This is a genomic window from Larkinella humicola, from assembly GCF_008727875.1.
Classification (GTDB): domain Bacteria; phylum Bacteroidota; class Bacteroidia; order Cytophagales; family Spirosomataceae; genus Larkinella; species Larkinella humicola.
Genome location: NZ_VTWS01000002.1, coordinates 1 through 230,686, shown reverse-complemented (window position 1 = coordinate 230,686; position 230,686 = coordinate 1). Strand labels below are relative to the sequence as shown.

Below are 230,686 nucleotides of genomic sequence, written 5' to 3'. Positions count from 1 at the left end.
CTCCCGGCGAATGGCTTCGGCCAGCGGGTAGGCGGTGCTCGACCAGTATTGAACTCCGTCGGCTTTCCGGTTGTGTTCCACGATCCGGTACGTTCGATCGGCGTTTGAATGGAAATGATCGAAGCTCAGTTCATACCGGATGAACACGTAAATGACGAGACAGCAGGTGATTCCCAACGACAAACCGAGCACGTTGATCAGGCTGTAGGAGCGGTTTTTCCACAACGTCCGCCAGGCGATTTTAAAGTAGTTGCGTAGCATTTTTAGTGAAGAGTTATGAGTTAGGAATTAAGAGTTTAGAATTAAGAGTTGGCTGACGCATGCTGAAAACACGTGCGTCAGCCAACTCTTAACTCTTAACTCTTCACTCTTAACTCTTTGTTATTCCGAACGAAGTGAGGAGGCCGGGTTCATCAACGCGGCTTTGATGCTTTGAAAACTGACCGTCAGACCGGCAATGACCAGGGCCGAACCACCCGCCAGCGCGAACATCCACCATTGAATGTCCACTTTGTATTCAAAATCCTGCAACCATTTGTCCATCGCATACCAGGCAACGGGCGATGCAATGAGCATCGACAGCAGCACCAGTTTCAGGAAGTCTTTCGACAGCAGCGTGACAATACCGGAAACCGACGCGCCCAGCACTTTCCGGATGCCGATTTCCTTGGTACGAGCCTCCACCGAGAACGTGATCAGGCCGAGCAAGCCCAGACTGGCCACCAGCAACGTCAGGCCCGTAAATCCGTTGAACAACCGCATCAGTTGCTGTTCTTTGGCGTAGAGTTTGTCGTAGGCGTCGTCGAGAAAATAATAATCGAAGGGCACGACGGGCTTGCTGCTGTCGTAAAGCGCTTTCAGTTTTTCCAGTGATTTTGCCACGTCCGAGTGGGCATTCAGTCGGACCAGCAGAAAACCGCCGTTGGCAACCAGAGCCCGGGCTGAATCACTGACGACACTCAGTTGCATGGGCGACACCGGCCCGTGCAGGCTTCGTACGTGGAAATCGGCGACCACACCGGCGGTTTTCGACCCTTTAAACGGCGGGGCCTGTTGCTGCGGATTGCCCTTGATCCCGGCTTCTTTCATCAGCGTCTGGTTGAAAACCGTCAGTTCGTTTGTCACCGGCTTTTGTTCCCAGCCGACGGGCGTGTACAACCAGCGAATGCCCATCATTTTGAAGAACGTTTTGTCCACCGACAGAACATTCACCATCATCTGTTTTTTGGTTTTTTCCGTCTTCATAAACCAGGTAGAAATGTTGTTGGTAAACAAAGCCGTGTTGGAAACCGCCACGTTTTCGGGACCCGCCCATTGCCGAACGGCGTCGCGAAGGGCCGGAAATTGTGTAGCCATTTCAGCATCGATTTTCATCGCTACGACCTGCGACCGGTTGATGCCCAGGTTTTTGGTGCGTAAAAACCGCATCTGGGTATTCAACACGATGCTGCAAATCAGCAGGCCAATCGAGGTGGCAAACTGCACGGTGGTGAACACCCGCCGAACCGTGGCCCCGCTCCGCCCCGAACTCATCGTACCTTTCAAAACCTCCTGCGGCCGAAACCGGGATAACAACAAGGCCGGATAGCTACCCGCCAGCAGCGAACAGCCCAGCCACAGGGTCAGCAGCAGAATCCAGTAGGGTCCCTGTTGCAACACCCGGTTGTCCATGTGCAGATCCAGCGCCTGATTGGCCCACGGAAACAGCGCCTGCAAAATGCCCAGCGACAGCGCAAACGCCAACGTGGTGGTCAGGAACGATTCCGTGAAAAACTGGCCGATCAGTTCTCCGCGTTGTCCGCCGACGGCCTTCCGAACGCCCACCTCCCGGGCGCGTTTGGTGGCGCGGGCGGTGGTCAGGCTCACGTAATTGATGACTGCCAACGCCAGAATGACGAGGGCGACGGTCAGGAGAATGTAGAGCGACTGTCGCCCGGTTTTGGGCGCCATTCGGCTGTCGAGGTGCAGCGCAGGCATCGCTTCGAGAATGTAGTTGGCCGTCATATCCACGAATTGAATCCCGGCTTTTACTTTTTTGAGCTTGGCTTCAACCTGGGCTACCTGGGCTCCCGGACGAAGCACCAGGTAATGGGTTAAAAAACCGGCTGATTTATAGACGTTTTGTGCCGTAGCTCCCAGCGTTGGCATCGAACTGAGGGAAACCAGTGCGTTGAATTGGATAACCGAGTTGGTCGGCAGGTCGTCCAGCACGCCTGAAACCGTGAGCGTGTAATGTTTGTCGTAGACCAACGGGCGACCGATGGGATACTGGTTTCCGAAATACTTTTCGGCCATGGCGCGGGTCAGCACGATGCGGCCCGGTTCACTGAGCGCCGTTTTCGGATTTCCGCTGAGCAGGCGAAGTCCCAGAACCGACAGGGCCGGGCTATCGGCAATTCCGATTTTTTCTTCTTTAAACCGGTGGTTTTCGTCCGATTGCAACACAATATCGCCAAGCCCTTCCGATAATCGCACTACTTCTTCCGCTTCCGGAATCTGCCGTTTGATGGCCGTAGCGAACGACTCGTGCAAACCGGCCATCATAAAATCATCACCTCCGTAGTTGGCAACGGACAGCAGACGGTAGGTCTGGTCGGCAAACGGATGATGGCGGTCGTAATGGAATTCGTGCCAGACATACAGGGCAATGAAGGTGCTGACGGCCAGTCCGACGGTTAAGCCGAGGATGTTCAGGAAACTGAACAGCGGGTTGTATCGCAACTGGCGAAGGGCGATTTTGAAGTAGTTCCGGATCATAAGTTTTTTTAGTTAAAAGTTAGGAGTGATGAGTTAAAAAAGGGTCAGCCAACCCTACGGACGGCCGATGCCGCCAGGTTCTAACTCATCACTCTTAACTCATCATTCCGAACGCAGTGAGGTAACCGGATTCATCAAAGCCGCTTTAACACTTTGGAACGAAACCGTTAAGAACGCAATGATAACCGCCAGCGACCCCGCCAGCGCGAAAACCCACCACGACAATTCCACTTTGTACGCAAAATCCTGCAACCAGTTTTTCATCACATAGCCCGCAATGGGCGTGGCTATTCCGATGGAAATCAGAACCAGTTTCAGAAAATCCACAGAAAGCAACCGGACAATGTTGGTAACACTGGCTCCTAATACCTTCCGAACGCCAATTTCCTTGGTCCGTTGTTCCGCTGTAAAAGCCGCCAGCCCAAACAGACCGAGGCAGGCAATCAGGATGGCAAAGCCGGTGAGAGCCAGAATGATTTTGCCCATACTCAGCTCATTGACGTACAGTTGGCGGTAGGTGTGATCCAGAAACGCATACGCAAACGGTTTGGCGGTTTTATAGCGATCATACACCTGCTGAATGGATGCCAGCGTTTCCGAAGTGGGTGCCCCTTTTGCCAGCTTTATGTACAAATAATCCCGGAAAGTCGTATCACTCCCGACAAACAAAGCCATGGGTGCAATGCCATAAGCCATCGTCATGAAATTAAAATCCTTCACAACGCCCACTACGGTTTTTGTCATTCCCCGCCCTAAATCAAGGCTTTGTTCGTAGTTTTTTTGGTTAACTCCCAGTTGTTTCGCTGCACTTTCATTGAGGACGATCTGGTTGCTGGTCGTCCAATTAAGCCCTTTTCGGGGAGCGATGGCCCACTTGATGTTCATGGTTTCGATAAATTCGGCATCTACCGTATACGTGGTAGCGATCACTTCTTTTTTGCCATCCATTCGTTTCAGCTGCCAGCTACTCGAATAGGGGCCATACATCAGCAGGGTTGAAGCCGCCACCGATTCAACGCCTTTCAACTGATTGATCTCGGCCCGAATGGCTTTGCTGTATTTATCCAGACCGTCTTCCGGGTCCAGATGTACCGTCACCACCCGATCGCGATCAATGCCGAGGTCTTTCTGTAGGAACAAATCCAACTGATTTTTAATCAGAATGGAACCGATCATCAGCGCAATGGAAACCGTAAACTGAAAAACCGTCAGCCCTTTCCGAATCCAGAGCGCACTACCCGCTGCGCTGAATTTGCCTTTTAACGACTGAATTGGTGAAAAACCGGAAAGCAGCAAAGCCGGATAACTTCCCGAAAGCAGAATGCTCAGGATGAAAAAACCAGCCGTTGGAATCAGGAAGAAGGGGCTTGTCAGAAAGTTAGGATCGATGGTGATTTGGAGTGTATTGCAGAAAACCGGTTGCAATACGGTGAAAATCAGCATGGCAAAACAGAACGCGAGGGTTACATACAGCGCTGATTCCAGGTAAAACTGAACGACGAGTGCTTTGCGGGCGGCTCCCACCACCTTCCGAACGCCAATTTCCTTCGCGCGGATCACGGAACGGGCCGTGGTCAGACTCACGTAATTGATGAGTGCCAGCAGCAGAATGAGCCCACCGACCACTGAAAAGATACCGACCCGTTTGTAGGTTAGGTTCTGGAAGCGAAAATGATAGTCGAAAAGCGGATAGAGCCGGTAACGGTCTCTACCATCTTTTATCCTTTCTTCTTTACTCAGCAACGATGGTATTTTCTGTTCAATGTCGTGCGTGGTCGTCCGGGCGCTGAGCAGGAAATACGTTTCATAACTTCCGCCGGTTCCCACGCTCTCCTGAATTTCGTCGGCTTTCTTTTCGCCCAGAAAACCGGCATGCCAGTTCCGTTCAATCGCGCGATGGGTTGTCATATCGCCCAGAAAATCAAACTGGATGGACGAGTTAAACGGCGGATTTTTTACCACACCGACTACTTGTAACCGGTGGGCTTTATCGTACAGGATCGTTTTTCCCAGCGGGTCCGTATCACCGAAATACTTGCGGGCCATGCGCTCGGTCAGCACCACCGTCGCCGGGCGGGTCAACACGGTTTTGGGATCACCTTTCAGGAGTTGAAAAGAAAATAACCGCAGAAAACCGGGGTCGGCAAACCGGAAGTCTGATTCAAAGGCTTTGTGGTCGGCATCGCTCTGAATCAGTTTGCTGTTAAAGCCTTTTTCCGTCAAACGGGCAAAGTCGTCAACACCAGGGCAGGCTGCTTTGACCGTTTCGCCAAACCGGAATGACATCGTGGGGGCTGAATACGACCGCTCGCCCTCCTCGTGCCGGAGTTCCACCTTCACGATCCGGCGTCCATTGGCGTGAAACCGGTCGTAGCTGTACTCATGGGCCACATAGAGCACGATCAGCAAGGTCACGACCAGGCCCATGGCCAGCCCCAACACATTGACCAGGCTGGTGGTGCGGTTTTTCCAGAACGTCCGCCAGGCGATTTTGAAGTAGTTCCAGATCATAAGCTTTTTTAGTTAAGAGTTAAGAGCGATGAGTTAAGAGTTGGCTGACGCAAGCTGAAAACACGTGCGTCAGCCAACTCTTAACTCATCACTCTTAACTCATTACTCTTTTTCATTCCGAACGCAGTGAGGTAACCGGATTCATCAAAGCGGCTTTGATGCTTTGGAATGAAACCGTCAAAAATGCAATGGCAACGGCAATGACTCCGGCGATGACAAACACCCACCACTCTACGTCGATTTTATAGGCGAAATCCTGCAACCACCGGTTCATGGCCCACCACGCGAGGGGCGAAGCCAGCACGATGGCGATCAGAACCAGCTTCAAGAAATCTTTGGAAAGCAACAAAACAATATTGGGCACCGACGCACCCAGCACTTTCCGGATGCCGATCTCCTTGGTCCGTTGGGCGGTTGTATAGGCCGATAAACCGAACAAACCTAAGCACGCGAGCAAAATGGATAGAAAGGAAAAGACGCTGAAAATCTGGCCCGTACGGGTTTCGCCGGAATAGAGTTTGTTGAATTCTTCGTCCATAAACTCGTATTCGAACGGGCGGGAGGGGACGACTGCTTTCCACTTTTCTTCCATAAACTGAAGGGTCGCGGGCAACCGGCTTCCCGACAATTTGACCAGCAGGACATTGCCACTGGCTTCCGGAAAAATGACCAGCGAACTGATTTTCTGTTTCATGGAAGCAAAGTGAAAGTCTTCCACCACCGCTCCGACAATGCCTGGTCTTTGGTTGCCCATATCCATTTTCTGCCCAACCGCTTCCTGGGGCGACTTCCAGCCCATTTCTTTCACGGCGGCTTCGTTCAGAATGAAATGAAAATGACGCAGGCTGTCGCTGCCGGGCGTGGTTGCCTGCTCCAGATCGGTTGGCGTCCAGTCGCGACCCGCCACAATCCGAAGGCCCATCGTTTTGACGAAATCCTCATCGGCGGGCAGGGCCGTCACCGATTTGTACTGGTCATCCGGGGTGCCGGTTCGGTGCATGCCGTAGCCGCCGTTGATGTACACCGGTGATTCATAGGCCCGGGTCACCTGCTGCACATCGGCGTTCCGTTTGAATTCGGATTTTAAGGCCCGGATTTTTTCGTTCACCTGCCGGTCGGCGGGCAACACCAGCACATGATCTTTGTTGTAACCCAGTTTTTTGTCCTGAATGTAGGACAACTGGTTGCGAACCAGCATCGTACAGACAATCAAAAAGGCGGTGATGGCGAATTGAAACACGATCAGCGCCCGGCGGAATTGTCCGGCTCCGGCGGTTTTTAAATGCCCTTTCAGGACATGAACGGGTTCATAGCGGGCCAGTACCAGGGCCGGATAACCGCCCGCGATGAAACTGACCAGCAGCACAATCCCCAACAGCAGCAACAGATTCCGGGATTCCATCAGAACATCGAATGAAAATTCCCGGTCGGACAAGTCGTTGAAAAGCGGAAGACCCAGGTAAACCAGCAACAGGCCCAGCCCCAGGGCCGCAAAGGTGACGATCACCGACTCGCCAATGAACTGCCCGAACAATTGCCCCTGCAACGCGCCCATCACCTTCCGAACGCCCACTTCCTGCGCCCGCTCCACGGCCCGCGAGGTGGCCAGATTGATGTAATTGACGCAGGCAATGATCAGAATCAACACCGCCACGGAGCCGAAAATGTAGAGATAAACCAGGTCGCCGTTGGGTTCGAAATTACCCTCGACATCGGAGTGAAGATGCACCTTTTGCAGCGGTTCGAGGTGGTAGGTCAGGTAATTCCCGCCCGTCATCTCTTCCTTGCTGAACTGCGTTTTCATGAAACCCGGAATTTTGGCCTGTAAAGTGGCAATCGACTCCGGTTTGCGCAGCAGCAAATAGGTGGCATAGTTGGCCGAAAACCACTGTTCTTCTTTCGACGCGGAGAGGGTCGTAAACGAAGCCAGCAGGTCGTATTTGATTTGGGAATTGTCCGGGCAATCTTCCACCACGCCCGTGACGGCATAGTCTTTGTCTCCACCCCCGGCGTTAATCCGCACGGTTTTCCCAATCGGGTTTTCGCTGCCGAAATACTTTTTGGCCGACGACTCCGACAGGACGACCAGATTGGGGCCAGCCAGGGCGGTTTTCGGATTTCCCTGTTTCAACCGAAACGAGAAGATGTGGAACAAGGCTGAATCGGCGTAGACCACTTTTTTCTCACTGAATTTCCGGTCGGCATAACTGACCACGGCCTGCCGGTTTTCCATCCGGACACCCGATTCTACTTCGGGAAACTGCCGCCCGAATTCCGGAGCCACCTTCGTTCCGGTTTGTGGTACTTTATTGACCTGCCCTTCCATGCTGTATTCCATCACGACCCGCACTGTCCGGTCGGCTTTCTGCTGAAAGGAATCGTAACTTAATTCGTGCGAAATGTACAGATACAGCAACAGGCAGGACGCCAGCCCGACGGCCAGTCCAAATACGTTGATTCCGGAAAAAACCTTGTTTCTCCACAGATTGCGAAAGGCGATTTTGAAGTAATTTTGTAGCATACATTTTTTAGTTATGAGTTATGAGTGAAGAGTTATATGCGTCAGCCAACCGTGCGGGTGGCCCCGTCATAACTCTTCACTCATAACTCTTCATTCCGAACGAAGTGAGGTAACCGGGTTCATCAAAGCGGCTTTGATGCTTTGAAACGAAACCGTGGCAAAGGCGATCAGGATGGAAACCGCGCCGACCAGCGCAAACACCCACCATTCCACGTCGATTCGGTAACTGAATTCTTTCAGCCAGCTTTCCATCGCATACCACGCAATCGGGGTCGCAATGACGAGCGCCAGCAGCACCAGTTTCAGAAAGTCTTTGGAAATCAGAGCGACAATTCCCGTAACGGACGCCCCCAACACTTTCCGAACGCCAATCTCTTTGGTGCGCCGTTCGATGGTGAACGTGGCCAGTCCCCACAACCCAAGACAGCAGATTACCAGGGCAATACCGGCAAAAACGCGGAGGAGCGAGAATTGCCGCTGTTCGTCTTCGTACAGTTCCTGCAGGCTGTCGTCCAGGAATTTGGCATCAAACAAGCTTTCCGGATAAATTCTTTTCCAGGCTGTTTCAATGGCCGCCATCGTGGCCGTGTAGTTGCTCGTCCGCAAGTTGAGTCCAACGGAAAAGTAGAACTCCGGCAGGTTCATCAGCACCATTGGCTCAATCGGTTTGTGCAGCGAACTGGTGTGAAAATCCTTCACGACGCCCACCACTTCGGCTTCAATATCGTTGATACCCACCCGAATCCGACGCCCCAGCATCTGTTCAGGTTTGGCATAGCCCAGTGCCTTGACGGTATTTTCGTTCACCACAAAAGCATACCGGCGCTTTTCTTCCGGTATAGCACCCGAAATCGCCACGGTATCGCGGTGTTCGAGAAACCGTCCGGCGACCAGTTTTAAGCCGTACGTCTTGAGGTAATCGGCGTCGGCCAGTTTGAGCGAGATGTTTATTTTCTTCGTCGGATTGGCGGGGTCGGGGCGCATGTCGGTACCGAAATTGTTGGGTGATGTCGGCGCTCCAAGCGCAAACGAAAGGTGCTCGACCCCCGGAATTTGCCGCAGCGAGTGTCCCAATACCGCCATTTTCTTCGAATCCGGGATGGCAACCGTAACAATGGCATCCCGTTTGAAACCCAGGTCTTTCTGCCGGAAATAGTTCATCTGCCGGTAAATGATCAGCACGCCCACCGCCAGAATGAGGGATACGGAAAACTGGAAAACGACCAGTCCCTGCCGCAGCCAGACGCGTCCGGAGCGAAGACCACCAGCTTCGGGTACGGTTTTCAACGCGCGGATGGGTCGGAAACGGGCCAGGAAAAACGCCGGATACAGACCCGCCAGCAAGGCCGTGAACAACGCCAGAGCCGCCAGAATACTGCTGGTCTGAAGCCACTCAGAGGTAATCTGTTTCTGCAAAAAATCGTTGACGACCGGTAATAAAGCGTTGGTCAGCAGCAACGACAGCAGAGCCGAAATACCGGTCAGCCACAGGGCTTCGCTCAGAAACTGCCAGACCAACTGGCTTTGCGTGGCCCCAATCACTTTCCGGACGCCCACTTCCTTGGCGCGCGTCATGGCGCGTGCCGTCGACATGTTGATAAAATTCACGCAGGCTATCAGCAAAACAAACAGACCAACGGCACCGAAAACGTAGAGATACGTGGGCGAAATGGCAGCCGTCAGGATGGTGCCCTCGTAGTCGGGGTTGAAATGGATGTCGTGGAGCGGCTGGAGAACCAAGGTGCTGGTTTCGCCGTCGCGGCTGGAAAAGTATTTTTTCTCAGCCTGTCGAAGCCGGGCGGCATACTGCTCCGGCGATTGGCCCTCGGGCAAAACCGCAAACACACTCCCGCCGGAGCGAAGTCCCCATTGGTCGATGCCGAATGAAAAATAGGATTTCATCGACAGGAAAGACACCAGCATCGTTACCGGAAAATTCGTTTGGGAAGGCATATCCCGCATGACACCCGCCACCTGCACCTTCAGGTCGTTGTTGAGTCGCAGCGTTTTTCCGAGGGCCGAAGCCGAGCCGAAATACTTTTGAGCGGTTTTCTGGGTTAAGATGACTTTATTGGGTTCGGCGAGAACATTCTTCCCGTTTCCTTCGACCATTTCAATATCAAACAGATCGATGAAGTCGGGTTCCGCAAAAACGACGTTGTCTTCTTTCAGAATTTTCTGGGGCGAAACCAGCACGGAAAGGTCGCGGTCGGCGTGAATGCGGGTCACTTTGGACCAGTCGGCGAAGTCGGTACGAATCGCGGGCGCCAGCGGATAGGGGGTAATTCCCGACTTTTCGGCCTCGGCACCCGTTGTACGGATGAGGTTCACGCGGTAGATCCGGTCGCCCTGCTTGAGGTGTCGGTCATACCCCCATTCGTTCTGAATAAAGAGCAGGATCAACAGACAGGTCGTCAGGCCGAGCGTCAAGCCGATCAGGTGAATGCTCGTGGTGGTCGGGTGTTTCAACAGGTTCCGCCAGGCGATTTTGAAGTAGTTACGCAGCATATCCTTCTTTAGTTACGAGTTATGAATGAAGAGTTAATTCTTCACTCATAACTCTTCCTTCTTCATTCCGAACGCAGTGATTTCACCGGGTTCATCAACGCGGCTTTGATGCTCTGGAAACTGACGGTGATGAACGCGATCAGTAACGCCAAACCGCCAGCGGCTACGAAAATCCACCACGGAATTGTGATCTTATACGCAAAGTTTTGCAGCCATCGATTCATGGCCCACCACGCCATCGGTGACGCAATCAGAATGGCGATGACGACCAGCTTTAAAAAATCGGTGGAAAGTAGCAGCACGATGTGGGATATCGAAGCGCCCAGCACCTTCCGAACGCCAATTTCCTTGGTGCGTTGCTGAGCCGCAAAAGCCGCTAACCCGAACAGCCCGAGGCAGGAAATCAGGATGGAAATGGCGGTGAAATAAGTCACGATGCGCGACGTACGGATTTCGGCCTGGTAATTTTTCTGGAAATCTTCGTTCAAAAACGAATATTCGAACGGCTCGTCGGGGCGCAGGGCTTTCCATTTCCGTTCCAGAAAACCCAGCACGGTTTCCATGTTGTCTGAATTGACGTGCGCAATGATGTAGTTGAAATTCGGGCGGGTCATCAGCATAAAAGCGTAGGGCTCAATGGGTTGATGCAGGTTTTCGTGGTGAAAGTCTTTCAGAACACCAACCACTTCGTACTGGTACGTCTGCCCGTGCCAATTAAAATTCAGTTTTTGCCCAATGGCTTTGCGGAGTGGAATCTGAAGCTTTCGCAGGGTTGATTCATTGACAACGAGCCGGTTATTAGTATCGCCGGGAAATTGCCGCGAGAACAACCGTCCGGCTACCAGTTTGAAACCCATCGTTTGAAGGTACTCAAAATCGACCTCGCTGTTTTTGACATTCTGCATTTCATTGACGGTTTGATCCGGGCGATACAAACCAAAATCCGTGGGGTTCATAATGCCGGGATAATACTGGGTTCCGGCCGCCGAAACCACCTGGTTATTCCGTAAAATCTCATTCCGAAACGCCGTATACATCCCGCGCGACTCACTGCTCCGCAACGGAATGGCAATTTGCTGATCCTGCGTAAAACCCAGCGACTGATTCCGCAAAAACCGCATCTGTTCCTGAATCACGAACGTGGCCAGCACCAGCCCGATGGCGACCACAAACTGAAAAACCACCAGCCCGCGACGCAAAGCCACCGCCGACAGGCTGTTGACAAACTTGCCCTTCAGCACCTGAGCCGGATTGAACATCGACAGGAAAAACGCCGGGTAACTGCCCGCGATTAAGCCCGTCAACAGCGTCAACCCGATGAAAGACAGAGCAATTGACGGTTCCAGCAATTCCGACACCTGCAAGGATTTGCCGGCCAGTTGATTGAATACCGGCAGAAGCAGGGCAATCAGCCCCAATGCAATGACAAGCCCCAGCAACGACAGGATCATCGACTCGCCCAGAAACTGCCCGATTAGTGAACCCCGTTCCGCGCCCATCACCTTCCGAATACCGACTTCAGCCGCCCGTTTGGCCGACCGGGCCGTTGAAAGATTCATGAAATTAATACAGGCAATCAACAGGGTGAAAACCGCAATCGATGCCAGGATGTACAGATAGGTGGTGCTGTTGGTCGGCGTCACAATAGCCTGAATCTGGCTGTATAAATGAAGCTCCGGAACGGGAATCAGGAAGAGTCGTTTATCGTAACCGTACCGTTTCAGCTCACTGCGCATGTATTTTTCGACAAACGCCGGTATTTTCTGTTCCAACTGCTGTGCGTCGGCATCCGGTCTTAACCGGAGGTAAGTAGTAAAGAGGTTGTTATTGGTATAATCCAGATTGGGCTGCCGAAGGTAATTGCCGATCATGCCGACATACATCGGTACAAAAAACCGGGCATCGATGTGGGAACGCGAACTTTCATCGCGGTAAACGCCCGACACCCGGAAATTGTCGCCGTTGCCTGTCGAACCGCTGATCCGAACGGTTTTGTTCAAGGCGGGTGTATTTCCGAAAAGTTTATGGGCGACCTCTTCGGATAACACAATCGAGTTGGGCTGAAACAGGGCCTTTTTAGAACTGCCTTCCGTGAATTCGTAGGAAAAAAGATCAAAGAACGTCGAGTCGACCTGATAGCCCTGGGTTTCGTAAAATGACTTCATCGGCTTGCCGGTTTCCTGCACCTGCAGCAACGTTTTGTCATCCATGATGTTGACATAAAGCCGCGCGACTTTTTCGACCTCCGGAAATTCCGATTGAATCGCGGCTGCCATCGGCCCCGAAAGGCGGGGATATTCTTCATTTAATCCAGGCGATTTGACGGCGCTCGACATCAAATACAATTGCTTCGCGTGCTGGTGGTGCTGATCGAACGATAACTCGCTCCGGATGTAAAGTAGTAACAACATGCAGCACGTCAAACCGACCGAAAGGCCCAGAATGTTGATGGCCGAAAACGACTTGTTTCTCAGCAAGTTCCGAACGGCAATTTTCAGATAGTTCGTTAGCATTTTTGTTATCTTTAAACTTCAATCCGAAAAAACTCTCTTGGTTATGGAAGCTACCATTGAACAACTCTCTGACTACGAACGCGAACGCGGAAAACCAATGCCCACACTGAATCACTCTATTGTGCAAGGCAATTTAACTTTTGCTTTGCAACTGCATTATCGAACCAAATACACCTTTCTGCCGGAGATTAATTTAACTATGCCGGAACGCCCGGATACCGTACCGGACATTGCCATTTATCCTAAACTCCAGGTCGACTTTCTGCACGACGTTACGTCCATGACTCAAATGCCGCTCACGGTCATTGAGATTGTTTCGCCTTCGAAATCCAATGACGATATTCTGGCTAAATTCGAGCGGTATTTTCTGGCCGGTGTTCAATCATGCTGGCTGGTTTTGCCCAGTTTTAAAGCGATTTCGGTTTATTCGGCCATTGGGAAATACCAGTTTTTTACCGATGATACCACTCTTACCGACCCGGTAACCGGGATTGAACTACCGCTAAATGATATTTTCGCTTAACTATTCTGATTTCAAACTCTTCACCGGATTCATCAAGGCGGCTTTGATGCTTTGAAAACTGACGGTGGCAAAGGCAATCAGAACGGCCAGCAGCCCCGCCAGCGCAAACACCCACCACGCCAGGTCAATCTTATAGGCAAAGGCAGTTAGCCACTGGCTCATCGTCCACCAGGCAATCGGGGTTGCGATCAGGATTCCGATCAGCACCAGCTTCAGAAAATCTTTGGAAAGCAGCGCGACAATGCCCGTAATCGACGCACCCAGCACCTTGCGGATGCCGATTTCTTTGGTACGTTGCTGAGCTGTGAAGGTCGCTAACCCAAATAAACCGAGGCAGGAAACCAGAATGGCGATTCCCGCAAAGAAGTTGAACAACTGCCCCGTCCGCTGTTCCGATTTATACATTTCGTTGTATTGCACGTCCATAAACTGGTAGTCGAACGGATAATCGGGGCTGTACTTTTTCCAGAGTTTTTCGGTAGCCGCAATGGCTTTGGACGCATCCCGACCCGTGGTTTTGACGTAAAGCCGCCCCAAATTGGTGTTGTTTCGGTAAAAGAAAACCGCCGGTTCTACTTTCTGACGCAGGGAAGCAAAATGGAAATCTTTCACGACACCGATGATGATTCCCTTCGTCTGACCGAGCGTAAAACGCTTGCCGATGGGATTTTTAATGCCCGTATTTTTCACGGCGGTTTCGTTCAGGATGACGTGCATCGAGTCGGCGGAGGAGCCGGTAAAGGTCTCGCCCTGCACCATTTTCAGGCCGAAGGTGGCAATGAAATCTTTCTCGACCTGCATCCGGTTGATGATAAACATGCTGTTTTTGGGCTTTCCGTCCCAGTCCGTATCGCCGGTCGAATTGCCTAAACTGAGCAGATTGCCATTCGAAGCGGTTACGCTCCGGACGCTGGGCTGGCGCGACAATTCGGCCTTGATCGCATCGAAATGCTTCAACATATCGCCGGTCATCCAGAACGCGAAGACATTTTCCCGGTCATAACCCAGGTTGCGCTCGCGCATAAACCGCAGTTGGTTGCCGATGACCAGAGTTCCTACGATCAAGGCCGTCGAAAAGGCAAATTGGGTGATCACCAGTGTTTGCCGGAACGTAACGCCTTTGCCGCCCGTGGCCATTTTTCCGCGCAACACTTTCAAGGGTTCGAACGACGACAAAACCAGAGCCGGATAGATGCCCGCAACGGCGAGGGTAAATACCAGCGCGCCCACCAGCACCAGCCAGGTCTGCGGATCGGCCAGCGAGAAGGGCTGGGTTTTGCCGGTTAGTTCCTGATAGGTCGATTCCAGCCCTTTGATCAGCCCGATGGCCAGCAGCAGCGCGACGACAAAAATCAGGAGCGATTCGGCCAGAAACTGGCCAATCAGGTGTTCGCGACCCGCCCCGACGACCTTCCGGACACTCACTTCCTTCGCCCGTTGCGTGGCCCGCGCCGTGGCCAGGTTGACGTAGTTGATGCAGCCGATGGCCAGCAGAATCAGGGCGACGATGCCCATCATTTTTACTTCCTGTATGGCTCCCGGTGTGCCGTCGGGCCGGTAGAGGTGGATGTCGGTCAGCGGTTGCAGGCGGTACACCGTCACCTGATCATATTTATTGCTGGCATGGTGAACGTCGTTCAGGGTTTTTACCAGCTTGTCCAGATTGGCGCGCGGATCGACCCGGAAATACGTTTGGGCGAACCAGTTGCCCCAGTCCGAATCCATGGTTTTCCAGTAATCACCGGGAGCGCCACTGTATTGATTCGCCAAAATCTGCAACGGAAACAGCATATTACACCGGATGCTGGAGTTGTCGGGAAAATCCCGGATGACGCCACTCACGACAAAGTTCTGCTTTTTCGGAACGGAATACAGTACCTTTCCAACCGGTTCAGCCGAGCCAAAGTATTTCAAAGCCGCTGACTCCGTCAGAACGACCGATTGCAGGTCCGGGAAAGGACGTTCGCGGTTGCCTTTCACCCATTCGAAGCTGAAAAACGTAAAGAAACCCGGATCGACGTAGACGGCTTTTTCCTCCACCAGCGTTTTTTCCTGCACCTTGAAAGGCGAGACATCATAATTCCCGACGATGCGCACGGCGTCTTCCACCGACGGCATCTGCTGTTTGGCATAAGCCGCCACGGGGGCCACGATCTGGCCCGAAAACTGCTGCGCCGTGCCGGAGCCAAAACCGCCATTGATGCGGTAGATCCGATCCGCATTCGAATGAAAACGGTCGAAACTCGTTTCGTCTTTCACCCACCAGAGCAGCAGAATACCGATTCCCAACGCCACGGCCAGTCCGCCAATGTTGATGGCCGAGTAGCCTTTGTTGTTGAGCAAACCCCGCCAGGCGGTTTTGAAGTAATTGCGAATCATACCCCTTTTTTTAGTTAAGAGTGAAGAGCATTAACCAAACTCATCACTTTTAGGACTTACGTCTGATAATTCATTGCACTTCCGCTTTTGCCCCTAAATCCCCTAAAGGGGACTTGGACGCAGTCTAATCCGGATGCTAAAAGTCCCCTTTAGGGGATTTAGGGGCAAAAGCGGAAGTCCTAACTCTTCACTCATAACTCGTTATTCCGAACGCAGCGAGGTAACCGGATTCATCAGAGCCGCTTTTACGGACTGAAACGAAACCGTCAGCAGCGCAATCGCCAGTACCAGCACGAACGGGAGTGCAAAAAGCCACCAGTTTATATCGGCCCGAAAGGCATACGTGTTGAGCCACTGGCTCACGGCCAGCCACGCCAGCGGAGTCGCTACCACGCAGGCAATCAGAATCAAAATCGCAAATTCTTTATACAACATCCGCACGATCTCGGGCACCGTGGCGCCCAGCACCTTGCGAATGCCAATTTCTTTGGTCCGCTGGGCCGTGGTGAACGACGCCAGCCCGAACAAGCCCAGGCACGCGACCAGAATCGCTAAACCGGTGAACAGACCGAACACCTGCCCAAACCGCTGATCGGCCTGGTATTGCGCGTTGAAATGTTCGTCCAGAAAGAAGTATTCAAACGGATTGCCGGGGAAAAACCGGTTCCATTCGCTCCGGACGGTAGCAATTGTGGTGTTTAGTTGACTGGAAGCCATTTTGATCGAAAAATAACCGCCCGCATCCGGAATGAGCCGGAGAATCAGCGGTTCGAAGGCATCCCGCAGCGATTGCTGGTGAAAATTGTCGGTGACGCCAACGATGGTAAACGTTTCGCCCCAGAAATCAATTTCTTTGCCAATCGACTCTTCCGGCTTGTTGAAACCCAGTTGCTTGATCGCCATTTTGTTGAAAATGACGGCTTTCTTTTCCAGGCCGTACTCTTTCGAAAAATCGCGCCCGGCCAGCAGTTTCAGGTCGAAGGTTTTCAGGAAGTCGTAATCGACGGCAATCACCCGGTATTGGCTTCCCTTGCTTTCGTCGGTGCCTTTCAATCGAATGCCGCCCGCGTTCCAGTCCGACGCCTGACCCGGCACCACCGACGACGCGGCTACGTGCCGGATGGCGGGTTGGCGCAGCAGTTCTTCTTTAAAAGCCACCATCTGCCGCATGAACGTGGAATCTGAACGGATGATGGGCGGATTGACGACCAGCGTCTGATCGATGTTGATACCCAGACTTTGTTCCTGCATGAAGCTGATTTGCCGAAAAACCGCCAGCGTGCCGACGAGCAGAAACAGCGAAGCCGCAAACTGAAAAATGACCAGCGATTTCCGCAGAATGATGCCCTGCCGCGACGTCACCATCTTGCCTTTCAACACCGTGACCGGCCGGAAACCGGACAAAACAAACGCCGGATACAAACCCGAAAAGAAGGTTCCAATGATGAACAAGGTTGCCAACGCCAACCAGAACGACCCGTTGCCCAGCAACGACAGCGTCAGGTGCTGGCCCGACAGTGCGTTGAACAGCGGCATCACGGCCACGACAAAACCCAGCGCCAGAATCACCGCCAGGCCATTCAGCAAGACCGATTCGATCAGGAATTGCCGGATCAACTGCCCCCGTTGCGAACCGACGGCCTTGCGAATGCCGACTTCTTTGGCCCGGTTGATGGCCCGCGCCGTCGCCAGATTGATGTAGTTAACCCAGGCAATGACGACGATGAAGAACGCAATCGCCAGCAGCAGATACACCGTGTTGCCGTCGCCATTGGGCTCGGCTTCCTCCATCAGGTGCGAGTAGAGGTGAATGTCTTTCAGGGGTTGCAGCGTATAGACCGCACCGGCATCGTATTTTTTCAGTTCGGCCCCAATGGTTTTTTCAATATACGGCACAAATTTGGCTTCGAGGGCTTTCGGATTGGCGTCGGGGCGCAGCAACAAATACGACATCGCTCCGTCCCACATCCAGGCATTGTCCGGATTGTTGTCCGGCCCCATTTCTTTCACAAACGTCACGTGCGGAATCAGCAGATCCGGGTGCAGGTGCGTGTTGGCCGGCATATCTTTGTAAACGCCCGTTACTTTAACTGCTTTCCGCTGGTTGAACCGGATGGTTTTGCCCATGGCCTGTTCGTTTCCGAATAGCTTTTTCGCAACGGTTTCGGAAAGTACGACGGTATTGGGTTCAGCCAGCGCGGTGGTGGGATCACCGGCGAGCAGGGGATAGGAGAAGATTTTGAAGAACGATTGGCTGGCCACAAAAACCTTCTCGACTTTCAGGCTTTTTTCGCCGTAATCGGCAATCAATGCCCGGCGCTTCAGCACTTTGACGTAATCTTCCACCTCCGGGAAGGTCGCTTTGAACGAGTTGCCAGCCGCCTGGGCACCCCCGGCCCATTGCGTGCTCAGTTTGCCCTTGTCATACCGATCCTGTTTGACGCGGTAAATCCGATCGCCCTTCGCGTGAAACTGGTCGTAGCTCAGCTCAAAATCCACATATTGCAGAATCAGGAGACAAGCCGCAATCCCGATGGACAGTCCGACAATGTTGATGGCCGAAAACACCTTGTGGCGCACCAGATTCCGAAACGCGATTTTGAAATAGTTCGTTAGCATGTTGTGTAAAATTATGAGTGAAGAGTTATGAGTTAAGAGTTAGAAATGCAGACATCCATTTTAACTCTTAACTCATAACTCTTCACTCTTTTCACTCCGAACGAAGTGAGGATACCGGATTGGTTAAGGCCGCTTTGATACTCTGGAAACTGACGGTGACCAGGGCGATCAGAATGGCGAGCAAACCCGCGACGGCGAACATCCACCAGGCCAGTTCGATTTTGAACGCGTATTCTTTCAGCCACTGACTCATCAGCCACCACGCCAGCGGGGATGCGATGACAATGCCGATCAGCACCAGCTTCAGGAAGTCTTTCGATAGCAGGATGACAATGCTGGTCACGCTGGCACCCAGTACTTTACGCACGCCAATTTCTTTGATTCGCTGCGCCATGATCATGATGGCGATGGCAAACAGACCCATGCACGACAGCACGATGGCCACTCCGGCGGCTGTAATGAATAGTTTGGCCATTTGTTCTTCCGACTGGTATTGCCGGTCGGTATTTTCGTCGAGGAAACTGCCTTCAAATTCAGATTTTGGAGCAACTTCCTCCCAGGCTTTTTTCAAAACCGCCATCGTGGCCGGCACGTTGTCCGGAGCAATTTTGACCAGAACGTAGCCAATCGGCCAGTCGTGGCTCATGAGAAGGGTATTGGGCTGCACGGTTTTCTTGAGCGATTCGTGGTGGTAGTCTTTCACCACGCCGATGACCACCAAAGGCGGCTCGCCATCGCTCACGTTCAGCAGGGTGCCGACCGGGTTTTTCTCGCCCAGTTCCTTCGCCATCGTTTCGTTGATGATGACGCTGGTGGTGGTGTCGGTTGCGTACTGACGGGAGAAATCGCGCCCGGCCAGCAATTTGATGTCCAGGGTTTTCAGGTAGTCGTAATCGACGGGTTGCCAGTGGCTCCGAATCGTCCGGTTCTTGTGGTCAAAGCCCACAATCGACGTCACCGTGGAACCATCCAGACCACGGCCAAAGTTTTTATACGCGCCCGTTACGCTTAGCACCCGGGGCTGTTGTGCCAGCTTGTCCCGGAAAAGATTCAACGCCTGCCGTCCATTGACCGAGCTGCCAATGGGGATGCTAACGACCTGGTTTTCATTAAATCCCAGGGGCATGGTGCGCAGGAAGTTGACTTGTTGCCAGGCAATGAGCGTACAGGCCATCAGAAACGTGGCAATGGCAAACTGAACAATGAGCAGGGTGTTGCGAACCGCTCCGGTTTTTCCCAGTGAAACTTTTCCTTTCAGAATCTGAATGGTGTTCAGTCGAGTTACAAACAGGGCCGGATAGCCGCCAGCTACGAAGGTAATCACCAGAAAAGCCATCAGCATGGAGACGATTACGGTAGGGTCGGCGAGGGAGGAGAGGGACGCTTTGGTTCGTAGAATGCTGTTCAACTCGGCGACCAAAGCCGTGACCAGCAAACCACCCAGGACCAGCGAAATCAGGCAAAGGATGAAGGCTTCGCCCCAGAATTGAAAGACCAGTTGTTGTTTTAAGGCCCCCAGCACCTTGCGCATACCGACCTCGCGGGAGCGCGTCATGGACCGGGCCGTAGAAAGATTGATGAAGTTGATGCAGGCAATCAGCACGATGAAACCGGCCACCACCAGCAGCAGAATCGGGTAAGAACGTTTGACGGGCGAGCCATTGCCTCCGCCCACCTCGGTGTCGAAGTGCATGTCGGTCATCGGCAACAACCGCAGGCTGGTCAGGTCGCCGTTTTCGTCGGGCTGCCCGCCGTCGCGTTTGAGGTTCAGGATCGAATTGGCGAGGTATTTGGTGACGAAAGGCCGGAGTCGTTGTTCAAACGTGGCTTCGCTTATTTTCGGATCGACCTGGACGAATACCGAATGAAACCGGTTGTCCCACTGGTCTTTGTTTTGCTGGTATTCCGGGTAGGCTTCAAACCGGGCCAGCAGGTCGAACTTCAGGCTGGAATTGGTGGGCGCATCGGCAATCACGCCCGACACCACGAACGGTTTCCAGGTTTCGTTCAACCGCAGCGACAGGGTTTTTCCAACAGGGTCGGCGGTTCCGAAAATCGACTGGGCGGTTTTTTCGCTGATGACGATGTTACTCAGGCTGTTCAGAACAGTGAGTGAATTGCCCTTCCGCATCGGAAACGAAAACATTTCGAAAAAATCGGGATCGACAAACCGGACGCTCTTGTCAAATTCCTGATCGCCGTACCGTACCGCTCCACCGCCATCGACCACCCGCGTAATGTGCGCGATCTCCGGCAGGAGTTCTTTGCGGAGCGACGGTGCCAGGGGAGCAGGCATCGTCGCCGATTTGTTCGTGGGTCCCGACTGCTCATACACCATGAACAACTGCTTGCCGTTGGTGTGGAAGTTATCGAACGTCAGGTGCGACCAGGCGGCCAGAAACAGCAAAAGGCAGCTCGCAAACGCTACCGACATGCCAATGACGTTGACCAACGCAAACGTTTTGTGTTTCCACAGATTACGCAGCGCAATTTTAGTGTAGTTGAGAAGCATAAGAAAAAGCGGGATCGTCGGTGAGCCGTCGTACTACTGTGCCAGAGTCCGCACGAACTTCACCAGCGTTGGTTGGGATACCTGGCAAGGGGTTCGCTGGCTATCCTTTGTCTTCGGGACATACTGTTTCACCTTCCGGTGGGCCGAAAAAAGGTTGTGTGGATGACCAATGGCCGAAGCCGACTGGCCGATACAAACCATAAGAAACAAAAGGATCAGCGTTTTCATAAAAAGGTTTCTGAACCGCACGGGCCACCCGTGCGGTTCAGAATGTATCACACGTGGAAATTCTCCGTCACAATCTTGCCGTCGAACAGGTTGACGATGCGGTGGGCAAAACCGGCATCGTAGGGTGAGTGCGTCACCATGATGATGGTTGTACCTTCCGTGTTCAACTGGTTCAGCAATTTCATCACTTCCTCCCCGTTGGTGGAGTCCAGGTTACCCGTCGGCTCATCGGCCAGGATCATCTTGGGTTTGGCAACCACCGCGCGGGCAATGGCCGTCCGTTGCTGCTGACCACCGGAGAGTTGCTGCGGAAAGTGGTTGCGACGGTGCATGATGTTCATCCGTTCGAGTACTTCCTCCACCGCTTTCTTACGGTCTTCGGCGGGGGTTTTCAGATACAGCAGCGGCAGTTCGACGTTTTCGTAAACCGTTAGCTCGTCGATGAGGTTAAAGCTCTGAAACACAAAGCCGATGGAGCCTTTCCGCAACTGCGCCCGCTGACGTTCCGACATCTTCGACACCTCGGTGCCGTAGAAGTGGTATTCGCCTTCCGACGGGTTGTCCAGCAGGCCGAGGATGTTGAGCAGCGTGGACTTTCCACAGCCCGACGGACCCATCATAGCCACAAATTCGCCGTCCTTAACATCCATGGAAATGCCGTGCAGCGCGGTGGTTTCGACTTCTTCAGTCGCAAAAACTTTTTGTAGGTTTACGGTACGTATCATATTGTCTGACTGGTTTCTGATTTACAACTCTGATAACCTCTGATATTCTCTGATAAACTCTGTGATATAATTCTTAAAAACTATTTCACAGAGTTTATCAGAGAATATCAGCGTTAAAATTCAAGGACTTCGTTATCACCAAAGTTCTCGTACGATGACGTAATGACCTGTTCGCCTGGTTCGAGGCCGGTCAGCACTTCGAAATATTCGGGGTTTTTACGACCCAGCGTAATGCTCCGTTTCACTGCCCGGTTGCCCACTTTATCCACCACATACACCCAGTTGCCACCCGTATCGGAGAAGAAACCGCCCACCGGCAACAGCGTCGCTTTCGAAGCCTTGCCCAGTTCGAGTTGAATGGGCGTCGACTGGCCACGTTTGATCCCCGCCGGAGCGCCTTTCGGGAAAATCATGTCCACCTCAAACCGTCCGTTCCGAACCTCCGGATAAACCCGCGTAATCTGTAAGGCGTTGTTGGTGCCGCTGTATTCAAATGTTCCGTTCAACCCGGCGAAGATGCGGCTGTTGTAGTGTTCGTCAATGCCGACCCGCATTTTGAAACCGTTGAGGTCATCGATCTGGCCAATGTTCTGGCCCTGGTTGATGTTGGAACCGACTTCCACGTCCATCGACGATAACTGACCCGAAACCGGTGCTTTGACCACCAGGTTATTCAGTGTTTGCTGCCAGAGGGCCACGTTTTTCTGCGTCCGGGCCAGCGTTTCTTCCAGTTGCTTGATCTGAATCAGCGAGTTTTCCTGCTGGTATTTCTGCGATTCTACTTCAATTTTCCGTTGTTCAACCAGCCGGTCATAATCCCGTTTGGCCGTCAGGTACTCCTGTTCGGGAACGGCTTTGTCTTTAAACAATCTCGCCTGGCGATCGTACGCATCTTTGGCCTTGTCGAGCTGAAAATCCAGATCTGAGAGCGTTTTTTGCAGCGTATAGCGTTCCACCCGCAAGCGTTGACGGGTATTTTGCAAATCGTTGACCAATCGGTTGGCTTCGGTTTCCGACTGGAGGAAGTTGAGTCGCAGGTTCTGGTTTTCCAGCTTCAGCAATACTTCGCCCTGTTTCACCATTGCTCCACCCTCTACGAGTTTCTCGGTTACATAACCCCCGGCGATGGCATCGAGCCGGATGGTTTTCAAAGGCTGAACCACACCGGTTACGACAATGAAATCGTCGAAAGTGCCGGTTGAAACGGTTGAAATCGTAATTTTATCCTTTTCGACGTTCAGTTTCGAACGGTGATCGGCCCATAGAAAGTTGTAAGCCAGTAATCCGATTACGGCTACTCCGCCGATTGCAATGGCAATCCGCTGGCTTGTCCAAAATCGTTTAGGTAATACGCGATCCATTAATTCGTTGATTGATTGGTTGACTAATTGATTCCTGAATAAGGCTGCAAGAAAATGATTTTTCAGCATCATCCATTTGGATAGTCTAATGCCAATTGACGTGCCAGTAATTTACAAGTGCTGATAGACAGTAAGTTATGGTGATTTTGAGGGCTAATTCCTGTCCACATGCGGACAAGTTTTGTCCGAAAGCGGACACGGGTAAAACCGCTGAATATTGTCGTGTCAGGGCTTCCTGACAAGCTGTTTTGCAGCGAACCAACAGACTGCCTATCTTTAGGCGGTAAACGGGCATCCTGACTGGAAAAACCGCACTGTTTCTAGCACCGTCCTGAAAATTTTATGTCGAAACTTCTGATTATCGACGACGACGTCGATGTGTTGAGCGCAGCCAAATTGTTGCTCAAACGCCATTATCCCCAGGTTGATATTGAAAAAAATCCTGAGCGAATTCCGTTTCTGATCACCAACGGAAGCTACGATCTCGTGCTGCTCGACATGAATTTCCAGCGCGACAACAGCAGTGGCCGCGAGGGTTTTCTGTGGCTCGACCGGATTCTGGACATTAAACCCACCACGGCGGTTGTGCTGATCACAGCTTATGGCGACGTTGAAATGGCAGTGCGGGCCATCAAATCCGGCGCCCGGGATTTTGTGTTGAAACCCTGGGAAAATGATAAACTACTGGCCACCCTGCAAAGTGCGCTGGAAGGGCGGAAAGACGACAGCAACGGACTGTCGAAAACCAGCAGCCCGGCCGGATCGGCGTCGGTGGGCGGCAAGTCGCAAAACCAATCCGGCTACATAGCCGTCAGCCCCTCCATGCGGCAGGTGTTTGCCACCGTGGAGCGCGTGGCCGAAACGGATGCCAATGTGCTGATTCTGGGTGAGAACGGAACCGGGAAGGATGTGGTCGCCAGAGCGTTACACCAGCGATCGCTCCGGCGTGACAAACCGTTTGTGAGCGTCGATCTGGGCGCTTTGAGCGACAGTCTGTTCGAGAGTGAATTGTTCGGCCACGTCAAGGGTGCTTTCACCGATGCCCGCGAAGACCGGACCGGGCGGTTTGAAGAAGCTCAGGGTGGCACGATTTTTCTGGATGAAATCGGCAACATTTCACTGCCCCAGCAGGCTAAACTGCTGACGGTTTTGCAACAGCGGGTGGTGACCCGACTGGGAACGAACAAGCCCAAAAATATCGACGTCCGCCTGATTTGCGCCACGAACTCACCGATTTACCAGCACGTCAGTGACCGGTCATTCCGGCAGGATTTGCTCTACCGGATCAATACCATCGAGATTCACATTCCGCCCCTGCGCGAACGGCCCGAAGACATTGTGCCGCTGGCCGAGCATTTTCTGAAGCAATACCGCAAGCAATACAACCGCAAAGTCGCTTCGATCAGTCCGGCCCTAACCCGGCAATTGCAGCAGTACCGCTGGCCGGGGAACATCCGGGAATTGCAGCACGCCATCGAGCGGGCGGTTATTCTGGCGCAGGGCAATGTGCTGGAACCGGAAGATTTTTACTTTGGTACCAGCACCCCGGCCGCGATTCCGACGGACAAGGATTTGCCGTTCCAGGAGAATCTTCAGATTGAAGATATGGAGAAGAAAATGATTCAGCAGGCCATGCAAAAGTACCACGGCAACATCACCGACATCGCCCGTGAACTTGGGCTGTCGCGGCAGGCATTGTACCGCCGTCTGGAGAAATACGGACTCTGATTTATGAAACGATTCGCCACCGGGCTCTTTATTCGGATTGCCATTATTCTGATTACCTGTCTGCTCATTGCGTATGCCTGGTGGACGGTTCCGGCCAGCCGGTCGCTGCTGGTCGGGGTCGGGCTTATTTTGCTGACGGTTCAAACGGCCAACCTACACCGCTACATCACCAGCCTGAACCGCAAGCTGACCCGGTTTATGGAGTCGGTACGGTATTCAGATTTCGCCGTGGCCTTCAAAGCCGATAGCGAGTTGGGACCCAGTTTTAAGGAGTTGAACCAGCAGTTCAACGAAGTGCTGGAAGCTTTCCGGCAGGCGCGGGCCGAGAAAGAAGCGAATTTGCACTACCTCAATACGATTGTTCAACAAGTCAGTGTGGGGCTGATTTCGTTCGATATGGTCGGCAACGTCGAGATGACGAACCAGGCCGCTTTGCGTTTGCTGGGCATTTACCGGCTTCGTAATCTTTCTGATTTACAGTCGGTTCATGCCGGATTATACGATATTCTGACCGGAACGCCCAGCAGCACGCCCGCCATTTACCAGACCAGCTTCGAACAGGAACTTTCCGTACGCTGTGCGACGGTCAGCCTGCGGGGGCGTCCGGTCACGGTGGCGTCGATTCAGAACATTCGCTCCGAACTGCAACAGAAAGAACTGGAAGCCTGGCAGAATTTGACCAAGGTACTCCGCCATGAGATCATGAATTCGGTTACGCCGATTGTTTCGCTGGTCGGCACCATGCAGCAGATTGTCAATACGGAACTGGCCGGGGCGGATACCGAAGCGGTCAATGACCTGCGCGAAGCCCTGACGACCATCGAACACCGGGGGCGTGGCATCATGCGGTTTGTGGATGCCTATCGTAATTTCACGGCCATTCCGCAACCACGACTGGCCGAAATCTCCGTCGAGAACCTGTTGAAAAATGTCATTGCGCTGGTACAAACGGAGTTGCAGCAGCGGCATATTATTTTGCAGGCTCCTCCCGTGCCGTCGTACCTGATGATTTTTGCCGATGCCGGGCAAATTGAAATGGTGTTGATCAACCTGATCAAAAACGCAATGGAAAGTCTGGACGGACACCGAAAGCCAAAACTCCGGCTGGAGGTTAAATCGCAGGACAACCGGCTGATGATTTACGTTTCCGACAACGGGCCGGGCATTGAGCCGGAAGCCATCGAGAAGATTTTTATCCCCTTTTACACTACTAAAAAAACTGGTTCAGGCATCGGTTTAAGCCTTTCCCGGCAGATTATGCAGCTTCACAACGGGCAATTAAAAGTGACCTCCACACCCGGACAAGGCAGCACATTTTCGATGATTTTCTGATCAACTCTCTTTCTGGCTTAGCAGGTAATTGTATTGGTATTATATTTGCTTTTGCAAACATGCATCGGTTCGGTCTATCATGCATTTTAGCCGAGGGTACGGTGCTGTTTATTCCTGATGGCAGGATTTTTTATTGTACAATTTTCTAACCCGTTCTACCATGTAAAACCTCTATCCATTCTTGTATGATATTAGCGATAAACTATTGTAGGATCTACCTCTTAATCGGGTTAGAGAAATTCATTACGACGAAAATTGAGCACCAGGCTGTCAAAGTTAGTTTCGTATTAATCCTTTTAATTTTAAGCTTTCCGTACCTGGATTTCGTCCATATACCGGGTGCCGGGGTCGATAATTCATGGCGTATTGCGTTGGAACTTAGTCAGGAAAAGAACCTGGTCTGGGGGCAGGATATTATTTATACATACGGGCCGTTGGGTCGATGGCTACAGCGGTATACGATTACGACCGGTCGTTTGGAGCTTTTAGCGGTTGATCTTTTCTTCGCGGTTAATTTGGCCGTTTTGCTCTACGACCTGTTGCCAAATCCCCTTAAAATATGGCATTTGTGTATTTACTTCTTAATCTGGGCCTCGATCAGCAGTATGCACGGTGAATGGGTTCATTTTCTGTGGTTTTATTGGGTGATCTACTGGGGTGTTCGCTATATCTACCGGCCAAGGCAGGGTTTGCTCTACTACCTATTTGTTCTCTCCACCGTTAATTTTTTCATGAAGGCCAATTATGGCATTCTCAGTCTAGGTTTTGTTGTCTCATTGTTAATTTATGTTTACTTGAGCAAACAAAAAAAAGGACATTGCTTTCTTTATCAGGTAGCGATTCTGCTGGCGTTATTGATGGCGGGTGCTCATTTTTTGCACACCGATTTAGTGAATTACTTTATTTCCAGCCTGCATATAATCAGCGGTTATAACGAATCGCAAGCTATTTATCCGGATAACAGGCTCAGGCTCGTGCTGCTCTCGTATGGAATGTATCTCCTGCAAATCGCAACCACCTTGCTTTACTTTTATACCCTGGCGACATCCGCTAACAAGCCTAAAAACAAACCTTATGCTGCTTTATTCAGTCTGGTATGGTTGCTGATCATTTCCTTTGTACTCCTGAAATATGCATTCACCCGAGCCGATAGCGGCCACTTAACGGTTTATATAAAGCAATCAAGCATATTGCTGGTGCTGATTATCGTTTCCGCAAAAGAAGACTGGATCCGGAAAATATTCTTTGTCTATTTACTCCTGAATAGCAGTTTTTATCTTGTTTTTTATGTACCGGTTTTTGGAAAAATGTCGGTTAATTATACGACGATGTTTACCCAGAAAGTATACATCCTAACGCATTATTTTCAATCAGCATTAACGGAAACGTATCCAGTTCCCAGAGCAACAATTCCCGCCCGAATTCGTCAAAAAATCGGGAATCAGACGACGGATCGAATTCCCAATGAAATTTCAGAAATTTATTTTAACGGATTGAACTACAATCCTCGTCCGGTTATTCAATCCTATCAGGCATACAACTGGTATCTGGATACGAAGAACCGGGAAAAGTATCTCTCCAAAACCGCGCCCGACTGGATTATCTATTCCTACGAAAGTATTGACGGAAAATACCCGCTTGCGGATGAGACGCAAACGCTGTTGGCCATTTTGCAACGTTACCGAATGGCCGACCAGACAGATGGTCGCCTTTTTCTGAAAAAAACGGATGATATCCGGCCGCTGCATCTCGTCAAAAAAGAAACCATCCGGCTGCGGATGGGTGAACAACTCCATTTTTCGGGAGCAGACTCCCTGCTGCATGTCGTTTATACTAAAATCCATTATTCCCTGTATGGGAAAATCCTGAATTTCCTGTTTCAGCCTCCGCAACTGACCATGAGCATTGGGGCGGAAAATAATTCGACCGTCACCTACCGGGCTGTGCCTGTATTACTGGAGAAGGGAATGGTGGTGAATGCCCGGGTCGATCATCTGGCTGACGCTAAAGAGTTTCTGGAAACGTTACAGGTTCGTCAGAAACGGGTTACGGCGCTTGCCTTTCATGAGAAAATTCGGTGGAAACCCGGATTCGACCCGGATATAGAGGTTACGATGCATTCCTACCGCTTGAAATAACGGAAGACACAAACGGACAGAGGCAATGTGGAACGACTCAGTCCCGCGACCAGAATATAAAATCGGTCAGCGGTGCCTGGTCGAGTTGCGGGCGAATCAACTGGACGATCTGTCCGCGGTGGTAGGCAGCATGGTGACTCAACTGCGTCAAAATATCAATCAGGGGGCTTTTGAAAGGCTGGCCGTTCGAGGTGGTATACGAAATAATCCGGTTCAGGCTGTCGTCCGATTCACTTTCCAGGAGGGTTTTCAAGCGCAGGAAATTCCGTTCGGATGTTTCGGCCATCCAGGCAATCGGAATGTCTTCCCAAATGGCAACGTAACTGACTTCGCCCGTCACCCGCGACAGCCAGATCTGCTGGGCAGACAGAATATGCCCCATCAGTTGCACCGCCCGAAGTGGAGGGCTGGCCACGGTGTCGAGTGCATCGATCACGGTTCGGTTGGCCCACCGCTCGTAGTCAACCAGGCGAATCAGGTAGTTTTTCATCCGCAGCCGGGCGTTTTACCGCATTAGTTAAGACAAAAATACGAAACGGATTCTTTTACGGCGTCATCAGGATGCTCGCCAGATTGGACGTTGGTCCCCGCCGAATGGCTTCATACAACGCGTCGGCAATGTTCGTCCGTACGTTCATCGTAAGGAGCTTGGTGTGGCTCCGGCTTGGATAAACCCGGTTCGACATGAACACGTACGAAGTGTTGTATTGCGGGTCAACCCAGATAAAGGTTCCGGTAAAACCGGAGTGTCCGTAGCTCTGCGGACTGGCGTATTTAGGCGCGTTTCCCGAATATTTGAACGTGGGTTTGTCAAATCCCAGGCCGCGCCGACTCCCTTTTTCCGGGAATTGATACCGCGTAAATTCCGTGATGGTGGCCGGACTGATAAACTGCTTTCCACCGTAATAGCCCTTCTGCAAATACATTTGAACCAGTTTCATCAAGTCGTTGGACGAACCAAACAAACCGGCATGGCCTGAAACTCCGCCGAGCATGGCTGCGCCTTCGTCGTGTACGCGGCCCCACACCAGCGTTTTGCGAAACACCGAATCGTATTCCGTCGGCACCATGCGCGGCAGGGGATAAAACCGCATCGGGTTGAAAGTCAGTGTGGTAGCGCCCAAGGGTTCATACACATTCTGCTTCAGATAATCTTCAAATGGCTGGTGCGTCATTTTTTCAACAATCTGCGGATACAGAATAAATGACAAATCACTGTAGACGTAGTCTTTTTTGTCACTAACCGGCGAATCGCGAATCGTCTCGAAAATGGTTTTCCGGTATTTTCGGTGCATGAACAGATTGTCCGTAATCTGCACTTTATACGGCCCGTGTTTCTCCTCGTCGAAGGTATGGTCCTTCCAGGTTCCGTCTGGATTTTTGGTCGCCGTCCAGAAGGCAATGGAAGCTTTCAAACCCGCCTGGTGGGTCAAAACGTCCCGCCAGACCAGATTGGCCTTGTTCGAGTGTTTAAAATCCGGCAGGTAGTCCCCCATGGTTTTGTTCAGATCGAACTTCCCTTCGTCCACCAGCCGCATCAGCGCGAGCGTCGAGGTGCTGACTTTGGTTACGGAAGCCAGATCGAATAAATCGTCTTCTTTGGTCGGGGTCAACCCTTCGTAGGTATGCGTTCCGTAAGCTTTCCGGAAAATCACCTTGCCGTCTTTCGCCATCTGAACCACACCGCCCGGCGTTGCTTTCTCGCGCATCGCCATCTGCATCAGAGAGTCAATCTTTGCCGTCAGAAAATACGAATCGACCCCCACCTCTTCCGGAATGGTGTATTTCAACCGGGCAATGGCGGGCGTGGTGATGCCGTCGTTCAGTTTGTATTGTGAATTAACCGTTACGGGCAATTTGCCTTTCGCCGGAATCGCGCCAAAAATCAGTTGGGCGGCCAGTTCTTCCGTGAATTGGGTGAGCTGGTAGGCCATAATCAGGCCCTTGGCCTTGTCCAGCCCTTCGAGTTTGTCCAGTGCATACGGATTTCCAAAAATCGAGACGACGGCTTTTCCGGTTTCGCATAATTCTTTCAACAGCGCGACGGTTTTGGGCGTAACGCCGTACTGTACCGCCGGGCGAATGTTGCTCAGATGTACGCCCACCAACAGTAAATCGTACGTTTTCAACTCGTTCCGAATCCGTTCCAGGGTCGTATCCGCTGTTGCAGCCGCGATGTTGAAGTGTTTGACCGCCGTATAGTTGGCGAGCATTTTCTGGAAATAGGTTTCGTCAGCCGCATCCAGCGACACCGAGGCAATGCGTTTGGTACCCAGATTCGATACCGGAATGATGGGTTCCCCCGACGGTTCTTTGTCGTTTTTCAGCACCGTCAGGGCTTCTTCGGTCAGCAACCGATTGATCAGGTTGGATTCGGGTTCGTTCAGTTCCCGAACCAGATTCATTAGGTTGACGGGCTTGTACCGATCCAGACCCGCCCAGGCTTTGGCGGCCAGCACTTTACGGCAGCGGGCGTCGATGTCCGTTTGCAAAAGCCGACCGTCAGCAACCGCCTGTTTGATCTCCGCAATGGCGCGGGGGATGTCCAGCGTGTATTCCAGCACATCCATGCCTGCTTCGATGCCCATCCGATCGGCAATGCCAGACGGAAAATATTTCATGACACCCTTCATGTTCATGGCGTCAGAAAAAATGAGGCCGCCGAAACCGAGTTCGTTTTTCAGCAAATCGGAAACCACCCGGCGCGAAAGCGTACTGGGCAGGTTAGGGGTGGAGTCCAGTGCCGGGATGCTTAAGTGGGCAATCATCACCCCCGAAGCCCCTGCGTCGATCAGCTTCCGAAACGGATACAACTCCAGATTATCCAGTTGCTGGCGGTTTTTCGAGATCAACGGTAAGTCATAGTGTGAATCCGTGCCGGTGTCGCCGTGGCCGGGAAAGTGCTTCAGAGAAGTCAGCAAACCGTTGTCCTGCATGCCTTTCATGTAGGCCAGGGCCTTGCTGGCTACCGACTCTTTGTCTTCGCCAAACGAGCGGAAGTTGATGACCGGGTTGTTGGGGTTATTGTTGACATCGGCTACCGGGGCAAAATTGATGTGAATGCCCAGTCGGCGGCTCTGGCGGGCCACGGCGGCACCCATTTTATAAATCAAATCGTCGCGTCCCTGAATGGCTCCTAGTGTCATCTGATACGGAAACCGCACGGTGCTGTCGAGCCGCATGCCCAATCCCCACTCGCCGTCGATAGCCACCAGCATCGGGACTTTCACAACGGTTTGCAGCCGGTTGACCAGCCGAGCCTGCCGGATCGGACCGCCCTGAAAAAACACCACGCCACCAATCTGGTACGTTTGAATCAGCGTCATCAGCGAATCTTCGTACCCTTTGCTGCGGTTGGAAAACCCGGCTACCATGATCAACTGGGCAATCCGCTGGTCGGGCGTCAGGGCGTTAAACACCGAATCGACCCAGCGCGGATTTGCTTTCAGAAAAGAGGGAACCGTCTGGGAATGAGCGGCCTGAAAGGAAACTAAAAAACAGAGCGTACAAGCCAGCAAACGTAAGCGGACGGAGAAAAGCATAAGCGATGGATTCCTGTTAATGCAACGGTTCAGCAAAAGTAACAAAATCAAGGGCTTATTTGCTGCGTTTAGGGCGAGCCGCCTGCGCCTTTTGCGTCTGTTCCCGTTCGTATTCCTGGCGGTGGCGTTTTTCGGCCGAGAGGTTGCGGTATAATCCGTTCAGGACATAGATGTCGTCTACTTCGTCAATAAGCAGGTGCAGCTGTTCGCGTATTTCGTTGATATTCATGCTTTTATTTCGCTAGCCCCCAGATTGCATCCGGGGTTATCCAAATGTAACCCCTTCGGGATTAGAGACTCACTATAGAATAGATAAATGGATGTTTACCAAGTGGTATAACGCTTTTTCAATTACTTTGGCACTCTGCTCAGTGAAAAAAGAAGTATCCCAGCGCAATGCCAGCGATGACGCCGGCGGCATCGGCAATCAGGCCGGCGACGATCGCGTACCGGGTTTTCTTGATACCGACCGACCCGAAATACAACGCGACGATGTAAAACGTTGTATCGGCAGCCCCCTGAAAAATGCAGGACAGCCGACCCACGAACGAATCCGGTCCAAACTCCTTCATGGCGTCGATCATCAACGCCCGCGACGCGCTGCCGCTCAGGGGCCGCATGAGTGCGACGGGTAACGCATCGGTAAAATCGGTATTGACGCCCATCAACCCAATGACGTACTTCATCCCGTCCACGATGTAGGTCATTGCCCCGGAATTCCGCAGCGCACTGATGGCAACCAGCATCCCGACCAGATACGGAATAATTCGGACGGAGGTTTCAAAACCGCCTTTCGCGCCCTCGATAAACGTGTCGAAAATATCGACCTTCTTTCGCATCGCACCGAGCAGAAATGCCACGATGATTACGAACAGAATGACGTTGCCAACGACTTTCGAAATCTGCTCGATTTCTTCTTTCGGCAGCGACGACAAATACCACAACGCCAGCGCGAGAAAAGCCGTAATACCGCCCAGCCAGCCCATCACCAGCCCGTTGAACAGGTTGATCCGTTGTTTCAGGGCGACCAGAAACATACTGAAAACCGTGGCTACATACGTCCCGATCAGGCAGGGAATGAAAATGTCGGACGGGTCTTTGGCCCCCAGAATGGCCCGTTGCGCCATGATCCCGAGCGGAACGATGGTCAGCCCGGAGGTGTGCAGCACCAGAAACATGATCTGGGCGTTGGAAGCGGTTTCCTTCTCCGGGTTCAGTTCCTGCAAACTCTGCATGGCTTTCAGACCGAAGGGCGTGGCGGCATTGTCGAGCCCGAGCATATTGGCCGAAAAGTTCATGATCATCTGCCCGTTGGCGGGGTGGTTTTTCGGCACTTCCGGGAAGAGTTTATTGAAAAACGGGCCGATGATGCGCGCCAGAAAATTGATGGCTCCGGCTTTTTCGCCAATGTTGAGCAGACCCAGAAAAAAGGTCATCACGCCCGCCAGGGGCAGGGCAATGTCCATCACCGCCGTTTTGGAGGAATCGAATAGCCCTTCGACAATGACTTTAAAAATCTCGGTATCGCCCAGAAAAATCAGTTTAAAGAGCGCAATCAGAAAGGCAATCAGGAAAAAAGCTACCCAGATGTAGTTGAGGGCCATGTTTACACGTTGTTCATGGCAAAATAGGTGGTTTTTCGTTATTTCGCAACGAATTAACTCTGGTTCCCTCTGATGTTCTCTGATTAACTCTGAGAAACAGTTAAAAGAGTTGTATCGCAGAGTTAAGCAGAGAACATCAGAGTTTATCAGAGATTGTATAATGAGAAACCTCGCTTTGTTTCTTTTGTTGTTTCCCCGGCTTCTTCTCGCTCAGGGGGAACTGGAGCAGGCCATGATTCGGCAGGGATTGGTTGATATTCAGACAATTGACCAGACGGTTCTGGTCGAATTGAAGTATTCTACTACTGATAATTTTGTGGAAAAAGATGTGTATGGCGATTTGACGCGGGCGTATTTGCAACCGATGGCAGCTCAAAAACTGGCGAAAGCAAGCAAACTTCTTCAGCAAAAACACCCGGATTTTCGTCTGCTGGTCTACGATGCTACCCGCCCCCGCTCGGTGCAGTGGGATTTGTGGAATACGCTGAGCCACCTGCCAGTCAATGAACGCGGAAAATACGTTTCCAATCCGCGCAACGGCTCGGTTCATAACTACGGTTGCGCCGTCGATCTGACGCTGGCGACAAAAGCCGGAAAACCGCTCGATATGGGAACAAAATTCGATTACTTCGGCGAATTGGGACATCCCGATAAAGAACTCCAGATGTTGAAACAGGGGAAACTGACCCAGAAACAGGTGGAAAACCGGCGGCTGTTGCGCTCGGTGATGCGAACGGCGGGCTTCTCGTCTCTGAAAACCGAGTGGTGGCACTTCAACGCCCTGTCCCGCGCCGAAGCCAAAAAGGTGTATAAAATCGTTGAATAAGCCGGAAACCGGAGCGGCTAAACGCTGACCCGCCAGGTTTTGATCAGTCCGTGCATATCGTTCATCAGCAGCAGTTCGAAAAGCTTCACCGTTGCGGCCGCGTCGCCGTCGGCGCGGTGGCGGTTTTTGACCGGAATTTCGAGCGAACGACATAATTTGCCGAGGCTATACGAGGGCAATCCCGGGAAAATCCGGCGGCTGAGTTGCACGGTGCAGAGCCGGTGACGCTCAAAGGGCAGGCCAATCCAGGCAAATTCTTTTTTCAGAAAACCGTAGTCGAACGGCGCGTTGTGGGCCACAAAAACCGCTCCTTCCGTTACCCGCACAATGTGGTGAGCAACGTCGGCAAAGTCGGGCGCTTCCTGCACCATCTCATCCGAAATGCCGGTCATACGGGCAATAAAGGGCGGAATGGGGCAGTGGGGGTTCAAAAGCGAATGAAAGCTATCGACTACCTCAACACCATCATACCGAAAAATGGCCACCTCTGTCAGACGGGTTTGTCCACCGATTCCCCCCGTCGTTTCTACGTCAACAATTGAAAACATCGTTTCGCAAGATACACTATTTTCTTTTTTCAGTAAGATTTTGGGGAAGGATGCCCGAAAATAAGGTTGCAGAAGGAGGACGTCGCGAATAGTGACTCCGTAACGCTAAACAACCTGTCATGAATCGTCGCGAAGCACTTGCCTCCCTCGGGCTGTTGACCACCCGTCTGAGCACACCTGAACTCACCGAAACCTACCGGCGAAAACGCGTGTTGCGGGTGGCGCATCTGACCGATATGCACATGATGCCCCGAGCCAACGCCGAAGTCGCGCTGGCGAAATGTTTGCACTGCCTGCAGTCGATGAAAGATCGTCCGGCGTTTATTCTGAACGGGGGCGACACGATCATGGACGCCCTTTCGCGGGATAAAAACACGGTGCGGAAACAGTGGAACGTCTGGAACCGGATCATCAAAGCGGAAAATTCACTGCCCATTCATGCCTGCATTGGTAATCACGATGTCTGGGGCTATAACGGTTCCAAAAAAGATCCGCTCTACGGCAAAGCGTGGGCCGTGGAGCAGTTAGGACTTTCCAACCGGTATTACAGTTTCGACCACAGCGGCTGGCATTTTGTGGTGCTGGACAGCACGCAGCCCCGACCCGAGGGCGGCTGGTATACGGCCCGGCTTGACGAAAAGCAGCGCGACTGGCTGGAAAACGATCTGCGGAAAACCGATGCGAAAAAACCGGTGCTCATTCTGTCGCACATTCCCATTCTGTCGGCGTCGGTGCTTTCCAACCAACGGGTGCAGAAAAATGGCCGTCGGGAAATTTCGGGTGGTTTGCTGCACACCGACGCTGCGGATTTGATCCAGTTGTTTCACAAACGTTCCAACGTAAAAGTCTGTCTGAGCGGCCACACGCACCTGCTCGACCGGGTCGATTACAACGGCGTGACGTATCTCTGCAACGGCGCACTTTCCGGCGACTGGTGGGACAAACCGACCTATCACCAAACCCGCGCCGGTTACGCCCTCATCGACCTGTTCGACGACGGCTGGGTGGAGCGAACGTATGTGGCGTATTGAAAAGGTGGCTTTTGACTCAATTCTTCTCCAGCTTCTTCAATTCTTTCTGAATATACGCTTTCGACAGCCAGTTGGTCCCGATCATCACGCCTTCGATGTTTCTGGTCTGGCTGATGTCTTTCAGCGGGTTGCCGCTGAGCAAGACCAGATCCGACACATTACCGGTTTTGATGACGCCCGAATCCGGTTTTTTGAAGTACGAAGCCACATTGACGGTTCCGGTGCGCAGGGTTTCGTAGGGCGTCAACCCGGCGCCGACGAGGAACTTCATTTCGTGGTGAATCGAAAACCCGGGTACGTTGAAAACCTGGGGAGCATCGGAACCCAGAAGAATATCGACGCCGTTTTTCTGGCATTCGTAGAGGATTTTACGGCGCATCTGGATGTACTTTTCTGCGCGTTCTTTCGTGAATTTCGGGTTGTTATTATAGTTGTTTTTGGTCCTCGTCCAGTTCTGCACCTCCTCCGGTTTCATGTATTTCATTTCGGGATCTTTCGTGAATTCTTCCGCCGGGAGGGGCGAGAGCCAACGTTCGGCGAGGGCTTCGGTCGGAACCACCCGAATGTTCTGGTCGTGCAAGCCTTTCACCAGTTTCGGAATCAGCGCCGGATCAGCACGGTAGCCAATCCAGGAGCCGAATAAACCGGTTTCCTGCTCGACCAGCGTGTCGGAACCGGGCGTGATGGCTTCCATAAAACTATCTAAATGGTCTATGGAAGAATAGCCCGCATCGATCGCCATCCAGGCCCCGACGTTGAACGAAACGTGGCCGACAAACGGAATGCCAACTTCCTTGGCGGTTTTGGCAATGGCCGGAAACGTCTCTTTGGTCAAACCGGGGTGTAGTTTCAGGAAATCATACCCGGCGGCTTTCTGATCGCGCACCATCTTAGCCCCTTGTTCTGCCGACTTCACGGTCTGCCCGCTGAACGACGGCCCGGACGCGTAAAAATGCGGTCCCAGAATGTCTCCGCTGTTGATTTTGCTGCGGAGTTCGAGGTGCCGGGGGTGACCCAGCATCCCGCGAATGGTCGTAATGCCGTTGGCCAGATACAGCATCAGCACTTCCTTCATCGGCTCGATGTCGTCGATCGGCGGCACGTGGGCGTGAATTTCGGCCCAGCCGGGCGTCAGGTATTTTCCTTTGGCATCGACCACCTGAGCGTCTTTACCGTATTTTACTTTTCCCTCTGCGCCCATGGCCGTAATCCGGCCATTTTTGACCACCACGGTCTGGTTTTCCAGAACCCGCTCCTGATCCATCGGGATGACGTTGACCGATTGGAAGACAATTTCGTTCTGGCGATTGCTGACCAGTTCCTGCGCAAAAACCGATGGCGTCAGGAAAACGAAGAGAAACGATAGAAGGGTGCGCATGATCTGACCGGGTTTGGAATAGCTGGATAGGGAACGTTGACCGATGAGTAACCGATCCGGTGTTTAAAGTACAAAAGCGTTCGGAGATATTGATAAATCGCCAAACGCTTTTTGTACTTTAAAACCGAATTTAGTGGAAATAGACTGTCAGACCGTAACCTTTCCGGCTTCAAAACCGGTTGAAACCGTCACATCTTTCCAGGTTTCCAGGTCGGATTGAACCGCGTTTATTTTTTGGTAGGCCAGATCATACGCGTCCTGACCCAAAAATAAATGCAGGGGCGGGTTGGCTTCCGACGCGATCCGGATCAGGGCTGCAACGGCTTTTTCGGAATCGCCCGGCTGGTTGCCGTTAATCTGACTCTGATGGGCCTGCTGCGAATTTCGCACCTCCTGGTACGCGTCGATCTGGTTTTTGGGAACGCCCAGAGAATCGGACGTCAGGAAATCCGTGCGGAAATAACCGGGTTCGACCACCGTGACGTTGATACCCAGCGGTTTGGCTTCGGCTGCGAGGGATTCCGAAAAGCCTTCGACAGCAAACTTGGTGGCGCAGTAAATCCCGAAACCGGGGAAGGCACCCGTAAAACCGCCGATGGAGGAGATGTTAATGATGTGTCCCGATTTCTGTTCGCGCAGATAGGGAAGTGCTTTCCGAATGACGTTTAGGGAACCGAACACGTTGACGTCAAAATTTTCGCGGGATTCCTCGTCGGTCAGTTCTTCGATGCTGCCGAGCAAACCGTAGCCGGCGTTGTTGACCACTACATCGATCTGACCAAACTGATCGACGGTTTTCTGAATCGCTTCGGCCACACTGGACTCGGTTTTCAGATCGACCGCCAGGGGCAGAAAACGGTCATCGGTCGCGCCAACGGCCCGGCGCAGATCTTCGAGGTTCCGGGAGGTCGCGGCAACCCGATACCCGGTGTTTATCAATTGTTTTACCAGTGAAAGTCCCAGGCCTTTCGAAGCTCCGGTGACAAACCATACTTTTTGTGTGCTCATCATTTTGTTTGTTTAATGATGCCGCAAAAGTAGGTGCGTATGACGGGCCGGGCCTTGCGGTTTTCAAACCGATCCTTGCGAAATTCAAACCGTGCGAAAAGCCGAGGGGGTCAGGTGGGTATGTTTCTTGAAAAAGTTGTTGAAATGGGCCGGTTCTTCAAAACCCAGGGTGTAGCTGATTTCGGAAATGTTCCAGTCCGTATGCTTCAATAAGGCTTTGGCTTCACTGGCCAGCCGCTCGGCAATGTGGTCGGTGGTGGTTTTGCCGGTGGTTTCGCGGATGGAGCGGTTGAGGTGGTTGACGTGCACGGCAAGCTGGTCGGCAAAATCCTTCGCCGACCGCATCCGGAACCGTTGCGAAGGCGATTCGATGGGAAACTGACGTTCGAGTAATTCCGTAAAAACGGCCGTAATCCGGGATTTCGCATCCGTATGCTGGTAGAGCGTTTCGGAGGGCTGCATTTTCAGCGCATAATGCACCAACTCCGTTACATAATTCCGCAGCAGATCGTATTTGTAGAGGTAATCCGAATTGATTTCCGCAAGCATTTTTTCGAACAACTGGCTCACTTGCTGATCCTGAATGTCGTTCAGAACGTAGGCCGGTTTACCGCCGATGGCATACATCGGCAGCTCGTTCAGGTTTCCCCTAATTTTTTCGGTAAAAAACGCTTCCTTAAAAATGCAGAAAAAACCGCTGGTATCCTCCGACAACGATTCCCAACTGTAGGGTACCTGCGGGTTGAAAAACATCAGCGTCGTTCCGTTGATTTCCAGGCTTTTATCCGCGTAATGATACACGTTCCGGCCCCGGATCAAGGTGACTTTGTAAAAATCCCGGCGGCTGTACTGGACCGGTTCTTTCCCCTCCCCAATGCAATCCTCCAGCCGGAAGACATTGAAATGTCCTCTGTCCTGTTGCAGGTTATCGGGCAACCAGTTGAACTTGATCTGGTAAAAATCTTCGAGCGATTCCGGTTTTGACATAGTGCGAAGTTACAAAATTCAAACCAGGTTGTTCGCTGCTTTTGTGGAATAATATAACAACCCACGATTTTAACCGTAGGACAGGAAGGTAATTCTTCGGAAATGAATTTTCAATACACCTCCATCTCCGGCTGCACATCGCGCGCCCAGCTATTGATGCCGCCCTGAAGGTTCATGAGGTTGGTAAAATTGAATTCTTTTTGCAGGTAATCGACCACGTACTGACTGCGGATGCCGTGGTGGCAATACACCACCACCGGACGGTCGACGGGGATGCGTTTGACGTTGTTGGCGATGATGTTGACCGGGATCAATACCGCATTGTCGAGGTGGCAAATGTTGTATTCGGGCCGCTCGCGGACGTCCAGCAGGAAAATATCTTCGTCCTGCGCCAGTCTCTCGGCCAGTTCGGTGGCCGTGATGGTTTTGCGAACATCGGTTTTGACGGCAACCCGCTGGCCCTCTTCCCAAGCGTTTTGGGCTGCAGCTTCGGCATCGAGCCGACGGCGAACGCGAATTTTCTGGAACGACATCGCCAGTAAATCCACCATCAGCAGTTCTTCGTTCAGCGAGTGTCCGATACCGGTAATGAGCTTGATCACTTCGTTGGCCTGATAGGTACCGATAACCCCGGGCAAAACGCCCATGACCCCCGTTTCGGCGCAGTTCGGGATCTCCATCTGATTCGGAAATTCCGGGAACAGACACCGGTAGGTGGGGCCACGCCGTACTTCTTCGGGTTGAACGGCCGATGCCGCCAGCCGGGCGTTCAACACCGCCACCTGGCCTTCGAACCGGTGAATGGCACCGTAGATAAACGGTTTTTCCTGCATCACGCAAACGTCGTTGACCAGATACCGAACGGTAAAATTATCGGTGCAATCCACCACCAGATCATACTCCTCGATGAGCGAACGCGCATTGGAACGGTCGAGGGCATACGCATAGGAGTTGAAGCTGATTTCGGGATTGATTTTTTTGAGTGAATTGACGGCAATCGTGGCTTTGGGTTTACCGACCTGCTCGGTCGTATAAAGAACCTGCCGTTGCAGGTTGCTGATGGCAACCGTGTCCGGGTCGATGACCCCAATCGTGCCGACTCCGGCCGCCGTCAAATACAACAATACCGGGCAACCCAACCCGCCTGCGCCCACAACCAGCACACGAGCCTGTTGTAATTTCAGTTGGCCTTCCACGCCAATTTCGGGAAGATTCAGGTGTTTTTCGTAACGGGCGTATTCTGCAGGTCGGAGCATAGTCGATTTGTTGTTGAGTTACCGCACTACATTTTAAACGAAAAAGCAATTCGATTTACATTTTGCGTTCATAATTTATTTTACGACACTCCCTTAAGTAGAAATCCTGACCTTGAACTTGCAAAGCTACTTATCGGGTTTAACTTTGGTACTCAAACCATTACCTTTTCATCATGAAACAAAAACTTGGATTTACGGCCCTTGCCCTGATGCTCTGGATGGCATTCAGCGGTTTTTCGATCAAACCCAAAACCGTTGCTCAGATGACGACGGAATGGCAGCGTGCCAAAGAGTTTACGAAGGAATACCTGGACGCCATGCCGGAAGACGGGATGGGCTACAAACCGACACCGGAAATCCGGAGCTTTGCGGAACAGATGCTGCACTTAACCGCAGCAAACTACAACTTCACGGCGGCCGCGACCGGGAAAGCCAACCCCATGCAGGGGAAAAAACTGGAGACGATGGATGAGTTGAAAACGAAAGCCGCCCTGACCAAAACCGTTATGGACAGCTACGATTATGTGCTGGACGGCATTAAAGGACTGAGTGATGCGCAACTGGCCGAAAATGTGAAGATGGGACCGCGCGAAATGTCCCGCGAAACCGTGTTTGCCAAAGCTTTCGAGCACCAGACGCACCACCGTGGACAGGCCACGATCTACATCCGGATGAAGGGGATCAAACCGCCGAATGAGAAGCTGTTTTAGGGAAAAAATTTCAAATGTAAAATGATGAATGCTAAATGTAAAAGTGTCTGGCTGTGAAGCACTTTTACATTTAGCATTCATCATTTTACATTCTAATATTCTCTTTTGTTATTTCTTCGCTACCGCAATCTGCAACTCCTCCAACTGTCCCTGGGCAATAACGGATGGGGAATCGATCATGACGTCGCGGCCCGAGTTGTTTTTGGGGAAAGCGATGAAATCGCGGATGGAATCGGCACCTCCGAAAATGGAGCAAAGCCGGTCGAAGCCGAAGGCAATGCCGCCGTGTGGGGGAGCACCAAACTCAAATGCATCCAGCAGAAAACCGAACTGTGCTTTGGCTTCTTCGGGCGAGAAACCGAGCAGATCGAACATGCGCGACTGCAAATCGCGCTGAAAAATCCGGATGGAACCGCCACCGACTTCCGTGCCGTTGATCACCATGTCGTAGGCATTAGCCCGCACGGCACCCGGATCGGTTTCCAGCAGTTGAATATCTTCCGGTTTGGGCGATGTGAACGGGTGGTGCATGGCAAACCAGCGTTTTTCTTCTTCGCCGTATTCCAGCAACGGAAAATCCAATACCCACAACGCACTGAACGTGTTGGGATCGCGCAAGCCCAGGCGGTTGCCCATTTCCAGCCGGAGTTCGCTCAATTGTTTGCGGGCCTTGCTGGTTTCGCCGGACATAATTAGCAGCAAATCACCCGGTTCGGCCTGAAACTGGACCACCCAATGTTTCAGATCTTCTTCCGAATAAAACTTGTCGACCGACGATTTGACCGTCCCGTCTTCGTTATACCGCACATAAATCAGCCCTTTTCCGCCGATCTGCGGCCGTTTGATGAAGTCGGTCAGTTCGTCCATCTGCTTGCGCGTGTAGTGGGCGCAGCCTTTGGCGTTGATTCCGATCACGATTTCGGCTGAATCGAACACGACGAAGTTTTTTCCCGATGTCAGATCCACCGTATCGAAAGCTCCTTTCAGTTCGACGAACGGCATGCCGAAACGCGTATCCGGTTTGTCTGAACCATACAGCCGCATGGCTTCTGCGTAGGTCATCCGGGGTACTTCGTCCAGCCCGATTCCTTTTACGGTTTCAAACAGATGCCGAACCAGTCCCTCGAACATCTGAAGGATGTCTTCCTGTTCGATGAACGACATCTCGCAGTCGATTTGTGTGAATTCCGGCTGGCGGTCGGCGCGCAGGTCTTCATCGCGGAAACACTTGACAATCTGGTAATACCGGTCGAATCCCGATACCATCAGCAATTGCTTGAAGGTCTGGGGCGACTGCGGCAGGGCGTAGAATTCGCCGGGATTCATGCGGCTCGGCACCACAAAATCGCGGGCACCTTCCGGCGTCGATTTGATCAAAACCGGCGTTTCGACTTCGATAAAATCCTGGCCGTCCATGTAAATCCGCGTTTGCTGTGCCATTTTATGGCGCAGTTCGAGGTTCTTCCGGACGGGATTCCGGCGCAAATCGAGGTAGCGGTATTTCATCCGTAGGTCGTCGCCCCCGTCGGTTTCGTCTTCAATCAGAAACGGCGGCAGTTTGGCGGGGTTCAATATTTCCAGCTTTTCCAGCCGGATTTCGATGTCACCCGTTGGCAGATTGGGGTTCTTGGATTTGCGTTCGATCACTTCGCCGGTGGCTTTCAGAACGAATTCGCGGCCCAGCGTCCGAACCATCGCAATGGTTTCCGGGTCGGTTTTGCCTTCTTCGAGCAACAATTGGGTCAGGCCGTAGCGGTCACGCAGGTCGATCCAGATCAAACCGCCTTTGTCGCGAATGCGCTGCACCCAGCCGCAAAGAATAACCTGTTTGGTAACGTGTTCGATGCGAATTTCTCCGCAGGTATGAGTACGTAGCATACTGCTAAAAATGGTTCAATAAGCCGCAAAGGTAGCCAAAGTATGTCCGCCTATCAAGCCGATGGTAAAATCGATTACAACACTTCTGAATACAACTTCCAATACTGTTGGGCCGCCCGCTCCCAGCTAAACCGGGCGGCTTGCTGGCGGAGCCGGTCGGCGCGGAAGGGATTGGCGCGAAAATCGTTCAGGCCGTCGAAAATGGTTTCAGCCATCGACTCCGGGTCGTCCGAATCGAAATAATAGGCATCTTTTCCACCAATTTCGGGCAGGCTCGTGCGTCGCGACAGGAAAACCGGTTTGCCATAACTCATGGCCTCGACCACGGGAAGTCCAAACCCTTCGGAAAGTGACGGAAACAGAAACGCATCGCAAGCCTGATACAAGCCGTTTTTGGTCGCTTCGTCAACGGCACCAGTCACAATCAGCCGATCCGCAACCTCCAGTTGCTGAGCCTGTTGCCGCAGGTGGGTAGCATACGGATGGCCGTCGGGCCCGGCCAGCACCAGCCGCCATTCCGGGAAGGCTTCAAGCAGCGGCAGGAGGGTGTGCAGGTTTTTCCGGGGATGAATGACGCCGACAAACAGGAAATATGGACTCTGGACAGAAAGTGATAACGAGCGGTTGAGTAAGTCGCCGGGAGCTGAATACCCGTTGTGGATGACCGACAAGGGCATGGGCGGCAATTTCAGGTGCTGGCGGACGACCGAAGCCGTATACTCCGAGATCGTGGTTAGGGCCGAGGCCCGGTCGACTTTGCGTTGCAGAACTGCCAGTTTGTGGGCTTTTTTCGCGTCGTCATAATCCGGTCGTTCCAGAAAATTAAGATCGTGGATTGTCAGAATCAGGCGGTTTTTTTTCGAAGCGGGCAGAAACCGGGAATCCTGGTGCAAACAATGCCAGATGTCGTAGCGGCCCGGCGAATACCATTTCCGCCACCAGGTTGCCGTTTGATAGGCCACATCCGGGCCGAAAATGCCCTGTTGCCCTTCCGGAACCAGAAACGTGAGTTGGGCAGAATCAGGGCGCTGCCGCACCAGTTCCAGGCCCAGTTGCAGGCAGAATTGCCCCAAACCGCTGTTTAAATCCCGCAGACGTTCGGTATCGATGAATAAGGTCATATGTTAAATTAGTTTCCCAAACCGCACCTGCCGGACAAACCGGGCCATGGAATCCGTTCCGCGAATGTCCAGTCGTTGCCATTCAAACCGGTTGTTCACCGGGAAACGGTTCAGGCGGTTTCCGATCCGGAACGCGATCCGGATGCCTGCCTGTTGCATCGCATCCTGCATCGCCCGTTTGGTCGCCGGGTCTTTCGGTCGCCCACCGTAGGGATACGCAAAGGCCCGAACATACGGTATTCCCAGGGAATCGCAAGCCGTTATGTTCTGCGTCAGGTCGGCCTGGATGTCACTGATGGGCAGGGCTTTATAGTTCAGGTGCTGGTGTGAATGCAAGGCGAGTTCGAAGGTGGGAGCCAACTGTTTAAGCTGTTCAGTGGTCATCAGGGGTTCGGTGCAGCCATCCCATTGATTGCATTGGCCGACAAAAGCCGTGGGAACAAACAGCACCGCAGTCAGGTTCAGTCGCTGCAAAACCGGCAGCGCATACGTCAGGTTATTGACATACGCATCGTCGAACGTAATCAAAACCGGTCGGGCGGGCAGCGGCTGGTTCTGTTCAATCGAATCCGCAAGCTGTTTCAGGGTAATGGGGTGGTAGTGATGGGTTTTCAGCCACTGCAGGCGCTGTTCGAACTGCTGAACCGAAACCGTTAAGGCATCCTGCCGTTTAGGGTCGATTTTGTGGAACATTAACACAGGCAAAGCGTTCGAACTGCGGAAAAAATACCACAGTATACCCACCAGCAGAAGACTGGCAACCAGTCCGATCATAAATATTTTATGGTTTTCACGGATCAAAAATCACGATAATTTGCGTTATAAAACAAATTACTGACCAATTGTCCGCTTATTTCCGCCTTATCGCTGGTTATCGGCCATAATGACGCTAAATACGGCCTGATCGAGTTAGGTACGTAATTTGTTTACTAAACAGTATACAACCAACCAGTACGATTATGAAACCGATAGAAAACACGCTGAAGGGAATGGGTGGGCAATTCGATTTGCTGAATACTCTGTATGGCGGATCGAGCATGACCCGTATGGAAACCGAGCAGGAGCCAGACCGCTTGCTGATCAAATTGTCGGCTCCCGGCGTTGGTCCGGACGCGTTCAATGTGTTGATCGATGGCAAGAAACTGGTTCTATATACCTTGCTCCAGCAGAAAAATCCCGTAGAAGGCCAGAGTCTGGCGGTACCGATGTTTCTGAGGGTGCTGGACATCCCGGACTTTGTCGACGCGGAACACATAGAAGCGGTTCAGGAGCAGGGCCATGTGGTGATCAATCTGCCGTTTAAGGACGGCCATCACTCCCAGCGAAAAGTAGAAATCCAGAATTTATTTTGATAGGAACCAGAGCGTGAATACACCCGGCGGTCAATCCAGATTGACCGCTTTTTTTATACCGAACCGCGAATAAAATCTTCCAGCGCGTTCAAATGGTCGGTGAAGGCCTGACGGCCGGCGGGGGTGGCGGTGTAGGTCGTATTGGGTTTTCGGCCCACAAACTGCTTTTTCACGGAGACATAGCCCTGCTCTTCCAGCGCCCGCAGGTGCGTCGCCAGATTCCCGTCGGTCATGTCGAGCAATTCTTTGAGAGAATTGAAACTCAGGGTTTCATTCACAATCAAAACCGACATGATGCCTAACCGGGCCTTACTTTCAAACGCTTTATTAAAGCCTATCAGGAACTCCATCAGCGCTTCAGTTCGTCTCGTTCATACTTGAGATACATTACGGTGCCGTACACAATGTGCAGGATCCCAAACCCAACTGCCCACGTCAGCAGCGAATACCCCGTCCAGAACAAAGCCACCAGGCCCAGCAGAATTTCGGACAAACCGAGGTATTCCACATCGCGAACGGTGTATTTACTGCCGCTGTAGAGCGCCATGCCGTAAAAAATGAGGGTGGTTGGAAATGTCAGCCAGATCAGGTTAAACCGGATCAGGGCCAGACAAAAAATGCCGCCCGTGACCAGCGGAACGGCCAGCGCCCAAAGCAATCGCTTCGAAATGCTGTTCCAGACGCCGTTGCCCTGTCGGCGGGCTTTGCGAACGGTAAAAAACACGCCCAGTAACAAGGCGGCTATTAGCACAAGGGCTCCGTCGAGGATCAGAAAATCAACCATATCCTGGCGATCCGGGCCGTTGAGCCGGGTGATGCGCTCGTAGCTCATTAGCGTCAGGTTGTTATTGTGCAACCGAACGTAGGCCGCACCGGCACCAATGAGGGCTACGACACCCGCCGAAATGCCCGATAAACCACTCAACGACAGGAATTTCGAGGAGCGTTCCATCAGGCTCCGGATCTCCGTCAGGGTCTGTAAATGTTCGTGTGAATCGGACATTGTTAACTAAGTAAGATGGTTAGGATGGTTTTATGGTTAAAAAATGGTTTTAATGGTTGTGATGGTTATAGGGTTGAGGATCGTTAAAATGGTTACATGGTTTTTTGGGGTCAAGGGCGGTTTTCGTGGTTTGAGTACGTATAAGCTGGATGAGGAGCCTTACCAACCATTTCAACCGTTTTTAACCATAAAACCATTCCTACCCTTGGTAACCATGAAATCCTTCAAAACCATTCACTCGAGTTCATCATTTCTATCAATTTAGTGCCAAAAATCAAGATACCTACTACAACCGCCACAATTACTACCAGCAACACCGCACCCGCCGACAGATCCTTGACGGCTTTGATCAGCGGGTGATGTTCCGGCGAAACCACATCGGCGAGTTTTTCAAGGGCCGTATTGAACGCTTCGGCCGCCAGCACCAGACCCACCTGCGTGAGCACCAATGCCCATTCGACGCGATCCAACCGGAGCCAGATGCCGACGAGAACGACGGCCATAGCCGCCAGTAAATGAATTTTAGCATTATTCTCAAACCGGAACAGGGCGAGAATGCCCTCGGCGGCAAACCGAAAGCTTCGCAAATTCTTCCGAACATCAATCCAGCGGCTCATGCGTTCGGCGTTGAACGTACTGGGTGAAGCCCGTATAGAGCGTCACCAACGCAAATGTATACGAAAGTGTGAGTTTCAGTGCAAACGGATTGACTAAGCTTTTGCCGATCAATTGGGCCAATTCCAGCGGATCGGTGAATAAATCCCAGCTATTCAGGCGGATGTATCGTCCAAGGTAAACGCCAAAACTAGTCAGCACCAAACACCCGATCATGACCACCCACGTCTGCGTTCGACCCAGTCGCTCGCTGAGCATCCGGTGAACCAGCAGTTGGGAATACAGGCCCGCGAGCAAACCCGTGAGGGCGCACATGAAAATCATCATCGTATCGAACCACACGGTTTCTTCCGAAACATGGCGGACGTGGAACAGATCGGTGATGATGTAGGGGGAGTTGGGCAGGAACAGCAACCAGAAGACCAGCCCTGGCCAGAGCGTCCACTTCGGCAACTGACGGTCTTCCAGCCCTTCGCGCAGGAACAGGGCGACAAAGAGGGGAATCCAGGCCAGAAACAGATTCCAGCTCAACATCTTGAAGAACCAGTAGTTCTGGCGGAACACCACCATGGCGATGCTCATGACGGACAACATGATCAACATGCGCAGACCTTCGCCGGAGCGGTAAACGGAAAGTAGTTTGTTCAACATACCATGAAAGAACTTTGAACTACAAAGTAGCACATTGAAGTGATGCGGGGCAAGGGAATGGGGGAAAATATTTAGGAATGGAGGATTTTTGCGATTTGTTGCCCGAACCAGCGGGGTTTGTTCTAGTGAGAAATTGGATGGGAACGCGGATCGAGCGGATCGGACGGATTTACACCGAGTAAAATCCGTTTTGATCAGTGTAAATCCGTTAGATCCGTGTTCCTATCCAAAAAACCGCCAAACCCTCCCAATCGCTTCGTAACTTTGTCAAAAATAATCCCGATGCAAACCAACCTGAATCAACACCTGGAAACGATGCCTGTCCGGCGGCAGGAACAATTGCTGGCTTTCGACCGCCTGCTGACCATCATGGACGAACTGCGCGAACAGTGTCCCTGGGATCGCAAGCAAACGATGGACACGCTCCGGCACCTGACCATCGAAGAAACCTACGAACTTTCCGACGCCATTCTGGAAAAAGACCTGCCCGAAATCCGGAAAGAACTGGGCGATGTGATGCTGCACCTGGTTTTTTACGCCCGAATCGCTTCGGAGCCGCAAGCCGGGGCAACGTTTGACATCGGCGACGTTTTGAACAGTGTTTGTGACAAACTGATTTCGCGTCATCCGCACATTTATGGCGACGCCAACGGCAACACCGTTGTGGCGGATACGGAGGAAAAGGTGAAGCAGAACTGGGAGCAACTGAAGCTGAAAGAAGGCAACACATCGGTGCTGGCGGGCGTGCCGGGCTCGCTGCCCGCGCTGGTGAAAGCCATGCGGATTCAGGAAAAAGCACGGGGTGCCGGTTTTGACTGGGAGGAAAAGCAGCAGGTTTGGGAAAAAGTGGAGGAAGAAATGCAGGAATTCAAGGACGAGTTTAATGCTGAAACCAACGAGATTATTGACCGCGAACGTGCCGAGAAAGAATTTGGCGATGTGCTGTTTTCGCTGGTCAACTACGCCCGCTTTATCGACATCAACCCCGAAACCGCGCTTGAACGCACCAATAAAAAGTTCATCAAACGCTTTCAATACCTGGAAGAACAGGCTCGTAACAACGGCCAACACCTGAAAGATATGACGCTGGAAGAAATGGAAGTGTATTGGCAGGAAGCCAAACAGTTTACATAAAGTTTACGGAAATAAGTATATATTTTACTTAAAAAGTGACATTTGTCAATTTTGAAATTATTATAAAAAAAGGTCATTACTTTTTTCAAAACCGTACGTCTCACGTGTATTAGAGGTTGCGATTCGATCCGCTAAACACTGTGTGCTATGAAATACGGTTCTCTACTTTTCGCCGGGCTTCTAGCTCTGTTGAATTTTTCATCTGCTGTTGCCCAGGATCTGGATTTTAATACAGCGACGCCCCTCTACCCGGATGGTGCTGCCTCTCATTCTTATATTGGCATTGGCACACCGGCAGTGAATGTAGATATTAGTGTAAGTGGTCCAGGGCAATTTTCTAATGCTTCACCGAATCGGACAGGTACGGGTTTATCGACACCCAGCGTGGATTTTAATAGTCCAGGTGAAACCAAAAATTATAGTTTTACATTCGGCGATCCGGTTACCGGTCTGGAATTTTCACTGATCGCGCTTCAGTACAAAATTGATTTCACTAATCCACAGAGCTACTATCAGGATAAAATAACGATTATTGCTGTTGATGAATTTGGTAATTCCGTCACACCAGTCATCCCAGCCGGAACGGGATATATTGTTAATGGCAATGAAATCCTTGCCAATACCCCTACGCCTTCTGTAGATGTCAATAAGGTCCGTTTTCTTACCAAAGTTAAAACCGTCACCATTGTATTTGGTAATGGGCCAATGGCAGGTGCTGATCCCAGGCCGCAGGGTTTCACGATTGGTGACATGGACTGGACCGGCGTTGTCTTGCCGGTTGAACTTTCGTATTTCCGGGCGAAACCCATCGGTAGTGTCGTTCAGCTTACGTGGGAAACCACTTCGGAACAAAACGCCCGCTATTTCTCCGTTGAACATAGTTTAAACGTATCTGACTTTACGCCGATTGGCCGGGTGATGGCCAGCGGTGATGCGACCCGCCGACAGTTTTACTCCTTTGTGGATGATCAGTCGCACCAGACGACCAATTATTACCGCTTGCAGCAGGTCGACAGAGACGGTTCGACGCACTATTCCAAAATCATCGCCGTTCGGCACGACAACCGCATGCCGGATCTTGCCGTTTATCCCAATCCGTCTGACGGTCACTCTATTGGCTTGCAATGCAACGAACTCGATCCGGCCACCTTGCAATTGACTGACCTGACCGGCCAAAAGATAGCCTTTCGACTGGTAGAACCGACCACGGGCCAAATTAGGCTACTACCTCAAAAACCGCTGAAAACCGGGGTGTACATCCTGCACGCACCGGGCCTGAAAGCCGTGCGTCTGCTGGTTCACTAGCCAATCGGGACAAGCCAATTGATTTCTCACGCTGTTTAACACACCACACCATGCAACATTTTTTACGATTGATCAGTCTGGCAATTGTTATTTTCCTCGCGCCGAAACCGGTGTCGGCACAAACTATTTATTCCCAGGATTTCACATCCGGATTAGGCGGTTGGACCGCCAGCAATTCAACTGCTATCAGTGTAACGACAACCTCCGCAAGCTCCGGTTATACCACACCCATTGCGGCTTCGGGTGGCAATAACTTGTCATTCGGCGAATGCGGAGGCAATACCGAGCACACCGCCACATCGCCAGCCATCAGCACCGTGGGGCAGACGAACCTCATGGTCGGTTTTGGTCGCCGAAAAACGAACGCGTTCGGACCACAGGTGGTCATTTTTGAATTCAGCACGGACGGGGGAACAAACTGGACTAGCATCTCCTCCGACGTTTCGAGTGTGGCAACGACCACCTGGGGAGTATCGGTTTTTACGTTGCCCGCTGCCGCCGAAAACCAGGCTAGTCTGACCTTTCGTTTCCGGTATACGCCCCCGGCCGGGGCATCCTGTGCGACGGCCTTCCGAATCGATGATTTTACGGTAAGCTCGAATGGCACCCTACCGGTCGAATTAGCCTATTTTCGGGGTACGGCGGAGCGCAAGGGCAATCAGCTTACGTGGGAAACCGTCTGGGAGCGGGAAGCGAGTCATTTTGTAATTGAACGCAGCGGTGATGCCAAAGAATTTGGTATAATCGGGCAGATAACAGCGGTTGGTAATGCCGCCCGCAAGCGGTTGTACACGTTTACCGATGGCGAACCCCTCGCCGGAACGAGCTACTACCGGCTTCGGCAGGTCGACAGCGATGGGGCATCGCAGGTCTCCAAAATGGTATTTGTCAGCCGTTCCGACGCGCTGTTCGTGGTTTGCGATAATCCGACGTCCGGAGACGAAATCCGGCTAAACGTTTCCAACGTCGATCCGGCCAGTTTGCAGCTCCTAACCACCACCGGCCAGTTCCTTACGTTTCAGTTGATTCAGTTGTCCGCAACCGATTGGCGGGTTCGTCCGGCTGTTGGGTTAAAACCGGGTTTGTATCTGCTTCGTGCCGGACAACAGAACCAGCAATGGACCGTTCGGGTTCTGGTTCGATAAAACCGTCGTTGGGAAAACCGGTAACAAAACAGGCCCCGTCTGGGCGACCTTGCTGATTTTTGTTTTCCGTACTCCCTTTTCTTTTTACTTTGCAGAATGAGTGAGAAACGCTGGCTATACCGACCGGTTCCGGAGTCACCGGAAGAGTTACTGGCGGTTGAAAATTTGACTCGCGAGCTGAAAGTAAATCCGTTTATGGCCATGTTGCTGGTCCAACGGGGAGTGCATACTTTTGACCAGGCCCGCACCTATTTCCGCCCCGAACTTCTGCATCTTCATGACCCTTTTCTGATGAAGGACATGGACAAAGCGGTTCAGCGGTTGCAGATGGCGATGGTGAGGGAGGAAAAGATTCTGGTGTACGGTGATTATGACGTGGACGGAACGACCTCGGTGGCGTTGTTCTACGGCTTCATGAAAACCCTATATCCTCATCTGGATTATTACATTCCCGATCGGTATAAAGAAGGCTACGGTATTTCGTCGCAGGGCATTGAGTGGGCGGCCGAAAACGGTTTTTCGCTGATTGTCAGCCTCGATTGCGGCATCAAATCCGTCGATCGGGTGGACGAAGCCCTGGAAAAAGACATTGAGTTTATCATCTGCGATCACCACCGCCCCGGCGCCGAACTGCCCCGGGCCGTAGCCGTGCTCGACCCCAAGCGTTCCGATTGCGAGTATCCCTACAAAGAACTGACCGGTTGTGGCGTCGGCTTCAAATTGCTGCAGGCCTTGTGTCTGTTCAAGGGAATTCCGCTGGATCGCTTGTTTGACTATTTGGACTTGCTGGCGATTAGCATCGCGTCGGACATTGTGCCGATTGTCGGCGAAAACCGGGTTCTGGCGTATTACGGGCTGAAAAAACTGAATGCGTCTCCCGGTTTTGGCCTCCAGGCACTCATCAAAGTGGCCGGGTTTAGCTCCGAACTGGACATTACCAATGTGGTGTTCGGACTGGGTCCCCGGATCAATGCCGCCGGTCGGATCAAGCACGCCAAAGCCGCCGTCCAGTTGTTGCTGGCCGAAACCGAGGAAGAAGCCACCGACTTCGCGTTTGCCATTAATGAACACAACAACAGCCGCCGGCAATATGACTCCAGCATTACCGAACAGGCGCTGGCCATGATTCAGGGCGACGAATGGCTGCTGAACGCGAAAAGTACCGTGCTTTTTAACAACACCTGGCACAAAGGCGTGATTGGCATCGTGGCATCGCGCTGCATTGAAAAATACCACCGGCCCACCATTATTTTGACGGAATCGCACAACCGGGCGGCTGGTTCGGCGCGGTCGGTGCCGGGATTCGATGTCTACGAAGCCATTGAGGAATGTTCCGATCTGCTCGAACAATTTGGCGGTCACACCTTTGCGGCCGGTTTGACGCTCAAGCTGGAGAACATCAAAGCGTTTCAGCAGAAGTTCGAGGAAGTCGTGACCCGGCGCATTCAGGCGGAGCAACTGGTTCCGATGATTGAAATCGATCTACCGCTTGATTTTGACGCCATCGACCAGAAATTCTACAACGTTCTGAAACAAATGTCGCCCTTTGGGCCGCAAAATATGGCCCCGGTTTTTTCAACCAGCGAGGTGTTTCTGGTGGGAGAACCGTATATCATGAAGGAAAAACACCTGAAAATGACCGTGCAGCAAGCCGGTTCGTACCAGCGGTTTACGGCCATCGGCTTTAACATGGCCCACCACGCCCTGTTTCTCCGGCGCGACCAGCCCTTTTCCATTTGTTACCAGATTGAAGAGAATAATTATAACGGGAACAAATCGTTGCAGTTATATTTGAAAGATATTAAGGCGACCGTGGGCGTTGAGCAATAGACAACATCAGTCGTTGGGAAAACCGGCGACAAGCGGAGCACGAAAACCATGATTCTTCGAACCGAAAATTTAGTTAAAAAATACGGCTCCCGGCTGGTCAACGACCGCGTTACCTACCAGGTCGAACAGGGCGAAATCGTTGGGTTGCTCGGCCCCAACGGTGCGGGGAAAACCACCTCCTTTTACATGGCGGTGGGTTTGATCAAGCCGAATAGCGGCAAAGTGTACCTGGACGATCAGGATATCACGAACCTGCCGATGTACAAGCGTGCCCGGCTGGGAATCGGCTATCTGGCGCAGGAAGCCTCGATTTTCCGGGATTTAACGGTCGAAGAAAACGTGCTGGCCGTGCTGGAAATGACCGATCTGTCGCGGCAGGCGCAAAAAGACAAAGTGGAGCAGTTGCTGGAAGAATTCAGCCTGACGCACGTTCGCAAAAACAAGGGGAAAGTATTGTCGGGCGGTGAACGTCGGCGCACCGAAATCGCCCGAAGTCTGGCGGTTGATCCCAAATTTATTCTGCTGGACGAACCGTTCGCCGGGGTGGATCCCATTGCCGTTGAGGATATTCAGAGTATTGTCGCCCAACTCAAACACCGGAACATCGGCATTCTGATCACCGACCACAACGTCAACGAGACGCTCTCGATCACCGACCGGGCGTATCTGCTGTTCGAAGGGAAAATCCTGAAACAGGGAACGGCCGAGGATCTGGCGAACGATGAGCAGGTTCGAAGGGTGTATCTGGGGCAGAATTTCGAGTTGAAACGGAAGATTTGAAAAGGGTTGTTTCGCGGAGTTAAGCGGAGAAGAGCAGAGTTACACAGAGGAAATACTAACTCTGCTAAACTCTTTTTTTCTCCGCTCAACTCCGCGAAACATCTATTTTTTAACTCAGCACCTCCCGCAGCACCGACAGAGACTTGATTTCTCCCAAACCGTCGATGTGAATCTGGTAAAACGCCACCAGGGCGTCTAGTAACTCGGCGCGGGTTGACCGGGAGATTTTAATAGGCGTGGCCAGTGGCTGGCGCAGGAAGTGATTCAGGGCTTTTTCGGCCGCTTCGTCGGGCAAAAACGGGTATTTCTGTTCCTGCAACTGGCCTTCAAACTCACGGGCACTGGCCGGGCCAAACCCCAGAAAAAAAGCTAGTTTCAGCAAAAAAGAAAGGTGAAAATTCTCGTAGTCGGCTTCCGCTTCTTCCAGGTACAGAATACTGTCCACTAAAAAATAATACAAAGCCGGGTTGCTGGCTTCTTCTTTCAGCGTTTTGGTCAACATTTCGCTAACAAACAACGCCATACTGGATTTGGCAATGTCGAACGGAATGTGCTGAAACGGGAAATTGACCTTCACCTCCGAAAGCCGGTGCAAATCTTTGCCGGGTTTGTAATAAACCACCATATCCAGCAAGGTCAAGGGCTGAAAAAATGCGATCCGGTTGGTTTTGCTCTTGGCCGACCGTACTCCGTTGACGAGGTAGCTATGTAACCCAAATTCCTCCGTGTAGATGCGGACAATAATCGACGTTTCGCGGTAGCGAAAATAACTCAGAACGATGCCTCGGGTTTTGTGGAGCATTTTTTCAGTAAAAAGTTCTCAGCCGGTACTGGGTGTGGAAGGAGAGAAGGACCGGTTGAGCGCTGCTAATTCCATCCTAAATTAATGCCTTTTGCGCGATTTTCCATTCGAAATTTCTTAAAATCCTCCGTAAAAATGTCCATTTTTGCGGTCTTTAAGTCAACACTCAATTCCTTGATCCTTCATGAAACTATACCGCACCCGCCAGGGCATCGTAGTTGAAGATAACCGCACCGACGGACCATCCCGCTTTCACCGCGCGCCGAGCGACGACTGGGATTACCTCGTTAACCAGGACGACCTGTTCCAATTTCTTCAGCAGGAGATCCCTTCCACGACCGCTTCCGACGAATACCGTGTCTGGACCGAAACCCAATTGTTACCGCCGATCAACCAGCAGGAAATCTGGGCGTCGGGCGTAACCTACCTCAAAAGCCGCAATGCCCGCATGGAAGAGTCGAAAGATGCCGGGGGCGGTGATTTTTACGAACGGGTTTACGATGCCGAGCGGCCCGAATTATTCTTCAAATCAACAGCCGCGCGAGCGGTTGGGTCGGGCGATGCGGTTCGCATTCGGAAAGACTCAACCTGGAACGTGCCGGAGCCGGAACTGACGCTTTTCATCACTTCGAACGGGAAAATCGTGGGCTACACGGTTGGCAACGACATGAGTTCGCGGAGCATCGAGGGCGAAAATCCGCTGTATCTGCCCCAGGCCAAAACCTACGACGGCGCGGCTGCCATCGGACCGTGTCTCTACGTTCCGGAGGCTCCAATTTCGCCCGAAACCATGATCAAAATCGAAATCCGGCGCGACGGAAAGGCGGTTTTTGACGAAAGTATTGCCATCAACCGCATGAAACGCCAGCACACGGAACTGGTTTCGTTCCTGTTTCGTGAAACTACTTTTCCGCACGGGTGTTATTTAATGACTGGCACCGGCATTGTTCCCGGCGATGATTTTACGCTGGCGGTGGGTGACGAAGTCCACATTACCATTGAAGGAATCGGTACGTTAGTAAATACGGTACAAAATTAGCAGCATGACTTTTCAAGCCATTAATCCGGCCACCGGCGAAGCACTAGACGGGGCCTTCAGTGAATCCACGAGTCAGGAAGTTGACCAGGCCTGCCAATTAGCAGCCGCAGCGTTCCCGGTTTATCGCAAACTCTCCGGCGAAGCCAAAGCGCAGTTTCTGGAACGCATTGCCGACGAAATCATGGCCCTGGGGCCGGAACTGCTCGAACGCGCCAATCTTGAAACCGCCCTGCCGCTGCCCCGCCTGACGGGCGAACGCGGTCGGACCACCGGCCAGTTGCGGTTGTTTGCGCAGTATCTCCGCGAAGGCTCGTGGGTGGATGCCCGCATCGATACCGCCCTGCCCGACCGTCAACCGCTGCCCCGGCCCGACTTGCGGCAGATGCTGATCCCGCTCGGACCGGTCGGTATTTTTGGCGCGAGCAACTTTCCGCTGGCGTTTTCGGTGGCGGGTGGCGACACCACCTCGGCCCTGGCGTCCGGTTGTCCGGTGGTTGTGAAGGCCCATCCGGCACACCCCGGCACCTCGGAACTGGTGGGTCAGGCCATTCGGAAAGCGGTAGAAGCCAGCGGATTGCCGGAAGGCGTTTTTCAGATGGTTCAGGGTACGGGTATCGACGTGGGAATGGCCATTGTGTTGCACCCGCAGATCAAAGCCATTGGGTTTACGGGTTCGTTTCGGGGTGGAAAAGCGATTTATGATGCCGCCGTCCGCCGTCCGGAACCCATTCCGGTTTATTCCGAAATGGGCAGTACGAATCCGGTATTTTTCCTGCCCGCCATTCTGAAACAGAAAGGTTTGGATCTGGCAAAAGCCTACGTCGATTCGGTTACGCTGGGGGTCGGGCAGTTCTGTACCAATCCCGGTTTGGCCATTGTCAAACAATCGGATGGGGGAGATGCCTTTGTGAGTCAGGCCCGGTTGGCGATGTCGCAGACGCAGCCGACGCCGATGCTGACGAAAGGAATTTATCAGGCATATACGGCCGGCATCGAAAAGCTGAACTCGTTTTCGCGGGTTCTCATCGCCAGTAAATCCGAAACCGTAGTCGATGGTTTTGCGGCTGCCCAGCCGACGCTTCTATCAACAACCGCCGATGTGTTGCTGGAGAATCCGGAACTAACGGAAGAGGTATTTGGCCCCAGCAGCCTGCTGGTGACGGCGGATACAAAAGAAGAAATGCTGGCTGTAGCGCAGGGGCTGGAAGGCCACCTGACGGCAACGGTCTACGGAACGCCCGAAGAATTGCTGGAATACGCTGATTTACTGGAAATTCTGGAGCAGAAAGTGGGACGTTTGCTGATCAACGGTTTTCCGACCGGGGTAGAAGTGAGCCACGCCATGAACCACGGCGGCCCTTATCCCGCCACCACCGACGTTCGCTCGACCTCGGTGGGTACGAACGCGATCCGGCGGTTTGCACGTCCGGTTTGTTACCAGAACTTCCCGGATGCGTTATTGCCTGATGCACTGAAAGCCGATAACCCGCTGGCGATCTTTCGGTTGGTGGATGGAGAGTGGAAAAAATAAAAGTTGTTTCGCAGAGTTAAGCGGAGGACATCAGAGAAAAAAACTCTGCGTACCTCTGATGTCCTCCGCTTAACTCTGCGAAACAACTTTCAATGTCTCAAACTGCCGCCCCAAAACCGCCTGATCATCGACTTTCAGCCAGTCGCGGAGCAAGGTTGCGTAGATGTTCCGGAAATCGACGGTATATTTCAAATCCCCTTCATCCAGATTCGTCAGGTTCGGTGCTTCGTTGAAAACCCGGCCCGGGATGAGTCCTCCGCCAATCAGAAACAGGTTGTTGGCCGTGCCGTGGTCGGTGCCGTTGCTGGCGTTCTGCTTCACCCGGCGACCAAATTCCGAGAAGGTCATCAACAGCACGTCGTTTAGCTTTCCGTTGGTTTTCAGGTCTTTGGTAAAAGCCGCTACGGCTTCGGCATACTGACGCAACAGCCGTTCCTGCTGCCCCGGCTGATTGATGTGCGTATCAAATCCCGAAATGGAAATGTAATAGACGTTCGTGTTGACGCCCGACGTAATCAGTTCCGAGACGGTTTTTAGCCGGTTGCCCAACTCGCTTGCTGGGTAAACGGTTTTCGTGTGGGTAACTTTCGACTTGTCGTAAATAACTTCAGCCGACGAAGCGGTCTCGGCCAGGGTTTTATACAAATACGAAACGTTCGGGTGCGAGGCTACTACCTCCGCAGCGGGCTTTATGTTGGAAAGCTCGGCTACCAAACCGCTGCGGGTCTGGTTGTATAGTTTCTTCGGGTCGAGCAATGCCAAACCGTTCAGATCCTGGCCTTTCAGAGCCAGACTCAGCGTATCATCCACCTCGATCGCCCGGTGCGCGATGCAATCGTTCCCCTGGCAGTTGGCATCCAGATAGCGTCCTAACCAGCCCGTTGTCAGGTATTTATCCGAATCGCTGGCGGTTTGCCAGATGTCCATCGAGCGAAAGTGGGAACGGTCGGGGTTCGGATAGCCGACGTTGTTGACCACCGTTACCAAACCGTCATCGTAAAGACCTTTCAATGCTTCGAGTGCCGGATTGAAACCGATTTCGTCGTTCAGTTTCAACACTTTTTCCGGCGCGATAGCAATCGTTGGCCGTTCGCGGTAATAAATGTCATTGCGGAAAGGTACGACGGTATTCAACCCATCGTTGCCGCCCGACAACTGAACGATCACCAGCGTTTTGCCCACAGGCTGGTTCAATCCCAGATGCTTGCTTTCGTACGCTTTCAGGAAGCTGGGAATCAGCATGGTTCCTACTGTGGCAAAGGCCGACTGTTTGAAAAATTTCCGACGGTGCATGGGTTGGATGGTTTTTTAATGGTTGAATGGGTTGGATGGTTAAAAATGGTTGGCTGGCTGGGTTGGAAGCAATTTTTAACCATTTAACCATCCAACCATTTGTAGTCATTCAACACAATTGATAGTCAGGTAAGGAGAGCAGCAGGGTTGTTAGGGTTCGGATTTGTTCGCTGCGGGGGGCTTCTTTTTTTACTTTTGTCAGGAGTAAAGTCCGCTGCGAAGGACTCAGGGGTTGCGGCAAAAAATACAAAGCCAGTTCGTCCAGCACGTGTTCCCCGTTGCCTTTCTGGAAGGCTTTTTCGAAGGTCGGCCAGTCGATGGAAGCAGCAAACAGGCGGTTTACTTTTCGGGCGAGCAGGGCCGTATTCACGTCACCATCGTCTTTGGGTTTGATTGTCACTTCACCGGCTTTCAGTACCAGATCGGGGAGTTTCATCCGGAACAGCAGGCTCGAACTGTCGATCCAGTTGCGTCCGCCCGGCCAGCCCGCCACGTTCGGCGGGTAAAGCAAAACCTGCCCCAACGTACGCTGAACGTATAAAATCGGCTGTTTTTGTTCAAAATGGATTCCCAGACTGTGCTGCATTCCGGCCAGCAATTCCACCGGGGACTTGATGCGCCCCCCGATGTGTTTCGGCTCATAAAACCAGTCGCTCGTGAAAATCGTCTCCAGCAAACCGGCTGTGTCGTAGCCGCTCCGGTAAAACTGGTCGGCCAGTTGACTGATCCGTTGCTGATCTGCCGAATCCGTGGCGATTTCATCGGTAACCAGAAACCGATAAAGTTTGGTGGTCACGAAAGTGGCGGTTTCTTTTCGTTCCAGCAGGAGTTTGATGATGTCGTCGCCCTGGAAATTTCCGGTTTTTCCGAACACGGTTTTTTCGCCCTCGTCGTGAACATTCCGGCGAAAAACAAACTCACCCTGTGGGTTGAACCCCCAGCCGGTGAACGCCCGGGCCGCTTCTTTGATGTCGTGTTCGGTATAGTTGGCGCGACCCAGCGTAAACAATTCCATCACCTCGCGGGCAAAATTTTCGTTGGGTGCGTTCTTGCGATTTTGCTGGTTGTTCAGGAATTGCAGCATGGCCGGGGATTTTGAAACCGCCATCAGCAAATCGCCGAAATTGCCCAGCGCCTGCTCGCGAATGAGGTTCGTATACTGCTGCACCATTCGGACGTTATTCTGGTTGCGGCAGGCAAAATGACCGTGCCAGAACAGCGCCATTTTTTCTCGCAACGCACCCCGGCCCGAGGCCATTTGTTCCACCCACAGCACATTCAGATCGCGGATGGCTTCCCGGTTTTCGCGGATGCGGTCTTTCAGCATTTCCCGATTGAGCTGGCCTTCTTTGAACCGGTTTTTCAGCTCCTTTTTGTCGGGCTGGTCATCGCTTACCACCAGCAGGGGTGTAAATGCTCGGCTGTTGGTGAACAACTGGCTCACTACTTTCCGCAGCGGCTGGCGATCGGCTTCCCGCAGTTGAGCCGGAGTGGCACCAAAACCCGCCCGCCAGAAGAGATGTTGCTTGTTGACTCGCTCCTTCATAAATCCCTATTTCGGGTTTGGACAAATCAAACGACCGGAAGTTTAGTGTTTAGCTGTTTTAGTTACAAACCAAAAGAGCATACCCGCTGATTGCGGTTTTATGGGAAGATAGTAAAAGTTTCTGATCGCCCGAGCTTGTTGGAATGTACTACATATCTTTTTTTATAATACCTTAGTTTTTCAAAAGGCACACCAACACGTGCGTAAAAAATGGAAAAAGTAGAATCTTCGCTGGGGATGTTGCCCATTATTTCAACCTCCATGGCGGATCAGGTTGAACTGCGGCTTCGTGAATACATAGCCAACAAAGCCTTCAAGCCCGGCGACGCGATTCCGAAGGAAATTGAACTCGCCGAAGCGCTGGGTGTCAGCCGGAATGTGGTTCGCGAGGCTCTAAGCCGGTTTCGGATGCTGGGCATCATTGAAACCAAAAAACGGAGGGGGATGATCCTGGCTCAGCCCGACATCCTGAGCGGTCTGGAGCGCATGATGCAGCCGCACATGCTGGGAGCCGACACCCGAAAGCAGATTTTTGAGTTCCGGCTGGTGCTGGAAGTAGGCCAGGCAGCTTTGCTGTTTGCCCGGAAAACGGAAGAGGGCATTCAGAAACTTCAGGAGGTGGTGAAGCGGGAAAGTCAGGTGAGTTCCATACCGGAAAAGGTCGAGTGCGAAATCGCATTTCACTCCACCTTGTATGAAATGGCCGGGAATGAAACCATCAAGCGGTTTCAGACGATGCTCATGCCGGTTTTCGAATACGTAGTCGAATACGAAACCAGCCACCAGTTTCACGCCGTTGGTTCCGTCACGCACCAGGACCTGATTAACATCCTGAAAACCGGGACGCCAGCCGAATTTGCCAGTGGGATGCTGAAGCACCTGGAACCGCATTTTGTGCTGCTCTCTTGAAAAATTGCGGGCTGAAGGCCCGTTTTCCGGCGTTTAAACCGGTTGCTTCCAAGCCCGTTATCCGGATTGCGTGGCCCGGTATGGCTCGTTCACTACCCGCTGCGAGTTACCGTTGAAAGCCTGAATCGGGTGGTTCTACCTTTGTTGAGTTCAATCAGTCACACACCAACCAACACAACCAATCAGAATGAACCGACCGATCAGTCTACTTACCTTTTTTCTTTGTTTTTCAGCGTTGACCGGGTTGGTATCCTGCGAGCGCGAAACGCCGGTTTCTCCCATTCAACCCGCAACCGAACTTCCGCAAACCGTTGGCCTTGACGACGAAATTCTGGTGGTGGCGTCCAAAAAATACACCTTGGTAAAACACGGCACCAAAACGCTGGCTTATACTGCGGATGGAAAGGTAAAGAAAGTTACCTTCAGCCCCGGCCATTACATCGACTATACCTACGAGGAAGGAGAGTTCCGGCGGGTGTTTACCAAGGAGTATAACGACAACAAGCTGGATGTAGCAACAACCTATTATATCCACAGAGCACAGGCTGCCGGGGGGCAAACGTATGAACCCACTCCTCCCGCCGGGGCCTATTACAAAAATTACCCGGACCAGTGTTATCTGGTTAGCACCGAGAAGTATATGCACTACAAACAGGGGGATGAAGTTATCAAGACAGAACACCTCTACACGTACAATGACAAAGGCCAATTGGCGAGGATGGATTTGAGTAACTTTCAGGGCACGTATTATCCGAATAAACGCATCGACTTTGCCTACAATGCTGCCGGTGATTTAACAAAGGCGACGGAGTACAATGCCCAGAATGTAAAAATCCGTGAATCTACGTTTGAATACACGGCTTTTGGCGACCCCATTCTGAATGACCGGAATGCATTCAACCCCGAGGAATTGCAGGTCGATCCGTACGTGACGGTTTTTGGCAAATACAGTAAACACCTGGCGCGGGGCAAAAAACAGGAAGCCTTTGCCCCGTATAGTCTGTTAAGCAATATTTATTATCAGTACGCGATCAATGGCGACGGGTATGTTACAAAGCAGGATACGTATACCCTGTTGAACGCTCAATTGATCCTTTCCACGCCTTTTGAGTACACGGTTACGTTTCCCCGGATTGTGCAGTAAAGGGCGGATGAGGCCGGTTCCTGAGCGTTTAGGTCGACAGCGATTTCGCTGTCGACCTAAACGCTCAGGAACCGGTTTTGATTGGAAAACTGATCAGTCTTTATGTCCCTTAGCTATTTATCCTGATTCCTTCTTTCCAAATTCCTACAATTGATAATGTGTCCGAAATGTTTTCTGTTGGATTTCCTTTTACCAATACCAAATCAGCTCTCAACCCTTCGGCAATGCGTCCTCTGTCAGTCAAGCTAAATCTTCTTGCAATTACTGATGTTGCGGACTTTAAAGCTTCAATTGGAGTTAAGCCTGCTTCAACTAATAACTGCATTTCGTGATGAACACTTACACCATGCGCCAGACCACCCAAATGGGCCATTGGTACTGATACATCTGTGCCAACAAGTATATCCACGCCTGCTTCATGCAAGTCTTTTACATTATTGAAATTATCTTCCATTTTACCTGATGGAAAAGTATTGAAACAAGAGCACATTGTCATTTTCCAATCTTCATTTAATTTGCTTTCTACCCGTTCATCATGGGCTATATGGCAAGCTGATTTGCCGATAATGGATGAATTTAATACCAAACAAGGCGTCACAAAAATACCTTTATCAGCAATGGACTTAATTAGCTCAGGTGTCCAGTCTGGTCGGTCGATAAATAAATGGGCTAAACCATCTACACCCACTTCAATTGCTGTTTTTGCAGCTTCTGCTGTCAATACATGTGCTATGGCTATTTTGCCTAATTTGTGAGCTTCGTTAACCGCTGCTTTTAAAACTTCAGTTTTTATCATCGGCAAACCTGGTGCATTCATTACCGTACCTTCTTCAATCATTATTTTGAAGTAATCTGCTCCATTTTCCATTTGTTGTTGCACAAACTGCACCGCACCGGTTATGGTTGTAACATCCGGTTTATTCCCGTCTTCGTTTTCCCTTTCCGCGAAGGCAGCTATAAACTCCTTTTTCTCTTCTTCCGTCATTTTCTCCATCTTTTTCAAGATAAAGCCTGGTATGCCATCTTCTTTAGGAATTAATTCATCGGGATGTCCTCCGGGAGCAGTCAAAGCCATACCCGATGAGCGAACATCAGCGATCATACTTTTATTTTTGAGTTGTAATTCACGACCTTTTTTTGTCATTCCACCTTGCATTTCCAGTTCGGTGGTTATACCAAATCGTATCGCTTCTTTTAGTGAGTCTTCTGAAGTGTGAACGTGGGCATCAATTAAGCCGGGCAATAATGTGCATCCGTTTCCATCAATAATTTCTGCGTCAGAAGGCACTTCTTTTGAAATACTGATGATTTTGCCATTTTTAAATACTACGGTTTTTTGCCCTAATACTTCATTGCCGTCAAATACATTGGTGTTGACAATGGCCGTTTTACTATTCTGTATCATTTTGTTATTGTTAAATTAATGATGCAAAATTATTTCTTCGGCAGGGTTGAAAATTGTATAAATCGGTCGTTTTCGTTTTTGCTCAGTTCCCGTGGTGTCACTCCGGCGAACTTTCTGACATTTTTAATAAAATGGGACTGATCCGTAAAGTCCTGTTCGGGAAAAAGCTTGCCTTCTTTGAGTTGCCGGAAAGAAGCCCTGAACCGCAGAATCGTGCAGTACGCCTTGAGGGAGATGCCGAATCGCTGGTTGAAATACCGGTTTATTTGTCGGCTACTCCAGTTCACGGTGTCAGAAATCGCCTGAATCGGAATTGTGCCACCAGAAGCATACAAGAGCGCAAAGAGGTTTTGCTTTCGGGGGTCTATCGTGGCGGGTAGCTGACTGATAAAATGGTTGCTAAGAACATCACAAAAGTGATCGAAGGCCTGGAAGTCGCGGGTTGTAATGCCGAAATAATCCGGCGGTAAATGGTACGCGGAATCGACCAGCGTGGGAAATTTTCGATCAAAAAGGTAGTCAATAGCGAGTAATTTGAAACTAACGGCAAACAAGCGGCTTCCCGGAGTCAGGCTCGTGGGCGAAGGCTCGCTTCCCAGTCCCAGCAGAGTGAGTTCATATGGTTCCTGAAAAGAGAAAAAGAGGTCAATTCGGCCATCCGGCACAATGATCACCGGTTTTTCCTGATCAGAATGATTGGACAGCATCCAAAAGCTATCAATGAAATCAGAAAGCGGGGCATCCGGTTTGATTTCCTGGTAGTCAATTCCTGTCATTGTCGGCATGGGCGTGTCAAGTCGCCAGGGTAAGTGGGGAGGGATGACCGTTCGTTATTCTACCGAAAAATACTAAAAAAACGCAGGTCGCCCGGAAAATCAACGCATTTCCCGGATCGAAGTTGTGTTCGGGGAAGTCGTTTGCCAAGCAGTCTCGGACGAACTTCGGGGTATTGCCCAGCCCGAACGCCAGTTTGTCCGCCAAATGAAACCGGTAAGACGGGCTACTTACCGATTCAAAACCGGCAACTGTCAATTCGAAGGCCCCCGTTGTTCATTTTGGTTGGTGGGTGGTGAGCAGCACCGCTACTTTTGGGAAGGCCATTCAAGCCATGCGTTTACGGCCGGTCGAAATCCGAAAAGAGGATCTATGTAATTGATAATAAGTAGTGTGTATTTAGTAGTGTTTAAAACGCCCGGCTCTGGCCGGGCGTTTTTTTGTGCCGCTGGATAAGAACCGGGAACGACTTACCGGAGTTTTTCGACAAGTTATGGGCCGGAAACGACCAGTTATTCATCCGTTCTTTCAAAAGAGCGCAATTAACTCTACTTTCGATTAACGAATTCACTATAGCTTTAAGGACATCAACCAGACTAAATGTGTCAAAACATGAGAAACATAAAACGGCGGATCACGATAGAAAGACGTTAGAAGAAGAGCTCGAAACGGAACGGGCCATCAATTTTTTTGCGATTTCACTCATTGATCAAACGACCGTCGAGGAGGTGCTGTGGGACGTTGCGAAAAACTGCATCGCCCGGCTTAACTTCGTCGACTGCGTGGTTTATCTGCTGGATGAGAAACGGAACGTGCTGGTGCAGAAAGCTGCCCACGGACCCAAAAATCCCCGGTCGTACGAAATCCTCCAGCCCATTGAAATACCCATCGGGCAAGGAATCGTGGGTTCGGTGGTGCTGACGGGAAAAGCCGAAATCATCGGCGACACCTCGCACGACCCCCGCTACATCCGGGACGACGACGTGCGGTATTCCGAAATTACCGTACCCATTCTGCTGGAAGGAAAAGTGATCGGTGTCATCGACGCCGAACATCCCGAAAAGAACTTTTTTCAGCCCCGGCATCTGCACATTCTGACGAGCATTGCCCGGCTGTGTGCCCAGAAAATTCGGCGTGTGCAGATCGAACAGGCCTACCAGCAAACCGAGCGGCAATTGCTGGAAAACAACAAACGGATTGCGGAAACCAAGCTGCTGGCCCTGCGGATGCAGATGAATCCGCACTTTGTGTTCAACAGCCTGAACGCCATCAATAAATTTATTCTGCAAAACGAGGTGGACGAAGCCTCGCTGTATCTGACCAAGTTTTCGAGGCTGATGCGGCAGATGATCGACAACACCCAAACCGAGTGGGTGTCGTTGCGCAGTGAATTGAGGGCGTTGCAGACGTATATCGAACTGGAACAATTGCGGAGTGACAATACCTTTGACTTTTCGCTGGTGATCAATCCCGCCATTAGCCAGGACACTGTTCATGTACCGCCTTTGCTGTTGCAGCCGTATGTCGAAAATGCGATCCGGCACGGGTTGTTGCAGCAGAAAACCGAAAAACCGTTTTTGCAGATCGATTGCCAGCAGGTAGCCGGTTTTCTGGTGATCTGCATCGCCGACAACGGCATTGGCCGCGAAGCGTCGCAACGGTCGCAGGTCAACGGGTTGATGGCCCACAAGGCTCACGGCAGCCGGATTGCGGAAGAACGGTTGCAGATTGTCAATGAAATTTACGGCGTCGATGCCCGGATCGATGTGGCCGACCTGGTCGATTCGGCAGGGGCGTCGGCCGGAACCTGCGTTACGTTTACCATGAAACTCAAATAACCATGACAGCCATTATTGTCGATGACGAAAAACATTGCCGGGATGTACTTGCCCTGTTGCTCCAGCGGTTTTGCCCGCAAGTACAACTGCTGGCGTCCTGCGTGGATGGAACCGAAGGCTATCAGGCCGTTGAAATGCACCACCCGGATCTGGTTTTTCTGGACATCGAAATGCCCGGCATGAGCGGATTCGACATGCTCGAAGCCTGCCGTTTCAATGCGTTCGACGTTATTTTTACAACGGCCTACAACGAATACGCCATCAAGGCCATCCGGCACAACGCGCTGGATTACATCCTGAAGCCCATCGATAAAGATGAACTGGTGAAGGCCGTTCAGAAGGCCCAGCAGGAGCGGCTGACCCGAACCCCGGCCAAAGTCGAGAGTTTTGTCGACTACCTCCACCGCCAGAAAACCGGTGACCGCATCGCGTTGCCCACCCTCGAAGGGCTGCAAATCATCAACAGTGAGGAGATTTACTACTGCGAATCAGACGGTGGTTACACCCGGTTTTTCCTGACCAATGGCAAAATCGTTCTGATTTCCAAGACGTTGAAAGAAGTGGAGGATGTGCTGGAAACCAAGGGTTTCTGCCGCGTACACCACGGCTACCTCATCAACCTGCGTTACGTTCAGCGTTACATCCGGGGCGATGGGGGCGAGGTGATCATGGAAAACAACAAGAACATCCCGGTGTCGCGGAACAAGAAACAGGAGTTTCTGAACTTGCTGGAAAAGATTTAAAGACGGTTTTCGGTTTACGTCGCCCCGTTGAAATACGGGCTACAGCGTTTATTCCGGTTTCGGATGGCCTACAGACGTCGTCTGGCCGAAACCGGATATTTTTGTAATTTGCTCCTGAATCCTAACGCCTTACCGAAAATCATGAAACGAAGTATGTTGTCGGTCCTGCTGACCGGGCTTGCCGGTGTCGCTTTCGCCCAGACGCCTTATCCCACCATCGGTTCCATCGAGCGGCTCGACCCCAAACTGGATGCGCTGATTGCGAAAGACGCCCCAATGGAAGTGCTGGCTTCCGGTTTCGTCTGGTCCGAAGGGCCGGTCTGGGTCAGGGAGGAGGGCGGTTATCTGCTGTTCTCGGATGTGCCGCAAAATACGGTTTACAAATGGACGGAGAAAGACGGTTGTGTGCCGTATATCAAACCGTCGGGCTACACCGGCGTTGGCCACTACAGCGACGAACCCGGTAGCAACGGTCTGGCGCTGGACGGCAAGGGAAGGCTGATTTCGGCAGAACACGGCGACCGGCGCGTCTCGGCGCTGGTGCTGGGGGGCGCGTCGGGCGGCAAGAAAACGCTGGCGGACCATTACAAGGGCAAACGCTTCAACAGCCCCAATGATGTGGCTCCGCATTCGAACGGCAGTGTTTATTTTACCGACCCTCCCTACGGTTTGCCGAACCGGGAAAAAGATACCAAAGCGCGGGAACTGGACGTTTTCGGCGTCTACCGGGTGGAACCCGACGGCAAAGTGACCTTGCTCATCAGCGACCTCACCCGCCCGAACGGAATTGCCTTTTCGCCCGACGAAAAAACGATGTACATTGCCCAGTCGGATCCGGAAAAACCGTATATCATGGCCTATCCCGTTCAGGCCGACGGAATGGTGGGCAAAGGGCGGATTTTTTACGATGCCAGTGAAGGAATAAAACAAAAACTGCCGGGTTTGCCCGACGGTCTTAAAGTCGATAAAGCCGGCAATGTATGGTCGAGCGGGCCGGGCGGCATCCTCGTCGTTGCGCCCGAGCGGGCCGACGGTCCCGGCAAGCTGCTGGGCCGGATTCGGACCGGCGTCGCCACGGCCAACTGCGCCTTCGGCAACGACGGTTCGACGCTCTACATTACCGCCGACATGTACCTCATCCGGATCAAAACCCTGACCAAAGGCCTCTAAAACCGTCATCTGTATGGAATACTTTTGAGTTTCTCCCGCAAAGCCCGAAGGGCTGGCCTATGGATAACCCCGGGTGCAACCCGGGGCAGCCGGATCATCCGGACAAGTCAGGGCTCCGATCCCCGGGGCAGTCAGATCATCCGGTAGGTCTGGCCAAGCCAGGCTCCGATCCCCGGGTTGCACCCGGGGTTAGCCATAGGCCAGCCTTTCAGGCTTTGTGGAAGAAGACCATGCCAATTCATAACACCGGTTCAACGCATAATTCTTCACGCATAATTTCTAACTCCTAATCCTTATCTCGCTATATTTGTACTGAAGTTGGAATGAAATGTGTAGTGAGGATTTCTGGGTTATAAGGGTATGATTGAGAACAGGAAATTCATTGTCATCGGCGTTTTCTGTCTGGTTGGGCTGGTCTATCTGTCGCGTTTGTTTTATCTGCAAATTCTGGATGACAGTTATTCACTGGAATCGTCGAGTAACTCCATAAAGCGGGTCATCGAGATCCCGTATCGCGGTCAGATTTATGACCGGAACGGGAAATTCATGGTCTACAACACCCCGGTGTACGACCTCTACGTTACACCCCAAAAAGTGCAAATTCCGGATACCGCAGCCTTCTGTCATCTGCTGAGCCTGGAGCGCACCGAATTTGACAGCATTATGGCGGTTGCCAAGGCACATTCCTACCGAAAACCGTCGTTGTTTTTGCGGCAGTTGTCGAAAGAAGATTTTGCCCGGATTCAGGATGCGCTGGTCGATTACCGGGGTTTCGAGCACGTTACGAGTTCGATGCGGACGTATCCGGCACACACCATGGCGAATGCGCTGGGCTACGTCAGTGAGGTCAGCCGCAAACAGCTTGACGAACAGGAAACGCCGTATTACCGCCAGGGGGATTACATCGGCCGCAGCGGCCTGGAAGAACAGTACGAATCCATTTTGCGGGGGCAGCGGGGCATCAAATTCGTGATGCAGAACGTCCACGGTGTGGTGAAAGGCTCCTGGAAAAACGGCGCGTTCGACTCGCTGGCCATTGCGGGCAAAAACTTGCATACCGGGATCGATGTCGAAATTCAGCAGTATGCCGATACGCTGATGCAGAACAAAGTGGGCAGTGTTGTCGCCATCGAACCATCGACCGGCCAGGTATTGTGCATGGTGTCGGCCCCAACCTACGACCCCAATGCCTTGTCGAGCCGGTTTTTCTCCAAGAGTTATTCCAAGCTGGCAAAAAATCCGTACAAACCGCTGATCAATCGCCCGGTTATGGCGAGCTACCGGCCCGGATCGACGTTTAAACTGATTCAGGCGCTGGTGGCTCTGCAGGATGGCGCGGTGTCGCCTGGTTCGATTTTCAGCCACGCGGGTTCGCCGATGAAGTGCCACTGCAACCGGTCCGGTCGGTTGAATCTTTCCGGGGCCGTTCAATATTCCTGCAATCCCTACTTCTACCACGTTTTCCGACGGCTGCTCTACAACAACGCCGAGCGCAATACCTTCAAAGCGTCGGCGATGGGCTTGCACCATTGGCACGATATGGTCTCGAAGTTTGGGATCGGGAGCCGACTCGGCATCGATTTGCCGAGTGAGTTGAAGGGAAGCTTGCCCGATGCTGATTTGTATGACAAACTTTACGGTGAAAAACACTGGAAATTTTCGACAGTATATTCCCTCAGCATTGGCGAAGGTGAGTTGTTGATCAGCCCGTTGAAAATGGCTAACGTAGCCGCGATCATTGCCAACCGGGGCTGGTTTTACACGCCCCACATCGTGAGCGGAATTGGCGAACCGGGCAAAGGCATCGATTCGAAATACTTGGAAAAACACGAGGTTGGAATTGATCCCCAGCATTTTGAGGTGGTGGCAGAAGGCATGCAGGGGGCGGTCGAACACGGAACAACCACGATGGCGGCCGTTATTCCAGGCATTACGATATGTGGAAAAACCGGTACTTCCCAAAACAAGAAAGGCAAAGACCATTCCATCTTTGTCGCCTTTGCGCCCCGCGAAAATCCCAAAATTGCCATTGCGGTTTTTGTCGAAAACGCGGGTTGGGGCGGGATAGCTGCAGCGTCGGTGGCTTCGCTCGTGATCGAAAAATACATCAAACGGCGCGTTGATAACCACGCGCTGGACAAGAAAGTGAAGGAATCCAATTACCTTCCTGCGATTACGCCACCCAAAAAACCGGCACCCAAAAAGTTTGTCGAACCGCCGAAAGACAGTACGGCCAAACCATTGATCGTGAAAACGGTTCCTGCCCGACCGGTGGCACCTGCCCAGCCGGAAACCCAATCGCTGGCTTCCCGGCCGGTGACAACCAACGGAAATTAAGTATTCATCGTCTATAAGCAGACCGGCGACCCGGTCATCATTCCTTTGGTTTCGAGAGAACCACAAATTACGCAAAACATCGATTGGGTAACACTCATGCTGTACATCGCCTGTGTGTTGATGGGCTGGCTGAACGTGTATGCGGCTGTCTACAGCCCCGAAACCCAGACGAACCTGTTCGATATGTCCACGGAAGCGGGGAAACAATTGATGTGGATTGGCACAACGGTATTGCTCATTATTGCCATTCTGGTGATCAACTACCGGTTTTGGGATACGTTTGCTTTTGTCATCTACGGCATTACGATCCTGTTGTTGTTACTGGTGTTGGTAGCGGGATCCAATGTCAACGGTTCGCGGTCGTGGTTTAAACTGGGGGCTTTTTCCATTCAGCCCGCCGAGTTTTCCAAACTGGGCACGGCGTTGGCCCTGGCGCGATATATCGACTATCCAAACGTCAACCTGACCAAACTGAAAGACCAGCTCTCGTGTGCAGGCATCATTGCCTTGCCGGCCTTGCTCATCATTGCGTCGAACGAAACCGGCTCGATGCTGGTGTTTGCCTCCTTCATCATCATGCTCTACCGGGAAGGGCTGCCGGGATTTTACCCGCTGATCGCCATTGTGATCGTGGCCCTGTTTATTCTGACGCTGATCGTACCGAAACTCATTTTGTTTGGGAGCATTCTGGCCCTCGGTTTGCTGGTTTTTTTCCTGACTCCCCGCTACCAGCGTTCGGTTCAGAATGTGATGGTCATCGGCATCACGGCGGTATCGATGATTGCGATTGTGGCCGGTGTCGATTTCTTTGTGAACAGTGTATTGCAAAAACACCAGCAAAACCGGATCAAAGTATTGGTTAACCCGGCGGCCGATCCGCTGGGCGTGGGCTGGAACGTGACGCAGGCCAAGATCGCCATTGGTTCCGGCCGATTACAGGGAAAAGGGTTTCTGGAAGGAACCCAAACCAAACTGGACTTTGTACCCGCACAGAGTACGGATTTTATTTTCTGCACCATTGGCGAGGAACACGGCTTTATCGGCAGTGCAGTTGTTTTAAGTATGTTTGTTTTTCTATTGTGCCGGATTGTAATCCTGGCCGAAAAACAACGAACGCGTTTCGCCCGGGTGTATGGGTATTCGGTGGCCGGTATTCTCTTTTTTCACCTGATGATCAACATCGGGATGACAATTGGCCTGATGCCGGTCATCGGCATTCCGCTGCCGTTTTTCAGTTACGGCGGTTCGTCACTCTGGTCGTTTTCGATTCTGCTGTTTATTTTCCTGAAACTGGATTCCCGCCGGGTAGGAATGTTTACGCGGTAAAGGAACAAGGTAATTCCCAATGTAAAATGATGAATGCTAAAGGTAAAAGTAGCTAAGCGCAACCCACTTTTACCTTTAACATTACTCATTTATTATTTGAAATTGCTTTTCTAAACGACCTTCACCGCAATCCGATGGCAGGCATTGTTGCAGTAGCCTTCCGGATTCCATTGCGGCATCACCATCGGCTGCGAAACCCCCGCATCGTCGACGGCTCGCGCCCAGATTTCATAGTAGCCTTTTTGCGGAAGTTTTAGCTCTGCCGTCCACTGCTGCCAGGCCAGCCGGTTTTTGGGGCTCTGGAGTTTGCAGGATTGCCACGTACTGCCGAAATCGAAGGAAACCTGCATGGTTTTCACCGCCCGGTCGCCCGCCCAGGCGTGGCCACGCAGGCTGATCGACTGACCCAGATCCACCATCGCCCCGGTTTTTGGAAACGTGATGAGGGATTTGACCGGCATGGATTCGATGATCCTGAACTGATCCTCCGGCGGATCGACACCCGGCTGAACCGGATTGATCGGTACTTTGTAGCTTTTTCCCGTCATTTTCGCCCCATCGTGTACCTTGTTACGAACAGCGATGGTGTGCAGCCACTTGCCCGAAACCGAAGCCGGCCAGCCGCCAATCACCAGCCGCAACGGGTGGCCGTGCGTCAGCGGAATGTCCTTGCCATTCATGGCCCAGGCCACCAGCGTTTCGTCTTCCAGCGCTTTTTTGATCGGAACACCCCGCGAAATAACCGGTTTGGTGGCGTCCTGGCTGATGTGCAAATCTTTGCCGAAATACCCGATGTAAACCGCATCGTCTTTCAAACCGACATCCGCCAGAATGTCTTTCAGCCGGACGCCCGTCCACTCGGCACAACTCACCGCACCGTCGCTCCACTGGTTTCCGGCGGTTTGGGGTGCGTAGCCCGACCGCCCATTCCCGGCGCATTCGAGCACCAATTGGTAGGAATAGGTTTTAAACTTCTTCTTTAAATCGCTGAGGGAATAGGTTTTGGCGGCTTTTACGGATTCGCCGTTGATGGTAAGCTTCCAATTGGCTACATCAATGCTCTCGGGAATCAATCCATTGTTTCGGATGAACATTTTATCGGCGGGCGTAACGGCATCGTCGAGCAAATGGGCGGGAGGTTCAACATTCCACGGTTTATCGTTCAGCACGATCAGATCTTTGTTTTTGATCAGCATCGGGTTGGGTTCAGCGTGCCCCGGTTCCTGAAAAGCAAGCGGGAGGTAACCGGTTGGCAGGCGGTCGGCGAAGGCGATTTTGGTGCCCAGCATCCCGGCCATCGTAGCCAGCGTACTTTTTTTGAGGAAACCCCGACGGTTGAAGAGCGATGATCGATCCATGAAAGCAAGTAAAAGGATTGGGTTGAATAGCTCAAAAGTAATAAAAAAAGACCTACAGGGCGCTTTCGTCCTTGCAGGTCTCTCAAATCAGTAGTATAAACCGGGTGTTACACCACGGCTTCGCGGTGAATGATTGCGCCCCGATCCGGTCCGGTCGAGATAAAGCTGATCGGCAGGCCCAGTTCGGCTTCCAGAAAGTCGATGTAAGCAGCCAGTTCGGCCGGCACTTCTTCGTAGGTATGAAAGGTAGCCAGATCGGTTTTCCAGCCTTTGAATTCCTTGTAAATCGGAACGACAGCCGTATCACACAGGTCGTAAGGCAGTTGTTCCGTAACTGTACCGTCCGGCAACTGGTAATGCGTACAGATGTTGATGGTGTCGAAAATGTTCAGAACATCGACCTTCATCATAATCAGTTGTGTCACGCCATTGATCATGATGGCGTATTTCAGCGCGGGCAGGTCGAGCCAGCCACACCGGCGGGGGCGACCCGTCGTCGCGCCGAACTCCCGGCCTTCCGCCCGCATCCGTTCGCCGGTTTCGTCCGACAATTCGGTGGGGAAGGGGCCACTGCCAACACGCGTGCAATAGGCTTTGAAAATACCGAACACCTCACCGATTTGCCGGGGCGCAATGCCCAGGCCGGTGCAGGCACCCGCCGACATCGTGTTCGAACTGGTGACGAAAGGATAGGAGCCAAAATCAATATCGAGCAGTGATCCCTGCGCACCTTCCGCCAGCACTTTCTGGCCCGCACTCAGGGACCGGTTGACTTCGTATTCACTTTCAACCAGCTGAAACTGCTTCATAAACTCCACCGCTTCGAAGAATTCTGCTTCGGCCTGTGGCAAAACCGACTGGTAATCAAACTGGTGGTGATCCAGCGTGATCTTGTGGAGATCCACCAGTTTGGTGTATTTGGCCCGGAAGTTCGGCGAAAGCACATCACCTACGCGCAGACCCTGACGGGCTACTTTGTCCTGGTACGTTGGGCCGATTCCGCGCAGAGTCGAACCGATTTTCGATTCGCCTTTGGACAGTTCATAAGCCGCATCCAGCAGGCGGTGGGTCGGCAGAATAATCGATGCTTTTTTGGAAATAAAGAGGTTACGCGTCAGATCGAGCTTGTACTTGGCTAAACCGTCGATCTCTTTCCGGAACACGATCGGGTCGAGAACGACGCCGTTTCCGATGATATTTTTAATATCCGTCCGGAAAATTCCCGACGGAATCTGGTGCAGGACGTGCTTATAGCCGTCAAATTCCAGCGTATGACCGGCATTCGGTCCACCTTGAAACCGGGCCACCACTTCGTACTGCGGGGCCAGTACATCTACAATTTTCCCCTTACCTTCGTCGCCCCATTGCAGGCCGAGTAATACATCTACCATAATAAAAATTTAAAAAATGACTGCGTTCATCGAGTTAGGTTTTAGTCGTTGAAACGAAGTGTTTGGGCGTTATTGTCCCATAATTAGTGTTATTGTCCCATAATTAGTAATGTCTATGACACCAGCGGTTGACCGCCGTGTTCCTGAAGATCTTTCTCTTCCTCGCTTTTGGACCGGTTTTCGCAATGGTCGCGCTGGCAGCTTCCGTAGAAAATCAGCGAGTGGTGCATCACGTTGAATTTCAGCATGTCACCCACCAGCGACTGAATGTTCTGGACGCGTGGATCGCAGAACTCCATCACGTGGTGGCAATCCGTGCAGATAATGTGATCATGCTGCTTGTAGCCGTACGACTTCTCGTACTGGGCCAGATTTTTTCCAAACTGATGTTTCGTTACCAGATCACAATCCACCAACACATCAAGGGTGTTGTAAACCGTCGCCCGACTGACCTGGTACTTCTTATTTTTCATCGAGATGTAGAGTTCATCGACATCAAAATGATCTTCACGGTTATAGATCTCTTCCAGAATAGCGAAGCGTTCCGGGGTCTTCCGCAGGGCTTTGCTTTCTAAATACGCCGTGAAAATTTTCTTTGCGGCATCGAGGTTGGCTTGTTTCGCTATGGGCATAACTTCACATTTATGGATTCCGGAGTTCGGCGTGTTGAGCTTAAGAAGCTGGTAGTAAAGTATATACGAGACTATTTGCACCCATATCCATCCACTCCAGAATCCCAGAACTCGCTAATGCAGTACAAAATTAATCAAACCGGGCTACTTTCACGACTCCATCGACTTTTTCGAGTTTTTTCATCAATTCTTCGAGGTGACGGGTGTTGTGAACGTATAACTTCAGGGTGCCTTCAAAAATTCCGTCTTTCGAGTCAATCGTGATCGACCGGATGTTGATGTGCAGTTCGTTGCTGATGATTTTGGTCACATCGTTCACCAGACCCACGCGGTCGGTGCCCGTGATCCGCAAACCGGCCAGAAAAGCCAGGTCGCGCTGCGACGTCCACTTGGCCTTGATAATCCGGTTGCCATGGTTCGACATCAGTTCGACGGCATTCGGGCAGGTGGTTCGGTGAATTTTGATGCCTTCGTTTACCGTCACAAACCCGAAAACGTCGTCGCCCGAGATCGGATTGCAGCACTTTGCCAGCGTGTAATCGATCCGGTCCATGTCTTCGCCGATCAGCAGCATGTCGGCGTCGGCCCGCTCGCCGTGGAGTTTTTTCAGTTCTTTTTCAAACTGTTTTCCGTCCTGAAGCGTGTCGGTATTGAGTTTATTCTGGCGGTTTTCCTTGGATTCCTTGTCTGACTTGAACCGTTTCAGTTCCTGAACATCAATGTGTCCCTTGCCAACGCGATAAAAGAAATCATTGGAGGTTTTGGAACCGAAATAGGCCCGAAGCTGATTGAGGACCTCGTTCGTCATTTCCAGACGAAGCGTTTTCAATTTTCGGGCCACGGCTTCGCGCCCGTCCGTAATATGCTGTTTGTTCTCCTCCTTGATGAGGTCTTTGATCTTGGTTTTGGCTTTCGACGTCACCACAAACCGCAGCCAGTCCTCGTTCGGTTTTTGTTTGTTGGAGGTAATGATCTCGACCTGATCACCATTGTTGAGCACGTGGCTGAGCGGCACCAGCGTCGTATTGACCTTGGCCGCCATACACCGCGCCCCAATCTGCGTGTGAATGTCGAAGGCAAAATCCAGGGCCGTGGCGCCCCGTTGCAAAACCTTCAGGTCGCCTTTGGGCGTAAAGACGAAAACTTCCTCGCTGTACAGGTTACTTCGGAAATCGTCCAGAAACTCGATGGCCCCAGTTTTTTCGTTGCTGGCCGATTCGAGCATTTCGCGCACCTGGCTAATCCAAGTTTCGATGCCGCGCCCGGTCTGGGTTTCGTTGCCTTTGTATTTCCAGTGGGCCGCGTAGCCTTTTTCGGCGATTTCGTTCATGCGGGCCGTCCGGATCTGTACTTCGACCCACTGCCCGGCTTTGCTCATGACCGTGGTGTGCAACGACTCGTAGCCGTTGGCGCGGGGGGTGCTGATCCAGTCTTTCAGCCGGTCGGGGTTGGGCTTGTAATGATCCGTTACGACCGAATATGCCTGCCAGCAACCGGCCTTTTCGCTTTCGGGCGGCACGTTTAGAATGATCCGGATGGCAAACAGATCGAAGATTTCCTCGAAGGGTTTTTTCTGCTTGCTGAGTTTATTATAGATGGAATAGATGGATTTGGGGCGGCCTTTCACCACAAAATCATAGCCCATTTCTTTCAAATCGTCCTCAATCGGCTCAATAAAACGGGCGATGAAGCGATCCCGGGAGGTTTTGGTTTCCCGCAGTTTCCGGGCAATGTCTTTATAGGCTTCCGGTTCGGCGTATTTTAGATACAGATCCTCCAGTTCTGATTTAATCGCGTTCAACCCCAGCCGGTGGGCCAGGGGGGCGTAGATGTAAATCGTTTCGGAAGCAATTTTGAGCTGTTTGTCGCGGGGCATCGAGTCGAGCGTCCGCATGTTGTGCAACCGGTCGGCCAGTTTGATCAAGATTACCCGCACATCGTCCGATAACGTCAGCAGCATTTTGCGGAAGTTCTCGGCCTGTTGCGAGGTGCCGTATTCGAATTTTCCCGAAATCTTGGTCAGGCCGTCGATGATCCTGGCAACCTTCGGACCGAAGAGCCGGTCGATGTCAGCAATGGTCATGTCGGTATCCTCCACGACATCGTGCAGCAGGGCGGCAACGATGGAGGTGGTTCCCAATCCAATTTCTTCAACGGCAATCTGGGCAACGGCGAGCGGGTGATAGATATAGGGCTCGCCCGACCGCCTGCGCATGCTCTGGTGAGCTTCCAGGGAGGTGTTAAACGCCTTTTTGATCAATTTGGCGTCGTTATCCTTCAACATCGGTTTCGCTTCCCGCAGTAACCGGCGGTAGCACTTCAAAATTTCTTTCCGTTCCTGGTCAAGGTCAATGACCGGTTCAGCGGTTATGTCCATAGGGGTGCGTCCTTCTTCTTGGGTTATACGCTGCATCACTTTCGGGTACAGGATATACATTAATATTAGAAAACTGGCTCAGCAAATCAAAGGAATAGTTAGAAAAAATAATCCTCGTTCCGGAAGGGGTTGCTCAATACAGAAATCATTTGTACTTTTGCAGGCCAAAATTAGTTTGGGAGTTAGAACAGGATGGGCTTGGGCGCAAATACAGAACGCTTCACTCCCCTAACGACTAAATGCCTAAACTAGATATTCGCGGGCGTGGCGAAATTGGTAGACGTGCCAGACTTAGGATCTGGTGCCGCAAGGCATGGGGGTTCGAGTCCCTCCGCCCGTACGGTTTAATTTCGAATGAGTGAATGCGTGAATGCGTGAATAAGTCATCCAAGGGCTATTCCGGTAAACATTCACTCATTCACTCATTCTTACATTCAAAATTATTGCCTCGTGGAAATTGCATTAGAAAAATCAACGGAAACCAACGCTTCGCTGAAAATCAAGCTATCGAAAAGCGACTATCAGCCGGAAGTAGATAAGAAATTGAAAGACTACGGACGTCGGGCCAGCATCAAAGGGTTTCGTCCGGGCAAAGTGCCTACCTCGTTGATTCAGAAAATGTACGGCAAAAGTGTGCTGGTGGAAGAAATCAACGAGTTGTTGAAAAACACGGTCAGCAACTACATCCGCGACCATAAATTGCAGGTGGTCGGCGATCCGCTGCCCGACCGCGAGCAGGCCGACGCCATCGACTGGGATAGCCAGAATGAGTTTGAATTCAATTATAACCTGGGCCTGGCTTCGGATTTTGAAGTCGATTTCGACGCTTTGCCGCCGGTGCCTTCTTACGAAATTCAGGCGGGTGAAACCGAGTTGAATTCCACCATCGAAGAACTGAAAACCCGGTTTAGTGGTCAGGCGCACGTCGAAGAATCCGCCGAAGGCGACATGATCTATGGCGAACTGAAGCAACAGGCGAAAGAAGACGGCGAGCCGTTTGCCACCAAAACCGCTTTCCCAACCAAGCAAATCGCGGCCGAAGAACTGCCGAAATTTGTGGGCCTGAAAAAAGGCGATACGGTTACCTTCGATATTCAGAAAACATTTGTTGACGAAAAAGCCCGGGCTTTGGCAACGGGTCTGAAAGGCGAAGAAGCCGCCAATCTGGAAGGTGAATTTACCTTTACCGTCGATGACATTACCCGCAGCGAACCGGCGGAAATTGGCCAGGAGTTTTTCGATAAAGTCTTGGGGAAAGATGTGGTTGAAACGGAAGATCAGTTCCGCGAAAAGGTACTGGAAGTGATCAAAGGCAACTACGGACGCGAGTCGGCGACACTGGAACGGCTTGACATTGAGCAGGCTTTGCTGGATAACATCACCATCGGGCTGCCGGACGATTTTCTGAAGCAGTGGTTGCTGTCCACCAACGAAGGCAGTGTGACGGAAGCGGAAGTGGAAGAGCAATACGACGCTTTCGCCCGGTCGGTGAAACTGCAACTGATCAAAAATAAAATTGCCAGCCAGAACGAAATCAACGTAACCTACGAAGATGTGCTGAACGTGACCCGGGGCATGGTGCGCGAGCAGTTCGGTTTTTACGGCGATGATGAGTCGATGAACCAAAGCATCGACAAGATTGCCCAGCAGTATTTGATGGATGAAAAAGGCGAAAATTACATGAAAATGTACAACCGCCTTTCCGACGATAAAGTGATCGAGTTGATCAAGAGCAAATTGACGCTGGAGCCGCGGACGGTTTCCGTGGATGAGTTCAAGGAACTCGTGAGCACCCGCCAGCCGGTATAATGCTTACCCCGTTAGCGCCGGGCCGACGTTTCGGTTGTAAACCCTGACAGCGGTGGAGGTGTTGTTTAAAGAATCGGGTTTTAATGCCCACCGCTGTCAGGGTCTTCGACCGAAACGTCGGCCCGGCGCTAACAGGGTGGGCATTAAAACCCGATTCGGTTTCGGTCGGTGGGAGGGACAAAATGGCGGACGACTTCGACGAGGGCCATCTCTTCGGCTTTCCGTTTCCAGTAGGCCACTTCCATCCGAAGCTTTTCGATTTCCAGGTCTTTCCGCTGTTGCGCGGTTTTCAGGATTTCGACCTGGTGAACCACTTCGGCCGGATACAATTCCTGATGAGGAAGGATTTCGCCCGACAGCAACTGGGCCGCCGTGGTGCCAAGTGCCGTCGCAATTTGCTGCAGGCGCGAGATCGTTACATCCGTTTTTCCCCGCTCAATGTCTCCGTAAGCGGTGGTGGAGAGGCCCAGCATATCGGCCATATTTTCCTGCGAATACCCTTTCTGTTGGCGCAGTAAACGGATTTGGGAACTTATCGTCATGACGTCTCAAGAAATTCTGATAATATAATAAGTCAAACCGACTATCAAAACCGGGTTTGATTGCCCATTTTTGTATCGTAACACGGACGAAGGGGAAGTTGGTTTCAAAACCGGTTTTCAGTCTTCAACACGCCTTTGTTCCGAAAAAAAAACGAAGGCTGACAACCGGATACCAGAGAGTGCGTTAAGTTTGTATTTTCGTTGCGCTAAACAGAAGAATAATCAGTATGAATCAAGGAAATGAATTCCGCAAATTTGCCGTTCACCACATGGGTCTGAACGGGTTGACGGTGGATGGCTACGTGAACCATACCGTTGAAAATATGACCCGCTCCGTGATTGAAGAACGTCCGATGAACTTCCGCGAGGTCGACGTTTTCTCCCGGCTGATGGCCGACCGGATCATCTTCATGGGGATGGGCGTTGATGATAACATCGCCAACATCATTGTCGCACAGTTGCTTTTCCTGGAATCTGCCGACCCGAAAAAGGATATCCTGATGTACATCAACAGCCCCGGTGGCTCGGTGTATGCCGGTTTGGGAATTTACGACACCATGCAGTATGTGCGGCCCGACGTCGCCACGGTTTGCACGAGTCTGGCCGCTTCGATGGGTGCGGTGTTGCTTTGTGGTGGAGCCGCCGGCAAACGCTCGGCACTGCCCCACGCCCGGGTGATGATTCACCAGCCGTCGGGGGGAGCGCAGGGCCAGTCGGTCGATATCGAAATAACTGCCCGCGAAATCGTAAAACTGCGGGATGAATTGTACGAAATCATCGCGGACCACTCCGGAAAAACGAAGGAGCAAATTGAAAAAGATTCCGATCGTGACAAGTGGTTCCGGGCTGAAGAAGCCAAGGAATACGGCCTGATCGATGAAGTATTGCGTCGGGAGAAATAAGATTCGGGAAATTGGCTCCCTAAAAACGGAAACTGTCTATGATGGTTTCCGTTTTTTTTACCTGGAAAGTCACTATTTTAGCGTCTTCCTCTAAACTACGGCTATGAAAAAGAATATCCTGATCGGACTTGTCGTATTATTCGTTGGTATTCAATTTATTCGGCCCGAAAAAAATGAAGGACCCGCAGATACGCCCCAGGACGTTACGCATTTTGTAACGGTACCGGATGCGGTGATGACCACCCTGAAACGGGCTTGCTACGATTGCCACTCCAACCACACAACATACCCCTGGTATGCCAGCGTCAGTCCGGTGAGCCTGTGGCTGGCCAATCACGTCGATGAGGGCAAAAGCGAACTCAATTTCTCCAATTTTGCGCAGTACGACAAAAAGCGCATGGATCACAAGCTGGAAGAAGTAGCCGAGGAGGTTGAGGAAGGCAATATGCCCTTGCCAGCGTATACGCTGATTCATCAGGATGCCAAATTGAGTGAAGCCCAGAAGCAACTGATTGTCGACTGGATCAAAACGGAGCGGGCGAGGCTGGGGGTAATTCCCGAAAAATAAAAAGCCGGCACAAAAAGGAACCGGATTGTGGTCCCAATCCGGAGTCTGTTCTGCGTCCGATCAGGCACAGAACGGCCCCAATGCTCTTCTGTTGCCGTTTTGCGCCTTCTTTACGTTTACTGTTCAATCGGAATTCCAAGGGCGATCTGCCGAAAGCGGGTTTGGATGGACTTCTGTGGTCGACGCGTACAAACTACCCAACCAAATTTTCTAGTATATTTGTTTTGGCACGACCTGGTTCCCCCAGTGGGTCCTGCTTTTTATCAGTTGAGCCGGAACCCGGCGGCTGGTACCCAACGTTAAGCGAAAACGCGATCTAAATCGTTTAGAAAAATTTTTATGCCACAAGTGAGCTGTTCGTTCTGCGGACGACGGAAAAACGAGGTAACCCTCCTGCTGTCGGGCATCGATGCCCATATTTGTAACTTCTGCATCGAGCAGGGCCATCAGGTAGTGCTGGAAGAAACCAAACCCAAACGGTCGAATCCGGAAGATCGCCCCAACTTCAATCTCGTCAAACCGATGGAGATGAAAAGTTACCTGGATCAATACATCATTGGGCAGGACGAGGCCAAAAAAGTGATGACCGTTGCCGTTTACAACCACTACAAACGGTTGATGCAGCCGCCGTCGAACGACGAAATTCAGATTGAAAAGTCGAATATTGTGATGGTAGGGGACACCGGAACCGGCAAGACCTACCTGGCGCGTACCATCGCTAAAATCCTGCAGGTGCCTTTCTGCATTGCCGACGCCACGGTTATAACCGAAGCCGGGTATGTGGGCGAAGACGTGGAAACCATTTTGACGCGGTTGTTGCAAGCTGCCGACTACAATGTCGAAAACGCCGAGCGGGGTATTGTTTACATCGATGAGATCGACAAAATTGCCCGGAAATCAGACAATCCGTCCATCACCCGCGACGTGAGCGGGGAAGGCGTACAACAGGCGATGTTGAAGCTGCTGGAAGGGTCCATCGTCAATGTGCCACCCCAGGGCGGGCGCAAACACCCCGACCAGCGCATGATTGCGCTCAACACGGAAAATATCCTGTTCATCTGCGGAGGAGCCTTTGACGGCATCGACCGGCACATTGGGAAGCGCGTCAATGCCCGGCCCATCGGTTTTTCGGGTGGCCGTCGGCTGAACGATTCGCTGGAGCGCGCGCACCTGATGCGGCACGTATCGGCGCAGGATCTGAAATCGTTCGGTCTGATTCCGGAATTAATTGGCCGTTTGCCCGTTTTAACCTATCTCGAACCCCTCAGTTCTGAAGCCTTGCGCCGGATTCTGACGGAACCCAAAAACGCCATCACGAAGCAGTATGCCAAGCTGTTCCAGATGGAAGATATTCAATTGTACTGGGACGATCTGGCCCTCGATTACGTAGTCGATCAGGCCATGGTGTATAACCTGGGAGCCAGAGGGTTACGTTCCATTTGCGAGTCGATCATCACGGATGCCATGTATGAACTTCCCTCAACGAAGGAAGTGAAAGAATTAACCATCACGGTCGACTACGCCCGGGAGAAATTCGGCAAGTCGTCGCTGCACGTTCTTCGGTCAGCTGCCTAGTCTGCCGACCGGAACCGGAATGGGTTCGGTTCCGGTCGGTCAGATTTTTTTTGGGAAACAGAACAAATACGGTTTTGGGAAGTTTTGGATACGAAGCAACCATCATGCTTCGTCAAAACCTCAATTATACCCGTATGAAAACTTCTTCCCGAAACGTGATTTATGCGTTGATCGCCACGGTTTTATTCAGCGCCTGCAGCCGTCCGTATGCCACTTACCAGAAAATGCCTGTCGAGCATTATGGCAGCCGGAAAACCCAAACCCCGGTAGCAGTGCCTACTGAAACGGTCCTGGCTACAACCCCTCAGGATGTCGTAAGTTCTCCTTCGCTTTCTCAATCCCTGGCTGCCAGTCCGGAGGTAGCCGTAGTCAACACACCGTCGGCCGAAATAGAAAAAGCCAAAGCCGCCGTTGACCAGGCGGTGGCCAGCAGTGCCAATAAAGTAACGGGTAACAAGCTACAGAAGAGCATGGCCCGCATTCAGAAGATGCTGGGTGCAGAAACCACTCAGACGTCGATGGATTCCCGCAAAGCCGGTGTGGCCAAAAAGCCCAATCTGGCCGAACGGCTGATGTTGAAAAACGTCGATAAAAAAATCAAAAGAGCCCTGGCTCCGAACTACCCCAATGCCCCCAAAGCCGTCAACGTCATCGTGACCGTGGGTGCCATTGTGGCCCTGGTCGGTTTGATTTTATACTTAGCTACGACCTCCAACGCCATCGGGATTACACTGCTCATTGTCGGGCTTGTTCTGCTGCTGGTCGGATTGATCGTCTGACCGAACGTATAGCGTGCCTGGTTTTTCGAAACCGGGCACGTTGCTTTTCCGCTATTTTGGCGCGAAATGACCGTTTTTAGGTGCGGTAAATAAAATTATCCGTTTGCCTACAGACTTTTTCGTAAAAAGTAGAGTCAAGTTTTGCAGGGATGCTAATCATTCTGCTTTTTTGCCCCCAGTTACAACGAATACACATTACTCATCTAATCTCCATTTTACATTTCATGAGAACATTTTCCAAACTGGCAGTGTATGCACTGCTTTCTTCAGCTTTGTTGAGTGCCTGTAGCCGTCCCTATGCTACCTATCAGAAAATGCCGGTCGAACGCTTTGGCAGCCGTCAGGAAGTTCCTGCGGTTCAGGCTACGCCGACCCAGGCAGAAGACGTAGCGGTGGTATCGGTAGAAACCCCGGCCCTGACGCCCGCTGAGCAGGCTACTCCCCTGACTACGGCGGCAGCACTGAAAAACGTTGAGCAGAAACTCCAGGAAGCCGTTGCTCGCAATGATAATAAACTGGCTGGTAACAAAAAGCTGGAAAAGCGGATGGCCCGCGTTCAAACCATGCTGGCCGAAGCGAGTGCTAAATCTGCTGCCACGACCACGAAGGCATCAGCTTCAGCATTGACCCCGACGCACAAAATGAATCTGGCGGAGCGGATGATGATGAAGAAAATCGACAAGAAAATCAAAAATTCGCTGGCTCCGGACGAAGCAAAAGCCATGAGCCGGACGCTCCGGGCGGGTGTGATTCTCGGCGTAGTAGGTTTGATTTTAGTTATTTTGGGAATTCCGGTCTTGTCGTTGATTGGTCTTTTAGCACTGATTGCCGGTCTGGTACTGATCCTGGTGGATGTGCTTGCGCAGTCGTAACAACGCGCACCTTTTCCGTTATAAACATTGATAAATTTGGCGTAGTAATCGACTTTCGGGTTGGCTACTACGCCAAACTGTTTTCAGACTTCCTGGTTATTACCTCTACACACCTTAAAAACAATCGAACGATGAGTGAGAAACCGGTTATAGTGTTGATTCACGGCCACGGCGTCGATGCGGCCATCTGGAACGCGGTCTATGACGAGCTGACCACTTTCGGCCGCGTTGTGAAACCGGATCTTTCGGAACAAACCCGGCACGAAACAATGGAAGCCTACGCCGAGGACCTGTTTAGCCTTCTGCAATCGTCACAAATCGAATCGTGCGTGCTGGTCGGCCATTCGATGGGAGGCTACATTGCGCTGGCTTTTGCCGAACAACATCCGGAACTGATCAGCGGTTTGGTGTTGCTCAATTCAACGGCTTTTGCCGATGATGAAACCAAGAAACAAGCCCGGCAGAAAGCGGTCGACAGCATGCAGGCCAACGGTTCGGAGTCTTTCATCGAACAAACTGTTCCTAAAATGTTCGGGGAAACCTTCCGTAAAAACCATACGGATGTGGTCCAGCAGTTCGTCCAGCAGTATTCGACACTCCCGGCAAAAGCCCTCATTGCGGGGGTCAAGGCCATGGCTTCTCGCGCCGATCGGACGGCGGTTTTGAAAGAGGCCACTTTCCCGGTAATGATTATTGCCGGGCAACAGGACCAGCTCGTACCGATTGAAAAAAGCCGGGAATTGTTCACAGCGGTTCCCAATGCGAAAACCGTTGTTCTGGAAAATGCCGGCCATCTGGGCATGATCGAAAGCCCGGACGACGTGATAACGGCCCTCCGGGACTTTGTGGCCGGTTTATAACGACACCATTGAAGGAATCCGAAGCGGTATGGGGGGAACCTGATACCGCTTTTCGTTTTACGGCAACCGGAACTGAAAGGGGATAAAAGCCGGATGACCGATTAATAAATCACCCGGCTGGTTTCGGGTGGTTTGCGATACCTTTAGGCCCATATCTACGGAGGGAAGTTATGACGGAATCCGCAATTCACCACACCCCTTTACACAGCAGACGCATGCCCACGGTCGCCGATGTCGAACGAATTGCGGCCCTGACCGACCCAGTGGTTCGAAACCTGCAGATTACGCAGTGTTACCACGAACTTTCGGCGGTGTTTGCCGAACGCTCCGGCGCAGGAGCCAACTGGTGTACTTACGCCACCTGGGCTTCCAAACAGGCCGGGCAAACCATCCGCCGGGAAGATGGGGTCCGGGAACTGGAAGCCCGTTTACGCATTCAATCGGAAGCCGGCGAGGCCATTCAGAAAATCATTGGTCTGGTGCGGCAATTGGGTGCCAAACAGAAACCGGATGCCATTCGCACCCTGATCTGGAATACCGTCGTTATGACCGCGCTCAACCGGGCGAGCGAGGCTGTGAGCCGGGGAAACCGGAAGGTTTTTATCGAAATCGGGCGCGAGTTTGCCCGGTTTATGGCGATTTGTCAGCCGGATCCGGTTTACGATCCGGCTCATCTCGAACAGTTTCTACGGGAACTCCGGCCCGGCAACCCACCGGAAGGGCAGCAATATCTGCGGCAGGCTTTCACGTCATATTACCAATCCTGGTTTGAAACCGATCCGAAGCAACAGGCCGAACTCCGGCTGCTGGCGAATCTCCGGATCGGTTTTCACGAACAAACCCGCTTGCAACCCGAAATTGTCGAATCGCTCAACCTGGCTCCCATTGATCCGGCAGTGCTGAAAAACCGCCTGATGGAACTCGTGTTTCCGGCGGGCAGTGTGCTGGGCCGAATGCGGTTGCTCTTTCTGGAAACCATCGGTCAGATTGCCCCCCTGGACCGCGCCATCGAATCGCTGGTGGCGGCCATCCATCAGCAGATTCGGCTGGTGGTGACTGAACAACTGATGACGATGTCCTTTCCACCCAATGTACGACTGCGGCTGGGCCGCGATTTGCTGGTGGATTTTCCGGCTTCGCTCCGGCTGATTACCAACCCGGATTTGCAAACGCTGCTGCTCCAAATCGACCCGACGGCCAACAGCCTGCTGGAAACCGGCGCGCGCGACTGGGCCGATATGCCCGAGCGAATTCACTTCATTGCCGACCTCTTCCGCTGCTACCACGAATCGGCGGCCCTGTACGAAGCCCCCTTTTCGCCCGATCAGGTGGCGGTTTTGGCGACGGGTAAACGACCCGCCGGCCGACTTTGAACCTCTGTTCGCTCTTGATGGTTATCAAAAGCAGGCAGTCAGGCCTGCTTTTTACATTTTTAGCAACGATTTATCGTCAGAATGCGTAAAATTGCAGGCTGAAAATCAAGTACCTGAAATTAGTAATTCGCTTAATCCAGTTTCAAAATGCTTTTCAACGTCTATCCGCTCTACGACATCGAACCCATTCGGGCGCAGGGCAGCTATTTATGGGACACCAAGGGGGATCGTTACCTCGACTTATACGGTGGTCACGCGGTTATTTCAGTCGGCCATACCCATCCCAAATACGTCAGGGCGTTGACGGAGCAGTTGAACCGGATTTCGTTCTATTCCAATTCCGTACGGATTCGGCAGCAGGAAGAATTGTCGGAAAAACTGGGCACGCTATCGGGCTACCCGGATTACGCGCTGTTTCTGTGCAATTCCGGGGCCGAAGCCAACGAAAATGCCCTGAAACTGGCGTCGTTCCATACGGGTCGGAAAAACGTGGTGGCGTTCAAAAAGTCGTTCCACGGCCGGACCGCCGGAGCCGTAGCGGCTACGGACAACCCGGCCATCGTAGCCCCCATCAACTACAACGAACACGTTACGTTCCTGCCGTTCAACGACATCGAAGCCGCAAAAGCCGGTATTACCGACGAAACCTGTGCCGTGATCATCGAAGGCATCCAGGGTGTTGGCGGGATTCAGGTCGCTTCCGATGCGTTTCTGCAAGCCCTGCGTCAGAAGTGTGACGAAACCGGTGCCATTTTGATTCTGGACGCGGTGCAGTGCGGTTATGGACGTTCGGGCCAGTTCTTCTCCCACCAGTTCAGCGGCATCACGCCGGATCTGATCACGATGGCGAAGGGCATGGGCAACGGTTTTCCGATTGGCGGGGTGCTGATTTCGCCAAAATTCCATGCGACGTACGGTTTGCTCGGCACCACCTTTGGCGGCAACCACCTGGCCTGTACAGCCGGTATTGCGGTGCTGGACATCATGCAGGAAGAGAATTTGATCGAAAATGCCGCCCAAATCGGCGAATACATCATGGACGGCGTTCGGCAGATTGGCGGTTACAAAGACCTGCGGGGCCGGGGGTTGATGATTGGAATCGAGTATGATTTTCCGGTCGAATCATTGCGGAATTCGTTGCTGTTCGAACACCGCATCTTTACAGGCGTTGCGGGAAAAAATACCATTCGCCTGCTGCCTTCGCTGGCGCTGGGCCGCGAGGAAGTCGATGTATTTCTGGAAGCATTGAGCAAAGAAGTGCGCGTAGTTTCTTAACCGCTTAAACCTGACTCTGCTACTAGAAATGACCAATTTTTTAGCGTACGACGACGTAACCGATTTGAATGCCCTCATTCAGGAGGGATTGAATGCCAAACAGAAACCTTTTGCCGATCAGTCGCTGGGCCATAACAAAACGATTGGCCTGATCTTCTTCAATTCCAGTCTGCGGACCCGCATGAGCACCCAAAAAGCCGCTCAGAACCTCGGCATGAACATCATCATGATGAATGTGGGGCAGGATAGCTGGGGGCTGGAGATGGAAGAAGGAACCGTCATGAACGGCGACAAAGCCGAGCACGTCAAGGAAGCAGCCGCCGTGGTCGGCAAATACTGCGACATTGTAGCCGTTCGGGCCTTTGCCGGCCTGAAAGACCGCGAACAGGATTACCGGGAAGTGGTGATGAACCAGTTCAAAAAATACGCCGGAGTTCCCATCGTCAATCTCGAATCAGCCACCCGCCACCCGCTGCAATCGCTGGCCGACTGCATCACCATCGAAGAGTTCAAAGTGCGGAAACGTCCTAAAATCGTGTTGACGTGGCTCCCGCATTTCAAACCGCTTCCGCAGGCCGTGGCCAACTCGTTTTGCGAGTGGATCAACCACATGGATGCCGAGTTTGTGGTGACGCACCCCGAAGGCTACGACCTGGCGCCGGAGTTTGTCGGCAACGCCCGGGTATCCTACAACCAGGATGAAGCCTTTGAAGGCGCCGATTTTATTTACGGCAAAAACTGGTCCTCCTACCAGCAATACGGGCAGGTGTTGACTCAGGATGCGTCGTGGATGGTGACGATGGATAAAATGAAACTGACCGACAACGGAAAATTCATGCACTGTCTGCCGGTTCGTCGCAACATGAAAGTAACGGATGAAGTATTGGACAGCCCGCAATCGCTCGTGATCGAACAAGCCGCCAACCGGGAATGGTCGGCGCAGGCGGTATTGAAAGGGGTCTTGCAAGGATTATGAACAGTCTGACCATCATTAAAATAGGCGGAAACGTCATCGACAATCCCGACGCACTGACCCAGTTTCTGGCTTCGTTCCGCGGGATTCAGGGACATAAAATTCTCATTCACGGGGGTGGTAAAATCGCCACCCAGGTTGCCGAAAAGCTGGGTATTTCGACTACGATGGTCGAGGGGCGACGGATTACGGACCAGCCGATGCTCGATGTGGTAACGATGGTGTATGGCGGGCTGGTCAACAAGCAGATTGTGGCGAGGTTGCAGGCCATGGGCGTCGATGCCATCGGGTTGACCGGTGCGGATGCCAATACCGTCCTTTCCAAAAAGCGGGCGGTGGGCGCGATCGACTACGGTTTTGTTGGCGATATTGAAGAGGTCAATTCCGGCCAGATTCAGTATTTTGTCCGGCAGAATCTGACCCCGGTTTTTGCACCCCTGACTTACGACCGCACCGGAAGTCTGCTCAATACCAATGCCGACACCATGGCATCCGCGATTGCGGTGGACATGGCGATTCGCAACGAGGTGACGCTGGTCTATTGCTTTGAGAAGAAGGGGGTTTTAGCCGACCCGGACAACGATGACAGCGTGATTGCCGAACTGACGCCCGAAAGTTACGCCGACTACAAAAGCCAGGGCGTGATCAATAAGGGCATGATTCCCAAACTGGACAACGCCTTTAAAGCGGTGGAAAAGGGGGTGAAACGCGTCATTATCTGCCACGCCAACCAGGTGGCCGAAGCCGTAGGCGGGAGTGGTGTCGGCACGGTTTTGCGTTTGGGCGTTCCCGCCTAGCCAACCACCCGCCGTATGCCGACGTACCGTTGTTGGTAGTAACTCGCGTGCAGCCAGTCGTAACGCACCCCGCCGTTCCAGGCCGAATGGATGAACTTGATGCGGTCGCCCACAATCTCGACAATCATGCCGACATGTCCGATGTGACTGCTGCGTGAGCTGTGGCCTTTGAAGAAAATAAGGTCGCCGGGGCGGGCTACCTCCTGATCGATTTTGACACCGACGTTGCCCTGAGCGGCACTGGAATGCGGTAAGGTAACCCCGAATTTACTGAAACAAAACCGGGTGAAGCCGGAGCAATCGAAGCCGCGGGGTGACGAACCGCCGGAGCGATACCGCGAAGAAATGTATTTTTTGGCGTAGCCGAGAATGTCGTGAACGAGTGGAATCCGCTCGTAAAAAGCGGTTTGATCGGTGGTATCCGCCGAAACGGGATGGTTTACCGGGTGCTTTTTTGCGATTCGTTTTAGCGGGCGATGGGCTTGAGCAATGCCAAACGAGACAACGCAAAGCGCTGTCAGGAGCACTTTTCTAATCATAAATTAGTAGGTCAAGTCAAGTTTCGATTTCTAAAAATAGAACCGTTTGCTAAAAAGTCCAAACAATTTACTGCTTTTTCCACAGTGGTAACAAATAAATAATGGAGGGCTTTTTGAACGCACCAAGCGTAGGAGTACGGCTAAACTGCTGAGGGCAAGCGGGTTTTGGGGCCCGTTAGGGTGGCGAAAATAGAGGAGAACTTGATGCCGCTTACTAAAAAGTCAGTTGGGCTGCATTTCGAGCAAAATGATCTGGGTCCACTGGTTTTTGCCGGTGTTGTCGTCCGACATCACCACCAGAATTTTCCGGCCGTCGACGTCTTCGCCCCAGGCCATGCTCTCCAGGTTGTCGGGCCGAAAACCGTTCCGCCCGTTGAAATCGAAAGCCGGTTTATCTTTCCGTTTGAGGAGTTGCCGACGGGTTTCGTCCACCTGCGCTTCGTAGAGTTTCACGGTGACGGCCTTCGTGGTTTTTTCGTAACAGCGTTCCAGCACCAGCAGCCGGGTTTCGTCGCCCGGAACCGAAATAATCTCCGACACCCCGCCGAGGGCTTCGTTGGAGTCGCTCGGGCAGACATTCCGGTCGATCTCGTAACTGAACTCAGCGTCGAACACCACCGAGCCGTTGCTTTTTTTATACCGGTAAAAATGAATCAGCGGATGGTCAACCCGGGCTTCCTCCCGCGAACCGGCTTCGGGGGCAACCCACAGATACTGCGGAGTTATGGCGAGTCCTTCAATGCCTTTATTTTTTTTGGGCAGGGGCATGGCGTGGGGCAAAGCCAGTCGCCGGATGGAATCACCCGGCTGCGGGAGCGAATGCGGTTTAAAACCGACGTAGGATTCCTGATCGTTTTCGACCGTAAAAAAATAGGTATCCAGGGTTGGATCATACCGCACGGCTTCAAGGAACAGGCCCGTTTGAAAGTTTGAATCGGGCTCACAAACCCAGTCGGAAAGCTGATGAATGGTTTTGAAAAGGTGGTATGCTCCCCGGTCTTCGGCCAACTGCCATTCCTGTCGCCCGGAAATGTACTCTATCCCGGAGATATTGTGGAGGTTGCGGCTGCGGGGAAGCGTCAAATAATCTTTGAGCGTGAAGGATACGGTCTGGCTGTGGGTTGGAAACGCAAAAGCCAAACCGAATAGGCTAAAAAGAAGGCCCGGTAAGTTCTTCATGAAACGAGTTACGGAGTCGGTGATGATTAGCAGAAAGCGATTTCATGGTCTTCGCTTTTTTGGTCAAGTTACACTTCTTTGGCCGGAATTGCAGATCGCATTCGAAAGTTGGGGTGAACCAGACGCAATCGGGACTCGTCAGGAGCCTTTTACTCACATGATTATGGGATGGCCCGGCATCGAATCGTTCGTTTCCTTACGGTTCCGGGAAGGCTGGACCCGTAATCAAATTGCCGCTATTCGTGCTATCGACTTTCAAGTAGGATAGGGTAGAATCGCAACCTGACCGTAACGTTCGGAGCGCTTAACTTCCCTTCCCGGTTTTCGCTTCCCGCTCCAGCCGCTGGTATACCGACTCAAAATCGTCGCCGGCTTTAAGCCGGTCAACCAGTTTCGTCAATCCGCCCCGGCCTACCACCGCCAGCCAGCGTGACACCTCCCGACCGGCGGTCATATACGCCAGCATGACCCGGTTGTAATTTCCCGAAAAAAAATCTTTTAGCGATTCCAGTTCGGTCAGCTTCAGAACCACCTGCTGCCCGTGCGATTGCTCCTCCCAGTGATCCTGGAATTCGTCGTGGCGACGCAGGCTGTCGGTGGCCGTCGTAAACCGCTGGTCGATCAACAGCGCCAGCCCCTCGTTGAACCACTGCGGAATCTGGCGTTGGGTTTTCAGCCAGCCCAGGCGGGTGTATAGCTCGTCGTGACACATCTCGTGGGCTAGCACGTCGGGGTTGCGGCCATACGGATTGATGATGATCCACGATTCGCCCCAGGGCGTTCCGAGGCTGCAGCCCGCGCCTTCGCCATCGTGGCAATACTGTTGGTATTGCTCGGGCGATTGGCAAAAGATTACCGTGGCCCTCCCTTTTGCCGGACTGTTCCACAACTTTTCAAGCCGTTTCGTTGCTTCATTGATTTCAAACAGCAGATAAACGCGCTGGCGTTCCGGGGTGCTGGCGTCGACCCATACCGTGGGAGTAAGTTGCTGAAAGTCAGATGTGTATTTTAGGAGTTGACACCGGAAAATCTGCGGAAATGCCGCAAAGTAGGCCAGCGGCAAAATCAGCAGAAACACCAGGAAACGGACAAGCCAACGCATTGAAATCAGGTTTTGGGTATACGGTTTACAGTATTCGGTTTACAGTTTTCAGTTTACGGTGCGGTTCCCCGCCGGGACTGACGCACTCAGCTGACGCAGCATAAAATACGTCAGGCAACATGCGTCAGCCCCGGCGGGGAACCGCACCGTAAACCGTAAACTGAAAACCGTAAACCGGTGCCTATTCAACAGTTCCATTGGCCATGATCAGCTCGGCGACGTTCCGCCCGGTTTGCATCGCGGCATTGAGCGACGGATAGGCGGTTTGATCCCCGCACTGGTACAGATTTTCGGCGCGTTTGAGCGGAGCGTGTTGCGTTCCCGGATAGTAGGTTGGAAGAGCTTCCGGAAGATGGTAGGTTTTCAGCCACCGCCATTGGTCAACCTCATGGCCAAACCAGCCGACCAGTTCTTTCTGAATCCGTTCGGCCAGGGCTTTTTCGTTCACCGCGTCCAGTCCGTGCGTACTGACCGAAATCAACGCCTGGCCGTCGGGGGCGTAGGAGGGAGCCACGTCATTCAGGATGGCGATGTTGTGAATGGCGGATTGGCGGTTTTCATTCAGCAGCAGCAGTTTTTCAGCACCGGACGGTTTTGCTTTGGGCGACTGGCGGGCGGTAAAGTAAGTATTGGTGGTGGCATTAAACAGCCGAACCGGGTTTTCAAGCCCCAGCAGCCGGTTGGCGGCTGATGCATCGACGGCGAGCACAATCGTGTCAGCCTGAAGACTTTCACCGGTTTCCAGGTAGAGCACAGAATCCCGGATTTGCCGCACCGGCGCATTCAGTCGGATCTGAACCGGATCCAGTCGCCTGGACAGTTGCTGCGGAATGGCTTCCATTCCGGCGGCTGGCAGAGCCGCATTCCCCGTATAGAAATTTTTGAAACAGAACTGAAAGAAGTTACTCGACGTCGCCAGGGCATCTTCCAGAAAAATACCACCGAAAAATGGCCGGAAAAACCGGTTGATGATCTGTTCCGAAAAGCCAAAATCTTCGAGAAACGTCTCGGTGTCGGTGGCCTCCTGCTGAAAAAACGCTTCGCTTGAAATGCCCGATACATACCGCATCAGCTCGACAATCCGCAGTTTATCACTGAAGGTTCCTGCATCGGAAGCCAGCGTTTGGAACAAACCCGACGGTTCGCGCAGGGGGTTGATGAACGGAATCCAGCCGCCAGCCGACTGATGGATCAGCGCACCGGAACGAAACGGCTGCAGTTTCAACGCGCCGTAATCCAGTAACCGTTGTGCTTCGGGATAGGCTGTCAGCAGAATTTGAAAACCCCGGTCGAGCCGAAAACCGTCGACAACATCCGTCCGGATGCGGCCACCGACGCCATCGGACGCTTCCAGTAAGGTGGCCTCGATACCGGCCCGGCGGAGGTAAACGGCGCAGGTCAGGCCGGCCATGCCTGCTCCCACAATGACTACGGAGGATTTGGACTGCATCAGGATTCAGTTCGTTTTTTTACAAAAATACAGCTTACCGGATAGGATGATTACTTTTGCACTTTTAGTTTCTCATCCGCATGCATTTACTCGTACTGGACAACATCGACTCGTTCACCTACATGCTCGTCGACTACCTGAAACAGGCCGGGGCCACATGTCGGGTGGTGCGCAATACCGCGACGCTGGACGAAATCACGGCGGAATCGTACGACGGTGTAGTTTTGTCGCCCGGCCCCGGAACCCCCCGGCAGGCGGGTTGTCTGTTAACTGTAATCGAGCACTACCACGAGCAACTGCCAATGTTGGGGGTTTGTTTAGGCCATCAGGCGTTGGGCGACTATTACGGCGCCCGGCTGGTCAGGGCGGCCAAACCGATGCACGGAAAATTGTCGGTGATTAGGAAATCAGCGGAGGACGCTTTAGTAGCTACATTGCCGGACGAGTTCAAGGTTACCCGGTATCATTCGCTGGTACTGGTGGACCTGCCCGCCGAACTGACTGAACTGGCCACTACGATTGAGGGCGAAAACATGGCGTTTCGGCACCGGAATTTACCGCTTTGGGGCATACAGTTTCACCCCGAAGCGGCATTGACCCAGTACGGACTAGCAATTTTAAAAAATTGGATTACCTTTGTGAAAACAACTAAATAGTGACCTTTTCGTTGTACTTTTCCAATTTTTCTACGACAAAACCAAGACCGCTATGAACTATCGTGTTCGGAAAGAAGGTAACTTCCGTTACATTGATGAAGGACAAGGCGACGTATTGCTTTTACTTCATGGATTATTCGGCGCTTTAAGCAACTGGGACGGCGTAATCAACGCCTTCGCTGACCGGTATCGGGTAGTAATTCCGGTGATGCCAATTTATGAAATGCCTATCCGGGAAGCCGGACTGGAAGGGCTTGTGAAATTCATTGAAGAGTTTCTGGCCTTCAAAGACCTGGACAATCTGACGCTGCTGGGCAACTCCCTGGGCGGCCATGTCGGGCTGTTGTACACGCTGAAACATCCGGATATGGTGAAGCGGCTCGTGTTGACGGGCAGCTCCGGGTTGTTCGAAAACTCAATGGGCGGTTCGTACCCGAAACGGGGCAGCTACGATTACATTGCCGAACGGGTTGCCTACACGTTTTACGACCCGAAAGTGGCAACAAAAGAACTGATCGACGAAGTCTTCGAAATTACCAACAGCATTCCGAAATGCCTGCGGATTGTGGCCATTGCCAAATCGGCCCAGCGCAACAATGTGGCGAAGGAAATTCAGCACATCACCATTCCAACGCTGTTGATCTGGGGGCTGAACGACACCATTACCCCACCGGAAGTGGCCCACGAATTCAATCGCCTGATTCCCAACTCAGAATTGCACTTTGTTGATAAATGTTGTCATGCTCCGATGATGGAACACCCGGATCGTTTCAATACCCTGCTGACCGATTGGCTCATCCGACAACCCCTGAATGCCACCAGCCGACAAAGTGATCTCACCATTGCCTGATGGAATTAAGAAATTTCCGAAAAGATTTTGAAACTCTAACGGAAATTTCTTAGTTTTCAACTATACTGTTCCAGTTACACGACATCGGAGATCTCTTCCAGGAATTTTCCGGATGCTTTTGGACTATAAACAGGTACAGAGTAGTAAACAACCGACATCGATGCTGGCCTCCGAACTAATAGACCCGATGATACCGGCCCTGAAGCCGACGGATACCGTTGGGCAGGCCCTCGACTGGATGCAGGAACACCGCGTCGGCCAGTTGGCCATTGTCGACCAGGGCCAGTATAAGGGCCTTGTCAATGAAGATCTGCTGATGGATGTGCCCGATGACACCCACCAGTTGAGTGAGGTCATGCGGCTATTTGAACACCTGTCGGTCCATGAATCCCAGCACCTGTACGAACTTCTGAGTTTAATTACCGAACACCGGCTGCAGGTGATTGCGGTGGTGAACGACGAACAGGAGTTTGTCGGGACGGTTTCCGCCATTGAGCTCCTCAAACAGTTTGCCCAATTGCTGGGCGTTCAGGAAGCGGGCGCCATACTGATTCTCTCCATCAACGAACGCGATTATTCCATGGCTGAAATCAGCCGGCTGGTCGAATCGAACAACGTTCGGATCATCAGCAGCTACTTTGCGGGCGCGGCCTATGGGATGCCCGATAAATCGCGGCTCACACTCAAACTCAATCGCAAAGACATCACGCCGGTGGTGGCCACACTCGAACGCTTCGGCTACTCCATCGAAGCGGCTTTTGCCAATACCCCCATCGAATCCATCGATCAGGGACGACTCGATTTGTTGCTTCGGTACCTGGATTCGTAATTCATCCGGCAATCCGTCGGCAGTCAATAGCAGATTCTTGGACTTTTCTCTCATCTTTGCAAATCTGACTGACGAACTGACTGACGATTTTTATGAAAATTGCTATTCACGGACGCAATTTTGTTGACCTGGCTACTCCATTCATCCAATCCATGTTCGATGAGCTGGCCCGGCGACAAATAGAAGTGCAGCTATCTGAAATCTACCGTTCGTTCCTGGATTCTGCCGGTATCGCCCACCATTCTACCTTAACGTATACGTCGTACCTCAACATCTTCGACGCCGATTTCGCGTTCAGCCTCGGCGGTGACGGAACCCTGCTCGAAGTGCTCACCCACGCCGGGCCGCGCGGCATTCCAATTGTCGGCATCAACATCGGTCGGCTCGGTTTTCTGACCACCATTTCCCCCGAAAATCCGGAATCGTTGCCAAGACTGCTACAGGCCCTGTCGATCGGCGACTACCGGATCGATGAACGGACGCTGGTGAATTTGCAGTCAGATGAAGATCTCTTCGACGGCGTTCCGTTCGGCCTGAATGACGTGACCATTACCAAAACCGAAACGTCGTCGATGATCACCGTTCATACTTACCTCAACGGTGAATTCCTGAATTCATACTGGGCCGACGGCCTGATCATTTCAACGGCTACGGGCTCAACCGGGTATTCGCTGAGTTGCGGAGGGCCACTGCTGCTGCCGCACAACAGCAACTTCATCGTGACGCCCATCAGCCCGCACAACCTGAACGTCCGGCCAATGGTGGTGCCGGATTCGGCCCAATTGTCGTTTGAAGTGGAAAGCCGTAGCAAAACCTTTCTGGTTTCGGTCGATTCCCGTTTTCGTACGGTCAACACCGGTACCCGCCTGAGCGCCCGGAAAGAAAAGTTTGCGGCCAAACTGGTCAAAATGAGCGATGACAGTTTTCTGAATACGCTGCGAAACAAGTTGAGCTGGGGCTGGGATATTCGAAATTAGACCATTAAAAATACCTTTACCGTGTGCTGGAGCCTTCTTTCGCTCAGAATGCACAACAGTTTTACCAAGCGACCCAATAAAATACCAAAAACGGGCGTTTCAGAGGAGGAGATTGACCAAACCGGTCAAAACTCCGATCGATGAATCAGAGGCTCCGGTTTTCCGGTGCGGTAGTAAGCAAAGAAACATGAAGAATAACCTACTGATTACCAGTTTGATTGCCGCCACCTGTCTGGCGTTGCAACCGGTCGATGCACAGGCGCAAAATGGCAGAAATCCCTTTGTGCCTTATTCGGAAGTGGGGTTGGGACTGGGAACCGCCAGCTATTACGGCGAGATTGCCGGGTATCGCAAACCCCTTAAATCCACATTTTTAATGATGCGCTGGAGTGCCGGAGCCATGTATACCCGACACTTTACCCCCCGGCTGGCCGCGCGTGCCTCGTTTACCTGGGCGCGAATCGCGGGCGACGATTATACGTACAACCGCAAAGACCTCAACTCCGGGATTGTTCAATACGCCCGGAACCTTCATTTTCGCAATGATCTGAAAGAATTTGCCCTCTCCGGGATTTATCAGTTTGTGCCGGACGGTCGCAATCCGAATTACCGTGCTAAGCTGACTCCGTATGTATTTTTGGGTATTGCGGCTGTTGCCCACAGCCCGGAAGCCCGAACCCCGGTTGGTTTCGGCACCACGCCCGACGACACGGAACAGCGCTGGGTAAAACTGCAGCCGCTGGGAACAGAAGGGCAGGGACAAAACGGCGTAAAACCATATTCTCTGGTAACCCTGGCGATTCCGGTGGGCTTCGGGGTGAAATACCGACTGAACGACCGGTTTGGTCTGGCCGGTGAAATTGGATTCCGGTATACGACCAGTGATTACCTGGACGATGCCGGTGGAGCCTATCCGGATCCGACCATTCTGAAGGATGATCTGGCGCGGGTGATGTCCGACCGCCGTTTGGAGCCAACCGCTGCCCGGAAAGGGGGCGACCGCGTTGCTGAATTACAAAAGTATTTGAACACAAACGACCCCATGGGGGTGCTGGCTTCTGATCCTGCTTATTCGACGCGGGGGGCCGACGGGGTTTTCAACGACGGCTACATGACGATTAGCTTTCAGGTACATTACGTTCTGACGCCACGAATTAAATGCCCACCGATCAAATAAAGTACCCTTTGTCTCCCTGTCCGTATCCGTTTCTTCTGATGCCTGATCGCAAGTCAGCCAGCCGTTTTTGGGCGGCTTGCGGTGTTCTTACGGTTTTGAGTCTGGTGATAAGCTTCGGCGCTTCGGCACAATCGACTCCGACCTGGGAAGTGGGAGCGGGGCTGGGCGGGATGATCTACAAGGGTGATCTGGCCCCCAGTCTGATTCCGGCAAACATCCGGCCCGCCGGTAATTTGCTGGTACGCTACAACGTTAGTCAGCCGTTTACGGTGCGGATCAACGCCGGTTTAGGTCAGATTGCCGGGAAAGACAGCCGGTTTAACGATCCGTTCCAACAGGCGCGCGATCTGTCGTTTAAGACTTCGATTCGGGAACTGAACGTGTTGATGGAATACAATTTCCTGAATTATGCCAGCCAGCGGAAGGTGAAAAACTGGACGCCCTACGTATTTGGCGGACTGGGATTGTTCACCTTTAAGCCCAATCCCCAGAGTCCGGGCTATCAGCGAAAGTCGCTCTTCAATTTCCCACTGGGCGTGGGTGTGAAATACGAATTTAAACGACCCTGGAGCCTGGGGCTGGAGTATGGAACCCGGTTTTCCGGTTCCGATTACCTGGACAATTTCGGACCAAACACCTTTAGCGATACCGATAAATTACGGAACGGGAACCCTGATTCAAAGGATACGTACACCTACCTCGGCGTCACGTTGACCTACCGTTTCTACCGGATTACGTGCCCTGAATAACCACATTCGGGACTTTTTGCGTATTTTCGGCCTTCATACGGATCGAATACAACTCGTTATTGTGAAATCAGGATTTTGGGAAACTATGCGGTGGATCGGCGTCCTAAGCGCTTTGTGGATTGGATTGTCAAATTCAGCTTCGTCGCAAACCGTGGCCTGGGCCGGGTCCGACATTCCGCCGGTCGATTCGATGTGTTATCAGTTTCAGCGGCTTTACACCCAGATTCGGGAGGAGAGCGTGCTGCCGGACTCGGCCCGGAAATTCTTTAGTGACATTATGTTTGGCCTGCGCGGCAAATTCCGTACTGCCGAACCCTTCCGGCTCGACAGTGCCCGACGCGACAGCATTCTTCGAACGGCTTATTTTTCATTCCCGCTCCGTAACTACTCCCCCGACGCCATTGGCGGTTCACATGGGGAAGGCTACCGGGCCAGGGGCTTCGATTTATTCGATTACAACGTTCGCGGCAGCCACCCCGCGCAGGACATTTTTATCTCCGACCGCAACCAGGACTGCATCGACGACAACACCGACCGCCCGGCCGATGTGCTGGCGATGACCAGCGGGGTGGTGCTGGCCATCGAAACCGCCTGGACGCCGGGGCAGGAATACCGGGGGGGCAACTGGATCTGGATCTATGACCCCATTCTCGACGGCTTGTGGTATTACGCCCACAACAACGCCATTGTGGTTCGCCCGGGCGACTGGGTACAATCGGGGCAAAAGATTAGCGAAGTAGGCCGCACGGGTTTCAACGCCTACGCAACCCGTTCGCCTACGCATCTGCACATCATGTACCTGCAACTCCAGGCAGATGGACTCCCACAACCCCAAAACCCCTACGCGTGGCTGTTAACCGCCAGGAACTTTAATTAATTAAGAGTTAAGAGTTAAGAATGAAGAATTAAATGGAATGCGTCAGCCAACTCTTAACTCATCACTCTTAACTCATCCCTCATCACTCTTAACCGTTCAATAATACATCGCTTCGTTTCTCCCTTTCATCGGCTGTAAGTAGCTATTCGTCTGGTTGGTATGGCATTACCCGATTCCGCGGGCGGTGGTGATTAATTTTGACTCATTAATCACCAACAACATGTACTACTGCCATGAAAAAAAATGTTTTAGCACTTGCTACGCTCCTTGCCGTTGTTAGCTGTAAAGATTCCAACGAGATAAAACCGGAGGATTTAGGCTCTTATCTGATTTACACCAGCCTGTCGGCTTCAAAGTTTGACCAGGTCGAAGTGAAACTGGACGGAAAAACCGTTGGATTGCTCTCCAAACCGTATCTGGCCACGACCCAGCAAAGTGTGCCGCCCTGCGGGTCTGAAACGGCGGGTGTCGTTCTGAACATCAGTCGACCGGTTGGCAGTTACTCGCTCGATGCGGTCGCAACGCTGAATGGCAAGCAGGTGACCAAATGGTCGAGTTCGGTGCGGTTTGAGGTGGGCAGTTGCAAAAGAACCCGCCTGACCTCCGATCTGTAAGCGTCAATCGTGCCTTTCAATGCCTCGTGATACCGCGTACCCATCGTTTTTATCCACACCCGAAAACCAGACAAGCCATACTGCGTAGTGTGGCTTGTCTGGTTTTCGGATAAATCTGAAAAATCATAGGAAGTGATCGGTTCGTTATGAGCGTCCAAAAGCCATTTTCATCGGTTCAGGTTCACTCCCCATTGTGATACCGCGACATCCTTTGTACCTTGATTGTCATCATTCTATTCCATCACAATGCCTGTTTACCTGCTCTTTCAGCGAAACTATGGCCTGATCCGGCTTTTGATCGGATTGGTGAGTTGCGGTTGGACGGGCGTGGGCGTGGCCCAGCAATTTTCCGACCGAACCTACGGCGTCTACGACGGTTTGTCGTACGTCTATGTGTCGGGTTTGTATCAGGACCGCGTCGGCAGAATCTGGATCGGCACGTATTTTGGACTCAATTATTTCAACGGCGTTCCTCCGATTATCAACCAGCGCCAAATTCCGGCCTTGCCGGACGGGGGCGACAATCTGACCGATGCGCCCGACGGAACGGTGTGGGCCTGTGCGGGAAACCGCCTGTTCCGGATGAACGACATCACCACAACAGGACTGACTATCAAGGAATTTTCGGTCAACTACGGCCGGAAGGAACCCCGGCAGCAAGTGGTTTTTATGACCGCCGACCACGAAAACAAGCTGTGGTTTGCCGCCCGAACGGAACCGGGGAATGTTGGCCAGCGGCTGTATTGCTGGGAGAAAGACCGGATGCAGGATGTGACCCGACGGTTTTTTACCAATCCGGAACAACGGTTTCGGGGCATCCTGACCGATTGGCCCAATCGCCGGATTCTGCTGCTGACCGACGATGGCCGGTTGTGGGAAGTGAAGAACAACCGCCTGACCTTGCTGGCCGACCGGCTAGCCTTGACGCAGTTGCTGACCGATCCGGCGGGTCGCCTGTATGCCATGGCTGGTGCGACGGTGTACCGGATTGAAAACCAGGCGGTGAGTAAATTGTATGACGTGCCGGTTCCGGTTTCCGAAGTATCGCTGTGTGCCATTGGCCTCAATGGCGAACTGGCTTTTCAGAAAACGAAGGGTGACCTCGACATCTGCTGGTATGACGGCAAAACGGTGACCAACTCCCACATCAGCTCGTCACCGGCCAACCGGCTGCTGTTCGATCACCGGGGGGATCTTTGGGTCGGCACGGCGCATCATGGGCTGATCAACATCAAAATGAGTGGCTGGCAATATTTTGACAACTCGGAAGGCTGGCTGGAAGAAACCAACAACGTGGCCGAAGACCGGAATGGCGTCATCTGGTTTGGCTCCTGGGGAAAAGGGCTAAGTCGCCTGACTAATAAAGGCATTGTGGCCGACCGGACGTATCGTAAATCGATGCTCGCCGATTATTTTCAGCCCGCAAGTCGGATGGATGCCGACGGAAACATCATTCTGGTGGCCGAACCCAAAAAAGGCGTTTTCCGCTTCGACGGCCGGGATTTCCGTCGGTTGCCGGGTTCCGATACGGCTACGCTGCCGTTGGGTTTTTACGACGATGTCCGTCGAAACCGCTATCTGGTGGTTTCCAACACGGATTTATTCATTTACAACCGCCGGACGCTGGCACTCCTGGACGTGGTGGCGATGCCGCCCGACCAGTATGAAAACATCGAAACCGACCGATTCGGGCGTTTCTGGATTTCCGGTTTAAATAAAACGCTGCTGTGGGATGGTGTTGGCCGATCCTTTCGGCAGCTTACCTCAAAAAACAAGGGGTTACCAGCCAAGACGGTGGCCGAAGTCCGGCGTGATAAACGCGGAAACCTGTGGCTCTCGACGGGGGATGGGCTCTGGTTGCACGATTATAAAACATACCGGCGGATCGCTCCCGGCTTCATCCAGCGAACCATTACCTATTGCCGACCCATGGGGCGTTTCCTGCTGATTGGGACGCTGGAAGGCTTGTTTGTGTTCGATATGGAGCGGTTTTATGAAACGGGCGAAGAGTGGCTCGCGTATTTTGACCGGGAAAACGGATTTCGTGGCAGTCAGTGTATTTTCAATGGTATTCTGCTCGATTCACGCGGACGCCTGTGGGTTGCCACGCGTGACCGCATGATGATGATTTCGGAAAAGCGGCTTTTTCAGTTGTTAAAACCGGTGCCAACCCGGATTCAGGCATTTCGGGATATGAGGTCGGGTCGGGTGGTGGAAACGCAAACGGGCGGAATGGCGTTTAAATCCAGCGAAAATGACCTGGAAGTTCAACTCCGGAAAACCGATGGCACGGATTTACTGGCGAGTACGACATATCAGTACCTCCTGGAACGCCTGGACGGCAACCCAACAACCCCCGAGTGGTCGAAGCCGATCCGTGAAAATTCGTTCACCCTGCAAAACCTGGGCGACGGCTCCTACCGACTGACCCTTCAGGTGTTGCGCGCCGAAGGCCTGTGGAATACCGCACCCATTGCGCAGGAATTTCGCATTGCTCCCCCCTGGTATGCCACCTGGGGGTTTCGAACGCTGGTGATTGTTCTGGTGGTGGGTGCGCTGTTTTACGGGCGGTTGCGGCAGGTGCGGGTGCTGGCGCAACGCCGGTTGAAACAGCTTCAGATTCAGCGACGGGTGGCGCAGCTGGAAGTGGAAGCCGCCAACCGGGAAAAACAGGAGTCGGAAATCCGGCGCCAACTGGCCGAAGCCAGCCGGAAGCGGGCCTTACTGGAGGTGAAAGCCATTACGAATCAGATCGATCCGCATTTTGTCGCCAATTTCCTGACCGCCATTCAGTCGATTACCTACGAGTCGGACCCGGACACGGTGGTGAGTTATCTGGCCAAATTTGGCTCCATTTTCCGGAATCAGTTGATGACCCGCAGCCGGGTTTTCTGGACGCTTCAGGAGGAACTGGAGTTTGTGCGGAATTACCTGGATCTGGAAAAGTTGCGGTTTGGCGACCGGATTCAGTTTACAATCACCGTGTGCGAAGGCATTCCGATGGAGACCAACCTGCCCAAAATGCTGATTCAGGGCTACGTTTCCAACGCCATTAAACACGGGCTGGAACACAAACCCAAAGGCGGAACCGTTTGCATTGAAGTTTGCCAGTCAGCAGGTTGTCTGCGAATCAGGGTGGAAGACGATGGGGTAGGGCTGGTGAAAGCCCGGCAATACCGGCGCCGGAGCACGGGCCGGGGGCTGACCATCAACCAGGCGGTTTTCGACCAGCTTAACCAGTATAACGCATTAAAAAGTTCGCAGCACGTAACCGATTTGACGGCCCCTGAAACCGGGGTTTCAGGGGTTCGGCTGGAAGCCATTTTACCGCTCCACCCGGTTTTGCCTCCGGAAGAACATGCGGCCGACTCTGACGAACGGGTATGATTTCTCTCTTTTAAACGACTCGCTATGAATACATTGATGGTACGATCGGTCATTATTGACGACGAATTGCCGGTCCGGCGAACATTGCGCAGCATGCTCTCCTCCGTGCCGGAAGTATGCGTGGTGGGCGAAGCCGGTAATGTGACGGAGGGACTGGATCTGATTGCGGAACAGAAACCGGACCTGATTTTTCTGGACATCAAGATGCCCATCCGCAGTGGTTTTGAATTGCTGGATGAGCTTACGTTGCAGCAGCAGTTTTACGGCGTCATTTTCATTTCGGGCTATCCCGACGATGCGCTCACGGCGGTTCAAAAAGCCGCCCCGCATCTGCACTCGGATTTCGTGGTAAAGCCCATCGATCCGCTGATATTGAAAGAAAAGGTTCGGCTGTTTTACCACAAGTGGAAAGCCGACAAAGAGCATGAACTTGAGCTGACGGCTCAGCTGGAAAAGGCATTCAGCCAGAACCCGGACTCGGCGGTTTTGCCGGGCCCGCGGTTTCTGACGTTTCAGAATTCGGTGGCGCTCCACCGCATCGAGGTCGCCGACATCATGTACTGCGAATCGGCCAACAAGCAGATCAATGTGTATTGCTCCAGGCAGGAACACCTCAACATCCCGAATCTAACGCTCGATGCGCTCGAAAAACTTTTGCCACCGGATCATTTCATCCGGATCGGGAAAAGCCACATCCTGAACCGGGAAGCCATCAGCTACCTCGAAAAAGGCACCCGGCCCAAATGCCGTCTCGTCCTTGGCCACCGCGTCCGCGAGCTGCTGATTTATGCGAGTAATGTCTGGAAAGTTGAGGAAAGCTATTCTTTGTAAGGAACGAACACGGAATATTGAATAACATTGAAAATTGAATATCGAACACTGAATATTGAATAGCGAATATCGAAGTACGGTGCAGGCATGATTTCGATATTCGTTATTCAATATTCAGTGTTCGATATTGGTAATTATTGCCCCAAAAGAATCTTATTCGTCATTTCCTTGTCGATCGTGATGTAACCGGGATAGTTGACTTTCTTATTCCCCAGCGCGAGGGTCGGCTTGATTTTGATCGTCAGTGTCGATGGTTTGGCGCTGTTCGATCCGCTCATGTTCCGGACCAGGTCCGTGAATGCATCGCGGGTTTTTTCGTCGGTCATCAGTTTGTAGGCATTGGCGTTCAGTTTGATCGGAACGCGCGTCGAGCCGCCACCGGGGGCTACTTCAATGCGCTGGTTGACAAAACCGTTGAACAGTTCCTGTTCAGCCAGCATGATTTTATACTCTAACTGGTCGATAGCCGCCGTTTTGTTGGTCGGGTTGGTGATGTCGATGTTGATGCGGGCGCTCAGCGGAATGCTTTTGGTCATGAATCCCGTGGCCAGTTGCGGATACTTCATGGGATTCAGATCTTCCAGGTTTTTCAGTTTCCGAATGTCGATGCCGGACAGGTAAACGCTGTCGGCCGATGTGATATTGAATTTGCAATCGCCCAGGGCTTTGGCCTGCGTAATCTGGCGGTTGACGCTGCATTGGCTGAAGGTCAGTGCGAAGGCAGAAATGGCTACGAAAAACAACAATTTTCTCATGTACTTGCTATGCTTGATGGATGTTCCCTTTAGATAGACGAAAAAGGGATTGGTTTAGTTTTAAAAATGCGAATTCACGATCATTTTTACCGCTATTCGTAAACACAAAATTTTGCTGTCCATTGTTTTGTAGGTATATTTATACGTTAGGCTGAACGGGGCTAGGAAATGACCCGAAAAATTTGTATTTTTACTATTCGAAATCGTCCTTTTAACCGCATTTCTTATAACAATTCCGTAAAACGGATCTATACTGATTGCATTCTATGACAAACGAATTAATTGAAGCCGACATCACACCCGAAGAACGTTCCAGAGGTAATTACGATGCAGACAATATCCAGGTCCTGGAAGGTCTTGAAGCCGTTCGGAAAAGACCGGCCATGTACATCGGCGATGTTGGTATCAAAGGCTTGCACCACCTGATCTGGGAAGTTGTTGATAACTCCATCGACGAAGCTTTAGCTGGTTATTGTGATACCATTCAGGTTACGATTAACGAAGATAATTCGATTACGGTGAAAGATAACGGCCGGGGTATTCCGACCGGAATGCAGACTAAATTGGGCAAATCAGCCCTTGAAGTGGTCATGACCGTGCTTCACGCCGGGGGTAAGTTTGACAAGGATACGTACAAAGTGTCGGGTGGTTTGCACGGCGTGGGGGTTTCCTGCGTAAATGCACTCTCGACGTTTTTGCACGTTGAAGTACACCGCGAAGGCAAAGTCTTCGAGCAGGAATACCACATCGGGCAGCCGGTTTATCCCGTTCGGGAGATCGGCACGGCAACGGATACCGGTACAACGGTGCGCTTCAAACCCGATGATTCGATTTTTACCGAAAGTGTTTACAAGTACGATACCGTGGCCGGTCGTTTGCGCGAGCTGGCTTTCCTCAACAAACGCATCCGCATTACCCTGACGGATTTACGCGATGTCAACGAGCAGGGCGAACCGCTGAATACCGAATTCTATTCGGAAGGCGGTCTGACCGAGTTCGTGAAGTATGTGGATGAAAGCCGTCCCTCTCTGGAAGGCATGTCGCCCATTTACATGGAGCGGGAGACCGGTACCACGCCCGTTCAGGTGGCCATGGTATACAACATGGAAGCAGGTGAAAACATCTCTTCCTACGTCAATAACATCAACACGATCGAAGGCGGCACACACGTGCAGGGATTCCGGACCGCCTTGACCCGAATTCTGAAAGGGTATGCCGAGCGCAATGCGCATTTGCTGGGGAAAAACTCCGGCAAAGTAACTTTCGATGGCAGTGACTTCCGCAAAGGCCTAACCGCCGTTATTTCGGTGAAAGTGGCTGAGCCGCAGTTTGAAGGCCAGACCAAGACCAAGCTGGGCAACAGCGATGTGGTTGGAGCCGTTAGCTCGACGGTGGCTGAAATGCTCGAAATGTGGCTGGAGGAACACCCGAAAGAAGCTTCTTCGATCGTTCGGAAGGTGTTGATTTCGGCACAGGCCCGGATTGCCGCCGATCTGGCCTATAAACGCATCATGACCGACCGCAAGGACTTCATGAGCGGGATGGGCCTGCCGGGTAAACTGGCCGACTGTTCGGACACCAACCCGGAGAATTGCGAAATCTACCTGGTGGAAGGGGATTCGGCCGGCGGTTCTGCCAAACAGGGCCGTAACCGTGCCTTCCAGGCCATTCTGCCGTTGCGGGGGAAAATCCTGAACGTGGAGAAAGCCCTGGAACACAAGATTTACGAAAACGAAGAAATCAAGAACATCATTACGGCGCTTGGGATTCGCTACGAACGCGTCAATGGCGAAACCGTGATGAACCTGGAGAAACTCCGGTATCATAAGGTGATCATCATGACCGATGCCGACGTCGATGGCAGCCACATCCGGACGCTGATTCTGACTCTGTTTTTCCGCCACATGCGCTCGCTGATCGACAATGCGTTTCTGTACATCGCCCAGCCGCCGTTTTACCTGGTCAAAAAAGGCAAGGAAGAACGGTATTGCTGGACGGAGCAACAACGCGAAGCCGCTATTCGGGAACTGGCCGGATCGGGTCGTGAGGAGAACGTAAACGTGCAGCGGTACAAAGGTCTGGGAGAAATGAATCCGGAACAGTTGTGGAGCACGACGATGGACCCCGAGAAACGAAGCCTCAAGCGGGTGACGATCGAGTCGGCCGCCGAAGCCGACCACGTCTTTTCGACCCTGATGGGCGATGAGGTGGCCCCCCGCCGGGAATTCATTGAGCGAAACGCCAAATATGCAAAAGTAGACGTGTAAGACAAAGCGGGCGAATAGCCCGCTTTTTTTTGGTCAGTTTGGAGAAGGTCCTCCAAAGCAGAAGCCTCCGGGAAACCCCTGATGGTGAAAACCTTCACCCGCAGAAACACGGAATTCTCTGTTTTTAGGGTCGGTTAGAAAAATAACGGATCAGATCGGGCAGACTTTCAATAAACCAATGGATGCTAAAATAAACCAGAATTACTGAAAGAAAACGCCAAGGTATTTTCGATTTTAGCCACATAGTACGGAAGGATTTGTTTTGTTATTTCTTGGGATTACGGTCCTGTAAAAGGATTGTAGAGTTTACTCGTAATCTGCCGGATGTTGTTGGCAATAGTTGAATTATAAAGATGATTTAAAAGGCAATTGCCAGGTGTTATCTCCGGGGTGTGGTGTTGACGTGATCAGCGTATCGGATCAGATCGTTTCTTAGTGCTTAGGATACTAGCCTGCAGGAAAACCGGTTTTTTCTAGAATGTATAAGCCCTGCATTTCGTTTTCAGTCAGGCGATTGCGCAGAAAAAAAGGCTGTCCGGCGTTAAAATGGAATAAAAATAACTTTCCGGGTATTCACATGAAGGTTTAAACGTCACCAGTCTGTGAACGACTTGTTGGTAGAATTCAATTTTAGAACGATTCGTTTTTCTTTTTATTGTAGATCAGATTTGTTGCAGGATGGATCAATAAACTATCTACCAGTTAGACAATATCATTTCAATCTTTCTTTAGTAGAAAGGCAAGTAGGATCTTAATAAAACAGACCGTTTTTTAGATTAGCAGTTAAAAGGAACCAGCGAGCCAGTTCTTTTTTTAATTTACATTATACAATTCTTGTACCAAAAATTCTAAAAAAATCGGAGAAATCATACTATAGATAAATTATTTTTGCATGTGCAATAATCGGGCGGTTGCAATGCCTTTGGGTGTATACCGGGAAATGCTGAGTTCCTGCTGTTTTACTATTTTTTTCGAGTAAATGATCCTTCTGGTACAGATTCTGTTTGTATGAACTGCCAGGGAGGTGCCGTAAACTAAAAAGTAGCGTACGAAGTTGTCATACTATGCGTTAATTGAATACAATAAAGTTCATCCCTACCTATGACCAGCAAAATTTCTTCACAAAAAGATACTATAGAAAGGAAGGGTTCTTTCGGGAATCTTTTCTCGTTTTTCTCGGGCCGTAAAGTAACTTTACCATCTGATTCGGAAGACGGTAAGGCTATGAAAATAAACGAAAAACTGGCGAATGTCATCGACCAGAGTAACTACATCAGCCGTGACCTGAGCTGGCTGAAATTCAACGACCGGGTATTGGATCAGGCCCGCACGCCAGAACGTCACCTGCTCGACCGACTCAAGTTTCTGGCCATTACGGCGTCGAACCTGGACGAATTTTTTACCATTCGCATCGGGAGTCTCTATAACTACCTCGACTACGGAAAAGAGCGCGTCGACTACTCCGGTTTGCGGGAAATTCCCTTCCGAAAAGCCCTGATGACGGCGGCACAGCAGTTCAGCCGCGACCAGCGTGCGGTTTTTGATGAATTGAAAGCGTCATTCAAGGACATCGACTTTCGGTTTGTCGGACTGAATGACCTTACCGACGAGGAGCGGGTGAAAGCGGTCGATTATTTCGACCGGACCATTTATCCCATGCTGACGCCGATGGTTTATGACTATACGCATACGTTTCCGATGTTGCTGGCGAAAGTGTTGATTTTCAGCGTTGTTACCCAGGATCCCAGCCGTCCGGTGAAAGCCGGGGAGGATGACGAAAACCAGCGGTTGTCGTTCGTTCAGATTCCCGCCAATCTGCCCCGTTTCATGCCGTTTGAGCGCAAAGACGAAACGTGTTTTCTGCCGATTGAAGAAATTATCCGTCAGGAAATTAAGAAGTTATACCGAAATGTGGAGATCGACTCGGTTAATCTAATGCGGATAACGCGAAACGGTGATTTTACGCTGGAAGAGAGCGACGACATCGAGAACGACTTTATCGACGAAATCAAGCAGAAAATCAAAAACCGCCGGCTGGGTCGCGTGGTTCGCGTTGAAATCGAACCCAATGCGTCGGAATGGATGGTGAATCTGTTGAAAAAGCGTTGGGAAATTGATGATTACAACCTGTTTGAAAATGCGCAACTGATTGATTACACCAGCCTTTGGCAAGTCGTTCGGCATCCGGAATTTCGTGATGAGCTGCCTGCGCCCCCGGCCCCCGTACCGGCGTTGGGAATGCGCCGGGAGAAAAATACGGACATTTTCGAGCTGATGAAAGAACGGGATATCCTGCTCCATCATCCCTATAACAACTTCGAGCCGGTGATGTCGTTGCTGGAACAGGCCGCCGAAGATCCGAATGTGTTGGCCATCAAGCTCACGATTTATCGCCTGGCCAAACGGTCGCGGATCACGGAAGCCTTGCTGAAAGCCGCCGAAAACGGCAAACACGTTTCGGTTTTGTTTGAAGTAAAAGCCCGTTTCGACGAAGAAAACAACATTCGGGAAGCCCAGCGGCTGCAAAAAGCCGGGTGCTTTGTGATTTACGGGATTAGCAGTTATAAAACGCACACGAAACTGCTGCTGGTGGTTCGGAGTGAAGGTTCGCGTGTGGTGCGGTATGCCCACCTGTCGAGTGGAAACTACAACGAAGAGACATCGAAACTCTATACCGACATTGGCCTGTTGACCACCGACGAGGTATATACGCACGATATTTCCGAATTCTTTAATGTTATTACCGGACATTCGCTGCCCAACGATTACCAGTATTTGATTACCGCCCCGCGCGATATGCGGAAGCAACTGGTCAAGCTCATCCGGGCCGAATCCGAAAACGCCAGAGCGGGGTTACCGAGCGGTATTTGTATCAAAATCAACTCCCTGGAAGATCAGGAAGTGATCGATGAACTCTATAAAGCGTCTCAGGCAGGGGTCCCCATTCGGCTTATCGTACGCGGTATTTGCTGCCTGCGACCCCATCGGCAGGGGCTGAGTGAGAACATTACCGTCCGGTCGATTGTCGGCGACTTTCTGGAACATACGCGTCTGTTTTATTTCCATAACAACGACGATCCGAAGATTTACGGCGGCAGTGCCGATGTCATGGTGCGCAGTTTCGACCGGCGCATCGAATCGTTGTTTTTGTTGGTGGACAAACGGGTAAAACAGCAGGCCATTCACCTGCTGGATTACAATCTGCGGGACAATGTCAACGCCTATGAACTTCACGAAGACGGGGTTTACGTACGATGTTGTGCGGATGAAGAAACGGATCCGCTGTTCAACATTCAGAAGAAGTTTTTTGAGGTGACGCAGAAGGAAGTCATGCAGGCGAAATTATTTGTAAATGAAAAACCGGTCGAGCCAGAGCCACCTCAACCGGAAACACAGCCGGAAGCAGAAGTTCAGACGAGTTAATGCGGTTTACGGTATTCCGTTTACGGTTTACGGTGGCTGATGCACATTTCAAACGCGTCAGCCACCGTAAACCGTAAACGGAATACCGTAAATTAATATCTACAAAATTCCGGAGAGGCTATCTCGAACGCCAGTGTGTTGTGGTCGGGCACAAAACGGTTTTTCTCCAGCGGCCAGCTTGCTCCGCCATCGGTACTAACCCGAATATCATACGGTTTATTGACCTGTAGCTTATAGGACACCGTTCTGGTGCTTTTTCGATCCAGGGTAACCAGGTCGCGCCAATCCCGTTTCCCGGCGTCACTGTATTGCAAACGAATCCGGGCGGGCAATTTGGATTCGTCCAGTTTGGTGGGTGGTGGACACGCAAAATTAAAGCTTACCGTAATAGGGGGTGGAACCGCTAATTTTTGCAAATCCAGTACCTGCGGGGTTCGGTTGCAGGTTTGCTGGGGCGGGGTCTCCAGCACAGGCTGGCCCGGATTTCCAGTACTGTACGCATCGTTGTAAGCAAAGACCTGCAACCGGACTTTGCGGTTCTGTAAAAGATTCGTCAGAACGATGCGGCTGCCGTTGTTCAAGGGCGTATAAAATGAGTTCAGTTCCTGCCGCGTATCGGCATCGACCACCTTGCAGAGGTACTGGATGTCAACCTGATTCAGTTTACTACTAACTGCAAAAATAGGGCCCTCGTCACAAACCGCCTGGGTCCAGCCAGCCACCCACAGAGCCGGATGCGCGATCGAAAGGGTACACTCCGGTTGTCCGGTGGAGGCATTGCGGGTAACCAGCCCCGGTTTTTCCTGCTGCCAGAGCTGAGTGACCCGATCATAGCGATACAAAGGAATTTCGTCGCCCGGCTGTAGAGGTCGGCCCAAGGCGGGGTTGATGGTGGCCGGATTGAGCGTCATGACACAGGAAACCGGTTTCGAAACCTGTTGAACCAGTTGAAATTGGTCATCGTGGAATTCCAGCGAAAAAGCCCCCGCAATCTGGCTGAGTTGCAAAGATCCCAGCTTTTCTCCGCCAGCAGTGGTAACCGACGACATAATCGAACCCGTCGGCAGAAAATCGGCGGGGTTGTTACCCCGGTTTTCGATGTGGAGCAGAGCCGCCGTCAAGGGGCCACTCAAGTTTGTTCCGGTGGCCATCCTGAATTCAGTACCGGGTTCGATCCAAGCCGTTACATTGTCTTTTTTCTGGTTGATAACGGGCGTCTTGATGGCAAAGCCAGCCACAAGCGGTAATTCGATTGCGTCTACCTGCGTTGCCGACAGGTAGGTGGGCGGATCACTTAGTTTTAGCCACTTTGGTGACAGGCTGTGTCGGCCCGTGTCGGCCATTTCAACCGGCTGGACAATGTCCAGATACCCCGCTGATTTAGCGGCAACAACAAAGCTGAGCGGATCGTTTTTCGAATACATGGCCTCGGGTGAAGCCGCCAGAATCAACACGCCATCCGCATTCACTTTGTAATTCGTCGTATTGAGGGTTGTTACAATTTTGTCGGCATCGGCTCCGGCTACCACAAGCTCAATCTCTTTTGGCAATGGGCCTTTCAAACTTCGGAACCGGAGCTCAACGATCCCGTTTTCAATAGGGTCTTTAAATCCAATTCCCACATCATCCAGCGGATTCTGGCAGGCATTGCTGAGAAATAGCAAAGTTGACAGAAAAAAAGGAAGCACTGTCTTTTTCATATATATCTATTAATTATTAAAATTATTCAATTTAAGTAACTGATAGTCAGTAATAATAGAATAACAATTTTACTGTAATTTTGTCTGATAAATAACAAAATAAAAGAAATTGATACCGGGGTGGAGGATGCTGAGCCTCGGGAGAACTACGCTAGTCGGGATCAGGAAATAAACCGTTGTCTGGCGAGAAAACCGGCAAATTCGCATTCGGGACCGGTCATTCCTTCTTATCTTCACAAGTTTTTTGTAAACTACCGTACACGTCAACTAACCAGCGTATTGAATGAGCCGTTTTACCGGACTGATCGGCATCGTATTGATTTTGGGCATCGCCTATGCCATGTCAAATAACCGCAAAGCAATTAACTATCGAACTGTGGGAGTCGGGTTGTTACTCCAGTTTGGATTGGCGGTTTTTATTCTGAAAACGGACATCGGCCAGCAGATTTTCCAGACATTGGGACAGTTTGTCGACCGGCTTTTACAGAAATCCGTCAAGGGCGCTGAATTTGTTTTTTCTCCGTTGGTCAACCGTGAACTGCTCAGCAAAGCGTTCGGTCCCGAAAACGGCTTCATTTTCTTCTTTCAGGTTATTCCGACCATCATTTTCGTAGCGGTTCTGGTCAATATCTTCTACCACCTGGGCATCATGCAGCGGGTGGTGGCGGTGCTGGCGCGGGTGATGAAATGGTTGATGGGCGTCAGTGGTGCCGAAGCTCTGTCCAATGTGTCGAGTACATTTGTCGGACAGGTCGAAGCACAGATCATGATCAAGCCGTATCTGAAAACCATGACGCAATCGGAATTGCTGGCATCGATGACGGGCAGTTTTGCCTGCATTGCGGGGGGCGTCCTGGCGGTGTATATTTCGCTGGGCGTACCGGCACCGTATCTGCTGGCCGCCAGTTTGATGGCCGCTCCGGGTGCGCTGGTGATCAGCAAAATCGTTTTTCCCGAAACCGAAGTCTCGGAAACGGAAGGCATTGTGAAGCTGGAAATCAAAAAAAGCCACGCTAACCTGCTCGATGCCATTGCCTCCGGCGCGGCTGAAGGGTTGAAAGTGGGTTTCAACGTGATTGCGATGCTAATCGGTTTCATCGCTCTGATGGCCTTGCTCGACAGCATTCTGTTCCGGATCGGCTATTACATTTTTGGATTTCCGAACCTGAGCCTCAACTTTCTGCTGGGCCATGTCTTTTCCATCTTTGCCTGGGCCATGGGCGTTCCGTCGAAGGATATTCAGGCTGCGGGCTCGTTGATGGGCACCAAGATGGTGGTGAATGAATTTGTGGCGTATCTTGACCTGGTGAAAATCAAAAGTACGCTCGATCCAAAAACCATTGCCATCACCAGCTTTGCACTCTGCGGTTTTGCCAATTTTTCGTCGATTGCCATTCAGGTGGGCGGTATCGGTGAACTGGCGCCCTCGCGCCGGAGCGATCTGGCCAAACTGGGTTTCAAAGCCCTGATCTGCGGAACGCTGGCGTCGTATATGTCTGCGACCCTCGCCGGATTGCTGCTCTAAAATAAAACCGCTGCAGGACGGCAGGATTTGACTGAAATTCTATAATTTCAGCAAGATTTTCTTGTCCTATTAGTGGCCTTTACCGGCCTTCCTATCCCTTTTGTGATGATTGCCACGAAACTGATCCCCCGCACGGCTTCGGCTCAGGAGCAACCGCTTCTGGTAAAAACAATATTGGGGCAGTCGCTCAAATACGAGCCGCAGCGGGAAATTGTTTACCGCGACCTGTTCCGTATGAATTACGTGGACTTCAACCAGCGGGTTCGTCGCCTGGCCAATTTGCTGACTTCCAGCGGGGTGAAGCCGGGCGATACGGTAGCGGTTTTCGATTGGGATAGTCACCGGTATCTGGAATGTTTTTTTGCCATTCCGTGCCTGGGCGCCATTCTGCACACGATCAACGTGCGGTTGTCTCCCGCGCAGATTCTGTATTGCATGAACCACGCGGAAGACAAGGTAGTGGTGATTCATGAAGACTTCCTGCCTCTGCTTGATGCGATCAAAAGCCAGCTCACGACAGTGGAAACGTTCATTCTGGTGAGCGACAAAGTGTATCAGAATCAGGGGGTTGTGATGCCGGACGGTTTTGTCGGCGAATACGAAAGTCTGCTGAAAACCGCTTCAGACCAGTACGATTTCCCGGATTTTGACGAAAATACCTGGGCTACGACGTTTTATACCACCGGCACCACGGGCAACCCCAAAGGTGTTTATTTTTCGCACCGGCAGTTGTTCATGCACACGATGGGGCTGGTAACGTATATCTGCGGGTATGAAGCCGTCGCGTTTCATTCGACCCATGATGTATACATGCCCATCACGCCCCTGTTTCACGTCCACGCCTGGGGTTTTCCGCTTCTGGCAACGATGCTGTCGGCGCGGCAGGTGTATCCGGGGCGATACGAGCCCGAAATGCTTCTGACATTACTCCTGAAAGAAAAAGTAACCCTCTCGCATTGTGTTCCAACGATTCTGACGATGCTGGTGAATAGCCCGGTTGCCAGACAGGTGGATTTGAGTCGCTGGAAGGTCATCATCGGCGGCTCGGCGCTGACGAAAGGGCTGGCAAAAGCCGCCCTGGAACTGGGCATTCAGGTCTATGCAGGGTATGGATTGTCCGAAACCGCTCCGATTCTGTCGCTCACCTACCTGAATGACACCGAACGTGCGTTGCCCATCGACGAGCAGGTGGAGTTTCGGACGCGGGCCGGTCGCATCGCGCCCTTTATCGACATCCAGTTGCAGGACGATGAGGGACAGCCGGTTCCGCACGACGGCCATTCGCTGGGCGAACTGACAGCGCGGGGCTCCTGGCTTACGCAGGGCTATTACAAGGAAACCGATCGGGGAGAGGAACTCTGGCACAACGGCTGGCTCCACACGGGTGATGTGGCCGCCATTACGCCCGATAACTGGGTGATCATTGCCGATCGCACCAAGGACGTCATCAAGTCCGGTGGGGAGTGGGTTTCGTCGCTGGCCATTGAAAACTGCCTGTCGCAAATCGAAGGCGTGGGCGAGTCGGCGGTGGTCGGGTTCCCGGACGAAAAATGGGGCGAACGCCCGCACGCGCTGGTGGTGCTAAAACCGGAGTATGTAGGCAAAGTAACGTCTGAAACGATCAAAACCGCCTTGCAGGGTCAGATTTCGAGCGGGGACATTAACAAGTGGTATGTGCCGGATCGCATTGTGCTGGTCAGTGAAATTCCGAAAACCAGCGTTGGCAAAATCGATAAGAAGAAAATCCGGGCCGAGATGAAAGGACTGATCTTCTCCTGAAAAGGACGCTTCCGGAGCAAAAAAATCCTGTTCGCTACCGTTCCGTGTTCGGACTCAATGAGTGCATCATTTTTAAAAGCTCATTGACGGTTTTCCAGTTTCGGGTCGTGGCCGTTACCTTGAGCTTGTTTTCAAAAAAGGTATTGCTCAGTTTGGTGTTGCCATAACCGCCCGGGCAATACACGTATAGTTCTTTTCCAGAGAGGAAAAACCGGTCGGTGCCAACGGCCAACTCTTTTAGTTTGTCACGATTCAAAGTGTCGGGCACATCCGCTAGAAACGTGACATGAAGCTTGTCGAGATCGGTGTGGTCTTCCTGTAAAAAAGGATTGTGTGCAACGATGCCGGTCAGCTCGTTCAGCGACCGGATCAAAACCGGCACCTGAAAGCCAAATGTTTCAACAATTTTCTTCTCAATCTGTTTTCTCAGTTGCTCCTCATCGGCAGCGGAATGCGTGAAAACGACGTTACCGCTTTGAACGTACGTTTTGACCTGCTGGCAATTCAATTCCTCGACCAAGTGCTTCAACTCGTTCATTGGGACTCTTTTTTGACCACTGACATTGATGCCACGGAGAATAGCAAGGGCGGTTTTCATACGGCAAGACTCATCAGATGCGAATAGTAAGTACCCGGGAAAAATCAGGAGGCATTTTATGAAAAGTAAGTCAGGATTCAAAAGCCAACGTATACGAGTCGAACTCTTTTCTCGCTTCTGCGTTTATTTTTAAAGAGAATCCTCAAAATCGCAATACAGGCTGTTGCAAAGGGTGAAAACCACGGGTATTAAATTGTAATGATCGGAGAAAAAGCAGTAACTATTTGCAAATTTGGCCGATTTTAAGAATAATAGTTGTATATTTCCGATATATGTGCTTAATTTTGAAACGATTAAGAATACAACATTCAAATGAGTAAACGGAGAAAAAACTTCTTTCTGCACCGGTTATTCTGCTGGCTAATGGCGCTGCACATCATCAACATTAGTGTTGATGTGCCCGAGCACTTTTCGCCCAGGATGCTTCATGGTGCCCAAAAAGAAGACTTATCCGTTAACCGAATTGAAAGCATCGGTGAATTGGTTCTGGAAAATTGGCTGGGCATTATCGATGCCGTTCCGGAGCAGGATGATGCCAAAGAAGAGTCCGACGTTGCCAATATTGAACACGATTATTTCTCTGCCCCTCTTTTCTCTTTTTCCTTAAAGCCCGTTTACTGGCACCTGGCTGCCCGCCCCGTTGGACTAACGTTCATTCGTGTATTCTCGCATGTCCAGGAAATAAACTCCCCGCCACCTCAAGCTTAAGGGGTAGTTCCGCTCAGGTGGAGCGTTTTTCAATCGAGTACGACAACATCCAGTTACATCTTATTGAAATTCAGGTCGGACTTTGTTCAGGGATGAACCATGTCGTGACTTCCCTATACGCTTAACGAGAAATCATATCACCACTATGAAAGGATACATCATTGCCATTGCGCTATCAATCAGTGCTTTTATCAGCGGTTGTAGCAGCCAGGCCGAGGAGAAAACCGAGGTTGAAAAACCGGAACTCCCCATTTTTGAAATTACCCGACAGTCGACCACCCTGCAACGTGAATACGCGGGCAATGTGGAGGCCGTTCGGAACGTGGAAATTCGTGCCCGCGTTGGCGGGTTTCTTGATAAAATACATGTCGACGAAGGGCGGCAGGTGAAAAAAGGACAATTGCTGTTTCAGATCAACCAGGCTGAGTATCAGGCCGAACTGGCCAAGGCAAGAGCCAATCTGAAGAGCGCGATGGCCGAAGCCAAAACCGCTGAGGTAGAGCTGGGGCGTGTTAAGTTGCTGGTCGACAAGAAAGTGATTTCGGCTTCCGAACTGGAACTGTCGAAGTCGAAACTGGATGCCGCCAAAGCTGCCATTGAAGAAGCCCAGTCGGCACAGGAAAACGCTTCGCTGCGCCTGGCTCATGCCAGCATCCGGGCTCCGTTTGACGGGGTGATTAACCGGATTCCGTCCAAAATGGGCAGTTTGATCGAGGAAGGCGCCCTACTGACTACGGTTTCGGACATTCGCGAAGTCTATGCGTATTTTCACGTGTCTGAAAAAGAATACCTGGAATACATCAAAAAAGGGAAACACAGCAGCAGCGGACAGGAAGTAACATTGCTCCTGGCCGACGATACGCCGTATAAGCAGGCCGGTAAAATTGAAACGATGGAAAGCGTGTTTGACGATGGTTCCGGCACGATTGCCTTCCGGGCGCGTTTTCCAAATCCTGACAAAATGCTCAAACACGGGGCTACGGGCAAAATTCGCCTGAAAAATGAGGTAGATAATGCGGTTCTGGTTCCGCAGAAGGCAGTATTTGAAATTCAGGATAAAAACTACGTGTATGTGGTCGATGCGTCCAACAAAGTAAAAATGCGGAGCTTCGTTCCCCAGAGCCGTATCGCCCAGTTTTACCTGGTCAAATCGGGGCTGGAACCTGGTGAGAAGGTCGTCTACGAAGGAATTCAGAACATCCGCGATGGGATGCAAATTGTTCCGCAGGCACTGTCGCCCGAGAGTTTGCTGACACTAAATCCCGCAAAATCCGAGACCCAGGTGGTTACCAACTAACCGGAAAGGCTTCCGATCATTCCATCCCACTCTAGGGTTCAGAGCAACCTCTGGTCGCACCCGCGACCAGAGGGATGCCTGTACTTTAGATTTATCAGCACGAAACTATGTTTGATACCTTCATAAAACGGCCTTTGCTCTCCGCCGTAATCTCGGTTTTGATTACGTTGCTGGGCGTACTGTCGCTGATGAATTTACCGGTTACTCAGTTCCCCGACATTGTTCCGCCGTCTGTTGTCGTAACGGCTAGTTATACGGGTGCCAATGCCGAAGTGAGCACCAAAGCCGTGGCTATGCCGCTGGAACGGGCCATCAACGGTGTGCCGAATATGACCTACATGACCGCCATTTCAGGAAATGACGGCTCGACTCTGATTCAGGTCTTCTTCAAAGTCGGCACCGACCCGGATCTGGCGGCCGTGAACGTTCAAAACCGGGTGACGACCGTTCTGGATGAACTTCCCGAAGAAGTGATCAAGGCCGGGGTAACGACGGAGAAAGAGGTCAATAGCATGTTGTTGTATTTGAACCTGATCAGCACGGATTCAACGGCGGATGAGAAATTCATCTATAACTTCGCCGATATCAACATCTTGGCGGAACTCAAACGCATCGATGGCGTCGGTTTTGTCGATATTCTGGGTGCGCGGGAATATTCCATGCGGGTCTGGCTCAAGCCCGACCGCATGACGGTCTACAACGTTTCCGCCGATGAAGTCATCGCGGCCATTCGGGAACAGAACGTGGAAGCGGCTCCCGGAAAAGCCGGTGAAAGTGCCGACCGTGATGCCCAGGTTTTGCAGTATGTCCTGCGCTATACGGGGAAATTTATCGAACCCGGGCAGTACGAAAACATCGCGATCCGTACCCTGGACGACGGCTCGATTCTCCGGTTGAAAGACGTGTCCGAAGTTGAATTCGGATCGCTGGACTACGGTATCCTGTCCAAAAACGACGGTCGGCCCTCGGCGGCTATCATGTTGAAACAGCGGCCGGGTTCCAACGCGCAGGAAGTTATTGCCAATGTCAAAAAACGCCTGGCCGAACTGAAAGAAACGACTTTCCCGCCGGGCATGACCTACAACTTTGCCTACGACGTGTCGCGCTTTCTGGATGCCTCGATTCACGAGGTCGTCCGCACGCTGTTTGAAGCCTTCATTCTGGTGTTTATCGTTGTTTTCCTGTTCCTCCAGGACTGGCGTTCGACGCTGATTTGCGCCCTGGCGGTTCCGGTGGCGCTGGTCGGTACGTTTGCGTTCATGGATGTGATCGGTTTCTCGGTAAACCTGCTAACCCTCTTTGCTTTGGTTTTGGCGATTGGGATTGTGGTCGATAATGCCATTGTGGTGGTGGAGGCCGTTCACGCCAAAATGACGGAAGAACACCTTTCCCCCCGGGCGGCAACGTTTGCGGCAATGAAAGAAATCAGCGGAGCCATTGTCGCCATTACGCTGGTGATGTCGGCGGTATTTATTCCGGTCGCTTTCCTGTCGGGTCCGGTCGGTATTTTCTACCGGCAGTTTTCGCTAACACTGGCGATTTCCATTGTGATTTCGGGGATCAACGCCGTGACCCTGACACCCGCTTTGTGTGCTTTGTTGCTACGACCCGTTCATGGGGAGCAAAAGGGATTGCTGGGGCGGTTTTTTGCTAAATTCAACCGGGGATATGACTCCCTGGCCGGGAAATACCGGCGCGGTTTGCGTCCGTTTGTGAACCGGGGCGTCGTGACCTGGGGCGTTCTGCTGCTTTTTGTGGCCGCTACCTGGGGAATCAACACCATTCTGCCCGCCGGTTTTATTCCGACCGAAGATCAGGGCATGATTTACGTGAACGTGACCACGCCCGTTGGGGCCACGGTGGAGCGGACGGAAGAAGTCATGGATCTGGTGCAGCAGGCGGCTTCCAAACTCGAATCAGTCGAGAACGTATCGACGCTGGCGGGCTTGAGTCTGATGACCGACGGCGCCGGAGCGTCCTACGGGATGGGTATGATCAACCTCAAAAGCTGGGATGAACGCAAAGAATCGGTTGACGATGTGATTGCCTTGCTGGCTGATAAAACCAAGGATATCAACGATGCCAGCATCCAGTTCTTTTCGCCACCCACAGTCCCCGGTTTTGGGAATTCGAGCGGTTTTGAGATCCGGTTGCAGGACCGTACCCGGAGTGACGATTTGCAGAAGACCAAAAAAGTAACCGATGAGTTTATTGCCGAATTGGAAAAACGACCGGAAATCAGCCGGGTGTTCACCAGTTTCGACCCCAGTTTCCCGCAGTACGTGTTGCACGTCGATCAGGATAAAGCCGCTCAGAAAGGCGTTTCCATCGACAACGCCATGAGTACGCTCCAGACGCTGATGGGAAGCTTTTACGCGTCCAATTTCATCCGCTTCAATCAGATGTATAAGGTGATGGTTCAGGCCGCACCTCAATACCGGGCTAAACCGGAAGATGTACTGAACCTGCGGGTGAAGAACAAACAGGGTGAAATGGTGCCGTATTCCAATTTTATCACGATGGAACGCGTCTACGGGCCGGAGCAGTTGACCCGCTACAACATGTTTACCTCGGCCATGATCAACGGCGAGTCGGCACCCGGCTACAGCAGTGGGGATGCCATCAAGGCGATTCAGGAAGTAGCCAAAGAAAAACTGCCGCGCGGTTTTACGTTCGACTGGTCGGGGATGACGCGCGAAGAAGTGTTGTCGGGCGACCAGGCCATCTGGATTTTTGTGATCTGTCTGGTCTTCGTCTACCTGTTGCTGGTGGCGCAGTACGAAAGTCTGTTTTTGCCGCTGGCGGTTTTGCTATCGCTGCCCGCCGGTATTTTCGGGTCATTTCTCTGTCTGCAACTGGCCGGTTTGCAAAACAACATTTACGCGCAGGTTTCGCTGGTCATGCTCATCGGTTTGCTGGGGAAAAACGCCATTCTGATCGTTGAATTTGCCAACCAGAAACAACAGGAAGGCCTGTCGATTCTGAAAGCCGCAATGGAAGGGGCCATGTCGCGTCTGCGACCGATTCTGATGACCTCCTTCGCGTTCATTGCCGGACTGATTCCTCTCTGCATTGCTTCCGGTGCCGGTGCGCTCGGTAACCGTTCCATCGGGACGGCGGCTGCGGGCGGTATGCTCATCGGAACCCTGTTCGGACTCTTTCTGATTCCGGGGCTGTATGTTGCATTTGCCAAACTCGCCCAACTGCTGCAAGCCAAACCGCCCAAAGACGACGGGCTGGATCAGGTTCCGGTATTAACTCAAACTCACGAAAATGGAACGACCGTTCATTCATAAATCAAGGTATCAAAAATTCGTTTTTTATCTCATTCCGCTTTTTCTATTGAGTAGCTGCCGGGTTTCCGAACCCCTGCAACTGCCGAAAGCCCGGACGCTGCCCACGTCGTTTACCGGAAACACGGACTCGACATCGGTTGGCAACCTGAATTGGAAAGCGTTTTTCTCAGACCCGGATCTGGAAAGTCTGATCGATACGGCTTTGGCCCGAAACCCGGATTTGCAGATTGCTTCGCAGCGCATCGAAATGGCGCGTGCTAATTTTGAGTACAGCCGGGGCGCATTGGTGCCTTCGGTCAATGCCGTAGCAGCCGCCGGATTCGACCGCTTTGGTCGGTATACCCTGAACGGTGTTGGGAATTTTGACACCAACCTGTCGCCCAACATCAAAGGCGATAAGCGCATTCCGGACGTGACGCCGGAGTACTTCCTGGGTTTTCGGAGCAACTGGGAAATTGACCTGTGGGGAAAACTCCGAAACCGCAAACGAGCGGCTTACGTGCGTTTTCTGGCCTCCGAAAAAGGGCGGCATCTGATTGTTACCTCGCTCATTGCCGAGGTTGCCCGCCTGTATTACGGGCTTCTGGCGTTGGACAGCGAACTGGAGATTCTTCGCGAAAACCAGGCGTTGCAACAACGGGCGTCCGAACTGGTGGTAGTTCAGAAAGCCGCCGGACGCGTTACCGAACTCGCCGTTCAGCAATTCAACGCACAATTGCTCAACACCCGGAGCCTGGAAGCGCAGGTGCAACAGCAAATTGTGGAGACCGAAAACCAGTTAAATCAGCTGCTGGGGCGGTTTCCGCAACCCATTGCGCGGACTAAAACCATCAGCAACCAGGAATTGCCAGCCCGGATTTCGGCGGGGATTCCGAGCCAGATGCTGCGTCGCCGACCGGATATTCAGCAGGCCGAACTGGCAATGGAAGCCGCGAACGTCGACGTGGAGGTGGCCCGGGCGGAGTTCTTGCCGTCCCTGACGCTGACGCCCTACGTGGGCCTGAATGCGTTTCGGGCGTCGGTTTTGCTCGACCCGGCTTCGCTCGCACTCGGCGTACTGGGCGGCCTGGCGGCTCCGGTTTTCAACCGTCGGTATCTGAAATCGAACTATTCGCTGTCGGTTGCCCAAAGCCGGGAAGCGTTTTACGGGTACCAGAAAACTGTGCTGACCGGTTTCAGCGAAGTGACTACCAGTTTGCGGGGCATTGAAAATTACCGCAAGGTGGCGGAACTGCAGGCCCAGGAAGTGGCGGTATTGGGTCAGGCGGCCACGATTTCCGACGAATTATTCGCGACGGGCTATGCTTCGTACCTGGAAGTCATCACGGCGCAGCGCAGCGTGCTGGCGGCTGAACTCTCACTGATTAACACCAAACGGGCGCAGTTCTTATCGGTTATCGACCTGTATCGGGCGCTGGGGGGCGGCTGGCAGTAAACTAAATGTTGTTACACAGGGTTTATCAGAGGAAATCAGAGTTATCAATTTAGGACTTTCGCTTTCTGCCCCGTTCCCCTAAAAGGGACTTGGACGCGGCTTAGTCCGGATGCTAAAAGTCTGGCAGCGGCCGACCATCCTTTAGGGGAACGGGGCAGAAAGCGAAAGAGTGATAGAATTATCAGACGTAAGTCCTACAATTTGAACTTTGCGTAACTCTGATTTTCTCTGTGTAACTCTGCGTAATAACCCTTCTCTATTTTGACTCGCATTGGCCTGCTTTCCGACACCCACGGTTTTTTAGACCCGTACCTGTTCACCCATTTCGCGGAATGCGATGAAATCTGGCATGCCGGTGACATTGGCTCGGTGAAGATCATTGACGATTTGCGGGCTTTTAAACCGTTCCGGGGTGTCTTCGGCAACATCGACGACCGGGACGTAACCCACGAGTGTCCCGAACACCAGCGGTTTGATCTGGAGGGCCTTTCCATCTGGATGACGCACATCGGGGGCACACCGCCCCGGTATAATCCTATTGTCCGGCCCGGTTTGATCCAGCATTCACCCGATCTGTTTGTGTGTGGTCACTCCCATATTTTAAAGGTTACCCGCGATCCAAAAATCAATAACCTGCTGTTTATCAACCCCGGAGCTGCCGGGAAACACGGTTTTCATCCGGTTCGAACCGTGTTGCGGTTTACGCTCGACGCGGGTCGGGTCCGGGATATGGAAGTGATAGAATTGGGTAAGCGGTAAAAAAGTTGCCGAAAATTAATACTATATTGGCAACTGGTTTACCTGAATGAGTGGTAGTTGATGAAAATTGCAGTTTGGCATAATCTGCGGAGCGGGGGCGGAAGCCGGGCTTTGCACCAGCATATTAAAGGGCTTGCCCAGCGCGGTCATTCCATTGAAGTGTGGACGTCGTCGGTCGCCGATACGAAGTTTCTGGACGTGGACCGGTATGTGGCCAAGACGCACATCCTGCCGTTGTCGATGGACATCCGCATCCGGGACGAATACCGGGATAAGCTCTGGGCGTTGAAATTTGAGCCGGAAACCCGCATCCGGCGGATGCTTGACTTTTGCAGCCGCTGTGCCGATCAGATCAACGCGGGCGGTTTTGACGTCCTGTTTGCCAATTCCTGCATCAACTTTTCGATGCCTTACATCGGGCGGTTCGTTACTATCCCGAAAGCCCTGTATCTGGGCGAACCCAACCGTACACTCTTTGAATCGTCACCGGAATTGATTTGGGAAGGTCTTCCACCGGCCAACAGAAACTGGAGGAATGCTGACTACCGGAGCCAGTATTGGGACGATATGTTCAAGATTCGTCAGGCACGGGTGCGGGTACGGGAGGAAATTCAGAACTACCGCAGTTACGATAAAGTGCTGGTCAATTCTTATTTCAGCAACGAAAACGTGCTTCGGGCCTACGGTGGCGCGGGTGAAGTCTGTTATCTGGGCATCGACGCCAGCCTGTTTCCTTATCAAAATTTGCCCCGCGAGCCGTTTGTGATGGGCTTGGGGGCGTTTTTTCAGCACAAACGGCCCGATCTGGCCATTGAGTCGCTGGCCTTAATCCCCGAAGCCATTCGTCCGAAACTGATCTGGGTGGGCGATATGGGCGATACAGCGTATGTCGACAAGTTGAAGAACCTGAGCCAGTCGTTGCAGGTGAACTTTGAACCACGCGAGAAAATACCGCATCAGGAACTGGTGCAACTCCTCAATACGGCGTCCTGTCTGTTGTACACGTCGACCCTGGAACCCTTCGGCCTGGCTCCTTTGGAGGCCAATGCCTGTGGTTTGCCGGTGGTAGCCGTTGCGGAAGGAGGAGTTCGGGAAACCGTCATTGGAAATTACAACGGCTTGTTGGTCAATCGGAAACCGGAGGAGATGGCGCGGGCCGTGGAACGGGTGCTGACGGATAGTGGCCTGTCGGATCGCCTTTCGCGCAATGCCCGGCGGATTGTTCAGGAGCAGTGGACGTTTGAAAAGGCCATCGACCGGATCGAGGACGCCCTGTTCAACACGATCGGGAAAGAAAAGGATGTGATTGTGAAGTAGTTGAATTTTTAAGATAGTACTTGGTGCTATTCGCTTATCCCTCTAATTCTGCTATTCATCTCTTTAAATGTCATAATTGTAAGTTGTAGAGATGTAAGAAGTTAATTGTTAGCCCACGGTTAAAACCGTGGGGAAATTACCGAAATAGATTCAGTGTTGAGAACCGTTTTAACGGTTTAAGAGCCTCAAAACCGTTAAAACGGTTTCAATCCTTCAATTCATTTCTTCTTCTGAGCCCACCGTTGAAACGGTGGGCTTGCGGTTATTATAACTAGTTGATTAACAGTATAAAAAAACGGCAAGGCGATCAATCAATCGCCTTGCCGTAACCCAAAATCGCTATCGAAAACCGTTTACAACGGAATCTGCTCAAAAACCACCGCCGGTTTCTCCGCATCCTTAAACGCCTTGCGCGGGCGGATGTTGAGTGTCTGGAACAATTGCCGATCCTGGTCTTCCTCCGGATTCGGCGTGGTCAGCAATTTGTCACCGGCAAAAATGGAGTTGGCACCGGCCAGAAAACACAAGGCCTGCTCTTCGGTGTTCATCCGAACCCGGCCCGCCGATAAACGTACCATCGCCTTGGGCATGATGATCCGGGCGGTGGCAATCATCCGAAGCATTTCCCAAACCGATACGCGGGGTTGATCTTCCAGCGGAGTGCCTTCGACGGGAACCAGCGCATTGACCGGGACGGATTCGGGGTGTTCGGGCAAATTGGCCAGGGTGAGCAGCATCCCGATGCGGTCCTGGTGGCTTTCGCCCATGCCGATGATGCCGCCGGAGCAGACCGAAATACCGGCCTGCCGAACGTTGCCGAGCGTATCCAGCCGGTCGTCGTAGGTACGGGTCGAAATGATGTCGCCGTAGTATTCTTCGCTCGTGTCGAGGTTGTGGTTATAGGCGTACAACCCGGCGGTTTTCAGTTTTTCCGCCTGGGTTTCCGTCAGCATCCCGAGCGTGCAGCACACTTCCATGCCCATCCGGTTGACGCCCTGCACCATTTCCAGCACCTTGTCAAAATCCCGGTTGTCGCGGACTTCGCGCCAGGCGGCTCCCATGCAGAAACGTGTGCTGCCCGACTCCTTCGCCCGGTGCGCGGCCGTCAGCACTTCGTCCACTTCCATGAGTTTGTGAACCTTCACGCTGGTGTGATAGCGCGCGGCCTGGGGGCAGTAGGCACAGTCTTCCGGACAACCCCCGGTTTTGACCGACAGAAGCGTGCAAACCTGCACTTCCTGCGGATCGTGGTGCTGGCGATGAACCGTGGCGGCCCGGTAGATCAGATCAAGAACAGGGGAGTTATAAATATCGGCGATTTCGTCGCGGGTCCAGTCAGTACGAACGTCAGTCATAGCAACAATCTAGAGCTTGTCAGGTAATAAAGCCAAATATAGGGGGTGGAGGAGTTTGGCGCAAACACAAAGCCACTTCAATCCACCGATGTCTACCGGTTTCTGAAACTTACATCCGGGTTGGTTCGGGTTTTAGGGGTGGAATAGGAGCCAACTGCGGAGCCAGTTTGAGCTGTTTTTGCGCCTTTACCACCAGATAAAGCAGGTAACCGACGATGAAAAGCTCGATGCTGTATTCCAGGATATAAACCGGTTTACTGAAAATTTCGCTCACCGTTTGATAATACGGTTGCCCGATTCGCCACCACAGGGACGGATGGACGGCCGCTGCAATGTTGAACACCAGCAGAAAAACCACCGACGTACGGTTCCGAAAGTCGACCATTTGAAACACCAGGGGCAACATAAACAGGTAAGTATAGTTGGCAACGGCATTTTTCTGGACCACCGTCATCAGGCTGAACGTGGCGATGTAGAACAGCGGAAAATACGTTCGGTAATCGTGGTTTCCGCGTAACCGCAGCACCTGCACCCCCACCAGCAGGCAAATGACCAGCCCGGCGTAGTTCCAGACCGACAGTTCGGCATTGATGAAACCGGAGGTAAAAGGATGCAGCAGGGAAGCCCAGTTGGGGGCTTTCAGGTATTTTCCTTCTTCCAGCGGTTGCTCGATGAACAACGAACCGGTTTTAATGTACAGGAAAATCAGAACCGGGATACCCAGCGTGGCCAGACCCGCCATCAACGGAATCAGCCGACGGGTAAGGAGAAAAAATGGCAGAATGATCAGGATAAAAACCGCTTTGGTCGATAGTATGCCCAACGCCAGCAGCAAACCGCAGAGGTACGCATTGCCATCGCGTTGGAGGGCGACAATGGCCAGCAGGGCAAAAATCCAGAGTGCCACGTCTTCCTGCCCGCTCAAAATGGACATCACGAAAGGAACGGGCAACAGCAGGTAAAACAACACCCGAAAAAGCCGTTCCGCGCGCGGCATAACCCCCTCATAGGTTCGGTATGTCAGCCACACGGCCACCAGTTCGATCAGCGTTAAGAACAGCACCAGCGAGCGGGTATTGTCCCAGAAAAGTAGCGGAATTTCCATCCAGAAACCGTAAAAGGGCGAATACGGATTCAGGACATCCCGGTACGGGATTTCCCGCAATTTGGCGGAGATGCCAATGGGATAATAGTAGTTGGCGACATCCGACTGGGGCGAAAAGTCGAAGAAAACATAAATGACCACAAACGGAACCAGCCGCAGCAGAACCCAGAAAATCAACAGCCAGGGCACCTTCTTTTTGGCCAGGAACGATTCAAGAACCGGGCGTTTGAACCACGCAACCAGCAGCACGGCACTCAGCAGGAAAGCGGTTACGGCCTTCGCGTAAACAATAAACATAGTTGACGTTCTATGAAAAAAAAACCGCCTTACGAAACCGACGAACGACCCGTCGACCAGGATTGGGGCGGAAAGGATGGGGTCGTGGTCCGATCCAGTGATTTAAGGTGGTTAAAGGTGCGCCAGACCAACGAAAGCAAAAGCCCCACCTCGATGATCTGAATCAGATAATCGGCGGTATTCACCGGGGAGGCAAAAACGGTTTGCCAGTCGTCATAATTCAGCATCCCGACATAGATTACCCAGATGATGGGTTGAATGACAATCAGGAAGTTGAGCAGGATGAGCTGAAAATGAAACGCTTTATCTTCCAGTCGGGCCACTTCAAACAGTACCACGATCATGTACATGAACAGGTAAAAACCGGGGGCGCTGGGTTGCGCCAGCATGAAGATGCCGAACGTCAGGATGTAGAGCGAGGGGAAAATCTGCCGATAGCCCAGGTGCCGGAACCGGATGGCCACCCACGACGACAGCGCCATGGTGATGAAAAGGCTGATCGTGTTGAGCCGCGTCAGACTCATCTGGTTATACAGGCTGCTCAGAAACGGCCGGGTGATGCTGACGATGTTGGGTGTCATGTGGTAGCCGGAATGTTGCAACGGCATCAGAAACGCATCGCCCATCAGAAGATAGAGGATGACAATGGACGGAACGCCAACGATTGCCAGCCCCAGCACGTACTTGAATTTGTTGTCGACCAGAAAGAAAACCGGCACCAGCAGCACGATGATCATGCTTTTGATGACAATCATCGACAGCCCCCAGATGATCCCGATCCACAGGCTGCTCTGCGTACGATGGGTGTAGAGCAAAGTGATGAGACCTACCCCCCAGAACCAGACGTCTTCTTCGCTGCTCAGGATCATGGCGACAAACGGCATGGGCAACAAAAAATACAAAACCGCCATCAGCAGGGAATCCGGTCGGCTGGCCTGGTAATACCGCCAGGTGGCCCAGACGATGGCGAACTCGATGAGTGCCATGAAGGGAATCAGAATTTTGGCATTGTACCAGAGGTAAAGTGGCAGACTGATGAGGTAGCCAAACAGCGGACCGTGGTAGGAGAGAAAATCCCGGTAGACCATTTTGCCCGCAAAAGCTGCAATGGCTTTCTTGTAGAAGAATTCGGTGTCGCTGCGGGGGGCAAAATCCAGGATCAGATACACGATAATGAACGGGATAACCCGGAAAACGATGAACGAAACCCAGAGCGTCAAAGCGGGCCGTGGGTTCAGGTGGTGGCGGAAAGGAGCGGGAAATCGAATCAGAAGCCAACTGGCCAGAGCGAGAAGTAATGAAACGACGACTTTTACGACTGAAACCGTATCCTCAAAAAATAGCATGTAACGAATGGGTGGTTTTAATTCGGGGGTAAAGTTCGGTATTGTCGCTGTGGCTGCCAAATAAAAAAAATCATACTCGGCCAGGCGTAAAAATTGTTGGCTAAATTGTCAGATTTGGCGACCTTTGCAGTAGAACTACGATCTTGACTTGTGAACACCGCCCAACTGGCTATCCAACCGGTACGATAAAACAAAAACCAGCATCAATGCGGTTACCGGTTTTTTGGCGAATGTTTCGTTCACTAATCTACTGATTACTAGCTGATCCTTTCTATTGAACCGCAGCGTGATGAAGTCTGCCTAAGTGATCTTTTTGTTCACTTCAGGCTTTTTGCGATTCAATTTTTCGGTTTTTCGAGAGACGTTGAGGTGCTTCATAAGGATTGAAAGGAAAGTGCAATCGTTTTTTGATTTAAACGAAAATACAAATTTACATAGTATCAAAACCTAATAGTATGTTTTATCTTGCTCGTTTAACGAATAATAATAGGGGCTATAAAGAACCATCCGGCCCTAATTATAAGTCTGATAATGCCACCTCAAGCCGGACGGCTTTTGAAGCTACCTACGGCTTTGGCATTGAAGAATGGTTCCGAAACGAACGGCATTCGTACGAAGGGTATCAGTATGCCTACATTGAAGGATTGGGGCCGGAGCAGAACCTGGAAATTCCCATTCTGTTATACACCCTTCGTTTTGCCGAAAATGGCAAAGGGTCGGCTAAAAAATTAGTGGTGGGTGTGCTGAGAGAATGGCAGCACATTTCGCAGTGGGAAGCTGAATTGCCGGTCGAAGTGGTGGCCGAATGGTATGAGCAAATGAAAAGCGAACTCGGTGATTTGCTGGAGTCGGTGGCGCCCGAAAAACGCCCGCTTGCGATGAAACAACTGCTGTACCACAGCCAGTATCCCAACAAACCGAAGCCGTTGTTTAACGTCCGGTTTAAACCCGAACAACTGGATTACCGGGTTTCCAAAATCATCGATGCGAGTTCGTTTGGCAAAAACAACTCCTTCGCCATTGAACTGAAAACCGTGGAGAGTTACGACGCCAAAACGCAGAAAATCCTGACGGATTTAGGGTTGGAGTAATTTACCAACATTCCGTTTTTAGTAACGTATAGTCAAATCCGCCTTCCGGTTCTTTCAACACCCATCGCCCTTCTTTTTCAACACGCTCGCCTTCGTGCCACCTAATGGCATCGCCGGTGAGCGTGAAGGTGATTTCGTGCGGTTGCGTCACGCCTTCACCCGAACGCTGCCAGTCGGCCTGGATTTGATTCTTCGTTAACGTTCCCTTCAACAGACCCCGCGCCCGGTCTTTTTCATACGGCAAAATGGCCAGCTCGCCGGTTACGTCGGCGCCCTGAATGACCAGTCGGAGGAGCGTGGTATCGCGCCCCACCACCTGCCGGTAGCAAACGGTATCGATAGACGTAACCGTCGAATCAGCCCGGTTTTCCGTCGTTTCCGACCGCCGGGAACCGTCACCACAGCTACTCAGTATCAAAATCAGGAGTCCTAAAGGCAGGAAATAGCGCATGATTTTTTGGTTTTTCCGGTTAATCGGTTGAGAAGAATCGGAGTCACTAACTACAAATTAACGTTATAGGAGTTTTTGTTTTCACACATTACAAAGGTACTGTGGGTACTTCCAATGCTTGTCACCGAACCAAGTTTATTGAACACAAAATCTTGGTAGTGCTTCATGTCTTTCGCATACACTTTCAATAGAAAGTCGAAATCCCCGGAAATATTGTAGCATTCAACGACTTCTTCCAGTCTAAGAATGTCGCTTACAAACTCATGACCAATCCTTCGATCGTGCTGCTTAAGCTTGATATTACAAAAAACGATTAATCCGTAATGAAGCTTTTCCGCATCGATGATGGCGATGTATTTTTTGATGTACCCATTCGACTCCAATCTTTTCACCCTTTCAAAAACCGGTGTGTGCGACAGGTTTACCTGATCTGCCAATTCCTTAATGGTCACATTCGAATTTTCTCCCAACAGTTTAAGCAACTGAACATCTATGTGATCTGGTTTTTCCACGGAAAAATTTCTTTCTATTGGTGAAAAAGGACTTACTAAAAGTAAAAATGTCTATTAAGTAAACGAATATAGATTATTATTCTAAGTTATATACTTAATAATAGATATTTAATCTTGCTGTCTAAATTTGTCGAGATTTTTAACCCGGTACAGGATTCAATTGCCTTTGACAGCACTTTTCTTTCCGCGTTGATTAAGCCTACACGCTTCCGGGCTTCCATCCGTTCCTGACTTTTACGTATCGTCCTGTTTTTAAGGGCCTGGGTGAGGTGTGTCATGGAAGTTGGTTTTTCGCAGTGTGGGGTTTTAAGCAAAGAATTCTGTACCCTTTTTAACCAACCCACACAAATGCACGCAAACAACCTCGGCTATCCACGAATCGGTAGCCACCGCGAACTCAAAAAGGCCAGTGAGCAGTACTGGGCCGGAAAAATGACGCATGACCAACTGGTTGAAGCCGGGCAGCGCATCCGGCGCGACAACTGGCTGACTCAGCAACAGGCTGGCATTTCGCTCATTCCGTGCAACGATTTCTCGTTTTACGATCACATCCTGGATTGGTCACTGACCGTCGATGCCATTCCGGAACGGTTTTGGCCCCTCGCCGAAAAACCGGAAATCCGCGAACTGGACTTGTATTTTGCGATGGCTCGCGGCTATCAACAGGACGGCCTGGATCTCATCGCCCTGGAAATGACGAAGTGGTTCGATACCAACTACCATTACCTCGTTCCCGAATTCAGCAAAGCGCAGTCGTTTTCGCTGCGTTCCGGGAAAATTTTCACGGATTTTGAGGAAGCTAAAACCGTATTGGGTCGTGTTCCAAAACCGGTTTTGCCGGGGCCGGTAACGTATCTGTTGCTGGGAAAAGAAAAAGAGGACGGTTTTCACCGGCTGGATTTGCTCGAACGACTGCTGCCGGTGTACGAACAGATTCTGAGCCGTTTGGAGGCACAGGGCGCCGAATGGATTCAGTTTGATGAACCGGGTCTGGTGCTGAATGCCGATGAGCAACACCAAACAGCCTACGCCACAGCCTACCGGTTTTTCCGCGAACGGTTTCCGAATCTGAAATTGCTGGTCGCTTCGTATTTCGAATGTTTTGGCGAAAACCTCAGTCTGGCGACGCAATTGCCGGTCGATGCGCTGCACATCGACCTGGTTCGCTGCCCCAATCAACTGGATGATCTGCTGCACACGGATTTTGTGAATCGCAAAACCATTCTGTCGCTGGGCGTAGTGGATGGCCGGAACATCTGGATCAATGACCTGACCCGTTCGCTCAGCCTGATTCGGAAAGCCACTGACGCCCTGGGCCCAAACCGTGTGTGGATAGCGCCTTCGTGTTCCTTGCTGCATACCCCCTGCGATCTGGATGCGGAAACGGAAACCAGCGGTTTAACGCCCGAAATCAAACAATGGCTGGCTTTTGCCAAACAGAAACTGGTCGAAGTGGTCAGGCTGGCAACGATTGTGGCTCAGCCCGACAGCGAACAGGCGCAGACCTGGCTGATTGAAAATGAGACGGTTTTGGCGGTGCGCCGACAATCCACGCTGATCAACCGCCCGGACGTTCAGCAACGGGTGAGCCAATTGACCGACAGTGATACGCACCGGAACGCATCCTTTCACCGGCGCCAAAGCCTCCAGCACGAGCGGTTGAATCTGCCGCTTTTCCCGACAACGACCATTGGCTCGTTTCCGCAAACCGACGACGTGCGCATCAACCGGGCAAAGTTCAAAAAAGGGGAGAAGACGCTGGAGCACTACGAAGATTTTATTCGGGTTGAAACCGAAAAAGCCATCCGCTGGCAGGAAGAAATCGGTCTGGATGTGCTGGTTCACGGCGAATTTGAGCGCAACGACATGGTCGAATACTTCGGCGAGTTGCTCGATGGGTTTGCCTTTAGTCAGAACGGCTGGGTGCAGAGTTACGGTTCGCGCTGCGTCAAACCACCGATCATCTACGGCGACGTTCACCGCCCCGAACCCATGACGGTTCGCTGGGCCGGGTATGCGCAATCGTTGACCAAAAAAACGGTCAAAGGGATGCTGACCGGCCCGGTGACTATTCTGCAATGGTCGTTTGTTCGGGATGATCAGCCGCGCCGGGATACGTGTATGCAGATTGCTTTCGCCATCCGGGATGAAGTGGTCGATCTGGAACGGGCTGGTATTCAGATTATTCAGATCGACGAACCGGCCATTCGAGAAGGGTTGCCGCTGCGTCGCGAAAACTGGGAAACCTATCTGGACTGGGCCGTGAAGGCGTTCCGGGTATCGGCGTCGGGTGTGCGCAACGAAACCCAGATTCACACGCACATGTGTTATTCGGAATTCAACGACATCATTCAGCAAATTGCCGATCTGGACGCCGACGTGATCACGATCGAAACCTCGCGGTCGCAGATGGAATTGCTGGATGCTTTTGTTCAATTCAATTATCCGAACGAAATTGGCCCCGGTGTCTACGACATTCACAGCCCGCGCGTGCCGACCACGGAAGAAATCATTGCGTTGCTTCATAAAGCTGCCGATGTGTTGCCGGTTCGGAATCTGTGGGTCAATCCGGATTGTGGACTGAAAACCCGTCGCTGGCCAGAAACGGAACAGGCACTCAAAAACATGGTGCAGGCCGCCCAAACGGCGCGGAATCTGCTGATTGAGAGGGTGTAACCAAACTTTTTAATGAAAAATATTAAATGATGAATATTAAATATAAAAGTAGGCTGACGCTTTCGAAACACTTTTGCATTTGGCGTTCATCATTTAATATTTTTCATTTCCGTTGTTATAAACCTATGGAGACACAAACGAAAAAGCACGAAACGGTCGGTTGTCCGCGTTGTGGAGCGGCTTTTGAATGCAAGGTGGGGAGCATTACCCTCTGCAAGTGCGTGGCGGTTCAGTTGAGCGACGAGCAGCGGGATTACGTCCGTTCCCGGTTTGTGAATTGTCTGTGTGCCAAATGTTTGCAGGAAGTTCGAACGGAATACAACCAAAAAAAGCATCAGGAAGGACTGATCAAGGAGAAATAAAATGAGCCGAAGAGTTTTATCGCAGAGCTAAGCGGAGTAAAAAAGAGTTTATTAAAGTTTTCTCCGCGTAACTCCTTCTTACTCCGCTTAGCTCTGCGATAAAACTCTTCATTAGTTCCTCGACCCGGCAACCTGTTTTTCTATTTCATTCCAGTTCGGCGGATCGACGCCCAGCAAACTTTTGACGAAAAAATCCCGCCGTTTGCGCTCGCCAAAGTCGCCACCCGCCGTATGGCCCAGACCCGGTAAGGTCACCAGTTCAAAGTTTTTATTGGCTTTGATGAGTGCATTCGCCAGTTGGTAGGTCGAAGCGGGGTCCACGTTGTCGTCCACTTCGCCCACGAGCAGCAACAAATTTCCCTGCAATTTGTGTGCGTTCGTGACGTTGGAACATTCATCGTATTGTGGCCCAATGGGGTAGCCCATCCACTGTTCGTTCCACCACATTTTGTCCATGCGGTTGTCGTGGCAGCCACAGGACGAAACGGCGGCTTTGTAAAATTCGGGATGAAACAGGAGCGCTGCCGTTGCGCTTTGTCCACCCGCCGACGTTCCGAAAATGCCTACTTTGTTCAAATCCAAGTGATTGTATTTTTGAGCAGCCGCTTTCAACCACAGAATCCGATCGGGAAAACCGGCATCTTTCAGATTTTTCCAACACACGTCCTGAAAGGCTTTGGAACGGTTGGAGGTTCCCATGCCGTCGATTTGCACGACGATAAAACCCAGTTCGGCCAGTTCATGCATCGACACATAATTGCTCATGAACGACTTCGGTACGAACGAACCGTGCGGCCCGGCGTAAATATTTTCGATGACCGGGTATTTTTTGTTGGGATCAAAGTTGGTCGGACGAATGATGATGCCCCAGATGTCGGTTTTTCCGTCGCGCCCTTTGGCCGAAAACACTTCCGGTTCTTTCCAGCCCGCTTTTTGCCAGACGCTGATGTCGGCTTTTTCAAGTTCAAGCGCCACGCTGCCATCGGCAGAATTTCGCAAAACCGTCACCGGCGGCAGGTCCACACGGGAATAAGAATCAACAAAATAGCTGAAATCCGGTGAAAACGTAGCCGTGTGGTTGGCGTTTTCGGTTGTCAGGGCCGTCAGGCCGGAACCGTCGAAATTAACTTTGTAGTAGTGAACGAAATACGGGTCCTGGTCGGCGTTCCGGCCGCTGGCGGCAAACAGAATCGTCCGGTTTTTGTCGTCGACATGCACCAGATTCCGAATTACCCATTCCCCTTTGGTAATCTGTTTTTTCACTTTTCCGGTAACGCCATCGATCAGGTACAGGTGGTTCCAGCCGTCGCGCTCCGACGCCCAGACGATCTCCTGCCCGTCGTTGACATCGTGGCGGGCGCGTTTCCCGCTGTAATCGATAAACGTATTGCTGCGTTCTTCAATGAGCGGTTTTACGACGCCGGTGGTGGCATTGACGTCCAGAATCCGGTAAATCTGGTGGCCACGCTGGTTGTATTCAAACGTAAACGCACGGCTGTCTTTGCGCCACTCCAGCCGCGACAGACTGAATTGCTGGTTAAACAGCGCATCATCGACCGAAATCTGCTTTTGGGTTTCGACCCAGAAAAGCTGAGGCCGCCGAACCGGCAGTGCATCGCCCGGTTTCAGATATTCGCGGGTTTCCAGTTTGGGTTGAAGCTGGTCGTCCGGCGACGATCGGACGAAGTGAATCAGGCGTTTGGCGTTCGGGCGAACCTTGTTGGTAACCAGCTTCTTCCCATCGGGTGACCACTGAATGTAACTGGAATAATAGTCGCCTTCCGAGCCATCGTAGCTGAGCTGGGTTTCCTGCTTTGTTTTTTCGGAACGAATGTACAGGTTGTCGTTTTTGATGAAAGCGGTTTGGGAACTGTCGGGCGAAAAAACCGGTTTCCCGTCGCGTTCGCTGCGGCTGTTGCCCCAATAGCCGCGGTCGGCGGGTTCGGCCTGAAATACGCCTTTTTTCCTAAAGGCAAACGCGCCGGTCGACACTTGCCAGGTGGACCCTTCGGCCGCAAATTCGAGTTCTTCATCGTCCTTTCCATAGGTGATGGACGTGAACGGCAAATTGAACGGATCGATTTTTTTACCCGTTGCTTCGGATAATTTTTTCGCCAGTTGTTCCTGGTCGAAGGCGGGTTGGCGCGTCTTTTTCCGGGGATCGACCACCACAAATTCCAGTCCGCGTGCCGTTCGGACCAAATACCAGAGTTTCTGAGCGGGTGTCCAATAGACGTTGTTCGGGGCGTTATAGACTTTATTCCGTAGCGTTTCCTTCAAAGCCACCGACCGTTTATAGTCCTCCAGTTTCCCCTGCGCCCAAACTGAACCTGCAAAACCGTTTGCCAGCCAGCAAAGCAGAAATAGAAACGATGAACGGATGAGCCATCCGGTTGACAGGTGGGTTAGCAGACGTGGAATTTTCATCAGGGAAAAGATTGGAAGTAGCAGCGGGAATTTTCACGAAAATACGAAAAAACAGAACACCCGGCCATTCCGAGCGATTCGGAAGGACCGGGCGTGTTCAGTCAGAACCTCATGACGCGAGCCGGTAACATCAGCGGTTCCCCTGGCGCTTCGTTATCATAGGTAGGTCGAGCCAAAGGCTTCTGTGCCGGATATACGAGTCAGGGGCGAAAATGGTTGCGTTGTAATGAAAAAAAGTTTGGGGTTCTAAAACGGAACCTCCACCGGAACCGGTTGCCAGTTGTGTAAAAACCGCACGGTGAACCGCAGGCCGTTTTTGAACAGAAATTTATCGATGACGTCATTCAGAAAAGCTGCGTCGACGGAGCCGTCGTTCTTGTACCGAAGTGCTTTCTGATCCGGATTGAAGGGCAGGAATTTGTCGGCCTGGGGCAGGTATTTCAGCAACTGACCGCGGAGTTTAGAAAGTTGGAGTACATCGTCAAAACCGTTGATCGGGTTGATCAGTCCGTCGAAATCCGAGCCGACGCAGAGGTGATCCCAGGGCGAAGTGTTTTCGATCCAGTTCAGGGCAGAGTAGCCGACGCGGACGGCATGAACCAGGTGCAGACACAACAGCATACTGTGGCGCTCCTGCTTCGATGGGGCAATTCCCCCAAAAAGCGACTCCGTAGCGCCCGGTAACTTCCCATCCCGAAACATCTTTTCCCATTCCGGACGGGCCATGTATTCTTCTTCAAAAAAGCGATCTCTACGGCTGTCGACCGCCGGGTTGGACGCGCCCAGAATCCGCTGATCGAGACTGATGCCCATCATCCCGTTCGACAGCATGATCTCGACAATCTCTTCATCGAACAGGTTGATGGTCCACGGATTGCCAAAAAGACCCTTGTTGATGAGGTCGTTGGTTCGCCCGATGCGCCGGTTTTCCGGCGCTACTTTACTGATCGGTTGCCCGCCTTCGCTGCCGGTCGTCGATTGAAACCGCTTGTTTTGCAGGTAATCGTCGAGGGTGTAAAATGTAAAACCGGTGTGGGAGGTCATAATTGGCAGTCGCTCCACCTCGGGGTCGATGATGGCCAGTTGCTCCCGATACCGGTAATAATGCAGCCGTGTATACACGCTCATGTGCTTCACATCGATCAGTAGGGGCTTCGTCGGATGGGTCAGCGCCTGTTTGATCACTTTCTTGCCCAGTTCCGTCAGACCCAGTCCGGTTTTCGGCATGAAGTCTTCGCTGGCAAAAGCCAGTTGCGACGTTTTGTTCAATCCCTGCGCAAAACCGCCCAGCGGCTGTTCCGGGATATGGCTCAGGTGACACAGATTGATGCTGATGAAATCGACATCCGACCGGTCCTGCAATTCCTTCAGTTTCAGTTCCGGAAACCGGGAGGGTATCGTTTTCCGGATCGGGACGTCCGACAGGTTGTGCCCCCCTTCGATGGAAAACGAAAAATACCGTTTGTCTCCGGCGGTCAGCTTCGCCGTCACCTCATCCGGGCTCAGGGTGGCCCAGGTGGTGCGGTTCAGGTATTCAATCTGGTACGGCGGCTTGTTGAGTTCGGCTGCGGTAGTGAGATGAAACGCAATCTGTTTCTTAAATTCCTGATAATACGTCGTTTCACCGTTTCGGGTTCGGTTGAAAACCTCCTTGTCGAGCGGCAGTACGCCGGATAAATCAGCCCCGAAAACGTGCAAAACCCGGTTGGCAAACGCGTGCTCGACACTCAGCAGGGCAATGACCCCGAGCCGGAGCGAACTTTGGGAAACCTGAAGCGGGGAGGACTGGCTGTCGAACGGACCACCAAAAATATCGTTCAGAAATTGAGCAAGCCCGGTCGTTTTGACATTCTCGCTGAGTTTAAACTTTCCGCCGTTTTTCGTCACCGTAATCAGGTGTTTGAACAGCAGGTGGAAGTGAAAATCGAATAGGTTTTCCATGGGAGCGTTAGCGGGCTGAATTTTCAAGGATAGCATTCACGAGCTGGAAACGTTGCAAAGCCGTGTCGGCCCCCGTGGGTTCTACCGACTCGAACCGGCTGGGCCGGTTGGCAAACAGGCTGTTTTCCAGTTGCTTCGAAAAAGGGGACAAGGCGTCGTCCTCAAGCGATTCCTGACCGCCCCGTTTGTTTCCGAACAGCCAGCCGTGAAATTTATTCCAGTAGGTTTTCGCCAGTTCGCCGTAGCCCTGGAGCGTGGCAAAAAACGCATGTTCATTCCAGTCGTTGTACGCATCCTTCAGGTCCGCAGCCGGAACCGGGGCGGTTTTGAGGAGCCTTTCAACATCCAGCATGCCGTGTCCAAAGCCTTTTCTCGGCAGGTCGTTCTCCCGCCGGGCCGACGACGCCAGGGCGGTTCTGAAGGCTTCCACGCGTTTCCAGCCCGCGTAGGCCGGGTCGCTGAGCACATCCTGGTAAGCTGCCAGCCAGCAGGCTGCGGCCGCGGCAATGTGGGGTGTGGCGTAGCTCGTGCCGTTGCCGTACGCAAAATCCTCCTGATGACTGGCGTTCCAGATCGGTACATAAATGGCCTGCCCCGGTGCTGTGATGTCCACGGCCGAACCCCGGCTTGACCCCGGCCACTCCCGATCCAGTGGGTTGGAAGCCGCCACGGCAATGGTGCCGGGATAAACCGCCGGGGCCACCACCGCCTGAACTTCGTTACCGGCCGCACAACACCAGATGATGCCTTTTTCGTACGCCTTTTTGGCCATTTTTGCCGTGGCGATGGTCGGCGGCAGGCCCATGCTCATGGTGATGATGTCGAATCCCTGGGTGATGGCCATGTCCAGCGCCGAAGCAAGCTGCTGCTGCCGGTTGATGATGATGACGGTTTCGGCGATCCGGTAGGGAATGAGCTTGAAATTAAAATCCGTCAGCAAACCGCAGTTGCCTTCGTGGGTGATCGGAGTGTTTCTGTTGCCGATCAACAAACTGCCGGTTCGGGTGCCGTGTCCCGGTTGCTTCCCCAAGCCTATGGTTTTGGGGTCAAAGGCCGTGGTGGGGTCGGCGGTGTCCAGAAAATTGAAGTCGTGGTCCAGATCATACCCACCCCGGACTTTCGAATGATCCGTAAAACCGGTATCGAATTGCACGATCTGAATACCGCATTCGCCGGGTGATTTGACGTTTGGCAGCTTTTCCAGTTTGTCGAAATTCGTCGCGAACCAGTTCCACCGGCGGTAATTCAGTTCGGGCTGATTTTTGTAGTATTTGCTTTCGGCATACGTCCTGATAAACTCACTTTCGTTCCATTCCCCCGTTCCGTCATCAAACAAAATATCGGATTCGGTGCCGGTGCCTTTTGAAGGGCCTTGAACCATAAACCCCGTATCGGCATTCATCAGCAGCGGAACGTCGGCTTCAGCATTGATGATACCGGGAATTTTCAGCAAATTCTGCGCTTCTTCATTGACGTTCCCGCTAAACGGAAACTGCACCGCAAACAGCTCGACCTCGCCCTCGACGGCCGAACCGGGCATCGCCAGCGTAATCGTTACGCCCGGCCCATAGATGGCTTTCAGAATGGTTTCGATCTGATTCATGGTATTGGTTTTGTTGGGGGCCGTAATCAGAAACTGGGCGCGCCCGGTTGTGGACGAAGAAAACACGGTATCCATAGCTGATTCTTTTGAAAGGGAAGACGTTGTCGGTGAAAGAATGGGCGGTGTTACAGTTCCTCCTGGGCGGGTGTTGCCGGTTGGCATGGGCTGACTCAGTTGCTGGGCCACAACCTTCGTTTTTTTGAGCAGCGTGTCCCGGATTTTCGCCATGTCGGCGGACAGGGTGCTTTCCTGCAGGGCCTGAATAATCTTGCTGATCTTTATGCCTTCATTCCCAAACCAGTCGATTTCGTCATCAGGCGTATCTGGTGTGGCAATGGTTCCTTTTTTGGTCAGAATCCGGTTTTGATCATCCACTCTCGGCAAACCTGAGTGGTGTAAGGCAATGATTTCGCAGGTACCCAGGCCGACGACCATCGACCCGGAAGAACCGGGAAGCGTATCCGATTCGTAGATCAGGCGGGTGTCGGTTTCGGAGAAAAAGGCGGTGTCTTTCAGCACCACTTTTTTGAAATCGCCTTTGGGATGCTGAATGATGACGCAGGATTCCCCCTTGATGATTTTTCCCAGATTCCCGTCCAGATTCACCGGTGAGTAGTTGGCGAGCGGTTCGCCGGAGGTTCCAAAGGGCTCCAGGCCGATGAAGGTAAAATCCAGGCCGGAATGCGGAATGTTCGCGTTGTAGTCGAGGGTCGAGGTAAGAAAAAACTTAGCAGAATTTAGTTTGAAGCAGGGTGATTTCTTGGGGATCTGGTTGATATCCAACTCGTAATCAAACTGAGCCAGCATATTGACCGCGTCCTGTGGGTTTTCGATAACGTGGTGGTTCGTGATGATGATGTCATCCGCAACCAGAAAACCCGTGCCGATGGGCCGACCGTCTTTGAGCAACCGACAAACCGCCCGGGCAATGCCGGACAGTTTGTCGAGTACGTTTTTGTCCTGGAAATTGACAATGCCGTTGATGCGCTCGATGGCGCCCAGGGCGGAGAGTCCTTCGCGCCGGAGCCGCAGTTGAACCCGACCCAGATCGTTCTCCAGGCTGACCAGCGGGATTTCGCCCTCCCGGACCTTTTCAAGGTTTTTCTCGTCTTCGGCAAACCGGGGTTCGCGGTAACCAAACCGGTCGGCCACCTGCTGAACCACTCTCCAGCGCGCTATCATAAGTCGTAAGGGTTTAGGAAGATCAGACTCCGGGTTCCGGTCAACGCAATGATCGTTGAAAGATAAATTGACCGAAGCGGATCGTCCCTGAACTATTTAGGGAACGGTTGACCGTTCCCTAAAACCTTTACGTGTTGCTTACTGAATTGAAAATGAAGTAATTGTCATGGATGGGTTTCAGGGGGGATCGGCTGCTTCACGGCAATTGGTAGGCCACCACATAATCCCCCAGTTTCGTCCCCAGCTTGCCGTGGCCTCCGGCGGCAATGACCACGTATTGCTTTCCATTGAGCTGGTACGTCATGGGCGTGGCCTGTCCACCGGCGGGCAATGGAACCTCCCATTGCAGGCTGCCGTCGCTGGTTTTAAATGCCCGGAAATGCCCGTCCAGTGATGCGGCTACGAAAACCAGCCCGCCCGCTGTGGCAATGGCCCCGCCAAAGTTGATCGAACCCCATTGTTTCGCTTCCGGAAACTGACGCGGATCGAGCATGAAGCCTAGTGGTACTTCCCATTCCAGCGTACCTTTCTTGAGATTAATAGCCGCCAAGGTTCCCCAGGGCGGAGCGGTTTGCATTGTTAAACCGGTTTCCGCTTTAGCAAACAGATAGCTGCGTTTCATCACGTAGGGCGTGCCGGACTGCATACCGGTTTCGGCCCGCATCAACTCCTGGTCGTTTTTGACCGATTGCGCCAATTGAGCCCTCGGAATTAAGGTGATGACCGCAGCCAGTCGGTTGACATTGGTAATCAGCAAACCGGATTCGGGGTCATAACACATCCCGCTCCAGTTGATCCCGCCCACATTGCCCGGTGCAACGAGCGTGCCTTTGAGCGAAGGGGGCGTAAAAGGACCTTCGTAACGTAGGGCGGCAATCCGGCGTTGGGCGGCTGCCTTGGCGTCAGGTGTCAGGCCCCAGGCTTCCGGTTTTTGCAACCCCAGCAGGGGAAGCGTCGCCGGAAAAGGCTGGGTGGGATGCGCTTCTTCCCCCACTATATCGGACACTGGAACGCGCCGTTCCTCGACCGGCAGCAGCGGAAGGCCGGTTTCGCGGTGCAGGATAAAAACGTGCCCCATCTTCGTGCCGACGGCCACTGCCGGAACCGGTTTTCCGTTCTGGTTATACGAAAACAGCAGCGGCTGGGCCGCATTGTCATAATCCCAGAGGTCGTGGTGAACCGTCTGGTAACTCCACACTACTTTTCCGGTGGAAGCCCGGATGGCGACGATGGAACTGGCGTTGGCGTTTTTGCCCAATCGCTCTCCGCCGTAATAATCCGGGCTGGGCGAGGTGGTAGGAATGAACACCAGATCCCGTTCGGCATCCGCCGAAATGATCGACCAGGCGTTGGCGGCACCGGTTTGGGTAGCATTGGGTCCTTTCCAGGTCTCGAAACCGGGATCGGTTTTGGAACGCGGAATGGGGTCCCAACTCCAGCGTAATTTTCCGGTGAGCGCATCGTAGGCCCGAACGACGCCCCGTTCGTAATTGAACCGCTGGTTATCACCCATCGACGACCCGACAACGATGGTGTTGCCGATAACGGCGGGGGGCGAGGTGACGCTGATGTTGCCGACGCCCTGCCGCAGATCGACGGTTCCGTCTTTTCCGAACGAAGAAACCGGCTTGCCGGTTTTGGCATCCAGCGCAATAAGCCGACCATCCAGTGTGGGAATCAAAATGCGTTTGGCGGCACCGGAAGCGGTTTTATCGTTGGAAGCGGGCCAGACCGAAACGCCCCGCGAGGTGATTTCGGAGAGATCCTGTCGCAAATAGACTTCCGGATCGTACGACCATTTTTGTTGCCCGGTGGCGGCATCGATGGCAAAAACCCGCGACGAGGGGGTGCTGAAAAAGAGCGTTCCGTCGATCATCACCGGAGTGGCTTCAAAAGCCGCTTTTTCGTCGGCGCTCGTGCCTTTGTACTGTTCCAGTTCACCCGTTCGGAACGTCCAGGCCAAGGTTAACTGGTTGACATTGCTGGCATTGATTTGTTTCAGGGGAGAAAACCGCATGCCGCCCGGATCGTTGCCGTAAGCGGGCCATTCGACCGAGCCGCTGGATTGCGGTTGCCCAATGGCGGGGAGGGCTGCGTAAAGAAAAAGAAGCGTTGAAAGGAGGTAGTTCATGGGAATGGTTTCTTCCGAAATAGACGGTTTTATCTGGATGAATAAAGCCAATGCCAGCGCACTGGTCGGAAAATGCGCTGGCTGCCTGGCTGGGACAAAGATGGCCGTCTGCGGGCGCTAAACCGCCATTTTCCGATCGTCAAGAAGTTCACGCCGACCGGGACGAAGTCGCCGTGGCCCGAAATTGTGCCGGTGTCTGCCCCGTCAGCCGCTTAAACGCCGTGTGAAAAGCCGAGGTGGAATTATAGCCCACCCGCTCGGCAATCTCATCGATTTTCAGGTTAGCGGTACCGGAATCCTGTAACAATTGCTGCGCTTCACGCACCCGGTAAGTCGCCAGCAGATCGAAGAAACTTTGCTCCAGCCGGTCGTTCAGCAGTTGCGAAAGATGATGGGGGGACGTTCCGAGTTGTTGGGCCAGTTTGGGCAGGGAAAGATCGCTTTGGAGATACGGTTTTTCGTCCTCCATCAATCGCGTCAGCTTTTGCAAAACCGCTTCTTCCACTTCTTCCGACAGCGCCGATTTCTCGTACTTTTTGCGGGGTGATGGGGCTTCGGGTTCCGGATCGGGTTCTTCAACGAAGAAATTGGACCCTCGCATCACCAGAAAACTGGTGGTATAAATAAGCAGGGTGAGGTAACAGGCCAGAATATAATCGCCCAGATCCTCATAAAATTGGGGTTTAATAAAAACCGCCAGAATGGGGAAAGACAAATTCAGGAGAATCAGGTTTCGAAGTTGGGCCAGTTGGGTCGGTGCGGCCTGAAACAACGAAAGTCCCCGTCGGCGAAACGTTTTGCGAATATCGAGGAAAGAGAAGAAGGCATAGATCGCGCAACTTAACATGGTCATTTCACTGACGTAATCGCGCAGGTTCGTGAAATCTTCCGACAGGTATTCGTCGCTGTCTATATACGCTAGTTCGGGGTGATACGCATGGAGGTATGAGTTGTATTTAAATTCGATGGGTTGGTAGAACCAGGTGATGGAGTTGATGGCCCAAATGACGGCGGGCAGCACGTGCCACAACCAACGCTTCGGCAGCCGTTGGTGGAGCCGGGCGAAAACAAAGAAAAAATACAGCGGGCCGAGCGTAAAATTGACCGGTTCTGAAAAGTCGATCAGCCAGAGCACCTGGAACATGTAATTTGTGTAGCACAGGAAAATTTCGGCAATAATAGCCGACAGACCCAGCATAAACCAGCCGATGCACCGGTTTGAAACCACTCGCCCCCGTTCGCCCGTCAGGAAAAAGATGCCGAGAAAAATTCCCTGGGCCACTCCCAGCAGAATAATCAGAGCAAACCAATCGAGGTGAACCGGCAATGTCTTCATAGGCGATAGCAATGCGTTCGTAAGATACAAAAAAGACGGTGCAGGTGTTTACAATCAAAAAGACCTGCAAGGTTTTAAAAACCTTGCAGGTCTACATCAAACCATACAGACAAGACCTGTCAGGTTTTTAAAACCTGACAGGTCTACGTGATCGTTATTTAACGTCCAGCCCAAACGGCAGACGGGCCTGAATTCCTTCCATCCGTTTCAGCGTCTTGAGGTATTTGACGTAAGGAGCCAGGTCGCCGAGGGTGGCCTTCATGCTTTCCTCGTCGCTGCCGGTGAAAGTTTTGACCAGTTCTTCAATGGCGTTTTTCTTTTCCGGCGTATACCGGACGCGGTAGTCACCCGCTTCCAGTTTAGCGGCTTTGGCGGCCAGTTGAATGGCTCTGTCCAGCCCGCCCAGTTCATCAACCAGCCCGTTGGCTTTCGCCTGAACACCCGACCAAACCCGGCCCGACGCCAGGGCTTTCAGGCTGTCGACCGACAGCTTGCGGCCCTGAGCGGCTTTGCTGGTGAAAATCTCGTAACCCCGGTTGACGCTTTGTTGCAGCACATTCTTTTCGAAAGGCGTCATTTCGCGGGTGAAAGACGGAAAATCGGAGTGTGTATTGGTCACCACCCGGTCGTAGGTGATACCCAATTTATCCTTGAAGAACCCTTCTGTGTTGAACAGCATCCCGAAAATGCCGATGGAACCGGTAATCGTATTGGGTTCGGCCACAATCTGGCGGGCGCCCATCGCCAGGTAATACCCGCCCGAAGCTGCATAATCGGACATCGACGCAATCACCGGTTTGGCTTTGTTGGCCAGCACGATTTCGCGCCACATCACATCCGACGCCAGTGCACTGCCGCCCGGTGAGTTGACCCGAATGACAATGGCTTTCACTTTTTCGTCCAGACGCGCTTTCCGGATTTGCTCGGCCACGCGATCGGAAGCGATGTTTTCGTCGTCTTTTCCGGACACAATTTCACCATCGGTTACAATGACGGCAATGCGGTTTTTGATGTTTCCTTCTTCGACGTATTTCTTGGCATTTTCGTATTTCCCCAGCGAAACGAAGTCGATTTTTTTCTTTTCATCCACTTTCAGGGACTTGCGAATGTCGGCCTCCACCTCGTCGTAATAGGCCACTTTCGTCACCAGTTTGGCTCTCATTGCATCTCCGGCGGTTTGAATAGAGAGGTCGTCGGCCAGTTTCTTCAATTCCGGAACCTGCAAACCCCGGCTTTGGGCGACATTCGCCAGAAAATGATTGTTGAGGGAATTCAGGAAAGACGTGGTTTGTGCTTTGTTGGCTTCACTCATATCCTCCCGAATGAAGGGTTCGACGGCACTTTTGAATTCGCCGACCCGGAAAATTTCCGGTTTGATGCCCAGCTTGTCGAAGGTGCCTTTGAAAAACGTGTATTCGGCATCCAGACCGTTCCACTCCAGGGCGCCGGCCGGATTCAGGTAAATATTGTCGGCTACGGAAGCGATGTAATAGCCTTTTTCGGTCATCACCTCGCCGTAAGCCACAACGAATTTCTTCGATTTTTTAAAGTCAATGAGGGCGTTCCGGATTTCTTCGAGCGATGCCCAGCCCGTTTGGGGGTATTCGGTCTGGACATAAACGCCTTTGATGTTGGGATCCAGTTTGGCGTTGGCCAGCGCCTGTTTCAGGTCGATCAGGCCAATCACATCGCCGGATGAATTGAAGGGGCCAAAACCGCCAAATGGGTTTTCAACGCCGATTTCACGGATCGGGCTATTCAGGTTGAGCTTCAAAACGGAATTTTCCTTCACCGATACTTCATCGCCGGATGCCGCTGAAAAAGCGGACCCGATTGCCAGCACCATCAGGAAGGCCACGAAGGTGAAAAGCAGTATACCGACGACGGTTGCAAAAACGTATTTAAAAAACTGACGCATGTTTTGGGTTGACGACTGACGATTAGTGAATTAGAAACTGGAAAAAAGACAAGCGATGTGAGACTTGCGAGGGTACGTCGTAAGTCACTTCCAATGGTACCATTTCATGTATTTACATCTAAAGCAATAAGTTACATGAAACGGATTGAAATTCACACCGGTTTCATAACAAAAATAAAAAGGAGACGGCTCCCCATCTCCTTACTTTATGTTGAATGTGACTATTTGAGGAAGAGTGGAAAACAGAACGGAAGGGAGGAAAGCCACCCGTCAGCCAGTCCGCTTTTTTTCCCGTTCATTCGTTCCGATTATTTCGCCTGGTTCCGAATCAGCAGCCAGTAGTCTTCTATCGACCGGCGAATGACTTCGTGGGCTTCCTGCCGACCATAGACATTGACGATTTCGCACGTCATTGGCTCGCCGGGTAAGTTTTTGTACGTCAGGAAGTAGTGTTTCAGGCGTTGCACCACACTGTCGGGCAGTTGACTCAGGTCTTCGTAGCCTTTATACATCCCGTCACCTTTCAAGATGGCGATGATTTTGTCGTCGGCTTCACCTTTGTCGAGCAAGCGAAAACCGCCAATGGGGATAGCTTGCAGAATAATGTTTCCGTGGGTAATGGCGTGTTCACTCAGCACGCAGATGTCGATCGGGTCACCATCGCCTTTTTCGATCTCACGACCGGAGCGTTCGCGGGCCAGGGAGGCCACCTGCTCGTCGCAATACGTCATCGGAATGAAGCCGTAGAGCGCCGGAACGATGTTGGAATATTTCTGCGGGCGGTCGATTTTCAGATAGCCCGTTTCTTTGTCAACTTCATACTTCACCGTGTCGGTTGGTACAATTTCAATGAAAGCCGTCACTTGTTCCGGAGCGTTTTCACCGATTGGAATCCCATGCCAGGGATGTGCTTTAAATTGATTGTTCATACTTTTTTATAGTCGAGTAACTAAATGCGGTTGGTTTTATCTTTGTAAATGGCTGGTATGGTTGAAAATGGTTCTATGGTTTTAAATGGTTGGATGGCTGAGGATGGTTTTATGGTTGTAAATGGCTATATTTTGAGGTGGTCGCGGGTGTATTTGATTTGCTGATTGATCAATTTGGGTAGTTGAGACAAGCGGGAATGGATATGGTTGAATTGTTGCTCGTCCACCAGATTTCTACTTTGAGCTTTGCGGATCCAGTCAAGCGATTCTTTAATGGAGCCCGATGAAATAAAGTAAAACCGGATCTTATCATTGCGTCCATGACGGCCATACCCTTCGGCAATGTTGGCAGAAATACTGTCGACGGCTCTGACAAATTGTTTACCAATGGTGTCTTTGGCAAACGGACTCCACTCAAGAACCAATTTCCAAACCTGATTACTTAGATCAAAAGCAATTTTATAGACTTCTAAATCCGTAACATCAATGTATTTCGGTTGATCCGTACCCATCAGCTCTCTTTAACCATTTAGCACTTTTCAGCCATTCAGCCCCCAACCTGATCGGCGATTAAATAATCCCCCGTTTTGTTGGTCGATTGCCGTACCAGCATTTCCCCCAAAAAACCGGCCAAAAATAACTGAACGCCGAGGATAATTGCCACTAAAGCCAGAAAAAACAGCGGATTATCGGTCACATTGCGGTACTTCAGGCGATTGGCAATGTTATATATCTTTTCGCTGATGAGGTAAATCGTAATGATGGTCCCGATAAAAAAGGACAGGGTTCCGAAGCTGCCGAACAGGTGCATCGGCCGACGGCTGAATTTATGCACAAAGGCGATGACGAGCAAGTCCAGAAAACCGTTGATGAACCGGTTGAGCCCGAACTTTGTCGTTCCGTATTTGCGTGCCTGATGCTGCACCACTTTCTCACCAATCTTGTGAAAACCGTTCCATTTGGCCACAATCGGCAGATTTCGGTGCATTTCGCCGTACAGGTTCATCGACTTCACCACCGCCTGGCGGTAGGCTTTGATGCCGGAATTGAAATCATGCAGGTGAACGCCCGACACCCAGCGGGATACGGCATTAAAGAACTTCGTGGGGACGGTTTTGGTCAGCGGGTCGTAGCGTTTCTGTTTCCAGCCCGACACCAGGTCGTAGCCATCGACGGTAATCATGCGGTACAATTCCGGGATTTCGTCGGGGCTGTCCTGTAAATCGGCATCCAGCGTAATGACAACCTGTCCGTTGGTTGCCTGAAAACCGGTTTGGAGCGCGGCTGTTTTGCCATAATTCCGCGTAAACCGGATGCCCCGCACCTGCGGGTTCCGGTCGGCAAGCCGGGCGATGACCTCCCACGATCGGTCGGTGCTGCCGTCGTCGACAAACAGAATTTCGTACGTATATCCCTGCTCCGTCATCACCCGCACAATCCAGTCGTGCAGTTCGGGCAACGACTCTTCTTCGTTGTAAAGCGGGATAACGATGGAAAGTTGGCGTTTGTCAGTCATAAAAATACGGGCTAAACACGGCCGAAATAAAGCGCAGGCAGGAATCATTTCTGCAACTTCGCAAGGCCCGGTGTTCAGGATCGGTTCTCCAAAGGTCGTAAGGATTTTAGAAATTCAGATAAAAAGGTTGCAATAACTGACGGAATGATTCCGTATAGAGCTTTCCATCCGGGTTGAAAATGGACAATTGCTCGCTTTTCGGAGGGCTAAACCGGTTGAAACCAAAACCGGCGACGGTTCTAAAAACCGGTTTTAGGTCATTATGCCGTACTTCGAGTTGTTGATACGGATGCAAACCGGCTTTTTCGGCAATCACGGCCAGTCGTTGCATTTCAAAAGGCGGCAGCAAAACCCAGAATTGTGCCTCCGGTTTCAACAGACGGACGACGCTGGCAATCAATTCTTCAAACGGTAGTTCGTCGTTGTGTAACGCCCGGTTGACGGACTGGTCGGGCGATCGCAGATGGTTGGTATAAAACGGCGGGTTGCACAGAATGCGGTCATATGGCTCGGACGAAAACGTTTGAATCCGGCTCTGAATCACCCGAACCTGATCCGAAAACGGGCTATCGTTCACATTTTCAACGGCTTGTCCGAAAGCTGCCGGATCAACTTCCACCGCATCGATCCGGGCCGTGGGATTCCGTTGAGCCGCCATGAGCGCCAGCAAACCCGTCCCCGTTCCGATGTCCAGCAACCGCCCGCCGGTTCCCAGTTCCGCATACGCCCCCAGCACGCACGAATCCGTGCAAACCTTCATGGCCGCCCGGTTCTGGTGAATGGTGAATTGTTTGAAGCGAAACAAAGGGAGTTAAGAGTTAAAGATTAAAAGTTAGCCAGATCGTTAAAACTCTTCATTCTTAACCGCACGGGCGGCCCCGTCATAACTCTTAACTACTTCCGGCCAAAGTCGGCGGGGTTTTCGCCCCAGTATTCGGTTTCCCATTTCAAGATTTTGTTAAGGAAGTTGTTGGTTTTCAGCCAGTTTTCGGCCCGGTCGATCAGCTCGAACAGGTGGGCATTTCGGGCGGTTTCTTCCAGTTTGGTGTTGGCTTTCTTTTTCAGTACCCAGCTAATAGCCGTCCGGGAATCGGAATAAATGGGCAGATTGCTGTTGCGCTGTTTCAACCATGCCAGGGCGTGAACGATGGCCAGAAATTCGCCGATGTTGTTGGTGCCGTCGGGATGAGGGCCCTGATGGAAGAGGAGTTGCTTCGTGGTGGCATGCACACCCTGGTATTCCATGTCGCCGGTAGCTGTGTTCCAGGCGGCATCGACGGCAATGCTGTCGGCGATGGGCTTGCCAACAAATAGCTTCTGGCTTTTGCCATCGGTTCCCGGCCCTTTGCCCTGCAAATGCAGATGCGGTTTTTCGCCCAGCGCTTTGTCGGCCACCGTGCGGCTTTCAAACGATTTGTACAGAGCGCCGGGAAAATTCTGAATCTGCTCCTGACAGCCTTCCCAGGTATCGTAAACTCCTTTTTGCCGCCCTTTCCAGACGACGTAATATTTGGGCGATTTCGCCATGGTGTATCCGTTCAAGAAAGCCGCAAAGATACAAACTGGAAAGAATGTGTATCCGCGGCATTGGCAAAAACGAAAATCACAACAAAATAACGCCCTGATTGTTAGGTGTAAAGAGGTTGAAATTAAACAATTTGGGGGCCATAGGGTAAAAAAAAATAAGTATTTTGCCACTTCGACGCAACTAAAATTGTCTCCTATTCGTAGGTAACTCAATTTTGCAGATTAATTAACCCACATCGTTCGTAGCTATAAATGATTCTGGTACTTTACGCACTCCTTGGCCTAGCAGCCCTTTACATCATCCTGCTGCTGGTAATTGTATTGAACACCCAAAAAGTTTGCGAGTGTAGTCACTGCCACACGGCCATGCACCTGGAACGAACGAACAGGCCCCTTTACGTTCGCCGGCTTTATGACTACCTTCCGCTCAAGTATTTCCGTTGCCGGCGTTGCCATCGTACGTTTTATTTGAACAAGAACACGCCGGATTCGGAACCGGAAAGCATGAAAGATTCGGCTCCCAAACCGAAAGCCTCCTACACGTAGGGACACAGTGGTGTGGTGGACATCAATCTCCTGATTCCGAGCGGAGTCGCTGTACAGAAAAGTCTAGCTGTGGAGAGTTGGGTTCTCTTCCATCTGCCCCCGGATCAGGCGTAATTTCCGGTTTAAATCCCGGAGTTCACCCTGGTATTTCCGATACGTGGCCGGATCGCTGCTTTTGAGAGTGTCGTTGTGGCTGTAATGCACTAATAGGGCATTCCTGCGGGCGCTCAGCCGCTGGTAAAGTTCGCTGGTAGGGTTCATTGCTCTGTTGTTTTTAGGAATACGATGAAGGATCTGCCGCGCACCCTTCATAAACTATAACGATCGTTTTGCTACATAGTACGTACCGCTTATCAAAAAATACTATCGCTTATCACAAGGAATACAAAATAAATAGCATTTACATTCAAAAAGCCGCCCCATTTGGGGCGGCTTTTTGAAAATCACAAGGAAATCGTGGTACGTTACAATCGCTCGATTTTGGCTCCAATCGCGTTGAGTCGTCCGTCGATGTTTTGATACCCCCGGTCGATTTGCTCGATGTTGTCGATAATGCTTTCGCCTTTGGCCGAAAGAGCGGCAATCAGCAGGGCAACGCCCGCACGTATATCGGGTGACGACATCCGAATGCCTTTCAGTTGCTGCTGGCGATTCAGACCAATGACCGTGGCCCGGTGCGGATCGCACAGAATCATCTGGGCACCCATTTCAATCAGTTTATCCACGAAGAACAACCGGCTTTCAAACATCTTCTGGTGTACGAGCAGCGTGCCTTGGGCCTGAATGGCCGTGACGAGCACAATGCTGAGCAAATCCGGTGTGAAACCGGGCCAGGGCGCGTCAGAAACCGTCATCATGCCGCCATCCAGAAAACTCTCGATCTGGTAGTGCTCCTGCGCCGGAACGAAAATGTCGTCGCCCCGAAATTCCATCTTGATTCCCAGCCGTTTGAAAACGTCGGGAATGATGCCCAATTGCGGAATCTGGCAGTCTTTGATCGTTATTTCCGACTGCGTCATGGCAGCCAGACCGATGAATGATCCAATTTCGATCATGTCGGGCAACATGGTGTGATCGGTTCCGCCCAGTTTGTCGACGCCCTCGATGGTGAGCAGATTGGAAGAAATACCGCTGATTTTGGCGCCCATGCGATTCAGCATCGCGCACAGTTGCTGCAAATACGGTTCACAGGCGGCATTGTAAATCGTCGTGGTGCCTTCGGCCAGCACGGCAGCCATCACCACATTGGCGGTTCCGGTAACGGAGGCTTCGTCCAGCAGCATGTAGGTGCCTTTCAAATGGCTGGCATCGACATGGTACATACCGCTTTCGTCGGAGTCGAAATTGAACTTGGCACCCAGTTTTTCAAAACCCAGAAAGTGCGTATCCAGTCGCCGACGGCCAATTTTGTCGCCACCGGGCCGCGGAATCCGTCCGGTTTTGAAACGGCCCAGCATGGGCCCCAACAGCATGACCGAGCCACGCAGGGCTGACGCTTTTTCGCGGTAGTCGGCCGTGTCCAGAATGGAAATATCGACCTGATCGGCCTGAAAACGGTACGATGACGGAGATAACTGCTTGACCTGAACGCCCAGATCGCCCAAAAGTTCGATCAATTTGTTGACGTCACGGATGTCAGGAATATTATGAATGGTAACCGGCTGATCAGTCAGCAAAACCGCACACAGAATCTGGAGTGCTTCGTTTTTAGCGCCCTGCGGGCTGATTTCGCCTTTCAAATGTTGGTCACCGGCAATTCGGAAAGAAGCCATATGGGGTGTTAAGAATTAAGAGTCAAGAGAAATGAGTTAAGAATGAAGAGTTAAGAGTTAAAAGTTGAGACCAATAAGGAACCGAATGGCAGCCCCGTCTTGACTTTTAATTCTTAACTCTTCATTCTTAACTCTTCCTTCCTGACTCTGTTTAACGTCTTTTGCGGTTATTAGGATTGTTGCCCCCTCTGAACCGGTCGTTCCGGTGTCCGCCATCGCGGTTGTCACGGCCGCCTGCGCCACCATCCCGGTGGCCACGCGATCCCTGGTTGGGGTAGAAATTCGGGTTGTTCTGGCGGTTCCCCGACGTTTCGTTTCGGTTGTAGGCTTGTCCTGAGCCATCGTGACGACCGTGGGAGGGCACTGATCCTTCGTTTCGGCCGTGCGAAGGGCCGCTGGGCGTACGCCGGGGCGGTTGATCCCCCGTCCGTTCGCGTGGAGTGGCATCGACAAAACCGTTGGTTCGGATCGACATGATGTCGGCGTGGAGCTTGCCGTTCGCCATCTCGTCGAGGTTGGTCAGGATCGTCTCGTCTTCCACCGCTTCCTTGTTCCAGGTCGAATAAAACGTCTTCATCAACTTAGCCATGTACGAAACGAAGGCCAGGCGTTCTTCGGAATCTTCCAGCGAAATGGCTTTGGCAATCAGGAGGTTGATATTCTGGCCGTAGTGTTTGTAGCGCAAACCGTGGGTATTATACGGAACGGGCTGCGGCTTCTTCCCCAGGACATCCGCCGTTGGGGGTGGGTAGGGGCTGTCCACATCGAGCTTGAAGCCCGACATGATGTAGAGGTCGTCCCACAATTTATTATAGTAATCCTGATTATCCCGCATGTTGGGATGGATCTGCCGCATCAGTTCTACCAAGATGTGCGCGTAGCGGGTGCGCTTCTCGCGGTCTTCGATAGTCTGTAGATGTTCGACTAATTTTTGGATGTTGCTGCCGTACTCTTTCAATCGATTGGGGCGTCTATGGTATGTTTAGACAAAAGTAACAAAAAAAGTCTTGCACCATCATTAATCCTTTCCAGAGCGTCGACGACCGGAACAAGCATCGAAAAGTTGCTGTTGGGAAAGCATGAAGCAGTGGTACCAGATGTATAAACCGGAACTGGCCGACACCATCCGGCTGAGCATTCCGATTGTGATTGCCCAATTGGGGGTGGTGTTGATGGGCGTCACCGACGATTTGTTCGTCGGGCGGTTGCTGGGCGCCATTCCGCTGGCGGGGGCTGGGTTGTCGGTGTCGCTGTCTTTTCTGGTATCGAGCATTGGCGTGGGCGGTTTGTCGGTGGTGGCTGCGCTGGTGTCGCAGGCTCGCGGGCGCAACGATGCCGCCGAGATCAACCGATTGTTCCGGGCGGGTTTGTGGGTTGCCCTGTGGCTGGGTTTGGCGCTGGGGCTGGTTGGTGTCGGTGTGGCCTACTTTTACGACCAGTTTGGACAGACGCTGGAGGTCACCGAAATTGGCCGGAATTTTCTGCTCATTCTCAGTTTATCGAACATTCCGCTGTTTCTGTTTATTGCCGCCCGGCAGTTGTGCGACGGTCTTTCGTATCCGCGAATTGCCCTGATCATTACCTTGCTGGCGCTGTTTCTGAATGCGTTGCTCAATTATGTTCTGATCAAAGGCGTTGGTCCGTTTCCGGCGCTGGGCGTTCAGGGTTCGGCGCTGGGAACACTGCTTTCACGCAGCTTCATGGCAGCCGCAATCATTCTCTACATCCGGCGAAACAGCCTGTTTCAGTGTTACTTTCTCCCCTCGTTCCAGACGCTGGGGGTGAGCAGGCACATTCGTCAGATTCTGCAACTGGGACTGCCGGGCGGGTTTACGTTTTTCTTCGAAGTAGCGACCTTTTCACTGGCTGCCATGATGGCGGGCTGGCTCGGAACCGACCAACTGGCCGCGCACCAGATTGCCATCAACATGGCTTCGATCACCTACATGATGGCTACCGGCATTTCGGCTGCGGGTTCCATTCGGGTTAGCCGTGCGCTGGGTCGCTCCAACCTGACCGCCGTGCGCCGGGCCGGGGTAGCAGCTTTGTGGCTGGTTTTTGTGTTCATGGGTCTACCGGCGGTGGTTTTCCTGACGGCCAACGACTGGCTGGTGAGCTGGTATATCCGCGACAACCCGGAAGTGGCCGCGATTGCGGCTTCGCTGGTCATCATGGCCGGGTTTTTCCAACTGTCCGACGGCATTCAGGTGGTTGGAATCGGCATGTTGCGTGGGTTGTCGGACGTCAATACACCCACCATCATCAGCCTGTTTGCTTACTGGATCATCGGATTGCCGATGAGTTACGTGCTGGGTTTCTGGTTTAACCTGGGCGCGATCGGTATCTGGATCGGTCTGCTGGCTGGTTTGACGATGGCGGCCATTCTGTTCCCAATCCGGTTTTTTCGGCTGGTTCGGCAGATCAAACCGGATGCGGTTGAAAAAAACGTTTACAATGCTTAACGACACTCAGATGAAACCCCTGTTATCCACCGCCGTTCCACGAACGGAACGTCTGCTGAACGCCCTGACCCTGTTGCTGCTCGTCGGGCAGGTGGTCCTGATCATTGGGTATTATGCCCAATTGCCCGAAACCATTCCCGTCCATTTTGGTCTGGCCGGAAAACCGGATCGCTGGGGTGGTCGCGGGCAACTGTTCATTGTGCCGGGACTTGCTACCTTTATTTTCGTTATATTCTGGTCAATTCGCCAAATTCCGCCAGATTATTACAACATGCCCACTCCGTTAACGCCCGAAAACCGGGAACGGCAAATCCGCAATACACACGAAATGCTGGCTATGTTGGCGTGTGTAGTAATGATCTTTATGTTCTGGTCACTTTGGGACTGGATACGTTCCGTATCCAATGGTGAACTTGTCAGGAGCAAAATAGCACCCCTCATTTTCATAGGGCTATCTATTTTAGGCACGATCATTTATTATGTCCGACGAGCCTATACGCTCAAATAGTAAATTCCTACGCAGCGTCTTTTGTGCTGCGAATCAGGCTGATTCCGGAAAAGAAAAAAATACCGCCCATGATGAGGTAAATCCAGGACGCCCGGGCAACGCCCCCGCTGGTGAGATCCATGCCGCCGTAGATGAGGCCGATTAGTCCGGCCAATGTCAGTATAATTCCGAAAATGCTTTTTACGCTCATTGTCGTTCAAGTGAGTGGTTTGTAGGCTATAAACTATTTTTGGTGAAAATTGTCTGCTGTGGAGATGGGATCTTTTTTCGGGGCTGATGAACTGCGGTCGGCCTTTTGTTTTTTTTCAAGACATTCGTTCCTAATTTCGCCGGTTCCCAGACCGGTTTTCGCCTTTTATGTTTAAAATTCCCGCCCCTACCTTTTCATCGCTCGCACAGTCGTTCGAGGGAGAACTCTACCACGACCAATCTCCCGAACACGAAGCCATGCGCCTGCTCTATGCGACGGACGCGTCGGTGTATCAGGAAAAACCGCTGGCCGTTGCCCTTCCCAAAACGCCGGAAGACATCAAACGGCTGGTGCGGTTTGCCCGCCAAAACCAGACGTCACTGATTCCGAGAGCCGCCGGAACGTCGCTGGCCGGGCAGGTAGTCGGTGGCGGCATCGTAGCCGACTGTTCCAAATATTTTTCGAACGTGCTGGAAATCAATCCCGAAGAAGGCTGGGTTCGGGTTCAGCCGGGTGTGATCCGCGACGATCTGAATGCGGTTTTAAAACCGCACGGTCTGATGTTTGGCCCGGAAACCTCCACTGCCAGCCGGGCGATGGTCGGCGGAATGATCGGCAATAATTCCTGCGGGCTGCACTCAATTGTCTGGGGCAGCACGCGCAATCATTTGCTGGAAGTGAAAGCGATTTTAAGCGATGGTGCCGAAGTGACGTTCCGGAGTTTGAGTCGTGACGAATTTGACGGCAAATGCCGGGGTGTTGGGGTCGTGAGTCCGCTCGAAAAGCGGTTGTATCAACAGGTTCGCGACCTGCTCAGTGGATCACAAAATCAGAAACAGATCCGGGCCGGTTTTCCCAAGCCGACCATCACCCGCCGGAATACGGGCTACGCGCTCGATGAATTACTGCCGTTTTTTGAGCAAAATCCCGACCAGACCTTCAACTTCTGCAAACTCATTGCGGGCTCGGAAGGAACGCTGTGTTTTATTACCGAAGCCAAACTGAACCTGCTGCCGTTGCCGCCGAAAAAAAGTGCATTGGTTTGCGCCCATTTTGTCACCATCCGGCAATCGCTGGAAGCCAATCTGGTGGCGCTGGAACACCGCTGCTCGGCTTCCGAACTGGTCGACGATTACATTCTGCAATTGACCAAAGGCAACATCGAGCAGGCTAAAAACCGGGATTTTGTCGAGGGGGATCCCAAGGCGGTATTGATGGTCGAGTTTTTTGACGATACCATTGAAGCCGTCACTGGGAAAGCCAATCGCCTTATTAATGCCCTAAAGGAGAACGAATTGGGGTATGCGTTCCCGATTTTGTTCGACCAGGAAGCGGTGAAAGCCTGGAACCTGCGGAAGGCCGGGTTGAGCATCATGTACAACATTCCGGGCGATGATAAACCGGCGAACGTTATCGAAGATTGCGCCGTGGATGTCCGCGATCTGCCCGATTACATTGACGAATTGGACCGAATGGCTGCCGAAAAGCACGGCCTGACGCTCGAATATTCGGCCCACGCCGGTGCGGGAGAACTCCATGTGCTGCCGTTGATCAACCTGAAATCGAATGAAGGCCGGTTGCAGTTTCGGGCCTTGCTGGCCGATACGGCAGAACTGGTAAAAAAATACGGCGGTTCGCTGTCGGGCGAACACGGCGACGGACGCTTGCGGGGTGAGTTTATTCCGTACATGATTGGAGACGCTAACTTTCAGTTGGTGCAGGACATCAAGCGGATGTGGGACCCGCAGCGCATTTTTAATCCGGGGAAAATTGTGGATACCCCGCCGATGAACGAATTTTTGCGGTATCAGCCCGATCAGAAACCGGTTCCGATCGACACCATTTTTGATTTTTCGGCGGAAGACGGTATTCTCAATCTGGCGGAAAAGTGCAGTGGGTCAGGGGATTGTCGAAAAACCGCCGTTACGGGAGGAACGATGTGCCCCAGCTACATGGCGACCCGCCGGGAACGGGACACCACCCGGGCGCGGGCCAACATCCTCCGCCAGTTTCTGACCAACTCCAGCAAGGCCAACCAGTTCGATCACGAAGAGATCAAGGAAGTGATGGATCTGTGTTTGTCCTGCAAAGGGTGCAAATCCGAGTGTCCGTCGAGTGTAGACATCAGCCGCATGAAAGCGGAGTTTTTGCAGCATTATTACGACGCCAACGGAACGCCCTTGCGCTCCCGCCTGATTGGTAATTTTACGAAACTGATGTCGTTGGCGAGTGTGGCTCCCTGGGCGTACAACGCGATTTATGACACGCCCGCGCTTCGGCGGATTGCGAACCGGATGGCCGGTTTTCACCCGGATCGAACCATGCCGGAACTGGCGGGAACGACCTTGAAGAACTGGTGGAAAAAGCGGGCAGTTCCGGCGCATAAAAACCGCCAAACCGTCTACCTCTTCTGCGATGAATTTACGAATTACAACGACGTGGAAGTCGGCCAGAAAACCATTCAACTGCTTGAACGACTGGGCTATGACGTGATCATTCCCGACCATCTGGAAAGCGGACGGACGTATCTCTCGAAAGGCCTGGTGCGGGATGCGCAGAAAATTGCCATCGAGAATGTAAACCGGTTGAAGGATCTGATTACTGCTGAAACTCCCCTGATCGGCATCGAACCATCGGCCATTCTGGGATTCCGGGACGAATACGCGGATTTGATGCCGCCGGAATTGAAAGCAGCCGCTCAGCACCTGGCCCAGCATTCGTTGCTGGTGGATGAGTTTATTGCGCAGGAAGTAGACCGCGGTAACATCACAAAAACCGCCTTCACGACCGAAAAACGACTGATCAAGTTGCACGGGCATTGCCACCAGAAAGCCCTGGCGTCGCAGGTGCCGACGAAGAAAATGCTGTCGTTGCCCGAAAATTACGAAGTGCAACTGATTCCTTCCGGTTGCTGCGGGATGGCGGGCTCGTTTGGCTACGAAGAAGAGCATTATACGCTGTCGATGCAGGTGGGCGAACTCGTGTTGTTCCCGACGGTCCGTGAGCAACCTGCGGAGGTGTTGATTGCCGCGCCCGGAACCAGTTGCCGCCATCAGATCAAAGATGGAACGGGACGTCTGGCGAAGCATCCGGCGGAAATCCTGTTCGATGCCCTGAACTAGCAACGGGAATCAGGTCCCTTATTCCACACAATCGTACTGGTAGGTTTGCCGGTAGTTCCGGTCGGCGGGAAAGGTGTCGGCCGGAACCGATAAATGGGAGCGCTGAACGGCCTGGAGCGGGTTGAAATTCACGTCGTACTGGGTCGTAAACTGACTGGATTCCTGCAGGGTAATCAATCCATTGGTGTCCCTGGTTTTTCGGGTAAAGCCTTTGCAGTCATAGCGTTGCAAGTACCGTGCAACGTCTGCTTCGGTGGGGTTGGTCAGAGCCAGCAGGGCCAGCACAATGGCCTGCCCCGAGTCGTAAAAGGGCGAATGATTGTCGGCACTTTGCTCAAACGTCAATTCTTCTTCGGTTCGGGAACCGTCTTTGTACCCATTCTGAACCGATTGCGATACCAGGTCTACGGTATTGCGGGCAATGGTATCGTAGGAGAACTGGAACGTCCGGCTGGCAATGAAGGAATTGGTGGGCAACGTCACCCGCGTCTCAACCAGGCGGACTAAACGGACCGTACGATCAACGGAATCGTAAAAAAGTGAAAACACGGATTGTTCCTTGTTGTTGACCACATACGATGCTTTTTCGACCCGTTCAAGGGCGTTGTAATCGAGACTCAGGACAATCGAACGGTCTTCGGTATAAGCGGATGCAATTTTTCCGCCCACGTAGGCAAACCGGAAGGCGATGGAGCGGTTGGGTGTCTTGCTGGTATACGAAGCGAGCTGGCCATTTTTATAAGCAAAGGTTTGCCGGCCAATTTCCTGCTGGTTGTCATCTTTTTGCTGATACCGAACCACTTCGGTGACCAGACAGACCGTATCGGCAGGGGTGGGGTCGTTGAGCGTACAAGCAACCAGTATCGGAACTATCCCTCCGTAGCTAAACCATTTTTTCATATGTAAGACGCCCAGAACAACAACTGAACCGCCAAAATACGAACTATTTGTCAAAATGTCGTAGTTTCGATAGGCGGGATGCCAAACGATACCATGACCCTGACCCAGCAACGACACCAGCTTCTTGAAAAATTGCGGACCATCGATCAGCCGGAAGCGGCCCGGAAATACTTCGGGTTGCTCAAGGAACTGATCGATATGGTCAATCTGCCCAATGGTGATGCCCGGCTGGCGTTTGTGGTCGACCGGGATCGGAAGGGCATTTCGGCGCACATCAACTTTTTTCTGGCTCTGCGCTTGTTTCGCCCGCGTCAGGGCGAAATCGAATACTGGCTCACGGTGAAGAAAGGCTGCCGGGAACGGATCGAATCGATCGCCGTGGTGGATGTTGTACCGTTGTCGGAGAAGTCGGATTATATTTCCATCGTGATTGGGCAATCGTCGGATCATTTGCTGAACCATCCCGTGCTGCGGAGCTGCTGGGAAGATTGCCTGATGGAGCTGCTGGTGACGACCAAACGCGGTCCGCATACGGCCAGTCATAACCCGTTTATTTACCAGGCTGCTGATGATGAGGCCATTCGGGGTGAGATCATGACGGCCCTGCTTCGGCCTGATCGGTCGACGGATGATTGGGATCGGGTGGCGGAAGAACCGGAAGTGTATGAAAAAACCGTTGCGGCCAGACCTGCTATTCCCCAGAATTTTATTCTTTTCGGCCCACCCGGTACCGGCAAGTCGTACGAAGCCCGGCAACTGAGCCAGGCCTTTGCTGCCGAGTGGGTGACGTTCCATCCATCGTTTGGTTACGAAGAGTTTCTGGAAGGAATCCGTCCCGAAACCCGCAATGGGCAGATCAGTTACAAAGTGGCCAAAGGGGTTTTCTATACGTCCTGCCTGGCCGCTCTCCGGAAAGCCGGGTATGCCACGATGGCCGATTGCCTGAACGATTCGGCCGAAAACCGTCAGCGAAAACTGGCGCAGGCGGATGCGCAGGTGCTGGTTATCGACGAGATCAACCGGGCTAACATTTCCAAAGTTTTTGGGGAACTGATCACCCTGATCGAGCCCGACAAACGGCTGGGAGCCGCCCATGAAGTAGAATTGACGTTGCCCTACTCGCAGGAGCGGTTTGGGGTACCGGCCAACCTGTACATTGTGGCCACCATGAACACTGCCGACCGTTCTATTGCCTTGTTAGACATTGCCTTGCGTCGCCGGTTTCATTTTCGGGAGGTTTTGCCCGACCCATCGCTGCTTTCCGTGGTCGATGGCGTTAACCTGGGCGAAGTATTACGGATGGTGAACGAACGAATTGAATACCTCTACGACCGCGATCACCTGATTGGGCATGCCTATCTGATGAACATTCAGTCACATGCTGACCTGTGCGATGCGTTTAGTGACCGGATTATACCGTTGTTGCAGGAATATTTTTACAATGACTGGCGGAAGATTCAGTTCGTTTTGGGCGATAATCCGGCCTGGGGGAAAGCCCCCGACCAGAAATTGATCTGGGTGAAAAAGCAGTACCGACCCGCGCTAACCAAAGAGATTTTTGGGGAAGAACCGGATGACCTGACCGAAGTGGTCACGTTTGAAATCAATCCGCATCTGCTCCGGCGGAATTATGATCAGGTACCGAAAGAAGCATTTATCTCTATTTATCAAAAATAATGGCGTATTGGTGGACGAAAGTTCACGTTTTTGTGTTACAGTTTTCTGTTCACCACAAAAAAGTAGAATTTAATTCTGCGGGTCCGTCAAAAATTATGAAAGCTCTCGTCCTAACTGAGTACAAACACTTTGAATTACAAGACCTTCCCCGCCCCAGCCCCGGCCCATCCGATGTGCTGGTGAAGGTTCAGGCCGTAGGGATTTGCGGCAGCGACGTCCACGGCATGGACGGTAGCAGTGGTCGGCGGATTCCCCCCATCGTGATGGGGCACGAAGCCGCCGGAATCGTGGTGGAAACCGGCGAAAATGTCAAAAACTGGCACATTGGCGACCGGGTAACCTTCGACTCGACCGTCTATTCCTTAGACGATTGGTACAGCCGGAAAGGCATGTATAACCTCAGTGACGGTCGTGAAGTCCTGGGCGTTTCGACCCCGGATTTTCGTCGGCAGGGGGCTTTTGCGGAATTTATTGTGGTGCCGCAGCACATCCTCTACCAGATTCCCGACAACGTCAGCTATACGCAGGCGGCTTTGGTCGAGCCGGTGGCGGTGGCGTTGCACGCCCTGAGTCTGACGCCCATTCAGGTGAACGATACGGCGGTGGTCGTGGGTTCGGGCATGATTGGCCTCTTCATCATTCAGGCGCTGAAACTGGCGGGGTGTGGTTCCATCATCGCTGTCGATCTGGACGATGATCGCCTGGCGCTGGCGCTGAAACTCGGTGCAACGGTTGGTCTCAATGCCCGTGAGAAAGACATTACGGCAGAGGTTCAGGCCTTGACCCACGGGCGCGGGGCCGATGTTTCGTTTGAAGTCGTCGGCATTGCGCCCTCGGTAAAAACCGCCATCGACTGCGTTCGGAAAGGCGCAACGGTGACGCTGGTGGGGAATCTGTCGAAATCGGTGGAAGTGTCGTTGCAGGCCATCGTGACCCGTCAGTTGCGGTTGCAGGGCTCCTGTGCCATCAACGGCGAATACGAAGCGGCTCTGGCACTGATTTCATCGGGCAAAATCGACGTCGAAGCCATTCTGAGCGCGGAAGTGCCCCTGACCGAAGGAGCCAGTTGGTTCCAGCGGTTGTATGAAAAAGAAAAAGGATTGATCAAGGTGGTGTTGAAGCCATAACCAACCTGCTCCCAAGTCGATAATTTCGATATTCGTTATTCAACTTTCAGAAGTTGTTTGAATTAAGGCCGGAGGCCTGTCCTGTCAATAAGCAACCTACATCAGCTAGTGGAAGCTCCGGAGGAGCGGTCTATAAACATTTTCAGGCCGCTCCTCCGGAGCTTCCACTAGCTGATGTAGGTTGCCTATTGATAGACCGCCCTTCCAGGGCTCTTTCCGATTAACTCAAACTGCTTGTCAGTGTTCGATATTCAAGTCAGGCCAATGAAAGGACTGTGTCTAAGTATTGAATAACGAATATCGAATAACGAACACTGAATAACGAATAATCAGTGAGGATAAACTCTCCCGGTTCAGGGAGTAGCCTCGTATCGAAGCGAATACATCGAAGCGCCTTCGTGCGAGTAATCGATCACCAGATCGGTATCGCTGAGCAGCAGAATGTGAAGTTCGGAGATAGCGACACAACTCATACCGGCACAGTACGGGCCGTTACTTCCGGTTTTAACCACTTTCAGAATGGACTTTTGCCGGATTAATTCCGTTGGAGAGCAACAAAGATTAGCCTGATTTTCGTATTTGACGGTTCCATCGGCCACAAACTCAATCACTTCCGGCGGGGTTAACGTCCGCCAGTCTTTCCCGTTTTTTCCTATTTCCACCGCTTTCCAGCGTTTATAGAGTTTATCGGAGGGCGAAACGTAGGTATCCGACTGGTCGCAAGCCAGAAAAATCATTGCGGTGAACAGAACGGAAAGGGCGGTTTTCATCGGGTGAAAGAGAAAGAATGACAGCGACCGATACGATTAGTGGGCCGGTTTATATTTCATAACATACTGACCAGCCGGGTAGGAGGAGCCAAACACATTTTCCACGATCAATTCGTTAGCAGTTAACGCAACCAGTTTCAACTCCGAGGGGGATGCGCAATCGACGTACTCGCAACCGGGGCCTCCGTATAGTTCGGTAACCTTCAGCGTCTGTTGGTCGCGTTCAACCCGGACGGGCGAACAGCAGGGCGGTTTGGTGTTGTGATACAGAATACCGCCATCGCTGCGAAACTCGATTTGCCACCCATACGAGACTGGTTTCCAAGTTTCCGTACCACTTTTTGTCTCCACCAACTCCCATTTTCGGTAGAGCCAATCGGAAGGGGATGCTTCTTGTTTTGATCGGTCACAGGAAGTGGAAAGGGTTAAAATCAGCGCAAATAAAATCAGTAGTTTCATGACTTTTCTACATTTGTAGACTAGGAGTCATTTGGCAAACCAATCGTTGGATTGCATTCTGATAATTAATTTCATCCTTTTCATGTCCCGAATCCTGAACATCGCCCTGATCGGCCCCGGCAAAGTGGCCCACAACCACGCCCGGGCAGTTTTAGAAACTTCTGACACCAAACTCGTTGCCATCTACGGCCGGAATCATACCAAAGCGGACGAATTCGCCGATCAATATGGCATCACGGCATATTCCGACATTTACGACATGGTCGACCGCGAGAATGTCGACATCTGCATCGTTTGCACCCCGCACCCCGCCCACCGCGTCGTTACCGTAGCGGCTCTGGAAGCCGGAGCGAATGTACTGGTCGAAAAACCGCTGGCGTCGTCGCTGGCCGACTGTGATGCCATGATCAACGCGGCCCGGAACGCCAACCGGCAACTCGCCGTGGTGAGCCAACGGCGGTTTTATGAACCCTGTATGCGGATGCGCCAGGCGATCGACGACGGAAAAATCGGAAAACCGGTGCTGGGCATGGCGCAGTTATTCGGCTGGCGCAGCGAAGAATACTACCGCAGCGACCCTTGGCGCGGTTCGTGGGAACACGAAGGCGGGGGCGTGCTGGTCAATCAGGCTCCTCACCAACTGGATTTGCTGCTGTGGTACATGGGCGAAATGGAGGAAGTCTACGGCGTTTGGGCAAACCTCAACCACCCCGACATTGAAGTTGACGACACAGCCGTGGCCATTGTTCGTTTCAAAAACGGCGGAATTGGCAACGTGATCGTCAGCAATTCGCAAAAACCGGGACTCTACGGAAAAGTGCATATTCACGGCCAGAACGGTGCGTCGATTGGCGTTCAGACCGATGGCGGATCGATGTTCATCGCAGGCATGACGGGCATTCAGGATGCGCCCTACAACGATGTGTGGTCGGTGGTGGGCGAGGAAGATCAGCGGCTGGTCTGGAAAGCGGAGGATGATGCGGTTTTCAACAGTGTCGATTCGTCCAGCCATTATTTTTCGCGACAACTGGCGGATTTTGGTCAGGCCATTCGCGACGGTCGCCGTCCGCTGGTGACGGGCGAAGAAGGCCGCAAAGTGGTCGCTTTGTTCGAGGCCATTTACGAATCGACCCGCACCCGGCAGCCCGTTCGATTGAGTTCCTAAGCGGCATTCAACAAAATCCGATGCGTAACGTTCTGGAAGTAACGCATCGGATTATGAAAAAACTGGCACAACTTGTTTACCTGAGCGGCTTCCTGGTGCTGGCGGATGGCTGCCGAAAACCGCCCTCAGAGGGTTTAAAACCAGCGGAAAACGTCGATATTTCGGCGATGGACGCGGGTAGTAAACGGCGGCAGGGCATCGACTTTACGGCCCAGGGCAACACGCCGACCTGGACACTGGACATCGATTTTACCAAAACCATTCGTTTTCAGACCCAGAACGGGCCGTTGCTCACGGCGGCTGTTCCCAAGTCACAACGCGATCCGCGCAGCAACGGTATCTTGTTCGATGCCCCGCTGATCGCCAGTACAACCGGGTCAAACAGCCGATCTGCCAGCCGTTCGGCAGCGGCCACCCGGCGCGAGGGGCGACTGAAGGTGGTCATTAGTCCGGTGGTGTGCCGGGATACCCGTTCCGGCCAGACCTTCGCATACGGCGTGACGATTGAAGCCAACGGCCAGCGCTACAGCGGTTGCGGAACGTTTCTCAACGGCGCGACCCGGCTGAACAGCCAGTGGGTGCTGGAAACCTACCGCGGGCAGCGGCTCCACGCCGAGCAGTTTGTAAACCGGCAAATTCCGACACTCGACATCAACCTGAAAGAGAACCGGTTGCAGGGATTCACCGGCTGTAATACCCTGAACGGCCAGGTGAAAGCCGATGGCGATAACGTCCGGTTCGAGGCCCTTTCGACGACGCGTCGGGCTTGTCCCTACAACTTCGAAAGCGGTTTTCTGACGGCTTTGCAAAGCGTAACGCTCTACCGCATCAGCAACAACCGCCTGACCTTGCTGGCCGACGGCAAGTATGTGATGTCGTTTCGGAAAACGGTTGAAAAGAAATGAGTAACACGCGGTAAACCAACGCCATGACGCTTTCCATTACCGAATACGGCATCATCCGGCGCATCCGGGATTTTCCGGATCGGCCGAATTCGCTGACGGAACTGTATCTGGCCGATACCACCTTTGAAGCTCTTAAAAACTTCGTGACTGAAAACGAGGCCGATGCGGTGATGACGTTTTTTTTGCAACGGGGTCGGGAGTGCATCCGGGTGAAAAACTACGTCGGTTTGCTCGAAACCAGAGACGGAACCCAGCTTGAGATTTTGCCCAAAACTACCAGCGAAGAACCCGACGCGGCCCGGGCTGCCCTGCTGCGAATGTTGCTTCACCTGCGCAACAGCCCCTTTCGGTCCGTCGAGTCAGTGCGGCTGGGCATCAGCCGACTGCCGTTGTGGGAGGTTTTTATCGCGATGTTTCTGGACGAAGTGACCCCGCTCCTGACGCGGGGCTTGCAGAAGTCGTATGTGTCGCAAACGACGAATCAGCGGTTTTTGAAAGGGAAGCTGGAACTGGCGGAGCAGATCCGGCAAAACCGCTACCACGCCGAGCGTATGGTCTCCACGTTCGACGAGCAAACGACCAATCTCCCCCCCAACCGCCTGCTGAAATCCGCTCTGGAATTTGTGCAGACCCGCGCCCGGACGGTTTTGAACCAGAGCCGCATCCGTCAACTGCTGTTTGCGATGGATGACATCCCGCCGTCGGACCGGATTGCGGAGGATCTGCGGACCATTACAGCGGGTAACCGGCTTTTTATCCACTACCAACCGGCTTTGCGCTGGGCCGAAGCCCTGCTGAGTGGCCGGGCTTTGGGTCTGACGGCTGGTAAACACCTTAATTTGGCGCTCTTGTTTCCGATGGAACGGGTTTTTGAAGACTACGTTGCGGCCGGGTTTAAACGGTATGTCACCACGGGCGACCTCGTTGTACAGGAAGCGTCGCAGCACCTGATCGATAACCACAGCGGACTGCGGAAATTCAAACTGCGACCGGATCTTATCCTGCGCCAGAACGGCGTAACAACGGTTTTGGATACCAAATGGAAACGAATCGATGCCACCAATTCCGCCGGAAACTACGGCATCGACCAGGCCGATCTGTACCAAGTATACGCCTACGGGAAGAAATACGGGGCGTCGGGCCTGGTTCTGATTTACCCGGCCACCATGCTTTTTCAAAAACCGCTCGAGCTTTTCGGTTACGACGAATTCCTGCACCTGCGCGTTGTTCCGTTCGATGTGAATGTGCCGCTGGAGGAAGCGGTTTCGGTGACAATGATGAACTATGAAAGATGAACGATGAATGGAGTTAAAGTGCTTGTTTAAAATTCATCGTTCATCATTCATAATTCATCATTAACTTACGCCCCGAACCCCTAAATCCTCGACTTTCCTAAATGCCACTTCTACTCACCTTTCTGGGCATTCTGGCCCTGGTATTTCTGATCGCTTTTGTCAAGATCGATACGTTCATCTCGTTCGTTCTGGTGTCACTCGCCATTGGGCTGGCGTCGGGAATGGATGTTGCGGCTGTTGGCAAATCCATTCAGACGGGCATCGGCGGAACGCTGGGCGAACTGGTTCTGATTGTCGGATTTGGAGCCATGCTGGGCCGACTGGTCGCCGAAAGCGGAGCCGCCATGCGCATTACCAACGTCCTGATTAAAATATTTGGGGTCAAAAATCTCCGTTGGGGGCTAGCCCTGGCCGGTTTTATCATCGGGATTCCCCTGTTTTACAACGCCGGTTTTATCATCGTTTTTCCGCTCATCGTCACGATCACGGCTTCGTCGGGTTTGCCGATGATGACCGTGGCCGTTCCGATGCTGGCGGCTTTGTCGGTGGCCCACGGCTACCTGCCTCCGCACCCGTCGCCCGCGGCCATTGCCGGGCAGTTGGGCGCCAACATTGGCCGAACCTTGATTTACGGGATCATCGTCTCGATTCCGGCGATTGTGATTGCGGGGCCGATTTTCGGAAAAACCCTGTCGAAATACCAACCCAAAATTGACCGGGACCTCTTCAAAATCCGTGAAATTCCGGACCATGAGCTACCGGGAGCGGGCATCAGTTTTTTTGTTGCGCTGTTACCGGTTTTGCTGCTGACCCTGACCGGCCCGCTCAAGTCGGTGTTGCCCGCCGGTTCGGTGCTGCATCAGGTCGTTACGCTGCTGGCCGAACCGTATATCGGGATGTTGCTGTCGGTGCTGGTGGCGGTGTATACGCTGGGCATTCGGCGGGGGCAGACCATGAAAGTAGTGATGAAAGACCTCGAAGAAGCCATCAAAGCCGCTTCGCCGGTCTTGCTGGTGATTGCCGGAGCCGGGGCGTTGAAGCAGATTTTTATCGACAGCGGAACGAGCAAATACATCGGATTTATGCTTCAGGGCGTGGATATTTCGCCCTTGTTGCTGGGCTGGGGCATTGCCGCCGTCATCCGGGTTTGTGTCGGTTCGGCCACCGTTGCGGGCTTGACAACCGTCGGGATCATTCTGCCGCTGATTCAGGGCAACCCCAACATAAAACCGGAACTGATGGTGCTGGCCATTGGCTCCGGCAGCCTGATGATGTCGCACCTGAACGACGGCGGTTTCTGGCTTTTCAAGGAATATTTTAACCTGAGCATCAAAGAAACGCTGCAAACCTGGACCGTCATGGAAACAATTGTGTCGATTGTGGGGCTGTTGGGCGTTTTAGCATTAAATTTGGTGGTTTAAAGACGGTTTTCAGTTTTAGGTTTAGGGTTTTCGGTGGCTGACGCAAGCTGTCCCCGAATGCGTCAGCCACCGAAAACCGTAAACCCAAAACCAACTAGTTTATATGGAATACACCTCGCACATGTATCTGAACCTCGGGCCTGAACCCGATAAAAACTTAACATTTGGGCCTGAGCCTGACCATCTCGCAGAACCTGCACTTATGACTCCCGACGAAAAATTCGCCCAACTCGGGCTGACCCTGCCGCCCGCGCCGAAGCCGATGGGTGTGTACAAACCGTGTCTGATTGTCGACAAATTCGTCTACGTTTCCGGTCATGGGCCGGTGAAAAACGACGGAAGCCGCATCATCGGCCGCATTGGGGCCGACATGAACATCGACGAAGGCAAATTGGCGGCCCAGCAGGTTGGCCTGACCATTCTGGCAACCCTGAAAGCCAAGTTTGGCACCCTGAACAAAATCAAACGCGTCATCAAAACGCTGGGCATGGTGAATGCAACGGACGACTTTGAGCGGCATCCGTTCGTCATCAATGGCTGTAGTGAGCTTTTTGTGGCGGTTTGGGGAGACGACAACGGCGTCGGCGTTCGCTCGGCCGTGGGCATGGGCACGCTGCCGGAAAATATCCCGGTCGAAATTGAAGTGATGTTCGAACTGGCGGACTAAAACCCTGACAGCGGCCCTAAGGCCCTGTCAGCGGTTTTAGTCCACGGCTCAAAATACGAGTTACTATTTACTAATCCCCGTTCAAACCGCTGACAGGGCCGCCAGGCCGCTGTCAGGGTTTAGGGCTTTTACTACATGGATGAATACCTGGTTCACAACGTTCAGTTGATCGATTCCCCGGCCCTGCTGGTCTATCCCGAACGCATTGCCGACAACATCAAAACCATGCTGGACATGGTGGATGGCGACGCCGACAAGCTGATTCCGCACGTCAAAACGCACAAAATGGCGGAAGTTGCCAAAATGCAAGTCGAAGCGGGCATCACCAAATTCAAGTGTGCCACCATCGCCGAAGCCGAAATGCTGGCGGATACTGGCGCTCGGCACGTCCTGATTTCCTACCAACTGACCGGCCCGAAACTCCACCGGTTTTGCGAACTGGTGCAGGCTTACAACTGGGTCGAATGGGCGTCGCTGGTCGACAACCTGGCGTCGGCGGAGGAACTGGCGAGGGAGTTCGAGAAAACCGTTCATAAACCCGTGATTTACATTGATGTAAACCTTGGCATGAACCGCACGGGCCACGTCGTCGATGACGAACTGGAGGCCTTGTACCGGCAGTTGAAAGCCGATGACCGGCTGGACCTGCGCGGTTTTCATGGCTACGATGGTCACATTCGGGATGCGGACGTGGCACTTCGCCAGATTCATGCCGATGCGGCCATCAAACCGCTGGAAGTGCTGGCCGACAAACTGGAGCAGGAAGGGCAACCGCGCCCGGTGATGATCGTAGGAGGAACGCCGACTTTTTCCAACCATGCCCACCGCCCCAACGTCTGGTGCAGCCCTGGAACCTGCCTGTTGTGGGATTGGGGCTACGGCGCTTTACTGACCGAACAGCACTTTCAATGGGCCGCCCTGCTGCTCACCCGCGTGGTGTCAAAACCGGCTCCCGGTGTGGTGACCACCGATCTGGGACACAAAGCCGTAGCCGCCGAAAATCCGTTGGCAAAACGGGTGAAGTTTCTGAACCTGACGGGCTACGAAATCACCGGACAAAGCGAGGAACACCTCGTTTTGCAGGTTGAAAACTGGGATGCCCTTCAGGTTGGCGATGTGTTGTACGGGGTGCCGTATCACATTTGCCCCACGGTGGCGCTTCACGACGAAGCCCAGGTAATTCTGAATGGCGAAACCACCGGTCGCTGGGCCATTGAAGCCCGCAGACGCCGGATTACGTACTAACACTCTGTAACCAACCCCCTAACCTGACACAAATTGATCATGCGTACGTTCCCTATTCTCCTGCTCACCTTCATGTGGCTGGCCCTAACCCCGTCAAAACCGGTTCGCGTTGTTTTTTTTGGTGATTCCATTACGCAGGCGGGTGTGAAGCCCGGCGGTTACATCACCCGCATTGGCGACATGCTCAAGAAACAGAACCTGTCGAATGAATATGAACTGGTTGGCGCCGGTATTGGCGGAAACAAAATTTACGACCTGTTTCTGCGCATGGATGAGGATGTTCTGGCCAAACAGCCGACGGTTACGTTTGTGTATGTGGGCGTGAATGACGTCTGGCACAAACGCACCTACGGCACCGGCACCGACCCCGATAAGTTCGTGAAGTTTTACGATGCCGTGATCAAGAAACTACAGGCGGCTGGCAGCAAGGTTATTCTCTGCACACCGGCGGTCATTGGCGAAAAAACCGATTATTCCAACGATCAGGATGGGGATTTGCAGCACTATTCCACGCTGATCCGCGAACTGGCCGCCCGGCATAATCTGCCCCTCTGCGATCTGCGGAAGGCTTTTCTGGCGTATAACCTGAAAAACAACCCCACCAATGCCGAAAAAGGCATTCTGACCACCGACCGGGTGCATTTGAACGATACCGGGAATCAGTTGGTGGCCGACGAAATGTACAAACTGATGGTGAGTGCGAAATAAAAATGGTTGGCAAAAAAGGGAAATACATCCTGTTCGGACTCGTGGCTTTGCTGGTGGCCTACATGGTCTATGATGCGGGCTCAGAACCCGGGATCAACGACTTGAAAGGGACCTACCGGGAAGTTGCGATGTACCGGAATGAAAACAATACCGGCCCCATCGTCCGGATTTATGCCGTAACGGTGAAGGACACGCTCTGGGAGGAAATGCGGCAATACGGCGATTTTATGCTGTACACCAAATACGGAACGACCAAAGTCTATTTCTTTCCGGAAAGTCGGCCCGCGCCCACGCAGGTTTTTCCGAAGCGGCCCCATTTTGATAAAAAGTATGAGTCATCCTGCCTGGCGGTGTATGAGAAAGACGCGATGAGCCAGGTAAACTTTCGCAAAATGCCGTTTACTCAGCAAACCGCCGAGGACAAGCACGAACTGATCGTGGGGGCAAAATAATAGAGGGGCGCTACGATGCGTACGGTAACAAAGACCCGGTTGATCGGCAAACGCTGATCAACCGGGTTTGTTTTTTACGATGGTGTGGATATGGTTTCAATGATTTATTCAGATTAGAGAAGATGGGCGTGAGACAGGAGACTACTGAAATTTAAGTCGATACTCTCTTGTCTTACTTCTCTTGTCTATTTCTACACTTCAAACGGCAGGTTGTATTCTTTAATGATGGGTTTTGAGGAGCGGGTTTTGACTTCCACTTTGGCTTTCAGCGGAAAACCCAGCACCAGCGAATTTTTGATGTATTGATCTTCGTGGACCATCCAGGAGTAGCTTTCCAGCAGGTATTCATCGACCCCCGCCTTGTGCGCCTGATAGGCCAGTCGTTCCACAAACAGAGGTTCGTAGTTGATGATGGTTCCCATATAGATGACCTGAATGCCGGGTCGCGACTCGTTGCCCAGTTCCGTACAACCGAGCACGGCGATTTTCAGCGACGAACCGTCTTCGAGGTCTTTAACGGCCCATTCATCGATCACGGTTTTTACATTAGCCATTGTTGCGTTGTTTTGCGTTAAACGATGGCTCAAAAGTAGGGCAGCAGGGTGGGGCATGCTACCCTGATTTAACAACTGGCGGTTTTGGGGCAATAACGGGTAGAAATCGGTAAATCGGGGGGGGGGAAACGAAGAGAGTGAGACTTATGTCTGATCATTCCGTCACAGTGACAAATTGCCCCGTTCCCCTAAAGGGGACTTTAGAATCCGGAGGTTCTGCGTCCAAGTCCCCTTTAGGGGAACGGGGCAAAAAGCGAAATTTCTAGAAGGCTAAACCGATGTATTTTCCGGCAAAAGCACCCGCAACAAGCCCGGCGCAATCTCGGCGGTGATTTCCCGGATGCGGCCCCGGTATTCGCCGTCGATCTGAAAATAGGCTTTCCGTTTGGTGATGATGTGAACAGAGGTGGCCGGGAATATTTCGATGTGTTTGGGATCGAACGGGCGGAAGTGGATGAACATCCGGAAAATGGCCAGCAACGAGAGTTTACGAATGACCACCACCTCAAATTTGCCGTCAGCCACGTCGCCGTCGGGGTTGATCACCGCCCCGGTGCCATACATGCGGGCGTTGGCCAGCACCACCATGAAAGCGGCCCGATGTACCACCTCGTTGCCCGTGTTGATCTGGATGCGCAGGAGTCGTCTCCGCATCAGCACCCGCAATACGCCCCGCGCATACCCGAGTTTGCCCCGCATCTTGCCTTCTTCGAAATACTTGACCAACTGGGCATTCATGCCGATGTCGCTCAGGTGCAGGCAGTGTTCGGTGCCATTGATGCCAATGAGATCGATCGGTTTTTCGACCCCATTGACCACCACCTCCAGGCTTTCCTCCAGGCTCGACGGGATGCCCAGTTCTTTGGCCATGCCGTTGGCCGAGCCCGCCGGGAGAATGCCCATCGGCAGGTTGGCGGTCAGGGCGTGTTCGGCCACGAATTTGATGGTGCCGTCGCCACCCACGGCCACCAATCGGTCGGGTTGGTAGGATTCGATGAGTTTGGGGAGTTCCTTGTCGTCGTTTTTACCATCCAGAAGGAACAGGTTAGCCGAATGCGGTTGATTTTCGAAAAAAGAACGAATGCATGATTCCCAGGTCGATTTGTCCTGTCCGCCGGAAATCGGGTTGATGGCGAACAGAAATTTTAACTTTTTAGCTTCCGGCATGTTCCTGAATTAGTTTGCAGGGATTGGGTGTTGCTTTTCCTTATTTCGATATTCGCTATTCAGTGTTCAACATTCATTGTTCTTTCGTTCTTACTATCGAATAATGAATATTGAATAGCGAATAACGAAAGAGGGAAACTGAACACCAGATTGATCAACTATCTGTAATAAACAAAGAATGAAGGCAAGTGGCGGAATAAAAGATAAAATCTTAACGTGGCTCCGAATTTCGGACAAGCCCGTGGTGAAAGTGTACCGGGGCTACGTCCACCAGCAGAAGGTCGTGGTGTTTGGTCATGTGTTGCGGGTGAGCCCGATGCCCCGCCAGAAATACCGGCAGAACTTCTGGATCAATACCTTTGCGTTGCTGCGGCTTTTTATGATGCGGCCGGTTTCGGGCGCGACTGTCAAAGTGAGCGGGATTGCGGAAGATGTGCGGTTTGTGACCGAAAAAGACGGTTTTTTTCGGCTGGAATGGACACCCGGCGAACCCTTCACGCCCGGCTGGCATCCGGTGAAAGTCGATTTGATTACGGCTAACTTCGGGCCGGAAGACCCGGTTGCAACGGGGCAGGGCGAAGTCTACCGGCCGCATTCGACACAGTTTGGTATTGTTTCTGACATCGATGATACGTTTCTGATTTCGCACTCGTCCAACCTCCGCAAGCGGCTGCACGTTCTGCTGACCGAAAACGCCCACAGCCGCGATCCGTTTGAGGATGTGGTGACGCATTACCAACTGCTGGCGCGCGCCGGAACGGAAGGGAATGCGACAAACCCGTTTTTCTACGTATCGAGCAGTGAATGGAATCTGTACGACTACATTCTGACGTTCTGCGAAAAGAATGACATGCCCAACGGGATTTACCTCCTGAGCCAGATCAAACGGTTTCGCGAAGTGTGGAAAACCGGTCAGAATAAACACGTTACCAAATTTGCCCGGATTGTCCGGATTCTGGAAGCGTTTCCGGAGATGAAATTTGTGCTGCTGGGCGACGATACGCAGGAAGATCCCAACATCTACACGTCCCTCGTGTCCCACTTTCCGCAACAGATTCGCTGTGTGTATCTGCGTCGGGTTAACAAGCAAAATAGCGTTCGAACCCAGGAATTTGTCGATCAGATTGTCGCTGCCGGGGTGCCATGCTGTTATTTCAGCCACAGTTCCGAAGCGATTCGGCATTCGGAAACCGTGGGGTTGGTGGCGAGTCGGGAGATGAAAAAATAGAATTTTCTCAGTCCTTTCCAATGGCTCCTCCTGGTGTTATAATCCGGTTCCGGTTTCCAGGTCGATGATCAGAATCCCCTCATCAACGTCATTAAGTTGTCTGATTAATTCGCCTTTGGTGTTCCAGATGGCTGAGCGACCGGCACTTTCAAAATTGTCACAATAGCCCACGCAGTTGGAAACAAAAACCGTCATGGCGTTAGTTCTGGCGATCGCAGACAGCGTTTCACTGGCTTTTTCCATGCCAGGGGCCGACTTTGCCACGCTGGCCAGGTAGACTGTTGCGCCGTTTTGGAAGGCCTTTCCCGAATGTTCCGGAACCGACAATTCGTAGCAAATGGCGAGAGCTATGTTGGCTTTGTCGCCCAGAAAACACAGGGTGCTCTGCCCGCTGACAAAAAACGGTTCTTCATCCTCGTGTAAGTACTTTTTCGAATACAGATGCCGGGGCTGATGCGGTTGGAAAATGAGCAGACTGATCCAGATGCCCTCCTCGCTTCGGATCGGGACGCCTACGCCAATCGTAATCCGGTGGGCGTCGCTGCGGGTCTGAAAAACATCGAACCGGCTGTCGTCCGGGGTCGTTGCCAGGTCGGCGGCCAGTTCCGGTTCGTAGCCGGTCAGAGATAGCTCAGGAAAAATGAGGAGGTCGGCGCCGTCGGAAACGGCAAGGTCGATGAGGGTTTGGTGGTTGGCAATGTTGTGCGCAATATCACCTTTGACGGGGCGGGTCTGGGCTACTCCAATTTTCATGGCAAGGCTGGGTTTTAGACGGTTCAGCGGGGTTCGGATGAAGCCGTTCGGGCTTCCCATGCCGCCAGTTGTTTTTTGGTGGCCAGCCCCCGCCAACTGAGTTCCAGGATTTCAGCCAGCAATTTCCGGTCGTACGGATGAATCCACATGCAGACATAAGGGTAACCTTTGAAGTGATCCGGCAAATGAAAAATTTCGGGATGGCTGTCGAGGTAAGCATCGCGGATGGCAAAATCGAGCCGGATGGGGATAAATTCACCGGATTCGTGCAATCGGCACATCAGTTTGCCCCGCACTTTGATGGAGGGCGTATTCTCGTGCGAAACGCTTTCTTCGGTACCCGGAAACCGGAGCGCTACCATTCGTACGGGTTCAAAATCCGATGGATTAAAAGGAACGGTTCTGGGTTTCATTTTCAGGGCTGAATGTCAGTAGCCAATCAAAATTACACTGACCGGCAAGGTGAGAAACTAATCGCAAAGACCACTACCTTTACCGATTGACAAGATAACGAAAAACCGTTCCCAAGTAAACATGAAATTCCCCTTTACACTAGCCCTGATTGCCCTAAGTGTTGCCTTCGTCGGCTGTGAAACCAAGCCAGCCACAGTGCCTCTCGTCGGCACCTGGGAACTGATTTCGGCCACCGCCACCGAAAAGGATTCGACGTTTTCGACGTTTAATCCGAAACAGAAAATGATTAAAATTATCAATTCAACCCATTTCGCCTTCCTCAACCACGCCCTGCCGACGGAAAAAGACTCGACAGCTCCGGCGTTCACGGCAGGCGGAGGCAGTTATACCCTGGTGGACAGCGTGTATACCGAAAACCTGGAGTATTTCGTCGACAAAGCGTGGGAGAATCACAAGTTCGAATTTGTGGTCCAACTACACGGGGATACGCTGATTCAGAAAGGCGTTGAAAAACTGGAGAAGCTGGGAATTGACCGGATCATTGTGGAGAAATACCGCCGGGTTACGAAGGAATAGCGTTCGCGGAACCGTCTGCGTCGTCCGGTTTTTGGATACATTTTGCCGGGAAGATGCCAAGAATTTTTATTTCTTTCGCTTTTGCCCCGTTCCCCTAAAGGGGACTTGGACACGGAAGACGCCGGATGCTAAAAGTCCGGCTCCGGCCGCCCGGCCTTTAGGGGAACGGGGCTACAACGAAAGGTTTGAATTTACAAATCGTAGGTGAAGTTAAAGAAGATACCGGTCTGGCCCTGCCGGTTCACGGAGTAACTGATGCGCCCTACGATGTTGTAAAACGTGGCCACGTCCAGCGCAACGCCCCCGCCGTAGAGCCACGAATTCGCCAGACGGCTGTTGTATTCCTGCGCCAGCGTGCTGTTGACATACCCCATATCGCCAAACAGACTGACGTACAACGCCAGTGGAACGGTATTGAACTGCTTCATCGGCATCCATCGGACCTGTTTTCGAACGTTCAGCAACTGGTATTTCAGCGTGTTGCGAACCAGCCCATACCGTTGCCCATCGATCACATACAACTCGTAGCCCCGAACAAAATCCGACAAATACCCCAACCCGCGCAGGTTGGTATACGGCTGACGCTCGGGCCACGAAAGTTTGCCCCGCACGCTGTTGCTGGCGTAGAATTTCGCGCCCAGCGGCCAGTAGCGGGTATAATTCGCCATGATTTCAAACAGCCGCACATTGTCGGACGGCAGAAGCCCATACTGATTGGCGGTCAGGTTGAGGTAATGCCCCCGCAGCGGATACGCCACGGCATCGCGCCGGTCGTGCGTGAAGAGGTAGCTCAGCAGGAAATACCGCTGTTTGGTCTGGCCGTTCAGAAAATAGTCGGGATTCAGCCGGGCAACGGTATCGGCAATCGAATTGCGAACCAGCCGGAGTTCCAGGCGGTGGAAATTGTAGAACTGATTCCGGCGGGTCAGAATGACATTGGTGAAAAACCGGTCGCGCATCAGGTCCTCGCTCCGGAAATACACGAGTTTATCGAGTGCCGAGCGGTAGGCCACTTCCTTGTTGGTCTGGTAGGACGCCCCAAAACTGATGCCGGTTTTTTGCGCCTTGTCGATGTAAGGGAGCGAGTAGACCACCTGCGTTCGGCGCGTAAATCCGAACTCGAAAATCGCGTTGATTTTGTCGGCATTGCCGGTCACGTTTTTGTAGTTCAGCCGTGCTCCGTAAATCGTTCGGCGGAAGCTGCGGCCCCGTTCATACCACCACTCGTTGAAGTTGCGGTCGGCCAGGTCGAAAACTGGGATCACAAAAACATACCAGCGTTCTTTCAGATTAACCTCGATGTCGATTTCGTTCGCACTGACTTCTTTCGCCGTCACATCGACGGTGATAAACAGGTTGGTATTGGTGACTTTTCGCTGGTCCCAGGCCAGTTTTTCGGTCAATTGCGGCCGTTGGATGGTATCACCGGCTTTTACTTCCAGCTCGCGCAGAATGATGCGCTCCCGCGTCCGGTGGTTTCCGTGAATGTGGACCGACCGAACCACCCAATAATCACGCTGCATGGTATCGGCAACGGCGGATGGTTTTGCCGTTGAATCGACCAAAGACAACGTCCAGAAAAGTAAGGATAGTAACATCAAACGTGCGTCATTGACGAAGGCATCTTCAAAAGTACCGCAATAAAAAAATAGGTAAAAACAATCTTCGAATCTTGCAACAAAATCCTTATTATTGTCAGAATCGAGCCACTTTTTGGCTCCTCCGCTAACCTAAACATATCTCTTCTCTTCGTTTTTCTCATGAAAGACAAGCCCCACCTACGTTTCTGGCAAATCTGGAACATGAGTTTTGGATTTCTGGGTATTCAGTACGGCTTCGGTTTACAGCAGGCCAACATGAGTCCCATTTTCCGGTATCTCAACGCCGAAGAATCCGCCATTCCCATCCTCTGGCTGGCGGGTCCCGTCACCGGTTTGCTGGTGCAGCCCATTATCGGCGCGATGAGCGACCGGACATGGTCTAAACGCTGGGGGCGTCGAAAACCGTATTTCCTCGTTGGCGCACTCATCACCAGTTTTGCGCTGATTATGATGCCCAATTCGTCGGCGCTCTGGATGGCCGCCAGCCTGATGTGGCTGCTCGATGCGGGTCTGAACATCACAATGGAGCCGTTTCGGGCGTTTATCGGCGACAAATTAAACAACCAGCAACGGAATCTGGGGTTTGCCGTTCAGAGTTTCTTCGTCGGTTTCGGGCAAACGCTGGCCAATCTGATGCCGTTTATTTTGCCGATTTTCGGCATCGCCGTGGCGGCTACCGGGGCCAACCTGATCCCCGACTTTGTTAAATACTCGTTTTACATCGGTGGTGTTGCGATTCTGGGAGCGGTAATCTGGACGATGTATACGACCACGGAGTATCCGCCCGAGAACATGGAAGAGTTTGAGCGGATGAAAAAAGAGAAGCGCGGGGTTTTTCACGCGTTTGCCGAGGTGCTTGATGCGTTTCGCCACATGCCGGCCACCATGAAGCAGCTCTGGTGGGTGAAATTCTTTACCTGGTACGGTTTGCCGCTGATGTGGCAGTATCTGTCGCTGGCCATTGCCCGCCATGCCTTCGATGCGCCGGATGCGAAGATCAATCCCGAAGGGTTTGCCAAAGGGCTGGAATGGAGCAACTTGTGTTTTGCCCTCTTCAACGTCGGCTGTTTCGGAATCTCGTTTTTGCTGCCGCCAATTGCCAACCGGCTGGGTCGTCGCAGCACCCACGCGGTTTTTCTGACCATCGGCGGGCTGGGTTTCCTGTCCATGCTGTTTTCGCACGACAAATACATCTTCCTGGTCGGCATGACGCTGGTTGGCCTGGCCTGGGGCTCCATCATGTCGATGCCCTACGTCATGCTTTCCACCTCCGTTCCCAAGGAGCGGATGGGCGTTTACATGGGACTGTTCAACGGTTTTATCGTCGTTCCGCAGATTATCAACAACATGACGATTGGCTTTCTGTACGAAACCGTCTTAAACAGCGATCCGCGGAATGCACTGGCACTCTGCGGGGTTTGCCTGATTCTGGCCGCCGGGGCCTGTTTTCTGGTGAAGGAAACCAATCAGGCCGAAGAAGCGGCCTTTCCCATTGGAGCCGGAGGGCATTGATGAAACCAGACAAGAGAGGTGAGACAAGAGAGTAAAGACCAATCCATTCGCAGTTGTCTCACCTCTCTTGTCTGGTGTATCTATTTCAAATCCGCCAGCTTGCCCAGCTCAATGTCTTCGAGGGTGGCTTTGATTTTGCTCATGTCAACGCCGTTGCCTTTGGCCGTTACGATGAACCGGTTGTTGATCAATACCGCGATTTCGCCGTTTTTGCTGCTGTTGTCGTACTTTTCGTAGGCTTTGTAATCGCCAAATTTGGTGGTTTTTTCGTAACCGTTTTCGGTTTCCTTGTCCACTTCGATAATCGACCAGGCGGCCATACCCATCAAGGCACCGGTTCCACCGGCATCGACGATGTTCACTTCGATGGATTGGCTGTCGTCGTCGTTGCGGTATTCACCTTTGGCGGTGGAGATGTTGAAACCGGCCATGCCGTTTTTCTCGCCGGTGGCTTCCTTGCGGGCCAAACCGTCGGCATCGGCGGGGAGCATTTCTTTCAGTTTGCGGAAATCAACGGTTTCGACCGGGCCGTTTTTCTGCATTTCTTCCGCCTGATCAGCCATTTTTTTCAGCGCATCAACGCTTTCGCTGGCCGAAATTGAGGTGCCGTCATCGTCCGATGATTCGGCTTTTTCTTCTTCTTTATTGCCACCGCAGCTCATCAACAGCGTAGCTGCCAGCAAGAAAACGGGTACTGATTGGATCAGTTTCATTCGTAGATTGGATTGGTTAAGTCAAGAGTTTTTACCTCCAACCGGCTGGCACCGGTGGAATTAGAGCAAAGAAAGAAGGATTCCGTTTACAACGTATTCATTATTGAGTCATCGGTAATAATGACGCGACGGCTACCGGTTTTTCGCGGAACTCTGGAGAGTCGCCTGTTTTCGGAAACTCACCACCAGTAAATAAATACCGGCCAGTACGGCAGGAATGCTCAGAATTTGACCCATATTGAGAGCCAGCGTTTTTTCAAACTCGACCTGATCTTCTTTCAGGAATTCGTAGAAAAACCGCAGGCCAAACACCCCAATCAGGAAGATGCCGAGCAAACTGCCCCGGGGTGTATTCTGCTTGTAGCGGTTCCAGAACCAGAACAAAAAGAGGCAGATGAACAGGCACGAAATGGCTTCGTACAATTGCGCCGGGTGGCGGGGAATCTGTAGATACTCCGTGTTGTTAACAAAGACGAATCCCCAGGGAACGTCGGTGGGTCGACCGACAATTTCGGAGTTCATCAGGTTACCGAGCCGGATGAAACAGCCGCCCAGGGCCACGGCAATGACGATGCGGTCGGTCACCCAGAGGAACGTCTGTTGGGTAGCCAGGCTGGATTTCCGGCGGGAGTAGAGCCATAAACCGGTCAGAATCCCGACGGTGGCACCGTGGCTGGCCAGTCCGCGGTAGGGGGGGAGAATCACCTCCAGCGGGTTTTTGAACAGAACTTCGGGTTCGTAGAAAAGAAAATGGCCGATTCGGGCACCGAGAACGGTGGCAATGACCATGTAGAGGGTCAGGGCATCGATGTCGCTGATGGGTTTGCCTTCGCGTTTGAAGATGTAGAGCATGATTTGCTGGCCCAACAGAAAGCCGAGGGCGAACAGGAGACCATACCAGCGAACGGAGAAAGAGCCGATAGAAAATAATTCGGGATTAACATCCCAGATGATGTAGGAGAGCATTCGATTTCGTGACGTGTTAAAGAATAGACCCGCATCGGCGGCTCAGGGTTTGAATCCTGCGGCCCGACGGCTGGTTGAAGAGCCAGGTCGGCGCGGATTGAAAGCAAAGATAGAAAAGATTTAATGAAGGACTTGTTATCAACTATGAAAACCGTCTTGATTGGCTTCGTTCGATTTTACCAGGGGGCTCTCTCGCCCTACCTGCCCAATTCGTGCCGGTATACGCCAACCTGCTCCCAGTACATGATTGAAGCCGTGCAGAAATACGGTGCTTTGAAGGGGGGAGAACTGGGGTTGAAGCGCATTGCACGCTGTCATCCGTGGGGCGGCAGCGGTTATGACCCGGTTCCCTAATGGGGTGAAAACCGGTCACAGGCTGACATTTTGTCGCAAAATGCGGGGTAGCCTGATTATTGATCGGGGTGGCTGGCGACGTTTACCGGCGCAAAAACGACTACTGATTGACAACCATGGAAATAACGGCAGATAACCGATTGAGACGATTGATCGTTGTGGGGGACCGGGTGCTGGTGAAACCCAAAAACCCAAGTGAACGCACCAACAGCGGTTTGTACTTACCACCGACCGTAACGGAAAAAGAACAGGTGCAGAGCGGTTACGTCATCAAAGTGGGACCGGGATACCCGATTCCTTCGCCGTCGGAAGAGGAACCCTGGAAGGAAACCGAAGAAAAAGTGAAATACATGCCACTCCAGGCCCTGGAAGGCGATCTGGCCATTTACCTCCAGCGCAACGCCATTGAACTGGAATACGAAGGCGAAAAATACTGCATCGTTCCGCAGTCGGCCATTCTGTTGCTGGAACGCTCCGAAAACCTCTTCGATTGACAAAGAGTTATGAGGTATAAGCCGGAAGAGCGGCTTTTAAACCTTTTACGCTATGCAAACGGTATGGTTGATGGGACTACTGCTCAGTATGACCCTGTCTGGAGCAATGGAAATGAACGGTTCCCAAAAGAAATCCCTGAAAGCCACGCTGGACGAGAAGCGGAACGACCGGCGCGTTCTGCTGGTGTATGGGACTGATCCGGCGCAACCTGCTTTCCTGCAACAGCAAAAAATCCTGCAAACTGAAAAAGCCGGTCTTGACGATCGCGACCTGGACGTAATCATGCTGACTGCCGCCGAACTGCCGGAAGCGGACCGGCAGTTTCTGACAAAAAATGCGTTTCAGTTAACTTCCTCCGACGTTTTCAAAGGCTGGCTCATCGGCAAAGACGGCGGAGTGAAACATACGTTCAAAAAACCGATCAAACCCGGCGACGTATTCCGGATCATCGACAGCATGCCCATGCGGCAGGCCGAGACCCGGAGGCAATAGGAAGGTGCCGGCCTGGCAATGCCGGAGTGTTACATCAAATTTAGTTGAACCACGACCGACAGGAACTGGTAGCAACCCGCTTTGATTTTAGAAAACTCGTCGGATAAACCGGTAAATTGGCTGGGAATGGCCGTGTAACGGCCAAAACGGGATTCTCCGCAGGGAAGCGACCTGTCTGAAACACAGGAAGAACGGTCGCAGATCAGGTCGGTATGCAGGCGCGTGAACCACACTTTCAGCCGTTTCAGATTCTGCTGGTAATCGAAAGCGCGTTGGCGCAGATTCTGGTGGTTAAATTGCTCCAGGACATCATCCAGGAGGGTCATCAACTGCTCAATTTCCTGTTCGTAACTGGTCAGGGTAAGGGCCCACCGCTTGTTTTCGGAATGACAATTTTCCAGTTGATACGTCTCCAGATCGGCAATTGAATTCTTTAGCGGTTCCATCGTATTCATATTTTCCGTAAAGCTGCCGGTTCGCCCGGACCTTTGCCATGACATTCGTCAGTTTTTGACGTGAGGATTGTTACTTCGGGGCAAAACAGAGATCATCCGGTCAGCTAACGGATCTCATCCCCGGATTGTCTTTTCGCAGCGACTTTTGTGTATCAATTATTCCTTACGACGATGAACACGAAACTCGCTTTCCCAACCCACTCTGTTGCCGATCAGCCTTCTGCGTTAAACTGGCGTACCCGGTATAACCGTGCCCTAAGCGTTCTGGAAACCGGCGATTACCGGTTTACGGTCATGGTTGCCCTACTGATTATCCAGAGTTGCATCATAACCCCGGCTTCGTTGCTGGTTTTTCAATATTTTGATTTCGGTTACAGCGACATTTTCGCGGGGATCGCGGTAGTCAGTTTCTTCGTCGTACTGGTTTCTAATTTGGGACTCCTGTCCGTACGGTTCTGTGTCCAGCTTTTCATTGTTAACGTACTGATCCACCTTGTGATGCTGGCGATCCATTTCCTGCACTAAGCATTTTCTGCTAGGGCTTCATCTATTTCCTGAAAGCGTTATATTTGTTGGAATATAACGCGGATCATAACTTGACAGGATGAAGCCTATTGTAACGTATATGATCGCAGGATTATTCCTGTCGATAGCCCTGCTTCCCCCGGTTTGGGCGCAATCAGCAACCGGGACAGAATCCCGGATTTTGCCACGCAACCCATTCTCCTGGCCGACAGCGTCGATGGCACACCGTTGCCTGCGGGAGTTGGTCCCTATCGCGTCGTTGTTCCGGGTGAGAAGAAACCCGCTCGCTGGGTGCGCGGAGTGAAATCGATCGAGATACGGGTTTCCCACTAAAAAGATACCCCCTGACCATACCGAAGGATCAGGGGGCGTAGAGCTGTTGCCGGTTAAATAAAGGGTTGTGGTTGTGGGGTTTGGATATGTACCGCCGACTTGATCCGGTTTTGGAGTTCCAGATCCAGAATTCGGGCGTACTCCGTCCATTCTTTATCGGCAGCTGTAAAATCGTCCCCTCTTTCTTTTTCCTCCGCTTTGTAATGCTTCTCGGCATCTTTCACATACGAAGCCGCCAGATTGATGGCATAGGAATACATTTTCTGAATTTCATCGAACGAAAGGTCATTTAGATTTTTCATGGGTCTGTGTCTGGTATACGTTCTTAACTACCGGACACCTCGAAATGTTAAGCCAACCTTTGGGGCGATTTCTTTCTTACTTTTGCTCAGACAAGCACTTGTAAAAACCGGTAAAGCGTATGGAGGTTACCCTGTTGGCTTTGGGCCTGAGCCTTATTTTGTTGTGGATCTTCAAACAACGGCGTAAAATCACCCAACGCATTTATTTGTTTGCCGGGCTGATCCTGATTATTGCCTACTGGTTTATCCGTTTCTGGTAAGAAAGGAAAAGAAACCGGGAAGGGCATCGGTAAGCCCTCCCCGGTTTGATCAATGCAATTTGTCGGGACCGATGGGGGCAGGCACGGCATTTTTGACCGGCTTTGTGCTTTTCAGGTATTGAAATACCGCCTGAATGTCTTCTTCCGCCATGTCGGTGTAGTTGAACCAGGGCATGGGAGGCAGCAGCGGTCGGGCCGTGGCAAGCCCTTTGGATTTGCCCTGGGTCAGCGCCGTTTTAAATTGCTGGTAGGTCCAAGTGCCGATTCCGGTGGCGTCGGAGGTAAGGTTTGCCGCAAAACTAACGCCCCAGGGGCCAACGGCCGACGTTCCATCGGGGCCAAACAGCATCCAGCCGTTCTTCAGGGCCTCCGGCACCACCTTGCCAACCGGCCGATCGGCCGGATAGCCGGATAAATGCAGTTCCGGAATGACCTCCGGGCCCTGGGCCCCCATCCGCTTGGGAGAATGACAATCCTGACACCCCAGAATGCCAACCAGGTACTTCCCGCGTTTGATTGTGGCATCATCGGATCGGGAAAAGCTCCTTTTGTTTTTTTCGGGCATTCCGTCATTTCTGGTAAAACCGGCCAAAAGAGACACGCAAAGAAGGGCAATCGGGAATACCGCCAGGTGAAGTTTTTTCATAAAATGTTTGAATGGATAACGATCTGGAAATAGGGACGAACAGAAATCGGTCGAACGGATGATCGCTATTGCATCATCATCAGACCCTCGAGGCTCACCTGGATGTCGTCTCCCACCTGTTTAATGGTGTATTGCATCGGATAATAACCCGCCTTGGCAAACTTGGCCGGCACCGGTACACTCTTGGAAAGGTTGGGTTTGTTCTTCAAAAACTCGTGCGCAACCATCGGTTCGATGAAGGTGACTTTGCCGTCGTAGGAACCGAAAATTAAGGTTTCGGTAAACTTGCCCGTACCGGCCAGTTCGGGGGACGCGGGGTTGGCCCAGTGTACGCCCATTTCCGGCACACCGGCGGGCAGACGGATGTAGGTACTGGGCAGATAACCCGCTGGGGGCAGGTTGTCGAATTTCGCTTTAGCGGCTTCATAAACCGGAATGGCTTTCCGCTCGGCCAGAGGCTGCATGTAGAAGTGCATGTCGAAATGCCCCACGTCGTAGACGCCCGGAGGCTCGTGTCCGGTGTGCAGATAATCGAGCATGATGTGATCGAATGGCGTTTTGCCCACCGCTTCGGTCGGTAGGCTCAGCACCAGTGCTACTCCGCCGTGTGGCAGGTTGTCCAGCGCCCCTTTGGTGAGGGTGAATCCAATGGCAGTAGGTTTGTTGTCGGTGGTAAATTTCACCCAGGAATAGGCTTTGCCATTGCCCAGCGCCTGTTCGGTTCCTTTGTAGGTCGGGGCAACCGCAACCGTATCGTCGTTGTCGTCACAGCCCGTCAGAAAGAGCAGGGCCAGCACTGGAAGTGTAAAAAGTCTTCTCATGATAGAGTGAGCATTTTTTTAGGTTGAGAATGGATAATCCTGCGGTTTAGACCCGGTAGGGTTACGGAACAAATTTGGAGATTTGTGAGGAGCGGGGGTTAGCTCAAAACAGACATTCTTTGTCTCATTTTCGACAAAATAGGTTCCAGAGGGCAGAATGGCCCTCTTTTCGTTTTGTTTTGCAAACGCGAAGGCCTCACTGTAGTGGATCGAACAAGCCTGATTTTTTGATTGGAGAATTGCAGGATATTAGCATTCTAGTGGCTTATGTTACCATTTTGGGCAATATTGGTTACATTGGCACCCGAATTGTTTGAGTATTTCTAAATTTATAAGTAAAATTACTCTAACGTGTAACTTTAAAATTAACTAGCCCTCCGTTTCCCATGTTTGAATCCATTCGCTCATACCTCCGATTGAGACGACTTGCCAAAGCTTTGCATGAATCCCAGGACAATCAGTACACCAATCAAATCGATGCCATGCGGGCCTGTAATCGCTTGTTTCGCGATGGCGGAAAGGAATATTCAGTCGTCAAACATAAAAATGAACCCCTCTTCTGGGTGGTCTCCAAAAAGTCGGCAGAAGCCCTGGTGAAAGAAGGGCACCAGATTTTGAAGCCGTATAAATAACGGAAAAATTACTTACCAATTGGTGCGTTTAATCAAGGAAAACCGGCTGGCTGACCAGACCTACCGTAACTTCTCATTATCAAGGTGCCGGGTGGCATCCCGGCTGGTTTTCTTTTCCATATTTTTTTGAAAAGCCGCCGTCAAGTCAACACCGGTTTGGTTGGCAAGGCAGATCAATACCCACAGGACATCGGCCATTTCGTCGCCGAGGTCTTTGTCCCGGTCGGATTCTTTTTCCGATTGTTCGCCATACCGGCGGGCGATGATCCGGGCCACTTCGCCAACTTCTTCGGTCAGCATAGCCAGGTTGGTAAGTTCGTTAAAGTAGCGGACACCGATGGTTTTAATCCATTCATCGACCGTGTTCTGAGCTTCGCGTAGTGTCATAAGAGGGGTAGGCAATGCCCCGGGAAGTGCCGATCGGTCGTTTTGACGGAAAGCCTGTCCGGGGGAATGCCTGCAAATCTAGACGTTTTTGAGCAAGACGCCCAACGCAAATTTATCCGCAAATAATACCAATTTTTGCAGGAATCGGTTAAGTTTGCTTCTCTTCTGCCTTTACTGGTTAGTTTGCACACGACTGATGAACGCCCACCCCGACACCTCGAACGACCTGATGCGCTGGAATGCTTTCCGGGAGGGAAGTGAGTCGGCTTTTGCGGCTTTGTATTCGGCGCATTACCGGCATCTGATCAACTACGGTCGGCGGTTTGGGGCCGATCAGGCCACCGCCGAAGATGCTATTCATGACGTGTTCATCGACTTGTGGAAGTATCGCCATACGCTGACGCAACCGCAATCCGTTCAATCCTATTTGCTGAAAGCTTTCCGCAACCGGCTGGTGACCCAGCTTGCCGAGCGACAGCGCCGGTTTGCCGAAACCGATGTGGAAGAGCAATTTGGTCTGTTACCAGCCGAACCCTCCGCCGAAGACCGGCTGCTGGAAGACGGACTGAATCAGGAACAGCAGGAGCACATGCAAAGCGCTTTCACGACCTTGTCGCCCCGGCAGCAGGAAATCCTCTATCTGCGGTATTTCACGGATTTGAGTTACGATGACATCTGCGCCGTGATGGGCATTACCTACAACACGGCCCGGACGCAGTTGTACCAGGCCCTGACCGCCCTCCGCAAACGCCTGCAGGCCAACTGGCCGGTTTTACTGTTGCTGCTGGGACTGTTTGTGAATCGATGATTCATTTTTTTTACAAATTTTTCCTCCGTTCATACTACAAAGTCCCCGGTTTCTGCTCTTACGGTTGATTGACCCTTCAACACGGCATGAAACCGCTGGAACATTACGCTACCCTCGAAGCCATTGACCTCGCCCGGGACCCCGACTTTCAGGCGTGGATTCTTGCCCCAACGTCGGAAACGAATCGGTTCTGGGCGTCGATGAAAACCCTCTATCCGCAGCAGCAAAGCACGGTTGAGCAGGCCCGTATGCTGGTGATGGGTCTGGAGCCGACCTGGCAGGAACTGCCCGAAAGCATGGTGCAGGCTTCTTTTCAACGGCTTCGTCAGAAGCAACTTGCGCTGCAACCCGAACCCCGGCGGATGGTTCTAAGAGCGGTTTTTTACCCGTATGCGGCTGCCGTCACCCTGCTGCTGCTGGCGGGTGTAAGCTGGTGGTTGTATAAAGGGACGAATGCACCGATTGCCTACCAAACCGCTTACGGCCAGATTCGGACAGTAACCCTGCCGGATGGTTCGGTGGTGACGCTAAACGCCAATTCAACGCTGCAAATGGCTAGCGACTGGCAGACGGAAGGCCGTCGGGAGGTGCAACTCACAGGCGAGGCTTTTTTCGATGTCAGTAAAAAACCGCTGGGAAAACGCATGCCGTTTGTGGTTCATACCGGTGCTGCCGACGTGGTGGTATTGGGCACGCGCTTCAACGTGAACACCCGCCGGACCCGCACGCAGGTGGTTTTGCAGGAAGGCACGGTAAAGCTGGCGTTGCAGAAACAACCCGACGTGCTGATGCAACCGGGTGATCTGGTGGAAACAACGAGCGGAAAAACTGCCATCCGCCGGGAGCGGGTCGATGCCGATCGTTACGTGGCCTGGCGCGACAATTTGCTGGTGATGGAAGAGGAACGACTCGCCGAAATTATCCAGCAATTGAATGATGAGTACGGACTCAACGTATCGATTACCAACAAGAAGCTGCTCAACGAACGCTTTACAGGATCTGTACCGGCCAACAAGCCGGAGTTGTTGCTGCGGCTGCTCGCCGAAGCTTTTCGCTTGCGAATTGATAAACAGGACAATCAAATCGTTTTATCCAACTACAAAGATGAATAAACCCCTACCAACCCTAATCCGACTGGCGATTTTGGGCCTGTGGTGTCTGACGACCACGGCTGAAGCGCAGATGCTGGCATCGACCACGGTTCCCCGGCAGTCCTCTTCGATGCAGGAGTTTCCCCGGAATGCCCGCACCGGCAACCCAACAGTCCGTTCGCTGAGCGATGTGCTGCGCGACCTGGAAAAGAAATACGGAATCAAGTTTGCGTTTCAACGGAAAACCCTGCGTGACAAGACCGTGAGCCTGCCCTTGCCCGAAACGGCCGACCGGGAAGCGGTTTTGAAAGCCGTTCTGAAACCCAACAACCTTACTTTCCGTAAAGTCGATGACTATTATTACGTGATTGTCGACGCGGACGAGGCCACGAGCCGGTTGGCTCCGTTTGTTGCGCCCCTGGAAAACAGCCAACTGGTACAGTCCCGGCCGGGCGCATTACCCGATGAACGCCTGAACTTTGCCGTTTCATCGGCGCTGGTGATGCGTCAACCGGTGGACGTGCGTGTTCAGGAACGCCGGGTATCGGGTCGCGTAACGGCGGAGGAAAACGCCGACGGTTTGCCGGGCGTTAGCGTGGCGCTGAAAAACACTACCCGCGGAACAACCACGGACGCTTCGGGTAATTTTGCCTTTTCGATTCCGAACGAAGGCGGAACTCTGGTGTTCAGTTTCATCGGGTATCTGACGCAGGAAGTGCCAGTCGGCAGTCAGTCGACGGTTAATGTGGTCTTGAAACAATCCGACCAGACGCTGAGTGAAGTGGTGGTGGTGGGGTATGGAACGCAGCAAAAGCGGGATGTAACCGGCTCCATTGCGTCGATCAGTACCAAAAATATTAAGGATCAGCCGGTTCCAAACATTGTTGAAGGCTTAACGGGCCGGTTACCGGGGGTATTGATTCAGCAGAGCACCGGAGCGCCGGGCAACAGCCCCTCCATCAAAATCCGGGGGTTGGGGTCGATCAGTGCCGGCAATGGGCCGCTGGTCGTTATCGACGGGCAACCGCTGAACTCGGGCGATCTGGCCAACGGCGGTGGGCTCAACCTGTTGAATCCAAACGATATTGATAAAATCGACATCCTGAAGGATGCGTCGGCCACGGCCATTTACGGTTCGCGGGGTGCCAACGGCGTCGTCGTCGTGACCACCAAACGCGGCAAATCGGGTCAGGCGCGGTTGAATTTCGATTATTATACCGGCGTTCAGCAGATTACCAAGAAAATGGACATGCTCAATTCGCAGCAGTTTGCCGAGTTTTCCAAAGAAGCCTTCAATACGGCGTATCTGGAACGGGTAACGGGGGCAAAAATTGAGGACCCAAACAGTGCCCGCCCGGCGGGACAGCGGTATCGGTATCCGCGTGGAGAAATCGGTGGTGTCAATTTTGACAGCCCGGGCAGTTTGCCGACGTACGATTACCAGGATATGATTTTCCAGAATGCCCCCATCAGCAGCTACCAGCTAACGGCTTCGGGCGGCAGCGACAAAGTGCAGTACATGGTATCGGGAAACTACCTGAAACAGGATGGCGTCGTCAAACGTTCGGGAATCGACCGCTACACGGTTCGGACCAACATCGACGCGCAGATTACGTCGTATCTGAAAATGGGGATCAGTCTGAGTCCTTCGTTTTCGGTGGAAGACCGCGTCAATACCGACGGCCACTGGGCCAGCAACGGGGTGATCAATGCCGCGTTGAGTTTGCCGCCTTTCGTTCCGATTTACCAGCCGGGGACGTCGGTTTATAACTCCCAGGCTTTTTATGCCGCTCCCTACGACTGGCCGGGCATCACCAACCCGGTAGCCAATATTTACGAAATCGACAACAAACTCCGCACCACGCGTTTGCTGGGAAATGCCTACGCGGAGGTGAAACTGCCGTTGGGGATTCTGTATCGTGGAACCATCGGTGGCGACGTGCGGCAGGCCCGGCAGAATTACTACCAGACCTCCTCGCTGCCACTAAACCAGTTGCTGCCGCCAACGGCCAATGCCGCCTATTCGGAAACCGTTCAGGAACTGAACTGGGTGACGAACCATACGCTGAATTACCTGAAACAAATCGGCGAAACCCACCGCTTCGACATTCTGGTGGGCCTGGAAAGCCAGAAAAATGATTTCGAACGCAGCCGGATCGACGCCAATAACTTCCCGAACGACCTGGTGCGGACGGTGAATGCCGGAACGATCATCGGGACGAATTCGGGCCGAAACTTCAGCGATCAGTGGTCCCTGGCGTCGTATTTTGGCCGGGCTGCGTATTCGTTCAAAGACCGCTACCTGGTCAACGCGTCCTTCCGGCGCGATGGATCGTCGCGGTTTGGCAGCAAAAGCCGCTGGGGTACGTTTCCTTCCGGTTCGGTGGGCTGGCGGGTGTCGGAAGAGTCGTTCCTGAAAAATAACCGCATCGTTTCGGAATTGAAACTCAAAGCGAGCTATGGGATTTCGGGCAACAACGCCTTCACGAGCAACTACCCGGCCATCGGTTTATTAGGGCCCGACAACTACGTGCTGGGCGGGGCTTTGGCGAACGGTCTGGCCGTCAACTCCATCGGAAACGAAAACCTGACGTGGGAAAAAAGCCGGCAAACTGACGTTGGGCTGGAACTCGGGTTGCTGAGCAACCGCATATTCCTGACGGTGGACTATTACAAACGCATCACGACCGATCTGTTGCTGGCCGTGCAGGTGCCAACGCTGACCGGTTTTTCATCGGCGGTGAAAAACATCGGCAAGGTTGAGAACAAAGGTCTGGAAGTGGCCTTGAACACCCGCAACCTGACCGGAGCGCTCACCTGGACCACGGACCTGAACATTTCGTTTAACCGAAACAAAGTGCTGGCACTCGGACCCACAGGCGACCCCATACGCAGCGGAACGGGCGTTGGTGAGTCGAACATCACCATGATCGGTCAGCCGCTGGGAAGTTTTTATGGCTACAACCAGCTCGGCGTGTTTCGCGACCAGGCCGATCTGGATTCGTATCCTCACTTTGCGGACAGCCGCCCCGGCGACGTGAAATACGAGGATGTGAATAAAGACGGAAAAGTGGATGCCAACGACCGGACGCTGATCGGCAACAACCAGCCGGACTTCATTTACGGGATCACCAACAACTTCAGTTTCAAGGGATTTGATCTGGGTGTTGTCATTCAGGGAATTCAAGGCGCTACCATTCTGAACCTGTCGCGCCGGTTTTACGAAAACCTGGAAGGCAACGCCAACTCGCTGACGACGGTGCTCAACCGCTGGCAGTCGCCGACTCAGCCCGGCGATGGCACCACGCCCCGCGCCAACACCCGCTCAACGGGGAACAACAACGCCATTTCGTCGCGGTGGGTAGAAGATGCCAGTTATTTCCGCATTCGGAACATCACGCTGGGCTACAACATCCCGAAAACGCTGATTCAGCGCGTCAAGATTCAGAGCCTGCGGTTGTATGGCGGGGTGCAAAACGTGCTGACGGTTTCGAAATACCTGGGCTACAATCCGGAAGTGAGTGGGTATGAAGGCCCGCTGACCGGTGGAGTCGATTACGGCAGCTACCCGCTGGCCCGTACGTACACGATTGGCGTAAACATTGGTCTTTAATTCTCAAACTTCCATGAAACGGAAATTCCTATTTGCTATCTTTTTTAGCCTCGCCCTGACGAGTTGTAAGGATGAGTTTTTGGCCTTATCGCCTATTTCTCAGGCCAGTACGGCTACTTTCTACCGAACCGGTTCCGACCTGCTGAATGCCCTGAACGGTGCCTACGGTTCCCTGCAATCCGGGGGTCAGTATGGCCAGTTTTACGTGGTTTCGGAAATACCATCCGACGATACGCGGCCGGTTCTGTCGGGTTCGGTGACGGACCAGGATGAGTTCGATAAATTTTACCAGCGAACCACCAATCCGTTCCTGGCGTCCCGCTGGAGCGATGGTTACCGGGGCATCTACCGTTGCAACGCGATCATCGACCGCAGTGGTGGTGTGACCATGAATGAGGATCAGAAAAAACGGGTTGTCGGCGAAGCCAAATTTTTGCGGGCGCTGATGTATTTCAATCTGGTTCGGGTTTTTGGTGACGTCCCGCTGATTGTGAAAGAAATTATCGATCCGCAGGAAGGATACGAGTACGGCCGGTCGCCGGTGGCAGATGTCTATGCGCAGATTATCAAAGATTTGACGGATGCCGAAGGCGCGCTGGGCGTTAGCTACACCGGTGCCGATGTGGGCCGGGCCACGCGCGGAGCCGCCAAGGCATTGTTGGGAAAAGTGTATCTGACGCAAAAAAAATACGTCGAAGCGGCTGCCAAATTGAAGGAGGTGATCGATGCCGGAACGTATGACTTGCTACCCAGTTATGCCAGCGTTTTTCTGGCATCGGGAAAAAACCACAAAGAGTCCATCTTTGATGTTCAGTATAAAAAAGGAAGCATTGGCGAAGGCAGCGGTTTTGCCAATGCCTACGCGCCGGAAAACTCAGGTAACGCGGTGATTCAGTTTGGCGGGGGCGGCAACAACCAGCCCACGGCCGACCTGATCGCGGCTTATGAGCCCGGCGATCTGCGGAAAGACGTGTCGCTGGCCACCAGTTACGTCAACGCCAGCGGGGTGAAAGTGGATTATAATTTTGTGCGGAAATACCGGGATGCGCCGGTGATCAACGGAGATTCGGAAGACAACTGGCCGGTGTTGCGGTATGCCGACGTGCTGCTGATGTATGCCGAAGCGTTGAATGAAACCGGAAAAACCGCCGAAGCTCTGCCCTTCTTAAACCGCATTCGTACCCGCGCCGGACTGGCCGCCAAAACCGCGGCTGATGCCGGAACACCTGCCGCCATGCGTCTGGCAATCGAGCAGGAAAGGCGGATTGAACTGGCCTTCGAAGGCCACCGCTGGTTCGATCTGGTCCGGACGGGCCGGGCGCTGGATGTGCTGAAAGCGAAGGCCACGGCCATTGGCATCAAAACGAACTTGACCGAGAGCAATCTGGTCTTCGCCATTCCGCAGAGCCAGATCGACATCAACCCCTCGAAGGTGAAACAGAACGCGGGGTATTGATTGGAGGTGAGCAAAGAGAGGTGACAAAATAATACGCTCACCTCTTTTGTTACCTCTCTTTGTGCTAGCCAGTAGATTATTGATCATCAGCGGCTTTGGGTGTTTGAATCATCAGCACCCAAAGCCGCTTTTGTATGCATCGACGCAATTTTTTGAAAACAACCGCCGTGGCCGGTTTGGGCGGACTGACGTTTGGGCAGGCTGCTGGGAAACCGCTGGAGGTTCCGGTTCGGGCCCTGACGAAAGGCCCCGGTTTTCACTGGTTTGGGTATTATGACAAACGCCAATTTGATCCGTCGAATCGCTACGTGTTGGGGATGAAAGTTGGCTTTGAAGGCCGTTCGCCGGTGGGCGATGATGTCATCCAAATTGGCCTGATCGATTTGCAGAAAAACGATTCGTGGACGGAGCTGGGCGAAAGCCGGGCGTGGGGCTGGCAGCAGGGCTGCATGTTGCAGTGGGTGCCGGGTTCGGCGTCGGAAGTAATCTGGAACGATCGCGTGGGCAATCAGTATGTCAGCCACATCGTCGATGTGTTCACCCGCAAAAAACGGACGTTGCCGATGGCGGTGTACGCCCTGAGTCCGGACGGTAACTGGGCCATCGGCACGGAGTTTAGCCGGATTCAGGATTTGCGACCCGGGTACGGGTATGCCGGGATTCGCGATCCGTATTACGATGTCAAGGCGCCGAAGGAAATCGGTTTGTACCGGATGGATTTAAAAACCGGTACGACCAACCTGCTTCTGTCGCTGGCCGACGCGGCTTCCATTCCGCACAACGGCGCATCGGTGGGAGATAATTTTCACTGGTTCAATCATTTACTGGTCAATACGGATGGGTCCCGGCTGACGTTTCTGCACCGCTGGCGGGCCAAACGCGAAGACCGGCAGGTGATGGCCCGGACCAACTTCGTCACCCGCATGTTTACGATGAATCCCGACGGCACCGACCGCTTCATCATCGATCCCTCCGGTTTTACGTCGCACTTCATCTGGCGCGATCCGACCACCATCTGTGCGTTTACAAAACCGGAAGGCCAGCCGCAGTCGTTCTATCTGCTGGGCGATAAAACCGGTAAAGTAGAGCCGATTAAGTCCGACAAGATGCCCGTCAACGGCCACCAGACGTATGTGCCGGGGCGGAACAACGAATGGCTGTTGAACGACAACTACGCCAATGCCAAAAGCCGGGATCAAACACCCTACCTCTATCACCTGCCCACCGACCGGCGGATCGACCTCGGGCATTTCCCGGCCGGGGAGAGCTATGTGGCCGAGTGGCGTTGCGATTTGCACCCCCGCACAAGCAACGACGGCAATTTCGTTTGCATCGACTCCACCCACGGCGGCAACGGCCGGCAATTGTATCTGCTGGATTTGCGGACGGTTTGGAAGGGATAGAAGGGGAAAAGAATGTGAAATAACGCAAACTGTGAGATTACTGACCCCGGAGGGGTCCAATGTTAATAGCACATGCGTATTCTGAGCACTCCCGGCGTGCCGGAGGTACGCTATATAGGCTTAGTTGCGTACCTCCGGCACGCCGGGAGTGCTCAGAACACGCATGTGCTATTAACATTACGTGCCGCTGCCACTTAAACAACTGTTAGACAAGGGCATCATCTAATAGTTGGCGTTCATCATTCTTCATTTATAATTCCCTTCCTTTTCACTCCTCAAACGCCAGTTCCCGCAGCATATCCATCGTTACGTGGTCCAGAACCCGCTGGTGGGTGCTGGCCAGCAGAACCGGGGGCGCAACGCCCGCTTCGTAGGCTTCGCGCCAGCGGAGGACATGAAGGCACCAGCGGTCGCCGGGCTTCAAACCGGGAAACCGCAGTTCGGGTCGGGGGGTGATCAAATCATTGCCCCGGCTGCGGGAAAACTTCAAAAACTGCTGGGTGATGATGGCACAAACCAGGTGGTGCCCCTCATTTTGTTCATCGGTGCGACAAAAACCGTCGCGGAAAAAGCCGGTTACCGGACTGGTGCAACAGCATTCTAAGGGCGTACCGTAAACGTTCGTGGCAGACATGGATTCAGCACAAAAAGTGGACGACCAAGTTAGCGGATAATGGCCTTGATCACAACCGGCTGGTGGTCGGACGGATACCGCTGGTCTTTGGCGTCGGTCAAAACGCCGTATTTTAGCACGTCAATGCCTTTTTTGACGAAAATATAGTCGATGCGGTTTTTCATGGGCGCGTCGAACTTGAAGCTGTTGAACGTGCCTACGGGTCCGTAGGGCGGCTGGGCCGTGGCCTTGTACGAATCGCTCAGGATGGTTTCGATGGCTTTCACCTGCTCGGTTTCGGGCGTCGAGTTCAGGTCGCCCACCAGTACGACTGGTTCGTCTTTCGCGATTTCCTTTATTTTCTGCACCATCAGTTTGCCGGATTCCTGCCGGGCTTTCACGCCCTGGTGATCGAAGTGAACGCTGAAAAAGTAGAACTTCTTCTTCGTGGTTTTATCCCGGAACTGCGCCCACGAACAAATGCGGTTGCAGCAGGTGGCATCCCAGCCTTTGCCGGGTTTGTCGGGCGTTTCGCTCAGCCAGAAATTACCGGATTTCAGAATTTCAAAGCGGTCTTTTTTGTAGAAAATGGCCGAATGTTCCCCCGCTTGTTGTCCATCATCGCGCCCGGCCCCAAAAAAGGCAAATTCGGGCAGTTCAGCAATCCCGTCCAACTGATCCCGCAGGGCTTCCTGGGTGCCAAAAATATCGAATTCGTGGAACCGAATCAGGGCCTTGACCTCTTCCTTCCGGTTGGGCCAGGCGTTGATGCCGTCATTTTTGGTGTTGTAGCGGATGTTGTACGTAGCAATGGTAATCGGCGTGTCTTTCTGGGAAAAACCGTCTTGAATGATTATAAAGGTGCAAAGCAGGAGTAGGATCGTTTGTTTCATGTTTTGAGGATTAGTTTTACAAATGTTTCGCAGAGTTTAGCGGAGCAAATCAGAGTTTATCGGAGAAAAAAAGCAATTTCTTCCTCTGATAAACTCTGATTTACTCCGCTAAACTCTGCGAAATAACTCTTTTTTCTCTATTACCACCCCGGATTCTGGCCGATGGCCGGGTTCAGCAGCCGGTCGTTTTCCGGGATGGGGTAGAGGTAATATTTATCGTTCCACTTCCGCGGAATGTTGCTCAGCCACGTCAGTTCGCCCGAGGTGTCGTTCGACAACCGCTGCGGATTCGGCACGCCATTGACGGTTTCCGCGACGTTGATGTAGGTGACGCCCGCCAGTTGCGTCGCCGGTTTCACTTTGTAGAACACCACGTCGTTTTTGCCGTCTTCGTTCAAATCCATCGGTTTGTCGAGGGCCGGAACATAAAAACCGTTCCAGACCTGCTCCATCAGCTCCCCGCGTTTCCAGCGAATCAGATCCGGGAAACGGAAGCCTTCCAGCGCCAGTTCGATGCCCCGTTCGCGCCGGATTTCCAGCAGCGAGGGGTCCGAGATGCCGGGGAAATAAGTGGCTTGCAGGTACGGATCGGCCACGGTTGGTTTGGCCGTTAAACCGCCCGTAATACCGGCCCGCTTCCGCAACGCACCCACGGTTTTGGTCCAGTCAGCATCCGTAAAGGTACCGAGTTCCGCTTTGGATTCGGCATAATCCAATAAGATTTCCGCGTAGCGCATGATCGAAATCGAATTATCGTTTCGGGTTCCGCCGTCGGCATAGGTGTCGTCAAGCGTCCATTTGATCGGCATATACCCGGTATAGGTGTACGAGAAAACCGGGGGCGCGGGTTCCACCGCTCCGCCATTGACGCGGGTGTAGTTGCCCGACCGGATGGTTTGCGGCAGTCGTTTGTCACGCCCTTTCACTTCCTCCATAAACGTTAGGGTTTTATACCCGGCTTTGCTGGTAAACGGTGTTCCGTCGAGGTTCAGATACGTATTGACAAACGTCCGCGTCAGGCTGACACGCGCGCCATACGTCGCACTGGTCCACCACCAGTTGGCATCGTTAAAAACGCTTAACGCCGGATCGACAACGGCGGATAACATGATTTCATTCGTTACGGGCGTCTTGTTGATGAACAATTGCCGGTACGATTTGTCAGTGCCACCGGCTTCGTTCAGCGAAAAACCGCCGTCGTTCATCACCGCTTCGGAAGCTGCAACCGCTTCCGTCAGCCACTTTTCGGCGGTGCTTTCGAGTTTGTACGACGTCTGGTATTTCCGGAATGTGCCTTCGAACAGACAGATTCGGGATTTATAGCCGTTGGCGACGGATTTGGTAATGAGCGTACGCGAGTTGTCGGAGGTTGTGCGGATATTCTGCGTCGCGTAATTCAAATCGGCCAGCACAGAATCCATCACCATCACGCGCGAATCCCGGCCTTTGTACAAATCCTGATCCGTCACACCCATCGCCTTGTTGATCCAGGGCACATCCCCAAACCGCTTCACTTTGTCGAAGTAAAACAGGGCGCGGAAAAACCGGGCCAGTCCGATGTAATGCCGCCGGACGTCGGCTGGAATGGCGGGATTGGTCGCGTTTTCGATGAAGTAATTGATGTTCCGCAGAGCTGTCCACGACCAGCCGGAACTTTGGCGCGGACCGTAAGCTCCGTCGCGAATCAAGTCCGGCACCTGCGTCCGGGCTGCAAAATCGGCCATTTCGTCGCTCCGGATGATGTCGTTGGCGGTTGGCAGGTTATCGTAAAACGAATTGGCGTATAATTCCAGTCCTCGTTCACTGCTGAAAACGGAGTTTTTAGAGGCCGTAGATTCCGGAATCTGCTCCAGTTCGCTGCATCCGGCGAAAAGCAGACCAGCCAGAAGAAGTCCTATGTGTTGTAATTTCATGGTGTTGCTGGTTGTAAGATTAAAAAGTAACGGACAGGCCCATCGTGAAACTCTTCAGAATCGGGTAGTTGTGCCCGTTTCCACTCGTTCCGCTGGTCAATACCCGGTCCGATTCCGTCGCACTTTCCACGTCCAGATCTTTCGTGCGTTTGTAGAGCGCGGCCCACGTCCAGATGTTTTCGGCCGACACAAACACCCGGGCGCTGCTCATCCCGGCTTTGCTGATGAGCAGTTTCGGCAGGCTGTAGCCCAGTTGAACGTTTTTCAGCCGCAGGTAAGCCAGGCTCTGGAGGTATTTGGTTTGCTCCTGGCGCAGTTCTCCCGCGCCGTTCTGGGCTACGTAACCCCGGGGCCGGGGCAAGTAGGCATTCGGGTTAGCTTCCGACCACATGTTGTCGAGGTGCCAGGTCGGAATCCGGTTGTAGGGGCGGTTGTAGGCTCCCCAGAACGTGCCGGCTTCCGCCCCCGGCCACCAGTCCTGTTTGCCAACGCCCTGAAAGAAAGCCGAGAAGAAGAAATTGTTCCAGTCGGCGTTCAGCATAATCCCGTAGGTGTAGCGGGGTGTCGAGTTGCCGATGATGGTTTTATCACCTGGTTTGTCCACGGTGTTGTCGCCCGGATCGATCACGCCGTCGCCGTTGATGTCCCGGAATTTGATGTCGCCCGGCAGCAACTGGTTGGTGTTGGAAGCTTTGTACAGCGTCTGCTTGGCGGAATTCTTAATGTCGTCGGCAGAGGTGAAAAATCCTTCGGTCGTATAGCCCCAGATTTCGCCCACGGTCTGACCGGCGTAATAATCCGTCAGTCGTCTATTGGGGTTGTTATACTTGTCGATCTTCGCCGTATAATCGGCCATCGTCAGCCGGACTTCGTAGCCGAACGGTTTGCCACCCACATTGGCCTTATCCCGCCAGGCCAGAACCGCTTCCCAGCCTTTGGTGGTCAGGTCGGCGTAATTTCCTTTCGGAACGTCGGTTCCAAAAACCGCAGGCAGCGTCATGCCAACCGTAAACATATCCGTCGTTTTCCGAACGTACGCATCTGCCGTCAGCGTCAGGCGGTTGTTGAGCATACCCAAATCCAGACCCAGATCGGCGGTGGTGGACGTTTCCCAGGTCAGCCCGTCGGGTATGACACTCGGCTGGCCGGTTCGCTGGGGCCGCACGCCGTTTAGAATCCGGCCCGACTGCGAAATGGAGAATTTTTCCTGGAATGAGTATGAATCGATCGTGCCATTGCCCAGCGAACCATAGGAACCTCTGATTTTCAGGTCAGAAATGAACTTCGGCGATACTTTCCAGAAAGGCTCGTTGACCACGCGCCAGCCCGCCGAAACCGAGGGGAAAAAGGCATACCGCTGGCCGGACGGGAACTTGGACGAACCGTCGTAGCGACCATTCACCTCCAGCAGGTAACGGTCTTTGTAGGAATAATTCAGTCGGTAAAAACCGCCGACAATCGCCCATTTTTCCATGCCCCCGGCGGTGGTGATGGCCTGCCCCAGGGCCAGGTTGATGTCCTGCGCATCTTCATAAATCAACCCGTTCCGAACGGCTTCCAGTCGGCGGTAATTCGACGTCTCGTAGTTGTAGCCCACTAGCGCTTTCACGTAGTGATTCTCGTTAATTTTGGGTTCGTATTCGGCGTACAGGTTAGTCGCGGTATAGAGCGTTTCCCGGAAAATATTCTGGAGGTCGTTGGTGTTCGTGCCAACATATTCGATCACACCCGGTTTACGGCTGTACGGCACCGGAACGCGGGTGCGGTATTCGTTATTGTCGGTATTCTGAAACGTGAAGTTCCCGTTCACCCGAAGCTGGTTACCGAAGAAGTTGGTGGCAAAGTCGGCGGTGTTTCGAAAAACGCGCTTGTCCATATCGATGCCGTTTTTGCCGTACCAGAAATCGCCGACCGTATAAGCTGCTGAATACGAAAGCGTTCCGTCCGGATTAAACATCGGCGACATGTTGTGGCCTTCGTCCGAAATGTTCCGCCAGATGCTGCCCCCTTCACCGACGTTCAGCGGGTTGTGGTATTTCATGGACGAAAAATCGGCGTTGTTCGACACTTTCAACCACGGAAACACCTGAACCGATCCTTTGGCGCGTAAGCTGATGATGTTGTAATCATCGGAATTGTAGCGGAACAAACCCTCCTGGTTGTAATACCGCCCGGTTACGTAGAAGTCGGCCTTGCCGCTGCTTCCCGATACCGACAGGTTGTGCTCCGTGGCGCTGTTCTGCTTCTTATACAATTCTTTGTACCAGTCGGTGCTGTGGTAATAAACGTACTCGCCCGTGGCCGGATCGACTTCGGTTCGGGGCAGACTCGGATCGTTGTTGCGCCGTTCGAGTTCTGCCAGATAGGCCTGCGAAAACCGTACGGTTTTGTTGACGTTCTGGGGTGTTTGCGAGTAGTCGTTCCAGGCCGACCAGCTCTCGTTGAACATTTTGGCAAACGTATAACCGTTCGTTACGAAATCCGGAACGCTCGTCGGGCTTTTGATCGAGTGGTTCAGCGAGTAGGTCACGCTGGTGCGGTCTTTGGTCGGGCTTTTGGTCGTAATCAGCACCACACCAAACGCCCCCCGGGCACCGTAAATGGCTGCCGAAGCCGCGTCTTTCAGCACCGAAACGGTAGCGACATCGTTCGGATTAAGCCGACTCGGGTCGCCTTCCACCCCGTCGATCAGCACCAGCGCACTGCCGCCCTGACCAATCGAGGTGGTTCCCCGGATGTTATAGGACGGCGATTGGGTCGGTTTTCCGTCACCCATTTTCAGGTTCAGGTTCGGAATTGTACCCTGCAATCCTTGTGTGAGGTTGGGCAGCGACCGGTTTTCGAGGACTTCGCTCGTCACCTGATCGACGGCCCCGGTGAGGTTCACTTTCTTCTGCGTTCCGTACCCTACCACCACCACTTCATTCAGCGTTTTGGTATCCGGTTTCAGCGAAACGTTCAGGCTGGTGCGGTTGCCCACCGCCACTTCCTGCGACTCGTAGCCCACAAAACTGAACACGAGCACCGCGTCGGTGTTCGGAACAAGCAGTCGATAGGAACCGTCGGCACCAGTCGTGGTTCCTTTGGTCGTTCCTTTCAGTACCACGCTGACGCCCGGTATTCCTTCGCCTTTTTCGCCTTCCGTTACGCGTCCTTCAATGTTGACTTCAGCGGGAGCCGGTTTTTCCACCGCTTTCCGGTCCGACACCGGTCGGGTTTGCCCTCCGTAGGCGAGTGTTGTCTGGCTGTACCCCGAAGCCAGACAACCGGTCAGCAACAGGATCAGAAGACCGGTTTTTCGTATGCGTTTTTTCATAAAATGGATAGATAAAAAATTGGTTAGTTTATTTTCACAACGGTTGAATGGTAGGGTGAAATCAAAGCAACACTGCCCGGCACCTCATCGGGGATCGGGATGAATGCACTGATAATCAGACACCAGAATTGTGTGATTAAAGAAAGACTTTCTTAGATTATTTTACTCTATGAGATCACGTGATTTGATCATAAGATTACCATATGGTCTTCGCATGTACCCGGTGCGGGTCGTCTTTTGTAGGGTTTAGGAGCAGGAACGGTAAACTAAGACGTTAGTTTACGGCCAGAATTGAATTGCAGCGCCTTTTATTCAGATAATTGAGCATTGTTGCTCTTCGGGTTGCCGGTTTCAATTCGGCTGCGAAGTAAGGGGATAATTGAATTTTATGGATGCTGAAGCCAGTTAACAAATTGTGATTTTCACCCTATAAATGGTCAAGAAAAATTCATGGACTTTGTGCCGGATGAACGATGCCGCTTAAATGGTATGGTCTAAAATCCTGTAGGAATACGTCATTTTTATCCCCGGTAAATGAACGCCGGACTTAACAGCTCACTGCTTTAGCTGTGGGTAAAGCGAAAAGCAACCCCCTGCTACAGAACCGTTTTAACGGTTTCATGGTCTGGCAAAACCGTTAAAACGGTTTCGTAATGATTTGATTTCACTTCAATTTGCCCACAGCTAAAGCAGTGGGCTGATAAACACTCAATCCGGCGGTTATTTTGTTTAAATCCATAAACCGGGGGTAGCATCATTGACGGTTTTTCGAGTCGATGACGATGGTCACCGGGCCGTCGTTGACCAGGGCGACTTTCATGTCCGCCCCGAACTCGCCGGTTTCGATCGGTTTTCCCAACTCCGCCGACAGTTGCCGGATCAATTGTTCGTAAAGGGGAATGGCGACTTCGGGCCGGGCGGCATCGATGAAGGAGGGACGGTTGCCTTTTTTGGTGCTGGCGTGAAGCGTAAATTGGCTGATGAGCAGAATCGAACCGTCGACGGTTTTCAGGTCCAGGTTCATTTTGTCGTCGGCATCACTAAAAATCCGCAGGCCGACAATTTTTTTGCTCAGCCAGTCGAGGTCTTCGTGGGTGTCGGCGTGGGTAATGCCCAGCAGAATGAGAAAACCGGTACCGATCCGGCCTTTTATGTGTCCGTCGATGGTAACGGAGGCTTCAGAAACGCGTTGGATGACTGCAATCACAGGGACGAATGGTTTACGGTTTACGGTTTTCCGTTTACGGTGGCTAACGCGTTACACTACGTGCGACAGCAAGCACGCGTCAGCCACCGTAAACGGAAAACCGTAAACCGAATACTTTTAAATACTCAGCACCATACTGGCAATCAAAAAGTAAACGCCGATGCCGATGAGGTCATTGACGGTGGTGATGAACGGACCGGATGCGATGGCGGGATTGATCCCGAACCGGTTGAGCGCAATGGGCGTGATGGTACCCATAAACGATGCCAGCAAAACCACCGCCAACAGGGCCAGCGATACCACCGGAACCAGGCGTGGTTCACCGATCAGCATACAATAAGAACCGGCTAACGATCCGATAATCAGACCGTTGATCAGGGCGACCAGCACCATTTTTGCCAGCCTCTGGCCAACGGTCGCGCTCAGGCCGGACTTCTCCGCCAAGCTCTGGACAATCAGCGATGCGGTTTGAATGCCGACGTTACCACCCGTAGAACCAATAATGGGGATGAAAGCCGCCAGGGCCGCGATTTTGCTCAGTTGAGAATTGAAATTATTGATCACCGTGGCCGCCATCAGGCTCCCGACGGCCCCGGCAATCAGCCACGGCAACCGGGCGCCGACGAGTTTCCAGATCGTATCATCCTCTTCTTCGACGTCCCCCGTAATCCCGGTAATGGCCTGAATATCAAGCTCCGCCTGTTCGGTGATCACGTCCACCACGTCGTCAATCGTAATCTGACCCAACAGCCGCCCCTGCACATTCACCACCGGCACCGCGTCCAGGTCATACCGCTGCATCACTTCGGCCACTTCCTGAACCGGGCGGTAGGTTTCGACAAAAATGACATCTTCTTCGTAAATGTCGGCGATTTTGGCGTTTTTCCGCGCCAGCACAATTTTCTTCAACGAAACCCGCCCTAGTAATTTATCGGCATCGTCGATGACATAGACCGAATAGACATTCTCCACATTCTCAGCCTGTTGCCGGATTTCTTCGATACACTGATTGACCGTCGTGTTGATGTTGACCTTGATCAACTCTTTCTGCATCAAACCGCCGGCCACATCCTCGTCGTAATGAAGTAGATCGAGAATAAACCGGGCCTGTTCGCGGTCACTCAGCAGAGCGATCACTTCTTCGCGGGTCTGGATGGGCTGCTCGTTCAGCAAGTCAACGGCATCATCGGAATCCATCTCATCGACGTAATGCGCCAGTTCTTCCGACGTAAAACTTTGCAGAAATTCCCGGCGATCGATCACTTCCAGGTTCGTCAGAATCTCGGAACCCACTTTTTTATCGAGCAAGGCCAGCAGATACCGCGCCATTTCGGTATCCAGTTCGTAGAGAATTCCGGAGATATCGGCGGGGTGCAATTCTTCCAGTTCCGCCCGCAACGTGGTGTCGTCGTGGGTTTCGATAGCCGTCTGAATGTGCTCTACGTATTCTTTGGTAAGCTCGAAAGTCATGGATGGAAATGATGAATGATGAACGATGGATGATGAATGGAGTGGCTTATGACGCTGCCTGGGCGGTTAATCCAACGTTCATCATTCATCATTCATCATTAGCAAGGTAAGTTGAACAAACTCCGGCACGCCCAGTTGCTCGGCGCGTTTATCCAGTAAAGGATGAGACAACATGGACTCCGGAGGGTTTAACGGTTTCAGGGCATTTCGCAGTGTTTTCCGGCGGTTGTTGAAGCCTTGTTTAACCACCTGAACAAATTTTTTCTCGTCACAGGGCAAGGCGACAACGGTGTTGCGCCGAAGACTAATGACCCCCGACTGCACTTTCGGCGGGGGCGAAAACACACTGGCATCCACCGTAAATTCATACCGGATGTCGTAGTAAGCCTGTAACAAAACGCTCAGAATCCCGTAATCCTTGTTGCCCGGCGGGGAAGCAATGCGTTGAGCCACTTCCTGTTGCAGCATACACACCACTTCCTGTACCTGCTGGCGATGGTCTAGAACCTTGAATAAAATCTGCGACGAAATGTTATACGGGAAGTTCCCGATGATGGCAACGGGCTCCTGAAACAGAACGGATAAATCTTTTTTGAGAAAATCACCGTCCAGAATCCGGCCACGCAACATGGGAAAATGGGCGGTAAGGTAGGCGATGGATTCGTTGTCGATCTCAATGACGTGCGTTGTGAACGGCAGGTCGGGGCCGAGCAGATATTGCGTCAGCACGCCCATGCCGGGGCCGATTTCCAGCACGCTTTTGTAGCCATTGTGGCCGGAAAGCAGCCCTGCGATGCGTTCGGCAATGCTGAGGTCTTTCAGAAAATGTTGCCCCAGGTGTTTTTTAGCACGAACGGCATCACCCCGGAAGGACTGTTCCCGGTCTGACGTGGTTCGCTTTGAAGGTTTTCCGTAAGATCGCACAGGCATGATTTGCTAATTTTGATCTTGCAAAGGTACACCGACCGTTGATGGAACCGTATAAAATTCGTGGCATTTCCTGAGGGAATTGGTTAATTTTACCGCTTTCGGAGTAATACGTCATTTATTCATGCACAGAGGTGTTATTCATTACGATGAGTTGACGGAATGTGGGCTGTTCAAGGATGCAAGTGGTCAGATTCATATTTTTCGCAAGGACGATCCGGTTTACCGGCATGTCTGGACGTATGAAATCGCCGAAAAACAGCCGGTTGGAGCCGCAATACCCATTCTTCAGCCTGATCGCCGGCCATTGGGGCCACCGCTGCCGGTCGAAAAATCGCTGGATGCCTTGCCCCGGGTGAGTTCGGCGGGGTTGCCGTCCGCCCGGGTGGGTTTGCTCAACTGGATCGGGATGGCGTTGTCCGGACTGGCCTTGCTGTTGTTGATCAACATCGGGGGAGAGCCGCGCAAAGACGGCGTGGGCAGCAATCCGAAACTGATCGACTCTATGTGGGCCGTTATGGCGGGGGTGCTGTTGCTAATTGAGCTTATTTATTTCAGTGTGGGCGCGGCTCGCTGGCGCATACGTACGAATTACTGGGGTATCGTCGTTTGTACAGTATTTGCCAGCCTGTTAATGAGGGGGTGCGATCACTACGAAGCCGACAAACTCGCTGACGTTTATACCATTGTGTTGGCGATTTTGTTACTGATTGTTTATTTACTGCCTAAACAAAAAAACGGTTAAAGGTATTTTGCCCCCAGCCCCTGAAGGGGAGCTTTTCTCCCGAAGTTTTTTAGCCTCTTCAGGGGTTTGAGGGCAAAATCCAGATTGAGGACATGGCCGGCCGGGAACCGGTTTCAAACCAGATACCATACGACGTGCACAAACGAATGAATCAATCACCCCTTCGGGCCACCAGCCTGTTTTTTCTGGTACTCCTCCTGTTTTTCCAAAGCTGCGGCCGGAAAGAAAAAAAGACCGAAAAACCGCCCGAAGCCAAACCCGCCGGTATCAGCAACATCCTGTTTTTTATGGAAACCTCGGCCAGTATGGGCGGGTATCTGAAAGGAGAAACGAATTTCAAGGTCGCGGTTTCCGAAGTCGTGACGAAACTGAACCAGATTGCGCCGGTGGAAGTCTGGACCATTGCCGGAAAACCCAAACCGTTTGTAGAAGGCTATAATCAGTTTGTGGTCAATCTGGCGACAACGCCTTTGGCCACCGAGCGGAGTTCGGAATTGCACAAAATTTTCAAAGAGGTAGGAGAGAAGGCGAAAGGAAACACCGTCGCTCTGCTGGTGTCGGATTGCATTCTGTCGTTTCCGGATGCGGAAATCCGGAAAAACCCGGAAATCAACCGGCAAAATGCCGAGAGCGTTCTCAAAAGCCAGATCAACGACCAGTTTGCCAGCCTGAAAAAGCAGGGCATCAGTGCCACGGTTTTGGCCTACAGCTCCGGTTTCAACGGCACCTATTACGACTATCAGAATAACAAACACAAGCTGACGGGCGAATCCCGGCCGTTTTACATCTGGATCATTGGCAAACAGGAACTAGTCGGCGATCTGAATCGGAAGCTGAACGAACTGATGATTACTAAACCCGCCAAGCAACTGGATTTTGGAGCCAGTGGGGCGCTAAAACAGTTCGATCTGTTCTTTTCGCTGAACAAAAAAGGCGAGTGGCGCGCCGAAAAAGCGGGCCTGGCCGAATTGACGGTCAAACCGGCGGCTCCGGCTGAATTTGCGGTGGGCGTCAACCTGAACGGATTACCGAGTTACGCGCAGGCGGAAGATTTCATCCGGAAAAACCTGGTCGTAACGGCCCCCAATGCCACGGTCAAGCTGATCAACGTTCAGAAAAAAGAAAAAGTTGCTACCAATCGACTGAAAGAACGGGAGCTGAAACTACTCAACCAGAACTCCCACGTGCTAACGTTCCGGGTAGAAAATCTGTATGACGAAAAGGCCGATGTTATCCTTAAATTGCCGGTGCGGTTTGATGACTGGTATGCCGCTGGCTGGTCGACCCTGGACGACCGAACGCCCAGCAGCCGGTTTAACAAAACCTTTGCGCTGGTTCACCTGATGAACGGCGTCAAGGAAGCGTACCAATCGTCGAACAACGATTTTCTGGTGCTGAATTTAAAATTAGAGAAGTAAATTCTGCCCCCACCCCCCTGAAGGGGGCTAAAACCTCCGGGTTAGAAGTCCCCTTGAGGGGGGTGGGGGCAATAAAACACAAATACTAACTTTCATCCCCATGTTTGTAACCCTGTATGAACTCTGGCTGGGCCAGAACAATGACCCTATTTACGCCGACGAAATTTTTACGCCCGTTGGTCTTCTTACTCTCTTGTTCTCGCTGGGCCTGGCGGCCTTGTTTTACCTGATTCTGGGACGCTGGAAGTCCATTTTTTACCGGACCTCCCATTGGGTCATCATGCTGGTGATCGCCGGTATTTTCGGATTTGGGTATGCAGTCTGGTTCGCCCTCGACGCCACCGGTGCCGAGGATACCGACAGTTACATGCAGGGATTTGGTGGCGTAAACTTATTGTACGCGCTAATTTACTTTTTCGTTTTTTCGTTACTCCTGAAACGGTTCTCCATTTTTGCGAAGAGAACCCCCTTTTGACCGGGAGTGAGTTGATTTTTCTGATTCAACGGATACAAGTCAGGAATTGTACTTCCATTAAAATCAGTTCAATCACAAAAATCAGCTCAATCCGGGTTCAGACCTTTTTTCTATGAAACTATTTCTTTTTGGTATTGGTGGTACGGGCGCCCGCGTCCTTCGCTCGCTGACCATGTTACTGGCCGCCGGATCTAAAACCCCCGCCGACCTGACCATTATCCCGATTCTGCTCGACATGGACATGCAGAACGGAGACACCGAACGGGCGTTGCGGGAGGTTGAACTCTACCGCGCCATCCGCCGGACGGCGTATAAAGACACCGCAGCCAGTCAGGGCAGCCAGACCGAACGGCGGACGTTTTTTGCCACGCCTTTGCAACCGCTCGGGACGCTTCAGGCCGAAAATGCGCAGGAGAAAATCGGCGATTCGGTGTTGCCCAAACTGACCGATCACGAGGGGACTTTTGAAGAGTTTTTGAGTGTCAGCAGCATGGACGACATCGACCGCGAACTGCTCAAACTGCTCTATGACAACTCGGCCCGGCCCACGAGTGCGGAGTTGAAACTGAATCTGTCGGTGGGTTTCAAAGGAAATCCGAACATCGGCAGTGTGGTGTTCAACGCGCTGGAAGACTCGGCGGTGTATAAATATTTCACCGGTGCCTTCAACGACCAGACCGACCGGATTTTCGTCATCAGCTCCATTTTTGGGGGTACGGGTTCGGCCGGTTTTCCGCAACTGGTCAAGTTGCTGCAACATCCGAGTCAGAAAATCCAGATCCGCAATGCCAAAAAAGGCGCGGTGACGGTGATGCCGTATTTTGCGCTGGAAGAAAACAGCCAGAGTGCCATCGACCAGAACCGGTTTTTGTCCAAAACCAAGGCTGCGCTTTCGTATTACCAGACGCAGGTGAACCTGGATGCGTTGTATTACATCGGCGACCGGCCCGGCAGCAAGCTCTACCCCAACGTGGAAGGCGGTTCGAAGCAGACCAACAACGCCCACGTCGTGGAGATGCTGGCGGCTGCGGCCATTCTGGATTTTGCCAATAAACCCGAAGCCGAGTTCAGCGACGCCAAGCGGTATTTTGAATACGGCCTGAAACGCAACGACCGGACGCTCGATCTGCCCCATTTTCACGACCAGACCTACAACGGCATCCTCGAACCCCTTATCCGGTTTGCCTACGCGACGAAGTTCTTCACCGACTTTGTGCCGACCAACCTGGGCGAAGCGTTTGCCAAAAACCTGGCCCTTTCCCAGAACCTGCGCACCAACACGTTTTATACATCGCTGGAGAATTTCATGACGCACCATTTCAAAAACTGGCTGAACGAAATGGCACAGAACGACCGGGCGTTTTATCCGTTCGACATGCTGAATGATTTCAATGCCATGGTACGCTCGAAGCGGATCGAAACCGGTTTCTTCGACAAAGGTCTCAGTGAAAAATTCCTGCGCGACCAGGCCGGAAAGATCGAAAATACGTTTCAAACGCCTTTCCCAGAACCGGAAAAACGGTTTATGCAATTGCTGATTGAAATTGCGGAGAAAGCCCGCGAAAAACTCGGCCCGCTCAACCGGCAACTGTCGGACGCTGCTGTTTAAAAAAAGTTGTTTCGCAGAGTTGAGCGGAGGAAATCAGAGTTTATCAGAGTATTTCTTGAAAAACTTTTTCTCTGATAAACTCTGATTTCCTCCGCTTAACTCTGCGAAATAACCCCTCTTTGATCTCTCGAACCTCATGCCACATATTCTCAGAATTGATAATGACCCCAACGTCAGCCAGCAGAACCACCAGGATTGGACGGGTTCGCAAACGGGCTTGACGGGCAACCGCATTGAACACATTCCCGACACGCTCTCCGGGGCCGCTGGGGGTGCGGCCGGGGCCGCTGCCAAAGCCGGTACATCGATTCCGTCGCCCTTCGCGCGGCTGTATCTGTTCGATACGGCGTTTCGGATGATTAAAAACAACCAGCTTCCACGCGAACTGTCGCTGTATCACGTGCTGGTTTCGCACGCCCTCGACATGCTTGAACTGTTGTTTCAGGCCGGGAACAGTGCCGATCTGACGTACCGGGTCTGGAACCGCGCCGAGCGGCTGGATGCCCTGCGGAAAAAAGCCAACCCCTCGACCACCGTTCGACACGCGCACCAGATTCTGGCCAAAGCCCTGGAACTGGATTTTCGCAACGAACTGGGGACCCTGCAACAGTTTACGCTGATCTATTACAAAGGTGCGCTGCTGGGTGGAACGTCGCCCTTGTCGCTGGTGTTCACGTCGCCCAACTGGGAGCAGGAACGCCAGAACAAGTTCATCGATCCGCCGAAAAGCACGACGGGCCGGATGCTGTTTCAGAATGAATATGTGCCTTTGCAGGATCGGGACACGGCTTTTGTGACTTACCTGCGACGGCTTTATGATCAGTATAAAGATCTGCTGCCATCGAAAGGCGGTTTTTCCGAATTCCTCTACAAAGCGTTTTTTGACAATACCACCCAACTTCCGGTCGAAGCGAACACGACGCTGGCAAACTTCGAGCCGATTCAGATTGGTGGCGAGGGCAACTCGACCTTGCAGGTACTTCCGGGACTGGCGCTGTATAAGGTACGCGAAAACGACGTGCTGGATGATATTGAAGAAAACAGCGACTTCGTCATGCAGCCCACGGTTTCGTATTACCAGCAGGAAAGCCGCAACGGCGCACCGACCAACGTTCGGAAACCGCTGGCACTGGCGTCGCGGATGGATGTGGCCGGGCGGTATGTGAAAAATACCAACTGGAACCCGCAGACGGTCATCATGCGCTCGCTGCTGAACAACCTCAGCGAAGGCGGTTTGCTGGCTGAACGGTATTTGCCGGGCGTCGACAACGTACGGTATCCGTTCCTGACAACCGACGATTTTTTGGAAGATTTTCTGATTCAGGTACCGTTTAAAATCAACAATAAGCGGTTTTTTACCGGAACCATCGGCGAATGTGAGTTTTTGCTGCCGGTTCGGAAAGAGTATTTTAACTTCTTCCGAATCGACGATCTGCAAAAGCAGTTCGCCTTTTCGGTGGAACACCGGGGAACTGATAAAATCATAACCGCCATCCTTCGCATTCCGATTCGGAACAACCGGACGATTGAATTCCGGAAAGAATACAATTTGGCCCGACCGGAAACCGTGATCGACTTCCGGGCTGGTCTGGCGTTTTTCCCATTCTACCGCGTTACGGTTCCCGATTTGCAGTCCATGAACCAGTATTATGTGATGCTGGCCGATGTGAGCGATCCTAACATTGGTTTTCGGGCGCACAACTCGGTGCATTTCTACGAGTTACCGAATATTATTGCGGGAAAACCGCTCAACGTTCCGGCTCCTGAAGCCCGTTCACCGAAAGTCGATCCCTTGCCAGCCTCGTATTATTACAAAGTTCCACAGGCATTCGACGTCATGGAAATCCGGCTGGAGCGGAGCGGTATTCCGTACCGGGGCCTGGTGTTGCCGCAGTTTACGACCATCTCGGAAAAAGGCTACAAGAACTTTACGTTTGCCATCGACTTCGGAACGTCCAATACGCACATCGCCTACACTGATGCCGCGATGGGCGATGTGGAGCCGAAAGCCCTGACGGTGAGCGACCAGAACACGTCGCTCGACAAAGACGAGCTACAAATGGTGCTGTTCAACAAACCGTATGAAGGCTACGAAGCGCAGACGGTGTACGACAAATACGAAAAACGGGTCAGCTTTGGCGGTCTGGTGCAGCTCGATCAACTGGTTCGGCGGGAGTTTATTCCGGCCATCATCGGCAAGGAATTTGGCTCGCCGTTCGCATTCCCGCTTCGGACCACGGTGTACGAGAAAAGCGGTTTTACCGACAGCGGTAACAATTTGTTTTCCAAAGTTAATCTGGGCTTTAACATCGATCTGGAGGAAGGCAGCACGGGCGTCAATCACTACGTAACGAACCTGAAATGGCTGTTTGAAAACCAGCCGGGCGACACCTTAAACCGCCCCCGGGTTCGGGCCTTTTTCGAAACGTTGTTGCTGTTGATTCGGAATAAAGTGATTCTGAATCAGGGTAATGTGCAGCAGACGAGCATTGTTTGGCTGGCGCCTTCGAGCATGCGGGCCGTCACGGAAGACAATCTGGTGCATGAGTGGGAACAGGCCGCCCGAAATGTTTTTGGCACCACGAGTAACTTCCGGGTCAAACCGGTACCGGAGTCGCTGGCTCCATACTTCTACCTCGTCAAAAACGGCGTCAAATCCTTTGCTGATACCGTCAATGTGGACATCGGTGGCGGAACCGCCGACATCATGCTGTTCATGAAACAGCAGGGCCGGTATCTGAATACGTCGTTCCGGTTTGCCGGTTACGACATCTGGGGGGGCGGTTTGGACGAACAGGGCCATCCATCGCACCGGAAAGACAGCGGTTTTGTCAAAAATTACCTGGCCTACCGCCGAACACTGAATCAAACCCCCGCCCGGGAAGATTCGATTCTCGACACCTTCCTGAACAAACCGGAGCTGACCGCTGAGGATATTGTTAGTTTGCTGTTCAAGTACGACAGTCACTTCAAGTTTACGCAGTCGATTCAGGACGGAAAACCGGCCCTGCGGATCGTACTCTACCTGCACTACAGCTCGATTGTTTATCACCTGGTTCAGTTGCTGGAGTCGCACAACCTGGCGTTGCCGCGCTACCTGACGTTTACGGGCCGGGGTAGTCAGTATCTGGCAATGCTCGGGTCGCGGTCGCGCCTGATTCAGTTTACCAAAATGCTGTTCAAGGCGTATTCCAAACAGTCGGTGCCGCCGGATTTTGAGGTGATTCTGTCCGACAATCCGAAGGAAACGACGGCCAACGGAGCGGTTTTGTACGAAAACGCCGGTGGCGAAAAAGCACAGTATGAAAACCGGGAAACGACCTGTTACTGGGGCAACGAACCCGCAACGGCCGCCGAAGAAGGGCAGGAGCGGGCAAACCCCTTTGCCTTTGAATACCGCCGGACGAAAATTGGGGAAGTCAGCCCGCAGCAGGCGTTTCACCACTCGGTTTTACACAACATGAAGCGGTTTCTGGAACTGACGTTGCACGACCGCGACATCGCCTATTTCCTGAGCGAATACAACATCCAGACGCCCGAACGGTATGTCGATTACCTCGTCGGCGCGGACATTACGCGCGGGGGACGGCTCTACGACAGCTACATGCTGGCGCGGATGGGTTTTGAACAACGGCCGAATGATGCCCTGGGCGAAACCTACTTTTTTCTGCCGCTCAAACACGCGTTGTATGAGCTGTCGAAGTACATTGCCGAATCGTAATACTCAACTAAACTTTCTTTTCAAAGGATGATCTGTCAAACTACCCGCTGGATTTTGTTGCTTGGCGTGTTGCTTCTAAACAGACCGGCTTTTGCCCAAACGGATGCGGAATACCGGCGGAAACTCGATCAGGCGGCTTTTCTAATGACCAAAGCGACGGTGGAGTTTCTGGCGACGGATGCCCAGACCTTTCCGAACGTCAAGTCGAAACAATGTGCCTGTGACTCCTATGAGGGGTTAAAGGAATTCATTGCCCAAAACGACCTCGTCGGGGCGGATAAACTGACCGATGACGCCAAAAAAAGAGCGGCTCAGAACATCGCGCAGATCAACCAGCCCCGCACAGCTCTGGAAGGCGTCAAAGATTTTCTGGTTCAGAAAGTAGCCACCGGAGACCGGATAACCCGGCAGACGCTACCGGGTTATCCGGCTTTTCAAACCACCCTGGACGGCATCATTACCAGCGCTTTAGGCGCGGGGCCTGCCGTTGTAGCTCCCCCGCAGCAAGTTGCTGCTACGGAAGAAAATGCGCCCGTCAATCCGGCGGAAAGTGCTGAAAAAACACCGGTAACCACCCCATCACCCACTCAATCAAACTGGAATGCTATGGATAGTTTTGCGCTTATTTTATCAATACTGAGTCTCGTTGCCGTCGCTTTTCTGGCGTATCTCGTCTTAAAGAACCAGAAGCCGCAGCAATCGGCTCGTGATGTGCAGTTTGACTCTCAATTAGCGAAACTGTCTGACCGCATCAGTAAACTTGAAGTACGCAAAAACCAGACAAATGAAAATTTTCAGTTGAATGCACAATTGGAAGCCCTTGAAAGAGCCGTCCGGTTACTGGAACAAAACCGGGCTGAAAAACCGGCTGCTCCGGCGGTTAAAGTGCCGCTTGAAGTGGTAGCACCGGTTCAGGAAGCGCCAGTTGAGCCGGAAACAGCGCGTCCGTCCAATCGTTTTCGCACCCCGACCTTGCCCTCAAAACCCACGGCTCTCTACGCCCGAACGGCGGATTTGGGTGACGGGTTTAGCGCCGGAGGCTTGTTGGCTACTGCTGAACGCGATACGGTTTTTGACATCAGCCTGCAAGGTGATACGCAGGCTACTTACCAGGTTTCGGAAAATGCGGATGCCCAACGGCTGGCACTGAGCGATCCGTATTCGTACCTCAACGATGCCTGTGAGTACCTGACGCAACCCAATCCGAACAGCCGGATCCGGACGGAGCAAGTAGGGCGATTAACACTTCAGGGCGACAAATGGAAGATTACAGAAAAAGCAAAAATTAGATTTATTTAGTAATTTAATACCCAGCCCGGATTATTTGGTAACAAGATAGTATTTACTTTCACTATTCTGATAGCTGCTTGCCTTGTAACCGGTCTTCGCTACAATGAACAGGGATTTACGGAGATCATGACACTCGAAGAATTACGGGATCGAATTAAAAATGAAGTCGTTCTGTATGAGGGCGAACTGGCTGACTGGCAGTGGCGACAAAAGGGGCTTGTGGCGGAGGCCAATGAACTGGGAATTACGGATTTTACCCGCCTGGTCAATGACATCAGCCGTCAGGTAAACCGTGATTTCGGGAAGATTCTGGATCTGAAAAAGAAGATGGTCACGGTGGCCCTGCAACGCCACAACCAGTTGTCGGAAACGGACATTAACCAGTTTGTCGCCGAAGCCGAACGGGTTCAGTTGTCGCGGGCTTTTGTAACCGAACAGTGGATTCCGGCTATTCTGGAAGCCCTTCCGGCTTCGTCCGCAAGCGAGGAACCCGTTTCGCCGGCCAGCCACGGATCGGGTCCGGTTGTTTCGCAGGCAAACCCGCAAAGTCCGCCTATCCCGGCACCGGTTGTTGAAAAAGTGGAGTCGGTCCGGCGAAAAATCAAGAGTATTCTGGACGATTACGACAAGCATATTCAGGCGCAAAGTCTGAAATTTCTGTTCAAAGCCGTTGATTACGATGAAGCGGCACTGGCCGAAGAAATCCGCTTGTATCTGTCGGAACATTATTACGCATCGGTAAACCCGCCCCGAGGCAATACGCTGAAGGAAAAACTGATTTCGACCGACTGGCGGCACCTGAGCTGGTGGGAGAAGGAGCAATCCAAACCGCAACCGACGGACTATGTAAAAACCCAGACCGGGTATACCACAACGCCTGCTCCGGCGGGGGTGAATCCGGCAAACCGGTTTCCAGCGGGTGGCGGGCCATTACCCGGAAACCCGCAGGCGATTCTGCCACCTCCGGTCGTGCCGCCGGAACCGCCTAAAAAAAGCAGCTTTTCGGATGCCGCTCTGATTGGCCTGGCCATTTTATCGGCTCTGGTGCTGATCTGGGTCGTGTTACGGATGACGAGGGGCGAAGAACCGGAGCCGGAACCGACTCGGAAAAGCTCCAAGAAACAGACGAGCCACCGGCTGGATGCCTACCCCTACCCAAAAGCATTCCTAACGTCTTAAAGACCGCTGACTCCAGATGACTTCACTGGAAGTAGATACCGAATGATCAGAAAAATAAACAGACACGGTGTCAGACGGTTATCCGAAAGAACGTTGAAGCCGATCGCGTAAAAAATTATGAAGATTATATGACTTTTCGTAACTTTTGAGAGTCTTAAATGAATGGGTTTCTTCGTTTACTAACTGAAGCATGAAATGATCGATACCATTCGTCAGAAAATACAAGAGGTTTTTGGCCCTTACGACCGACACGTCCCGGCTCACGTGATCAACCGGCTGTTTGTTGCCATTCCGTCCGATGAAACTACATTGACGCAGGAAATCATAGGGTACCTGCTTGAGCATAATTACGAAGCCCTCGAAACACCCAAAGGTCAATCCCTTCGGGAACAGCTTATTTCGACCGATTGGCGGCAAAAAGAAGCAAAAATATGGTTAGCTGAGCCCCAGCAACCCGTAGCCACGCTATCCGGCGATGTATCGGTTCACCCCATATCCACGCCATTCAGTCAGTCCAATAAAGTATTGATTGCGCTGGTGATCGTTTTTGTGAGCATCCTGCTGTGGCTTTGGAAAGGAAAATTGACCGAAATCGACAGCGGAGCTGGTCGCGATGAGGTAGCTGAACTGGAACAAACCCGGAGCAGTGGGGCAGTCCAGGTTAAAGAGACCATTCGCCAGCCGAATGTGGGCAAAGCCGCAAAGAAAGTCGCGCTGCTGCCGACAGCCGCCGAGTCCGTTGCAAAAAACAGCACTCCACTTCTTTCGCCTACTGAAACCACGCAGGTTCCGGTTGCTGCAGCTTCGGAACCTGCCGAACCGGCAACGGCGGTTCCGACAAAACCGTATGATTCGGTCGATAGCCAGGTCGGGGATTTTGGGCTACGGGCGGCCCGCAAAGGAGGAAAATGGGGCTATGTCGATCAGAAGGATAAGTGGCACATCGACCCGGTGTATGACGACGTGACCCCTTTCCTGAACGGAAAGGCGACGGTTGTTCTGGATGGTCAGCAAATTGTGGTTGACCGGGACGGGGGACGCATTCGGGACGACAATTAACGCGGACCGGCTCCAGCACTCACCGTCAGGTTCCGAAACTGCGTGCCGTCGGTCGTCGAAACAAAGCCAATGCCGTTGCCCTGGTACTGCCGGAACTGGTACGGACTAGTCGGTATTTCCCGCCCGTTGAGGTAAAAATGAATCTGCTCCCCTTTTTTACGAACAGTCAGCGTATTCTTCGTCGTTGAGAGCGGAATGCCCGCCGGTACATAATCCCCCCGCATGTAGATGGTGTAACTCAATCCGTTGATCACGTATTTGACAGACACCTGGTTTTTGTTGTTGATCCGAAAGTGGCAATAATTTAACGAGTCTTTGACCCCGATCAGCAAGCCTGCGTCGGGAATGATGCCGCTGGGGCCAGCCAGATCGACCTGGACCATGAAGGTGTCCAGTTTGTTCAGATTGAGGGCCGTCGGAATGGAGACGTAACTAAAGGCCGAAGTCGGTGAATCATCAGCCTGCTTGTAAATGTGGTAGGCATTCTGGGACATGTCGTACCCGTAAGCTCCCCGTCGACCGATGAGCCAGCGGTTCCGGTTATCCGTGAAAGTTTCCATAAACAACCGGTTGGAAGCGGATGCCGCATTCTTTGCTTTGATTTTCACGTGTACCCACGAACCGGACGCCGAATAGACCCCAACCTGCGCCTGACTTTCTCCGAGCAGACTGAACAGAACTCCCAAAATGAGTGCGAAACGCATCATACTGTAGTCGTTAAAATTTGTAGTGGAACACCGCAACCGGATACCCGGACTGGTAACCCGGTTTCAGGCTGATCTTCGGCTCGACGGTCTTAATGCGCTGCTTCTGGTTGCGTACGCCTTTGATCAATGTGGCCACAATGTCCGTAATCCAGATGGCTCCCGACAAGCGGGTGGCAATCATATACCGGTGGTGGTGGTCGTTAGCACTGTCGTAAAACGGTTGTGCGGCTGTGCGGTTGCGTTGCTGTTCATAGAGCGAATAGTCGTCGCGCGATTTTTTGCGTTCCATAAAACCGTAGAGCATCAGACCGTAGCAAGTGGCCGTCACGCCCAGCCGGTGGCCAATGACGGGTTTGGGCGACTGGACAAAAATGTTGCCAACACCGGGGGCAATCACCGACAGCAAGGCAAATTCGGGGCCGCCAGGCCGGTATTTTTTTTTCGGAAGATCGATGGGACTTTCTGTGACGGACTCAGCCGGTTTTCGCACGGCACCCGGAATCACTTTGACCAACAGAGTTACCCGAATATTTTCATCCAGCTCAAATCCGTTTTCCAGGGCTCTCCAGACGATGCGCCGGTTGGTGCCCGGCGAAACATCCTGCCCCCAATCGCCGGAAATAAACTGCGGAGCGGGGTTCAGGACGCCGTTAATCTGGCTGCGTAAGCGGAAATAGACGGAATCGGCCGGTTGGTTTCCGGTAATGTCGTACAGGATTTCAACCGACGACTCTTCAATGACATTGACGCGGATATTGGTTACAGCTACCTGACTGACAGCGGGTAACGCATTCAGCACCAGAAAGAAAGCAACCCATCGTTTCAGCCAGAGAAGTGCGTATTGCTGATGCATAGCGGAGAAGAAAGCTAATTGGTGACAGTAACCAGGCGCGAAACGGAAAGCTTATCATCGCATTGGTTCGCGAGAACCATCGTAACGTTGTAGGTGCCGGGTTTCTCGTAAAAAACCGTGAACTGATTGCCGGAACGATTGCGCCCATCGCCCAGATCCCAGCCTACCGCTCCAATATCACCCTTCTTATTTTCCAGAAAAAAAGTAACTTCCAGTTTGGCGGCCGTGAAACCGATGGTTCCTTCGGGTTTTTCACATATCGGAAAACTCTTCTGATCCAGGTCAAACGGTTCGCAGGCGGCACAGCACAGGCTGATCAGAACCAGCGCAATAAAGACTTTTATCATGGTCGTTCAATAGGCTTGCGAAACTAATCAAATTAACAGAAATGCTCTTCCAAAATAATGCCATTCCGATAAGCAAACAAACGTTTGTCACATTGCCGGTATTTTTTTGTAAATTTATTCTGTATTGTTGCCGTGTTTCAGGAATGATCGCCCGCCTGGAAATCAGGGTTTGAACCGGGGCCGCAAGTCTGAAATACGCCGAATTCCAAACACCCACACTTTGCTAATGTCCTGGACTGCGAAAACAAAAAATGAGCTGGTCGCCGAGATTCGGCGGCTGAGCAAGGAAGTCGATATACGAAACTCACTGGACGGAAGTTCACAACTGCCGCATGCGTCGGTTTTCGACGTCAGCAAAACGGTTGATCAATTGAATCTCATTGGGTTAACGATCGAGAAAGACGGTACGGTGACATTTTGTAACCAGTATACCCTGCGGATTACGGCCTGGCAACCGACCGATGTCATCGGAAAAAACTTTTTCGAGATTTTTATTCCGGCGGGCGAGCGGGTGCAGATGCAGCGGGATTTCGACGATGCCATTGCGCGCGGGGGCGTGGTGGAGCAGAAAGAAATCAGCCTCCTGGCCAAGAGCGGTGCCGTGCGGAATGTTCAATTGAATTCGTTCATCATCAACAGCATTGCCGATCATACGGCGGTTCCGTCGTATACCTTTATTGGTGAAGACGTCACCAACAAAAAGCGCGTCGCTTCCGCCCTGTCGTATTCCAACTCGCAGTTGCAGGATCTGGTGGATAACACCAGTGACCTGATTCAACTGGTGACGCTCGATGGCAAATTTATGTTTGTCAACCGGGCCTGGCGCGAGGTGCTGGAATACAGTTCCGACGAAATTGCCTCGCTGACGTTGCAGGATGTCCTGCACCCCGATTATGCTGAAAGCACGCTGATGCGGCTGCAACGGGTGCGGGACGGGGAGAAATTTCCGTATTTCGAGACGGTTTTTCAGAGTAAGAAAGGCAAAACTGTCTTTGTGTCGGGCAGCGTCAACTGCCGCTACGATCAGGGAAAACCGACCGCGTACCGGTGTATTCTGCACAACATCACGAGCCGCATCCGCGCGGAGAAAGCCCAGAAACTCTACTACAGCATTGCCAACTGGACGCTCAACGCACCAAATCTGGACGAGTTGTACCAGAATATTCACGATGAACTGAGTAACATCATCGATGCCCGGAATTTTTTTATTGCGCTGTATGACCAGAGCAAAAGCTTTCTGTATTTCCCGTATTACGTCGATGAATATTTTACAGGAATGCGGTTTACGAAGCGGAAGCTGGGCAACGGTCTGACCGAATACGCCATCCGCGCCAACCGCCCGCTGTTTCTCTATGAGCAGGATATTCAGCAACTGGCCGACACGCAGAACCTCTATTTGTACGGGCAAATTCCGAAAGCAATGCTTTGCGTTCCGCTCCGGATTGGCGACCGCATTACGGGGATTATCGGTGTGAAAGCCTATGACAAGGCCGATGCCTACAACATCCGGGATCTGGAATTGCTGGAATTCATTTCGGGACAGGTGGCGCTGGCCATTGCCCGGAAGCAGGACGAAGCCGCCATCAACAAACAAACCGCCCGGCTCAATGCGATTTTCGACAGCAGTTCCCACCTGATCTGGTCGGTGAACAAAAGCTTCCAGTTGACATCCTTCAACCGGAATTACACGCGGCTGATCGAGAACCAGTTGGGCGAAATTCCGCAGTTGAACGTGACGACCGAAAAGCTGGGCTGGCGGATCATCGGGGCCGAAAACCGGCGGTTGCTGGAAGAAAAATACCGGCTGGCGTTTCGGGGACTGCCGCAAACGGTCGAATTGCACTACCAGACTACCAAAAGTGAAGCCTGGCTGGAGGTGCATCTGAATCCGATTTTGCTTTCGGGGGGCGTCATTGAGGAGGTTTCGGGAATTGCCCGCGACATCACCGCCCGGAAACGGACGGAACTGGAGCTGCGCGGCAGTGAAGAAAAATTCCGGGGTATCTTCGTCAACCTCCAGGACATTTATTGCCGCGTCGACCGCGAAGGGCTCGTCACGATGATTAGCCCGTCAGTTCTGAAACGAACCGGGTATACACCCGAAGAAGTGCTGGGTCAGCCGATTACCAACTTCATCGATAAGCAGGATATTCGTCGGGCGCTCGTGCGATTGATTCGGAACAAGAGCCTGCGAAACTTTGAGGCCACGTTACACCGGAAAGATGGTACGATTCGGCAGATTATGCTCAACATGTTGACGCTGAACGACAAGAATGGTCGGGTGGATGAAGTGGCCGCTCTGGCCCGCGACATTACCGAACTGAAGCGCAACGCCCAGGAACTGATGAAGGCCAAAGACGAAGCCGAGCGGTCGCTGAAGGTGAAGGAGCGGTTTTTGGCCAACATGAGCCACGAAATCCGGACGCCGATGAACGGGGTGATTGGCATGATCGACCTGCTCAACGATACGCCCCTGGATCAGGATCAGAAGGATTACGTGCAAACGATCAAAAAATCGTCGGAAACGCTGCTGAACATCCTGAACGATATTCTCGACCTGTCGAAAATCGAAGCCGGGAAGATGGCTTTGCACGAAGCCCCTATTTTGTTCCGGGAAGTTTTCGACAAACTGGTATCACTTTTTGGGCAACAGGCTAGTGTGAAAGGGAACAAACTGAGCTATCATCTGGACGAAAAACTGCCCCGGTTTGTGATTGCCGACCAAACGCGGCTGCTGCAGATTTTGTCCAACCTGACGTCAAACGCCATTAAATTTACAGAGAACGGCGCAGTGACGGTCGAGGCTTCGCTGGTCAGTAAAAAGGGTAAATTTAACCGGATTAAGGTGGAGGTGAAGGATTCGGGCATCGGCATTGCGAAAGATGATCTGGGCCTTCTGTTCAATTCATTCAGCCAGGTCGAAATGTCGTCGCGCAAATCCTTCGGTGGAACGGGCCTCGGTCTGGCTATTTCGAAGGAATTGGCGGCTCTGATGAAAGGAACGATCGGTGTTGAATCGGCGACCGGCAAGGGGAGTAACTTCTGGTTTACGATTGAGCTGAAAGAAACCTTGATCAGCCCCACGAGTCAGAAGTCCGATCAGGCTGAAATCTCGTTGCAAAATGTGTTTAAAGATCATCATCCGTATCTATTGCTGGTCGATGATAATGCCGTAAACCGGAAAGTGGCGACCGAAATCCTGAAAAAATCGGGCTGCCAGGTCGAAACCGCATCGAGTGGACAGGAAGCCATCGACAAAGTGACGGCGGCCATGGCCGAAAACGCCAGCCCGTATGAACTGATTTTTATGGATATTCAGATGCCGGATATGGACGGGGTCGAGACGACGGTGAAACTGCGCAGTCTGTTCGGCACGCAGTTGCCACCGGTGATTGCCATGACAGCGTATTCGATGCGCGAAGACCGGGATCGGTTTCTAAGCCAGGGCCTCGATGACTACATTGCCAAACCGATTCGGGCCCAGAGCTTGATTTCCAAAGTGAAAGAAACGGTAGATGCCCGCAAGGATTTCAGGGAAGCGGCCCAGATGCGCTCCAAACAACTGGAAACCATTCGCGAACCGGAGATGCCGATGGTCGACCCCGAAATTATTGGTCAACTGGAGCAGGTGGGGGGCTGGGATTTGGTGACGTCGATTTACGAGGATTTCGAAATCGAAGCTACCACCCTGGTGCAGGAAGCACTCGAAGCCTATGCCGCAGGCGACATTCCGACGGTAAAAAGCCATCTGCACACACTCAAAGGCAGCGCCGGAACCATTGGTGTGGCCCGCATTGCCCAGGTGGCTCGGGAAGCCGAAGGCAAATTAAAGGTCAGTGACAGCACTACCCTGGCGGATGATCTGCACCTGCTCGATAAAGAATTCAAGCTGTTTTTAAGCGAATATAAAAATACACTGGATAAGTTGGTCGCCGAAAAAGCCGGCTAAATGATAAATTCATGTCTTCTCGTCAACTCATTTCTTCCGGCACATCCTGGGAGCCAGTGGTCGGTTACAGCCGTGCCGTTCGTGTCGGCAATCTAATCGAAATTTCGGGTACCACCGCGATGGACGGCGACCACTTGATTGGTCGCGATAACATTTACGAACAAACCCGGTTTATACTGCAAAAAATCAGCAAGGTGCTGGCGGAGGCTGGTGCAACGCTCAACGACGTCGTACGTACACGGATGTACGTTACCGACATTTCAAAATGGGAAGATGTAGGGCGGGCGCACGGGGAGGTTTTCAAGGACATTCGACCCGCAACTTCGATGGTTGAGGTTAGTGCTTTGATCAATCCTGATTTGTTGGTAGAGATCGAAGTAACGGCTTTTTTAATCCCCGAAAATGATAGGATTCCAAATTGAAAAATCATTTTTCAGAACCCATTCCATCTTAATTGTGAATACTGTATTTTTGCTTCGTTTGCACATAATAATCTCTTAATCAGTGGGTTACCCACCAAAAGGTAAGTACTATTAACCAATGACACCCGAACTAAAACAAACGAGCGAAGAAATTATCTCTACCGAACTGATTATCAAGAAGGCAGTTGAAGTTATTTGTGGGAAATGGCGGCTCATTATCATTCACCTGCTCCGCGAAAAGACCCTGCGATACGGCGAAATCAAACGGGGGGTTCCCGGAATCAGCGAGAAAGTGCTGGTTCATGAATTGAAGCAGCTGGTCGAACTGGGAATGGTCGACAAGCAATCATTTGGTGAAGTTCCGCCCCGGGTGGAATACAGTCTTAACGAAAAAGGGCGTACAGTCTTGCCCGTGATCGATCTCCTCCGCGAAGTAGGTCAGGCTTTTATGTGAATTTCACCCCGGGCGCAGGCACGAGTTGTTTTGGCGTCTGGGGTGGAATGTTTCTCAGAAATAAGCCAGTTTATACCCCAGCGTCAACGTGGCATACCCGATGAAACCGGTAATCCCACTGTCGTTAAACACGCCCCCAACGGGCAAGCCGTAACGGACATCGACTTCAAGCCGTTTCAGGAACGTAACGCCCGCGCCAAATTCAGCCCCAAAATTGAACGTTTTTACCTGTAGAATGCCAGCCTGATCCGGATTGGTCAGATCAACCTGGTCGGATATTTGCGAAATGGCAAAGCTGGGCAAGCTGGCACTGGCTTCAACCTGCCCCGATGCTGTTCGGGCCGCTTCTGCCTTCAAAGTGAACAAAAAAGTAGGGCCACCGTAGAAACGCCATTTGCCTTCATTCCCTTGTTTGCCAATAAACAGGGGAACATTCAACGAAGTGAGAGTGGGTTCGGTGGTGGTGTTCAACCGGGCGTAAAGCGTTCCGGGCCGAATGTTGGGCAGGTTGACGCCAAACTCCTTTGCTGCAGCCACGTCGATGCGGTCGATGGGGGCTTTCTGTTTCAGCACCAGCGAGGAATAACTGATTTCGGCTTGCAGGAAAAACCGGTCCAAGTTTTTTCGCGCCCACACGCTGCCGAAAAAACCGACGCCAATGCCGTTGTTGGAATTTCGGATCCGGGGAAGTTCCAGACCCGGCGACAGCGTTTGGGCCGGAATGACCGTATACCCGTGGGTAAAAGTGCCTCCCCCTCTGATTCCCAACTCCATACCGCCCTGCGCTTGTGCTTCGCTGGCGACCAGAAAGACAAGACAAGCGACCCCAATTAGTTTCATCCCGAATAAAGTCGTTACGGTTTTGGTGCTCCATTGCACCACTCCCTGCCACAAGAACGGAAAACTCTGCCAAGTCGTAAATAGATTTTAAAATAATTTGTCGACTATTGATTACTAACCGATACATTTAGCGTCTAAACTAGGACTGCGGAGCCCGTCGGACCTCCGTCTTCAAACAGTTCCGCCCTGTTCGCAGTTGTTCTATTCAAACCCAATTCATTGTTAATCAAACACACAAAATCCATGGGACTGCTCAGTTTTTTCAAAGGTGTAGGGGAAAAAGTTTTCGGTAAAGAACACGAAGCGCCGGCTGCCGAACCGGCTAAGGCTGCGGAAGTAGAGCCGCTCAAAGCGAGCGCATTGCTCAACCACGTCAAGCAACTCGGGTTGTCGTACAAGAAGTTGACGGTTAAAACCGCCGGCGACACGGTGGTGCTGGAAGGCGAAGTGGCTACCCAGGAAGACGCCGAAAAACTGGCGTTGGCCGTTGGGAACGTCGAAGGCGTTCACCAGGTCGATAACCGCCTGGTGGTGGAAGCCCCGGAGCCCGAAGGTCAGTACCATACGGTCGAGTCGGGCGACACCTTGTCGGCGATTTCCAAGAAAGTCTACGGTGATGCCATGAAATACGGTATTATTTTCGAAGCCAACAAACCGATGCTCAAAAGCCCGGACCTGATTTATCCGGGACAGGTGCTGCGGATTCCGCGGTTGTAGGTAGGGTTTTCTGAGTATAGGGAAAGGCGTCTCCAAGCAGAGACGTCTTTTTTATTTTTATAACCTCTGCAAGCAGGAACTATTATATTTTATTTTAAATTTGCTTGTACATTTAAATTAATATCCACTCACCTAAATTTTAAGATAATGAACTTAATTTTCTCCCTCCGTCCTAGTTTGTTACTGATTTGTTTGCTATTTCTACTTGAATCTTGTACGATTCAGGATCATTTGCAACCGGCAGCAAATCCCTATGAAAATTGTCTTCTCTCTGAAGTTAGGGATGTAGAAATACATAAAATATTACCAAATGAAGACATAAAAATTGGGGATAATTATTTTGACTTTGGGCATAGTAAAGTAATTGACATTGTTGAAATAGACGGTTCTCAATATGCTTTGTCGTCCTCGGGAGAGGATTTTTATGGGTACAAATATGATTTGCAGAACAGATTGATTGAACAGACTCATTCCAACCAATTTGTTAGAGGAAAAGAAATGTATACTTATGAATATACTCCCGGCAAATTAAAAATAAAATTTGTGCATGAAGGTTGGCCCAGCGAAACCAGAGAATTTACTCATACCCTTAATGAATATGGTTTTATTTCCAATAAAGATGTGATCTACAATAGTGAAGGATATATTATTAAAGATAATTACGGATTTAAAAACACAATTTCTGATGGAAATACAGTTAAATCAGAAAGTGGTTCTAGTATTTCAACCGCTGAATTTGATTTGACAAAACTTAATATTCCTAATCCCACTCCTTTTAATGGTAAGGCAGACCGTAATTTAATAACTAAGACTACATCGGTCTATGGGTATAGTATTCCGAATAGCATAGGGGAATACATATATAAATTTGATAATGAAGGTAAAGTAACAAGGAGGATCCGTAAAATATACAATCAAGATAATACGCACATAAATATTAGAGAATACAAATATGATTGTCAGTAATGATTATCTTATTTGAAAAAATATACCGCTTGGTTGAATGACCGGGGTCAACAAAAATGGTTTACAAAATCTTATGGTTGACCCCGACCAGCTTACTCCGCCTTGAAATGCGGATTTTCTATAATGCCGAGCACGTTGCCAAATGGGTCTTTCACACTGGCGACTTTAATGTCACCACCTACTTCTTCAATGCCGGAATGCACGCTGGCGCCGTGGCTCATCAGGTGTTCCCAGGCTTTTTCGATGTTCGGAACGCCCCAGTACGTAATCGTACTGCCGTCCGAGGGTTTGGCCGCCGGATCGAGCCCGAGTTCGTAGCCACCCACGGAAAAACCAATATAGAAGGGTTCGTCAAAATACGGATCAATACCCAGAATGGTTGAGTACCAGTTTTTCGCGTTGAATAAATCAGGTGCCGCGTAAATTATAGTCCGTAGGCCCAGAAAAGCGGATGCCATATAAAACAGATCAGTTGCCCAACTGGCAGGAGCCGGATGGAAATGAAATGGAAAAATAAGAAAAAAGATTAAATACCGTCCATAGAATTTCTTTTCCGGTTTATACCCATTCCGGGAAATGGACAATTCCATCCGTTTCGGGAGCAGGATACCCACTTCCGATCCTCGCCCGGCAAGGTATTTGCTGGACACTTACTGTACTGGTTTAACTGACTTTACCAACCAATTGTTGGGATTCGACCAACATCCTTCATTGATTTTTGGAGGAATCTTGCCAATTTTACAAATAACCATCGAGATGAAAGGTTGCTTTACTAAACAAACGTACCATCGCTACAAAAAACTGACCTGACCCGTTCGTATGTCCAAGAAGAATCAATCCTCGTCGAGTCAAAAACCCCTCATTCGGCCTACACCCAATGGGGGAACCAAGCCCACATCCAGACCGGTAACGGCGGTTACGCGCCCCGCGGCTTCCTTGACTAAACCGGCGTTCCCAACCCTCTCGGAACCACTGGCGCCCCGGTCCATTCAATGGCCCTGGGCTTTGCTGGTGGCAGTCGCCGGATTCGCCCTCTACGCCAACACATTCAACCACGGGCTGGCATTGGACGACATTGCGGCCATTACCCAGAATCTGTTCGTTCAGAAAGGCATCGAAGGCATTCCGGATCTGCTCAAGACCGAGTTCTGGCACTTTAGCAACATATCACTCGGCTATTACCGCCCGCTGGCACTCATCACTTTTGCGCTGGAAAAAGAATATTTCAATGGCGATCCGCACATCAGCCACATGATCAACGGAGGAATCTACGCCCTGACCGGTTTTTTTCTGGTAGTTCTGTTGCAGAAATGGTTGCCGGGCCGCACCGTCCTGACCACCCTGATTGCACTGCTCTTCATGGCACATCCGCTTCATACCGAGGTGGTTGCCAACATCAAAAGCCGGGATGAAATGCTGAGTTTCCTGTTCATTACGCTGGTGATGCTGACCTACTGGAAATACCTGGAAACCCAGCAGAAAGGCTGGATTGTCTTTTCGGCCTTCTGGATGTATCTGACGTATCTTTCAAAAGAATCGTCACTGGTAGGATTGGGGCTGATTGTGATCATGCAGTATACCTTCGCCAAACGGAATTTCTTTCAATCGCTCATCAGCATCTGGCCCTATCTGGTGGTAACGGCCCTGTTTTTCTGGCAGAAAAAGACAATGATCGGAACCCTGAGCGGGAATCCGCCGGTCGACTGGGCCAACTATCCGTATGCGCTCGAAAACACGAAGTTTCTGACCACCTTCAAATTCTTCGCCCAATATGCCCGGCTGCTGATTTTTCCGCTCCATTTGTCGTACGACTACTCGTATAACGTCATTCCCTCCGGCAAACTCAGCGATTGGGAAACCTTGCTGGGGCTGTTTTCTTTTGGCGGATTGGTTTGGCTGGCCTGGAAAGGCTTCTGGCAACGGTCACTCTGGGGTTTCGGCCTGACGTGGATGTTCATCACCATGACTCCCGGTTTGGGCTTCGTGCTGTTCCGGGGCGGTATTCTGGCCGAACGGTTTTTATATTCCCCGATTCTGGGCTTTGTCATTGCCGCCGTTGCCGGCCTGGATCTGTTGCTGGCCAAACGGCTGAACCTGTCGGACAGTGCGCCGGTACTCAAACGCTACGGTGTGTTGATCGGCCTGTGTGTGGTGGTTGGCGGGTTGTTCAGCTTCCGGACGGTGGTTCGGAATGAAGACTGGAAGGACAACTTTACGCTTTTCAACAGCGGCCTGGAATATGCTTCCAACAGTTGCCAGGTCAACCGGCATGTAGCCAATGAGTGGATCAACAAGTGTGCAGAAGAAAAAGACCCGAAGCAAAAACGGTTTTACTTCAACAAAGCCATTTATCACCTGCAACGGTCGACGGAAATTTACCCCGGTTTCGGTGAAGCTTTTTTCTCGATCGCCTATTCGTACCAGAAGCTGATTCCAAACCGGGATTCGGCGGTGTATTTCTACAAACAGGCGATTCGGGCCTCCTCCAATTACGCACCGGCCTACAACAACCTCGGGGTGATTTACCAGAACGAACGTCGCTACCACCTCGCTTCGTATTTCTACAACATGTCGATGATGGTCAACCCGGCCTATCAGGATGGCCGTAACAACTGGGAAGGTCTGAAAAAACAGCTTGGATTGGATGTGAAGATTCTACCCGACAGCCTGAAACATGAAGCCGTGTTGCCTAGTGCTCCCACACCAACGGCGGTTCCTGCCCTACGGTTTCCGGTAAGGTAAAAAGTTTAAGAAGCTGTTTGAATTAAGGCCGGAGACCTGTCCTGTCAATAGTAAATATAGCATCCATCAGTTCGTGGTAGCTCCGGAGGAGCGGCCTGAAGATGTTTTTAGACCGCTCCTCCGGAG

Annotated in this window: 191 protein-coding genes and 1 tRNA gene (1 of these 192 cut by a window edge); 100 read left to right on the top strand and 92 right to left on the bottom strand. The window is 52.2% G+C overall.

Annotated features, from left to right (window positions below; all coding sequences use genetic code 11):
• The 6 genes from F0P93_RS08995 to F0P93_RS08970 all read right to left on the bottom strand — a co-directional run.
• Positions 1-261, bottom strand: the start of a protein-coding gene (locus F0P93_RS08995) for an ABC transporter permease (protein WP_150876048.1). It extends 2,199 nt beyond the left edge of the window; 261 of the gene's 2,460 nt are visible here — the first part of the coding sequence; its start codon is at positions 259-261; its stop codon lies beyond the left edge, outside the window.
• Between the two features lie 120 nt (positions 262-381).
• Positions 382-2,757, bottom strand: a complete 2,376-nt coding sequence (locus F0P93_RS08990) for an ABC transporter permease (protein ID WP_150876047.1) — start codon at positions 2,755-2,757, stop codon at positions 382-384.
• Positions 2,758-2,859: 102 nt separating this feature from the next.
• Positions 2,860-5,268: an ABC transporter permease gene (locus tag F0P93_RS08985; protein ID WP_150876046.1), complete on the bottom strand. Its 2,409-nt coding sequence runs from the start codon at positions 5,266-5,268 to the stop codon at positions 2,860-2,862.
• Between the two features lie 112 nt (positions 5,269-5,380).
• Positions 5,381-7,789 carry an ABC transporter permease gene (locus F0P93_RS08980; RefSeq protein WP_150876045.1) on the bottom strand — a complete coding sequence of 803 codons (2,409 nt, stop codon included), beginning with the start codon at positions 7,787-7,789 and terminating at the stop codon, positions 5,381-5,383.
• Between the two features lie 90 nt (positions 7,790-7,879).
• Complete coding sequence (locus tag F0P93_RS08975; protein WP_150876044.1) at positions 7,880-10,297, bottom strand: ABC transporter permease; 2,418 nt, start codon at positions 10,295-10,297, stop codon at positions 7,880-7,882.
• Positions 10,298-10,359: 62 nt separating this feature from the next.
• Complete coding sequence (locus F0P93_RS08970) at positions 10,360-12,810, bottom strand: ABC transporter permease (RefSeq protein WP_150876043.1); 2,451 nt, start codon at positions 12,808-12,810, stop codon at positions 10,360-10,362.
• A 43-nt stretch (positions 12,811-12,853) separates the two neighbouring features.
• Here F0P93_RS08970 and F0P93_RS08965 point away from each other — a divergent pair, with 43 nt between their 5' ends.
• Positions 12,854-13,333: a Uma2 family endonuclease gene (locus tag F0P93_RS08965; protein ID WP_150876042.1), complete on the top strand. Its 480-nt coding sequence runs from the start codon at positions 12,854-12,856 to the stop codon at positions 13,331-13,333.
• Here F0P93_RS08965 and F0P93_RS08960 read toward each other — a convergent pair whose 3' ends face one another.
• The 6 genes from F0P93_RS08960 to F0P93_RS08935 form a co-directional block, all read right to left on the bottom strand.
• A complete protein-coding gene (locus F0P93_RS08960; RefSeq protein WP_150876041.1) occupies positions 13,334-15,712 on the bottom strand; it encodes an ABC transporter permease in 2,379 nt (792 codons plus the stop codon). It abuts the gene before it with no gap.
• 201 nt (positions 15,713-15,913) lie between these two features.
• Positions 15,914-18,331: an ABC transporter permease gene (locus tag F0P93_RS08955; protein ID WP_150876040.1), complete on the bottom strand. Its 2,418-nt coding sequence runs from the start codon at positions 18,329-18,331 to the stop codon at positions 15,914-15,916.
• 91 nt (positions 18,332-18,422) lie between these two features.
• Positions 18,423-20,843 (bottom strand): ABC transporter permease, encoded by a 2,421-nt coding sequence (locus tag F0P93_RS08950; RefSeq protein WP_150876039.1) that lies wholly within the window; start codon positions 20,841-20,843, stop codon positions 18,423-18,425.
• Between the two features lie 33 nt (positions 20,844-20,876).
• Positions 20,877-21,071 (bottom strand): hypothetical protein, encoded by a 195-nt coding sequence (locus tag F0P93_RS08945; protein WP_150876038.1) that lies wholly within the window; start codon positions 21,069-21,071, stop codon positions 20,877-20,879.
• A gap of 47 nt (positions 21,072-21,118) precedes the next feature.
• Entirely contained in the window at positions 21,119-21,796 is a 678-nt protein-coding gene (locus F0P93_RS08940) for an ABC transporter ATP-binding protein (RefSeq protein ID WP_114403935.1), read from the bottom strand.
• A 113-nt stretch (positions 21,797-21,909) separates the two neighbouring features.
• Positions 21,910-23,157, bottom strand: a complete 1,248-nt coding sequence (locus F0P93_RS08935; protein ID WP_150876037.1) for an efflux RND transporter periplasmic adaptor subunit — start codon at positions 23,155-23,157, stop codon at positions 21,910-21,912.
• A 342-nt stretch (positions 23,158-23,499) separates the two neighbouring features.
• On the opposite strand from F0P93_RS08935, the gene F0P93_RS08930 reads away from it, so the two are divergent.
• The 3 genes from F0P93_RS08930 to F0P93_RS08920 all read left to right on the top strand — a co-directional run bounded on the left by F0P93_RS08930 (position 23,500) and on the right by F0P93_RS08920 (position 28,355).
• Complete coding sequence (locus F0P93_RS08930; protein WP_150876036.1) at positions 23,500-24,885, top strand: sigma-54-dependent transcriptional regulator; 1,386 nt, start codon at positions 23,500-23,502, stop codon at positions 24,883-24,885.
• 3 nt (positions 24,886-24,888) lie between these two features.
• Entirely contained in the window at positions 24,889-26,217 is a 1,329-nt protein-coding gene (locus F0P93_RS08925; protein WP_150876035.1) for a sensor histidine kinase, read from the top strand.
• Positions 26,218-26,693: 476 nt separating this feature from the next.
• Entirely contained in the window at positions 26,694-28,355 is a 1,662-nt protein-coding gene (locus F0P93_RS08920) for a hypothetical protein (RefSeq protein WP_150876034.1), read from the top strand.
• Between the two features lie 37 nt (positions 28,356-28,392).
• Here the strand turns inward: F0P93_RS08920 and F0P93_RS08915 are convergent, their stop codons facing one another.
• From F0P93_RS08915 to F0P93_RS08905, 4 genes are all read right to left on the bottom strand, one after another.
• Positions 28,393-28,845: a DinB family protein gene (locus F0P93_RS08915; RefSeq protein WP_150876033.1), complete on the bottom strand. Its 453-nt coding sequence runs from the start codon at positions 28,843-28,845 to the stop codon at positions 28,393-28,395.
• A gap of 55 nt (positions 28,846-28,900) precedes the next feature.
• On the bottom strand, positions 28,901-31,897 hold the full coding sequence (locus F0P93_RS08910) for a serine hydrolase domain-containing protein (protein WP_150876032.1): 2,997 nt from the start codon (positions 31,895-31,897) through the stop codon (positions 28,901-28,903).
• A gap of 55 nt (positions 31,898-31,952) precedes the next feature.
• Complete coding sequence (locus F0P93_RS31480; RefSeq protein ID WP_191908760.1) at positions 31,953-32,126, bottom strand: hypothetical protein; 174 nt, start codon at positions 32,124-32,126, stop codon at positions 31,953-31,955.
• Between the two features lie 139 nt (positions 32,127-32,265).
• A complete protein-coding gene (locus tag F0P93_RS08905; protein ID WP_150876031.1) occupies positions 32,266-33,501 on the bottom strand; it encodes a spore maturation protein in 1,236 nt (411 codons plus the stop codon).
• A 160-nt stretch (positions 33,502-33,661) separates the two neighbouring features.
• On the opposite strand from F0P93_RS08905, the gene F0P93_RS08900 reads away from it, so the two are divergent.
• Positions 33,662-34,327, top strand: a complete 666-nt coding sequence (locus F0P93_RS08900; protein ID WP_225309418.1) for a M15 family metallopeptidase — start codon at positions 33,662-33,664, stop codon at positions 34,325-34,327.
• Positions 34,328-34,344: 17 nt separating this feature from the next.
• On the opposite strand, the gene F0P93_RS08895 is transcribed toward F0P93_RS08900, so the two are convergent.
• Entirely contained in the window at positions 34,345-34,875 is a 531-nt protein-coding gene (locus F0P93_RS08895) for a 3'-5' exonuclease (protein WP_150876030.1), read from the bottom strand.
• A 119-nt stretch (positions 34,876-34,994) separates the two neighbouring features.
• Between F0P93_RS08895 and F0P93_RS08890 the strand changes: the two genes are divergently transcribed.
• On the top strand, positions 34,995-35,906 hold the full coding sequence (locus F0P93_RS08890) for a metallophosphoesterase family protein (RefSeq protein ID WP_150876029.1): 912 nt from the start codon (positions 34,995-34,997) through the stop codon (positions 35,904-35,906).
• 16 nt (positions 35,907-35,922) lie between these two features.
• Here F0P93_RS08890 and F0P93_RS08885 read toward each other — a convergent pair whose 3' ends face one another.
• From F0P93_RS08885 to moeB, 4 genes are all read right to left on the bottom strand, one after another.
• Positions 35,923-37,284, bottom strand: a complete 1,362-nt coding sequence (locus F0P93_RS08885; protein ID WP_150876028.1) for an amidohydrolase family protein — start codon at positions 37,282-37,284, stop codon at positions 35,923-35,925.
• 147 nt (positions 37,285-37,431) lie between these two features.
• Positions 37,432-38,292 carry an oxidoreductase gene (locus F0P93_RS08880; RefSeq protein WP_150876671.1) on the bottom strand — a complete coding sequence of 287 codons (861 nt, stop codon included), beginning with the start codon at positions 38,290-38,292 and terminating at the stop codon, positions 37,432-37,434.
• An 84-nt stretch (positions 38,293-38,376) separates the two neighbouring features.
• Complete coding sequence (locus tag F0P93_RS08875; RefSeq protein WP_150876027.1) at positions 38,377-39,279, bottom strand: helix-turn-helix domain-containing protein; 903 nt, start codon at positions 39,277-39,279, stop codon at positions 38,377-38,379.
• A 110-nt stretch (positions 39,280-39,389) separates the two neighbouring features.
• Positions 39,390-40,535, bottom strand: coding sequence for a molybdopterin-synthase adenylyltransferase MoeB (gene moeB, locus F0P93_RS08870; RefSeq protein ID WP_150876026.1), 1,146 nt, complete (start codon positions 40,533-40,535; stop codon positions 39,390-39,392).
• Positions 40,536-40,708: 173 nt separating this feature from the next.
• On the opposite strand from moeB, the gene F0P93_RS08865 reads away from it, so the two are divergent.
• The gene (locus F0P93_RS08865) at positions 40,709-41,245 is read left to right on the top strand and encodes a DinB family protein (RefSeq protein WP_150876025.1); all 537 of its coding nucleotides are present in this window, start codon (positions 40,709-40,711) and stop codon (positions 41,243-41,245) included.
• Positions 41,246-41,353: 108 nt separating this feature from the next.
• On the opposite strand, the gene aspS is transcribed toward F0P93_RS08865, so the two are convergent.
• The 3 genes from aspS to F0P93_RS08850 all read right to left on the bottom strand — a co-directional run bounded on the left by aspS (position 41,354) and on the right by F0P93_RS08850 (position 45,018).
• Positions 41,354-43,123, bottom strand: coding sequence for an aspartate--tRNA ligase (gene aspS, locus F0P93_RS08860; protein WP_150876024.1), 1,770 nt, complete (start codon positions 43,121-43,123; stop codon positions 41,354-41,356).
• Positions 43,124-43,197: 74 nt separating this feature from the next.
• The gene (locus tag F0P93_RS08855) at positions 43,198-44,244 is read right to left on the bottom strand and encodes a glycosyltransferase family 4 protein (protein ID WP_150876023.1); all 1,047 of its coding nucleotides are present in this window, start codon (positions 44,242-44,244) and stop codon (positions 43,198-43,200) included.
• 3 nt (positions 44,245-44,247) lie between these two features.
• Positions 44,248-45,018 carry a polysaccharide deacetylase family protein gene (locus F0P93_RS08850; protein ID WP_150876022.1) on the bottom strand — a complete coding sequence of 257 codons (771 nt, stop codon included), beginning with the start codon at positions 45,016-45,018 and terminating at the stop codon, positions 44,248-44,250.
• Positions 45,019-45,203: 185 nt separating this feature from the next.
• Between F0P93_RS08850 and F0P93_RS08845 the strand changes: the two genes are divergently transcribed.
• Entirely contained in the window at positions 45,204-45,596 is a 393-nt protein-coding gene (locus F0P93_RS08845) for an Hsp20 family protein (protein WP_114403912.1), read from the top strand.
• Positions 45,597-45,649: 53 nt separating this feature from the next.
• Here F0P93_RS08845 and F0P93_RS08840 read toward each other — a convergent pair whose 3' ends face one another.
• From F0P93_RS08840 to F0P93_RS08825, 4 genes are all read right to left on the bottom strand, one after another.
• Complete coding sequence (locus tag F0P93_RS08840) at positions 45,650-45,946, bottom strand: winged helix-turn-helix domain-containing protein (RefSeq protein ID WP_114403911.1); 297 nt, start codon at positions 45,944-45,946, stop codon at positions 45,650-45,652.
• Positions 45,946-46,599, bottom strand: a complete 654-nt coding sequence (locus F0P93_RS08835; protein WP_150876021.1) for a hypothetical protein — start codon at positions 46,597-46,599, stop codon at positions 45,946-45,948. The genes F0P93_RS08840 and F0P93_RS08835 overlap by 1 nt, the downstream gene beginning before the upstream one ends.
• Positions 46,600-46,823: 224 nt before the next feature.
• Complete coding sequence (locus tag F0P93_RS08830; protein WP_150876020.1) at positions 46,824-47,216, bottom strand: diacylglycerol kinase family protein; 393 nt, start codon at positions 47,214-47,216, stop codon at positions 46,824-46,826.
• Positions 47,200-47,865: a DUF1361 domain-containing protein gene (locus F0P93_RS08825; protein WP_150876019.1), complete on the bottom strand. Its 666-nt coding sequence runs from the start codon at positions 47,863-47,865 to the stop codon at positions 47,200-47,202. The genes F0P93_RS08830 and F0P93_RS08825 overlap by 17 nt, the downstream gene beginning before the upstream one ends.
• Positions 47,866-48,147: 282 nt before the next feature.
• Here F0P93_RS08825 and mazG point away from each other — a divergent pair, with 282 nt between their 5' ends.
• The 5 genes from mazG (at position 48,148) to lptB (ending at position 54,059) form a co-directional block, all read left to right on the top strand.
• Positions 48,148-48,999: a nucleoside triphosphate pyrophosphohydrolase gene (mazG, locus tag F0P93_RS08820; RefSeq protein ID WP_150876018.1), complete on the top strand. Its 852-nt coding sequence runs from the start codon at positions 48,148-48,150 to the stop codon at positions 48,997-48,999.
• Between the two features lie 147 nt (positions 49,000-49,146).
• On the top strand, positions 49,147-50,304 hold the full coding sequence (locus F0P93_RS08815; RefSeq protein WP_150876017.1) for a T9SS type A sorting domain-containing protein: 1,158 nt from the start codon (positions 49,147-49,149) through the stop codon (positions 50,302-50,304).
• A 50-nt stretch (positions 50,305-50,354) separates the two neighbouring features.
• Complete coding sequence (locus F0P93_RS08810) at positions 50,355-51,449, top strand: T9SS type A sorting domain-containing protein (RefSeq protein WP_150876016.1); 1,095 nt, start codon at positions 50,355-50,357, stop codon at positions 51,447-51,449.
• Between the two features lie 96 nt (positions 51,450-51,545).
• On the top strand, positions 51,546-53,279 hold the full coding sequence (gene recJ, locus F0P93_RS08805) for a single-stranded-DNA-specific exonuclease RecJ (protein WP_150876015.1): 1,734 nt from the start codon (positions 51,546-51,548) through the stop codon (positions 53,277-53,279).
• Positions 53,280-53,327: 48 nt separating this feature from the next.
• The gene (gene lptB / locus F0P93_RS08800; protein WP_138989576.1) at positions 53,328-54,059 is read left to right on the top strand and encodes an LPS export ABC transporter ATP-binding protein; all 732 of its coding nucleotides are present in this window, start codon (positions 53,328-53,330) and stop codon (positions 54,057-54,059) included.
• Positions 54,060-54,168: 109 nt separating this feature from the next.
• Here the strand turns inward: lptB and recO are convergent, their stop codons facing one another.
• Positions 54,169-54,861 carry a DNA repair protein RecO gene (gene recO, locus F0P93_RS08795; RefSeq protein ID WP_150876014.1) on the bottom strand — a complete coding sequence of 231 codons (693 nt, stop codon included), beginning with the start codon at positions 54,859-54,861 and terminating at the stop codon, positions 54,169-54,171.
• A gap of 184 nt (positions 54,862-55,045) precedes the next feature.
• On the opposite strand from recO, the gene F0P93_RS08790 reads away from it, so the two are divergent.
• Together F0P93_RS08790 and F0P93_RS08785 are read left to right on the top strand one after the other, a co-directional pair.
• Complete coding sequence (locus F0P93_RS08790) at positions 55,046-55,900, top strand: fumarylacetoacetate hydrolase family protein (protein WP_150876013.1); 855 nt, start codon at positions 55,046-55,048, stop codon at positions 55,898-55,900.
• A 4-nt stretch (positions 55,901-55,904) separates the two neighbouring features.
• Positions 55,905-57,431 (top strand): aldehyde dehydrogenase (NADP(+)), encoded by a 1,527-nt coding sequence (locus tag F0P93_RS08785; RefSeq protein ID WP_150876012.1) that lies wholly within the window; start codon positions 55,905-55,907, stop codon positions 57,429-57,431.
• Positions 57,432-57,500: 69 nt separating this feature from the next.
• On the opposite strand, the gene F0P93_RS08780 is transcribed toward F0P93_RS08785, so the two are convergent.
• Positions 57,501-58,724: a DUF1501 domain-containing protein gene (locus F0P93_RS08780; RefSeq protein ID WP_150876011.1), complete on the bottom strand. Its 1,224-nt coding sequence runs from the start codon at positions 58,722-58,724 to the stop codon at positions 57,501-57,503.
• A gap of 109 nt (positions 58,725-58,833) precedes the next feature.
• Positions 58,834-60,270 (bottom strand): DUF1800 domain-containing protein, encoded by a 1,437-nt coding sequence (locus tag F0P93_RS08775; protein ID WP_150876010.1) that lies wholly within the window; start codon positions 60,268-60,270, stop codon positions 58,834-58,836.
• Positions 60,271-60,480: 210 nt separating this feature from the next.
• On the opposite strand from F0P93_RS08775, the gene F0P93_RS08770 reads away from it, so the two are divergent.
• A complete protein-coding gene (locus F0P93_RS08770; protein WP_114403897.1) occupies positions 60,481-61,179 on the top strand; it encodes a FadR/GntR family transcriptional regulator in 699 nt (232 codons plus the stop codon).
• Between the two features lie 187 nt (positions 61,180-61,366).
• Complete coding sequence (locus F0P93_RS08765) at positions 61,367-62,323, top strand: hypothetical protein (RefSeq protein WP_150876009.1); 957 nt, start codon at positions 61,367-61,369, stop codon at positions 62,321-62,323.
• A gap of 109 nt (positions 62,324-62,432) precedes the next feature.
• Here the strand turns inward: F0P93_RS08765 and F0P93_RS08760 are convergent, their stop codons facing one another.
• A complete protein-coding gene (locus F0P93_RS08760) occupies positions 62,433-63,728 on the bottom strand; it encodes an amidohydrolase family protein (RefSeq protein ID WP_150876008.1) in 1,296 nt (431 codons plus the stop codon).
• Positions 63,729-63,757: 29 nt separating this feature from the next.
• Positions 63,758-64,513, bottom strand: coding sequence for a helix-turn-helix domain-containing protein (locus tag F0P93_RS08755; RefSeq protein ID WP_225309417.1), 756 nt, complete (start codon positions 64,511-64,513; stop codon positions 63,758-63,760).
• Between the two features lie 591 nt (positions 64,514-65,104).
• Here F0P93_RS08755 and F0P93_RS08750 point away from each other — a divergent pair.
• The 5 genes from F0P93_RS08750 to rodA all read left to right on the top strand — a co-directional run bounded on the left by F0P93_RS08750 (position 65,105) and on the right by rodA (position 71,916).
• The gene (locus F0P93_RS08750; RefSeq protein WP_225309416.1) at positions 65,105-66,340 is read left to right on the top strand and encodes a histidine kinase; all 1,236 of its coding nucleotides are present in this window, start codon (positions 65,105-65,107) and stop codon (positions 66,338-66,340) included.
• Positions 66,341-66,342: 2 nt separating this feature from the next.
• A complete protein-coding gene (locus F0P93_RS08745) occupies positions 66,343-67,083 on the top strand; it encodes a LytR/AlgR family response regulator transcription factor (protein ID WP_150876007.1) in 741 nt (246 codons plus the stop codon).
• Positions 67,084-67,224: 141 nt separating this feature from the next.
• Positions 67,225-68,253, top strand: a complete 1,029-nt coding sequence (locus F0P93_RS08740; RefSeq protein WP_150876006.1) for an SMP-30/gluconolactonase/LRE family protein — start codon at positions 67,225-67,227, stop codon at positions 68,251-68,253.
• A 360-nt stretch (positions 68,254-68,613) separates the two neighbouring features.
• Entirely contained in the window at positions 68,614-70,590 is a 1,977-nt protein-coding gene (gene mrdA / locus F0P93_RS08735) for a penicillin-binding protein 2 (RefSeq protein ID WP_150876005.1), read from the top strand.
• 96 nt (positions 70,591-70,686) lie between these two features.
• A complete protein-coding gene (rodA, locus tag F0P93_RS08730; protein ID WP_150876004.1) occupies positions 70,687-71,916 on the top strand; it encodes a rod shape-determining protein RodA in 1,230 nt (409 codons plus the stop codon).
• 110 nt (positions 71,917-72,026) lie between these two features.
• On the opposite strand, the gene F0P93_RS08725 is transcribed toward rodA, so the two are convergent.
• The 4 genes from F0P93_RS08725 to F0P93_RS08710 form a co-directional block, all read right to left on the bottom strand.
• Positions 72,027-73,274 carry a sulfite oxidase gene (locus F0P93_RS08725; protein ID WP_150876003.1) on the bottom strand — a complete coding sequence of 416 codons (1,248 nt, stop codon included), beginning with the start codon at positions 73,272-73,274 and terminating at the stop codon, positions 72,027-72,029.
• 107 nt (positions 73,275-73,381) lie between these two features.
• Positions 73,382-74,665, bottom strand: coding sequence for an adenylosuccinate synthase (locus F0P93_RS08720; protein ID WP_150876002.1), 1,284 nt, complete (start codon positions 74,663-74,665; stop codon positions 73,382-73,384).
• Positions 74,666-74,778: 113 nt separating this feature from the next.
• The gene (locus tag F0P93_RS08715; RefSeq protein ID WP_114409446.1) at positions 74,779-75,297 is read right to left on the bottom strand and encodes a Fur family transcriptional regulator; all 519 of its coding nucleotides are present in this window, start codon (positions 75,295-75,297) and stop codon (positions 74,779-74,781) included.
• Positions 75,298-75,427: 130 nt separating this feature from the next.
• Positions 75,428-77,674 (bottom strand): RelA/SpoT family protein, encoded by a 2,247-nt coding sequence (locus F0P93_RS08710; protein ID WP_150876001.1) that lies wholly within the window; start codon positions 77,672-77,674, stop codon positions 75,428-75,430.
• Between the two features lie 258 nt (positions 77,675-77,932).
• On the opposite strand from F0P93_RS08710, the gene F0P93_RS08705 reads away from it, so the two are divergent.
• A tRNA-Leu gene (locus F0P93_RS08705) sits at positions 77,933-78,014 on the top strand.
• Positions 78,015-78,124: 110 nt separating this feature from the next.
• Positions 78,125-79,483, top strand: a complete 1,359-nt coding sequence (gene tig / locus F0P93_RS08700; protein ID WP_150876000.1) for a trigger factor — start codon at positions 78,125-78,127, stop codon at positions 79,481-79,483.
• Between the two features lie 143 nt (positions 79,484-79,626).
• On the opposite strand, the gene F0P93_RS08695 is transcribed toward tig, so the two are convergent.
• Positions 79,627-80,025: a helix-turn-helix domain-containing protein gene (locus F0P93_RS08695; protein WP_150875999.1), complete on the bottom strand. Its 399-nt coding sequence runs from the start codon at positions 80,023-80,025 to the stop codon at positions 79,627-79,629.
• Positions 80,026-80,252: 227 nt separating this feature from the next.
• Here F0P93_RS08695 and F0P93_RS08690 point away from each other — a divergent pair, with 227 nt between their 5' ends.
• The 10 genes from F0P93_RS08690 to argB all read left to right on the top strand — a co-directional run bounded on the left by F0P93_RS08690 (position 80,253) and on the right by argB (position 89,999).
• Positions 80,253-80,927, top strand: a complete 675-nt coding sequence (locus F0P93_RS08690) for a ClpP family protease (protein ID WP_114409442.1) — start codon at positions 80,253-80,255, stop codon at positions 80,925-80,927.
• A gap of 103 nt (positions 80,928-81,030) precedes the next feature.
• A complete protein-coding gene (locus tag F0P93_RS08685; RefSeq protein ID WP_150875998.1) occupies positions 81,031-81,495 on the top strand; it encodes a heme-binding domain-containing protein in 465 nt (154 codons plus the stop codon).
• 339 nt (positions 81,496-81,834) lie between these two features.
• Positions 81,835-83,070, top strand: coding sequence for an ATP-dependent Clp protease ATP-binding subunit ClpX (gene clpX / locus F0P93_RS08680; RefSeq protein WP_150875997.1), 1,236 nt, complete (start codon positions 81,835-81,837; stop codon positions 83,068-83,070).
• A gap of 134 nt (positions 83,071-83,204) precedes the next feature.
• Positions 83,205-83,849, top strand: coding sequence for a hypothetical protein (locus tag F0P93_RS08675; protein WP_150875996.1), 645 nt, complete (start codon positions 83,205-83,207; stop codon positions 83,847-83,849).
• Between the two features lie 224 nt (positions 83,850-84,073).
• On the top strand, positions 84,074-84,721 hold the full coding sequence (locus F0P93_RS08670) for a hypothetical protein (RefSeq protein ID WP_150875995.1): 648 nt from the start codon (positions 84,074-84,076) through the stop codon (positions 84,719-84,721).
• Between the two features lie 131 nt (positions 84,722-84,852).
• Positions 84,853-85,581, top strand: a complete 729-nt coding sequence (locus F0P93_RS08665) for an alpha/beta fold hydrolase (protein WP_150875994.1) — start codon at positions 84,853-84,855, stop codon at positions 85,579-85,581.
• Between the two features lie 215 nt (positions 85,582-85,796).
• Positions 85,797-86,954, top strand: a complete 1,158-nt coding sequence (locus F0P93_RS08660; RefSeq protein ID WP_150875993.1) for a hypothetical protein — start codon at positions 85,797-85,799, stop codon at positions 86,952-86,954.
• 147 nt (positions 86,955-87,101) lie between these two features.
• On the top strand, positions 87,102-88,229 hold the full coding sequence (locus F0P93_RS08655) for an aspartate aminotransferase family protein (RefSeq protein ID WP_150875992.1): 1,128 nt from the start codon (positions 87,102-87,104) through the stop codon (positions 88,227-88,229).
• A gap of 28 nt (positions 88,230-88,257) precedes the next feature.
• A complete protein-coding gene (locus F0P93_RS08650; protein WP_150875991.1) occupies positions 88,258-89,205 on the top strand; it encodes an N-acetylornithine carbamoyltransferase in 948 nt (315 codons plus the stop codon).
• Positions 89,202-89,999: an acetylglutamate kinase gene (gene argB / locus F0P93_RS08645; protein ID WP_150875990.1), complete on the top strand. Its 798-nt coding sequence runs from the start codon at positions 89,202-89,204 to the stop codon at positions 89,997-89,999. The genes F0P93_RS08650 and argB overlap by 4 nt, the downstream gene beginning before the upstream one ends.
• Here argB and F0P93_RS08640 read toward each other — a convergent pair.
• From F0P93_RS08640 to F0P93_RS08625, 4 genes are all read right to left on the bottom strand, one after another.
• Positions 89,996-90,538 (bottom strand): C40 family peptidase, encoded by a 543-nt coding sequence (locus F0P93_RS08640; protein ID WP_150875989.1) that lies wholly within the window; start codon positions 90,536-90,538, stop codon positions 89,996-89,998. The two genes, argB and F0P93_RS08640, sit on opposite strands and share 4 nt — an antisense overlap.
• Positions 90,539-90,760: 222 nt before the next feature.
• The gene (locus F0P93_RS08635; protein WP_150875988.1) at positions 90,761-91,717 is read right to left on the bottom strand and encodes an esterase-like activity of phytase family protein; all 957 of its coding nucleotides are present in this window, start codon (positions 91,715-91,717) and stop codon (positions 90,761-90,763) included.
• Between the two features lie 304 nt (positions 91,718-92,021).
• Entirely contained in the window at positions 92,022-92,819 is a 798-nt protein-coding gene (locus F0P93_RS08630) for a hypothetical protein (protein ID WP_150875987.1), read from the bottom strand.
• A gap of 181 nt (positions 92,820-93,000) precedes the next feature.
• Positions 93,001-94,269: an NAD(P)/FAD-dependent oxidoreductase gene (locus tag F0P93_RS08625; RefSeq protein ID WP_150875986.1), complete on the bottom strand. Its 1,269-nt coding sequence runs from the start codon at positions 94,267-94,269 to the stop codon at positions 93,001-93,003.
• An 80-nt stretch (positions 94,270-94,349) separates the two neighbouring features.
• Here F0P93_RS08625 and F0P93_RS08620 point away from each other — a divergent pair, with 80 nt between their 5' ends.
• The 10 genes from F0P93_RS08620 to F0P93_RS08575 all read left to right on the top strand — a co-directional run bounded on the left by F0P93_RS08620 (position 94,350) and on the right by F0P93_RS08575 (position 105,216).
• Complete coding sequence (locus F0P93_RS08620) at positions 94,350-94,925, top strand: anthranilate synthase component II (protein ID WP_150875985.1); 576 nt, start codon at positions 94,350-94,352, stop codon at positions 94,923-94,925.
• Between the two features lie 52 nt (positions 94,926-94,977).
• Positions 94,978-95,775, top strand: a complete 798-nt coding sequence (locus tag F0P93_RS08615) for an alpha/beta fold hydrolase (RefSeq protein ID WP_150875984.1) — start codon at positions 94,978-94,980, stop codon at positions 95,773-95,775.
• 160 nt (positions 95,776-95,935) lie between these two features.
• Complete coding sequence (locus F0P93_RS08610; RefSeq protein ID WP_114409423.1) at positions 95,936-96,604, top strand: CBS domain-containing protein; 669 nt, start codon at positions 95,936-95,938, stop codon at positions 96,602-96,604.
• A gap of 92 nt (positions 96,605-96,696) precedes the next feature.
• The gene (locus F0P93_RS08605) at positions 96,697-97,581 is read left to right on the top strand and encodes an NAD kinase (protein WP_150875983.1); all 885 of its coding nucleotides are present in this window, start codon (positions 96,697-96,699) and stop codon (positions 97,579-97,581) included.
• A 187-nt stretch (positions 97,582-97,768) separates the two neighbouring features.
• The gene (locus tag F0P93_RS08600) at positions 97,769-98,758 is read left to right on the top strand and encodes a DUF6089 family protein (RefSeq protein WP_150875982.1); all 990 of its coding nucleotides are present in this window, start codon (positions 97,769-97,771) and stop codon (positions 98,756-98,758) included.
• Between the two features lie 38 nt (positions 98,759-98,796).
• Complete coding sequence (gene porG, locus F0P93_RS08595) at positions 98,797-99,507, top strand: type IX secretion system protein PorG (protein WP_150875981.1); 711 nt, start codon at positions 98,797-98,799, stop codon at positions 99,505-99,507.
• 85 nt (positions 99,508-99,592) lie between these two features.
• Positions 99,593-100,384, top strand: coding sequence for a M23 family metallopeptidase (locus F0P93_RS08590; protein WP_150875980.1), 792 nt, complete (start codon positions 99,593-99,595; stop codon positions 100,382-100,384).
• Positions 100,385-100,617: 233 nt separating this feature from the next.
• Positions 100,618-100,998 (top strand): hypothetical protein, encoded by a 381-nt coding sequence (locus tag F0P93_RS08585; RefSeq protein WP_150875979.1) that lies wholly within the window; start codon positions 100,618-100,620, stop codon positions 100,996-100,998.
• Positions 100,999-101,244: 246 nt separating this feature from the next.
• Positions 101,245-104,385 carry a sensor histidine kinase gene (locus F0P93_RS08580; RefSeq protein WP_150875978.1) on the top strand — a complete coding sequence of 1,047 codons (3,141 nt, stop codon included), beginning with the start codon at positions 101,245-101,247 and terminating at the stop codon, positions 104,383-104,385.
• 24 nt (positions 104,386-104,409) lie between these two features.
• Positions 104,410-105,216: a LytR/AlgR family response regulator transcription factor gene (locus F0P93_RS08575; protein WP_150875977.1), complete on the top strand. Its 807-nt coding sequence runs from the start codon at positions 104,410-104,412 to the stop codon at positions 105,214-105,216.
• A 134-nt stretch (positions 105,217-105,350) separates the two neighbouring features.
• Here the strand turns inward: F0P93_RS08575 and F0P93_RS08570 are convergent, their stop codons facing one another.
• Positions 105,351-105,971: a hypothetical protein gene (locus F0P93_RS08570; RefSeq protein WP_150875976.1), complete on the bottom strand. Its 621-nt coding sequence runs from the start codon at positions 105,969-105,971 to the stop codon at positions 105,351-105,353.
• 266 nt (positions 105,972-106,237) lie between these two features.
• Here F0P93_RS08570 and gyrB point away from each other — a divergent pair, with 266 nt between their 5' ends.
• Entirely contained in the window at positions 106,238-108,238 is a 2,001-nt protein-coding gene (gene gyrB / locus F0P93_RS08565) for a DNA topoisomerase (ATP-hydrolyzing) subunit B (protein WP_150875975.1), read from the top strand.
• A 1,224-nt stretch (positions 108,239-109,462) separates the two neighbouring features.
• Complete coding sequence (gene ppk1, locus F0P93_RS08560) at positions 109,463-111,661, top strand: polyphosphate kinase 1 (protein ID WP_225309415.1); 2,199 nt, start codon at positions 109,463-109,465, stop codon at positions 111,659-111,661.
• A 92-nt stretch (positions 111,662-111,753) separates the two neighbouring features.
• On the opposite strand, the gene F0P93_RS08555 is transcribed toward ppk1, so the two are convergent.
• Complete coding sequence (locus tag F0P93_RS08555) at positions 111,754-113,361, bottom strand: hypothetical protein (protein ID WP_150875973.1); 1,608 nt, start codon at positions 113,359-113,361, stop codon at positions 111,754-111,756.
• 283 nt (positions 113,362-113,644) lie between these two features.
• Between F0P93_RS08555 and F0P93_RS08550 the strand changes: the two genes are divergently transcribed.
• Positions 113,645-114,886: a NupC/NupG family nucleoside CNT transporter gene (locus F0P93_RS08550; RefSeq protein ID WP_150875972.1), complete on the top strand. Its 1,242-nt coding sequence runs from the start codon at positions 113,645-113,647 to the stop codon at positions 114,884-114,886.
• A 105-nt stretch (positions 114,887-114,991) separates the two neighbouring features.
• Positions 114,992-116,665, top strand: a complete 1,674-nt coding sequence (locus F0P93_RS08545) for a fatty acid--CoA ligase (RefSeq protein ID WP_150875971.1) — start codon at positions 114,992-114,994, stop codon at positions 116,663-116,665.
• A gap of 34 nt (positions 116,666-116,699) precedes the next feature.
• Here F0P93_RS08545 and F0P93_RS08540 read toward each other — a convergent pair whose 3' ends face one another.
• On the bottom strand, positions 116,700-117,263 hold the full coding sequence (locus F0P93_RS08540; RefSeq protein WP_150875970.1) for a DUF1697 domain-containing protein: 564 nt from the start codon (positions 117,261-117,263) through the stop codon (positions 116,700-116,702).
• A gap of 363 nt (positions 117,264-117,626) precedes the next feature.
• Here F0P93_RS08540 and F0P93_RS08535 point away from each other — a divergent pair, with 363 nt between their 5' ends.
• The 6 genes from F0P93_RS08535 (at position 117,627) to F0P93_RS08510 (ending at position 126,075) form a co-directional block, all read left to right on the top strand.
• The gene (locus F0P93_RS08535; protein WP_150875969.1) at positions 117,627-117,971 is read left to right on the top strand and encodes a hypothetical protein; all 345 of its coding nucleotides are present in this window, start codon (positions 117,627-117,629) and stop codon (positions 117,969-117,971) included.
• Between the two features lie 145 nt (positions 117,972-118,116).
• Positions 118,117-119,268, top strand: coding sequence for an efflux RND transporter periplasmic adaptor subunit (locus F0P93_RS08530; RefSeq protein WP_150875968.1), 1,152 nt, complete (start codon positions 118,117-118,119; stop codon positions 119,266-119,268).
• A 107-nt stretch (positions 119,269-119,375) separates the two neighbouring features.
• Positions 119,376-122,564 (top strand): efflux RND transporter permease subunit, encoded by a 3,189-nt coding sequence (locus F0P93_RS08525; RefSeq protein ID WP_150875967.1) that lies wholly within the window; start codon positions 119,376-119,378, stop codon positions 122,562-122,564.
• Positions 122,542-123,999, top strand: a complete 1,458-nt coding sequence (locus tag F0P93_RS08520) for a TolC family protein (RefSeq protein WP_150875966.1) — start codon at positions 122,542-122,544, stop codon at positions 123,997-123,999. The genes F0P93_RS08525 and F0P93_RS08520 overlap by 23 nt, the downstream gene beginning before the upstream one ends.
• Before the next feature lie 261 nt (positions 124,000-124,260).
• Entirely contained in the window at positions 124,261-124,758 is a 498-nt protein-coding gene (locus F0P93_RS08515) for a metallophosphoesterase family protein (protein ID WP_150875965.1), read from the top strand.
• A 60-nt stretch (positions 124,759-124,818) separates the two neighbouring features.
• On the top strand, positions 124,819-126,075 hold the full coding sequence (locus F0P93_RS08510; protein WP_150875964.1) for a glycosyltransferase family 4 protein: 1,257 nt from the start codon (positions 124,819-124,821) through the stop codon (positions 126,073-126,075).
• Between the two features lie 353 nt (positions 126,076-126,428).
• Here the strand turns inward: F0P93_RS08510 and bioB are convergent, their stop codons facing one another.
• The 3 genes from bioB to F0P93_RS08495 all read right to left on the bottom strand — a co-directional run bounded on the left by bioB (position 126,429) and on the right by F0P93_RS08495 (position 130,178).
• On the bottom strand, positions 126,429-127,430 hold the full coding sequence (bioB, locus tag F0P93_RS08505; protein WP_150875963.1) for a biotin synthase BioB: 1,002 nt from the start codon (positions 127,428-127,430) through the stop codon (positions 126,429-126,431).
• 109 nt (positions 127,431-127,539) lie between these two features.
• Complete coding sequence (locus tag F0P93_RS08500; protein WP_150875962.1) at positions 127,540-128,832, bottom strand: hypothetical protein; 1,293 nt, start codon at positions 128,830-128,832, stop codon at positions 127,540-127,542.
• A gap of 29 nt (positions 128,833-128,861) precedes the next feature.
• Positions 128,862-130,178 (bottom strand): hypothetical protein, encoded by a 1,317-nt coding sequence (locus F0P93_RS08495; protein WP_150875961.1) that lies wholly within the window; start codon positions 130,176-130,178, stop codon positions 128,862-128,864.
• Between the two features lie 455 nt (positions 130,179-130,633).
• Here F0P93_RS08495 and F0P93_RS08490 point away from each other — a divergent pair, with 455 nt between their 5' ends.
• On the top strand, positions 130,634-131,269 hold the full coding sequence (locus tag F0P93_RS08490; protein WP_150875960.1) for a hypothetical protein: 636 nt from the start codon (positions 130,634-130,636) through the stop codon (positions 131,267-131,269).
• 1 nt (position 131,270) lies between these two features.
• Here the strand turns inward: F0P93_RS08490 and F0P93_RS08485 are convergent, their stop codons facing one another.
• Positions 131,271-131,720, bottom strand: coding sequence for a hypothetical protein (locus F0P93_RS08485; protein ID WP_150875959.1), 450 nt, complete (start codon positions 131,718-131,720; stop codon positions 131,271-131,273).
• Positions 131,721-131,770: 50 nt separating this feature from the next.
• Positions 131,771-132,232, bottom strand: a complete 462-nt coding sequence (locus tag F0P93_RS08480) for an Lrp/AsnC family transcriptional regulator (protein WP_150875958.1) — start codon at positions 132,230-132,232, stop codon at positions 131,771-131,773.
• A 348-nt stretch (positions 132,233-132,580) separates the two neighbouring features.
• Here F0P93_RS08480 and metE point away from each other — a divergent pair, with 348 nt between their 5' ends.
• Together metE and F0P93_RS08470 are read left to right on the top strand one after the other, a co-directional pair.
• Positions 132,581-134,908 (top strand): 5-methyltetrahydropteroyltriglutamate--homocysteine S-methyltransferase, encoded by a 2,328-nt coding sequence (metE, locus tag F0P93_RS08475; protein WP_150875957.1) that lies wholly within the window; start codon positions 132,581-132,583, stop codon positions 134,906-134,908.
• Positions 134,909-135,033: 125 nt separating this feature from the next.
• The gene (locus tag F0P93_RS08470; RefSeq protein WP_150875956.1) at positions 135,034-135,270 is read left to right on the top strand and encodes a cysteine-rich CWC family protein; all 237 of its coding nucleotides are present in this window, start codon (positions 135,034-135,036) and stop codon (positions 135,268-135,270) included.
• A gap of 111 nt (positions 135,271-135,381) precedes the next feature.
• Here F0P93_RS08470 and F0P93_RS08465 read toward each other — a convergent pair whose 3' ends face one another.
• From F0P93_RS08465 to F0P93_RS08415, 11 genes are all read right to left on the bottom strand, one after another.
• Entirely contained in the window at positions 135,382-137,697 is a 2,316-nt protein-coding gene (locus F0P93_RS08465) for a S9 family peptidase (RefSeq protein WP_150875955.1), read from the bottom strand.
• Between the two features lie 246 nt (positions 137,698-137,943).
• A complete protein-coding gene (locus F0P93_RS08460) occupies positions 137,944-139,638 on the bottom strand; it encodes an amidohydrolase family protein (protein WP_150875954.1) in 1,695 nt (564 codons plus the stop codon).
• A 7-nt stretch (positions 139,639-139,645) separates the two neighbouring features.
• On the bottom strand, positions 139,646-142,423 hold the full coding sequence (locus F0P93_RS08455) for a S8 family serine peptidase (RefSeq protein WP_150875953.1): 2,778 nt from the start codon (positions 142,421-142,423) through the stop codon (positions 139,646-139,648).
• Between the two features lie 196 nt (positions 142,424-142,619).
• On the bottom strand, positions 142,620-144,554 hold the full coding sequence (locus tag F0P93_RS08450) for a pyrroloquinoline quinone-dependent dehydrogenase (protein WP_150875952.1): 1,935 nt from the start codon (positions 144,552-144,554) through the stop codon (positions 142,620-142,622).
• A gap of 148 nt (positions 144,555-144,702) precedes the next feature.
• Positions 144,703-145,890, bottom strand: coding sequence for a helix-turn-helix transcriptional regulator (locus F0P93_RS08445; RefSeq protein ID WP_150875951.1), 1,188 nt, complete (start codon positions 145,888-145,890; stop codon positions 144,703-144,705).
• Between the two features lie 154 nt (positions 145,891-146,044).
• Positions 146,045-147,808, bottom strand: a complete 1,764-nt coding sequence (gene sppA / locus F0P93_RS08440; protein ID WP_150875950.1) for a signal peptide peptidase SppA — start codon at positions 147,806-147,808, stop codon at positions 146,045-146,047.
• Between the two features lie 308 nt (positions 147,809-148,116).
• Positions 148,117-148,737, bottom strand: a complete 621-nt coding sequence (locus tag F0P93_RS08435) for an inorganic pyrophosphatase (protein ID WP_150875949.1) — start codon at positions 148,735-148,737, stop codon at positions 148,117-148,119.
• Between the two features lie 125 nt (positions 148,738-148,862).
• A complete protein-coding gene (locus F0P93_RS08430; protein WP_150875948.1) occupies positions 148,863-149,249 on the bottom strand; it encodes a four helix bundle protein in 387 nt (128 codons plus the stop codon).
• A gap of 35 nt (positions 149,250-149,284) precedes the next feature.
• A complete protein-coding gene (locus F0P93_RS08425) occupies positions 149,285-150,253 on the bottom strand; it encodes a glycosyltransferase family 2 protein (protein ID WP_150875947.1) in 969 nt (322 codons plus the stop codon).
• Positions 150,254-150,359: 106 nt separating this feature from the next.
• Complete coding sequence (locus F0P93_RS08420; protein ID WP_150875946.1) at positions 150,360-151,058, bottom strand: tRNA1(Val) (adenine(37)-N6)-methyltransferase; 699 nt, start codon at positions 151,056-151,058, stop codon at positions 150,360-150,362.
• Between the two features lie 89 nt (positions 151,059-151,147).
• Positions 151,148-151,780 (bottom strand): ribonuclease H1 domain-containing protein, encoded by a 633-nt coding sequence (locus F0P93_RS08415; protein ID WP_150875945.1) that lies wholly within the window; start codon positions 151,778-151,780, stop codon positions 151,148-151,150.
• A gap of 252 nt (positions 151,781-152,032) precedes the next feature.
• On the opposite strand from F0P93_RS08415, the gene F0P93_RS08410 reads away from it, so the two are divergent.
• A complete protein-coding gene (locus F0P93_RS08410) occupies positions 152,033-152,326 on the top strand; it encodes a hypothetical protein (protein ID WP_150875944.1) in 294 nt (97 codons plus the stop codon).
• Positions 152,327-152,389: 63 nt separating this feature from the next.
• Here the strand turns inward: F0P93_RS08410 and F0P93_RS08405 are convergent, their stop codons facing one another.
• From F0P93_RS08405 to F0P93_RS08395, 3 genes are all read right to left on the bottom strand, one after another.
• Positions 152,390-152,587 carry a hypothetical protein gene (locus F0P93_RS08405; RefSeq protein ID WP_138989508.1) on the bottom strand — a complete coding sequence of 66 codons (198 nt, stop codon included), beginning with the start codon at positions 152,585-152,587 and terminating at the stop codon, positions 152,390-152,392.
• A gap of 203 nt (positions 152,588-152,790) precedes the next feature.
• Positions 152,791-154,098 (bottom strand): UDP-N-acetylglucosamine 1-carboxyvinyltransferase, encoded by a 1,308-nt coding sequence (murA, locus tag F0P93_RS08400; protein WP_150875943.1) that lies wholly within the window; start codon positions 154,096-154,098, stop codon positions 152,791-152,793.
• A 151-nt stretch (positions 154,099-154,249) separates the two neighbouring features.
• The gene (locus F0P93_RS08395; protein ID WP_150875942.1) at positions 154,250-155,056 is read right to left on the bottom strand and encodes a DUF4290 domain-containing protein; all 807 of its coding nucleotides are present in this window, start codon (positions 155,054-155,056) and stop codon (positions 154,250-154,252) included.
• Positions 155,057-155,177: 121 nt separating this feature from the next.
• Between F0P93_RS08395 and F0P93_RS08390 the strand changes: the two genes are divergently transcribed.
• Both F0P93_RS08390 and F0P93_RS08385 read left to right on the top strand, forming a co-directional pair.
• Positions 155,178-156,560, top strand: a complete 1,383-nt coding sequence (locus F0P93_RS08390; RefSeq protein WP_150875941.1) for an MATE family efflux transporter — start codon at positions 155,178-155,180, stop codon at positions 156,558-156,560.
• Between the two features lie 10 nt (positions 156,561-156,570).
• On the top strand, positions 156,571-157,068 hold the full coding sequence (locus tag F0P93_RS08385; RefSeq protein ID WP_191908759.1) for a DUF1648 domain-containing protein: 498 nt from the start codon (positions 156,571-156,573) through the stop codon (positions 157,066-157,068).
• Between the two features lie 7 nt (positions 157,069-157,075).
• Here the strand turns inward: F0P93_RS08385 and F0P93_RS08380 are convergent, their stop codons facing one another.
• Positions 157,076-157,258: a hypothetical protein gene (locus F0P93_RS08380; protein WP_114409380.1), complete on the bottom strand. Its 183-nt coding sequence runs from the start codon at positions 157,256-157,258 to the stop codon at positions 157,076-157,078.
• Positions 157,259-157,425: 167 nt separating this feature from the next.
• Between F0P93_RS08380 and F0P93_RS08375 the strand changes: the two genes are divergently transcribed.
• Positions 157,426-160,380: an FAD-binding and (Fe-S)-binding domain-containing protein gene (locus F0P93_RS08375; protein ID WP_150875939.1), complete on the top strand. Its 2,955-nt coding sequence runs from the start codon at positions 157,426-157,428 to the stop codon at positions 160,378-160,380.
• 18 nt (positions 160,381-160,398) lie between these two features.
• On the opposite strand, the gene F0P93_RS08370 is transcribed toward F0P93_RS08375, so the two are convergent.
• Positions 160,399-161,280, bottom strand: a complete 882-nt coding sequence (locus tag F0P93_RS08370) for a hypothetical protein (RefSeq protein WP_150875938.1) — start codon at positions 161,278-161,280, stop codon at positions 160,399-160,401.
• Positions 161,281-161,373: 93 nt separating this feature from the next.
• Between F0P93_RS08370 and F0P93_RS08365 the strand changes: the two genes are divergently transcribed.
• Both F0P93_RS08365 and F0P93_RS08360 read left to right on the top strand, forming a co-directional pair.
• Positions 161,374-162,957 (top strand): McrB family protein, encoded by a 1,584-nt coding sequence (locus F0P93_RS08365; RefSeq protein ID WP_150875937.1) that lies wholly within the window; start codon positions 161,374-161,376, stop codon positions 162,955-162,957.
• Positions 162,958-163,052: 95 nt separating this feature from the next.
• On the top strand, positions 163,053-164,084 hold the full coding sequence (locus tag F0P93_RS08360; protein WP_150875936.1) for a galactitol-1-phosphate 5-dehydrogenase: 1,032 nt from the start codon (positions 163,053-163,055) through the stop codon (positions 164,082-164,084).
• A gap of 353 nt (positions 164,085-164,437) precedes the next feature.
• On the opposite strand, the gene F0P93_RS08355 is transcribed toward F0P93_RS08360, so the two are convergent.
• On the bottom strand, positions 164,438-164,854 hold the full coding sequence (locus F0P93_RS08355) for a hypothetical protein (RefSeq protein WP_150875935.1): 417 nt from the start codon (positions 164,852-164,854) through the stop codon (positions 164,438-164,440).
• A 36-nt stretch (positions 164,855-164,890) separates the two neighbouring features.
• On the bottom strand, positions 164,891-165,313 hold the full coding sequence (locus F0P93_RS08350; protein ID WP_150875934.1) for a hypothetical protein: 423 nt from the start codon (positions 165,311-165,313) through the stop codon (positions 164,891-164,893).
• An 82-nt stretch (positions 165,314-165,395) separates the two neighbouring features.
• Between F0P93_RS08350 and F0P93_RS08345 the strand changes: the two genes are divergently transcribed.
• The 8 genes from F0P93_RS08345 (at position 165,396) to F0P93_RS08310 (ending at position 173,171) form a co-directional block, all read left to right on the top strand.
• Complete coding sequence (locus tag F0P93_RS08345; protein WP_150875933.1) at positions 165,396-166,478, top strand: Gfo/Idh/MocA family protein; 1,083 nt, start codon at positions 165,396-165,398, stop codon at positions 166,476-166,478.
• A 20-nt stretch (positions 166,479-166,498) separates the two neighbouring features.
• Positions 166,499-167,383, top strand: a complete 885-nt coding sequence (locus tag F0P93_RS08340; RefSeq protein ID WP_150875932.1) for an META domain-containing protein — start codon at positions 166,499-166,501, stop codon at positions 167,381-167,383.
• A 23-nt stretch (positions 167,384-167,406) separates the two neighbouring features.
• Positions 167,407-168,678: an McrC family protein gene (locus F0P93_RS08335; RefSeq protein ID WP_150875931.1), complete on the top strand. Its 1,272-nt coding sequence runs from the start codon at positions 167,407-167,409 to the stop codon at positions 168,676-168,678.
• Between the two features lie 101 nt (positions 168,679-168,779).
• Complete coding sequence (locus F0P93_RS08330) at positions 168,780-170,099, top strand: gluconate:H+ symporter (RefSeq protein WP_150875930.1); 1,320 nt, start codon at positions 168,780-168,782, stop codon at positions 170,097-170,099.
• 202 nt (positions 170,100-170,301) lie between these two features.
• Positions 170,302-170,766 (top strand): RidA family protein, encoded by a 465-nt coding sequence (locus F0P93_RS08325; RefSeq protein WP_150875929.1) that lies wholly within the window; start codon positions 170,302-170,304, stop codon positions 170,764-170,766.
• A gap of 135 nt (positions 170,767-170,901) precedes the next feature.
• Positions 170,902-172,011, top strand: a complete 1,110-nt coding sequence (locus tag F0P93_RS08320) for a D-TA family PLP-dependent enzyme (protein ID WP_150875928.1) — start codon at positions 170,902-170,904, stop codon at positions 172,009-172,011.
• A gap of 39 nt (positions 172,012-172,050) precedes the next feature.
• Complete coding sequence (locus F0P93_RS08315; protein WP_150875927.1) at positions 172,051-172,719, top strand: SGNH/GDSL hydrolase family protein; 669 nt, start codon at positions 172,051-172,053, stop codon at positions 172,717-172,719.
• Between the two features lie 2 nt (positions 172,720-172,721).
• On the top strand, positions 172,722-173,171 hold the full coding sequence (locus tag F0P93_RS08310; RefSeq protein WP_150875926.1) for a hypothetical protein: 450 nt from the start codon (positions 172,722-172,724) through the stop codon (positions 173,169-173,171).
• Between the two features lie 191 nt (positions 173,172-173,362).
• Here the strand turns inward: F0P93_RS08310 and F0P93_RS08305 are convergent, their stop codons facing one another.
• A complete protein-coding gene (locus tag F0P93_RS08305; RefSeq protein ID WP_150875925.1) occupies positions 173,363-173,725 on the bottom strand; it encodes a hypothetical protein in 363 nt (120 codons plus the stop codon).
• 270 nt (positions 173,726-173,995) lie between these two features.
• Positions 173,996-174,892, bottom strand: a complete 897-nt coding sequence (locus F0P93_RS08300; RefSeq protein WP_150875924.1) for a diacylglycerol/lipid kinase family protein — start codon at positions 174,890-174,892, stop codon at positions 173,996-173,998.
• Positions 174,893-175,070: 178 nt separating this feature from the next.
• Between F0P93_RS08300 and F0P93_RS08295 the strand changes: the two genes are divergently transcribed.
• Entirely contained in the window at positions 175,071-176,120 is a 1,050-nt protein-coding gene (locus F0P93_RS08295; RefSeq protein ID WP_150875923.1) for an App1 family protein phosphatidate phosphatase, read from the top strand.
• 36 nt (positions 176,121-176,156) lie between these two features.
• Here F0P93_RS08295 and F0P93_RS08290 read toward each other — a convergent pair whose 3' ends face one another.
• Positions 176,157-176,873 carry a carbon-nitrogen hydrolase family protein gene (locus F0P93_RS08290; protein ID WP_150875922.1) on the bottom strand — a complete coding sequence of 239 codons (717 nt, stop codon included), beginning with the start codon at positions 176,871-176,873 and terminating at the stop codon, positions 176,157-176,159.
• 23 nt (positions 176,874-176,896) lie between these two features.
• Positions 176,897-177,286, bottom strand: coding sequence for an MmcQ/YjbR family DNA-binding protein (locus F0P93_RS08285; protein ID WP_150875921.1), 390 nt, complete (start codon positions 177,284-177,286; stop codon positions 176,897-176,899).
• Positions 177,287-177,407: 121 nt separating this feature from the next.
• Here F0P93_RS08285 and F0P93_RS08280 point away from each other — a divergent pair, with 121 nt between their 5' ends.
• Positions 177,408-177,863: a DUF4488 domain-containing protein gene (locus F0P93_RS08280; protein WP_150875920.1), complete on the top strand. Its 456-nt coding sequence runs from the start codon at positions 177,408-177,410 to the stop codon at positions 177,861-177,863.
• Between the two features lie 191 nt (positions 177,864-178,054).
• Here the strand turns inward: F0P93_RS08280 and F0P93_RS08275 are convergent, their stop codons facing one another.
• Positions 178,055-179,461, bottom strand: coding sequence for a BamA/TamA family outer membrane protein (locus F0P93_RS08275; RefSeq protein ID WP_225309414.1), 1,407 nt, complete (start codon positions 179,459-179,461; stop codon positions 178,055-178,057).
• 162 nt (positions 179,462-179,623) lie between these two features.
• Here F0P93_RS08275 and F0P93_RS08270 point away from each other — a divergent pair, with 162 nt between their 5' ends.
• Complete coding sequence (locus F0P93_RS08270) at positions 179,624-180,976, top strand: MFS transporter (protein ID WP_150875919.1); 1,353 nt, start codon at positions 179,624-179,626, stop codon at positions 180,974-180,976.
• 80 nt (positions 180,977-181,056) lie between these two features.
• Here F0P93_RS08270 and F0P93_RS08265 read toward each other — a convergent pair whose 3' ends face one another.
• Both F0P93_RS08265 and lgt read right to left on the bottom strand, forming a co-directional pair.
• A complete protein-coding gene (locus F0P93_RS08265; protein ID WP_150875918.1) occupies positions 181,057-181,689 on the bottom strand; it encodes a transposase in 633 nt (210 codons plus the stop codon).
• 132 nt (positions 181,690-181,821) lie between these two features.
• The gene (lgt, locus tag F0P93_RS08260) at positions 181,822-182,655 is read right to left on the bottom strand and encodes a prolipoprotein diacylglyceryl transferase (protein ID WP_150875917.1); all 834 of its coding nucleotides are present in this window, start codon (positions 182,653-182,655) and stop codon (positions 181,822-181,824) included.
• 144 nt (positions 182,656-182,799) lie between these two features.
• Here lgt and yidD point away from each other — a divergent pair, with 144 nt between their 5' ends.
• The 3 genes from yidD to F0P93_RS08245 all read left to right on the top strand — a co-directional run bounded on the left by yidD (position 182,800) and on the right by F0P93_RS08245 (position 183,996).
• The gene (yidD, locus tag F0P93_RS08255) at positions 182,800-183,009 is read left to right on the top strand and encodes a membrane protein insertion efficiency factor YidD (protein WP_222930262.1); all 210 of its coding nucleotides are present in this window, start codon (positions 182,800-182,802) and stop codon (positions 183,007-183,009) included.
• Between the two features lie 116 nt (positions 183,010-183,125).
• On the top strand, positions 183,126-183,503 hold the full coding sequence (locus F0P93_RS08250; protein ID WP_138989479.1) for a co-chaperone GroES: 378 nt from the start codon (positions 183,126-183,128) through the stop codon (positions 183,501-183,503).
• A gap of 52 nt (positions 183,504-183,555) precedes the next feature.
• Entirely contained in the window at positions 183,556-183,996 is a 441-nt protein-coding gene (locus F0P93_RS08245; RefSeq protein WP_191908758.1) for a DUF4174 domain-containing protein, read from the top strand.
• A gap of 29 nt (positions 183,997-184,025) precedes the next feature.
• Here F0P93_RS08245 and F0P93_RS08240 read toward each other — a convergent pair whose 3' ends face one another.
• Positions 184,026-184,496 (bottom strand): hypothetical protein, encoded by a 471-nt coding sequence (locus tag F0P93_RS08240; protein WP_150875915.1) that lies wholly within the window; start codon positions 184,494-184,496, stop codon positions 184,026-184,028.
• Between the two features lie 126 nt (positions 184,497-184,622).
• Between F0P93_RS08240 and F0P93_RS08235 the strand changes: the two genes are divergently transcribed.
• Both F0P93_RS08235 and F0P93_RS08230 read left to right on the top strand, forming a co-directional pair.
• On the top strand, positions 184,623-184,976 hold the full coding sequence (locus tag F0P93_RS08235; RefSeq protein WP_150875914.1) for a hypothetical protein: 354 nt from the start codon (positions 184,623-184,625) through the stop codon (positions 184,974-184,976).
• Between the two features lie 144 nt (positions 184,977-185,120).
• Positions 185,121-185,309 carry a molybdopterin-binding protein gene (locus F0P93_RS08230; RefSeq protein ID WP_191908757.1) on the top strand — a complete coding sequence of 63 codons (189 nt, stop codon included), beginning with the start codon at positions 185,121-185,123 and terminating at the stop codon, positions 185,307-185,309.
• Positions 185,310-185,362: 53 nt separating this feature from the next.
• Here F0P93_RS08230 and F0P93_RS08225 read toward each other — a convergent pair whose 3' ends face one another.
• Positions 185,363-185,611 carry a hypothetical protein gene (locus F0P93_RS08225; RefSeq protein ID WP_150875913.1) on the bottom strand — a complete coding sequence of 83 codons (249 nt, stop codon included), beginning with the start codon at positions 185,609-185,611 and terminating at the stop codon, positions 185,363-185,365.
• 119 nt (positions 185,612-185,730) lie between these two features.
• On the opposite strand from F0P93_RS08225, the gene F0P93_RS31475 reads away from it, so the two are divergent.
• Positions 185,731-185,871 (top strand): hypothetical protein, encoded by a 141-nt coding sequence (locus tag F0P93_RS31475; protein ID WP_191908756.1) that lies wholly within the window; start codon positions 185,731-185,733, stop codon positions 185,869-185,871.
• A gap of 49 nt (positions 185,872-185,920) precedes the next feature.
• Here the strand turns inward: F0P93_RS31475 and F0P93_RS08220 are convergent, their stop codons facing one another.
• Both F0P93_RS08220 and F0P93_RS08215 read right to left on the bottom strand, forming a co-directional pair.
• A complete protein-coding gene (locus F0P93_RS08220) occupies positions 185,921-186,517 on the bottom strand; it encodes a c-type cytochrome (RefSeq protein WP_150875912.1) in 597 nt (198 codons plus the stop codon).
• A gap of 65 nt (positions 186,518-186,582) precedes the next feature.
• On the bottom strand, positions 186,583-187,338 hold the full coding sequence (locus tag F0P93_RS08215; protein ID WP_150875911.1) for a DUF5602 domain-containing protein: 756 nt from the start codon (positions 187,336-187,338) through the stop codon (positions 186,583-186,585).
• Positions 187,339-187,724: 386 nt separating this feature from the next.
• On the opposite strand from F0P93_RS08215, the gene F0P93_RS08210 reads away from it, so the two are divergent.
• A complete protein-coding gene (locus F0P93_RS08210) occupies positions 187,725-187,970 on the top strand; it encodes a hypothetical protein (RefSeq protein ID WP_150875910.1) in 246 nt (81 codons plus the stop codon).
• A gap of 60 nt (positions 187,971-188,030) precedes the next feature.
• Here F0P93_RS08210 and F0P93_RS08205 read toward each other — a convergent pair whose 3' ends face one another.
• Positions 188,031-188,357, bottom strand: coding sequence for a nucleotide pyrophosphohydrolase (locus tag F0P93_RS08205; RefSeq protein WP_150875909.1), 327 nt, complete (start codon positions 188,355-188,357; stop codon positions 188,031-188,033).
• Positions 188,358-188,553: 196 nt separating this feature from the next.
• Between F0P93_RS08205 and F0P93_RS08200 the strand changes: the two genes are divergently transcribed.
• The 5 genes from F0P93_RS08200 (at position 188,554) to F0P93_RS08180 (ending at position 196,728) form a co-directional block, all read left to right on the top strand.
• On the top strand, positions 188,554-189,165 hold the full coding sequence (locus F0P93_RS08200) for an RNA polymerase sigma factor (RefSeq protein ID WP_150875908.1): 612 nt from the start codon (positions 188,554-188,556) through the stop codon (positions 189,163-189,165).
• Positions 189,166-189,251: 86 nt separating this feature from the next.
• The gene (locus tag F0P93_RS08195; protein ID WP_150875907.1) at positions 189,252-190,277 is read left to right on the top strand and encodes a FecR family protein; all 1,026 of its coding nucleotides are present in this window, start codon (positions 189,252-189,254) and stop codon (positions 190,275-190,277) included.
• The gene (locus tag F0P93_RS08190) at positions 190,270-193,869 is read left to right on the top strand and encodes a SusC/RagA family TonB-linked outer membrane protein (RefSeq protein ID WP_225309413.1); all 3,600 of its coding nucleotides are present in this window, start codon (positions 190,270-190,272) and stop codon (positions 193,867-193,869) included. Before F0P93_RS08195 ends, F0P93_RS08190 begins: the two co-directional genes overlap by 8 nt.
• 13 nt (positions 193,870-193,882) lie before the next feature.
• A complete protein-coding gene (locus F0P93_RS08185) occupies positions 193,883-195,325 on the top strand; it encodes a RagB/SusD family nutrient uptake outer membrane protein (RefSeq protein WP_150875906.1) in 1,443 nt (480 codons plus the stop codon).
• A gap of 134 nt (positions 195,326-195,459) precedes the next feature.
• Positions 195,460-196,728 carry a twin-arginine translocation signal domain-containing protein gene (locus F0P93_RS08180; protein WP_150875905.1) on the top strand — a complete coding sequence of 423 codons (1,269 nt, stop codon included), beginning with the start codon at positions 195,460-195,462 and terminating at the stop codon, positions 196,726-196,728.
• Between the two features lie 268 nt (positions 196,729-196,996).
• Here F0P93_RS08180 and F0P93_RS08175 read toward each other — a convergent pair whose 3' ends face one another.
• The 7 genes from F0P93_RS08175 to rsmA form a co-directional block, all read right to left on the bottom strand.
• Positions 196,997-197,362 carry a DUF2237 family protein gene (locus F0P93_RS08175; protein WP_150875904.1) on the bottom strand — a complete coding sequence of 122 codons (366 nt, stop codon included), beginning with the start codon at positions 197,360-197,362 and terminating at the stop codon, positions 196,997-196,999.
• Between the two features lie 29 nt (positions 197,363-197,391).
• Positions 197,392-198,234: an endonuclease/exonuclease/phosphatase family protein gene (locus F0P93_RS08170; protein ID WP_150875903.1), complete on the bottom strand. Its 843-nt coding sequence runs from the start codon at positions 198,232-198,234 to the stop codon at positions 197,392-197,394.
• 140 nt (positions 198,235-198,374) lie between these two features.
• Entirely contained in the window at positions 198,375-200,147 is a 1,773-nt protein-coding gene (locus F0P93_RS08165; RefSeq protein WP_150875902.1) for a RagB/SusD family nutrient uptake outer membrane protein, read from the bottom strand.
• 19 nt (positions 200,148-200,166) lie between these two features.
• Complete coding sequence (locus F0P93_RS08160) at positions 200,167-203,463, bottom strand: SusC/RagA family TonB-linked outer membrane protein (protein ID WP_150875901.1); 3,297 nt, start codon at positions 203,461-203,463, stop codon at positions 200,167-200,169.
• Between the two features lie 754 nt (positions 203,464-204,217).
• Positions 204,218-204,670, bottom strand: a complete 453-nt coding sequence (gene dtd, locus F0P93_RS08155; RefSeq protein WP_150875900.1) for a D-aminoacyl-tRNA deacylase — start codon at positions 204,668-204,670, stop codon at positions 204,218-204,220.
• 117 nt (positions 204,671-204,787) lie between these two features.
• A complete protein-coding gene (mgtE, locus tag F0P93_RS08150) occupies positions 204,788-206,140 on the bottom strand; it encodes a magnesium transporter (RefSeq protein ID WP_150875899.1) in 1,353 nt (450 codons plus the stop codon).
• An 81-nt stretch (positions 206,141-206,221) separates the two neighbouring features.
• Complete coding sequence (gene rsmA, locus F0P93_RS08145; RefSeq protein ID WP_150875898.1) at positions 206,222-207,070, bottom strand: 16S rRNA (adenine(1518)-N(6)/adenine(1519)-N(6))-dimethyltransferase RsmA; 849 nt, start codon at positions 207,068-207,070, stop codon at positions 206,222-206,224.
• A gap of 121 nt (positions 207,071-207,191) precedes the next feature.
• Here rsmA and F0P93_RS08140 point away from each other — a divergent pair, with 121 nt between their 5' ends.
• From F0P93_RS08140 to F0P93_RS08105, 8 genes are all read left to right on the top strand, one after another.
• Positions 207,192-207,812, top strand: coding sequence for a hypothetical protein (locus F0P93_RS08140; protein WP_150875897.1), 621 nt, complete (start codon positions 207,192-207,194; stop codon positions 207,810-207,812).
• Positions 207,813-207,958: 146 nt separating this feature from the next.
• Positions 207,959-209,230 (top strand): hypothetical protein, encoded by a 1,272-nt coding sequence (locus F0P93_RS08135; protein WP_150875896.1) that lies wholly within the window; start codon positions 207,959-207,961, stop codon positions 209,228-209,230.
• 100 nt (positions 209,231-209,330) lie between these two features.
• Positions 209,331-209,705 carry a hypothetical protein gene (locus F0P93_RS08130; RefSeq protein WP_114405564.1) on the top strand — a complete coding sequence of 125 codons (375 nt, stop codon included), beginning with the start codon at positions 209,331-209,333 and terminating at the stop codon, positions 209,703-209,705.
• 112 nt (positions 209,706-209,817) lie between these two features.
• Positions 209,818-211,314 carry an FtsZ/tubulin family protein gene (locus tag F0P93_RS08125; protein WP_150875895.1) on the top strand — a complete coding sequence of 499 codons (1,497 nt, stop codon included), beginning with the start codon at positions 209,818-209,820 and terminating at the stop codon, positions 211,312-211,314.
• A 136-nt stretch (positions 211,315-211,450) separates the two neighbouring features.
• Positions 211,451-215,035: a hypothetical protein gene (locus tag F0P93_RS08120; protein WP_150875894.1), complete on the top strand. Its 3,585-nt coding sequence runs from the start codon at positions 211,451-211,453 to the stop codon at positions 215,033-215,035.
• A 27-nt stretch (positions 215,036-215,062) separates the two neighbouring features.
• Positions 215,063-216,334: a hypothetical protein gene (locus tag F0P93_RS08115; RefSeq protein ID WP_150875893.1), complete on the top strand. Its 1,272-nt coding sequence runs from the start codon at positions 215,063-215,065 to the stop codon at positions 216,332-216,334.
• Between the two features lie 117 nt (positions 216,335-216,451).
• Positions 216,452-217,504, top strand: coding sequence for a hypothetical protein (locus tag F0P93_RS08110; RefSeq protein ID WP_150875892.1), 1,053 nt, complete (start codon positions 216,452-216,454; stop codon positions 217,502-217,504).
• Positions 217,505-217,699: 195 nt separating this feature from the next.
• Positions 217,700-218,563, top strand: a complete 864-nt coding sequence (locus F0P93_RS08105) for a WG repeat-containing protein (protein WP_150875891.1) — start codon at positions 217,700-217,702, stop codon at positions 218,561-218,563.
• Here the strand turns inward: F0P93_RS08105 and F0P93_RS08100 are convergent.
• Genes F0P93_RS08100 through F0P93_RS08090 form a run of 3 tightly spaced genes read right to left on the bottom strand, consistent with a single transcriptional unit; the run spans position 218,560 to position 220,470 of the window.
• A complete protein-coding gene (locus F0P93_RS08100) occupies positions 218,560-219,270 on the bottom strand; it encodes a hypothetical protein (RefSeq protein WP_150875890.1) in 711 nt (236 codons plus the stop codon). The two genes, F0P93_RS08105 and F0P93_RS08100, sit on opposite strands and share 4 nt — an antisense overlap.
• A 10-nt stretch (positions 219,271-219,280) precedes the next feature.
• The gene (locus F0P93_RS08095) at positions 219,281-220,123 is read right to left on the bottom strand and encodes a hypothetical protein (protein ID WP_150875889.1); all 843 of its coding nucleotides are present in this window, start codon (positions 220,121-220,123) and stop codon (positions 219,281-219,283) included.
• Between the two features lie 14 nt (positions 220,124-220,137).
• Positions 220,138-220,470 (bottom strand): PKD domain-containing protein, encoded by a 333-nt coding sequence (locus F0P93_RS08090; protein WP_150875888.1) that lies wholly within the window; start codon positions 220,468-220,470, stop codon positions 220,138-220,140.
• A gap of 226 nt (positions 220,471-220,696) precedes the next feature.
• Between F0P93_RS08090 and F0P93_RS08085 the strand changes: the two genes are divergently transcribed.
• From F0P93_RS08085 to F0P93_RS08075, 3 genes are all read left to right on the top strand, one after another.
• A complete protein-coding gene (locus tag F0P93_RS08085) occupies positions 220,697-224,419 on the top strand; it encodes a PAS domain S-box protein (RefSeq protein WP_150875887.1) in 3,723 nt (1,240 codons plus the stop codon).
• 11 nt (positions 224,420-224,430) lie between these two features.
• A complete protein-coding gene (locus F0P93_RS08080) occupies positions 224,431-224,841 on the top strand; it encodes a RidA family protein (RefSeq protein ID WP_150875886.1) in 411 nt (136 codons plus the stop codon).
• A 118-nt stretch (positions 224,842-224,959) separates the two neighbouring features.
• Positions 224,960-225,295 (top strand): winged helix-turn-helix transcriptional regulator, encoded by a 336-nt coding sequence (locus F0P93_RS08075; RefSeq protein WP_138989449.1) that lies wholly within the window; start codon positions 224,960-224,962, stop codon positions 225,293-225,295.
• Between the two features lie 54 nt (positions 225,296-225,349).
• On the opposite strand, the gene F0P93_RS08070 is transcribed toward F0P93_RS08075, so the two are convergent.
• The gene (locus tag F0P93_RS08070) at positions 225,350-226,135 is read right to left on the bottom strand and encodes a porin family protein (protein ID WP_150875885.1); all 786 of its coding nucleotides are present in this window, start codon (positions 226,133-226,135) and stop codon (positions 225,350-225,352) included.
• Between the two features lie 243 nt (positions 226,136-226,378).
• Between F0P93_RS08070 and lysM the strand changes: the two genes are divergently transcribed.
• A complete protein-coding gene (gene lysM, locus F0P93_RS08065; protein WP_114405577.1) occupies positions 226,379-226,852 on the top strand; it encodes a peptidoglycan-binding protein LysM in 474 nt (157 codons plus the stop codon).
• A gap of 147 nt (positions 226,853-226,999) precedes the next feature.
• Positions 227,000-227,818 (top strand): hypothetical protein, encoded by an 819-nt coding sequence (locus F0P93_RS08060; RefSeq protein WP_150875884.1) that lies wholly within the window; start codon positions 227,000-227,002, stop codon positions 227,816-227,818.
• 92 nt (positions 227,819-227,910) lie between these two features.
• Here F0P93_RS08060 and F0P93_RS08055 read toward each other — a convergent pair whose 3' ends face one another.
• The gene (locus tag F0P93_RS08055; protein WP_225309412.1) at positions 227,911-228,468 is read right to left on the bottom strand and encodes a VOC family protein; all 558 of its coding nucleotides are present in this window, start codon (positions 228,466-228,468) and stop codon (positions 227,911-227,913) included.
• 169 nt (positions 228,469-228,637) lie between these two features.
• Between F0P93_RS08055 and F0P93_RS08050 the strand changes: the two genes are divergently transcribed.
• On the top strand, positions 228,638-230,560 hold the full coding sequence (locus tag F0P93_RS08050) for a tetratricopeptide repeat protein (RefSeq protein ID WP_225309411.1): 1,923 nt from the start codon (positions 228,638-228,640) through the stop codon (positions 230,558-230,560).
• The last annotated feature ends 126 nt before the right edge of the window (positions 230,561-230,686 follow it).

What these genes read in the sequence shown, in the direction of transcription:
- F0P93_RS08785 (WP_150876012.1), top strand. Translation starts at nt 55,905, where the DNA reads ATGACTTTTCAAGCCATTAATCCGGCCACCGGCGAAGCACTAGACGGG.
- F0P93_RS08180 (WP_150875905.1), top strand. Translation starts at nt 195,460, where the DNA reads ATGCATCGACGCAATTTTTTGAAAACAACCGCCGTGGCCGGTTTGGGC.
- F0P93_RS08675 (WP_150875996.1), top strand. Translation starts at nt 83,205, where the DNA reads ATGAAAACTTCTTCCCGAAACGTGATTTATGCGTTGATCGCCACGGTT.
- F0P93_RS08330 (WP_150875930.1), top strand. Translation starts at nt 168,780, where the DNA reads ATGCCACTTCTACTCACCTTTCTGGGCATTCTGGCCCTGGTATTTCTG.
- F0P93_RS08540 (WP_150875970.1), bottom strand. Translation starts at nt 117,263, where the DNA reads ATGAAAACCGCCCTTGCTATTCTCCGTGGCATCAATGTCAGTGGTCAA.
- F0P93_RS08390 (WP_150875941.1), top strand. Translation starts at nt 155,178, where the DNA reads ATGAAGCAGTGGTACCAGATGTATAAACCGGAACTGGCCGACACCATC.
- F0P93_RS08335 (WP_150875931.1), top strand. Translation starts at nt 167,407, where the DNA reads ATGACGCTTTCCATTACCGAATACGGCATCATCCGGCGCATCCGGGAT.
- F0P93_RS08555 (WP_150875973.1), bottom strand. Translation starts at nt 113,361, where the DNA reads ATGAAAAAGACAGTGCTTCCTTTTTTTCTGTCAACTTTGCTATTTCTC.
- F0P93_RS08755 (WP_225309417.1), bottom strand. Translation starts at nt 64,513, where the DNA reads ATGCCGACAATGACAGGAATTGACTACCAGGAAATCAAACCGGATGCC.
- F0P93_RS08850 (WP_150876022.1), bottom strand. Translation starts at nt 45,018, where the DNA reads ATGATCGGACTGGTTGCCAGTCTTCTGCTGGTGGGTATACTGTGGTAT.
- F0P93_RS08670 (WP_150875995.1), top strand. Translation starts at nt 84,074, where the DNA reads ATGAGAACATTTTCCAAACTGGCAGTGTATGCACTGCTTTCTTCAGCT.
- F0P93_RS31480 (WP_191908760.1), bottom strand. Translation starts at nt 32,126, where the DNA reads ATGAATATCAACGAAATACGCGAACAGCTGCACCTGCTTATTGACGAA.
- F0P93_RS08280 (WP_150875920.1), top strand. Translation starts at nt 177,408, where the DNA reads ATGAAATTCCCCTTTACACTAGCCCTGATTGCCCTAAGTGTTGCCTTC.
- F0P93_RS08110 (WP_150875892.1), top strand. Translation starts at nt 216,452, where the DNA reads ATGACACTCGAAGAATTACGGGATCGAATTAAAAATGAAGTCGTTCTG.
- F0P93_RS08945 (WP_150876038.1), bottom strand. Translation starts at nt 21,071, where the DNA reads ATGAAAACGCTGATCCTTTTGTTTCTTATGGTTTGTATCGGCCAGTCG.
- F0P93_RS08580 (WP_150875978.1), top strand. Translation starts at nt 101,245, where the DNA reads ATGCCTGTTTACCTGCTCTTTCAGCGAAACTATGGCCTGATCCGGCTT.
- F0P93_RS08600 (WP_150875982.1), top strand. Translation starts at nt 97,769, where the DNA reads ATGAAGAATAACCTACTGATTACCAGTTTGATTGCCGCCACCTGTCTG.
- F0P93_RS08165 (WP_150875902.1), bottom strand. Translation starts at nt 200,147, where the DNA reads ATGAAATTACAACACATAGGACTTCTTCTGGCTGGTCTGCTTTTCGCC.
- F0P93_RS08530 (WP_150875968.1), top strand. Translation starts at nt 118,117, where the DNA reads ATGAAAGGATACATCATTGCCATTGCGCTATCAATCAGTGCTTTTATC.
- F0P93_RS08275 (WP_225309414.1), bottom strand. Translation starts at nt 179,461, where the DNA reads ATGTTACTATCCTTACTTTTCTGGACGTTGTCTTTGGTCGATTCAACG.
- F0P93_RS08930 (WP_150876036.1), top strand. Translation starts at nt 23,500, where the DNA reads ATGTCGAAACTTCTGATTATCGACGACGACGTCGATGTGTTGAGCGCA.
- F0P93_RS08100 (WP_150875890.1), bottom strand. Translation starts at nt 219,270, where the DNA reads ATGATGCGTTTCGCACTCATTTTGGGAGTTCTGTTCAGTCTGCTCGGA.
- F0P93_RS08780 (WP_150876011.1), bottom strand. Translation starts at nt 58,724, where the DNA reads ATGCACCGTCGGAAATTTTTCAAACAGTCGGCCTTTGCCACAGTAGGA.
- F0P93_RS08215 (WP_150875911.1), bottom strand. Translation starts at nt 187,338, where the DNA reads ATGAGAAGACTTTTTACACTTCCAGTGCTGGCCCTGCTCTTTCTGACG.
- F0P93_RS08050 (WP_225309411.1), top strand. Translation starts at nt 228,638, where the DNA reads ATGTCCAAGAAGAATCAATCCTCGTCGAGTCAAAAACCCCTCATTCGG.
- F0P93_RS08210 (WP_150875910.1), top strand. Translation starts at nt 187,725, where the DNA reads ATGTTTGAATCCATTCGCTCATACCTCCGATTGAGACGACTTGCCAAA.
- F0P93_RS08250 (WP_138989479.1), top strand. Translation starts at nt 183,126, where the DNA reads ATGGAAATAACGGCAGATAACCGATTGAGACGATTGATCGTTGTGGGG.
- F0P93_RS08760 (WP_150876008.1), bottom strand. Translation starts at nt 63,728, where the DNA reads ATGATACAGAATAGTAAAACGGCCATTGTCAACACCAATGTATTTGAC.
- lptB (WP_138989576.1), top strand. Translation starts at nt 53,328, where the DNA reads ATGATTCTTCGAACCGAAAATTTAGTTAAAAAATACGGCTCCCGGCTG.
- F0P93_RS08640 (WP_150875989.1), bottom strand. Translation starts at nt 90,538, where the DNA reads ATGATTAGAAAAGTGCTCCTGACAGCGCTTTGCGTTGTCTCGTTTGGC.
- F0P93_RS08425 (WP_150875947.1), bottom strand. Translation starts at nt 150,253, where the DNA reads ATGACTGACAAACGCCAACTTTCCATCGTTATCCCGCTTTACAACGAA.
- F0P93_RS08090 (WP_150875888.1), bottom strand. Translation starts at nt 220,470, where the DNA reads ATGATAAAAGTCTTTATTGCGCTGGTTCTGATCAGCCTGTGCTGTGCC.
- F0P93_RS08840 (WP_114403911.1), bottom strand. Translation starts at nt 45,946, where the DNA reads ATGGAGTTCCTGATAGGCTTTAATAAAGCGTTTGAAAGTAAGGCCCGG.
- F0P93_RS08720 (WP_150876002.1), bottom strand. Translation starts at nt 74,665, where the DNA reads ATGGTAGATGTATTACTCGGCCTGCAATGGGGCGACGAAGGTAAGGGG.
- F0P93_RS08965 (WP_150876042.1), top strand. Translation starts at nt 12,854, where the DNA reads ATGGAAGCTACCATTGAACAACTCTCTGACTACGAACGCGAACGCGGA.
- F0P93_RS08725 (WP_150876003.1), bottom strand. Translation starts at nt 73,274, where the DNA reads ATGGATCGATCATCGCTCTTCAACCGTCGGGGTTTCCTCAAAAAAAGT.
- F0P93_RS08060 (WP_150875884.1), top strand. Translation starts at nt 227,000, where the DNA reads ATGAACTTAATTTTCTCCCTCCGTCCTAGTTTGTTACTGATTTGTTTG.
- murA (WP_150875943.1), bottom strand. Translation starts at nt 154,098, where the DNA reads ATGGCTTCTTTCCGAATTGCCGGTGACCAACATTTGAAAGGCGAAATC.
- F0P93_RS08130 (WP_114405564.1), top strand. Translation starts at nt 209,331, where the DNA reads ATGTTTGTAACCCTGTATGAACTCTGGCTGGGCCAGAACAATGACCCT.
- F0P93_RS08085 (WP_150875887.1), top strand. Translation starts at nt 220,697, where the DNA reads ATGTCCTGGACTGCGAAAACAAAAAATGAGCTGGTCGCCGAGATTCGG.
- F0P93_RS08305 (WP_150875925.1), bottom strand. Translation starts at nt 173,725, where the DNA reads ATGGCTAATGTAAAAACCGTGATCGATGAATGGGCCGTTAAAGACCTC.
- F0P93_RS08450 (WP_150875952.1), bottom strand. Translation starts at nt 144,554, where the DNA reads ATGAACTACCTCCTTTCAACGCTTCTTTTTCTTTACGCAGCCCTCCCC.
- F0P93_RS08635 (WP_150875988.1), bottom strand. Translation starts at nt 91,717, where the DNA reads ATGAAGAACTTACCGGGCCTTCTTTTTAGCCTATTCGGTTTGGCTTTT.
- F0P93_RS08240 (WP_150875915.1), bottom strand. Translation starts at nt 184,496, where the DNA reads ATGTCATGGCAAAGGTCCGGGCGAACCGGCAGCTTTACGGAAAATATG.
- lgt (WP_150875917.1), bottom strand. Translation starts at nt 182,655, where the DNA reads ATGCTCTCCTACATCATCTGGGATGTTAATCCCGAATTATTTTCTATC.
- F0P93_RS08220 (WP_150875912.1), bottom strand. Translation starts at nt 186,517, where the DNA reads ATGAAAAAACTTCACCTGGCGGTATTCCCGATTGCCCTTCTTTGCGTG.
- F0P93_RS08360 (WP_150875936.1), top strand. Translation starts at nt 163,053, where the DNA reads ATGAAAGCTCTCGTCCTAACTGAGTACAAACACTTTGAATTACAAGAC.
- F0P93_RS08190 (WP_225309413.1), top strand. Translation starts at nt 190,270, where the DNA reads ATGAATAAACCCCTACCAACCCTAATCCGACTGGCGATTTTGGGCCTG.
- moeB (WP_150876026.1), bottom strand. Translation starts at nt 40,535, where the DNA reads ATGCTCCGACCTGCAGAATACGCCCGTTACGAAAAACACCTGAATCTT.
- F0P93_RS08465 (WP_150875955.1), bottom strand. Translation starts at nt 137,697, where the DNA reads ATGAAAATTCCACGTCTGCTAACCCACCTGTCAACCGGATGGCTCATC.
- sppA (WP_150875950.1), bottom strand. Translation starts at nt 147,808, where the DNA reads ATGCGTCAGTTTTTTAAATACGTTTTTGCAACCGTCGTCGGTATACTG.
- F0P93_RS08975 (WP_150876044.1), bottom strand. Translation starts at nt 10,297, where the DNA reads ATGCTGCGTAACTACTTCAAAATCGCCTGGCGGAACCTGTTGAAACAC.
- F0P93_RS08790 (WP_150876013.1), top strand. Translation starts at nt 55,046, where the DNA reads ATGAAACTATACCGCACCCGCCAGGGCATCGTAGTTGAAGATAACCGC.
- F0P93_RS08235 (WP_150875914.1), top strand. Translation starts at nt 184,623, where the DNA reads ATGAACACGAAACTCGCTTTCCCAACCCACTCTGTTGCCGATCAGCCT.
- F0P93_RS08410 (WP_150875944.1), top strand. Translation starts at nt 152,033, where the DNA reads ATGATTCTGGTACTTTACGCACTCCTTGGCCTAGCAGCCCTTTACATC.
- argB (WP_150875990.1), top strand. Translation starts at nt 89,202, where the DNA reads ATGAACAGTCTGACCATCATTAAAATAGGCGGAAACGTCATCGACAAT.
- F0P93_RS08325 (WP_150875929.1), top strand. Translation starts at nt 170,302, where the DNA reads ATGACTCCCGACGAAAAATTCGCCCAACTCGGGCTGACCCTGCCGCCC.
- F0P93_RS08080 (WP_150875886.1), top strand. Translation starts at nt 224,431, where the DNA reads ATGTCTTCTCGTCAACTCATTTCTTCCGGCACATCCTGGGAGCCAGTG.
- F0P93_RS08900 (WP_225309418.1), top strand. Translation starts at nt 33,662, where the DNA reads ATGAGAAACCTCGCTTTGTTTCTTTTGTTGTTTCCCCGGCTTCTTCTC.
- F0P93_RS08990 (WP_150876047.1), bottom strand. Translation starts at nt 2,757, where the DNA reads ATGATCCGGAACTACTTCAAAATCGCCCTTCGCCAGTTGCGATACAAC.
- F0P93_RS08810 (WP_150876016.1), top strand. Translation starts at nt 50,355, where the DNA reads ATGCAACATTTTTTACGATTGATCAGTCTGGCAATTGTTATTTTCCTC.
- F0P93_RS08320 (WP_150875928.1), top strand. Translation starts at nt 170,902, where the DNA reads ATGGATGAATACCTGGTTCACAACGTTCAGTTGATCGATTCCCCGGCC.
- F0P93_RS08095 (WP_150875889.1), bottom strand. Translation starts at nt 220,123, where the DNA reads ATGCATCAGCAATACGCACTTCTCTGGCTGAAACGATGGGTTGCTTTC.
- F0P93_RS08485 (WP_150875959.1), bottom strand. Translation starts at nt 131,720, where the DNA reads ATGCGCTATTTCCTGCCTTTAGGACTCCTGATTTTGATACTGAGTAGC.
- F0P93_RS08175 (WP_150875904.1), bottom strand. Translation starts at nt 197,362, where the DNA reads ATGTCTGCCACGAACGTTTACGGTACGCCCTTAGAATGCTGTTGCACC.
- F0P93_RS08830 (WP_150876020.1), bottom strand. Translation starts at nt 47,216, where the DNA reads ATGAGCCGCTGGATTGATGTTCGGAAGAATTTGCGAAGCTTTCGGTTT.
- F0P93_RS08340 (WP_150875932.1), top strand. Translation starts at nt 166,499, where the DNA reads ATGCGTAACGTTCTGGAAGTAACGCATCGGATTATGAAAAAACTGGCA.
- F0P93_RS08385 (WP_191908759.1), top strand. Translation starts at nt 156,571, where the DNA reads ATGAAACCCCTGTTATCCACCGCCGTTCCACGAACGGAACGTCTGCTG.
- F0P93_RS08665 (WP_150875994.1), top strand. Translation starts at nt 84,853, where the DNA reads ATGAGTGAGAAACCGGTTATAGTGTTGATTCACGGCCACGGCGTCGAT.
- F0P93_RS08070 (WP_150875885.1), bottom strand. Translation starts at nt 226,135, where the DNA reads ATGAAACTAATTGGGGTCGCTTGTCTTGTCTTTCTGGTCGCCAGCGAA.
- F0P93_RS08630 (WP_150875987.1), bottom strand. Translation starts at nt 92,819, where the DNA reads ATGCGTTGGCTTGTCCGTTTCCTGGTGTTTCTGCTGATTTTGCCGCTG.
- F0P93_RS08300 (WP_150875924.1), bottom strand. Translation starts at nt 174,892, where the DNA reads ATGCCGGAAGCTAAAAAGTTAAAATTTCTGTTCGCCATCAACCCGATT.
- F0P93_RS08435 (WP_150875949.1), bottom strand. Translation starts at nt 148,737, where the DNA reads ATGAACAATCAATTTAAAGCACATCCCTGGCATGGGATTCCAATCGGT.
- F0P93_RS08685 (WP_150875998.1), top strand. Translation starts at nt 81,031, where the DNA reads ATGAAAAAGAATATCCTGATCGGACTTGTCGTATTATTCGTTGGTATT.
- F0P93_RS08350 (WP_150875934.1), bottom strand. Translation starts at nt 165,313, where the DNA reads ATGAAACTACTGATTTTATTTGCGCTGATTTTAACCCTTTCCACTTCC.
- F0P93_RS08695 (WP_150875999.1), bottom strand. Translation starts at nt 80,025, where the DNA reads ATGACGATAAGTTCCCAAATCCGTTTACTGCGCCAACAGAAAGGGTAT.
- F0P93_RS08525 (WP_150875967.1), top strand. Translation starts at nt 119,376, where the DNA reads ATGTTTGATACCTTCATAAAACGGCCTTTGCTCTCCGCCGTAATCTCG.
- F0P93_RS08590 (WP_150875980.1), top strand. Translation starts at nt 99,593, where the DNA reads ATGCGGTGGATCGGCGTCCTAAGCGCTTTGTGGATTGGATTGTCAAAT.
- F0P93_RS08770 (WP_114403897.1), top strand. Translation starts at nt 60,481, where the DNA reads ATGGAAAAAGTAGAATCTTCGCTGGGGATGTTGCCCATTATTTCAACC.
- F0P93_RS08075 (WP_138989449.1), top strand. Translation starts at nt 224,960, where the DNA reads ATGACACCCGAACTAAAACAAACGAGCGAAGAAATTATCTCTACCGAA.
- F0P93_RS08455 (WP_150875953.1), bottom strand. Translation starts at nt 142,423, where the DNA reads ATGATAGCGCGCTGGAGAGTGGTTCAGCAGGTGGCCGACCGGTTTGGT.
- F0P93_RS08835 (WP_150876021.1), bottom strand. Translation starts at nt 46,599, where the DNA reads ATGTCCGATTCACACGAACATTTACAGACCCTGACGGAGATCCGGAGC.
- F0P93_RS08115 (WP_150875893.1), top strand. Translation starts at nt 215,063, where the DNA reads ATGATCTGTCAAACTACCCGCTGGATTTTGTTGCTTGGCGTGTTGCTT.
- F0P93_RS08460 (WP_150875954.1), bottom strand. Translation starts at nt 139,638, where the DNA reads ATGGAAAACCTATTCGATTTTCACTTCCACCTGCTGTTCAAACACCTG.
- F0P93_RS08405 (WP_138989508.1), bottom strand. Translation starts at nt 152,587, where the DNA reads ATGAACCCTACCAGCGAACTTTACCAGCGGCTGAGCGCCCGCAGGAAT.
- F0P93_RS08415 (WP_150875945.1), bottom strand. Translation starts at nt 151,780, where the DNA reads ATGGCGAAATCGCCCAAATATTACGTCGTCTGGAAAGGGCGGCAAAAA.
- F0P93_RS08745 (WP_150876007.1), top strand. Translation starts at nt 66,343, where the DNA reads ATGACAGCCATTATTGTCGATGACGAAAAACATTGCCGGGATGTACTT.
- rodA (WP_150876004.1), top strand. Translation starts at nt 70,687, where the DNA reads ATGCTGTACATCGCCTGTGTGTTGATGGGCTGGCTGAACGTGTATGCG.
- porG (WP_150875981.1), top strand. Translation starts at nt 98,797, where the DNA reads ATGCCTGATCGCAAGTCAGCCAGCCGTTTTTGGGCGGCTTGCGGTGTT.
- F0P93_RS08865 (WP_150876025.1), top strand. Translation starts at nt 40,709, where the DNA reads ATGAAACAAAAACTTGGATTTACGGCCCTTGCCCTGATGCTCTGGATG.
- F0P93_RS08940 (WP_114403935.1), bottom strand. Translation starts at nt 21,796, where the DNA reads ATGATACGTACCGTAAACCTACAAAAAGTTTTTGCGACTGAAGAAGTC.
- F0P93_RS08960 (WP_150876041.1), bottom strand. Translation starts at nt 15,712, where the DNA reads ATGATTCGCAATTACTTCAAAACCGCCTGGCGGGGTTTGCTCAACAAC.
- lysM (WP_114405577.1), top strand. Translation starts at nt 226,379, where the DNA reads ATGGGACTGCTCAGTTTTTTCAAAGGTGTAGGGGAAAAAGTTTTCGGT.
- F0P93_RS08355 (WP_150875935.1), bottom strand. Translation starts at nt 164,854, where the DNA reads ATGAAAACCGCCCTTTCCGTTCTGTTCACCGCAATGATTTTTCTGGCT.
- F0P93_RS08185 (WP_150875906.1), top strand. Translation starts at nt 193,883, where the DNA reads ATGAAACGGAAATTCCTATTTGCTATCTTTTTTAGCCTCGCCCTGACG.
- F0P93_RS08125 (WP_150875895.1), top strand. Translation starts at nt 209,818, where the DNA reads ATGAAACTATTTCTTTTTGGTATTGGTGGTACGGGCGCCCGCGTCCTT.
- F0P93_RS08825 (WP_150876019.1), bottom strand. Translation starts at nt 47,865, where the DNA reads ATGTTGAACAAACTACTTTCCGTTTACCGCTCCGGCGAAGGTCTGCGC.
- F0P93_RS08140 (WP_150875897.1), top strand. Translation starts at nt 207,192, where the DNA reads ATGCACAGAGGTGTTATTCATTACGATGAGTTGACGGAATGTGGGCTG.
- F0P93_RS08245 (WP_191908758.1), top strand. Translation starts at nt 183,556, where the DNA reads ATGCAAACGGTATGGTTGATGGGACTACTGCTCAGTATGACCCTGTCT.
- aspS (WP_150876024.1), bottom strand. Translation starts at nt 43,123, where the DNA reads ATGCTACGTACTCATACCTGCGGAGAAATTCGCATCGAACACGTTACC.
- recJ (WP_150876015.1), top strand. Translation starts at nt 51,546, where the DNA reads ATGAGTGAGAAACGCTGGCTATACCGACCGGTTCCGGAGTCACCGGAA.
- F0P93_RS08120 (WP_150875894.1), top strand. Translation starts at nt 211,451, where the DNA reads ATGCCACATATTCTCAGAATTGATAATGACCCCAACGTCAGCCAGCAG.
- F0P93_RS08265 (WP_150875918.1), bottom strand. Translation starts at nt 181,689, where the DNA reads ATGAAACTGATCCAATCAGTACCCGTTTTCTTGCTGGCAGCTACGCTG.
- F0P93_RS08765 (WP_150876009.1), top strand. Translation starts at nt 61,367, where the DNA reads ATGAACCGACCGATCAGTCTACTTACCTTTTTTCTTTGTTTTTCAGCG.
- F0P93_RS08605 (WP_150875983.1), top strand. Translation starts at nt 96,697, where the DNA reads ATGAAAATTGCTATTCACGGACGCAATTTTGTTGACCTGGCTACTCCA.
- clpX (WP_150875997.1), top strand. Translation starts at nt 81,835, where the DNA reads ATGCCACAAGTGAGCTGTTCGTTCTGCGGACGACGGAAAAACGAGGTA.
- F0P93_RS08200 (WP_150875908.1), top strand. Translation starts at nt 188,554, where the DNA reads ATGAACGCCCACCCCGACACCTCGAACGACCTGATGCGCTGGAATGCT.
- F0P93_RS08495 (WP_150875961.1), bottom strand. Translation starts at nt 130,178, where the DNA reads ATGCTATTTTTTGAGGATACGGTTTCAGTCGTAAAAGTCGTCGTTTCA.
- F0P93_RS08845 (WP_114403912.1), top strand. Translation starts at nt 45,204, where the DNA reads ATGAAACCGATAGAAAACACGCTGAAGGGAATGGGTGGGCAATTCGAT.
- ppk1 (WP_225309415.1), top strand. Translation starts at nt 109,463, where the DNA reads ATGAAAATAAACGAAAAACTGGCGAATGTCATCGACCAGAGTAACTAC.
- F0P93_RS08980 (WP_150876045.1), bottom strand. Translation starts at nt 7,789, where the DNA reads ATGCTACAAAATTACTTCAAAATCGCCTTTCGCAATCTGTGGAGAAAC.
- F0P93_RS08715 (WP_114409446.1), bottom strand. Translation starts at nt 75,297, where the DNA reads ATGCCCATAGCGAAACAAGCCAACCTCGATGCCGCAAAGAAAATTTTC.
- F0P93_RS08570 (WP_150875976.1), bottom strand. Translation starts at nt 105,971, where the DNA reads ATGAGAAAATTGTTGTTTTTCGTAGCCATTTCTGCCTTCGCACTGACC.
- F0P93_RS08310 (WP_150875926.1), top strand. Translation starts at nt 172,722, where the DNA reads ATGGTTGGCAAAAAAGGGAAATACATCCTGTTCGGACTCGTGGCTTTG.
- F0P93_RS08935 (WP_150876037.1), bottom strand. Translation starts at nt 23,157, where the DNA reads ATGGATCGCGTATTACCTAAACGATTTTGGACAAGCCAGCGGATTGCC.
- F0P93_RS08550 (WP_150875972.1), top strand. Translation starts at nt 113,645, where the DNA reads ATGAGCCGTTTTACCGGACTGATCGGCATCGTATTGATTTTGGGCATC.
- F0P93_RS08950 (WP_150876039.1), bottom strand. Translation starts at nt 20,843, where the DNA reads ATGCTTCTCAACTACACTAAAATTGCGCTGCGTAATCTGTGGAAACAC.
- F0P93_RS08315 (WP_150875927.1), top strand. Translation starts at nt 172,051, where the DNA reads ATGCGTACGTTCCCTATTCTCCTGCTCACCTTCATGTGGCTGGCCCTA.
- F0P93_RS08445 (WP_150875951.1), bottom strand. Translation starts at nt 145,890, where the DNA reads ATGAAGACATTGCCGGTTCACCTCGATTGGTTTGCTCTGATTATTCTG.
- F0P93_RS08545 (WP_150875971.1), top strand. Translation starts at nt 114,992, where the DNA reads ATGATTGCCACGAAACTGATCCCCCGCACGGCTTCGGCTCAGGAGCAA.
- F0P93_RS08925 (WP_150876035.1), top strand. Translation starts at nt 24,889, where the DNA reads ATGAAACGATTCGCCACCGGGCTCTTTATTCGGATTGCCATTATTCTG.
- gyrB (WP_150875975.1), top strand. Translation starts at nt 106,238, where the DNA reads ATGACAAACGAATTAATTGAAGCCGACATCACACCCGAAGAACGTTCC.
- F0P93_RS08895 (WP_150876030.1), bottom strand. Translation starts at nt 34,875, where the DNA reads ATGTTTTCAATTGTTGACGTAGAAACGACGGGGGGAATCGGTGGACAA.
- mazG (WP_150876018.1), top strand. Translation starts at nt 48,148, where the DNA reads ATGCAAACCAACCTGAATCAACACCTGGAAACGATGCCTGTCCGGCGG.
- F0P93_RS08375 (WP_150875939.1), top strand. Translation starts at nt 157,426, where the DNA reads ATGTTTAAAATTCCCGCCCCTACCTTTTCATCGCTCGCACAGTCGTTC.
- F0P93_RS08170 (WP_150875903.1), bottom strand. Translation starts at nt 198,234, where the DNA reads ATGAAACAAACGATCCTACTCCTGCTTTGCACCTTTATAATCATTCAA.
- metE (WP_150875957.1), top strand. Translation starts at nt 132,581, where the DNA reads ATGCACGCAAACAACCTCGGCTATCCACGAATCGGTAGCCACCGCGAA.
- F0P93_RS08970 (WP_150876043.1), bottom strand. Translation starts at nt 12,810, where the DNA reads ATGCTAACGAACTATCTGAAAATTGCCGTTCGGAACTTGCTGAGAAAC.
- F0P93_RS08295 (WP_150875923.1), top strand. Translation starts at nt 175,071, where the DNA reads ATGAAGGCAAGTGGCGGAATAAAAGATAAAATCTTAACGTGGCTCCGA.
- mgtE (WP_150875899.1), bottom strand. Translation starts at nt 206,140, where the DNA reads ATGACTTTCGAGCTTACCAAAGAATACGTAGAGCACATTCAGACGGCT.
- F0P93_RS08905 (WP_150876031.1), bottom strand. Translation starts at nt 33,501, where the DNA reads ATGGCCCTCAACTACATCTGGGTAGCTTTTTTCCTGATTGCCTTTCTG.
- F0P93_RS08510 (WP_150875964.1), top strand. Translation starts at nt 124,819, where the DNA reads ATGAAAATTGCAGTTTGGCATAATCTGCGGAGCGGGGGCGGAAGCCGG.
- F0P93_RS08650 (WP_150875991.1), top strand. Translation starts at nt 88,258, where the DNA reads ATGACCAATTTTTTAGCGTACGACGACGTAACCGATTTGAATGCCCTC.
- F0P93_RS08365 (WP_150875937.1), top strand. Translation starts at nt 161,374, where the DNA reads ATGACCCTGACCCAGCAACGACACCAGCTTCTTGAAAAATTGCGGACC.
- F0P93_RS08225 (WP_150875913.1), bottom strand. Translation starts at nt 185,611, where the DNA reads ATGAAAAATCTAAATGACCTTTCGTTCGATGAAATTCAGAAAATGTAT.
- F0P93_RS08520 (WP_150875966.1), top strand. Translation starts at nt 122,542, where the DNA reads ATGGAACGACCGTTCATTCATAAATCAAGGTATCAAAAATTCGTTTTT.
- F0P93_RS08710 (WP_150876001.1), bottom strand. Translation starts at nt 77,674, where the DNA reads ATGGACATAACCGCTGAACCGGTCATTGACCTTGACCAGGAACGGAAA.
- F0P93_RS08775 (WP_150876010.1), bottom strand. Translation starts at nt 60,270, where the DNA reads ATGAAGGAGCGAGTCAACAAGCAACATCTCTTCTGGCGGGCGGGTTTT.
- F0P93_RS08285 (WP_150875921.1), bottom strand. Translation starts at nt 177,286, where the DNA reads ATGAAACCCAGAACCGTTCCTTTTAATCCATCGGATTTTGAACCCGTA.
- F0P93_RS08880 (WP_150876671.1), bottom strand. Translation starts at nt 38,292, where the DNA reads ATGAGCACACAAAAAGTATGGTTTGTCACCGGAGCTTCGAAAGGCCTG.
- F0P93_RS08380 (WP_114409380.1), bottom strand. Translation starts at nt 157,258, where the DNA reads ATGAGCGTAAAAAGCATTTTCGGAATTATACTGACATTGGCCGGACTA.
- F0P93_RS08910 (WP_150876032.1), bottom strand. Translation starts at nt 31,897, where the DNA reads ATGCTTTTCTCCGTCCGCTTACGTTTGCTGGCTTGTACGCTCTGTTTT.
- F0P93_RS08890 (WP_150876029.1), top strand. Translation starts at nt 34,995, where the DNA reads ATGAATCGTCGCGAAGCACTTGCCTCCCTCGGGCTGTTGACCACCCGT.
- bioB (WP_150875963.1), bottom strand. Translation starts at nt 127,430, where the DNA reads ATGACTGACGTTCGTACTGACTGGACCCGCGACGAAATCGCCGATATT.
- F0P93_RS08490 (WP_150875960.1), top strand. Translation starts at nt 130,634, where the DNA reads ATGTTTTATCTTGCTCGTTTAACGAATAATAATAGGGGCTATAAAGAA.
- F0P93_RS08430 (WP_150875948.1), bottom strand. Translation starts at nt 149,249, where the DNA reads ATGGGTACGGATCAACCGAAATACATTGATGTTACGGATTTAGAAGTC.
- recO (WP_150876014.1), bottom strand. Translation starts at nt 54,861, where the DNA reads ATGCTCCACAAAACCCGAGGCATCGTTCTGAGTTATTTTCGCTACCGC.
- F0P93_RS08470 (WP_150875956.1), top strand. Translation starts at nt 135,034, where the DNA reads ATGGAGACACAAACGAAAAAGCACGAAACGGTCGGTTGTCCGCGTTGT.
- F0P93_RS08855 (WP_150876023.1), bottom strand. Translation starts at nt 44,244, where the DNA reads ATGACCTTATTCATCGATACCGAACGTCTGCGGGATTTAAACAGCGGT.
- F0P93_RS08345 (WP_150875933.1), top strand. Translation starts at nt 165,396, where the DNA reads ATGTCCCGAATCCTGAACATCGCCCTGATCGGCCCCGGCAAAGTGGCC.
- F0P93_RS08915 (WP_150876033.1), bottom strand. Translation starts at nt 28,845, where the DNA reads ATGAAAAACTACCTGATTCGCCTGGTTGACTACGAGCGGTGGGCCAAC.
- F0P93_RS08885 (WP_150876028.1), bottom strand. Translation starts at nt 37,284, where the DNA reads ATGCGCACCCTTCTATCGTTTCTCTTCGTTTTCCTGACGCCATCGGTT.
- F0P93_RS31475 (WP_191908756.1), top strand. Translation starts at nt 185,731, where the DNA reads ATGGAGGTTACCCTGTTGGCTTTGGGCCTGAGCCTTATTTTGTTGTGG.
- F0P93_RS08985 (WP_150876046.1), bottom strand. Translation starts at nt 5,268, where the DNA reads ATGATCTGGAACTACTTCAAAATCGCCTGGCGGACGTTCTGGAAAAAC.
- F0P93_RS08815 (WP_150876017.1), top strand. Translation starts at nt 49,147, where the DNA reads ATGAAATACGGTTCTCTACTTTTCGCCGGGCTTCTAGCTCTGTTGAAT.
- F0P93_RS08575 (WP_150875977.1), top strand. Translation starts at nt 104,410, where the DNA reads ATGAATACATTGATGGTACGATCGGTCATTATTGACGACGAATTGCCG.
- F0P93_RS08270 (WP_150875919.1), top strand. Translation starts at nt 179,624, where the DNA reads ATGAAAGACAAGCCCCACCTACGTTTCTGGCAAATCTGGAACATGAGT.
- F0P93_RS08500 (WP_150875962.1), bottom strand. Translation starts at nt 128,832, where the DNA reads ATGTTTATTGTTTACGCGAAGGCCGTAACCGCTTTCCTGCTGAGTGCC.
- F0P93_RS08195 (WP_150875907.1), top strand. Translation starts at nt 189,252, where the DNA reads ATGAAACCGCTGGAACATTACGCTACCCTCGAAGCCATTGACCTCGCC.
- mrdA (WP_150876005.1), top strand. Translation starts at nt 68,614, where the DNA reads ATGATTGAGAACAGGAAATTCATTGTCATCGGCGTTTTCTGTCTGGTT.
- F0P93_RS08160 (WP_150875901.1), bottom strand. Translation starts at nt 203,463, where the DNA reads ATGAAAAAACGCATACGAAAAACCGGTCTTCTGATCCTGTTGCTGACC.
- F0P93_RS08625 (WP_150875986.1), bottom strand. Translation starts at nt 94,269, where the DNA reads ATGCAGTCCAAATCCTCCGTAGTCATTGTGGGAGCAGGCATGGCCGGC.
- F0P93_RS08205 (WP_150875909.1), bottom strand. Translation starts at nt 188,357, where the DNA reads ATGACACTACGCGAAGCTCAGAACACGGTCGATGAATGGATTAAAACC.
- F0P93_RS08290 (WP_150875922.1), bottom strand. Translation starts at nt 176,873, where the DNA reads ATGAAAATTGGAGTAGCCCAGACCCGCCCCGTCAAAGGTGATATTGCG.
- F0P93_RS08535 (WP_150875969.1), top strand. Translation starts at nt 117,627, where the DNA reads ATGGCGCTGCACATCATCAACATTAGTGTTGATGTGCCCGAGCACTTT.
- yidD (WP_222930262.1), top strand. Translation starts at nt 182,800, where the DNA reads ATGAAAACCGTCTTGATTGGCTTCGTTCGATTTTACCAGGGGGCTCTC.
- F0P93_RS08135 (WP_150875896.1), top strand. Translation starts at nt 207,959, where the DNA reads ATGAATCAATCACCCCTTCGGGCCACCAGCCTGTTTTTTCTGGTACTC.
- F0P93_RS08655 (WP_150875992.1), top strand. Translation starts at nt 87,102, where the DNA reads ATGCTTTTCAACGTCTATCCGCTCTACGACATCGAACCCATTCGGGCG.
- F0P93_RS08615 (WP_150875984.1), top strand. Translation starts at nt 94,978, where the DNA reads ATGAACTATCGTGTTCGGAAAGAAGGTAACTTCCGTTACATTGATGAA.
- F0P93_RS08585 (WP_150875979.1), top strand. Translation starts at nt 100,618, where the DNA reads ATGAAAAAAAATGTTTTAGCACTTGCTACGCTCCTTGCCGTTGTTAGC.
- F0P93_RS08690 (WP_114409442.1), top strand. Translation starts at nt 80,253, where the DNA reads ATGAATCAAGGAAATGAATTCCGCAAATTTGCCGTTCACCACATGGGT.
- F0P93_RS08740 (WP_150876006.1), top strand. Translation starts at nt 67,225, where the DNA reads ATGAAACGAAGTATGTTGTCGGTCCTGCTGACCGGGCTTGCCGGTGTC.
- F0P93_RS08620 (WP_150875985.1), top strand. Translation starts at nt 94,350, where the DNA reads ATGCATTTACTCGTACTGGACAACATCGACTCGTTCACCTACATGCTC.
- F0P93_RS08955 (WP_150876040.1), bottom strand. Translation starts at nt 18,331, where the DNA reads ATGCTAACGAACTATTTCAAAATCGCGTTTCGGAATCTGGTGCGCCAC.
- F0P93_RS08875 (WP_150876027.1), bottom strand. Translation starts at nt 39,279, where the DNA reads ATGTCAAAACCGGAATCGCTCGAAGATTTTTACCAGATCAAGTTCAAC.
- F0P93_RS08370 (WP_150875938.1), bottom strand. Translation starts at nt 161,280, where the DNA reads ATGAAAAAATGGTTTAGCTACGGAGGGATAGTTCCGATACTGGTTGCT.
- F0P93_RS08105 (WP_150875891.1), top strand. Translation starts at nt 217,700, where the DNA reads ATGATCGATACCATTCGTCAGAAAATACAAGAGGTTTTTGGCCCTTAC.
- F0P93_RS08610 (WP_114409423.1), top strand. Translation starts at nt 95,936, where the DNA reads ATGCTGGCCTCCGAACTAATAGACCCGATGATACCGGCCCTGAAGCCG.
- rsmA (WP_150875898.1), bottom strand. Translation starts at nt 207,070, where the DNA reads ATGCCTGTGCGATCTTACGGAAAACCTTCAAAGCGAACCACGTCAGAC.
- F0P93_RS08660 (WP_150875993.1), top strand. Translation starts at nt 85,797, where the DNA reads ATGCCCACGGTCGCCGATGTCGAACGAATTGCGGCCCTGACCGACCCA.